Here is a 225,847-nt window from a genome sequence, read left to right as displayed (position 1 = left end):
TGAACCTCGCCGAGGAGGCCAAGGACCCGCAGCGCGACTTCCCGCGCGCGCTGTTCGGCGGGCTCGCCGTCGCCGTGCTCATCTACATGGCGGTGGCCTTCACCGCCACGATGCTGGTCGACACCCGCACCCTGGAGACCTCCACCGGGCCGCTGCTGGAGGTGGTGAAGGTCGCGGGGCTGTCCTTCCCGCCGAAGCTGTTCGCGCTGATCGCGCTGCTGGCCGTCGGCAACACCGCCCTCATCAACATGATCATGGCCTCCCGGCTGGTGTACGGCATGGCCCAGGAGGGCATCGTCCCCGCCGTCTTCGGCATGGTGCACGCCCGCCGCGCCACCCCCTGGCCGGCCATCCTGTTCACCGTCGCCATCGCGGTGGTGCTGGTGAGCACCGGCGACATCGGCGGCCTCGCCGACACCACGGTCCTGCTCCTCCTGCTGGTCTTCGCCCTGGTGAACGTCTGCGTGCTCGTCCTGCGCCGCGACCGCGTCGAGCACGACCACTTCCACGCCCCCGCCTGGATGCCCGCCGTGGGCGCCGTCGTCTGCCTGGTCCTGGCCTCCCCCCTGACCGGCCGCGAGGCCGAGGTCTACCTCCGCGCCGCCGTCCTCGTGGCCATCGGCGTCCTCCTCTGGCTCGTCAACCACCTCGTGGCCCGCCGCCGCTCGAAGGGCGGAGCGTGAGACATCGAACGTGAGACGCCGATGAGACGCGGGGCGTGAGACGCCGAGCTGAGACGCCGATGAGACGTGGGGCGTGAGACGCAGGCCGTGAGGCGTAGGCCGTGAGTCGCGGAGCGTGAGACGCCGCCTGGCCGGAAGGCCGCCTGGCCGGAAGGCGGGAAAGGCTCCTCGTCCTGGGGCGCATGAAACGGCTCCGGGCCGGAAAAGCGGACAGGTGACCGCTTGAAACCGTGCTCAGGGGGACGCCGTGCAGTTCGAGGAACTGGTCGAGAACGCGGGCAAGGCGGTCGACTTGGCCGGCGTGCTGGTCATCGTGGTCGGCGGCGTGCTGACGACGACGCTGTTCCTCCGCCGCTCGCTGCGCCGCGCGGACCTCTCCGCCTCCTACCGCTCCTACCGCCAGGGCCTGGGCCGCGCGATCCTGCTGGGCCTGGAGTTCCTGGTCGCCGGCGACATCATCCGCACCGTCGCGGTCTCCCCGACCTTCACCAGCGTCGGCGTCCTCGCCGCCATCGTCCTCGTCCGCACCTTCCTCAGCTTCTCCCTCACCCTCGAGCTGGAAGGCCACTGGCCCTGGCGGGCCCGCCCCCGCGGCCCGGCCCCCGTGAACGCCCCGCTCGGCGCGAAGGCCGAGCCGGAGTAGCCGCGGCGCCCTCGTCCCTCTCCGCCGCAGGCGCTCTCCTTCCCACGTTCTGGAAAGTACTTGACGTTCCGGAAAGTGGAAAGTACTTTCCTTAGCGGAAAGTGTCTGCGAAGGGATGAGGATGACCGAGTACGACCCGGCCGAGGCGCTCGCGGAGATCGAGCGGACGCAGCAGAAGGCGTACGGCGAGCAGTACCTGCCGCTGTGGTACGTGCCGGGCTGCGTGGCTCTGGTGACCTTCCTCAGGATCAGCATGGACTTCGAGAACTCCCTGCTGAGCGCGCTGTGCGCACTGGCGGTCGCCGCCGGTTTCGGCGCGCTGGTGGCCCTGATGCTCCAGCGGAGCCGGGTGCGGTGGACGCTGCGGACCTGGAGCCCTCCCGCCCTGCTCGTCTTCGCGGCCTGGGCGCTGCTCGGAGCGGCGGCGGCCTACGGCGTCCACACCCTCGCGGACGGCCTGGACGAGCCCTGGCGCAAGGCGCTCGCAGGCGGCGCCGCCATGCTCCTCCTGGGCGCCACCACCCGCCCCATGGAGCACCTCGTCCTGCGCTACAGCAAGGGCAGGCTCGCGAAGTGAACCTCGACCCCGTGATCCACGCGCCCGTCCGCCTGCAGATCATGTCCCTCCTGGCCGCCACGGTCGAAGCGGAGTTCGCCTTCGTCCGCGACAGCCTGGAGATCAGCGACTCGGTCCTGTCCAAGCACGCCTCCGCCCTGGAGGCCGCCGGCTACGTCGAGATCCGCAAGGGCCACGTGGGCAAACGCCCCCGCACCTGGCTGAAGCTCACCGACCCCGGCCGCAAGGCCTTCAAGTCCTACGTCGAGACCCTCCAGCAGATCGTCCGCCAGCCCCTCACCTGATCCGGAGGGCGGAGTGGAATCGCGCGGGAACGCGCGAAGGCCCCGGAACCCATGGGTTCCGGGGCCTTCGCGTCGAACCGGGCCGGCCGTCAGTAGGTGGGCTGGCTGGGGTCGATCTGGCGGATCCAGGCGAGGATGCCGCCGCCGACGTGGACGGCGTCGGCGAAGCCGGCGTTCTTCACGACGGCCAGGGCCTCGGCGGAGCGGACGCCGGACTTGCAGTGCAGGACGATCTTCTTGTCCTGGGGGAGCCCGGCGAGGGCGTTGCCGTTGAGGAACTCGCCCTTGGGGATGAGCGTGGCGCCCGGGATGGAGACGATCTCGTACTCGTTGGGCTCGCGGACGTCGATGAGGAAGATGTCCTCGCCGCCGTCCTGCATCGCCTTGAGCTCGGTGACCGTGATGGTGGAGTCCTGGGCGGCCTCGGAGGCCTCCTCGGACACCGCGCCGCAGAAGGCCTCGTAGTCCTCCATCAGCTCGGTGATCGTCGGGTTCTTGCCGCACAGCGGGCACTCGGGGTCCTTGCGGACCTTGACCTGGCGGTAGGTCATCTCCAGTGCGTCGTAGATCATCAGGCGGCCGACCAGCGGGTCGCCGATGCCCGCGAGGAGCTTGATGGCCTCGGTGGTCTGGATGGAGCCGATGGACGCGCACAGCACGCCCAGGACGCCGCCCTCGGCGCAGGAGGGGACCATGCCGGGGGGCGGGGGCTCGGGGTAGAGGCAGCGGTAGCAGGGGCCGTGCTCGGCCCAGAACACGCTGGCCTGGCCGTCGAAGCGGTAGATCGAGCCCCACACGTACGGCTTGCCCAGCAGCACGGCCGCGTCGTTGACCATGTAGCGGGTGGCGAAGTTGTCGGTGCCGTCGAGGATCAGGTCGTACTGGGAGAAGATCTCCAGCACGTTGTCCCGGTCGAGCGCGGTGTTGTGCACCTTGACGTCGATCAGCGGGTTGACCTCGCGGACCGTCGCCGCCGCCGACTCGGCCTTGGCCACGCCCAGGGAGGACTGGCGGTGGATGATCTGGCGCTGCAGGTTGGACTCGTCGACGATGTCGAAGTCGATGATGCCCAGCGTGCCGACCCCGGCCGCGGCCAGGTAGAGCAGGGCGGGGGAGCCGAGGCCGCCCGCGCCGACGCAGAGCACCTTGGCGTTCTTCAGTCGCTTCTGCCCGGTCATCCCGACGTCGGGGATGATGAGGTGCCGCGAGTAGCGGTTGACCTCGTCACGGGTCAGCTCGGCCGCGGGCTCTACCAGCGGTGGCAGTGACACGGTTCACTCCTGGTCAATGGGGCGCTTTACGTCTGGGCACAACCACGACGGAGGCCCGGACATTCCCCCAATGTACCGGCGGCCGCTCGACCGCGGCGAAGCGAGGATCGGCTGTCGCGTTCCGGGGGTCCGGGGGTCGCCCCCGGGCCGGCGCTCTCAGGCGTCGCGGCCGAGGAGGGCGGCGCCCAGGAGGCCGGCGCGGTCGCCGAGCTCGGCGCGGACGATGCGGACGGGGCGGTGGTAGGTGGCACGTTCCGTCACGGCGGCGCGCAGGGGCGCCAGGAGGGTCTCGCCGCTCTGGGCGAGGCCGCCGCCGATGACGATCTGGGTGGGGGCGCAGATCGTCATGTAGGTCAGCAGCGCGGTGGTCAGGGCGTCGACGGCCTCCTGCCAGACCTGGCGGGCCAGGGGCTCGCCGGCCTCGACGCGCTCGGCGACGTCGCGGGCGGTGGCCGGCCCGCCGGACCGTTCGGAGTAGCGGCGGCCGACGGCGGAGGCGGAGGCGACGGTCTCCAGGCAGCCGCGGGAACCGCAGCCGCAGGGGTGGCCGTCGGACTCCAGGGGCATGTGGCCGATCTCGCCGCCGTAGCCGCCGCCGCTGAACGGCCGCCCGTCCATGATCATGGCGCCGGCGATCCCGGTGCCCAGCGCCAGGAAGAGCAGGTCGCGCTCGCCGCGTCCGGCGCCCAGCACCGACTCGGCCAGGCCGCCGGCCCGCACGTCGTGGCCGATCGCCACGGGCAGCTCGGTGTGCTGGGCCAGGTGGCGGCGCAGCGGGAAGTCGCGCCAGCCGATGTTGGCCGAGGAGCGCACCACGCCGGTGCCCTCGTCGATGATCCCGGGGATGACGACGCCCGCCCCGGACGGCCGCAGGCCGCGCTCGCGGGCGCCGTCGACGAGCTGGCGGACCACGCCGACGAGCCGCTCGGTCACCGCGGCGGGACCGTCCTCGCGGCCGGTGTCGTAGAGCCGCTCGGTGATCACCCGGGCGCCCTCGCCGACCAGCCCGGCCTTCATCCGGGTACCGCCCACGTCGAGAGCGACCACACAGGACCCGGCCATGGGGGTTCCTCCTTGCGGGGGTGGGAGAGAAGGCGCCTGTCCTGCGAATGATGCCTTGTCCGGTCAGACGGACGGTAATCGAGACCACGAAAGACCTCGAAAGTGGGATTATGCGGGCAACACGGGAGGAGAACGGGAGTGAGCGAAGCTGTCGTGCTCGGCGGGCGTTACCAGCTCGAGGGGCAGATCGGCAAGGGGGGCATGGGCCAGGTCTACCTGGCCGTCGACACCCGGCTGGAGCGCAAGGTCGCGGTGAAGGTGCTGCCGCAGGCACCCGAGCAGGATCCCGAGGGGGTCACCCGCTTCCTGCGCGAGGCGCGGCTGGCGGCCACCCTGCAGCACCCGGGCATCACGGTCGTCCACGACATCGACGTGGACAACAACGTCCTGTACCTGGTGATGGAGCTGCTCAACGGGCGCGACCTGCACAAGCTCCTGGAGGAGCGGCCCGGGGGGCTGCCGCTCGGCCAGGCCGTGGACCTGGCGGTCCAGATCACCGACGCGCTGGGCGCCGCCCACGACCAGGGCATCGTGCACCGCGACCTCAAGCCCGCGAACGTCATGGTCGTGGAGGGCGGCCGCGCCAAGCTGTGCGACTTCGGCATCGCCAAGCACCTGTCGTCGGCGACCGGCCTGACGGGCAGCGGCGTGCTGGGCACCCCCGTCTACATGGCGCCCGAGCAGTTCCTCGGCAAGGGCATCGACGCGCGCACCGACATCTACCTGCTCGGCGGCATGTTCCACGAGATGTTCTCCGGCCAGCCGCCGTTCCCGATCGACGAGGGGCTGGAGGCGCTCGTCCAGGGCCACCTCAAGTACCCGCCGAAGGGACCGAGGGCGCACAACGGGGCGCTCCCCCCGGAGCTCGACCGGCTCGTCCTCGACATGCTCGCCAAGGACCCCGCGCAGCGCCCCGCGACCGCCGCCGAGGTGATCCGCCGGCTGAAGGCCGTCGACGTCTCCGGCGCGCCCGCCCAGGCCGAGCGCCGCGCCCCCGCCGTCTCGGTGGAGGGCGCGCAGGCGGCTCTGGGCGGCTCGCTCCCGCCCGCGCCCGCGCCCTCGGCGGCCTCGCCCGCCGAGGAGTACGAGCAGCTCAACAAGCGCGCCGCCCGCTACTGCCACGAGGGGCGTTTCGCCGACGCGGTGACCGCCGCCGAGCAGGCGTCGCAGGGCCGCGCCGTGCTGCTGGGCCCCGAGCACCCCGACACGCTCAGCAGCCGCAACATCCTGGCCTCCGCGCTGTACCTGGCGGGCCGCGCGCAGGAGGCCGAGGGCGTCGCGCGCACGGTCGCGCAGGGCAGGGCCCGCGTGTTCGGCCAGGAGAACCCCAAGACGCTGCGCAGCTGGCTGCTGCTCGCCAAAATCCTCTACACGCTCGGCCGCGCCTCCGAGGCGCTGCCCGTCGCGCAGGGCGTCGCCCGCGACCGCAGCCGCATCCTCGGTCCCGAGAACACCGAGACGCAGGAGGCGCGCAACACCGAAGGCTGGGCGCTGCACGCGCTCGGCCGCCACCCCGAGGCGCTCAACGTCGCGTACGAGACGGCGACGGCCCGCGGAAGACTCCTCGGCAACGAGCACCCCGACACGCTGGAGACGCGCCTCCTTCTCGGCCTCACCAACCAGGCCGTCGGCCAGTTCCCCCGCGCCCACGCCATCGCCACGGCACTGAAACTCGACTGCACCAAGGTGCTCGGCGCCGGACACCCCCTGACGACCCGCGCGGAGACGCTGTGCCAGGCGCTCAACGCCCCCGCCCCCGCCCCGCACGTGCCGCATCCCATGGCGATGCCCCACCCGATGGCGGCACCGTCCTGGCCCGCCCAACCGGCACCTCCGCCCGTCCCGTACTACCGGTGACCTGACGGAACACGACCGTCACCGCGGTGGTGACACAGCGAAGTTCGTGATGCCACCGCGTAGAAGCACACGCGCTTTCTCGTCTCAATGGCCGGAGGAGCGCTGATCTTCCGCTTGAATCTCAAGAATGGTCAGTGCTCCCTATCGTCTCGTGCGCCGCAGCGGTGCGGTGGGCGTCGTGGAGCCTCCGGCTCTGGACGAGCATCAGCGGCGGGTGGTGGAGCACGCGAGCGGTCCGCTGCTCGTGCTCGCGGGGCCGGGGACGGGGAAGACGACGACGATCGTCGAGGCGGTCGTCGACAGGATCGCCCGCAGGGGGACGGACGCCGAGCGGATTCTCGTGCTGACGTTCAGCCGCAAGGCGTCCGAGGAGCTGCGGCACCGCATCACCGGACGGCTGGGGGTGACGACGAAGTCGCCGTTGGCGATGACGTTCCACTCGTATGCGTGGGCGTTGCTGCGGCGCCAGGCCGTGTTGGAGGAGCTGGAGCCGCCCCGGCTGCTGACGGGTCCCGAGCAGTTGCTGGAAGTGCGGCGCATGCTCGCGGGTGAACTCGACGACGGAATCGCGCACTGGCCGGAGCGGTTGCGTCCGGCGTTGAACACCAAGGGCTTCGCCGAGGAGCTTCGCGACTTCACTCTGCGCGCGGCCGAACGCGGGATCGACGCGCAGCGGCTTTACGAGCTGGGGCGTCTCAACGGACGTGACGACTGGGTGGCCGTCGCGCACTTCATGCACCGCTACGAGCAGCGCTTCGCCCTCGATCCGGTGGCCTCCTACGACTACGCGGAAATCATCCGCGAGGCCACGGGGCTCCTCGCACAGGACGAGGACGTGCGCCAGCGGGAGCGCGGCGCCTACGACGTGGTGTTCGTCGACGAGTACCAGGACACCGACCCCGCGCAGGAGAGCCTGCTGCAACAGCTCGCCGGAGGCGGGAGCGACCTCGTCGCGGTGGGCGACCCCGACCAGTCCATCTACGGCTTCCGCGGCGCGGACGTACGGGCGATCATGGAGTTCCCCACCCGCTTCCCGCGCCTGGACGGAGCACCCGCGCCGACCGTCTCCCTCCAGGTGTGCCGCCGGATGAGCCCGGTGCTGCTGGAGGCCTCCCGGCGCGTCGCGCGACGTCTTCCGGGTCCCGCGGAGCATCGCGCGCTCGTCACGCCGGACGAAGGCCCGCGCGAGACCATGGAAGAGGAGACCGACAAGTCCTCGCCCGAGGTGCGCGTCGTCGTCGCGGACACCGCGAGCCAGGAAGCGGCGCTCGTCGCCGACGAGCTCCGCCGCGCGCACCTGCTGGAAGGCGTGCCGTGGTCGCGCTGCGCGGTGCTGATCCGCTCCATCAACCAGGTTCCGGCCCTGCGGCGCGCGCTCATGCACGCCGGTGTGCCCGTCACGGTCTTCGGCGAGGACGTGCCGCTGTACGCGGAGCCCGCCGTGCGGCCGCTGATGATGATTCTCCTCGCCGCGCTCAAGCCCGGTTACCTCGATGAGGTCGTCGCGGAAGAGCTGCTGACCGGCCCGCTCGGCGGCGCGGACGCGCTCGGCATGCGCCGCCTCCGCCGCGCGCTGCGCGACCTGGAGGAGATGGCGCAGGGCACGCGCACCGGCAACGAGGTACTCGTGGCGGCGCTCAACGACTCCCGTGAGCTGCTGTTCGTCCACGAGAAGGTGAAGGCGCCCGCCGAACGGGTCGCCGCGCTCATCCGCACGGCCAAGGAGACCGAGGGGACGGCCGAGGACGTCCTGTGGGCGGTGTGGGAGCAGTCCGGCCTCGCCGACCGCTGGCTCGCCGACAGCCGCCGAGGCGGTGCGCGCGGGGCCGCCGCCGACCGCGACCTGGACGCCGTCGTCTCGCTGTTCGACCGCGCCGCCCGGTTCGTGGACCGGCTTCCCAAGGCCGGTCCCGTCCTGTTCGCCGAGGACCTCGCCGCCCAGGAGATCGCCGGGGACTCCCTGGCCGAGCACGCCCCCGAGGGCGAGACGGTCCGGCTGCTGACCGCCCACCGCGCCAAGGGCCTGGAGTGGGACGTGGTGGTCGTGACGGGCGTCCAGGAGGGCCTGTGGCCCGACCTGCGGCTGCGCGGCACCCTGCTGGGCGTCGACGAGCTCCTGGAGGGCTCCGACATCCTCGACCCCGTCTCGGGCGCGACCATCGCGGCCCGGATGATGGCCGAGGAGCGCCGCCTCTTCTACGTCGCCGTGACGCGCGCCCGCCGAAGGCTGGTCGTCACGGCCGTCGGGGGAGAGGACACCGAGGACCGCCCGTCCCGCTTCCTCAACGAGCTGCTGCCCGGCGCGCTCGAGGAGGCGCAGCTGGACGAGAAGAAGCGCTGGCTGTCCATGCCCGCGCTCGTGGCCGACCTGCGCTCCTCCATCACGGACCCGGGCCGTCCCGAGGCGCTGCGCCGCGCGGCCGCCGCGCACCTGGCCCGCCTGGCGCGCGCCGGGGTGCGCGGCGCGCGCCCGGAGAACTGGTACGCCATCACCGCGCTGTCCACCGAGAACGCGCCCTTCGGAGAGGACGAGCAGGTCGTCATCTCCCCGTCGCAGGTCGAGACGTTCACCACCTGCGGGCTGCGCTGGCTGCTCACCTCCGCCGTCGGCGCGCGGGAGGGGGGTCCCGGCGAGTACAGCGTCATGGGCAAGGTGATCCACGCCGTCGCCGAGCTCGCGGGCTCCGTACCGGAGGTCACCGAGAGGCATCTGGCCGGCCGCCTCGACGAGATCTGGTCGGAGCTGGACTTCCGCAGCGCCTGGTACAGCGAGAAGCAGCGCACGCAGGCCGGGAGGATGGTCGAGAAGTTCCTCGACTGGCACCGGGAGAACCCCAACGAGATCGTCGCGTTGGAGGAGTCGTTCAAGGTGGACCTGGGCCGGGTCGTCATCCGCGGGCGGATCGACCGGGCGGAGCGCGACGCGCACGGGCGCGGCGTCATCATCGACATCAAGACCGGCGGCACGCCCGTCCCGCCCGACGAGCTGGCGCGCAATCCCCAGCTCGGCGTCTACCAGTACGCGGTGATGCTCGGCGCCTTCGCCCGCCACGGGCTGCTGGAGCCCGGCGGCGCCAAGCTCGTGCAGGTCGGCAAGGCGGCCTTCGCGCGCCGCGCCCGCGAGCAGGCGCAGGGCCCGCCTTCGGAGGACACCGATCCGATGTGGCCCAAGAAGCTCGTGGAGATCGTGGCCGAGGGCATGGCCTCTCCGGTGTTCGAGGCCAAGGCGGGGGACGACTGTCGTACGTGCCCGGTACAGTCCAGCTGCCCGGTGCATGAGAACGGCGGTGAGGTGGGCCGGTGATCTCTCCGGCAGAGCTGGCCCGGCGCCTTGACCTGCCCGAGCCGACGCCGGAGCAGGCGGTGGTCATCCAGGCGCCGCCGGGGCCCATGGCGGTGGTGGCGGGCGCGGGCTCGGGCAAGTCCGAGACGATGGCCGCGCGCGTGGTGTGGCTGGTCGCCAACCGCCTCGTGCGTCCCGAACGGGTGCTCGGCCTGACGTTCACCCGCAAGGCCGCCGCCGAGCTGGCCTCCCGTGTGCGCAGGCGCCTGGACGGGCTGCGCGAGCACCCCGACCTCATCGAGCCGGAGCTGCTCGACGGCGAGCCGACCGTCTCCACCTACCACTCCTACGCCGCGCGCCTGTTCGGCGACCACGCCCTGCGCGAGGGGCTGGAGCCGACGATGCGGCTCATCTCCCCGGCGGTCGCCTGGCAGATGGCCACGCGCGCCGTGGACTCCTACGACGGCCCGATGGATGAGATCGACTGGTCCCCGGACACCGTCACGCGGGCCGTCATCGACCTTTCCGGCGACCTGGCCGAGCATCTGCGCACCCCGGACGATGTGCGGCGCGTCGGAAGGTGGCTGGACGGGCAGTTCGCGCTGCTGGACAAGCCGATCGCCAAGCAGCGCGACATCCTGGCCAAGCAGGCCGTACGCGAGCAGATGCTGCCCCTCATCGAGGCGTACGCGCGGGCGAAGGCGCGTCGCGAGGTCGTCGACCACGGCGACCAGATGTCGCTGGCGGCCCGCATCGCCTCCCGCCATCCCGAGGTCGCCGCGATCGAACGGTCGCGTTACGCGGTCGTGCTGCTGGACGAATACCAGGACACCAGCCACGCGCAGCTCGTCCTGCTGAAGTCGCTGTTCGGCGACGGTCACCCCGTGACGGCGGTGGGCGACCCGTGCCAGTCCATCTACGGGTGGCGTGGAGCGTCGGCGGGCAACCTTCTGGGTTTCCCGGAGGACTTCCCGCTCGCGGACGGTCCTTCGCCGATGCGCGAGCTGACCCGCAGCTTCCGCAACGGCGAACGCATCCTGGATTCCGCCGCCCGCGTCCAGACGGAACTGCGCGCCGAGATGCGCAAGGTCTCTCCGCTGCGCCCCGCCGAGTCCAAGGAGGGCCGCGGCCGGGTGGAATGCGCGCTGTTCGCGACCATCGAGGACGAGGCCGAACGCATCGCCGAACGCGTGAAGGCGGTGATGCGAAGCGAACGCGCCCCCGACGGAGGCGAGTGGGAGGACGGAGCGCTCAAGTACTCCGACATCGCGGTCCTCGTTCGGAAGCGTTCGCAGATCCCCCTGCTCCGCCAGCGGCTCGAAGAGCACGACATCCCCGTGGAGGTCGTCGGGCTGGGCGGCCTGCTGACCGTCCCGGAGGTCCAGGACGTCGTGGCCACCCTGCGCGTCATGCACGACCCGACGGCCGGCGCGTCCCTGGCGCGGCTGCTCACCGGTCCGCGCTGGCGGCTCGGCCCGCGCGACCTCGTCGCCCTCGGCAGGCGCGCCCGGGAACTGGCGAGCGAGGCCCGCCGCGACATCACCCGCGAGGAGCCCGCGGAGCCCGCTCCCGAGCCCGAGGCCGCCGCCGACGACCCGCTGGGCCGCCTCGTCCGGGAGCTGAACGAGGAGCAGGGCAGTCTCGTGGACGCCCTGGACGACCTCGGCGCGGCCGACGCCTACTCCGAGGAGGGCCTGCGCCGCCTGACGCGGCTGCGGGACGAGCTGCGCCAGCTGCGCCGCCAGGCCCAGCTCCCGCTGCCCGACCTGGTCGCCGAGGTCGAACGGGTGCTCGGCCTGGACATCGAGGTCGCCGCCCGCACCGGCCTCGACCCGGTGACCGCCCGCGCCGACCTCGACGCGTTCATCGACGCCGCCATGGCCTTCGCCGGCGACCACGACGAGCCCACGCTGGGCGCGTTCCTGGCCTATCTGGCCGCCGCCGAGTCCGAGGAGTTCGGCCTCACGGCGGGCCGGGTCGGCGAGAGCGACAGCGTGAAGCTGCTGACCGTCCACGCCTCCAAGGGCCTGGAGTGGCAGGTCGTCGTGGTGCCGGGCCTGTCGTACACCCCGCAGAAGGACGGCAGGCCCGGCACCGGGTCGGTCTTCCCGTCGCGTCCGGCGGGCTCGGGCACCCGCTGGACGGCCAACCCGCGCATGATCCCGTTCCCGCTGCGCGGCGACCGCCGCGACCTCCCGGAGCTCACCGGCCTGTCCAAGGACGAGCTCGCCGCGTTCGAGCAGGCGTGCTCGGACCGCGACGTGCGCGAGGAGAGGCGCCTGGCGTACGTGGCCGTCACGCGCGCCAGCCACCTGCTCGTCGCGACGGGATACCGCTGGGGCGCGGCGTCCAAACCGCTCGTCGCCTCGCCCTTCCTGGCGGAGATCCGCGAGAGCGCGGACACCGTCCTGTGCTGGGCGGACCCGCCGGAGGAGCACGAGCAGAACCCGCTGCTCGCCGAGCCGAAGACCGGCACGTGGCCGCTGCCCCCGCTGGGCGAGGGCCCTCTCGTGGAGGGCGCCCGGCTCGTCCACGACGCCGTCGTCGGCCGCCTCGTGCCCTGGACGCCCACCGGGGACCTCACCGGCGACGAACGCGGCAGGCTCGTCGCGTGGGCGCGCGACGTGGAACTGCTGCTGGCCGAACGCGACAAGGGGCGCGGCGGGGACGGCCTGACGGTGGAGCTGCCGGACAAGCTGACCGTCACGTCCCTGGTGGCGCTGGCGCGCGATCCGGCGGAGCTGGCCGCGCAGATCCGCCGCCCCATGCCGCGCCCGCCCGCGCCCTTCGCGCGGCGCGGCACGTCCTTCCACCGCTGGCTGGAGTCGCGCTGGGGCCAGCAGCGGCTCCTGGACCCCGAGGACCTGCTGGGCGCCGCCGACGACGAACTGGAGGACGACGGCTACATCTCCCGGCTCCAGGAGCGCTTCGAGGCGTCCGAGTGGGCCTCCCGCGAGCCGATCGAGGTGGAGGTGCCGTTCGAGACCATCATCGGCGACCGCCTGGTACGCGGCCGCATGGACGCGGTCTTCCGCGACGGAGACGGCTACGAGGTCGTCGACTGGAAGACGGGCCACCCGCCTTCGCCCGACGAAGAACGCCAGGTGGCCGTCCAGCTCGCCGCGTACCGGGTCGCGTGGGCCGCTCTTGCGGACGTTCCCCTGGAACGCGTCAGCGCCGCCTTCCACTACGTCAGGGCGGCCCGCACGATCCGCCCCGCGGACCTCCTGGACGCCGAAGGCCTCGCCGCGCTGTTCGCGGCCGTCCCGCTGGCCGGTAGCTGACCGGCTCCGGGGGTAGGTATGCAGGTGATACTGCTCACCAAGGGATGGTCACGGGGCGTCATACAGGGCATGCTCCAGTGAACGACCATTCACCGGGAGGCTGCGTGACAGTGACGAATGAGGAGACGTACCAGGCCGCGGTCCGGCACTTCTTCCGTTTCGCGGAGCCTGAGCTGGACCTGGACGACATCTGCCTGGAAGTCCACGCCGGCACGGGTGAGGTCTCACGCGCCCTGGCGCACCGCGTCCGCCAGGTGACGGCCGTCGATTCTTCGTTCGACGCGCTCACCGAGGGTAAGCGCCTGGCCGACCGGGAACCGCAGACCAACATCATCTTCCAGTGCGGTGAGGCCTCCGACCTGCCGCACCTGAACCGGACGTTCACGCTGGTGCTGTGCCACGACGCGCTGGGCACCGATCCGGACCCCGAGGCGGTCGTCCGGGAGCTGGTGCGGGTGAGCCGTCCCGGCGCGGCGATCATCCTGGCCGACGCCAAGCTGGGCGTGGCGGAGCTGCGGGACCTGCTCACCGGTGCCGGCGCCGAGGTCAGGCGCACCGACACCGCCGAGGACCACGCCTACGTGGAGGCGTTCGCGCCCTGAATCCACCCGGTATGCCGGGTGTGGTTCGAACGTGTGGTTGAAGTGCGGGGGGAGCAGCGGCTAGTCTCTCGAACGTGGGTTCTACCGCTGACTCCCCCGCCGCGCTGGCGATGCGCATCGGCGTCGTCGCCGCCGAGACGGCGCTGAGCACCCTGCTGCACAACGTCGACTTCGAGGCCGCCGCCGAGGAGGACTACGACCTCCGCGGCTTCATCGCCCCCGCCGACTGGCCGGTCTTCTCCCTGGTCCTGGACACCCTGGCCGCCCCCCGCCCCGGCGACGAGCGCCCCCTGGCCGAGCGCCGCTCCCAGGCCCTCCTCGACCTGGCCCGCCTCTGCCGCGCCGCCCGCGACTCCTCCCTCGACGCCGTCGCCTGACCCGCCGCCGAGTCCCGGGCGGGAGGCGAACCCGGACGCCCTGCGCGGCGTCGGATCCGAGGGTGCTCACGGAGGAGGTTCTGCGTGCTGGACGATGGACGGCTGCTGCTGGAGGAGTGCCGGCGTGCCCGGGCCGCGGCGACCGAGGGCGTCGACGTCGAGGCGCTGCGTGCCGAGGCCGGGCGCATGGCGGGAATCCTGGTGGATCCGGCGCATTGAAGCGCCGCCCGGTTCGCCGCGCTCCGTCTGGAGCACGTCAGGCGTTTCCTGGACGGTCTCGAAAGCTGCACCGCCGAGCTGGAGGCGCTGGATGAGCTGCTGGGACTGGCCGGTGACGACGAGGAGCTGAAGGCGGAGTGCCGCGCCGCGCTGGAGGCGCTCTCCGCCGGGCTCGGCGGCCTTCGGGAGCGGTCTCCTCTCGATCACGCCGAGCGGGAGGCCATCGTGACCGTCGAGGCGGAGCCGGACGAGGACGGGAGCTGCGTGCACGCGTTGTGGCGGACGTACGTCGCCCGGGCCGAGCGGGAGAAGCGGCGGGTGTGGACGTACCGCAGGAGGGAGAGCGGATGCGACCTGCGGGCGGTGACGATGCGGGTCGGCGGTCCCGGCGCCTTCGGGCTGCTCGCCGGTGAGCGGGGCGTGCGGCGGCTCGAGCGGGGGTCCGGCGCGCGGGTGGAGGTGCTCCCCGCGGCGGTGTCCTATGACTTCCTGAGGGTGCCGGACGAGGAGGTGCGGATCGATCTGCTGTGCCAGACGTGGGGGTGCGGAGTGCCCCACCCGGAGTGGAACAGCGCCGTGCGGCTCACCCACCTGCCCACGGGCACCGGCGCGTTCTGCGAGGGGCAGGGGACGACCCGGCGCAATCTGGCGGGCGCGACGACCGTGCTGCGCGCCCGCCTGCTGCGGCTCCGTGCGGGCTAGACGGCGGCCAGGGGCTTGGGCGGGGTGCCGCGGCGGATCTGGTCGCGGGGGACGCCGGCGCGGACGGCGCGCTCCAGGCGCTCCAGGTTGCGCACGGGGGCGCGCAGCTCGAAGGAGCGGCCGCCTTCCAGCTGGAGGATGAGGCGCTTTCCGGGGGTGAGGTAGGCCAGTTCGACCTCCGGCCAGGAGACCGCTTCGAGGCCGTCGTCCCCGGCGTGCACGAAGCCGCCGGAGAACAGGGCGACCGACGGCTCGGCGAGCTTGCGCAGCTCGGCGAAGCGCAGGCCGGCCACGGCCAGCAGGGCCAGGACCAGCAGCGCCCAGGCGGCGGCCAGGCCGGGGTGCAGGGTCGGGGCGAAGGCGGCGGCGGTGCCCGCGGCGAGCACGCCGAGCAGGCAGATGCCGATGAGCAGCTTCAGGGTGCGCTGCCGGGGGTCGGGCTCGTCGGGGACCGGTGCGCCCAGTCCGGCTCCGGCCTCCAGCACGTCCTGGCCGAACTCCCCCTCCTCTTCGGCGGGGGCGTCCTGCGTCACGGTGTCCTCGGGGGCGGTCTCCTCCGTCGTCATGCCCTCTGATGTACCGCACTCAAGGACAAAATGCGACCTGATCAGGCTTCTTTGAGCGCCGTCCGCCTGACTTTCCCGGTGGTGGTACGCGGGAGCTCGGCGACGAAGGAGACGTCGCGGGGCACCTTGTAGCGGGCGAGCCGCCCCCTGACGTGCGCCTTGAGCTCGTCCTCGGTGAGCTCCGAGCCGGGGGCGCGCACCACCCACGCGGCCAGGCGCTGCCCGAACTCGGCGTCCTCCACGCCCAGCACCGCCACCTCCGCGACCTCCGGATGCTGCTCCAGCAGGTCCTCGACCTCGCCGGGGAAGACGTTCTCCCCGCCGGAGACGATCATGTCGTCGGCGCGGCCGTCGATGAACAGCCGCCCCTCGGCGTCGAAGTGGGCGAGGTCGCCGGTGCTGATCAGGCCGTCCACGAACTCCTTGGTGCCGCCGCCGGTGTAGCCGCGGAACTCCAGGCCGCTGTCGAGGTACAGGGTCCCCACCTCGCCCTGGGGGACGTCCTCGCCGCCGTCACCGAGGACGCGCGCCTTCACGCCCAGCGTGGGCCTGCCGATCGTGCCGGGCGCGACGCGCAGGTCGTCGGGGGTGGCGATGGCGGCCCAGCCCGTCTCGCTGGCGCCGTAGGCGTTGTAGAGCACCTCGCCGAAGCGGCGGCGGAACCGCCGGACGAGGTTGGGGTGCAGCGCCGCGCCGCCGGTGAGGACCACCCGCAGCGACCGCAGCCGGGGCGCCTCCGGGACGTCCAGCAGCCGCTGCAGCATGACGGGCACCGCGATGACCGCGCCCGCCCGGTGCCGGGCGACGGCCTCCAGCACGGCCTTGGCGTCGAACCGGCGCAGCAGCACCAGCGGCGCGCCCAGCGCCAGGCCGGTCAGCAGGTAGGTCAGGCCGAGGCCGTGGAAGAGCGGCGGCCCGATCAGCAGCGGCTCGCCCGAGCGCAGCGGCACCCGCAGCAGGTGCCCGTAGCCCTGGCTGACCAGTGCCGCCGGGCCGAACTCGTGGGCGGCGCCCTTGGGCGGGCCGGTGGTGCCGGAGGTGAGGATGACGATCTTGCCGGTGCGCCCGGCCACCAGCGGCTCCGCCTCGGTCCGCGCCAGGTCGTCGAGGGTGGGCAGCGCCGGCTCCGCGCCGTCGTGCCAGGCCAGGAAGCGCGCCCCGGTGAAGGAGCAGCCGTCCACGACGGGGGAGAACTCCTCGTCGTGGACGAGCACGGAGATGTCCTCGTTCTCCAGCACGCGGCTCAGCTGCGGGGCCGAGAAGTCGGTGTTGAGGAACACCACGTCGTGGCCCAGCCGCGACCCGGCGGAGACGGCCTCGACGAAGCCCCGGTGGTTGCGGCACAGGACGCCGACCTTCTCGCCGGGCCCGAGCAGCTCCCGCAGCGCGGTCGCCTGGGCGGCGGCCCGCGCCTCCAGTTCCCCGTAGGTGATCTCGCCCCGCTCGTCGATCACCGCGACGCGGTCGGGATGGCGCAGCGCGGCCATGGCGCCGGCGACCGCCGGAGTGAACCCGAACCGCACGACCTGCAGCGGGATCCGGGCCAGCCGGCAGGGCGTGATGGGCGTGAGGACCCCGACGTCGCGCAGCACGCGGGCCGTGCCGGTGGCGAGTTTCAGGGCTTCACGGAGGTCGGTCACCGGGTCACACTCCTGTCGGTCGCGGGAGGCTCATGTCACGTAGTGGAAGGCGGGGTGGGGGTGCATCAGGAAGTCATGATGGGAGATGTTCCACGCATAGGCGCCCGCCATGTCGAAGGCGACGACGGAACCGGGTGCGAGATTCCTCACGGGGACGCGGGAGGCGAACACGTCCTTGGGGGTGCACAACTGGCCCACGAGCGTGGCCGTCCCGCTGTGGCCGCGGTCCCCGAAGACCGTGAACGGCTGGTCGTGCCCCTTGGTGACGGGCGTGCGCAGGTGGTGGGTGCCGCCGCGCAGGATCGCGTACGTCTCGCCCCGGGTCCGCTTGACGTCCAGGACGTCCGTGACGTACCAGCCGTGGTAGGCGGTCATCGCCCTTCCCGGTTCGATGCGCAACCGGAAAGGAACGTCCGGGATGCCCGCCGCATAGGACTTCCAATCGAAACGCCACAAAGGGTCACCGTAGTCCACGGCCATTCCGCCCCCGAGATTCACCTCCTCGGGAGCGAATTCCGCCGCCCATTCCACGACCTGCCGCTGCACTTTCAGCAGCTCTTCGACGTCGAGACCGGAAGCCAGATGCGCGTGGAAACCGCGTAGGCGGATGTCGTCGGGCAGCAGGGAGAGGCATCGGCGCAGTTCGAGTTCGTCCATTCCGAACGGTCCGCTCATCGCCAAGGCCGCCCCGTCGACCCCGAAGGGCAGATTCGCACGCAGCAGCACGTCGGCCCCCGGCAGGTGCGCGAGCTCCCGGACGCTCTCCACGTGGATGCGCTCCACCCCCAGGCGGACGGCGAGGGCGAGCTCCTCGTCGGTCTTGCCGGGACCGCCGAACGCCAGCCGCGCCCCGGGCACCGCCCGGTGGACGTGCTGGAGCTCCCCTCCCGAGGCGACCTCGAATCCGTCCACATGAGGATGCAGGGCACGCAGGATCTCCGGATCGGGGTTGGCCTTGGCCGCGTAGAAGATCTCGTGCGGGAACTCCGCGCGGATCCGTGCCGCGTGCTCGGCCAGCCCCGGAAGGTCGTAGACGTACGCGGGAAAGGAGTCGAGGCGGGAGATCTCCCGCAGGACGCGTTCTTCCATCAGTTCACCCCGCAAGAGGATTGGTGACCATCACGTAGCCCGCCGCCCGGTCGGCCGAACGGCTCCAGCGGGCGAGCAGGTTGGCCTTGGCCGGGAGGGGGGCGCCCTCCAGGACCTCGCGCATGCGCCGGTGGCCGGAGAACTCCTCCAGAAGACGTGCCGCCGTCTTCCACAGGACGGGTTCGCAGTCGGGCTCCCGGTCGGCCAAGGCCGCGGCGAGCTCGGCGAGGTGGTTGACGAACAGGCAGTACGCGACGCGGTTCCAGCCGCGTTCCTCGTCGTAGGTCACCGCTTCACGCGCCCGCTGCGGCAACTCCTCCAGCTCCCAGCCGGGCAGCAGCTTGGTGCCCTCCAGATCGCGGAAGACGGCCCGCACCGGCATGCCGTCGGCGTCGGGAACGATGAGGACGTTCTGCAGATGCGGTTCCAGGACCACGCCATGTTCGAAGAACAGGCGCAGGACGGGCAGTGCCACCGCCTGCACGTAGGCCTCCCAGTAGGCGAGGAGGTCGATCTCGGCCGGAAGGAACCGCCCGTACGGGTCGGCCAGCGCCGCCGCCATGACGGCGTTCTCGGGTGCTCCTTCCCGCAGGATGACGCCCAAGCCCTCGTACAGCGTCCGGTCGGCGAGCGCGACGGTGCGGTAGGCGGGCTCGCCGAGCAGGCCCTCACCCAGCAGCGGCTTCAGCAGCCCGGTCAGCACGGGTGCGGCGGCCAGCTCGTACCAGGCGTTCTTCCGCACGCAGTTGGTGATCCGCACGTCGAGGCTGAACTTGGCGAAGAGTCCGCAGGCAGGGGCGAAGACCGTTCGCACCGACGAAGTCGGCACCACTTCCTCGCCTTCGCCCAGGTCGCGCAGCAAGCCGTGTGACAGCGCCTCCCGCAGCAGAGGCCGCTCCTGCAGCAGCCTCCATTGCCAGGGATGCACGGGCAGCACACCCTCCTCGGCCAGCGCGGAGAAGTCGCCCGTGCCGTCCAGCAGTTCCGGATCCGCCCCGAGCAGCCGCAAGCGGAACCGGGCGCCCGCCTCCGGCGCGTACGGCAGCCATGCCGCAGGCGATCCCTGCCGGGACTTGGGCGACGGATGGAAGCGGTGCCCGGCGTGCAGCGACTGCTCCGAGGCCAGCAGCGGCCGGAGGCCGGAGTCGGTACGGCCCGAACGCGCGAACACGCTCATGGCCTCGTGGCTGGAGGCGACCTGCCGGAGGAACTCCGGGTTGTCCGTGCCCGTGCGGAGGGCCAGCTCGGCGGCGACCAGCTCGGCCACCTCGCGCCACCCGAGGTCGGCGTCGCCCGCGGTGAACGGGCCCGCCAGCCGGGGCGACGGACCGTGGGACGGGCGGGCCAGCCGGGCGGTGACCGTGGTGTGCGCCAGCTCTACCGCCAGCCGGTCGCCGTCGTCGCGCACCCGTCCCGCCGGTCCGCTGACCTCGCGTATCAGGCAGTTGAGCAGGGCGACGGCGGTCGCCTCGTCCGCGGATCCCACGCTGTGCAGCTCAGCCAGTCCGTTTCCCCCAGTGGACCTGGTCGAGGTCAGCGGCACGGAAGCTCCTTCAGGTAGTTGGGGCCCGGTGGGCCGTAGTGCTTGTTGATGTCGGCGGCCCCCGTGCGCTGCTTGGGGACGAGCGTCCCGGCGGTGAGCATCGCCTTGGTGGGCAGCCGGTCGGCGTCGAGCGTCCGCGACCGCAGGAAGGGGTCGGCCACCGCCTCGTCGAGGCGGTCGCGAACGAGCCCCAGCGCCCGCTCCAGCGGCATCAGCCCGCGTTCGGCGAGCCCGAAGGCGAGCGCGCCCGCGCACAGGTGCAGGGTGATCGTGACGAAGACCCGGGCCCGCGCCTCGACGTCCCCGACCATCCGGGGGTCCTCGAAGTCGCCTTCGGCCAGCATCGCCCCGTCGTTGTCCTTCAGCAGGAGCTCCAGGCGGGGGGTGACCGCCACGTTCTGCTGGTGCGCCTCCAGCGCGATGCCGTACTTCTCGAAGAGCACGACGTTCCAGGCGAACAGCACGCGCAGGTAGCCGCTGAAGAACTCCGCGACACCGGCGTCCCCGGCGAGCTCCTCGACGACGTACGGGCCTTCCGGAGTACGCGCCAGCAGCGCCGCGACCGGCACGGCGTCGGCGACGGGCATCCTGCGCACGAGGAACCCGAGGTAAGGGTCGCCGGCGTGCCCGTACGTCTGCTCGTCGGCGAGGAGGACGGGCAGCCCCTCCTCGGCCGCGACGCGCGTCAGCAGCGCCTGTACGCGGGCGCCGTCCACCAGCGTTCCGGGTTTGATCGAGCGGACGTTGCGGCTGCCGAGGGTGCTGGTGGGAAGCGGCACCTTCAGGTGCTCTCGCGGAGTCACGGCCAGCGTCCGCATCGACAGGGTCGGCCGCACCCGGAGATGGGAGGCGGGCGCCTCCACGATCCCCCTGGCGGCGGTCAGCGGGTGGACGGGGAACGGCGTCACGTCCGGCGGGAGGCCGAGCTCACCGGGTTCGGGCCACCAGGACGGCGGCTCCCCGGCCAGGACGGGCTCCCGCACACCCGTCCACCGCAGGGTGAACGACGGCTGGTACTCCGGCGCGTACCGGCGCAGCTCCTGGCCGGACAGGCCGAGCCTGCACCGGCCCAGCGGATGGACCGGATGCCCGAGCCGGGCGGCCAGCGCGTCGTGTCTTCCCTCGCCGGGCCGGACGGGCGGCAGCGCGGCGCGTTCGGCCTCCAGCGCCTCGCGACACTCCCGCTCGAACGTCTCCACGTCGTCTCCCGGCTCGGCCGCTTGGCGCACGAGTTCACGGAGCCGGGCGAGACCGACCCCCGAACTGATCCGATCTTCCGCGAGAAAACCGTCGCGTTCTACCCGCGCGCCCTCTACCGGCCACCGCACGTATCCCTCGCGCACGAGCGCCGACAGCACCCGCGCCGCGAACTCCTCCTCAGTCAACGGACCACGTTCCGGTCCGCCGGAACTGCGCGAGCGCGCCCTCCACCGCGGCGCGGTCGGGCCCCACCACCTGGATCGTCCCGAGGTAGTCGCGGTTGGTGCGAGTGAGGGTGATGACGTCGCCGGAGGAGCGCTGCGGACGGTAGGTGACCGTCGCCTCGCCGTGCCGCGTCACGCCGGGCTCCGGCGCGCCGCGCAGCACTCCCGAGCGGTCCGCGACGAGGTAGTCGACCGTCGCGGCGAGGCCGGTGGCGGGCTCGAACACGGGCGGCTCGCCCAGATGCGTCAGCAGGACGTCGGCGAACAGGTCGCGTCCCAGCAGCTCGGCGAGGAGGAAGTCGCAGTGGTCGCCGATCATCCGGTAGTTGACCTCGACGATCCGGGCGCGGCCGTCCCGGACGACGAACTCGGTGTGGCAGGCGCCGAATCCGACGCCCAGTTCCGCCAGCTGCGCCAGCACCTGCGGCGTCTCGGGCGGGGGAGGCGCCCAGTCCAGCCGCTCCTCGATGAAGTGGGGCTCTGGGGAGAGGGTGGTGTGGAAGGAGCCGAGCACCCGCCCGTTCAGCGTCTCCAGGGTGTGCAGCTCACCCCGCAGGTACTCCTCGGCGACCATGGGCCGCCGGGGGGCGGGCAGCAGGGCCAGCTCGTCCGGGGAGCGCACGAGCACCACGTCCTCGCTGGCCACGCCCTCCCGCGGCTTCACAACCAGCGGGTACGGCGCGTCCCGGGGGACGGGGAACGGCGTGGACCACACGTCGCCCAGGTGGGCGCGCATCAGGTGCTTGTTCTTGCAGCGCAGCGCGGCCTTCCAGTCCTTGCCGGGGAGTCCGTGGAACTCGGCGGCGAGCGCCGTGGCGGCCTGCAGATGGTCGCTGTTGGAGAAGTAGGCGTCGGGCCGCCCCGCATGGACGATCTCCCGGTAGTCGGTGACGTCGCAGGGGAGGACCCGGTGCCCGGTGTGCTCCTCCGGCCGGTCGGTGAGGATCGTGACGTCCAGGCCGAGCCGTGCGGCGGCGGGCAGGAAGCCGTGCGTCACCGAGTCCGTCGCCTTGCCCGCGATGAAGAAAACCTGCACCCGTCCCCCTTTGTTAGGCAAGCCTTGCCTAAGGCTAGCGAGCGGGGATCGGAGAACGTGGGATATTGGGGCGATGGATCTCGTGGCTCGTTGGACGGCCCTGGCAGGCGCGGACACGCGGCGGCTCGGCGAGGAGCTCCTCGCCCGCTACGCCGAGCCGCACCGGCGCTACCACACGCTCCGCCACCTGGAGTCGGTGCTCGACCTGGTGGACGAGTTCGAGGCGGAGGCCGACGACCCCGACGTCGTCCGCCTCGCCGCCTGGTTCCACGACGCGGTGTACGACCCGCAGCGCGACGACAACGAGGAGCGCAGCGCCGTCCTGGCCGAACGCATGCTCACCGACACCTCGCTGGAGGCCGGGCGGGCGGCGAAGGCGGCGGCCCTGGTGCGCATGACGAAGACGCACGAGCCGCACGACCGCGACGGCCGGGTGCTGTGCGACGCGGACCTGGCCGTCCTCGGGGCGGACGCCGACGCCTACGACGCCTACGTGCAGGCGGTGCGCGAGGAGTACGCCTTCGTCCCCGAGGAGTACTTCGCCGCGGGGCGCGCCGCCGTGCTGGAGCAGCTCCTGGCCCTGCCGTCCCTCTTCCACACCCCGGCGGGCAAGGCGCGCTTCGAGGAGAAGGCGCGCGCGAACCTCCGCGCCGAACTCAAAGCGAGAAAGAGCCGGGCCGGCTGAACTTCGGCCGCCGCAGCCCCGACCTGCGCAGGTGCCCCAGCACCTCCTGGCAGCTCACCGGAGCCGCCCCGAGCAGCACCGCGTGGTCGTAGGCCTCCTCGGGAACGTCGTAGTGGTCGCGCTCGAAGGCGCGGGGCGGCGCTCCCAGCCGGTCGGCGAACACGTGCAGCTCGTCGAAGGACAGGTCGCTGATGAGATGGGACCACAGCCGTCCCCGGGCCTGCCAGATCGGCGGATCGATGTAGATGGCCATCGGTACAGCGTAGACAACGGGATACCACTCCGGAGGAGGGCGTCGAACTGGATAGTTTGTACTTTCCCCGGTAGGAGGAGAGAGGCATGTCTCTGGGTTGGCTGGCGTTGGCGCGCGGAACGCTCGATCGGGTGGCCGAGCGCCGCCGGGACGAGGACTGGGTGACCGCCGCCTGGGCCGGCTGCCGGGTCCTGGTCGTCGACGAGCGCGGGCGGGTGCCCTTCCGGCTGGACGACCGCCCCCGGCTGGCCTTCGTGCCGGCCCGGCGGGCGCCCATCGGGGAGCGGGTGCTGCTGGGCGTCGACGAGGACAAGAACGCCTACTTCGCGGTGATCGCGACCCTGCCCGAGCAGGAGGGGGTGGAGGTCGCCGACCTGCGCCGCATCGGCGCCCTGCTGGACGACGTGGAGTCCGGCATGATGACCCACGCCGTGGCGATGGCCCTGTGGCACGCCGCCCACCGGCACTGCCCGCGCTGCGGCGCCCTCACCAAGACCGTCGCCGCCGGGCACGTGCGGGTCTGCCCCGAGGACGGCGTGGAGCAGTACCCCCGGCTGGACCCCGCGGTGATCATGCTGGTGACCGACGACGACGACCGCGTGCTGCTGGCCCGCGGCACCGCCTGGCCCGAGGGCCGCGCCTCGGTGCTCGCCGGCTTCCTGGAGCCCGGCGAGTCGCTGGAGCAGGGCGTCGTCCGCGAGGTGTACGAGGAGGTCGGCCTGCGCGTCGAGGACGTGCGCTACCTGGGCAGCCAGCCGTGGCCGCTGCCGCAGAGCCTCATGCTCGGCTTCGTCTGCCACGCCCCCGGCGAGCAGAGCCTCCGCCTGGAGGCGAGCGAGATCGCCGAGGCCCGCTGGTACGACCGCCAGGACCTGCTCACCGCCACCCTCGCCGGCGACCTCGTCCTGCCCGGCAAGGTCTCCATCGCCCGCCAGCTCCTGGAGCACTGGTACGGCGGGGAGCTGCCGGGCAGCTGGGGCCTGGGCCTGTAGCCCCCGGCCCCGGCCGGACGGCCTCAGGCCGAGCCGGCCCCGAGCCGCTCCATCTTGGCCTTGACCGCCTTGGCGCTGGGGTTGGTGGCCGCGCTGCCGTCCGGGTAGACGATGGTCGGCACCGTCATGTTCCCGTCGTTGACGCTCATGACGAACTCGGCGGCCTTGGGGTCCTGCTCGATGTCGATCTCGAACAGCTCGATGCCCTCCCGGGCCAGCTGGGCCTTCAGGCGCTTGCAGAAACCGCACCACGGAGTGGTGTACATGGTCAGCCGGCCGGTCGTGCTCATCTGACTTCCTCGCTGCTAGGGGATCTCTCATCCTGCCAGAGGCCGGAACGCGGCTGAGCTGCGGATCATTCCCCCATACCGACCATCCATCGGGGTGGCGCCCGCCTGGCGGCGGGCTGCCGACGGCTGGACGTGCGCTGACGCGTACTGACGTTCCACAGGGGTGACGCAGGTGGTGGGCGGGGCTGGGAGTATGGGGGAATGGACGCACAGGCGGTGCTCAGGGGGCTCGATCCGGAGCAGCGGGCGGTCGCCGAGGCCGTCTCGGGGCCGGTCTGCGTGCTGGCGGGGGCGGGCACGGGCAAGACGAGGGCGATCACCCACCGGATCGCGTACGCGGTGCTGACGGGGCGGGTCAAGCCGCAGAACGTGCTGGCTGTGACGTTCACCAACCGGGCCGCGGGGGAGCTGCGGGGGCGGCTGCGGGGGCTGGGCGCGCCGGGTGTGCAGGCCAGGACGTTCCACGCGGCCGCCTACAAGCAGCTGCTGTACTTCTGGCCCCGCACGGTCGGCGGGGAGCCGCCCCGCCTGATCGAGTCGAAGTTCGCCCTGGTGGCCGACGCCGCCCGCGCCTGCCGCCTCTCCCTGGGCCGCACCGAGCTGCGGGACGTCGCCGGCGAGATCGAGTGGTCCAAGGTCACCCAGACGCGGCCGGAGGACTACGCCGCCGCCATGGCCAAGCAGGGCCGCAAGCCGCCGCTGGACGTGGTGGACGTGGCGCGCCTGTACGTCATGTACGAGGAGCTGCGCCGCGAGCGCAACCTCCTGGACTTCGAGGGCATGCTGGAGATCACCGCCGCGCTGCTGGCGGAGTACCCCGAGATGGCCCGCGCCGTCCACGACCAGTACAGGTACTTCGTGGTCGACGAGTACCAGGACGTCAACCCGCTGCAGAAGCTGCTCCTGGAGGGCTGGCTGGGCAAGAGGCGGGAGCTGTGCGTCGTCGGCGACCCCAGCCAGACGATCTACTCCTTCACCGGCGCCACCCCCGGCTTCCTGCTGAACTTCACCGCCGAGTACCCCGGGGCCGAGGTGGTGCGCCTGGTGCGCGACTACCGCTCCACCCCGCAGGTGGTGCGGCTGGCCAACGAGGTGCTGAAGAACGCGCCGCGCCGCCTGGAACTCGTCGCCCAGCGCCCCGACGGGCCCGAGCCCTCCCTCTCCTCCTACGACGACGAGCTCGCCGAGGCCCAGGACACCGCCCGCAAGGCGGCCAAGCTCATCGCCGAGGGCGTCCCGCCCCGCGAGATCGCGGTGCTGTTCCGGATCAACGCCCAGTCCCAGGCGTTCGAGCAGGCCTTCGCCGACGCGGACGTGCCGTACGTGGTGCGCGGCGCCGAGCGCTTCTTCGAACGCCCCGCCGTCCGCGAGGCGGTGGTGCGGCTGCGCGGCGCCGCCCGTTCCGGCGGGGACGCCGAGCTGGACGGGATGGGCCTGGCCCACCAGGTGCGGGCGGTGCTGGCCGGGTGCGGCTTCACCGACCGGCCGCCGGAGGGCGCCGGCGCGGTGCGCGAGAAATGGGAGTCGCTGGCCGCGATCGCCCAGCTCGCCGAGGACCTGGCGGCGGCCGAGCCGGACGCCGGGCTGCCCCGCTTCACCGCCGAGCTGGAGGAGCGCGCGGCCGCCCAGCACGCCCCGCCGCTGGAGGGCGTCACGCTGGCCTCCCTGCACGCGGCCAAGGGCCTGGAGTGGGACGCGGTGTTCCTGGCCGGGCTCGCCGACGGCACGCTGCCCATCGTCTACGCCGTGACCCCCGAGCAGGTCGAGGAGGAGCGGCGGCTGCTGTACGTCGGCATCACCCGGGCGCGGGAGCACCTGGCGCTGTCCTGGGCGCAGGCGCGTTCGCCCGGCCAGCGGCGCAACCGCCGGGCCAGCCGGTTCCTCGACGGGCTCCAGGCGCTCGGCGGCGCCGCGCGGGCGGCGGCGCCGCCCCCCGCGCGGGCGGAGTCCACGGCACGCCCCGGCCTCTCCCGCGGCCCGCTGCCGTGCCGGGTCTGCGGCCGTTCGCTGCTCCGGGCGGTCGAGCGCAAGCTGGGCCGCTGCGAGGGCTGTCCGGCGGAGCTGGACGAGGCGCTGCTGGAGGCGCTCCAGGACTGGCGGGCCGCCACGGCCGCGGTGGAGAAGGTGCCGGTGTACGTGGTCCTCACCGACGCCACGCTCCAGGCGATCGCCGAGCAGCGCCCCTCCTCGCGGGCGGAGCTGGCGCGGGTCGGCGGCATCGGCGCGGTGAAGCTGGAGAAGTACGGATCGGCGGTCCTCGCGCTGTGCCGGGGCGAGGAGCCCGGTGAGACGTTTGTCGCAGCCCCCTGAAGACGACGGATCCGCCGGTCTTTGCCACACTGGGTGTCGTGGACACCTCGTTGAAGAACCTGTTGGACATCCTGGATCTCGAGCAGATCGAGGACGACATCTTTCGCGGTAGGAGCCCCGAGGACTTCCGGCAACGGGTCTTCGGCGGCCAGGTGGCGGGGCAGTCCATGGTCGCCGCGGGCCGGACGGTGCCGGTGGGCCGGCACGTGCACTCGCTGCACGCCTACTTCATCCGGCCCGGCGACCCGCTGGTGCCGATCGTCTACACCGTGGAGCGGGTGCGGGACGGCAGGTCCTTCAGCACCCGGCGGGTGACGGCGGTCCAGCACGGCAAGGCGATCTTCACGCTCTCGGCGAGCTTCCAGGTGCCCGAGACCGGGCCCGAGCACATGGTCGAGATGCCGGCCGCGCCCGACCCCGAGAGCGTGCCGCCCACCCGTGACAGGTTCGCGGCGATCTTCGGCGAGAAGGTCGCCGACGAGTACGAGCGGCGCCGCCCCTTCGACCTGCGGCACGTCACCCCGATGACCTACGAGGCGGCGGGCAAGCCGGAACTGGCCACCCGGGAGTCCCTGGTCTGGCTGAAGACCATCGGCAAGCTGCCCGACGACCCGCTGCTGCACGTCTGCCTGATGACGTACGCCTCGGACATGACGCTGCTCGACACCGTCCTGCTCAACCACGGGCTGGCCTGGGGCGACGCCCGCACGATCGGGGCGAGCCTGGACCACGCCATGTGGTTCCACCGCCCGTTCCGCGCCGACGAGTGGCTGCTGTACGCCCAGGAGTCCCCCTCGGCGGGCGGCGCGCGCGGCCTGGCGCGGGGCCAGGTGTTCACCCGGACGGGCGAGCTGGTGGTCTCGGTGGTGCAGGAGGGACTGGTCCGGGTCATCGGTGAGCCCGGTGAACCCGGTGTGCTCCAGTCGCCCTTCGACGTCTGAGACCCCGCGGAAGTTCGTGGCGCCGGGAGTGTGATCGGCCACGAAACCGCAGGTAGAAAATAGCTTGATTGATTTCCCCGGCTTCTCGTAGGCTCAACGCAGCACAGAAGACAGGTCCGCGCCCGGAGCGTGGGACCGCGAACCCCGAAGGAGGGGCGACATGACGACTTTGAACAAAGACACCGGCATCGCCGCTTCCGTTCTGGGTGCAACGGACCTCCAGCTCTGCAGGGATCTTGAAGGTGCTTCCGCCTATGGCGTTTCCGCTCTGATGGGCGGCGGTGTCGTGATGTCGCAGCGGTGGCGTGGGCTGAACGAAACGATCATGAATGGCGGAGCAGCAGCCGCCGGCGTGATCGCCGCACCCTTCGCCCACCCGACCCAGGCGCCCGCAGTGCGCCGTAGTGTGCTGGCTCCGTATCCGGAGAGACCACCGGTCTGACAACGACCGGAGAGACTCCAGGGCCGCGGATCCAGCACAGGATCCGCGGCCCTTTTGGTTCTTCAGCACCAGAGCAGGCCCGGAAAACCTCGAACGACAAAGACGTTGAGATCCAACGAGAGGACCGAGGGTGAACCTCATCCAGGGGCTCGAGCCGACCTTCCCGGCTGTGGACGACCTCCCCTGCCGTACCGACCCGGAGCTGTTCTTCGCCGAGTCGCCCGCCGACGTCGAGCACGCCAAGGCGCTGTGCGTCGACTGCCCGGTCCGCAAGAGCTGCCTGGCCGGCGCGCTCGAGCGGCAGGAGCCGTGGGGCGTGTGGGGCGGCGAGCTGTTCGTCCGCGGCGAGATCGTGGCCCGCAAGCGGCCGCGGGGCCGTCCGCGCAAGAACCCCGCTCCCGACGAAGTGGCCGCGTGATCACCGTGCGCCGCATCAGCACCGACCTGCGGGTGGCGGCCGTGAGGCCGTCGCCCGTTCCGCCGAAGGAAGAGAAGAAGATGAGCTTGCTCAGTGTAGAGATCAGCCGTGAGCGAATACGCGCGCTGGAGGAGGAGGTGGCCGCCCTCCAGTGGGCGGCCGAGATCCGGCGCACCCGCCGGGAGACCCTCCGCAAGGTGGTCGCCGACACCGGCCGCGCCACCCGCGAGGAGGCGGGGATCACCCTGCGCCGGATCAGGGGCCTGGTGGCCCGGAGCTGATCCGCCTCGCGATATCCCGCCCGCGGTGGGAGAAGACGGACGGCCCCGGCGCACCGCCGGGGCCGTCCGCGTGCCGGCTCACTCGCCGGCGAAGCCCTTCACCCAGGCGAGCGCCTCGCCGCGGAAGGGCCCCTCGGCCTCCAGCTGGCACAGCACCCCGGTGCCCAGGCCCACCGTCCGGTGCACCAGGACGTAGTCCTTGGGCAGGTTGAGGTAGCGCACGACGTTGTCGGGCCGCAGGTCGGTCACCCGCGCCGCCTGGTCGCGCAGCCACTCCCGGCTGAACTGGAAGGTCTCGGACTTCAGCGGGACGGCCATCGGCTCGATGAACGCGGCGAGCTGCTCGCCGTCGACCTCGACGCCCTCGCGGATGATGCCCTCGGCCCGGCAGGCCTCGACGATCGCGTCGGGGTCGCCCAGCGTGCCGATCCGCATGAGGGCGCCGATCTCCTCCTGGAAGCCGCCCTCCAGCCGGTCCACCGCGCCGAAGTCGATGACGCCGAGGCGGCCGTCCTCCATGAGGCGGAAGTTGCCCGGGTGCGGGTCGGCGTGCAGGTGGCCGCAGCGTGTGGGGGCGGAGAACAGGAAGCGGGCGAACAGCAGCCCGGCGCGGTCCCGCTGCTCCTTGTCCCCGTCGGCGATGATCTTCGACAGCGGGATGCCGTCGATCCACTCGGTGACCAGGACGGTGCCGGACTGGGCCACCACCTCGGGGACCAGGAAGTCGGGATCGCCGGAGTAGGCGTCGGCGAAGGCCTGCTGGGAGGCGGCCTCGACGGTGTAGTCCAGCTCCTCCTGGACCCGGACCTTCAGCTCCTCCAGGATGGTCTTCATGTCGGCGCCGGGGAAGAGCACCCCGACCAGCTTGCCCATCCGGGCGAGCTGGTTGAAGTCGCCGACCAGCGCCTTGCCCGCGCCCGGGTACTGGACCTTGACCGCCACCGCGCGGCCGTCCTTCCAGACCGCCCGGTGCACCTGGCCGATGGACGCCGCGGCGGCGGGCTTGTCGTCGAAGGACCGGAAGTCCTCCCGCCAGTCGTCGCCCAGGTTCTCGGCCAGCACCTTGTGGACGGTCGCCACCGGCATCGGCGGGGCGGACTCCTGCAGCCGGGTCAGGGTGGCCCGGTAGGGGCCGGCGATCTCGGGCGGCAGCGCCGCCTCGAAGATCGACATCACCTGGCCGAACTTCATCGCCCCGCCCTTGAGCTCGCCGAGCACCTTGAACAGCTGCTCGGCGGTCCGGGCCTGGATCTGGGTGGCGACGGCCTCCGCCGACCTGCCGAAGGTCTTCTTGCCGAGGCCCAGGGCGGTGCGTCCGGCGAAGCCCAGGGGGAGGGCGGCCAGCTTGGCGGTGCGCGTGACGGCGCGAAGTGGAAGATCGCTCACAGCCTCATTGTCCGTGATAAAGGGTCGTTCACGCCACAATCACGAGAAGGAAATGTAAGTGATCATTTACAGCTCGGGGTCGTGACGCAGGGATCATTAAGAGTATGTCGAGATCTGTAGGGATGTGGATAACTTCTGGGGATACAAGGCTTTAACGAACTTTGACCTGCAAAGACGTGGTTTGCCCCCTGTGGAAAACGCAAAGTTTGGGCTACGGTTGCGCATGTGCCCCCCAACGTCGAGGTCCGCCGCAGCCCCCGACGCCGGAGAACCGTGTCGGCTTACCGTGACGGCGAGAAGACCATAGTCATGCTGCCCTCCAGCCTGTCCAAGGCCGAGGAGGAGTACGAGATCGCCCGGATCCTGGAACGCCTCGACGGCAGGGAGCGGCGCAACCGCCCGCCCACCGGCGACGCGGAGCTGATGGAACGCGCCATGGAGCTCTCCCACCGCTACCTGGGCGGCCTCGCCATGCCGCACAGCGTGCGCTGGGTGGCCAACCAGCGCAGCCGCTGGGGCTCGTGCACCCCGGAGGACCGCACCATCCGCATCTCCAGCATGCTGCGCGGCATGCCGGTGTGGGTGGTCGACTACATCCTCGTGCACGAACTGGCCCACCTCCTGGAACCCGGCCACAACGCGGCCTTCTGGAAGCTGGTCAACCGCTACCCCAAGACCGAGCGGGCCCGCGGCTACCTCGAAGGGGTCACCGCGGCACGGAGCCTGGAGCCCACGGGTTGAGGCACGTCGCGGTCCTGGCCGGCTCCGCCCCGGCCCAGGCGCCCCCCGGCGTCGACCCGGACGCCTGGCGGCGCGCCCTGCTGGAGGACGTCTACGAACTCGCCGAGAGCCTGACGCAGGTCAGGGCCGTCATGGCCGCGCCCGCCCCGCTGCTGGCCGAGGCCGAGACGCTGACCTGGCCGGGCGCCCTCCTGGTGCCCGCCCGCACCCCCGGCGAGGTCCTGGCGGCGCTGGCCGGCGCCGGCGCCACCGAGGCCGTCGTGCTGGCGCCCGACGCGCCCGACCTGCCCGCCCTGCGGATCGGCAAGCTCTTCCGCGCCCTGGCCCTGGCCCCCGCCGCGGTCTGCCCCGCGCCCGAGGGCCTGGTCGCCCTGGCCGCCCGCCTGCCCCTGCCCTCCTGGCTGGCCGGGGCGCTGGAGGGCCTCACCCTGGAGGACCCCGACGCCACGGCGCGGCTGCGGGCCGCCGCCGACTTCCCCGGCCAGGTCCAGCGGGCGCCCGGCTGGCACCGGCTGCGCGCCCCCGCCGACGTGCGCCTGCTCGACCCCGGCCTGGAGGGCTGGGAGAACACCAGGCTCCTGCTCAGTGCTCCAGTGCGCGCCTGACCAGGGAGCGCACCACGCGGTCGGCCGAGTCCGGCAGCGCCGCCACCGGGAACCAGCGCAGGTCCGCGGACTCCTCGCTGATGCGGTGGCGGGCGCCCGGCGGGGCGAACGCCAGATACTCCACGTCCAGGTGCCAGGAGCCCTCCGGGTGGCAGCGGACCGCGTGCCGGTCGAGCTGGACCGGGCCCTCGGAGAGCACCAGGCCCTCGATGCCGGACTCCTCGGTGGCCTCCCGCAGCGCCGCGGCCGCCAGCGAGGCGTCGCCGGGCTCGCAGTGGCCGCCCAGCTGCAGCCAGCCCCCGATCTTGCGGTGCAGGGTCAGCAGCACCTCGGTGCGGTCGGCGTTGACCACCAGCGTGCTGGCGGTGATGTGGCCCGGGCGGCAGGCCCGCCACACACCGTCGGGATGCAGGTCCAGATGCTCCAGGAAGACGCCCCTCGCCGCGTCTTGCTCCGGCGAGGGCGCCTTCCAGTCCGTCAGGACGCCGACGACGTCGGCGTGCAGTGCCGTCACTTCTCCTCGGGGGAGTCGTCGGTGCCGGTGCCGTCCGCGTCGTCGCCCGGCTCCTTGGGCGCCGGGGTGTCCTCCAGCTGCGACAGGTCGAACTCCAGCTCCTTGGCGTGCAGGAACAGGTCGGGGTTCTCCAGGTCGTCCGCGGTGGGCAGCAGGTCCGGGTGCCCCCACAGCGCGTCGCGGTCCTCGGCGCCCCGCAGCTCGGTCAGCGACCCCCACAGCGTCTCGGCCTCGCGCAGCCGCCGGGGCCGCAGCTCCAGGCCGACCAGCGTGGCGAAGGTCCGCTCGGCGGGGCCGCCGGTGGCGCGCCGCCGGCGCATCGCCTCGGCCAGCGGCGCCGCGCTGGGCAGCCTGCCCTGGGCGGAGGCCGCCACGACCGTGCCGACCCAGCCCTCGACCAGCGCCAGCAGCGTCTCCAGCCGGGACAGCGCCAGCTTCTGCTCGGGAGTCTCCTCCGGCGTGAGCTGGATCTCCCCGCCCAGCGCCTCCTGCATCGCCTGCGGATTGCTCAGGTCCAGGCCCGCGATCTTCTCCTCCAGGCCGGACAGGTCCACCTTGATGCCGCGCGCGTAGTCCTCCACGGCGCTCAGCAGCGCCTGGCGCAGCCACGGCACATGGGCGAACAGCCGCTGGTGGGCGGCCTCCCGCAGGGCGAGGTAGAGCCGGATCTCCTCGGCGGGGACCTCCAGTCCCTCGGAGAACGCCGCGACGCCGGCGGGCAGCAGCGCGCCGACCCCGTCGGGCGCCAGCGGAAGCCCGATGTCGGCGGAGCCGATCACCTCCTTGGCCAGCGCGCCCAGCGCCTGCCCGGCCTGGCCGCCGACCATCGCCCCCGACATCTGCTTGACCATGCCGATCAACGGTCCGGCCATCGCCGCCATCTCCGGCGGCAGCTCGCCGCCGGGGCCGCCCATCGCCCCGCCCATCGTGTCGACCATGCGCGCGGCGATCGGGTCGACCAGCTTCTCCCACACCGGGAGCGTGGCCTCCAGCCACTCCGACCTGCTCCACGCCTGGGGCGTGCGGATCCCGGCCGGCAGCACCGTGCCCTCGTCCAGCCACAGGTCGGCCAGCCGCAGCGCCTCGGTCACCTGGGTGCGCTCGGCCGTCACGACCGAGGGATCGCCGCCCTCCACGACCACATGGCGGGCGATGTTCTTGACCATCTCCCAGTTGACCGGGCCGCTCCCGGGAGCGGTTCCCATGCCGCTCAACATGTCGGCGAACTGCCTGAGCATCGCCGCGAACTGGTTCATATCGCCGGGGCCGCCGCTTCCGAACCCCATGCCGAACGGATCACCGCCGGATCCGCCGCCGCCCTCGTCGTCGGAGGGCCGGTTGAAGCCGAAAGGAGTGTCACCCATCAGAATCGCCTTAGGCTGCGAGGAAAGGCCATAACCTCAAGGTAGTCGTTTTCGGGGGCGGGCCGCGTCGGGGGGAAGGAACGTTCGCCATGAGCACAGGAGCGGAGAGGACCGTCGCGGTCACCGGGGCCGCCTCTGGAGCGGGCCTGGCGCTCACCGCCAGGCTCGCCGCCTCGGGGCGGTTCGCCAGGGTCGTCGCGCTGGACACCGAGCGGGGCGAGCTGCCCGGCGCCACCGGGGTGACCTGGCGCATCACGGACGTGCGCGACCCGGTGCTGGCCGGCCGGCTGGACGGCGTGGACGTCCTGGTGCACACCGACGTGGACCGCTCGCCCGACACCGACCCCCGCGAGCGCCGCACCTACAACGTGCGCGGCGCGCAGACGGTCATCGCCGCCTCGGCGGGCGCCGGGGTCGGCCGGCTCGTCCTGGTCACCTCCGCCTCCGTCTACGGCGCGGACGCCGCCAACCCGATCCCGCTGCCCGAGGACTCCCCGCTGCGGGCCGAACCCGACACCAGCGTCGTCGGCGACTTCCTGGAGATCGAGGAGCTGGCGGCCACCGTCCCGCACCCCGGCGTGGAGATCACCATCCTGCGCCCGGCGGTGCTGGCCGGACCCGGCGTGGACACCGTGGCCACCCGCCACTTCGAGGCGCCCCGCCTGCTGACGGCCAAGGGCGTGCCGCCGCACTGGCAGTTCTGCCACGTGGACGACCTGGTGAGCGCGCTGGAGCTGGCCGCGCTCGGCGAGGTCACCGGCGCGGCGGCCGTCGGCTGCGACGGCTGGCTCGACGGCGGGGCCGTGGAGGAGATCACCGGCAAGCGCAGCTTCGAGCTGCCCGCCTCGGTCACCTTCGGCACCGCCCAGCGGCTGCACCGCCTCGGCCTCACCCCGGCGCCCGCCACCGACCTCTACTACGTCGTCTACCCGTGGGTCGTGGACTGCGCCAAGCTGCGCGAGACCGGCTGGCGGCCCTCCTACGACAACGAGACCACCCTCAAGGCGCTGCTGCAGGAGTCCTCCGGGCGCCTCGCGGTGGTCGGCCGCCGGGTCGGCGGAAAGGAGGCCACCATGGCCACCGCCGCGGGCGCCACCGTCGCGGTGATCGGCGCCGCCGCCGCGGTCCGCCGCGCCCGCCGCAAGCGCCGCCTGTAGCGGTATGTTCGTTCCGTGACTGTCATCAGGCTGATGGACGTCCGGGACGAGCCGCTGTCGGTGGACGAGGTCGTCGGCGCGGTCAAGGGCCCCCGGGCGGGCGGCACCGCGTTCTTCGTCGGCTCGGTCCGCGACCACGACCGCGCCCAGGGCGAGACCGGCGAGCGGGACGTCGTCCGGCTCACCTACAGCGCCCACCCCACCGCCCTCGACCGGCTGCGCGAGGTCATGGAGAAGGTGGCCGCGGACTTCCCGGTCACCGCCCTGGCCGCCGTCCACCGGGTGGGCGAGCTGGAGATCGGCGACCTGGCCGTGGTGGTGGCCGCCGCCGCCCCGCACCGGGCCGAGGCGTTCGCCGCCTGCCGGCGCCTGATCGACGACCTCAAGCACCAAGTCCCGATCTGGAAGTACCAGGAGTTCGCCGACGGCGGCTCGGAGTGGGTCGGGGCCTGCTGAAACCGGCAATAAGCTTGCGCGCATGGTCACCCTGGAGAAGGAGAACGTCCGGCGCCCCCACCGCAGGGCGCTGACGCTCGGGCTGGTCGCCGTCCTCGTGCTGGTGCTGGCGGTCGTCGGCGCGGTCATGCCCGTGCCGTACGTGTCGCTGCGCCCGGGGCCGACCATGAACACCATCGGCGCCAACCCCGAGACCGACAAGCCGCTGATCGAGATCACCGGCGCCCCGACCCATCAGGCGAGCGGCCACCTCAACTTCACCACCGTCGCCTACACCGGCGGGCCCAAGCGCCCGATCAGCCTGTTCACCGCGCTGCGCGACTGGCTGAACGACGAGCGCGCGGTGGTCCCGCAGGAGACGATCTTCCCCAAGGACGAGACGGTGGAGGAGGTCGAGCAGGAGAACACCTTCCTCATGGAGGACTCCCAGCAGACCTCCGTGGCGGCCGCGCTGATCCAGCTGGGCCAGAAGCCCTCCACGGTCGCCGCCGTGCAGACGGTCGAGAAGGGCCTGCCCGCCGACGGGGTGCTCCAGCCGGGCGACGAGATCCTCGCCGTCGCCGGGGTGGCGGCCGACCGCACCACCCGGGTGACCGGCGCGCTCAAGAAGTACAAGCCGGGCCAGTCCGTCGAGCTGACCGTGCGCAGGGCGGGCAAGGAGCAGAAGGTCACCCTGGCCCTCGCGCCCTCGCCCCAGGACGCGAACCGCGCCGTCATCGGCGTGGTCCTGCGCGACCGCTACGTCTTCCCCATCGACGTGAAGATCAGCGTGGGCGACATCGGCGGGCCCAGCGCCGGCCTGATGTTCTCGCTGGGCATCTACGACCTGCTCACCACCGGCGACCTGACCGGCGGGAAGTTCATCGCCGGCACCGGGACGATCACCGCCGACGGCCAGGTCGGCGCGATCGGCGGCATCCAGCAGAAGATGCTCGGCGCGCGCAAGGCCGGAGCCACCGTCTTCCTCGTCCCGGCCGGCAACTGCGACGAGGCGGTGCCCGCCGCGCCCGAGGGCCTCCGCCTGGTCAAGGCCGAGACCCTGGACGGCTCCATCAAGGCGCTGCAGGCGCTGCAGAGCGGTCAGGGAGCCGTCCCGAGCTGCTCCTCCTGAAAGAGGCGCCGGCGCTCACTCGTCCGGCAGGAGGGTCTGGGCCAGCGCCTCGGCGAGGTCGGGCACCAGGTCATCGGCCGACAGCAGCTCGTCCTCGTGGCGGCGGATGCGCAGCACCGCGTGCCGCGCGCCGTCCCGGACCACCCCCACCACGATCTTCAGCTCCTCGTGCAGGGGGTGCGCCGCCGCCCAGGCGACGGCGTCGCCCTCGTCGGGGATCTGGTCCTCCACCTCCGGCGGCAGCGTGATGCGCACCATCGCCAGGGCGCAGCCGGCGACGCTCTCGGGCCAGACGATGCCCGGCAGCAGCGCGCCGATATCCTCGTCGGGCAACTCCCCCTGGTCGACCGCGGTGAGACCGTCGCCGGCCGCCAGACCCAGTTCGTCAGCGAGTTCGGGCTGCACCTTCAGCAGCTCCGAGGTCTCCACCAGAGCGAACAGCCGCGGGGGACCGTCCCAGCCGGTCTGCTGCTCGATGCTCTTCACGGTCTCTTCCAGTGCGGTCATGCCGTTATTGTTTCGCCGCCCGGCAAGTGGTCCGGTCGGGAACTGTGGAAGTTGTGGATAAGTTGCGTAGTAGAGCCGACAGGAACTTGAGAATCGGAGAGAAGCGTTGAGCTTCCGAAATCCGGGCCCGGGGCGCCGCCTCCCCGGCCGAGGCCCCAGACTCCTGGCGCCCGTACTGATCACCTTGGCGGTGCTGGCAGCACTGTTCTTCGTCTTCACCGGCGTGTGGACGGACCTGCTGTGGTACCGGTCCCTGGGAGAGAACTTCTCCAAGGTCTTCACCACCCAGATGTGGACCAGGGCGCTGCTGTTCTTCAGCGGCGGCCTGCTGATGGCGCTGGCCGTCGGCGCCAACATCGTGATCGCCTACCGGCTGCGCCCGGCCTACCGGCCGGTCTCGGTGGAGCAGCAGGGCCTCGAGCGGTACCGCACCGCCGTCGACCCGCACCGCAAGGCCGTCCTGTTCACCCTGCTCGGCGCGATCGGCCTGTTCAGCGGCCTGTCCGCGGCGGGCCAGGTGGGCACCTGGCTGGCGTTCATGAACCGCACCCCCTTCGGGGAGAAGGACGCGCAGTTCGGGATGGACATCTCGTTCTTCGTGTTCGTCTACCCGTTCCTGCGGCTCATCCTCGGCTTCGCCTTCGTCATGGTCGTCCTGTCGCTGCTGACCGCGGTGGCCGTGCACTACCTGTACGGCGCCCTGCGGCTGCAGGGCCCCGGCGACAAGGCCAGCCTCTCGGCCCGCGCCCACCTGTCGGTGCTCGTCGGCCTGTTCGTGCTGCTGAAGGCGGTCGCCTACTGGTTCGACCGGTGGGGCCTGGCCTACTCCGAGCGCGGCCGCGTCACCGGCCCCGGCTACACCGACGTCAGCGCGGTGCTGCCGGCCAAGACGATCCTCGCCGCGATCGCGCTGATCTGCGCGGTCCTGTTCTTCGTCAACATCTGGCGGCGCGGCATGATGCTGCCGGGCGTGGGCTTCGGCCTGCTCGTCCTGTCGGCGATCCTGCTGGGCGGCGTCTACCCGCTGCTCATCCAGCAGTTCCAGGTCAAGCCGAACGAGCTGGCCAAGGAGCGCCCCTACATCCAGCGCAACATCGACGCCACCCGGACGGCGTTCGGCGTCGAGAACGTGGCGGGGCAGGACTACGCGCCCAACAAGCAGCCCGGCTCCAAGGAGCTCCAGGAGTACTCCAAGACGCTGCCCAACGTCCGGCTGCTCGACCCCGAGCTGCTGTCGCCGACCTTCCGCCAGCAGCAGCAGCTCCAGGGCTTCTACGACTTCGCCAACCCGCTGGACATCGACCGCTACCCCGACGCCAAGGGCGAGCCGCAGGACACCCTCGTGGCGGTCCGCGAGCTGACCGGGCCGCCGGAGAACGCCTCCGGCTGGGTCAACGAGCACCTCACCTACACCCACGGCTACGGCTTCGTCTCGGCCAAGGGCAACCAGGTCGACCCCGAGAGCAAGGGCCCGGTCTACCAGACCTACGGGATGCCGCAGGACTGCTCGGACAAGCTGGAGGACGGCTCCTGCCGGCTGAAGATCGACAAGCCGCAGGTCTACTTCGGTGAGCGCTCCCCGCAGTACTCCATCGTCGGCAACCAGAAGGAACTGGACTACCCGCCGAACCAGCAGACCACCTACACCGGCATCGGCGGTGTGAAGATGGACTCCTTCGTCAACCGCGTCGCCTACGCGCTGAAGTTCCAGGACCGCAACATCCTGCTCTCCAGCGAGATCACCGACAAGTCCCGCATCCTCTACGACCGCTCGCCGCGCGAGCGGGTCCAGAAGGCCGCGCCGTGGCTGACCGTGGACGGCAACGCCTACCCGGTCGCCGCCGGAGGCCGGATCATGTGGGTCGTCGACGCCTACACCACCTCCGCCGGCTACCCGTACGCCGAGCGGGTCAACCTGCAGGACCTCACCCGCGACAGCAACACCGAGCGGCCGTCCGTCGGCGCCCAGCGCCGCGACGACATCAACTACATCCGCAACTCGGTGAAGGCCACCGTCGACGCCTACGACGGCACCGTCACGCTCTACACCTGGGACGAGGAGGACCCGGTCCTCAAGACCTGGAAGAAGGCGTTCCCCGGCACCGTCAAGAGCAAGGCCGAACTGAAGAGCGCGATGGACGGGCAGATCTACTCCCACATCCGCTACCCCGAGGACATCTTCAAGGTCCAGCGGGGCGTGCTCTCGAAGTACCACGTGACGGACCCGAGCGGCTTCTACAGCGGCCAGGACTACTGGCAGGTGCCGACCGACCCCACCGAGAAGGGCGTCACCGAGCCCCCGTACTTCCTGACCATCCAGATGCCGGGCAAGGAGAACGCGGCCGAGGCCGAATCCCCCGACTTCGCGCTCACCTCGACCTACGTCGCCCGCAACGGCAACAACCTCACCGGCTACCTGTCGGCCAACAGCGACCCCGACTCGGCGAGCTTCGGCGAGCTGAGACTGCTCCAGGTGCCGCGCGAAGTCCCCATCCTGGGACCCACCCAGATGCAGAACGACTTCAAGGGCAATGAGAAGGCCGCGCCCATCCTCAACCGGCCCCAGGGCAGCACCACGGAGGTCGTCTACGGCAACCTGCTGACCCTGCCGTTCGCCGGCGGGTTCATGTACGTCCAGCCCGTCTACCAGCAGGCCGCCACCGGAGCCCAGTACCCCGTCCTCGGCTGGGTGCTCGTCTCCTTCGGCGACCAGATCGGGTTCGCCACCACCTTCGAGGAAGCGCTCGAGCAGATCCTCAAGCCCGGCACGGACGTCCCCGAGACCGCGGGCGACACCCCGTCCCAGGAGGGCGACGAGCAGCCGGCGAACACCTCGCCGAACGTCCAGCAGGCCATCGACGACGTCAAGAAGGCGCTCGGCGAGGCCCAGGAGGCCCTGAAATCCGGCGACCTGCAGAAGTACGCCGACGCCCAGGACAAGCTGGAAGCCGCCATCAACAAGCTGGTCGAACTCCGCGACCAGGCGGGCCAGACCCCCGCGAGCACACCGAGCACACCGGGTAACTGATTTGCCCAACCCCGCTCCACCCCGTAGACTCATGAACATACCGACGCGGGGTGGAGCAGCTCGGTAGCTCGCTGGGCTCATAACCCAGAGGTCGCAGGTTCAAATCCTGTCCCCGCTACGAAAAGAAGACCCCCGTGGTCGCGAATCTGGGATTCGCTGCCACGGGGGTCTTTTGCTTTGTCTTGCGGTGGGTGGGGGACGGGGGCGGGGTGTTGATCTTCGGGGCGGGGGAGGGTGGGGGTATGGGAGATCAATGCGGACATCTTGATCAGGTGGATGTCGGAGCGGAGCCCTCGGGGGAGGGGTGCGTGGAGTGCTTGCGGAAGGGGGGGAGATGGGTGCATCTGCGGATGTGTCGGTCCTGCGGGCATGTGGGGTGCTGTGATTCTTCGCCGGGGCGGCACGCCACGGGGCACTACCGGGAGGCGGGGCATCCGGTGGTGTCGTCCTTCGAACCGGGGGAGGACTGGTGGTGGTGCTACGCGGACGAGCTGACGTTCGGGGTGGAGGGGGCTCCGGATTATGCGCATTCGTGAGATTCGTGTTGCATGGGGCGCATGATTCAGGGTGAGGACGGGGTCGGCGCGCGGGAAGCGCAGGTGCGGGAGGAGCAGAAGGCGGTCCTGCTGACCGTCGACGACGATCCCTCGGTGTCCCGGGCGGTGGCCCGGGATCTGCGGAAGCGCTACGGGCAGGGGCTCCGTGTCGTGCGGGCGGGCTCGGGGGCCGAGGGGCTCGAGGTGCTGCGGGAGCTCAAGCTGCGGGGGCAGCGGGTGGCCGTGGTGCTGGCGGACTACCGGATGCCCGAGATGAGCGGGATCGAGTTCCTCGAAGCGGCGATGGACCTGTTCCCGCGGGCGCGGCGGGCGCTGCTGACGGCCTACGCGGACACGGACGCGGCCATCGCGGCGATCAACGTGGTGGACGTCGACCACTACCTGCTCAAGCCCTGGGACCCGCCGGAGGAGAAGCTCTACCCGGTGGTGGACGCGATGCTGGAGGCCTACCGGCGGGAGCCCGACGCACCGGTGGCGGAGACCAAGGTGGTCGGGAACCGGTGGTCGCGGCGGTCGTACGAGGTGCGTGACTTCCTCGCGCGCAACGCGGTGCCCTACCGGTGGCTGTCCGACACCTCGCCCGAGGCGGAGCGGCTGCTCAAGGCGGCCGAGGTCGGGAACGACGAGCTGCCCGTGGTGATCACTCCCGAGGGGTCCGCGCTGGTCGCGCCTTCGGCGGCGGAGCTCGCGGACGCGGTGGGGCTGGCGACCACCCCGGCCACCGACTTCTACGACCTGATCGTCGTGGGAGGCGGGCCGGCGGGGCTGGGGGCGGCCGTCTACGGGGCGTCCGAGGGGCTGCGGACGCTGCTGGTGGAGCGGCAGGCCACCGGGGGCCAGGCGGGGCAGTCGTCGCGGATCGAGAACTACCTCGGCTTCCCCGACGGGGTGTCGGGGGCGCAGCTCACCGACCGGGCGCGGCGGCAGGCCGTCAAGTTCGGCACCGAGATCCTCACCTCCTGCGACGTCGTCGGGCTGCGGGCCGAGGGGCCCGCGCGCGTGCTCACCTTCGACGACGGGCGGGAGATCGCCGCGCACACCGTGATCATCGCGACGGGGGTGTCCTACCGCGAGCTGGAGGCGCCCGGGGTCGCCGAACTCACCGGGCGCGGCGTCTTCTACGGCTCGGCGATGACCGAGGCGGCGCACTGCACGGACGAGGACGTCTACCTGGTGGGCGGCGCCAACTCCGCGGGGCAGGCCGCGGTCTACTTCGCCAGGTACGCGCCCTCGGTCACGCTGCTGGTGCGGGGCGAGTCCCTGGAGGCGAGCATGTCCCACTACCTGATCGAGCAGCTGCGCGCCCTGGACAACGTGCACGTGCGCCTGCGGACGCAGGTCGGCGAGGCGTTCGGCGACCAGGGCCTGCAGGGGCTGCGCCTGACCGGCGCCGAGGGCGGCGGTGAGGAGGTGCCCGCGGGCCACCTCTTCGTCTTCATCGGGGCGCGCCCGCACACCGACTGGCTCGAAGGCGTGGTGGAGCGCGACGAGCACGGGTTCATCCGGACCGGCGCCGACCTGGTGACGGACGGGCGCCGCCCGGCCGGCTGGCTGCCCGACCGCGACCCCTGGCTGCTGGAGTCCAGCCTGCCGGGCGTGTTCGTGGCGGGCGACGTGCGGGCGGACTCGGTCAAGCGGGTCGCCTCGGCCGTCGGCGAGGGCGCGATGGCGGTGACGCTCGTGCACCGCTACCTGGGCGCGTCATGACCGAGCGGCTGAGCCCGGCGGAGCTGCGCGGGCTGTTCCTGTTCGAGCGCCTGGACGACGAGCAGCTCGCCTGGCTGGCCGGGCACGGCTGGGTGGAGCCGGCCGCGGCCGGGACGGCGGTGCTGGCCGAGGGGGCGCCCGCCGAGCGGCTGGCGGTGCTGCTGTCGGGCACGCTCCGGCTGTGCCAGCGGGTCGGCGCGGACGAGGTCGAGGTCAACCGCACCGACCAGGTCGGCGTCTACGCCGGTGCCACCCGCGCCTACCTGCCCGAGGGCGAGCAGCAGTACACCGCCACGGTGTGGGCGGTCACCGACTGCCGGTTCTGGTTCCTGGGCAGCGCCGACTTCTCGGAGTTCATGCACCGCTGGTTCCCGATGGCCATCCACCTGCTGGAGGGCCTGTTCCTGGGCATGCGCGCCAACCACGCGATCGTCGGGCGGCGCCAGCAGCTGCTCGCGCTCGGCGCGCTGTCGGCGGGCCTGACCCATGAGCTCAACAACCCGGCGGCGGCCGTCGTCCGGGCGGCCGCGGCGCTGCGCGAGCGGGTCGGCGGGACGCGGCGCAAGCTCGCGATGCTCGCCCACGACCAGATCGACCCGCGGATGCTGACCCTGCTCGTCGGCGTCCAGGAGGAGGCGGTCCAGCGGATCGCCGCCGCGCCGAAGCTGGGCGCGCTGGCCGAGGCCGAGCGCGAGGACGAGCTGACCGACTGGCTGGAGGACCACGGGGTCGCCGGCGCCTGGGAGCTGGCGCCGATCTTCACCGGGGCGGGCACCACCACGGACTTCCTGGACCGGCTGGCGGAGTCGGCGCCGCCGGAGCTGCTGGAGGGCTCCGTCCGCTGGCTGGCCTACACCCTGGAGTCGGAGCTGCTGCTGGCGGAGATCACCGAGTCGGCCGCCCGGATCTCCGGCCTGGTCGGCGCCGCACGGCAGTACTCCCACCTGGACCGCACCCCGTACGAGCGCGTGGACGTCCACGAGGGCCTGGAGAGCACCCTCGTCATGCTGGGCGCCAAGCTGGAGGGCGTGCGGGTGGTCACCGAGTTCGACCGGGCGCTGCCGCCCGTGCCGGTGTTCGCCGGCGAGCTCCACCAGGTGTGGACGAACCTCATCGACAACGCGGTGCAGGCCATGGACGGCACCGGGACCCTCACCCTGCGCACCTCCCTGGACGCCGACCACGCGCGGGTCGAGGTGTGCGACACCGGCCCCGGCGTGCCCCCGGAGCTGAAGGGGCGCATCTTCGAGCCGTTCTTCACCACCAAGCCGGTCGGCCAGGGCACGGGCCTCGGCCTGGACATCTCCTACCGGATCGTGGTCGGCCGCCACGGCGGGGACCTGAACGTCGAGTCCGAGCCCGGCGACACCCGGTTCATCGTTCGTCTTCCGCTGCGGGATCGTCCTTCGCCGGAGGAGCCTTCTCCGGGTCGGGGAGAAGCGGCTGGATCCGCACCCTGAAGGCGGCGCTGTTGTCCTCCTCGAGCAGTTCGGGGGTCTGCGACTCCACCTGAAGGAGGATCTTGGGCCGGGCCAGCCCGGCGTCGGACCTGCGCAGCTTCGCCGCCTTCAGCTTCAGCGGCACCAGGCGGTGGTCGGCGGGGGCGATGCGCCTCCACCGGCAGGTGATCGTCGTGACGCCCTCGGGGGAGAGGCTGGAGGCCGCCTGGCGGCAGCCGGAGGTGTCGACCGCCGTCAGCTCCCTGGGCAGGGTGATGGTGAGCACGGGCCGCAGGGCCTCGGCGGGCCCGCCGTTGCCGACGTTGACGAACGCGGTGCCGGTCCGCCCCGGCCGCAGCGACCACAGGTCCCCGGCGACGGTCAGGTCGGCGAAGGACGGGTCGAGCGTCTCGCGCGCGAGGGGCGCGAACGCGTCGCGCGCCGGTGCGGGAGGCACCGTCCGGGGCGGGATCGCGGGCAGGGCGGCCGCCGACCCGGGCAGGGCCAGGGCCGCGGCGGTCCCGAGGGCCGTCCACATCGTCGGTCTGCTCACGGCATCGAGTGGTAGCCGGACGCCGTCGTCACGGCCTCCCGCCGCGCCGGAGAAGGCGGTGAGGAGGCGCGTTCTTGGGGCGGACGTGAAGGGTCAGCCTCGCGCGGTCACTTGTGGACGGGGGCGGCGCGGAAGGCGCGGCCGGCCGGGGTGGGCGAGCCGTTCGCGTTGTACAGGCCGGTGCCGCTGCGGTCGGTGGGCAGGGCGAACCAGGCGTAGCGCTTGAGGTAGGGCTCCTTGCGCAGCATCTTCACGGCCTGGCGGAGGAACTTGGCCTGCTGCGCCTGCGACGGGTAGCGGGGGGCGCCCTGCCGGAAGTCGGTCAGCGCGAACTCGGTCAGCCAGATCGGCTTCTTGTAGCGCTTGTGGACCCGGCGCAGGTAGTCGCGGAGGTTGCGGACGGCGGGCCCGGTCTGGAAGTCCTGGCCGTACCAGTGCAGGGCGATGAAGTCGACGCGCAGCTTGCGCTTCTTGGCGCCCTTCATGAACCGGTCGAGCCAGCTGCCGGGGACGTCGCCCATGTTCGCCACGGACGGGCTGCCCAGGACCAGCCCGGTCCCCATCAGCCGCGGCCACAGGTCCAGCGCCTGCTCGACCGACATGTTCGCCTGGTCGCCGAGGTCGGGCTCGTTGAAGCCGAGCAGGTAGCGGTGGCCGCGGCCCTTGACCTTGGCCACGTCGCCGATGGTGGCCGCGCGGTGGATCATGGGGACGAACTCCGCGCCCTTGGGCGCGGCGATGCCCGACCGGTCGGGTCCCCAGCTGTAGAACCAGCACGCGCGGGAGTTCTTGATGGAGGCCTTCGACTTCGGGAAGGCCCAGGTCGCCACGCCCTTGAGGCAGGACTTCCTGCGCGCGACCCGGTCGCCGGAGCCGTTCTCGCCGGCGGCGCGCTTGTCGCTCAGCTGCGGCACCCGCTGCGCGGCCGGGGAGGACCCGTCCGCGGCGGTCGTCCGCCCGGGCGCCGCGGACGCGGGCGGCCGCGCGGTCTCCTGCGGCGCGCCCTCCTTGCGGCTGGCCTGGGGAACCTCTTCCCCCCGCTGCTCCCGGCCGCTCTGGGCGACCGGCTGCGGGCTCACCCCGCTGACGGGCCGGGAGTCGCCGCGGTCGACGAGGGCGTATCCGGCCGCTCCGGTGAGGGACGCGGCGATCAGGCCGACGGCCGCGGTCTCCAGGGAGCGTCGTTTCGTGCGGGCGGAAGGCACTCGCATGGTGGCTTTCGACTCCGGGGGATCGGGTATCCGGGGACTGCAACTGTCTCATAGATCATCAAGTTCCGTCCGCTTCCCCCCGAAACGGTGCCGTGTAAGTTGACTGTCCGATGCGGAAAGGGGGAACCGGATGCGGGTCTGGGTGCCGGGTGCCATCGGCGTTGCCGCGCTGCTCACCCTCTCGGTGGACATCGCGGTCCTCGCCGCGCACCAGGACCGCGGCGCCGAGCTGGACGAGCTCCAGATCTCCCACGAGGTGGCGCACACCCCGGGCCAGGAGACCCGCACCATCACGGTCGCGCCGCTGCGCCGCCGCCACACCCCCCACCTGCTGGCCGCCGGGACGACCACCCTGCCCGCCGACGTGGTGGCCGAGGTCAGGAAGCTCAAGGGCGTCCAGGCGGTCGAGGTGGTGGACGGGGCGCGCACCCAGGTCGCCGGAAGGCAGATCGGCCTGCTGGGCGTGGACCCCTCGACGTTCCGCAACCTCGCCCCCAAGCAGACGGCCAAGCTGGACGGGCTGTGGCGCAACGTCGCGGGCGGCGACGCGGTCATCTCCTTCTCCGGCGCGAAGCTGGGCACCGTGGTCGCGGCGGGCGCCACCGGCCGCGGCGCCAGCGTGCGGATCGGCGCGGTCGCCCCGATCGGCATCCCGGGGGTGGAGGCCGTGGTCTCCCGCGAGCAGGCCCAGCGGCTCGGCCTGGCCAGCGGCAACGCGCTCGTGGTGAGCGCGCCGAAGACCGACCTGAAGAAGCTGCGCGGCAGGCTCGCCAAGCTGCTGCCCGCCAAGACCAAGGTCACCGTCCTGCCCCGGCAGTCGACCGGCTCGGTGCAGGTGGCGGGCACCGCGAAGTCCCCGCTGAGCGGGACGGCGGGCTGCTCGGCGCACATGCAGGCGGTCCGCAACGAGGTGGACGCGCTGCTCGGCCCGTTCCTGGCGATCGGCTGCGCGCGGCCCGGCGACCCCCAGGACCACGGCACCGGCAACGCCTCGGACTTCATGCTCAGCTCCGGCGGCCGGATGCCGACCGAGGCGTGGATGGCCGTGGGCGACCGCACCGTGAACTACATCATCGCCAACTACGGCAGGCTGGGGATCAAGTACATCATCTGGCGCCAGCACATCTGGAACGAGAGCGTCTGCAAGTGCTGGCGGCTGATGGGGAACCGGGGCAGCATCACCCAGAACCACTTCGACCACGTGCACGTCTCGGTGGGCCGTTAGCCGCCTGCCCTGCCGGGGAAGGGGCGGAACATGACAGTTCCGCCGATTCCCGAGAGGCCGGCCCCGCCACCGCCGCCCAGCCCGATGCCCGCTCCGGTGCCGGAGCCCGACCCGGTGCCGCCCGCGCCGCAGCCCGCGCCGCCTCCGCCGTCCGAGCCGCAGCCGGTGCCGCCGGAGCCCGGCCCGGGGCCCTCCCCGGAGCCCGAACCCCGGCCGGTGTGAGCGTGTGCTTCTGTCGGCGGCCGCTCCTAGGCTGCCGGCATGAGTTCCCTCCCGTACGAGCAGAAACAGAACGTTCCACCGCCGCGGCTGGAGCTGTCGGCGGACGAGGCGCGGCGTATCGCGCTGCGGGCCCAGGGCCTGCTCGGCGCGCCCGACCGGCGGGCGGGGGTGCGGGGGGTGCTGCGCGCGCTGGGCGCGGTGCAGCTCGACACGATCTCGGTGCTGGCCCGTTCGCACGAGCTCATCCCCTACGCCCGGCTGGGGGCGGTGGGCAGGCCCGCGGTGGAGGAGGCGTACTGGGGGCGCGGCACGTCCTTCGAGTACTGGTCGCACGCCGCGTGCGTCCTGCCGATCGAGGAGTGGCCGCTGTTCGCCTTCCGGCGCCGGGAGTACGCGCGGCGCGGGCACCGCTGGCACCGGATGGAGGACAAGGAGCGCTCCTGCGCCCTGGTGGCGCGGCGGCTGCGCGAGGAGGGCCCGCTGACGGCGTCGGACCTGGGCGCGAGCAGCGTGCCCGGCGGCACCTGGTGGGACTGGTCCGAGACGAAGATCGCGATCGAGTGGCTGCTGGACGTCGGCGAGGTGGTCTGCGTGGAGCGCCGGGGCTGGAAGCGGGTGTACGACCTGGCCGAGCGGGCGGTCCCGGCGGACCTGCACGCCGCCGACCCGGACGACGACGCCTGCCTGACCGCCCTGGTGGCGCGGGCGGGCCGGGCGATGGGCGTGGCCACGCGGGCCGACCTGGCCGACTACCACCGGCTGCGCGCCGCGCAGGTCGACCGGGTGGTGGAGGCGGCCGGGCTGGTGCCGGTGCGCGTGGCGGGCTGGGGCCGTCCGGCCTGGGCCGACCCGGCGGCGCTGGCGGGCCCGCCGCGCGGCAGGCACCGCACCACGCTGCTCTCGCCGTTCGACTCGCTGGTGTGGGACCGGCCGCGCACCGAGCGGATCTTCGGCTTCACCCACCGGCTGGAGGCGTACGTGCCCAAGGCCAGGCGCGTGCACGGCTACTTCGCGATGCCGCTGCTGGCCGGGGGGCGCCTGGTGGGCCGGGTGGATCCGGCGCGGGAGGGGCGCACGCTGGTGGCCCGCCAGATCTCGCTGGAGGGGCCCCGGTACGTGGAGGCCGCGGCGCGGGCGCTGGCGGAGGCGGCCGCCTGGGTGGGATGCGATTCCGTGGCCGTGGAGCGCGTCGTGCCCGAAGAACTCGCCCCTGCGCTCGGTTCCGCGCTGCGTTCCTTGTCATGGCCGGACGAAAAGCACTCTGGGCAACTACCTCCGCCGTGAGTAACATCGGCCCGGTCCGCATGGTTACCCTACGGTTCGGTAACCCCGTCGGTGACCCCGCGGCAGCGGTCGCGCACACACCCCTTTGGCGTTGGAAGGACCTTCGATGACCTCGTGGCTCCGTGACTGGTTGAACGAACCGAACCCGGAACGGGGGGTGCACCTGGCCGACGAGGAGGGCGGCTGGGTCTACCGGAGCTATGACCAGATCGCCTCCTCGGCCAAGCGGGTCGCCGCGGCGCTGGCCGAGGAGGGCGTGGGGACCGGCGACGTGGTCTGCGCCATCATCCCCACCGACCACGACCTGATCTCGACGTACTTCGGCGTGTGGGCGTCCGGCGGCGTGATCTGCCTGATCACCCCGCCGCTGTTCCAGACCGGCGAGGAGTACGTCGACCACGTCGCGGCGATCCTGCGCCAGGCCAGGCCGAAGCTCACCATCGCCAGCACGGACCTGAAGGACCTCACCGCGCAGTGCATGGAGCGCGCCGGGCTGGAGGGCGAGCCGTGGGTGCCGCGGGAGGCCGAGACCGAGGCCGAGCTCCAGCCCGCCTCGGAGCTGGCGCTGATGCAGTTCACCTCCGGTTCCAGCGGCGAGCCGCGCGGCGTGCGGGTCACCTGGGAGAACCTCGAAGCCAACTCCGAGCTCATCATCCGCGCCACCGGCTACCGGGAGGGCGACGAGGTCAACTCCTGGCTGCCGCTGTACCACGACATGGGGCTGATCGGCGCGTTCCTCACCCCGGTCACCCGGCAGGGGACCCTGCACCTGATGCGCCCCGACCAGTGGATCCGCGACCCCAAGCGCTGGCTGGAGCGCTTCACCGTCGCCCAGTTCTCGGCCTGCCCGCCGTTCGCCTTCTCCTACATGGCGCGGCGGCTCAAGCGCGAGCAGGTCGAGGGCCTGGACCTCTCGGGCTGGCGCAGCGTGATCGTGGGCGCCGAGCCGGTGGACCCGGCCGGCCTGGAGGCCTTCGCCCAGCTGCTGGAGGGCACCGGCTTCGAGCGCACGGTCTTCCGCCCCGCCTACGGCATGGCCGAGACGACCCTGTGCGTGACGATGTTCGACGGGAGCTCCTCGCCGCTGGCCGTCCGCGTGGAGACCGACTCGCTGAACTTCGGGGAGAAGGTGCGCATCGCCGAGGAGCGGCTGGTCGGTCCGGATTCGCTGAACGACAAGGCCGGCTGGATGGTCGGCTGCGGCACGCCCGACGCGGAGCTCCCCGTGCGCATCTGCGGCGAGGACGGCGCGGAGGTGCCCGAGGGCTGCCTCGGCGAGGTCGTGGCCGGCGGCGTGTCGGTCTGCGACGGCTACCACGCCGGAGCCGAGGGCAAGTCCACGCGTTTCATCGACGGCGAGGTCTGGACGGGCGACGCCGGCTTCTTCCACCGGGGCCAGCTGTTCGTGCTGGGCCGGATGGGCGACAGCCTCAAGGTGCGCGGCCGCTCGGTGTACGTCGAGGACCTGGAGACCAAGCTCTCGGAGGTCACCGGCCTGCACAAGGGCCGGCTCACCGTCGTGGCGGTGCCGGGCGTGGGCAGCCGGGGCGTGGCGCTGTTCGTCGAGGCCGACGAGGGCGACTGGACGGCCGAGGCGCGGCGCTTCCTGGCCCGCCGCCTGGACGACGCCGAGCTGACGATCGTGACGGGCCCGCGCGGCCTGATCGAGCGCACCTCCTCGGGCAAGCCGCGCCGCCGCTACATGTACGAGCAGCTGCAGGCGGGCGCGCTGGCGAACATCCAGGTCCTGGCCTGAGGGCGGAGGACCGCACGGTGACCGGGTGGGAGACCACCCGGTCATTTCTTTTCCCGCGCCCCTTGACCGGTCGCCGATGTAAGTATTGACTTACCCTCCGGGACGCGTTCCGGGGAGACCGCGTCGGGACGCGTCCCGGACCCGGCCACCCGCCCGTCCCGCAGGACGGGCCGACACCCTGGAGCGCGTCAAGTGAGAGTCGCCATCACCGGAGCCGCCCGCGGCATCGGCTTCGCCACCGCCAAGGCGCTGAGGGACAAGGGCGCCGCCGTCGTCATCGGCGACGTCGACGAGGAGGCGGTGCGGTCGGCGGCCGCGGAGCTCGGCGTGACGGGGCTGCGGCTCGACGTCACCGACCGCGCGTCCTTCCAGAATTTCCTGGCCGGATCCGGCGACTACGACGTGCTCATCAATAACGCCGGAATCATGCCTATCGGTCCGGTTTTGGAGGAGTCGGAAGCCGACGCCCGGCGCTGTTTCGACATCAACGTGCACGGCGTCATGACCGGCACCAAGCTCGCGCTCGAGAAGTTCGTTCCGGCGGGCAGGGGACACATCGTCAACGTCGCCTCGGTGGCCGGCGTGCTTCCCACTCCCGGCCTCGCCCTTTACAACGGGAGCAAGGCCGCCGTCGTCGCCTTCACCGAGGCGGTCCGGCTCGAGGTGCGCCGGCACGGCGTGCACGTCGGCGCGGTGCTGCCCTCCTTCACCAACACCGAGCTGGTCGCCGGCACGCGCAGCCCCCGTGGCCAGCGGAACTGCGAGCCGGAGGAGATCGCCGCGGCGGTCCTCTCCCTGCTCGCCCGGCCGCGCCCGCAGGTGGTCGTCCCGGCCCGGCTGTCACCGCAGATCAGGGCGATGCCGCTCGTTCCCCAACGGGTGAAAGACCTGCTCAACCGGCGGCTGGGCCTCGATACGCTCTTTCTCGAGTTCGATCCCCGTGCACGTAAGTCCTACGATGAGCGCATCCGCTCGTGAAGTATCACGTTTCGGCGGCTCGCGTCGCATTTGCGACGTGAGCAGCCTAAACTCTCCCGCGTGACTGATGAGCAGCCGGTTTTTGTGGACGGCACCGGCAAACGCCGCAAGCTCTTCCAGGTCGCGGGGGCTATCTTGGGGGTCATCATCACGGGATATGCAATCGCACTCGGGGTGAGCTTGGGGACGGGGGCAGAGGTGCCGCTCACCACGTGGGTGGTGCCCGAGAAGAAGGCGCGGTCGGGGGAGAAGGCGAAGTTCCGTCCCAAGACCGCCGTGCCCTCCACGGTGCCGCAGCCCTCCGTTCCCGTCTATGTCCCCCCGGTGGTCTCCCCGTCCGGTACCGTCACCCCGACGGGGTCGCCGACCTCGACGCCGACCCCGAAGCCGACGAAGACGGCCACGTCCCGTCCCACCGTCATCACCAAGAGCCCCACACCCTCCCCTTCCACCCCGACCGAGACACCGTCGCCGCCTCCCAGCGCCACCCCCACGGCGACGCACCAGCCGTCCGGCGAGACCGACCCGGGTGCCACGCCCACTGTTCCGCCGGGCCAGGAGAAGAAGACCGCCGAGGAATGAAACAACGCGATCCCCGCGCGCACTGGTTCCTGCTCGCCTTCGGGTGCTTTCTGCTGAGCTGCATCCTGCTGATGAACGGTTATGTCAGCGGAGCGGTGGGCCAGGTGCCGCGCAAACCGGTCGACGAGTCCGGTCAGGCCCCGCCCGAGGTGCTCCAGGGCGGCCCGGTGGTCAACACCAAGGACGGCGACCTCCGGTCCGTCCACATGCCGCGCAAGACCATCGCGCTCACCTTCGACGACGGGCCCGACCCGCGGTGGACGCCGCAGATCCTGGACGTGCTGAAGAAGCACGACGCGCGGGGCAGCTTCTTCATGGTCGGCGGCAACATCGCCAAGCACCCCGAGCTGGTGCAGCGCGTCCTGGCCGAGGGCCACGAGATCGGCAACCACACCTACACGCACGCCGACCTGGCCGACGCGCCCGACTGGCGGATCCGGCTGGAGCTCAACCTCACCCAGCGGGCCCTGGCCGGGGCGGCCGGCGTCAAGACCACGCTGATGCGCCTTCCCTACTCCGGCAGCCCGCTGGGCACGACCGGCGCGCAGTGGGAGGCGGCCAAGGTCGTGGGCGACTCGGGCTACCTGGTCGTCTTCACCGACGGCGACACCAAGGACTGGCAGCACCCCGGCGTCGACACGATGGTCCAGTCGGCCGTCGACGCCGCCAAGGGCGGCCGCGGCGCGATCATCATGCTGCACGACGCGGGCGGCGACCGCGCCGAGGTGGTCCAGGCGGTCGACAAGATCATCACCACCCTCCAGCCGAAGGGCTACGAGTTCACCACGCTCGCCGAGGCGCTGAAGCTGCCGCGGTCGGAGGTCCCGGCCTCCGACCAGGAGCAGATGATCGGCAAGACGCTGGTCTTCACCCAGGGCTTCGCCAACTGGCTGGTCAACGCGCTGGCCCTGCTGTTCGGCGTCGCCGGCGTGGCGTGCGTGCTGCGGCTGGTGGTGCTCATCGGCTTCGCCCACGTGCATGTGCGCCGGATGAAGCAACGCGTGCACGACCGGCCGGAGATCAGCCCGTCGTTGACGGTCATCGTCCCGGCCTACAACGAGGAGGTGGGCATCGCCGCCACCCTCCGCTCGCTGCAGGACCACGACTATCCGGGCGAGCTGGAGATCATCGTCGTGAACGACGGCTCCAGCGACCGCACGAGCGAGATCGTCCGGGAGATGACGGGGCCGGGCCTGCGGCTGATCGACAAGGAGAACGGCGGCAAGCCGTCGGCGCTCAACGCCGGCATCGCCGCGGCGCGGGGCGAGATCATCGTCATGATGGACGGCGACACCGTCTTCCAGCGCGACACCCTGCGCAAGCTCGTGCAGCAGTTCTCCGACCCCAAGGTCGGCGCGATCAGCGGCAACGCCAAGGTCGCCAACCGCGGCGGCATCTGGGGCCGCTGGCAGCACATCGAGTACGTGATCGGGTTCAACCTCGACCGGCGCATGTTCGACCTGATGCAGTGCATGCCCACCATCCCCGGCGCGATCGGCGCGTTCCGCAAGGAGGTCCTGGACGCCGTCGGCGGGCTCAGCGACGACACCCTCGCCGAGGACACCGACCTCACCATGTCCATCAGCCGCTCCGGCTGGCACGTGGTCTACGAGGAGACCGCCATCGCCTGGACCGAGGCGCCGTCCTCGCTCCAGCAGCTGTGGCGGCAGCGGTACCGCTGGTGCTACGGCACCATCCAGGCGATGTGGAAGCACCGCTCCTCGCTGCGCGAGTCCTTCGGCCGCCGCTGCCTGAGCTACCTGGTCGGCTTCCAGGTGCTCCTGCCGCTGATCGCGCCCGCCGTGGACATCTACACCGTCTACGGCGTGCTGTTCGGCGACCCGGTCAAGTCGCTGGTGACCTGGCTGGTGTTCGTGCTGCTCCAGGCGGTGGCCGGGGCCTACGCCCTGCACCTGGACCGCGAGCGGGTGCACCCGCTGTGGGCGCTGCCGCTGCAGCAGTTCGTCTACCGGCAGCTGATGTACCTCGTGGTCATCCAGTCGCTGGTCACCGCGGTCATGGGCAACCGCCTGGCCTGGCAGACCATCCGCCGTACCGGCACCTTCTCCGACCCCAACTCCGCGGTCGGCAGGCATATGGCCGCCGAGGAGCGCAGGACCGAGGAGGAGCGAGCGGACAGGACGACCACGCCCGCGTAGCCGTCCGGCACCGCGGCGGCCGCAGGTGCGGGTCCAACCGGCACCGCTGGGGTCGCCGGCGCGGGTTCAGTGGTGCTCCTGCACTCCGGAGATCACCGCGAACTCGGCGTGCCAGGGATCGTTGACGACGGCGAGGCGGCCGGCGGGGCTGTCGATGAACGGGCTCATCTGCCCCCCGCCGAGCTCCTTGACCTTCGCGACGGCCTGCTCGACGTCGTCCACGGCGAAGTAGACCACCCAGTGCGGGGGGACCTCGGCGGGGACGTCGATGGGCATGGGCAGCATGCCCCCGACGGCCTTGTCGTCGACCAGCCAGCGGGTGTAGTAGGCGTCGCCGCCGGGCGCCCAGCCGAACACCGCGGCGTAGAAGTCCTGCGCCGCGGCGGGGTCGCGGGTGGTGAGCTCGCTCCAGGTGAACGCGCCCGGTTCGTTGACCAGCTCGCATCCGTGGTGCTGCTCGGCCTGCCACAGCGGGAGGAAGGCGTTCTCCCGGTCGCGCAGCCCCGCCATCCGCCCGGCGTGCGTGATCTGGGTCTGCGGGAGGGCGACGTGCCCGCCCGCGGCGGAGGCCTTCTGAAGGGTCTCGGCGAGGTCGGCGACCGCGACGTAGCTGTGCCAGCCCGCCGGAAGGTCCTCGTGGAACACCGGCCCGATCCCGGCGACCTTCTTGCCGCGCAGATGGAACAGCCCGTACCCGTGGGCCTCGGGCTCGGCCTCGAAACCGGCGCGCCAGCCGAACAGCGCGCCGTAGAACCCGGCGGCGCCCTGGGTGTCCGGGGTGGACAGGTCGACCCAGCAGGGCACGCCCGGCGGGTAGCTTCGTCGTTCGGACATGCCCTCATCCTCACCGGCGGCCGTCCCGGCGAATCGGTGTTTGTGGCAAGCTTTACCGGTTTTACCGGAAGTGTCAGATCGACGCAGCGGGCACGCCGCCCTCAGGGCCCCAGGCGCTTGCGGCCCTGGGCCCGCACCCGGCGCCGCTGGGACGGGTCGAGCATGAGGTAGGCGGCGATCGGGACGGCGATCACCCCCAGGATGACCAGGGTGGCGAGCAGGTTCGGCAGGAGCAGCCACAGGACGACCGCGGCCGCCCCGCCGGCGAGCAGGATCTTGGTGCGCGGGGACATGGGTCCACCTTTCCTCGACGCTGCCCTGAGAACGCGCGTGCCGCGCCGCCGGTTCCCCGCCCCGGTCAGGGGGCGAGCCGACGCAGGACCTCCTCGTGCAGGAGCCCGTTGGTGCACAGCACGCTGCCGCCCTCGGGCGTCGCCTCCCCGGCCAGGGAGGTGAACCGCCCGCCGGCCTCCTCGACGATCACCTGCAGGGCCGCCAGGTCCCACAGGCTGACCTCGGGCTCGGCGGAGATGTCCACCAGGCCCTCGGCGACCATCATGTGCGACCAGAAGTCGCCGAACGCCCGGGTGCGCCAGCAGGCGCGGGTGAGGTCGAGGAAGGGCTCCAGGCGGCCCTGCTCCTCCCAGCCGCTGAGGCTGGAGTAGGAGAAGGAGGCGTCGGCCAGCCCGGAGACCTGCGAGACCCGCAGGCGCTGGGCCCTGGCGAGGCTGCGCCCGGTCCAGGCGCCGCCCTCGCGCGCCGCCCACCAGCGCTTGCCCAGGGCGGGCGCGGAGACCAGGCCGACCACGACCCGGTCGTCCTCCATCAGCGCGATCAGGGTGGCCCAGGCCGGCACGCCGCGGACGAAGTTCTTGGTGGCGTCGATCGGGTCGATCACCCAGCGGCGGCGGCCCGCGCCGCTGCTGCCGAACTCCTCGCCGAGCACCGCGTCGCGGGGCCGCGCCCGCTTGAGGGTGCCGCGGATCTGCTCCTCCACGGCGCGGTCGGCGTCGCTCACCGGGGTGAGGTCGGGTTTGGTCTCCACCCGCAGGTCCAGTGCCCGGAACCGCCGGGTGGTCAGGTCGTCGGCCGCGTCCGCCAGGACGTGGGCGAGACGGAGATCATCAGAGTATCCATCGGCCACGACGTGGAAATCTACTGTATCCGGCCGGTCCCGTCACCGGCGTGGAGCCGTCGCCGCGGTCACCGGACTTGGGAGCATGAGGGGATGCCTTATCTCTTGCCGGACTGGGTGGCGGAGCTGACCGACCCGCGCCGCGCCGAGACGATGGAGGAGCTGGCCGACCGGCTCGTCCCGCTCGCCGAGCAGGCCATCGACGTGTCCAAGCGGCTGCGCGAGCAGCTCGCGCTGCTGAACGCGCCGTTCCAGACCGAGGCGCTGCGGGGTCTGGTGGAGGTGCTGCACTGCCGTGCGGCGCAGGCGTTCACCGAGGTCGAGGCCGAGATCGAGGACACGGTCGGTGAGCGCCTGGCCCGCGTCCTGGAGCACGCGGCGGGCCGTCCGCTGCTGCGCGAGGGGCTGGCCGCCGAGCTGCTGCCGGTGCTGGTCCGCCGGCGGCTGCTGCTGGGCGAGCGGGTCGGCGCGCGGACGGCGGCCGCGGCGCAGAGCGCGAGCGGCACCCTGCTGGACCGCGCCGGGGAGCTGTCCGGCGCGGCCGCCGGGATGGTGCAGCAGGCGCTGCCCGCCGTCCAGGAGGGGCTGGCCCTGGCCGGGCGGATCTCCCGGCTGGCGGGGCGGGTGCGCAGGGCGGGCCGGGGGCCGGTCCCCGAGGCGCTGGCCCTGGAGGCGGGGGAGCTGGCCGGGCTCTGCGAGGAGACGCTGGCGCGGCTGGAGCTGGAGTGGTCGGTGATCGGGGCGCGGGCCAGGGCGGTGCGCGCCGCGCTGCGCGGGGTGGAGGAGAGCGCGTTCAGCGAGGTGGCCCAGGCGATCGCCGAGTGCGTGGCGGAGCTGGCGCCCGAGCACGTCAGGGCGCTGGACGAGGCGGAGAGCCGAGCGCTGGAGCTGCTCGGTGAAAGATAGATAACGCCCTCTTCCCGAAAATCGGTCAATACGGGACTATGGTGAGGTTTCCGAACAAGAGGATCTTTCATGTCCGCCGACTTCGAAGTCCACCACTTCACCTACGGGCCGCTCACCCCGGCGCTGGCCTACGGGCTGTCGGTCCTGGGCTCGTTCCTGGGCCTGCACTTCACCACCCGGGCCCTGGCGGCCGCGGAACGGCGGGAACGGATCTGGTGGCTGGTCGGCGGGTCCATCGCCCTGGGCGGCACGGCGATCTGGGTCATGCACTTCGTCGGCATGCTCGGCTTCAGCGTCTCGGGCGCGTCCCTGGCCTACGAGGTGCCGCTCACCCTCTTCAGCGCGCTCCTGGCCGTGGTCTTCGTCGGCGCCGGCCTGTTCCTCGTCGGATTCGGCATGCCCGTGCCGCTCGGCGGGCTCCTGGCCGGTGCGGGCGTGGTCGCCATGCACTACACCGGCATGGCCGCGATGAACGTGGGGGCCGAGACCTCCTACGACCCGCTGCTCGTCGCGGCGTCCGTGGTGATCGCCCTCGCGGCCGCGACCGCCGCGTTCTTCTTCGCCACCCGCGTCAAGGGGTGGCTCTCCACGCTGGGCGCGGCCCTGGTGATGGGCGTGGCCGTCAGCGGCATGCACTACACCGGAATGTTCGCGTTGAACGTCCACGCGACGGCGCCGGGCCCCGTGGACGGCGCCGACCCGGTCCACCTGCTGGTGCCGCTCACCGGCATCGTCAGCGTGGTGACCGCCGTCCTGTGCGGCTTCGTCGGCGGATCCGCCGGGCCCGGGGAGCGCCGGCGGGAGGCCGAGTTCGTGGAGGGGCTCGAACGCGAGCTGGGCACCGGCTACTGATCGGCCGTCTCGTCGCGGCTGGTCAGCAGGCGGCGGAAGGACTCCAGCCGCAGCGGCGACGCGTGCCCCGCGGCGACCCACGCGTCCAGGGCGCAGCCCTCCTCCAGGTGGGAGCACAGCGGCGGACAGCCCGCGGCGCCCTCGGCCAGTTCGGGGAAGCCCAGGATCAGCTCCTCCTGCGGGATGTGGGCGAGCCCGAAGCCGCGCACCCCCGGCGTGTCGATGATCCAGCCGCCCTCGGGCAGCTCCAGGGCGATCGCCGAGGAGGAGGTGTGCCGGCCCCGGCCGGTGACCGCGTTGACGTGCCCGACGGCACGGTCGGCCCGCGGCACCAGCGCGTTGACCAGGGTGGACTTGCCCACGCCCGAATGCCCGACCAGCACGCTCATCCGGTCCTGGAGCAGCCCGCGCAGCTCCGCCGGGTCCTCGCCGCGCCGGGTCACCGTGTACGGAACGCCGAGCGGCTCGTAGATCTCCAGCAGCCCGGCCGGATCGGCCAGGTCGGCCTTGGTCAGGCACAGCAGCGCGTCCATGCCGGCGTCGCGGGCGGCCACCAGGCAGCGGTCGATCATCCCCACCCGAGGCTCGGGGTCGGCCAGCGCGGTGACCACCACCAGCCGCCCGGCGTTGGCGACGATGACGCGCTCGACGTCGTCGGTGTCGTCGGCGGTGCGCCGCAGGATGGACGTGCGCGGCTCCACCCGGACCACCCGGGCGAGCGCGTCGGGCTGCCCGGAGACGTCGCCGACCAGGGCCACGGTGTCGCCGACCACCACGCCCTTGCGGCCCAGCTCGCGGGCGCGCATGGCGGTGACGGCCACCTGCCTGCGGCGGCTCTGGCGCACCAGGCACCGGTAGCGGCCGCGGTCGACGGCGACGACCAGCCCGGTGACGGCGTCCTCGTGGGCGGGCCGCTGGCGGGTGCGCGGACGTGAGCCGCGTCCGGGCCGCACCCGGACGTCGTCCTCATCGAGGTGTTTCCAGTCGCGTGCTATGTCACTGCTCCAGCATGTTCGTCCAGAGGTCGAGGAACTCCGGGAGGGTCTTGCCCACCGTGCCGGGGTTTTCCACCTCGACGCCGGGCACGGCCAGCCCCAGGGTGGCCGCGGCCATCACCATCCGGTGGTCGTCGTAGGTGTGGAAGACGCCGCCGTGCAGCGGCCGGGGGCGGATCACCAGCCCGTCGGGCAGCTCCTCGGCGTCGCCGCCGAGCCGGGTGATCTCGGCCACCAGCGCGGCGAGCCGGTCGGTCTCGTGCCCGCGGATGTGGGCGATGCCGGTGAACCGGGACGGGCCGTCGGCCAGCGCCGCCACCATCGCCAGCACCTGGGCGACCTCCGGCGCGTCCGACAGGTCGGCGTCGATGCCGCGGATGCGCCCGGTGCCGCGCACGGTCAGGTCGCCGCCGGACAGCTCGGCCTCGCCGCCCATGAGGGGCAGCAGCTCGCGCAGCCGGTCGCCGGGCTGGACGGTGGCCGAAGGCCAGTTGCGCACGGTCACCGACCCCCCGGTGACCACCGCGGCCGCCAGGAACTGGGCGGCGTTCGACAGGTCGGGCTCGATCACGTACTCGCCGCCGCGCAGCGGGCCCGGAGCGACCCGCCAGACGTCGTCGCCGGTCTCGACCTCGGCGCCCGCGTCGCGCAGCATCCGCACCGTCATCTCCAGGTGCGGGGCGGAGGGCACGGGGGGGCCCTCGTGCCGCACCTCGATGCCGCGGGCGTAACCGGGCGCGCTCAGCAGCAGCCCGGAGACCAGCTGGGAGGAGCCGGACGCGTCGATCGTCACCCGGCCGCCCTCGACCGCGCCGGTGCCGGCGAGGGTGAAGGGCAGCAGGCCGCGACGGCCGTCCGCGACGGCGACGCCGAGGGCGCGCAGCGCCTCCAGCAGCGGGCCCATCGGCCGGACGCGGGCGTGCGGGTCGCCGTCGAAGGACACCGGCCCGGCGGCGCGGGCCGCCAGCGGGGGCACGAAGCGCATGACGTTGCCCGACAGGCCGCAGTCGACCGCGGCGGGGGCCGAGGGCGGGGCGGGCGTCACCCGCCAGTCGGTGCCCTCGTCGTCCACCCCGACGCCCAGCGCCCGCAGCGCGGCGGCCATGAGCAGGGTGTCGCGGCTGCGCAGCGCGCCCCGCAGCACGCTCGGCTCCGCGGCCTGCGCGGCGAGGATCAGCGCGCGGTTGGTCATCGACTTGGAGCCGGGCAGTTCCACCACGGCCTTGAGCGGCCCCGACGCCACGGGGGCGTTCCACCTCGTCATGAGGCCAGCCTATCGGGCGGCCCGCCAGGGCGTCTCCGGCGGTGTGAGGACGGTTACAGGGGGTGGTGCACGGGTCCGCGAAGGCGGGGTTACTGTTCGAGCAAAAGCTGGTCGAACAACTTTTGTCCCCCCCTGAGGAGGAGGAGTGGACGAGCTGTTGCTCGCGCGCCTTCAGTTCGGCGTGACGACGGTTTACCATTTTCTGTTCGTCCCCGTCACCATCGGGCTGTCCCTGCTGGTAGCAGTGCTGCAGACGGCCTGGCACCGGACCGGTAAGGAGAAGTACAAAAAGGCCGCGAAGTTCTGGGGAAAGCTCTTCACCATCAACTTCGCGCTCGGCCTCGTCACGGGAATCGTGCAGGAATTCCAGTTCGGCATGAACTGGAGCGACTATTCGCGTTTCGTGGGCGACATCTTCGGTGCTCCGCTGGCGATCGAGGCGCTGCTCGCCTTCTTCCTGGAGTCCACCTTCCTGGGCCTGTGGATCTTCGGCTGGGACCGCATCCCCAAGCGGCTGCACCTGCTGAGCATCTGGCTCGTGGCGATCGGCACCATGCTCTCGGCCTACTTCATCCTGGCCGCCAACTCCTGGATGCAGAACCCGGTCGGCTACACCTACAACGCCGAGGCCGGCCGCGCCGAGCTGGAGAGCTTCACCGCCGTCCTCACCAACGACGTGCTCAAGTGGACCTTCCCGCACACGATCTTCGGCTGCTGGGTCACCGGCGGCCTGCTCATGGTCGCGGTCTCGGCCTGGCACCTGTCCCGCCGCCGCAACAAGGACGTCATGTTCTCCTCGCTGCGGCTCGGCCTGGTCGCCACGCTCATCGGCGCGGTCGGCTTCTTCGCCTCCGGCGACATGCTCGGCAAGGTCATGACCGAGACCCAGCCGATGAAGATGGCGGCGGCCGAGGCGCTGTACGAGACCTCCGCGCCCGCCTCGTTCTCCCTGTTCACCATCGGCACCCTGGACGGGCAGAAGCCGACCTTCTCCCTGGAGGTGCCCTACCTGCTGTCCTTCCTGGGCACCGGCTCCTTCGACGGGGAGGTCCACGGCATCAACGACCTCCAGGCCGAGTACGAGGAGAAGTACGGGCCCGGCGACTACCGCCCCTACATCCCGATCACCTACTGGGGATTCCGGATCATGGTCGGCGCCGGCACGGCGATGGCGCTGATCGCGGTGCTCGGCCTCTGGCTCACCCGCCGGGGCAGGACGCCGGACAAGCCGTGGATCTGGAAGGCCGCCATCTGGTCGGCGGCGCTGCCCTTCGTCGCCAACTCCGCGGGCTGGATCTTCACCGAGATGGGCCGCCAGCCCTGGCTGGTGTTCGGCCTGCTGAAGACCGAGGCGGGCGTGTCGCCCGAGGTGCCCGGCGGCACCGTCCTGACCTCGCTGCTGGTCTTCACCGCCCTCTACGGGATCCTCGCCGTCGTCGAACTCGGCCTCATGCTCAAGTTCGCCAAGAAGGACCCGCCCGAGGACCCCTCGCCCCTGGACACGGGCGCCGACGACGAACCCCAGCTCACCTTCGCGTACTGACGGGACGACACCGATGCATCTCTACGACCTCTGGTTCGTCGCCATCGCGGTCCTGTGGATCGGCTACTTCTTCCTGGAGGGCTTCGACTTCGGCGTCGGGATCCTCTCCCGCTTCCTGGCCCGCGACGAGACCGAGCGGCGGGTGACGATCAACACGATCGGGCCCGTCTGGGACGGCAACGAGGTGTGGCTGCTCACCGCGGGCGGCGCCACCTTCGCGGCGTTCCCCGAGTGGTACGCCACCCTGTTCAGCGGCTTCTACCTGCCGCTGCTGGTCATCCTCGTCGCGCTGATCCTGCGGGCCGTGGCGTTCGACTACCGCGGCAAGGGCGAGACCGACCGCTGGCGGCGCAACTGGGACCACTGCATCTTCTGGGGATCGCTCATCCCCGCGTTCCTGTGGGGCGTGGCGTTCGGCAACATCGTCCAGGGCGTGAAGCTGAACGAGGACCACCACTACGTGGGCACCGTCCTCGACCTGCTCAACCCGTACGCGCTGCTCGCCGGGCTGGTGACGCTGTCGCTGTTCACCTTCCACGGCGCGGTGTTCCTGGCGCTGAAGACCACCGGCGAGATCCGGGAGCGCGCCAACGGGCTGGCACTCCGGCTCGGCGCGGTCGCCGCCGCCATCGCGGTGGCCTTCCTCGCCTGGACCTACGCCGAGCGGGGCACGAACGGGACGCTCGCCACCTCCGTCCTGGCCGCGCTCTTCCTCGTCGGGGCGATCGCCCTGTCGGCGAAGGGCCGCGAGGGCTGGGCGTTCGCCCTCTCCGGGCTGACGATCATCGCGGCCGTCGCGACGCTCTTCCTCGGCCTGCACCCGGACGTCATGCCGTCCACGATCGCGCCGGAGAACAGCCTGACCGTGCAGAACGCGGCGGCCACGCCCAAGACCCTGGGCATCATGACCTGGGTCGCGGTGATCTTCCTGCCGCTGATCCTGCTCTACCAGAGCTGGACCTACTGGGTCTTCCGCAAGCGCATCGGCGTCGAGCACATCCCGGCGGCGCCGTGAAGCCGTTCGACCCGCGACTGGCCCGGCACGCCCGCTCCACGGTGCCCTACCTGGCCGTCTGCGTCCTGATCGGCGCCCTCGGCGCGGCCTGCGTGATCGCCCAGTCCTGGCTGCTGGCCCACGCGATCGCCACGCTGAGCGTCCCGCCGGCGCTCCTGGGCGTCTTCGCGCTGCGCGCACTGCTCGCCTGGGCCCAGGAGATCGCCGCCCACCGCGCCTCGGCCGGTGTGAAGGCCGAACTGCGGGAGACCGTCCTGAGGTCGGCGATCAGCGGCGAGACCCCGCCCCGGACGGGCTCCCTCGCCGCCCTGGTGACCCGCGGGGTGGACGCGCTGGACCCCTACTTCTCGCGCTACCTCCCCCAGCTCGTCCTGGCCGTGATCGTGCCGGTCTCGGTGCTGGTCGTCCTTTTCCGCACCGACCCGGGATCGGCGGCGATCGTCGCCGTGACGCTGCCGCTGATCCCGGTCTTCGGGGCGCTGATCGGCCTGTACACCGAGGCGCAGACCCGACGCCAGTGGCGCACGCTGGAGGTGCTCGCGGGGCACTTCGCCGACGTCGTCTCCGGGCTGGCGACGCTGAAGGTCTTCCGGCGCGCCGGATTCCAGGCCAAGGAGATCGAACGGGTCTCGGGCGAGCACCGCAAGGTGACCCTGCGGTCCCTGCGGGTGGCCTTCATGTCCTCCCTCGCCCTGGAACTCGCCGCGACCCTGTCGGTGGCCGTCGTGGCGGTCTCGGTCGGGCTGCGCCTGGTCCACGGCGGGATGGCCTTCGAGGCCGCCCTGTTCATCCTGATCCTCGCGCCCGAGGCCTACCTGCCGCTGCGCCAGGTCGGCACCCACTTCCACGCGGCCCAGGAGGGGCTGGCCGCGGCCGAGGAGATCTTCGCGTCGCTCGCATCGGAGCGCCCCGCGCCCACCGCCCCGGCGCCCCGCGGCGGCGGGGCGCCCCGGGTGGAGTTCGACGCGCTGACCGTCCGGGACGGGCTCGCCCCGCTGGCCCTCACCCTGGAACCCGGCCGCACCACCGCGCTGGTCGGCCCCTCCGGAGCCGGGAAGTCCAGCGTGGTCGCGGCCCTGATGGGCTTCGCCCGGCCCGCCTCGGGACGGATCACCGTGGACGGCGCGGAACTCGTCCCCGAAACGGACTGGGCGGCCTGGCGCGAACAGATCGCCTGGATGCCGCAGAACCCCTACCTCATGCCCGGGACCGTCGCCGAGAACATCGCGATCGCCGTTCCCGGAGCCGCCCCGGAGGCGGTGCGCGCCGCCGCCGAGGCCACCGGCGTCCTCGGCTACACCACCCTGGACGCCCCCCTGGGCGAGGAGGGCCACGGGCTGTCCGCCGGGCAGGTCCAGCGCATCGCCCTCGCCCGCGTGCACCTGCGCTGCGCGCTCCTGGACATACGCCTGGTCCTGCTCGACGAGCCCACCGCCCACCTGGACCCGGCCACCGAACTGCAGATCACCGAGGCCCTCGCACCCATGACCCGCGACCGCACCACCCTGCTGATCACCCACCGCCGCGCCCTGGCCGCGCACGCCTACACCGTCGTGGCGTACGGCCGCAGGCTCGCCGCCGCGGGAGCCCCCGGATGAGGGGGACCGGAGCCCGCCTGGCCCTCGGCGCCCTCCTGGGCGCGGCCACCCTGGTCTGCGGGATCGGCCTGATGGCCTCCTCGGGCTGGCTGATCTCCCGCGCCGCCCAGCAGCCGCCCGTGCTGTACCTCATGGTGGCGATCGTCTCGGTGCGGGCGTTCGGGATGGGCCGCGCGGTCCTGCGCTACGCCGAACGGCTCGCCTCCCACGACGCCGCGCTGCGGCTGCTCTCCCGCACCCGGGCGCGCGTCTTCGACAAGCTCGTCGACCTGGCGCCCGGACGGCTCGGCGCGTCCCAGACCCTCGGCCTGATCGTCTCCGGCGTCGACGGCACCGCCGACCGCTGGCTGCGCGCCCGGCTGCCGATGGCGAGCGCGGCCCTGGCCGGCCTGGCCGCCGTCGCCCTGCAGACCTGGCTGCTGCCCCCCGCGGGCCTGGTCCTGCTCGCCGGACTCCTCGTCGGCGGCGTCGCGGCGCCCTGGCTGGCGGCGCGCGCGGCACGGCGGGCCGCCGTCCGCGAGGCCCTCGCCCGCGACGAGATGTCGGCCCTGACCACCCGGACCCTGCGCGGCCTGCCCGAACTCCTCGCCTACGGCGCCGCCCCCGAGCGGCTCGCCCGGATCAGAGGAGCCGACGACGAGCTGAACCGCGCCGCGGGCCGCTCCGCCTGGTCCCTCGGCCTCGCCACGGCCCTGACCACCCTGGCCTGCTGCGCCTCCGTCTTCGGCTCCCTGGCCCTGGCCGCCCCCGCCGCCCGCGCCGGAGAGCTCGACACCCTGCTGGTGGCCGTCCTCGTCCTCACCCCGCTCGCCGCCTTCGAGGCCGTCACCACCCTCTCGGCGGGCGCCCAGCAGCTGCTGCGCTCCCGCGCCGACGACGCGCTGCTCGACCGGGTGCTCCGGGCCGAACCGCCCGTCCGGGAGCCCGAGACCCCCCGCGACGCCGACCGCGAGGGCACCGCGGTGACCATCCGCGACCTGTCCGTGCGCTGGCCCGACGCCGCCGAGGACGCCCTGACCGGCTTCGACCTCGACCTCCCGCCCGGCCGCAAGATCGCCCTCTTCGGCGCCAGCGGCACGGGCAAGTCCACCCTGGCCGCCGCGCTCCTGCGCTTCGTCGAATACCGGGGGAGCATCACCCTGGGCGGCGTCGAGCTGCGCGACCTGCCCGCCGACCACGTCCACGAGCTGGTCGGCCTGTGCGCCCAGGACGCCCATGTCTTCGACACCACCGTCGCCGAGAACGTCCGCCTGGCCCGCCCCGGCGCCACCGACGAGGAGGTCGCCGAGGTCCTGCGCCGCGCCGGCCTCACCGACCTCCCCCTCACCCGCCGCGTGGGCGAGCACGGCGCCGCCGTCTCCGGCGGCGAACGCCAGCGCATAGCCCTGGCCCGCGCCCTCCTCGCCGACTTCCCGATCCTGGTCCTCGACGAGCCCGACGCCCACCTGGACTCCGACACCGCCGACCGCGTCCTGCGCGACCTCCTCCGGGCCGCCGGAGACCGCACCGTCCTCCTGATCACCCACCGCCCCGGCGTCCCCGGCGCCGACCCCGTCCTCGGCCTCGTCGACGAGGTCCTCACCCTGGTCCCGCCCGCCTCACCGGAAAATGTCGCCACCGCCGCATAGCCTGAAGGCATGTGCGGACGCTACGCGACGGCCCGTTCCCGCCAGGAGCTCCTCGACGCCTTCGACGTCGAGGTCGACGAGACCTGGGGCGAGGACGGCGAGGACCTGCTGAGAGCGGACTACAACGCCGCCCCCACCAAGACCCTCCCGGCGGTGCTGGAGAGGGCCGAGCCCGCGGCCGAGGAGACCGTCCCCGTCCGCCGCCTGAAGATGCTCCGCTGGGGCCTCGTCCCGTCCTGGGCCAAGGACGTCTCCATCGGCAACCGCATGATCAACGCCCGCGTCGAGACCGTCGCCGAGAAGCCCTCCTTCCGCCGCGCCTTCGCCAAGCGCCGCTGCCTCCTGCCCGCCGACGGCTACTACGAGTGGTACACCAACGAGGAGACCAAGAAGAAGCAGCCCTTCTTCATCGCTCCGAAGGACCGCTCGATCCTGCCCCTGGCGGGCCTCTACGAGCTGTGGAAGTCACCCGAGGACGCGTGGGTCTGGACGTTCACCCTCCTGACCACCCAGGCCGTCGACGCCGTCGGCCACATCCACGACCGCATGCCCATGACCGTCACCGACGAGGACGCCTGGCTGGACCCCGCGACCCGGGACCCCGGTTCCCTCCTGGTCCCCGCCATGTCCGGCGAGCTGGAGGCCTTTCCCGTGGCCAAGGCGGTGGGCAACGTCCGCAACAACGGCCCGTCCCTCATTCGGCCCCTGGCGCCCGAGGAGAACGGGGAGAACGGGGAGGCCCTGTTCTGATCCCGGTGTCCTGACCCGGCCTCGCGCGCTCACCGGAGGTGGTGGGGCGGGGGGACGCGGACGGGGAGACGGGCTTCAGGTCGGGGAAGTGGCGGGGGCACCAGGTGTCCAGGCGGGACGCGATCTCCTTGGGGCGGAGCTTCTTCATGTCCTTCAGGGCCGGGACGGTGGAGGCGCGGGCCGCCTCTTCGGCCACCTCGTTCTGGGCGGCGGCCTCGGCGCGGCGGCCGTCCTCGCGGAGGACGGCGGCCTGGGTGCGGGCGCTGCAGGCGGCCTGGGCGGCGCCGTCGGTGCCCGGGGGGAGGGAGAAGGTCGCGGACGCGCGGCCGCGGCGGGCGGGCTTCTCGGCGGGCGCGGCGGCGGGCGGGGTGGCGGTCACGGTGACCGTGGCGGGGGGCGGGGCGACGACGGGGTCGGGCGGGCCCGGCGGGGACGAGGTGAGGGTGAAGGAGCGCAGCCAGCCGCCCAGGACGAGCAGGAGGAGGACGGCGGAGAGGGCCAGGCAGCCCAGGAGGAACCTGCGGGTGAAGGTGCGGGCGGTGCCGTAGGGCTGGTGCATGTTCGCTCCCTGGGTGCACGGCCACGGCGGTGCGGGCCGATCGTCCGTCGAGCTGATGACCAGAAGGTTACCCAAAGTGATATATCGTCACACACCGGAGAGGTGCGGGGCACGGGATTCCCGCGGTGGGGCCGGGATCACCAGCGGTGGTTGCGGCGGTCCAGGACGGTGCCCAGGGACTCCACGACGGTCGGGTCGTACTCCGAGGCCGAGTCCAGGCGGAGGCGGTCCAGGACGGCCGCGGCGCGGTCGCGGTCGGTGGAGTCGCCCACCAGGTCGTCGTAGGCGTTGGCGACGCGGATGATGCGGCTGGCCAGCGGGGGCGCGGGCACGGCGGAGTAGGGGGCGGACTGGCAGCGCACGATGTGGGCGACCCGGTCCAGGACGCCGGTCTGCTCGATGACGTTCGCGCCGAGCTCGGCGATGCGGCGCTGCTCGGCGGGGGAGGCCAGGACGGTGGCCCCGCCGGGGATGGGGTCGGGCAGCGAGAGCTGGCCGATGTCGTGCATGAGCGCCGCGTACTCCAGCTCCAGCGACTGGGCCTCGGTCATGCCCAGCTCGCGGCTCATCGCCACGGCGAGCCTGCTGACCCGGCGCGAGTGCCCCGTCTCGACGTACCCGCCGACCTCGGTCACGCGGGAGAGCGCGCGGACGGTCTGCAGGTAGGTGGTGCGCACGGCCGCGTAGCGGCGGAAGGCGAACTGGGTGGTGAGGATCGGCGCGGTGAACAGCAGCAGCGCCGCCAGCCCCATCACGGACGTGGCGACCGCGATGAGCATGCCCGTCGCGGTCTTGGCCGCGCACAGCAGCACGCCCGCGCGGAACTCGTCGAGGAAGGCGATGCCGAACCGGACGCGGACGGCCTCGGCGCGGATCGCCGCGGCGACCACCATGTCGGAGCAGCCCGCCGTGCACGCGATGAGCGCCATCAGGCCCAGCGCCGTCCACCAGTCGCCGAGCGTCAGCCGTTCGGCGAACAGCAGCCCCGTCAGCGGGCGGAACAGGAACGCCACCACCGCGGCGACGACCAGCCGGCGCGCCATCGCGTCGAGCTGCGGCGAGCGGCCGACCGCGATGTGCGGCAGGGTGCCGGCGAGCATCCCGGCCGCGGTCACCGCCACCACCTGCAGCGCCGAGTAGGTGACGGGCTCGCCGCCGACGCTCATCAGCATGCCGTAGCCCAGCGCCCCGGCCGTGCTGATCGGCGCGACCTCGCGGCCGCCCGGCATGTTCATCCGGAACAGCTCGCCCAGCGCGATGAGCGCGCCGAAGATGATGGCGGGCTTGGGCTCGACCACGGTGCCCGTCGCGGCCAGCGAGGCGGCGGCGGCGACGGTCAGCGCCACGGCCGCGCCCAGCAGCACCAGCTGGGCGGAGTCGAAGTGCTGCCATGCCGGTCTCTCGCGCGCCACCTCCAGGCGGCCGCCCGTCACCATGCTCCCTCACCCATCACCTTGAGCGGCGCGCTCGGGTCGTCGTGGTCCTGCCGGGTGGTCTGGACGTGCTCGCCCTCGGGCACCACGACCTGCCGCGGCGGGTTCCACTCGGTCTTCTCCAGCGCGCGCAGGAAGGCCTCGACCATCTGCGGGTCGAAGTCGGTGCCGCTGCACCGGCGCAGCTCGGCGACGCCCTCGGCGACCGAGCGCGCCGGCCGGTAGGAGCGGGTGGAGGTCATCGCGTCGAACGCGTCGGCGACGCCGATGATGCGGGCGAACTCCGGGATCTCGTCGCCGGCCAGACCCATGGGGTAGCCGCGCCCGTTGAGCTTCTCGTGGTGGTGCATGATCCCGGTGAGCGCCTCGTCCAGGAAGCCGATGTCCTTGAGGATCTCCAGGCCGCGCATCGGGTGGAGCTGGATGGCGGCGAACTCCGTCTCCGACAGCGGCCCGTCCTTCTGCAGCACCTTGGTGGGGACGCCGAGCTTGCCGACGTCGTGCAGCATCCCGGCGAACCGGATGGCCTCCAGCCGCGCCGGGCTCATGCCGATCTCCTCGGCGATCATCACCGCGCCGCGGGACACCCGTTCGCTGTGTCCGCGGGTGTAGTAGTCCTTGGTCTCCACCGCCTGGCACAGCGCGGCGAGCGTGGCCTCGTGGGCGCGCTGCTGGGCGCGGGTCTGGGCGAAGGCCCAGCGCGCGGTGAACAGCGGCAGCAGCACCAGCACGGGGGCGAACAGGTCGACGGCGAGGTAGACCTCGGCGATGAGCAGCCCGAACGAGCCGTAGCCCAGCAGGCCCGGCGCGAGCAGCCGGATCTCGCCGACGAGCGCGCGCGCGGTGGCCTGGCGGCTGAGCAGCAGGATGCCGCCGACCATCACCAGGTTGCAGGCGACGTAGGCGAAGAGCGCGCCGAGGAACGGCAGCAGCTTCAGGTCGGCGGCGAGCTGCCAGGGAACGTGCGGGCCGACCGGCCGGAGCAGCTCGTGGACGGTGCCCGCGATGTATCCGCACAGGGCGAACTGCGCCGCGTTGTAGATCCGCTTGACCAGGGCGATGCGCTGGAACGCGGCGAGGGCGCAGGCGCCGACGAGCGCGGCGCCCTCGGGGCCGAGCAGGACCACCGAGGCCAGGCAGGCTGAGAAGCTGAGAGAGACCCGCGCCCGCTCCAGGTTGAGCAGGGCGGGCGCGGAGTCGCAGATGAGGAACAGTGCGGCCAGGACGATGAACGTCCGCGGCCGCACGTCCGCGTAGGAGGCGGTGGCGAGCACGAGGACCGCGCCGCCGACCACCGCGGCGACATAGCTCCAGGCGGCGGCGGGAAGGCCGTGACGTTCGCGCATGCCGCCGCCTTTCGGTACTGGCTCTCTAGACCCAGGAGACGCCCATGGGCTCGGTCAGCAGCACCGCGGCGACCGCCGCCGCTTGGAGCACGACGAACGACACGTACCTGAGCATGGTGGTTCTCCCCCCGAAGAAATCCGGGGGATTTCCCCGGATCTGGTACCTTGCTCCCCGCCACTGGCCGGTTCAGCCCAAGACTAACCAACGTGACGTTGCTCCCACAGCAACACGGAAAATCGAGAGCAAAGCGTGAACAGAACGTCACGTAATGTTGGACGATCTACCGGCCTCGCGCCCACGCCACGGTGGCGGCCAGCCCCTCCTCCAGCGAGGTGCGCGGCTTCCAGCCGAGCCCGTCCAGCGCGGGCGCGGGGTCGAGCGCCATCGCGGGCAGGTCGCCCAGGCGGAAGGGCGCGGTGCCCGGCTCGTCCGGGGCGCCCGCGGCCGCGGCGACGAGGGCGTGCAGCCGCCGGTCGGTGGTCTGCACCCCGGTGCCGATGTTGAAGCGCTCGCCCGAGCCGGTCTCCAGCGCCCTGGCGTAGGCGTCGACCACGTCGGCGACGTACACGTAGTCGCGGGTGTTGCCGCCGTCCCCGTACACGATGGTGGGGCGGCCCTCCAGCAGCGCGGCGGTGAAGATGGAGATGACCCCGGCCTCGCCCTCGGGGGTCTGGCGGGGGCCGTAGACGTTGGCCAGCGCCAGCGTCGTGTAGTCCAGGCCGTGCAGCTCGCGGTAGGCCCGCAGGTAGATCTCGCCGGTCGTCTTGGAGGCGGCGTAGGGGGACTTGGGACGCAGCTCGGCGTCGGCCCCGACGGGCAGCGAGTCCGGCACGCCGTACACCGCGCAGCTGGAGGTGAACACCGTCTTGCGGGCGCCCGCGGCGCGGGCGGCCTCCAGCACGTTGATGGTGCCCATGACGTTGGTGCGGGCGTCGAGCAGCGGGTCGGAGACGCTGCGGCGGACGCTCACCTGGGCCGCCAGGTGGCAGACGACCTCGGGGGAGCGGGCGGTCGCCAGGGCGGTCAGCGCCGGGTCGGCGATGTCGAGGTCGTGGAGCTCGACGCGGCCGCCGAGGTTGTCCCTGCGCCCGGAGGCGAGGTTGTCGACGGCTATGACGTCGTGTCCGTCGGACAGGAGCCGGTCGACGAGATGCGAGCCGATGAACCCGGCCGCGCCGGTGACGAGGATGCGCACTCGCGCAAGCCTACTGCTCGGTCTCCGCCTGCGGGGGCGAGGCCAGCAGCTGCTCTATCCGGCCGAGCACCTTGGTCTTCAGGTCGGCGGGCACGGGGTCGCAGCCGCAGGCCTTGCCGACCAGCTTCTTCACCGACTCCTCCAGCCCGTACTCGCGCAGGCAGGGGCCGCACTCGTCGAGGTGCTGCTGGATCTCGGCGCAGCCCACGTCCTCGAGCTCGCCGTCGATGTAGGTGTAGACCCGGGCGAGTACCTCGCTGCACGGCGTTCCGTGCTCGTTCCCGCAGCTCACTGTGAACCCTCCCGGGTGAGGCCTCGTTCCACGGCGTAGTCCTCCAGCATGGTGCGCAGCTGGCGCCGCCCCCGGTGCAGCCGCGACATCACCGTACCGATGGGAGTGTTCATGATGTCGGCTATCTCCTTATAGGAGAAGCCTTCGACGTCGGCGAGGTAGACGGCGATGCGGAAGTCCTCGGGCAGGTCCTGCAGCGCCTTCTTGATGTCGGAGTCGGGCAGGTGGTCCAGCGCCTCGGCCTCGGCCGACTTCAGTCCGGTCGAGGTGTGGGACTCGGCCCGGGCCAGCTGCCAGTCCTCGATGTTCTCGGTGCCGGTGTTCTTCGGCTCCCGCTGTTTCTTGCGGTAGCTGTTGATGAACGTGTTGGTGAGGATGCGGTAGAGCCACGCCTTGAGGTTGGTGCCCTCTTTGAACTGGTGGAAGGAGGCGAAGGCCTTGGCGAAGGTCTCCTGGACGAGGTCTTCGGCGTCCGCGGGGTTGCGGGTCATCCGCAGCGCGGCCGGATAGAGCTGGTCGAGGAAGGGCAGCACATCGCGCTGGAAGCGCTCGCTGCGCTGGGCCATCGTCTCGGTGGAGCCCGGTACTGTACCCACCCCCTGGGAAGGAACCGATACACGATCTTGCTGATACGACAATAGCCGCACGTCCTGACCACCGCCGTCACGGACCCCTGCGAGTACCGGCATGGACCACCCCTCACACGTTGTACCTTCGAGGCAACAGCGGAAGGCAGGTGCGCATTCCCGGAAGACGATCCTTCCCTCCGGCGCCGAGGGGTGACGTGACGGCCGGTACGGGGAAGGATGACCCGTACACGTAGACAGGAGTCCCCCTTTTGCTGCCGCTACCGGGCAGATCCCCCGCGCTCAACCAGGATCACGACCACGACGAGCTGTCGGGCTACTGGAGGTTCTACCACGCCGTGGCCTCGGCCCAGCTGGCGCGCTGGCTGCCCCGGCGCAGTTCCGTGATCCTGGACGTCTCGGGCGGGGAGAGCCGGTCGGCCCGGCAGGCCGCGGCGGCCGGGCACCACGTGCTGGAGGTGGCCACGGGACCCGGGGACGGGCAGGAGGCCTCCCCGGACGGGCGGCGGCGGATCGTGGCGGATCCCTCCACCCTGGACTTCCTGGTCGACGGCAGCATGGACGCGGTGATCGCCGAGGACGGGGTGCTCTCCCGCTGCCTGGCCACCGAGGAGACGGTCCAGGAGATCGCCCGGGTGCTGCGGCCCGGCGGCCGGGTGCTGCTGTGCGTGGACTCCCTGACCCTGGGCCTGGCGGTGCTGGCCGAGCAGAACCTGTGGCCGCACCTGTCGGACGTGCCGCGCGCCGAGGTGGTCCTGGTGCCCTGGCCGGACGGGACGATCACCCGCTGCTTCTGGTCGGCCCAGGTGCGGGAGTTCCTGGCGGAGGCGGGGCTGGAGACCGAGTGGATCAGGCCGCGCACCGTGGTGTCGCCCTCCACCGCCGAGCACCTGCTCGGCCAGGACCCCGGGGCTCTGGCCCAGCTGGTGCGCACCGAGCTGCAGACCCCCTACGACTGCCGGGTCGAGGACGAGTCGGTCGGCATCCACCTGCTGGCGAGCGCGATCAAGTCCTGGTGAGGCACCGGGCCGCCGCCCTTCCCGTACGGCGCTCCCCGGCGCGGCCCGTTCGCGCGGAGCACCCGCCCGGTTACATTCGGTGGATCCGCTGATCGCGGAGGCGTCGGCCCGCGCGGCGGGCCGGCCGGGGGTGCCGAACGAAGGGGGCCGCTGTGGCCGAGGTCCGCGCGGAACTGGTCTCGAACGTCTGGAAGGTGCTGGTCCCGGCGGGGACGGCGGTGGCCGAGGGGGACGCCCTGGTCATCCTGGAGTCGATGAAGATGGAGATCCCGGTGCTGGCCGAGGAGGGCGGCACCGTCACCCGGGTGGCGGTCGCGGAGGGCGACGTGATCCAGGAGGGCGATCTCATCGCGGTGATCGAGTAGCCGTCCAGTAGGTTGTGCGCCCATGGAGCCCATGGAGACGTACTGCGAGCACTGCGGCGAGGCGGGTCTGCACGCCGCCTGCCGGGAGGCACTGCGGCTGGAGCCGCCCCGTTTCTGCGCGCGCTGCCGCCGCCGCATGGTGGTGCAGGTCACTCCGCGCGGGTGGACGGCCCGCTGCGCGGAGCACGGCACCCTGACCTCGGCCTGAACCCCCCCGGCACGCCCCCGTACAACGGGAGCCCCTGTTTTCTGTGGGATCCCGTGCGGAGCGCGCCGGGGGCCTGGGGCTAGGGTCGGGGCCGTGAGTGTGCTGATCGTCACCGGCACCGATACCGGTGTCGGAAAGACCGTGGTGACGGCCGCGCTGGCCGCCCTGGCGGCGGCCCGGGGGGCGTCCGTGGCGGTGGTGAAGCCCGCCCAGACCGGAGTGGGCCCGGACGAGCCGGGCGACCTGCAGGAGATCGGGCGCCTGGCCGGCGTCACCGACCTGCACGAGGGCGCCCGCTTCCCCGACCCGCTGTCGCCCGCCGCGGCGGCCCGGGTCTCCGGGCTGCCGCCCGTCCAGCTGCCGGCGGCGGCCGGGCTGGTGGGCGAGCTGGCGCACGGCCGCGACCTGGTGCTGGTCGAGGGCGCCGGGGGGCTGCTGGTGCGCTTCGACGAGGAGGGCAACACCCTGGCCGACCTGGCGCGCTGGCTGGGCGCGGCGGTGGTGGTGACCGCCCGGGCGGGCCTGGGCACCCTCAACCACACCGCGCTGACCCTGGAGGCGCTGGCGCACCGCGGCGTGCAGCTGGCGGGCGTGGTCGTCGGGTCCTGGCCCGCCGAGCCCGACCTGGCCGAGCGCTGCAACCTTTGCGACCTGGAGACCCTGGCCGCCCGGCCGCTGGCCGGCGCGCTGCCCGCGGGGGCGGGCGCCCTGCCGGCCGCCGAGTTCCTGCTCGCCGCCCGTGCCGGGCTCTCCCCGGCATTCGGCGGGACGTTCGACGCCGCTACGTTCCGTGAGACCCACCAGAAAGGCACAACCCCGTGACTGACATCCTGACGATCGCCAGGCAGCAGGTGCTGGAGGAGGGCCGGGGGCTCGACCAGGCGCAGGCCCTGGAGTGCCTCTCACTCCCCGACGAGCGGCTGGAGGAGCTGCTCGCCCTCGCCCACGAGGTGCGCATGCGCCACTGCGGCCCGGAGGTCGAGGTCGAGGGCATCATCTCGGTCAAGACCGGCGGCTGCCCCGAGGACTGCCACTTCTGCTCGCAGTCCGGCCAGTTCACCTCGCCGGTGCGCGCCGCGTGGCTGGACATCCCCTCGCTGGTCGAGGCCGCCAAGGAGACCGTCAAGACCGGCGCCACCGAGTTCTGCATCGTGGCCGCCGTCCGCGGGCCCGACCAGCGGCTGATGGACCAGGTGAAGAAGGGCATCGAGGCGATCAACGCCGAGGTGGAGATCCAGATCGCCTGCTCGCTGGGCATGCTCACCCAGGAGCAGGTGGACGCGCTGTCCTCGTGGGGCGTGCACCGCTACAACCACAACCTGGAGACCGCGAAGTCGCACTTCCCCAAGGTGGTCACCACCCACACGTGGGAGGAGCGCTGGGACACCCTCCAGATGGTCCGCGACGCCGGCATGGAGGTCTGCTGCGGCGGCCTCATCGGCATGGGCGAGACCCTGGAGCAGCGCGCCGAGTTCGCCGCCCAGCTCGCCGAGCTGGACCCGCACGAGGTGCCGCTGAACTTCCTCAACCCCCGTCCGGGCACCCCCTTCGAGAGCTTCCCGGTCGTGGAGGGCGCCGAGGCGCTGAAGACGATCGCGACCTTCCGCCTGGCCCTGCCGCGCACCATCCTGCGCTACGCTGGCGGCCGCGAGCTGACCCTGGGCGACCTGGGCACCCGCGAGGGCCTGCTCGGCGGCATCAACGCCATGATCGTCGGCAACTACCTCACCACCCTGGGCCGCGACGCCGACAAGGACCTGGACCTGCTCACCGAGCTCCAGATGCCGATCAAGGCGCTCAGCCAGACCCTGTAGGCGGGACCCGTCCGTCCGGGGACCCCGGACGGACGGCCCTCACGCGCCGGGGCGGCGCAGGCGGGTGACGAACTTGTAGCGGTCGCCGCGGTAGAAGGACTGCGCCCATTCGACGGGCTCGCCCGCGGTGTCGAAGGACTGGCGCGAGATCAGCATCAGCGGCAGGCCGACGTCGACGCCCAGGACCTGGGCGTCGTAGGGGGTGGCCAGCACCGTCTCGATCGTCTCCTCGGCCTCGGCCAGGTGCACGTCGTAGGCGGCGGCGAGGGTCTCGTACAGCGACAGGTTGCGCGAGAGCTCCTTGCGCAGGCCGGGGAAGCGGCGCGCGGGCAGGTGCGTGTAGTCGATCGACATCGGGTCGCCGTCGGCCAGCCGCAGCCGGTGGATGCGCAGGACCCGGCCGCCGGGGCGGATGCCCAGCAGCGAGGCGAGCCGTTCGTCGGCGGTCAGGTACACCACGTCCAGGATCTTGGTCTCCGGGCGGAGGCCGTGGTGGCGCATGTCCTCGGTGTAGCCCACCAGTTGGAGCTGGTGGGGGACCTTGGGCTTGGCCACGAAGGTGCCCTTGCCCTGGATGCGCTGCAGCCGCCCCTCGACGACCAGTTCGGCCAGCGCCTGGCGTACCGTGGTGCGGGAGGTGCCGTAGCGCTCGGCGAGGGTGCGCTCGGGCGGCAGCGGGCTGCCCGGCGGCAGCGAGGTGATCAGCTCGACGAGCAGTTCCTTGAGGCGGTAGTACTTCGGGACCCGCGGTGCGCTCGCCAGCGGCGAGCCCGGGCTCTGCGGCCTGCTCGCGAGCGGGCCGAGCCCGAAATCACCAAGGGCGTGTTCGGCTGTCAACGAGTCTCCCTGTTTGTTCACCGCCGGTTCGGCTCGATGCTACGCGAGCAGATTACGGTCATCCGACCGGGCGACCGCGCGCAGTCCCTGCTCGAGGGCTGTGAGTTCCGACTCGTCGAGACTCGCCCTCGCGGTGATCCTCAGGCACGCGCGGCCCTCGGGCACCGATGGTGGCCGAAAACAGCCAACTTTCAGCCCGTTCTCCAGGCAGGTTTCGGCCCCGCGCAGCGCTGCCCGCGCCTGTCCCAGAAAGACCGGAACCACCGCCGCGTCGGGCGTCGAGGTCACCAGCCCGTGCGACTCGGCGATCTTGACGATGGCGCGGGCGTGGGCGCGGGCCCGCGCCGGCAGCTCCGGCGCCGCCTCGATGACGTCCAGCGCGGCCAGCGCCGCGCCCAGCGCCGCCGGGTTCAGGCCGGTGTCGAAGATCATGGTCCGGCCGGTGTCGACCAGCGCCTCGACCACCTCGGGGGCGCCCAGGACCGCTCCGCCCTGGGAGGCCAGCGACTTGGACAGGGTGAGGGTGAGCACGACGTCGGGCTCGCCGGCCAGGCCGGCCGCCCAGGCCGCGCCCCTGCCGTACTCGCCGACGACGCCCAGGGCGTGCGCCTCGTCGATGACCAGCAGTGCGCCGTGGCGGCGGGCCAGCCGGTGCAGCTCGGCCAGCGGCGCCAGGTCGCCGTCGACCGAGAAGACGGCGTCGGTGACGACCAGCGCGTGCTCCTCGGCGCGGTCGCGCAGGGCGGCCTCGACGGCGGCGGTGTCGCGGTGCGGGGCGATGGCCACGCGGGCGCGCGACAGGCGGCAGGCGTCCACGATCGAGGCGTGGTTGACCTGGTCGGACACCACCAGCGAGCCGGGCCCCGAGAGGGCCGCCACGGCCCCCAGGTTGGCCAGGTAGCCCGAGGAGAAGGTCAGGCCCGCCGCGGCCCCGCAGAAGGCGGCCAGGCGCTCGTCGAGCTCGGCGTGCAGCCGGGTGGTCCCGGTGACCAGGCGCGACCCGGTGGAACCGGTGCCGTACTCGCGCACGGCGCGCACCGCGCCCTCGATCAGCCGCGGGTCGCGCGACAGCCCGAGGTAGTCGTTGGAGGCGAGGTCGACCAGCCCGTCGTGGTCGGCGGTCCGGGGGCGCAGCCGCCGCCGCAGTCCCGCGTCCTCCCGCCGGGCGGCGGCTTCACGCAGTCTGTCCAAGGGGTTCACCTCCCCATCCTCCCAGGTGCCCCTGCTGCCATGATGGGCAGGTGCCTACCCTGTCCGATCTCGTCCGCGGCCAGACCGACCTCGACCAGCGGGACCTGGAGTGGCTGCACTCCCTGGTCTCGGACTGGCAGCTGCTGGCGGACCTGTCCTTCGCCGATCTCGTGCTGTGGGTGCCCCAGCGCGACCCGAGCCGCCCGGCGGGCCCCGGGCAGTGGCCGCCGAGCGCGGTCCAGGGGTGGGTGTGCGTGGCGCAGATGCGGCCGACGACCGGCCCGACCGCCTACCCCGACGACCTCGTCGGCAAGATCGTGCGGACGGGCCGGCGCGGCCTCATCGACGTGGCGTGGCGGGAGCGCCGCATCGTGCGGGAGGGCGACCCGGAGTGGGGCGGCGGCATCCCGGTGCGGGAGGAGTCGATACCCATCCTGGCGCGGCGGGACAGCGGCACCAAGATGATCGGGGTGATCCAGCGCAGCACCAACCTCAGCTCCGCGCGCACCCCCTCCCGGCTGGAGCTGACCTACCTGCAGAGCGCCAGCGACCTGGCCCAGATGATCGCCGAGGGCAGGTTCCCGGTGCCCGACGCCGAGCCCAACCTCATCCGCTCGCCCCGGGTCGGCGACGGCCTGCTGCGGGTGGACCTGGCCGGCCGCGTCGTCTACGCCAGCCCCAACGCGCTGTCGGCCTTCCGCCGGCTGGGCCTGGCCACCGACCTGGTCGGCGTGCACCTGGGGGAGACCGCCGCCCGCCTGGCCGACGACGGCGCGCCGGTGGACGAGTCGCTGGTCGGCGTGCTCAGCGGGAAGGCCGACCGCGAGGTCGAGATCGAGGCCAACGGCTCGGTGGTGCAGCTGCGGGTGATCCCGATCATCGTCTCGGACGAGCGCGTCGGCTCGATCGCGCTCATGCGCGACGTCACCGAGCTGCGCTGGCGCGACCGCGAGCTGCTGAGCAAGGACGCCACCATCCGGGAGATCCACCACCGGGTGAAGAACAACCTGCAGACGGTCGCGGCGCTGCTGCGGCTGCAGGCGCGGCGGCTGCGCATCCCCGAGGGGCGGGCGGCGCTGGAGGAGGCGGTGCGCCGGGTCGGCTCGATAGCCATCGTGCACGAGACCCTCTCGCACACCCCCGACGAGCTGATCGACTTCGACGACATCGCCGACCGGGTGATCGCCATGTCGGGGGAGGTGATGGCGGTGGAGACGCGGGTGCACCCGCAGCGGCGCGGCAACTTCGGGGTGCTGCCCGCGGCGATCGCCAGCCCGATCGCGATGATCCTCACCGAGCTGCTGCAGAACGCGCTGGAGCACGGCTTGGCGCAGCGGGGCGGCGTCCTGGAGGTGCTGGCGACGCGCACCGAGGGCAGGCTGCGGCTGGTGGTCTCCGACGACGGCGTGGGCCTGCCGCCGGACTTCGACCCCGAGAACGCCGACAGCCTCGGCCTGCAGATCGTCCGGACGCTCACCGAGAGCGAGCTGGGCGGCAGCCTGGAGTTCGGCGAGCGGCGCGGCGGCGGCACCGAGGTCACCCTCGACCTCCCGCTCGCCTCTCTTCCGCAGGCGCGGGAGCGCCCCTAGAAAGCCGAAACGCGCCCCGGGGGACCCTGGACGCGTCGACCGTCACTCGCCGGCCCGGGTTCGCCCCGGGCCTCGCGGGGGATCCATGGGGTCCCGGAGTTTCCAGGCCCTTGCGGAAATCCCGCGGAAAGAAGTGCGGAGAGGTGAACCGGAATGGCACCGGATACGTCCTACTCCGTGAAAAGCAGTTCTTGCGGGAGAAGCTAGACGGAGGCGTTCATGTTGGCACGGGCCCGGGCGCGTGCCGCACGGCGCTTGAGGGCGCGGCGCTCGTCCTCGCTCAGGCCGCCCCACACCCCGGCGTCCTGGCCGGACTCCAGGGCCCAGCGCAGACAGCCGTCGGTCACGTCGCACTGACGGCAGACCTGCTTGGCCTCTTCGATCTGCAGCAGGGCCGGTCCGGTGTTTCCGATGGGGAAGAACAGCTCGGGGTCCACGTCACGGCAGGCTGCGCGGTGGCGCCAGTCCATGCGTCCACTCCTTCTCGAAATGAAACTCGGTGCGTTTCACGATGCGGGATGTGATCCGAGCCACATAAGGCCTCGGGATACGCCGGTCGCAGCTCAGATCCTCTGCCCTGTCTGACGGCGCACTTTGAGCGTGTCAGGGGGGCATTGGACGGCGCAAGTACTTTGAGAAACGTTTCTCAAGGTATGGATGTCGTATGTGTCACACCGCTGGAACGTGGTTGTCACATTAGTCGGGCAGGCGGTTGTGCAGGCACGTCGGCGCAGCTCAGGGTAATGAGAGTTTCATCTCAGATGACCACTCGTATTGCTTTGGGCACGCTGTGGAACACCAAATGATCACGTAGCCCCAGGTAATCCCCGTCGACCTGCAAAGCCATGGGCCGGGTGGTCTTGATCGTGAGTTCCGGCACGTCATGCAATTCCACCACATGCCTTCCGCGCGGCCCTCCGGTCGCCGGGACCGTCATCTGCGCCAGCGCGCCCAGCACCGGGAGGACGTCCAGGCTGCGCAGGCCGAACAGGTCGAGGCCGGTGCCGAATCCCGCCCGCGGGCTCGGGACGATCGGGCGCGGGCCCAGATACGTCCACGGCGAGGCGTTGGAGACGAAGGCGAGGAAGAGGCCGCGCGCCACCCGCCCCCGGTCGTCGCGGACCTCCAGCGCGGGGTGCCGCCGGTCGGTGGCGGAGAAGAACTGCCGCAGGCCGCCCCGCACGTACATCGCGTTCGAGGCCTTGCCGCCGCCCCGCAGCTCCTCCACGGCCCGCACCACCTCGGCGTCCAGCCCGAGCCCCGTGGTGAAGGTGAAGTAGCGGTCCTCCACCCCGGTGGCGACGTGCCCCAGGCCGATCGTGCGGGTGCGCCCGGCGCGCAGCGCCCCCAGGATCGCCGCGATGGAGCGCAGCGGGTCGTTGGGCAGCCCCAGCGCGCGGGCCAGCACGTTGGCGTTGCCGCCGGGCAGGACGGCCAGCGCCGGCCGGTCGTCGGCGCCGGTACCACCACCCGCCATCAGCCCGTTGACCGCCTCGTTGACGGTGCCGTCGCCGCCGAGGGCGATGACGAAGTCGTACCCTCTGGCCGCGGCGAGGGCCGCGAGCTCCGTGGCGTGGCCGCGGTGGCGGGTCTCGGCGGTCTCCACCTTCAGGTCGCCGGCGAACGCGCGGGTGAGCAGCTCCCGGGCCCTCAGCGTGGTGGAGGTGGCTGTCGGATTGGCGATGAGCATGGCGTGCACGACCGTCAGGGTATTTCACGCGGGCCCGGCGGTAGGCTGGCGGGCGTGCCGAACCGTCCACCTTTCACGCTGCTCCTGGCGGCCGCGCTGGAGGCCCTCCTGGGGCTGGTCGCCGTCGCGGGCGGGCTCTACACCGCCGTCGAGACCGTGGTGGGAGACCCGCTGAACACCACGACCGCGCTCGCCGTGGCGGTGCTCGCGGTCGGCGGCGGCGCCCTGATGCTCAAGGTCGCGCACGGGCTGTACCGGGCGCAGAGCTGGAGCCGCTCGCCCGCCGTGCTGACGCAGCTGTTCCTGCTGCCGGTCGCGGTGTCGCTGGTGCAGAGCGACCAGCCGCAGCTGGGCTACCCGCTGGTGGCCCTGGCCGTGTGCGCGCTGGTCGCGCTGTTCGCCAGGCCGACCGGCCTCGCCCTGTACGGGATGGGCGAAGACGAGGAGGAGCGGCCGGAGTAGCTCCGGTCCCGCTCCTCCGTCCAGGACACGCTCAGTCCTCGGCGGTCAGTCCCTCGCGCAGCTGGGCCAGGGTCCTGGCCAGCAGGCGGGAGACGTGCATCTGGCTGATGCCCAGTTCGGTGGCGATCTGGGACTGGGTCATGTTGCCGAAGAAGCGCAGCAACAGGATCTTCTTCTCGCGGGGCGGGAGCTTCTCCAGCAGCGGCTTGAGGGACTCGCGGTACTCCACGCCTTCGAGCGACTCGTCGATCATGCCGAGCGAGTCGGCGACGGCGGGCGCGTCCTCGTCCCCGGAGTCCGGGGCGTCCAGCGAGACGGTGGAGTAGGCGTTGGCGGACTCCAGGCCCTCCAGCACCTCCTCCTCGGTCATCTGCAGATGGGCGGCCAGCTCCGCGACGGTGGGCGCGCGGCCCTCCTTCTGGGCGAGCTCGCTGATCGCCTTGGTCAGGCTGAGCTTGAGCTCCTGCAGCCGGCGCGGCACGCGCACGGCCCAGCCCTTGTCGCGGAAGTGGCGCTTGATCTCGCCCACGATGGTCGGTGTGGCGTAGGTGGAGAACTCCACCCCGCGCTCCAGGTCGAAGCGGTCGATCGACTTGATCAGCCCGATGGTGGCCACCTGGACCAGGTCGTCCAGCCACTCGCCGCGGTTGCGGAAGCGGCGGGCCAGGTACTCCACCAGCGGGAGGTGCATCTCGACCAGCTGGTCACGGATGCGCTGCCGTTCGGGGTCGCCCTCGGGCAGGTTCTGCATCCGGTGGAACAGTTCCTTGGCCCGGGACCGGTCCGGAACTGCTGCGGCACGCTGCGGCTCGGGCACCACGGCCTCCTCGGCCAGGACGCCCTCTCCCTCGGAAGTGCGCTCGGGGGTCGTCACGGAGCTCCGCCCGCGCCCCGCCGCTTCTGCAGCGTGACGGTCACCCGGTCGTCGGGGCCTGCGGTGGCGTCGACCTCGCCGGCGAGCGAGGACAGCACGGTCCAGGCGAAGGTGTCGCGGCTGGGCGTGCGCCCGTCCACGGTCAGGACGGTCACCGCGATGCGCATCGCGTCACCGGCCAGTTCGAACTCGCAGACCAGGTCCGTTCCCGGGACGGCCTGGGCGAGCAGCATCGCGCACGCCTCATCGACGGCGATCCGCAGATCCTCGATCTCGTCGATGGTGAAGTCGAGCCTGACCGCGAGCCCGGCCGTCGCGGTGCGCAGCACCGACAGATAGGCACTCGCAGCAGGCAGCTTCACGGTCACCACGTCACGCGTGGTGAGTTTGGTACCTGCCGTCATGGCGGCGGTTTCCTCAGTCACGTATCTCCCTCTTCGGGGTTGTCTCGCTCCCTTGAAACTACCCTGCCCCGGACCCCTCCGGGTGATGCCACGCTCACTCGGTGATCGTCTGGAGGGCGCGGCCGCTGAGCCGGTAGCCCGTCCATTCGCTCATGGCCTCGGCGCCCAGGGACTTGTAGAACCGGATGGACGGCTCGTTCCAGTCCAGGCACGACCATTCGTAGCGGGCATAGCCCCGCTCCACGGCGATGCGGGCGAGCTCGGTCAGCAGGGCCTTGCCGTACCCGCCGCCGCGGGCCTCGGGCGTGACGTAGAGGTCCTCCAGGTAGATGCCGTGCCGTCCGGTCCAGGTCGAGAAGTTGAGGAACCACAGGGCGAAGCCGACGGGCTCGCCCGCCTCGTTCTCGGCGAGGTGGGCGAAAACAGCAGGAGCAGGCCCGAAAAGGGCCCGCTCCAGGTCTTCCTCGGTCGCCTCGACCTGCTCCAGCGCGCGCTCGTAGGCGGCGAGCTCGCGGATGAAGCGCAGGATGGTCTTGACGTCTTCGGGTGAGGCAGGGCGGATCATCCCCCCAGACTAATCGGAGATCCGCCCGCCAAGAAACGCCTGCTGGTTCTGGGGGCGACCCCCAGGCCCCCGGGACCGGTCGGCCGATCCTCGCTTCGCTCCGGTCGTCCGACCGGTCAGTCCTGCCCCAGCCACAGGTCGGGGCCGAAGACCTCGTAGTGCACCTTGCGGGCGGGGAAGCCCAGGCCCAGCAGGTCGCCGCGCACGGCGCGCATGAAGGGCAGGGAGCCGCACAGGTAGACGGTGGCGTCCTCGGGCAGGCTCAGGACGCCCAGGTCGGCCAGGCCCACCCGGGCCTCGGGGGCCCCGGCCTCCTCGTACCACAGGTGCAGCTCGCCGTTCGGCAGCGCCTCCACCAGGGAGCGCAGCTCCTCCCGGTGGGCGTGGGCGGCGGCGGAGCGGTCGGCGTGGACCACGACGACCCGCCGGGTGGCGCCGGTGGCGGCCAGGTGGTCGAGCATGGACAGCATGGGGGTGCCGCCGATGCCCGCCGAGACCAGCAGCAGCGGCTCGTCGCCCTCGGGCAGGGCCAGGTCGCCGAAGGGCGTGGAGACCCGCAGCCGGTCGCCGGGCAGGGCGTTCTCGTGCAGCCACGAGGAGACCTCGCCCTCGGGGGTCCCGGCCGCCGGGCGCACCCGCTTGACGGTGATCCGCCACTCGGGGCGGCCGGGCGCGCTGGACAGGCTGTACTGGCGGATCTGGTGGGCGCCGTCGGGCAGCTCGACCTGGACGCTCACGTACTGGCCGGGCAGGAAGTCCGGCAGCGGGGCACCGTCGGGGGAGCGCAGCAGGAAGGAGGCGACGTCGGGTGTCTCCTCGCGCCGGTCGGCGATCTCCAGCTCCCGCCAGACGGCGCCGCCGGGGACGCCCGACTTCTGGTAGAGCTCGGCCTCGGCGGCGATCAGCGCGTTGGCCATGAGCCAGTAGACCTCGTCCCAGGCCGCGGCGACCTCGGGGGTGACCGCCTCGCCCAGCACGTCGACGATCGCGGCGAAGAGGTGCTCGTGCACGATCGGGTACTGGTCGGGGACGATGCCGAGCGAGGCGTGCTTGTGGGCGATCCGGCTGAGCAGCGCGTCGGGCCGGTCGTCGGGGCGCTCCAGCAGCATGGTGGCGAAGGCGGCGATCGAGCCGGCCAGCGCCTTCTGCTGCTCGCCGATGGCCTGGTTGCCGCGGTTGAACAGGTCGCGCAGCAGGTCGGGGCGGGCGGCGAACATCTTCTTGTAGAAGAGCGGGGTGATGTCGCCGATGGCGCCGCCGACGGCGGGGAGGGTGGCGCGGACGACGGGCACCGACTTCTCGGAGAGCATGGGGACTCCTTAATTGGTAAACGATCTTCGTATTCAGGCATGGAGGTACCCCACGCCGTCTGTGGAGAAAAGTCTGCGAAGGGCCGGGGTCAGCCGGGCGGGCGGATGGAGAGCCCCACCGGTACCGGTCTGCGGGTGGAGGCGACCAGGTCGGCCACGGTCAGCCGGTCCAGCGAGGCGTAGAAGGCGTTCTGCGCCTCGCGGAGCGCCCGCCGGAGCCGGCAGTCCCCCCGCAGGGGGCAGGGAGTGTCACCCTCACAGGCCACCACCTCTTCCTCGCCTTCCAGTTCCCGTACCAGCCAGCCCACGGAGGCGCGCCGTCCGAGCACGGTCAGCCCGAGCCCGCCGCCGCGGCCCCGCCTGGCCTCCAGCACCCCGAGGTGCTGGAGGCGGCTGACCGCCTTGGCCATGTGCGCGTAGGGGACGTCCACCGCCTCGGCCACCTGGCGGGTGGTCATGGGCTCTCCGTCGGTCGCGACCGCCAGGCGCATCACGGCCCGCAGGGCCAGATCGGTGAACTTCGTCAGGCGCACACTGAGAACGTAGCAAATGCGCATCCAGAATGCGTATTTGGCGGCCCTCAGGAACCTGTGGGAAATGTCACCACTTGTCGGGGTTCGAAAAAGGCGAAGACCGGGGCGAGGCTCAGGCCTTCTTGGTCTCCCAGAAGATCGTGTCGATCTCGGAGATCTTCTCCAGCAGCTGGTCGGCCACCTTCACGTCGAAGGTGCCCTTGGTGCCGCCGGCGCCGGCGAGCTTGGTCGCCTCGTTGAACAGCTCGTGGAGCTGCGGGTACTTCTCGAAGTGCGGCGGCTTGAAGTAGTCGGTCCACAGCACCCACAGGTGGTGCTTGACGAGGTCGGACCGCTCCTCCTTGATGACGACGGCCCGGGCGCGGAACGCCGGGTCCTCGTTGGCCGCGTACTTCTCCATGATGGCCTTGACGGACTCGGCCTCGATGCGCGCCTGGGCGGGGTCGTAGACGCCGCAGGGCAGGTCGCAGTGCGCGGAGACGACCATGCTCGGTCGAAGAAGGCTCACCGTTGTGGTTCCCTTCGTGAGTGGGCGGACTCGGATCATGCTGTAGATCAGACATTACTCTGAGGACGGGGTGTCCAGGCGCGAGAGGGTGGGTGGGGTGCGCTGGCGGGCGGTGCTGGTGACCGGGGAGTCGATGCTGCCCACGCTGCGTCCCGGCGACAGGCTCCTGGTCCGCGAAGGACCGGTGCGCCAGGGCGACGTGGTGGTGGCGCGCCACGGGGAGCTGATGCTCGTCAAGCGGGCGGCGTTCCGCCAGGACGGCGGCTGGTGGCTGGAGAGCGACAACCAGCGCGCGCCCGGGAGGCGGGACAGCTGGGACTTCGGCGCCGTCCCCGAGGCCGACGTGCTGGGCCGGGTCGTGCTGCGCTACTGGCCCCCGACCCGGCCCGCCACCGGCCTCAGACGGTGAACACGATCTTGCCGAACAGCTCGCCCTCGGCCATGGCGGCGAAGCCCTCCCGGGCCCGCGCCAGCGGCAGCACCCGGTCGATGGGCGGGCGCAGCCCGGTGGTCTCCAGGAAGGACGCCAGCCGGACCAGCTGCTCGCGGGTGCCCATGGTCGAGCCCACCACCTGCAGCTGCAGGAAGAACACCCGGGTCAGCTCCGCCGGGGGCATCGGCCCGCTGGTGGCGCCGGAGACGACGATGCGCCCGCCGGGCCGCAGCGACTTCACCGAGTGCGCCCAGGTGGCCTGGCCGACGGTCTCCATGACCGCGTCGACCCGGGCCGGCAGCCGCGCCCCGCTCTCGAACACCGCGTCCGCGCCCAGCTCCAGCGCCCGCTTGCGCTTGGCCTCGCTGCGGCTGGTGGCCCAGACGCGGTAGCCGGCGGCGGCGCCGAGCGCGATGAGCGCGGTGGCCACCCCGCCGCCGGCCCCCTGCACCAGGACGGTGGAGCCCGGCTGGACCCCCGCCTTGTCGAACAGCATCCGGTAGGCGGTCAGCCAGGCCGTCGGCAGGCAGGCCGCCTCCTCGAAGGACAGGGCCGCGGGCTTGGGGACGAGGTTGCGCCGGGGCACGGCGACCCGCTCGGCCAGGGTGCCGTCGTGCACCTCCGACAGCAGCGAGCGCCCGGGGTCGAGGGTCTCGTCGCCCTGCCCGCGGGCGGGGTCGCCGATGACGGAGTGGACGATGACCTCGTTGCCGTCCTCGTCCACTCCGGCGGCGTCGCAGCCCAGCACGAGGGGGAGCTGCTCGGGGCGGACGCCCACCCCGCGCAGCGTCCACAGGTCGTGGTGGTTGAGCGCCGCCGCCCTGACGGTGACGGTGGTCCAGCCCTCCGGGGCCACGGGGTCGGGGCGCTCGCCCAGCTCCAGGCCGTTCAACGGTTGCTCGGCGTCGATACGCGCCGCGGTCACAGCGAACATGCCACCGACCCTAGCCACCGGGCCTCACTAGCGGCCGAAGTACCCCTTCTTCAGGCCGGTCTTGAAGGCGTTGACACCCGCCTTGGACTTCTCCACCCGGTAGTCGCCGTTGGGGCCCTCGTTCTTGCGCTGGTCCTTGTTGAACCAGATGAAGCCGATGACGCCCGGGTCGGCCGCGACGTTCTTCAGGAAGTCGCGGATCTGGCGCGGGCGGTTGCCGCCGGGCCGCGTGCTGACCTCGCCGATGATGATCGGCTTCTTGGTGAACTTGCGCAGCTGCCGGATGCTGGGCGAGAAGACCTTCGCGTAGGTGCTGGAGGTGCTGCGGTAGTAGCCGATCAGCCCGATCCAGTCGACGTAGGCGTTGCCCGGGTAGAACTGCTTGAGCCCGACCTCGGCGCGGGGGCCGGTCTCGTTGGGCGACCACATCCAGATGGTGTTGGTCGCGCCCGCCTTGGTGAAGATGCCGTGCATGCGCTTCCAGGCCTTCTTGAAGTCCGCGGGCCTGGTCTTGTACTTGCACGCGGTGGCGGGGGGCGTGTGCTTGGGACGGCTGCAATAGCCCCACTCGTACCAGTCGCCGTTGAACTCGTGGGCGAAGCTGAGGGCCACCGGCACCTTCGCGGCGCGGATGCTCTGGGCGATCTGCTTGATGTAGGCGTCGGCCTTGCCGCTGGCGATCTTCTTGACGGTGATGTTGTCGTTCCAGTCGACCGGATGGGCCTCCAGCTCCCACTGCGGGATGGCGCCGGCCTTCCAGATGGTCTTGGCCCACTCCTGGTCGAAGGGGGCGCCCCAGTTGGCGAAGCCCTTGATGACGTTGGGCTTCTTCTTGCCGACCAGGCCGCCGAAGTACCGGGCGCCCTTGACGGGCGTGCTGTTGTCGTACTGCGTGAACACGCCCACGTAGTCACGCCGCGGGTAGAGGTACTTGTTCACGTTGGTGACGCCCTTGGCGTTCTTCCGCTTGAACCCCTTCGGCGCTTTGGCGTTGAGCTTGGCCGTCCTGTCGACGGCCGCGGAGACGCTTTGTGCGGGCAGGACACTGGCGGTGAGGGCCAGTGGAAGGGACAGGACGGCGAGACGGTGCAGGGCCTTCTTCATACGCTGAGTCGCTCCAGACGGAGTGAGGGGCTTATGGGGAGGTTCGGCACGCTATCAGCGCAAAAGTAATCTGATCTTGTTTAGCGCCTTCCGTTATCTGAACGTGATGAAAATCGATGCAACCCACAAAGATCCAGGTGTGTCGGGAAACACCCTGGAGAAAAGAAATCGGTGCCGTGCTCGTCCGGGGCGACGGACGGGCACGGCACCGATGCCTGGCGGTGCGGGAGGGGTCAGATCCGGTTGACGCCCTCGGCGCGGGCCTGGGCGGACACCGCGGCCACGACGGCCGGGGCGACACGGGCGTCGAACGGGCTGGGGATGATGTAGTCCGCGGCCAGCTCCTCGTCGGTCACGACGGCGGCCAGGGCCTCGGCGGCGGCGACCTTCATGCCCTCGGTGATCGAGTGGGCGCGGACGTCGAAGGCGCCCTTGAAGATGCCGGGGAACGCGAGCACGTTGTTGATCTGGTTGGGGTGGTCGCTGCGGCCGGTGGCCACGACCCGCGCGTACTTGGCGGCCACGTCGGGCTCGACCTCGGGCGTCGGGTTGGACAGCGCGAAGACGATCGCGTCCTCGGCCATGGTGGCGACCGCGGACTCGGCGACGGTGGAGCCGGACAGCCCGATGAAGAAGTCGGCGCCGCGCAGTGCCTCCTCGGTCGAGCCGGTCAGGCCCGCCTTGTTGGTGTCCTCCGCCAGCGCCTGCTTGACGCTGTTCAGCCCGTCCCGACCCTGGTAGATCAGGCCCTTGCTGTCGGAGACCGCGATGTCGCCCACGCCCGCGTTCAGCAGGATGCGGCAGACGGCGATGCCGGAGGCGCCCGCGCCGGCGATGACGCCGCGCATCTGCGACAGCGGCTTGCCGATCAGGCGGGAGGCGTTGGTCAGCGCGGCGAGCGAGACGATCGCGGTGCCGTGCTGGTCGTCGTGGAAGACCGGGATGTCGAGGGCGGCGCGCAGCCGGTCCTCGATCTCGAAGCAGCGCGGGGCGCTGATGTCCTCGAGGTTGATGCCGCCGAAGGACGGCGCCATGCGGATGACGGTGTCGACGATCTCGTCGACGTCGGTGGTGGCCAGGGCGATGGGCACCGAGTCGACGTCGGCGAACTCCTTGAACAGCAGGGACTTGCCTTCCATGACCGGCATGGAGGCGGCCGGGCCGATGTCGCCCAGGCCCAGGACCGCGGTGCCGTCGGTCACGACGGCCACGACCTTGGAGGTCCAGGTGTAGGTGTGCGCCAGCTCGGGGTGGTCGGCGATCGCGGTGCAGACGCGGGCCACGCCGGGGGTGTAGGCCAGGGAGAGGTCGTCCTTGTCCCGGACCGGGATGGTGGAGCGGACCTCCAGCTTGCCGCCCACATGGATGGCGAAAGCCGGGTCTTGCGAGTAATCGGGAAGGTCAGTAGCCACAGCGACCCCACTTAGAACAAAGATTCGGAAGTTCGGACGGGCGCCGGACCGACACCCTGCCACGCGGTGTGTGGGGGGTGGGCGCTCGCCTCTCGACGTACACGGGGGTCACCCGTCAAGCGATTGTGGCACACGGCCGCCGCGGAGCAAACCGCAGGGGGTCGGTGTGGAGTATGTCACTTCTGTCCGATTCGGTTGTGAGGTTTTCGTGACCTGCGAGGCCCGCCGTCTCCCGTTAAGCTGCCGCAACATGGAGAAATATTCGTCACATGATGCAACCCCGGCGGGGGTTGATGTGTCCGGGGCCGGCGAAGGCGCGGGTCCCCCGGTCATCGTCGGGGGCTGCCCGCGCTCGGGGACGACATTGCTCCGGAGCATGCTCAACAGCCATCCCCACCTGGCCGTGCCGCACGAGACGGCGTTCATCGTCCCGCTGTACCGCAAGCGGGATTCGTTCGGTGATTTTGCGGACCCGGACAACCGCCGCAAGGTCGCCGAATGGATCGTGAAGAACAAGAAGTCCCGGAACGAGCGGCTCAAGGCCACACCCGAGGAGCTCGTCGAGGCGGCCCTGCACTCGCCCCCCACGCTCGGCTCCATCCTGGCGTCCTGCTTCATGCTGAACGCGCGCAACCAGGGCAAGCCCCGCTGGGGGGACAAGCGCCCCTCGCACGCCTGGAACCTCAACGAGATCTTCGACCTCTTCCCCGACGCGCAGTACGTCAACGTCATCCGCGACCCCCGCGCCTGCGTGGCCTCCATGAACCGGGTCGGCTGGAGCTGGGGCGGGGTGGAGTCGGCCACCGAGATGTGGGAGCGGGCGATCGTCTCGGCCGAGTCCTGGCGCCGCAAGCTGCCCGAGGAGCAGTACCTCGACGTCTACTACGAGGAGCTGGTGCGCGACCCGCGGGCGGGCCTGGAGCGCGTGTGCGCCTTCCTGGGGCTGGACCCCGCCGGGATCGACGCCATGCTGGACTACCACCAGGACCCCGACCGCCCCACCGGCACGCCCTTCAAGGAGATCTCCAAGCCGGTCTCCACCGAGTCCGTGCACTCCTGGGAGGAGCAGCTGACCGGCACCGACCTGGCGCTGATCGAGGGAGTGGTGGGCGACGAGATGCGCCGGCACGGCTATGAGCCGACCGGAACGCGCGTCCCGGTCCCCAAGGAGCGGATGAAGGCCTTCCGGCGCATCCGCTCCAGCCGCACCAAGCAGGCGCGCAAGCGCCGGCTGGTCGAGGTCAAGCGCATGGTGACCTACCGGCGGCCGGCCGCCGACCAGACCCGCGGAGAGGCCTGAGCTCCTCTTCGCACCGCTGAGGCCCGTGCCGGGGCCCCGACGTCCCCGGCACGGGCCTTTCGCGCGTGCGCTCCGGAGACCGGTGCGCGGGACGCGGAGCGCTCAGTCGTCCTCGTCGTCGTCATCGAGCCGGGCCAGCCAGGTGGCCAGCCGCTCGACCGGGATCTCGAACTCCGGGTTGAGGTCGACGAAGTCGCGGAGCCGCTCGGCCACCCAGGCCAGGGAGACCTCCTCCTCGCCCCGTCTGGCCGCCAGCTCCTCGATGCCGCGGTCGGTGAAGTACACGGTCCTTCCTCCTTCCGGCCGCGCCCGAGGGCGCGGCGAGAGCCGGAAGGCCCCGGCGGGAGCCGGGGCCTTCGGCGTTGCGCGTCCGCGTGATCAGGCGCCGGGGAACAGGCGGGCGAGCATCGCCTCCTGCTCGGCCTGGTGCGTCTTCGCCGAGCCCACCGCCGGGGAGGAGGAGGCGGGGCGGGAGACCAGGTTGAGCTTCCGGCCGTCCAGGTAGTTCCACAGGACCAGGGCGAAGAAGGGCCAGGCGCCCATGTTCTTCGGCTCGTCCTGCACGTAGGTGATCTCCACGTCCTGGGCGTACTTGGCCAGCTCGGCCTTGATCTCGTCGATCGGCGACGGGTAGAGCCGCTCGATCCGGATCACCGCGGTGTCGTCGACGCCCTGCTTGTCGCGGGCGGCGACCACGTCGTAGTAGATCTTGCCCGTGGTGAACAGCACGCGGCGGACCTTGGCCGGGTCGACCTTGGCGTCGCTGATGACCGGCTGGAACGCGCCGCTGGTGAAATCCTCGACCGGCGAGGAGGCGGCCTTGGCCCGCAGCAGCGACTTGGGCGTGAAGACGACCAGCGGCTTGTGCCGGCCCGACAGCGCCTGCCAGCGCAGCATGTGGAAGTAGTTCGCCGACGTGGTCGGGTAGACGACGGTCATGTTGTCCTGGGCGCACAGCTGCAGGTACCGCTCGATGCGGGCGGAGCTGTGGTCCGGGCCCTGGCCCTCGTACCCGTGCGGCAGCAGCAGTGTGACCGAGGACCGCTGGCCCCACTTCTGCTCGCCGGAGGAGATGAACTCGTCCACGATCGACTGGGCGCCGTTGGCGAAGTCGCCGAACTGCGCCTCCCACAGCACCAGGGCGTCCGGCCGCTGCAGGGAGTAGCCGTACTCGAAGCCCATCGCCGCGAACTCGCTGAGCAGCGAGTCGTGCACGTAGAACTTCGTGGTGCCCTGGAAGAACTTCGACAGCGGGACGTGGGTCTCGCCGGTCTTGCGGTCCACCAGCACCGAGTGGCGCTGGCCGAAGGTGCCGCGCTGGACGTCCTGGCCGACCAGGCGCACCGGGTGGCCGTCCATCAGCAGGGAGCCGAAGGCCAGCAGCTCGCCGGTGGCCCAGTCCAGGGCGTTGTCGTCGATCATCTTGACCCGGCGGTCCAGGATGGGCTGGAGCCGCGGGTGCACGGTGAAGCCCTCGGGCAGTTCCACCTGGGTGTTGATGATCTCCTTGACCGTCTCCGGGGGGATCGCCGAGCCGACCGCGCCGTGGTCGATCGGGATGCGGTCCTCGTCCGGCGGGCGCACCACCGAGCCGGGCACGTTGGGCTGGCCGGCGGCCTCGCGCACCTCGACGAAGGCGCGCTCGAGCTGCTGCTGGTAGTCCTGCAGCGCCTGCTCGGCCTCCTCGACGGTGATGTCGCCGCGGCCGATGAGCGCCTCGGTGTAGAGCTTGCGCACCGAGCGCTTGGCGTCGATCAGGTCGTACATCAGCGGCTGGGTGAACGAGGGGTTGTCCGTCTCGTTGTGGCCCCGGCGCCGGTAGCAGATCATGTCGATGACGACGTCCTTCTTGAACACCTGCCGGTATTCGAAGGCCAGCCTGGCGACCCGGGCGCAGGCCTCGGGGTCGTCGCCGTTGACGTGGAAGATCGGCGCCTGGATCATCCGCGCCACGTCGGTGGAGTACACCGACGAGCGGGAGTACTCGGGCGCGGTGGTGAAGCCGACCTGGTTGTTGATGACGATGTGCACGGTGCCGCCGGTGCGGTAGCCGCGCAGCTGGGACAGGTTCAGGGTCTCGGCGACCACGCCCTGCCCGGCGAACGCCGCGTCGCCGTGGATGAGGATCGGCAGGACCGAGAAGCCGGCCTCACCGGTGTCGATGACGTCCTGCTTGGCGCGCACGACGCCCTCCAGGACGGGGTTGACCGCCTCCAGGTGGGAGGGGTTGGCCACCAGGGAGGTCTGGATGGTGTGCCCGTCCCAGGACTGGAACTCGCCCGCGGCGCCCAGGTGGTACTTCACGTCGCCGGAGCCCTGCGCCGAGCGCGGGTCGAGGTTGCCCTCGAACTCGCCGAAGATCTGCGAGTAGGACTTGCCGACGATGTTGGCCAGCACGTTGAGGCGGCCGCGGTGGGCCATGCCGATGACGGCCTCTTCCAGGCGGTCCTTGGCCGCCGCCGAGATCACCGCGTCCAGCAGCGGGATCACCGACTCGCCGCCCTCCAGGGAGAAGCGCTTCTGGCCGACGAACTTGGTCTGCAGGAAGGTCTCGAACGCCTCGGCGGAGTTGAGCCGCCGCAGGATGTGCAGCTGCTCCTCGCGGGACGGCGGGTCGAAGGGGACCTCGACGCGCTCCTGGATCCAGGCGCGTTCCTCGGGGTCCTGGATGTGCATGTACTCGATGCCGATGGTGCGGCAGTAGGAGTCGCGCACCACGCCCAGGATGTCGCGCAGCTTCATGGTGGGCCTGCCGCCGAAGCCGCCGGTGGCGAACTCCCGCTCCAGGTCCCACAGGGTCAGCCCGTGCTGGAGGATGTCCAGGTCGGGGTGGCGGCGCTGGCGGTACTCCAGCGGGTCGGTGTCGGCCATGAGGTGGCCGCGCACCCGGTAGGCGTGGATCAGCTCGTGGACCCGGGCGACCTTCGCGATGTCGTTCTCATGGCTCGCGGAGATGTCCTGGACCCAGCGGACCGGCTCGTACGGGATCCGCAGCGACTCGAAGATCTCGTCGTAGAAGCCGTCCTCGCCCAGCAGCAGGGCGTGCACGCGGCGCAGGAAGTCGCCCGACTGCGCACCCTGGATGATGCGGTGGTCGTAGGTCGACGTGATCGTCATGATCTTGCTGATCGCGGCGCGCGCCAGCGTCTCCTTGGAGGAGCCGGAGAACTCCGCCGGGTACTCCATGGCGCCGATGCCGATGATCGTGCCCTGGCCCGGCATGAGGCGCGGCACCGAGTGCACGGTGCCGATGGTGCCGGGGTTGGTCAGGCTGATCGTGGTGCCCTGGAAGTCCTCCAGGGTGAGCTTGTTGGCCCGCGCCTTGCGGACGATCTCCTCATAGGCCGCCCAGAACTGGCGGAAGTCCAGCGTCTCGGCCGACTTGACCGAGGGCACCACCAGCTGGCGCTGGCCGTCGGACTTCTTCAGGTCGATCGCCAGGCCGAAGTTCACGTGCTCCGGCCGCACCAGGGTGGGCTTGCCGTCCACCTCGGTGTAGTAGGAGTTCATCTCAGGCATGGACTTGAGCGCCTGGACGACCGCGTAGCCGATCAAGTGGGTGAAGGAGATCTTGCCGCCGCGACCACGCTTCAGGTGGTTGTTGATCACGATGCGGTTGTCGATCAGCAGCTTGGCCGGGACCGCCCGCACGCTCGTGGCGGTGGGGACGGCCAGGCTGTTCTCCATGTTGGTCACGGTGCGCGCCGCGACTCCGCGCAGTTTCACCTCCTCGGCGCCGGCCGCCACCGGCGTGGGAGGCTGCGCCGCCTTGGGCGCGGCGGGGGCGGGGGCCTGGGGGGCTGCCTTCTTGGGCGCCGCCGGGGCCGGGGTGGTCTTCTGAGGGGCCTCGGACGGCGCCGAGGAGGCGCCGTTCACGGGTACGTTGGGCTTGGAGCCCGGTTGGTAGTCCGCGAAGAAGCTCCACCAGGCCTTGTCAACCTTCTCAGGGTCTTCCAAGTACTTCTGGTAGAGCTCATCGACCAACCACTCGTTGGCGCCGAAATCACTAAGACCGGCAGGGGTGTGCGACTCGCTCGACACGGCGGAGATCGCCCTCTTCCGCAGCTCGCAGGTGGGTTCTAAACGTTCATAAGGCTACTCGCCCGGACGAGCGCGTGCGGCGTCGTTTCCACCGTACAAGGGAATACGGACGCTCCCCGGGACGGGAAGGGACGGATAAAACACGTCCCGAGGCGATCGCGACGGGACTTCTCCCGCGCGGAGGCACGTGATGGAGGACACCTTCAATCTACCCGCGATCCGGGATGCCCCCGCCGAATCGGCCGGGAAGGATCGGCAGGTCCAGCAGGGTGCGGATGCCGGGCGGGGCGGCGCACACCGCGGCGATGGAGTTCAGGGCGTGGCCGGCCGCGGCCGTGACGCCGTTGCCGATCCAGTCCTCGCCCAGGGCGAGGGACATCGAGGGGGCGCCCTGGATGCGCAGCGCGTAGCCCGGTTCGTACCAGTCGCCGACGCGGCGGGCGTCGGCCTTGCGGGCGATCTCGAAGGTGATCAGCGGGAGCCCGCCGGCCCGCCCGGTGAGGGTCCAGCGGTCGGCGGCGACGGTGCCGCGGGGGATGGGCCCGGCGGCGACGGTGAAGTCCTCGCGGGCGTGCAGGTGCTCGTGGTCGAGGTCGACGCCGTCCAGCTCCACCCCCAGCGCGGCGGCCAGCAGGTGCAGGCTCTCGGTGTACAGGGCGCGCATCAGGCTCCGGTGGCGGGGGAGCGCGGCGGTGTACTCCTCCTCGGTCATGCCGAATCCGGACAGCTCGCGGACGATCCGGCGGGAGGGGTGGCCCGCGAGGTCGTAGCAGTCGCGGACGTAGAGGTGGTCGACCCGGCGGGCCAGCCCGGTCAGCACCAGGGGGAGCTTCTCGCCGGTGAACCCCGGGTTGATGCCGGTGCCGTGGACGGAGGTGCCGCCGTCGGCGCAGGCCTTCTCCAGGGCGGCGGTGAACTCGGGGCCGCGGGCGCGGGGGTAGAGGAAGCCGGTCAGCGAGACCACGTTCTTCCCCGAGGCCAGCAGCCGGCAGACGGTGTCCAGGTCGTCGCCCCCGTAAAGGCGGCCGGGCAGCGGCGCGTAGACGACGCAGTCGGCGTCCAGGGCGAGGATCTCGGCGGGGTCGTCGGTGGCGCGGACGCCGGTCGGCTCGCGGCCGACCAGCGTCCCGGCGTCCGCGCCGCGCTTGGCGGGGTCGTAGACCCGCAGGCCGGCGAGGCGGAACTCCGGACGGTCGAGCAGGCCGCGCAGGACGCTGCGGCCGATGGCGCCGCTGCCCCACTGCACGACCCGCAGCGGTGCTGCGTCCATGGAAGGTGCTTCTCCTGGGGTGAGGGAGAACATGGACCCTATCCGAAGAGATCAAGAGTTGTCTCACTATGAGAGACGGAAAGGACCTTGGGCCCGAACCCGGCACTTTTCTTCGGGGCCGCATTAGAGCAGGATTCGGTTTGCTGCTACCAATGGGTATCCCCAGGTGGTCGACTGGCAGCGAGCGAGTCACCCAACAGCCGGGGCCCCAAGGCCCGGACACACAGGAGCACACTCATGAGTGAACTGCGGTACGACGGCAAGGTCGCCATCATCACCGGCGCCGGACACGGCCTCGGCCGCCAGCACGCGCTGGAGCTGGCCGCACGCGGCGCGAAGGTCGTCGTGAACGACCTGGGCGGCGACCTCCACGGCGACGGCTCCTCGGCGGGCCCGGCCCAGGAGGTCGTGGACGAGATCGTCAAGAACGGCGGCGAGGCGGTCGCCAACGGCGGCAACGTCGCCACCGAGGAGGGCGCGGCCTCCATCGTCCAGACCGCCATCGACTCCTTCGGGCGCGTCGACATCCTCATCAACAACGCGGGCATCCTGCGCGACAAGTCCTTCAAGAACATGACCGTGGCCGAGTGGGACGCGGTCATCGCCGTCCACCTGCGCGGCGCCTACCTGGTCACCAAGGCCGCCTGGCCGCACCTGGTGGAGTCCGGCGCGGGCCGGATCGTCAACACCTCCTCCCCGGCGGGCCTGTTCGGCAACTTCGGCCAGGCCAACTACGCCACCGCCAAGATGGGCCTGGTGGGCTTCACCAAGACCATGGCGGCCGAGGGCGCCAAGAAGGGCGTCCGGGCCAACGCGATCGCCCCGGTGGCCTACACCCGGATGACCGCCGACCTGTTCCCGGCGGAGTTCGCCGACAAGCTCGGCGTCGAGCTGGTCACCCCGCTGGTGGCCTACCTCGCGCACGAGAGCGTCGAGGACAGCGGCCAGGTCTTCACCGTGGGCGGCGGCCGCATCGCCAAGATCTTCGTGGGCGAGGGCCCCGGCTTCACCAAGAAGGACGGCCTCTCCGTCGAGGACATCCGCGACAACTGGCAGGAGATCTCCGCGCAGGACCCGATGGCGGTGTTCGCCGGCATCCACGAGCAGACCGCGGCGACCTTCCAGGCACTGCAGTAGGGATGGTCCTCTTCGACAGGCGGGACGGGGTGGCGACGATCACCCTGTCCCGGCCGGAACGCCTCAACGCCGTCACCTACGACGACACCGTGGAGCTGCTGCGGATCCTCACCGGGCTCAAGGACGACACCGCCACCAAGGTCGTCGTCCTGACCGGGGAGGGCCGGGCGTTCTGCGCGGGGATGGACATCCAGCAGGGCGAGGCCGAGCCGTCCGACGAGGGCCGGGTCCAGCGGATCTACCGCAACATGGTCCGGGCCGGGGAGCTGGTGCTGGGCCTGCGGGAGATCCCGCAGCCGGTCGTGGCCGCGCTGCACGGCCCGGTGGTCGGCATGGCCTTCTCCCTGGCGCTCGCCTGCGACCTGCGGGTGGCCTCGCCGACGACGAGGTTCGTCTCGCCCTTCTTGAAGCTGGGCTTCTCGGCGGGCGACCTCGGCCTGTCGTGGATGCTGCCGCGGCTGATCGGCACCGCGCGGGCCGGGGAGATCTTCTACCGCGCCCAGACCGTCGGCGCCGAGCGCGCCCTGGAGCTGGGGCTGGTCACCGAGATCGCCGAGGACGACCTGGCGGGCGCCAGGGCGCTGGCGGCGGAGCTGATGACGCGTTCGCCGTTCGGCCTGCGCCACACCAAGGAGCTGCTCAACCTGGCGATGGACGCGCCGGGGCTGCGCACGCACCTGGCCATGGAGAACCGCACGCAGACCATGGCGTTCCTCACCGAGGACCTCAAGGAGGGCTTCGCGGCGACCATGGAGAAGAGGGAGCCGCGCTTCCGCGACCACTGAGGACCGCGGAGCGGGCCGGTACGAACGGAAAGGGGCGCCCCGGAGGGCGCCCCTTTTCCCGTCGTCACTCGGAGATCGACAGGGCGGCCTTGGGGCAGGAGCGCACGGCGTGCCGGACCTTGTCCTGCTGGTCGGCGGGGACGTCGGGGAGCAGGACGTGGAGGTTGTCCTCGTCGTCCAGGTCGAAGACGTCGGGGGCGAGCCCCACGCAGACGGCGTTGGCCTCGCAGACGAGGTAGTCGACGATCACCTTCATGGCGCGTTCCTTTCGGATCGGGTGTCCGGCCGCGGGGAGACCGTCGCGGACGGTATACCGAATCATATTCGGTTATGGGTTCCGGGCCGGGGAGGCCCCGCCCCGGAGCGGGCGCGAGCGCCCTCCCCACGAGCCTAACGAGAACACGTTCTCCATGCTAGAGAGGGTCCGGGGCCGGGGTGCGGGAGGGGGATGCCCGGGGCGTTCGGGGCGGAACGGTACAGTTCCCGGCGGAGGTTGATCGAGATGACCGGAACACCGCCCGCCATGCCCCCCGAACTGCTCCGCGCGGCCGAGGCGGCCAAGGGGTTCATGCCGCCGGCCGAGGGCGCCGCCCTGTACGAGACCGCGCTGGCCTACGGCCGGGTCGGGCCGCTGCTGGAGGTGGGCACCTACTGCGGCAAGTCGGCGATCTACTTCGGCGCCGCCGCCCGCGAGGCCGGCACCGTGCTGGTGACCGTCGACCACCACCACGGCTCGGAGGAGAACCAGGCGGGCTGGGAGCACCACGACCCCACCCTGGTCGACCCCGCCACGGGCCGCATGGACACCCTGCCGACCTTCCGCCGCACCATCGAGCGGGCGGGCCTGGAGGACGTGGTCGTGGCCGTCATCGGCACCTCCGACACCGTCTCGCGGCTGTGGAGCACCGAGCTGGGCCTGCTGTTCATCGACGGCGGCCACAGCGAGCACTTCGCCAACGCCGACTACGAGAACTGGGCCGCCAAGGTCAAGGTCGGCGGCGCCCTGGCGATCCACGACGTCTTCCCCGACCCCGCCGACGGCGGCCAGGCCCCCTACCGCGTCTACCTCCGCGCCCTGGCCTCCGGCGCCTTCGAGGAGCGCCGCGTGGAAGGCTCCCTGCGCGTCCTGGAACGCGTCTCGGCCGCCGACCCCCTGGCTCCGGCCGCCTGAGCCCCGCGAACGCGCGACGCCCCGGAGAAGGGATCTCCGGGGCGTCTTCGCGTGTCGGACCGTTCCCGTCCGGGCCGCGGTGGCCGTGCGGCCGTCAGGTCCGGGCGGGGACCTGGGCGCAGCCGCAGGCCACGGGGTCGGCCGGGGCCACGGGGCCCAGGGGGCGGCCGGCGATCTCCTTGAAGATGCGCGCGGCGGGGGTGAGGCCGTACAGGGCGTCGGCGGCCAGGACGACCGCGGCGGCGGTGTAGGTGGAGCGGTCCCCCGGGAAGTGCCGCTGGTCGCGGAACTGCCAGCCGGTCCAGTAGGAGCCGTCCTCGTGGCGCAGGAACTGGATCTGGCCGAAGAGGGTCAGCGCGCGGGGGTCGCCGGCGGCGTCCAGCGCCATGATGAGCTCGCAGGTCTCGGCGCCGGTGACCCACGGCTGGTCGGAGACGCAGCGGCAGCCCAGCTCGGGCACCACGAAGGTGTCCCACTGCGCCTCGATGAGGGCGGCCGCCCGCTCGCCGCGGACCGCCCCGCCCAGGATCGGGTAGTACCAGTCCATCGACCAGCGCGACTTGTCGGCGAACGCCTCCGGGTGGTGGGCGATCACATGGCCGAGCTGGTCGGCGGCGAGCTCCCAGTCGGGCCGCGGCTCGCCGAGGCGCTCGGCCAGCGCGACCGCGCAGCGCAGCGCCTGGTGGATCGAGGAGCAGCCGGTGAGCAGGGTCTCCTCGCCCGGCGTGCCGTCCTCGAACCGGATCCACTTGATGTCGCCGCGGGGGGTCCGCAGGGTGAGCACGTAGTCCACGGCCCGGCGGACGACGGGCCACATGCCGCGCACGTACTCCTCGTCGCCGGTGACCAGGAGCTCGTGCCACATGCCGACCGCGATGTAGGCGGCGTGGTTGGACTCGCCGCCGGTCTCGGTGACCCGCTCGTCCTCCCACTTGGCCGGCCAGGAGCCGTCGTGGCGCTGCTGGTCGCGCAGCCAGGCGTAGGCGCGCCGGGCCGGGCCGGTCAGCCCGGCGACGGTCAGCGCCATGGCCGCCTCGATGTGGTTCCAGGCGTCGACGTGGCCGGCCGGGTACCCGTCGAACGCCGCGTACCAGGGGATGGCCCCGGAGGGGTACTGCTGGCGGGCGATGGACAGGGCCGTGGCGTGTACCTGCTCGGGGGTGAGGATCGGGTCAGCCGGCATAGGACGGCTTGGTCAGGTAGACGACGACGCTCTTGCCGATGAACGGGTTGAGCAGCTGCTCGGCCAGCCGGGTGGCCAGGGGCCGCTTCATGATGTCCCACACCAGGATCTGGTGGTAGGCCTTGACCAGGGGGTGGTCGTTGTCGTCGATGCCGACCGCGCACTTGATCCACCAGTACGCCGAGTGCAGGCCGTGCGCGTGGTGGTGGCCGTCGATGCGGAAGCCGAGCGACTTGAGCTTGGCCTCCAGCTCGGCGCGCGTGTAGATGCGCACGTGGCCGCCGGGCGAGGTGTGGTAGGCCTCGGAGAGCAGCCAGCAGATGCGCTCGGGCAGCCAGGAGGGCACGGTCACCGCGACCTGGCCGCCGGGCTTGAGCACCCGGAAGAGCTCCTTCATGGCCTGCATGTCGTCGGGGATGTGCTCCATCACCTCGGCGGCGATGATCTTGTCGAAGCTGTCGTCCTCGAACGGCAGCCCCAGCGCGTCGCCGACGACGGTCTCGGCCGAGGAGCCCTCGGGCACCTCGTTCTCCAGCTCCATCGCGTTGAACATCGACTGGACGGTCTTGAGCTCCTCGGCGTCCATGTCGAAGGCGGTGACGCGGGCGCCGCGGCGGTACAGCTCGAAGGCGTGGCGTCCGCCGCCGCAGCCCATGTCGAGGACGCGTTCCCCCACGGCGATGGGGAACCGCTGGAAGTCAACGGTGAGCAGAGGGGGCTCCTTCCACGGGCGGCCGCAGCCGCGGTTACGGGGAGACGGGGGCGTTCTCGGGGAGGCGGGTCAGCGCGCGGTCTTGATCGCCGACCGGTAGTGCTCGACGGTCGCGATGGCGACCGCCTTCCAGGTGTAGCGCTCCTGGACCCGGCGGTAGCCGGCCTCGCCGAGGCGGGCCCGCTCCTCGGGGGAGTCGTGCAGGCGCTTGATGGTGGCGGCGAGGTCCTCCACGTCGCCGGGCTTGACCAGCGCGGCGGCGTCGCCGACCACCTCGGGCAGCGCCCCGGCGGCGCTGGCCACCAGCGGGGTGCCCGAGGCCATGTGCTCGACGGCCGGCAGGGAGAAGCCCTCGTAGCGGGAGGGCACGACCGCGATCTCGGCGGAGGCCAGCAGCTCGCCGAGCTCCTCGTCGGAGACGCCCGAGACGAACCGCACCTTGTCCCCCAGCGCCAGCTCGCGCACGAGCTTCTCGGTGGGGCCGTCCTTGCTGGGCTTGCTGACGACCACCAGGTGCACGTCGCGCTCGGTGGCGATCTTGGCGACCGCGCGCAGCAGCACGTCCACGCCCTTGAGCGGGGAGTCGGCGCTGGCCATCGCCACGATCCGGCCGGGCGTCCGCTCGCCGCGCGGGTGGAAGATCTCGGTCTCGACGCCCAGGGGCAGCACGTGGATCTGCGCGGGGTCGGTGCGGAAGTCCTTGGCGATGTCGCGCTTGGAGGAGCTGGAGACGGTCAGGACGCGGCCGATCCGGGCCGAGACGAAAGCCTGCATCCGCACGAACCCGTACCAGCGGCGCTTGCCGAGGTGCTGCTTGATGCCCCTGGCCGCCTCGATCTCGATCCTGCGGTCCTGGCTGATCGGGTGGTGGATGCTGGTGACCAGGGGGAACAGCTTCGGGATGCCGAGGTTGCCCAGGCCCAGCACCTGGTTGTCGTGCACGACGTCGAAGTCGCCGCGGCGCTTCTTCAGCGCCCGCAGCACCCGGAGGCTGAAGGTCAGCGGCTCGGGGAACCCGCCGGTGCGCATGTGCAGCCACTCCAGCACGTCGATCCAGTCGCGGAACTCCCCGAGGGAGGGGTTCCGGAAGGGGTCGTCGTCGTTGTAGAGGTCGAGGCTGGGGATCTTGGTGAGGGCGATCTCGTCGCGGTCCAGCACCGGGTAGGGCTGCCCGGAGAAGATCTCCACCTCGTGCCCCAGGTCCACCAGTTCCCGGCTGAGGTGGCGCAGGTAGACGCCCTGGCCTCCGCAGTGCGGTTTGCTCCGGTAGGAGAGCAGTGCGATCCGCAGTTGCCGCCCGTCCTCAGCGCTCACGCCCACCTCTTAGAAATCGCACGAATCGATGCCAGTTGTACTGGATGTCTGACTGTAGCCTGCTCATGCTACCCAGGAGTTACATGGGGGCTCATTAGCTCCCCTTGGCTTTTCGGGGGAGTTTGTCCCCAGTGTCCGGGCATGGGGAAGGACGGGCCGCCGTCGCCGGCGGCCCGCCGCTGTCCTGCCGGGGACCGGCGCCTCAGCCGCGCCGGGGGGTCGGCGTGAAGGCGACCGGGATCTCCTTGTAGCCGTTGACGAAGTTCGACCGCAGCCGCCGCACCTCGCCGTCGAGGCGGATGTCGGGCATGCGCTCGGCCAGCGCGCCGAACAGGATGGACAGGTTCATCCGGGCCAGGTGGGTGCCCAGGCAGAAGTGCGGGCCGCCGCCGCCGAAGCCGATGTGGCCGTTCTGGTCGCGGCCGATGTCGAAGACGAACGGGTCGGCGAAGACCTCCTCGTCCCGGTTGGCCGACGGGTAGAACATGACGACCTTGTCGCCCGCCTTGATCGTCTTGCCGCCCAGCTCCACGTCCTGGGTGGCGGTGCGGCGGAACAGGTTGAGCGGGCTGGTCCAGCGCACGATCTCCTCGGCGGCGCTGCGCATCAGCTCCGGGTTCTCCTTGAGCCGCGCCCACTGGTCGGGGTGGTCGAAGAAGGCGAGGATGCCGCCGGCCGTCGCCGTCCGGGTCGTCTCGTTGCCGGCGATCGTCAGCATGAGGATGAAGAGGTTGAACTCCTCGTCCGTCAGCAGGTTGCCCTCGTCGTCGGGCTGGAGCAGCTTGGTGGCGATGTCGTTCTGCGGGTCCTTGCGCCGCTCGTCCGCGATCTGCTGGGCGAACATGTAGATCTCGGCCGCGGCGTTCTGCGCCACGTTCGGCCCGTCCTGCATCTCGGGGTCGTCGAACCCGACGAGCTGGTTGGACTTCTCGAACAGGAAGTCGGCGTGCTCGATCGGGACGCCCATGAGCTCGCAGATGGTCTGCAGCGGCAGCGGCGCGGCCAGGTCGCGGACGAACTCCGCCCTGCCCTTCTCGCAGACCTTGTCGATCAGCGCGTGGGTGATGTCCTCGATGTGCCCGCGCAGCTGGTTGATCATCCGGGGGGTGAAGCCGCGGTTGACGTAGGACCGCTGCCGGGTGTGCTGGGGCGGGTCCATGAACAGCATCATCTGCTGGTGCAGCGCGATGTCCTCGTCGGAGTACTCGGTGAACATCGAGGTGCGGACGGCCGAGGAGAACAGCTCGGGGTGGCGGGAGACGAAGACGATGTCCTCGTGGCGGGTGATCGCCCAGAAGCCGGGCACGTCCTCGTGGGGGTCGTGGTGCCAGTGCACGGGGTCGTTCTTGCGCAGCCAGGTGAACTGCTCGTGCGGAGTGCCGCTCCGCTCGTACTGGTCGAGGGAGATGATGTCGATCTTGGGGATGTCAGGGGCGGACATACCGGTTCTCCTCGGGCTGGCTTCGGGGTTCGGCTTCGCCCTCAGTCAATAATGAGACTCCAGTCTCGTCAAGAGTCTCATTTCCTGGCCGCCCGGAGAGCACGCCGCCCCCGGCCCTCTCCCGGGCCGGGGGCGGCATGCGGAACCGCTGGTCAGCGGACGTAGCTCAGCGGGTAGGCGCCGACGCGGCGGGCCAGGCCGCGGGTCTCCAGGGTGCGCAGGTGCGCGGCGGTCTCCCCGGTGGCCAGGTGCTGGCTGATGGGGGCCATCTGGTCCCAGGAGTAGCTCCACGCGCAGCGGATGGCGATCGTCCACAGGGTCTGCGGCTCGTCGGTCAGCAGGCCGCGGACCTCGCTCAGGCGCTCCTCGTGGTGGGCGATGATCTCCTTGGAGCGGCGCGAGATGCCGGTGAAGGAGTACTGGTGGGCCGGCATCGCGTCCTCGACGCCCAGCGCGGCGGTGCGCTCCAGGGAGGCCAGGTAGCCGCCGAGGGGGTCCACGTCGGGCCGGTCGTAGGGGTAGAGGCCGACGTGCGGGGTGATCTCCGGCAGCACGTGGTCGCCGGTGAAGAGCAGGTCCCGGTCCTCCAGGTGCAGGCAGATGTGGCCGGGGGAGTGCCCGGGCGTCCAGACCGTGCGCAGCGCGCGGCCGGGCAGGTCGACGAGGTCGCCGTCCTCCAGCAGCCGGTCGGGCGAGGCCGGCGGGTCGGGTCGTACGTCCCCGGCGCTCATCGCGGCCTGCTCCTCGGGCGAGGCGCCGGCCCGGGCGATCCACTCGCCCAGGTCCTCGCCGTCGGGGTCCTCCAGGTCGGCGCGCATGTGCTTGATGACCTCGGCGTCGGCCCGGTGCATGGCCACCCAGGCGCCCGAACGCTCCCGGATCCGCCCGGCGAGCCCGGCGTGGTCGGGGTGCATGTGGGTGACGACGACCCCGTACACGTCCTCGATGGCCGTGCCGAGACCGGCGAGGCCCGTCTTCAGCGCCTTCCACGCCTCGGGGTGCTCCCAGCCGGCGTCGATGAGCACCGGCCCCCGCTCGCTCTCCAGGACGTACACCAGGGTCTTGCCCAGGGGGTTGCCCGGAATGGGGACGGGAACGCTCCACAAACCGCCACCGTGGTCGGTGACACCGGCACTGCCGGCCACATCGGCCCTGTCGGCCACGTGCTACTCCTCGAACTCAGGAAAAAGGGCCGGGGGCGGGCACGCCCCCGGCGCAGACGGCGCGCGTCAGACGCGTTCCAGGATGGTGGCCGTCGAGAGGGCGCCGCCGCAGCACATGGTGACCAGCGCCGTCGCGGCGTCCCGGCGCTCCAGCTCGTGCAGCGCGGTGGTGATGAGCCGCGCCCCGGTCGCGCCGACCGGGTGCCCGAGGGCGATGGCGCCTCCGTTGGCGTTCACCCGGTCCATGTCCGGCCGGTGCACCGACGCCCAGGAGAGGGCGACGGAGGCGAACGCCTCGTTGACCTCGAAGAGGTCGATGTCCCCGATGCCCATCCCGGTGGTGTCGAGCACCTTCTGGGTCGACTGGACCGGGCCGTCCAGGTGGTAGTAGGGCTCGCCGCCGACCAGCGCCTGCGCCTTGATGGCGGCGCGGGGGCGCAGGCCGAGCTGCGCGGCCTTCTCCTCGGACATGAGCAGGACGGCCGAGGCGCCGTCGGAGATCTGGGAGCTGGTGCCCGCGGTGTGCGTCTTCAGCACCGGCTTGAGCTTGGCCAGGCCCTCCAGGGTGGTCTCGCGCAGGCCCTGGTCGCGGGTGACGGTCAGGGTCTCCCCGGTCGGGTCGCCCTCCTTGTCGACCTGCGGGACGTCGGGGACGGGCACGATCTCGCGGTCGAACCGGCCGTCCGCCCAGGCCTTGGCGGCCAGTTGCTGGGAGCGCAGGCCGAAGGCGTCGAGGTCCTCGCGGGTGAAGCCGCGCCGCTCGGCGATGCGCTCGGCCGCCTCGAACTGGTTGGGCATGTCCAGCGACCAGTCGTCGGGGCGGGGGTTGGCGGGCATGACGTTGCTGCCCAGCGGGGCGCGGCTCATCACCTCGACGCCGCAGCCGATGGCCACGTCCACGACCCCGGCCTGGATCATCGCGGCGGCCAGGCCGACGCTCTGCTGGGCGGAGCCGCACTGGGCGTCGACGGTGGTGACGCCGGTCTGCCAGGGCAGTCCCGCGTACAGCCAGGAGTAGCGGCCGATGTGGCCGCCCTGCTCGCCGGCCTGGGTGACGCAGCCGGCGAAGACCTGGCCGACCTCCACCGGGTCGATGCCGGCCCGGTCGACCAGCGCCCTGAGGGTGTGCCCGAGGAGCGCCTGGGCCTTCATGCCGGCCAGCCACCCCCCGCGCCTGCCCTGCGGGGTGCGCACCGCCTCCACGATCACCGGCCGTCCCATGCTGACTCCTCGAGTTCTAGAATCACCTTCGAAATTAAGGTAACGGGTTTCAGTTTCCCCGGCTAGGCGAGGTCCCGTGCCCGCGGTCCCGTTCCATGGGAGCCCGTTCACTCCAGCCGCACGCGCAGTGACCGGTAGGAGGGCACCAGCACCCGCCGCGCGGGTTCGCGGGCGGTGATCCGCCACGGCCGCCCGGCCGCCGTCAGGGTCTCCAGCATGCGCGCCACCTGCGTGCGGGCCACCGCGGCGCCCAGGCACAGGTGGCGTCCCGCGCCGAACCACAGCTGCCTGGTCTGCGGGATGTAGTCGCGGGTGATGTCGAACGGACCCGCGTCGTTGTTGGCCCGGTATGTGAGGACCATCACCCTCTCGCCCGCGCGTAGCCTCCTGCCTCCGACGGTGGTGTCCGCGGCGACGTGCCGTCCGATCACCGGCGCGGGGGTGGCCACCCGCAGCCCCTCCCGGACGGCGTTGGGCAGCAGGGACGGCTCGCGCAGCAGGAGCCGGTGCTGCCCGCTGTCGTGCAGCAGGGCGACGGTGCGGGCGGTGCCGGAGGCGCCCGTCTCGGTGCCCGCGATGGCCAGCAGCGTGGCCAGGCCGCGGGTGAGGTCGAGGCTGAAGCCCAGCTCCCGGCAGCGCCCGAGGATGGTGTCGGCGCCCGCCTCGGCGTAGGCGGCGGGGACGGCGGCGGTCAGCCTCCCGGCCAGCTCCGCGGCCTCGGCGAGCTTGCCCTCGGGCAGCTCGGTGGAGGAGGTGGTGCCCAGGGCCAGGGACGCCAGGCGCTCCCCGGTGGCGAACAGCTCCGCGTACGGGGCGTCCTCGGCGCCGAGCTCCAGGCCGAGCAGGTCGGCGACGAGCCTCCCGGCCAGCACCCTGGTCTCGGCGGCCAGGTCGGCCTCCCGGCCGTCGGCCAGGCGGGCGGCGAGCGCGCGGTGGTGGGCGCCCTGGGTGCGCTCGACCAGCTCGGCGGCCGCCTGCTCGGTGAACAGGTCGCGGGCGGCGGTCCGCACTTCGGTGTGGGCGGCGCCGTCGAACAGGCCGGCCATCTCGTGCCCGAACAGCTGCCCCCACATGTGCCCGACCCCGCCCTCGCCGCCCATGCTGAAGCTCCGGTGGTCGTTGAGGACCTCCCGGGCCAGGACCGGGTCGGTGACGAGCCAGCCGACGCGGGGCAGCCGGCCGATCGGCGGGGCGAGGCGGGAGGCGCGCAGCAGCGCGTGGAGCCAGGGGTTTCCCCGGCGGAGAAGGCGCGCCTCATGGCGGTTCATTGATCGTTCTCACTTCTGGTCGATGCCGGCGTCCGATGTCTGTGATGATGGCGCGACAATTCGCCAGGAATATGAGTACTTTCCCTTAAACCGGACTGGGTAGCAGCGCTCATGCCGGGCCGTGGCACGACGAGACAGGCTGGGCGTATGAGAGCAAGGATCACGGGGGTCGCCGCCTACCTCCCCGAGCGCACCGTGACGAGCGCCGAGGCCGAGGCGAGCGTCGGTCCCTACCGGCCCCATCCCACGATCATCGAGCGCATGACCGGCATCCGCCGGCGGCACGTGATGCGCGACGACCAGCAGGCCTCCGACCTCGCGGTGGAAGCCGCCGCGAAACTGCTCGCCGACGCCGGCGCGGAACCCGAACTCCTGATCTTCGGATCCGCCTCGCAGGATCTCATCGAACCGGCCACCGCGCACATAGTCGCGGCGAAACTCGGGCTCGACTGCCCGGTCTTCGACGTGAAGAACGCCTGCAATTCCTTCCTCAACGCCATGCAGGTCGCCGACGCGCTCATCCGCACCGGGCAGTACCGGCGGGTGCTGGTGTGCAGCGGCGAGACGCCCTCACGCGCGACCCGCTGGGAGGTGCGCGACCGCGCCCAGTTCGTCGACGCGTTCGCCGGCTACACCCTCTCGGACGGAGGCGCGGCGATGCTGCTGGAGGCCGCGCCGGACGGAGGCCTCTTCGAGTTCGCCTTCGACGCCGTCTCGGCGGCCTGGCAGGTCGGGACACTGCCCGGAGGCGGCTCGATGCACCCCCGCGACCCCGAGCACTCCTACTTCTCCGGCGACGGGCGCAGGCTCAAGGACGCCTTCCTCGGCAAGGGCCCCGAGCTGTGGCTGGACGCCCTGGACCGGCACGGGCTCACCTGGGAGGACTTCGCGGTCGTCCTCGTCCACCAGGTGACGCTGCCCTACCTGGAGATCCTGCGGGCCGTCCTGGGCATCCCCGCCGACCGGCTCGTGGTGACGCTGCCCGAACACGGCAACATCGCCTCGGCGTCGATGCCGCTGCAACTGGCCACCGCCGTCGCCGAGGGACGGCTCTCGCCCGGCGACAAGGTGGCCTTCGTGGGTCTCGCGGGCGGCGTCAGCCTCGGCGCGGCCTTCGCCGAGTGGTCCTGAAGGCAGGCCGAGCTTGAACCTCTGGGTGGTCATCCCCGCGTACAACGAGGAGAAGTCGATCGGCGCGACGCTGCGGCGGCTCGCCCAGCAGACCGACCGCGACTTCACGCTGCTGGTGGTGGACAACGACAGCACGGACGGCACCGCCGAAGCCGTGCGCGCCTTCCCCGGCGTACGACTCATCTCCGAGCCGCAGAAGGGCACGGGAGCGGCCTCGGACACCGGTTTCCGCCACGCCGTCCTCAACGGGGCCACGCACATCGCCCGCACGGACGCCGACTGCCTGCCCGACGACGGATGGGTGGCGGCCGTCCGCGCCGCGTTCGCCGACGGGCTGCGGATGGTCAGCGGGCCCCTGCGCCCCCGCACCGACGAGTTCCGGCTGAAGTTCTGGGAGCGCCGCCTCCTCCCGGCCGTCGTCCAGACCGCCGCGACCTTCGGGCGGTTCCGTCCGGGCAACCGCGACGCCGCCTACCGGGGCCCGTACGTGATGATGCCCGGCTGCAACATGGCCATCACCGCCGAGCTGTACGAGGAGGCCGACGGGTTCCCGCGCACCCGCATCGAGGACGTCCACGAGGACCGCGCCCTGGTCAACCGGGTGCGGCGGCTGACCGCCGAGTACGGGCTGCGCAAGGACATGGTCGTCTACGGGTCGGTGCGGCGGCTGCGCGCCTACGGGCTGGTCGGCACGCTCGGCTGGTACGCCGACCACCGCTACACCCCCGAGGTGGTGGACATCCGGTGAGCGACTGGGAACGCCGCCTCTACCTGACCGCCCACCCCTTCGCCTACCCGCTGCTGCGCGGCCTGGCCCGCGTCGGCCCGGCCGTGCGGGTCCCCGGCCTCGGGATCGTCGTCAACGACGCCGCGCTCGCCCGCGCGGTGCTGCTGGACGGGGAGGGCTTCCGCAAGGACGGCCCCGGCTCGCCCGGTGATTTGTGGACCCCGATCCTCGGCCCGTCCGTGCTGCTCAACATGGAGGGCGGACCCCACCGGGCGCTGCGCCGCAGGCTCACCGAGCTGTTCACCGCCTCCTCCACCGCCGCGCTGTGCGCCCGCGTCCTGGACGCCCCCCTCAAGGCCCTCGCCGGACGGCTGGAACGCGGCGAGGCCGTCGACCTCGTCGACACCATGCGGGTCATGGCGGGCGCGGTCATCTGCGAGGTCATCGGCCTGCCCGACATCGACGAGGCGGCCTGCCGCGAGATGTTCGAGAACGGCGAGCGGATCGTGGCGATGGTCAAGCTGCGCACCCGCACCCTGAACCCGGCCCAGGTCGCCCGCGCCCGCAGGGTGCTCGAACCGATCGGGGACGTGGCGGCGCGCTCCTTCCACCGCGGCGACGAGACGACCGTCATGGGGCGGATGCGCGCGCTCGGCCTGTCGGAGGCGGAGGCCAGGGGAGCGGCCGGGGCGTTCTTCCTCACCGGCACCGAGACCGTCGCCACCCTCGTCCCCCGGCTGGTCGCGCTGCTGCACGACACCGGTGAGCTGGCGCGGGCGGCCGCGGACCCGTCCCTGCTGGACGCGGCGATCGACGAGGCCATGCGGGTCACCACCCCCACCCCCGTGATGCTGCGCAGCGTCCACGCCGAGAGGGCGATCGGCCCGGTGACGGCCCGTCCCGGCGACCGGGTGCTGATCGCCACGCACAACTGCTGCCGGGCGCTCGGCCCGTTCGCGCTGGACGGCGCCCCCGGCAAGGCCGAACTGCGGCGCCTGTGGTTCGGCGCCGGCCCCCACTTCTGCATCGGCTACCCGCTGGCCCTGGCCGAGATCCGCGCCGTGACCGAGACGGTGCTGCGCCACGCCCCCGTACGGGTCGTCTCCCGCCGCGCCGCGCGGGGCGTGCTGATCCCCACCTACGCCGAACTCACCATCCGGAAAGCGCCATGAGCCTCGTCACGAACCTGCTCGACCAAGCGGAACGCACGCCCGGAGAGGCCGCCCTCATCGCGGGGGACGGCACCGCGCTGACCTACGGGGAGCTGCGCCGCCAGGTGCTCGCGGTGCGCGACGGGTTCCTCTCGGCGGGGCTGGCGGCGGGAGACGGCGTGCTGTTCTCCGTACGGCCCTCGCCGCAGGCGCTCGTGCTGGCGCTCGGCGTGGTGGCGGCGCGGGGCGTCGTGGTCTTCGCCGACCCCGGAGCGGGCCCGGAGATGTTCGAGGCGCGGTTGCGACTGGCCGCGCCGCGCTGGTCGGCGGCCGAGTCGCTGCTGTACGCCGCCAGCAGGATCGGCCCCGTACGCTCCTACGCGCGGCGCAAGGGCCTGCTGCTGCCCCACCTCTCCGAACTGCCGTTGCAGCACGTCTACACGGGACGGTGGCTGCCCGGCGTACCGCGCGGCGCGCACTGCCTGAAGGACTGGCTGCGTGCCTCTCCAGACCGGGGATCGGCGGTGGAAACCGATCCGGACACGCCCGCCGTCGTCATCTTCACCTCCGGGACGACCTCGGCTCCCCGCGCCGTCGTCCACACCCAGGCGTCGCTGGCGGCCGGGCTGGAGCTGTTCCGCTCGCGCGTTCCGCTGGGCCCCGGCGACGTGGTGCACACCGACCAGCTGATGCTCGGCCTTCCCACGCTGATCGCGGGAGCGTGCTGGTCGATGCCGAGGCTGTTCAGCCCGCCGGGGGAGTTCCTGGAGCAGCTGGAGGAGCGCAAGGCCACCCACACGTTCTGCGTCCCGGTGCACCTCGCCGAGATCCTGGACGCCGCGGAGGACGGACTGCCGCCGGGGCTGCGCCACGTCCTGCTGGGCGCGGCTCCCGCACCCGCCGGAATCCTGCGCCGCGCCGTGGCGGCCGCACCCGGGGCCGAGGTGCTGTCGGTGTACGCGATGACCGAGATCGTGCCGGTGGCCGTCGCCTCGGCTCAGGAGAAGCTCGCGCACACCGGCGGAGGCGACCTGCTCGGCGAACCCCTGCCGGGGATCTCGGCGCGGGTGGCCGAGGACGGCGAGCTGTTCCTGGGCGGCCCCAACCTCTGCAAGGGCTACCTGGGCGACACCGACCACGCCGAACTGGCCACCGGCGACCTGGCCCGCGTGGAGGACGGGCGCCTGGTGCTGCTCGGGCGCAAGAAGGACATGCTGATCCGCGGCAAGTTCAACCTCTACCCAGGACTGTACGAACCGGCCATCACCGCGCTGGAGGGCGTACGTACGGCGGCCATCGTCGGCGTCCCCGCGCCGGAGACCGGCGACGAGGAGGTCGTCCTGGCCGTCGTCGGGACCATCCCGGAAAGCGAGCTGCGGCGGAGGCTGCGCGGCCTCCTCGACGCCGAGGCGCTGCCCGACCGGATCGTGTACCTCCCGGAGCTGCCCTTCTCCGGCAGGGGCCGCAAACTCGACAGGGCCCGGCTCCGGGAACTCATCGCTTAGTGCGACAATCCCGGATGACCCTCCAAAGGGTGGCAACAGGGGGGATTCCGGGTGGGAAGGTGGAGCCGGTGCGGGTAGCGGTGACGGGCGCGTCGGGCTTCGTCGGGGGAGCGGTCTGCCGCGAGCTGGCCGCGCGCGGCGCGCGGGTGTACGCCTACGGGCGGCGCGAGGCCGTCGACCCCGAGCACACCGGCAAGGCCGCCTACCGGTCCTGGGACCTGCGGAGCGGGCCGCTGGACGACGCCCCGCGCGTGGACGTGGTGGTGCACTGCGCCGGCAGCGTCACCGACTGGGGGCCGGCCGGGGAGTTCTTCGCGGTCAACCTGGAGGGCACCAAGAGCGTCCTGGCGGCCTTCCCCGGCGCCCGCTTCGTGCACGTGAGCACCGCCAGCGTCTACGACCCCCACGTGCCGACCGTCATGGCGACCGAGGACCAGGCGCCCGTCCGGCGGTACGTCAACGCCTACGGCGCGTCCAAGGCGGCCGCGGAGCGGGCCGTGCTGAACTCGGGCGCCCAGAGCGTCGTCCTGCGCCCGCACGCCGTCTACGGCCCCGGCGACACCACGCTGCTGCCGCGCGTCCTGGCGTCCGTCCGGGGACCGGTGCTGGTCGCCGCCGGGACCGGGCGCCAGCGCGTCAGCCTGACCGGCGTCGGCAACCTCGTCCAGGCCTGCCTGCTGGCGTGCGAGTCGGACGTGACGGGCGTCTACAACGTCACCGACGCCGAGCCGCTGGAGCTCGACGCCGCGCTGGCGATGATCCTGGCCGAGCGCGGGATCCGGGCCCGGCGCGTCTACCTGCCGGCGCGGCCCGTGCTGCCGGTGGCCGCGGCGGTCGAGGGGGCGTTCCTGCTGGCGGGGAGCAGGAGGCCGCCGAGGCTGACCCGGTACGCGCTGGGGCACCTGGCCGTGGAGCGCACCCTGGACCTCTCGGCGGCCCGCAGGTTCCTGGGCTACCGGCCGGAGCCGACGTCGTTCGCCGGCGCGGCCTCCTGGTAGCCGGCCTCAGCCCTCCTCGGGGAGGTCCTCGAGCAGGTCGTCGAACTCGCCGTCCTTGACGCCCAGGACGAAGGCGTCCCACTCGGCCTGCGTGAAGTACAGGACCGGCCCGTCGGGCTCCTTGGCGTCCTTCATCACGATGGCCTGCTCGCCGGGCAGGAAGATCTTGTTGTCCTTGCGGATCTCGTCGGGTACTTCTTCGGCAGGGATGAACTCGATGATCACGCCGTCGTCGCCCTCACCGTAGAACTCGGTGCGGCGCTGCGGCTGCTCGTGAAGAGAGTGTTCGCGCACCTCGCCAGCGTAACCGTCAGAAGTCGGCGAGCAGGCGGTTCGCCACCACTTGCAGCCTGACCTGGATCTCCTCGGCGGTGGTGCGGCCGCGCAGGAGCTCGATCATCTCCAGGGCCCAGACGCTGCCCAGGGCGCGCACCAGGTCGCGCTGCTCGTCGGTGGCGGTCTCGGCCACGCCCATCACCCGCAGCATCATGCCGGTCACCCGGGAGCCGAAGTCGGTCTCGACCTCGGCGAGGATCATCGCGCGGGCCAGCGCGTCGGCCAGTTCCGGCTCGCGCATGAGGCCCCGGGTGGCCCGCATCAGCAGCTCGGTGGCGCTGGCGGAGGCGCCCGTCGAGGCGGGCGGGCGGCGCTGCATGCTCTTCTCGAGCATGTCGAGCTCCTCGCTGACCACCGCCACGACCAGGTCCATCTTGGAGGGGAAGTAGCGGTAGAGGGTGCCCAGCGCCACGCCGGCGCGCTCGGCGACGGTGCGCATCTGCATCGCCTCCACGCCGCCCCGCGAGGCGAGGGCCGCCGCGGCCTGCACGATGCGCCTGCGGCGCTGGTGCTGGCTGCGGGAACGGGTCGGCGATTCGGTCTGCTCTGCGGTCATGCGGTGAAGTCCCCGGTCGGCCTGGCCGGGCCCGCCGGACCAGGAAGTAGTGGGGACAGCCTAGCGCTTCCACGAGAACCTGTTATCTCAAGACGGGCGCCTCCGGGCGTGAGTTCTACCGCAGCCACCATCGGATATACCGCTCTCTGGACAGTAACTAGAATGTGTTCTAGTTTGCCTTTCGGGGTTGTCTTCGACGGGCGCGGGGAGGCGGAGTGGGCGCTGACGCCGCCGCGCGCGCGGACCGGTCCGGGCCAGGTCAGGCCACCGCGGCCCGGGTGCCGAGCTGGGCGGAGGCGCCCGCGGGGCGTCCGGCCGGGCCGGCGCGGAGACACGGACCGCCTCCGGCCGGAAACGGCCGCCCGGCCCGTACGGGGACCCCGTCCCCGCCCGCTCCCGAGATCGTGTTCCAGTCGGAAGGACGGCCATGAACTTCACCCTCGACGAGGACCAGCAGCAACTCCAGGCACTGGCGGCGGGGCTGCTGGCCAAGGAGGCGGGCCAGGAGCGGCTGGAGGCCGCCGAGAAGTCCGCAGAACCCTACGACCCCGCGCTGTGGCGCGCCTTCGCCCAGGCCGGGCTGCTCGGCGTCACCCTGCCGGAGGCCGCGGGCGGCGCGGGCCTCGGCGCGGTCGAGTACATGGTGCTGCTGCGCGAGCTGGGCAAGGCGGTCGCGCCGATCCCGGTGTACGGGTCGCTGGCCGCCGCCGCGGTCATCGGCGCGCACGGCGACGAGGCGCAGATCGCCGCGCTCGCCCCGCTCGCCTCGGGCGAGCTGGTGCTGACGGTCGCGCCCCGGATCCTGCGCGAGATCACCGAGGACGGCGGGAGGCTGACCGGCGTCGCGGCGTTCGTCCCGTTCGCCGAGCAGGCCGAGAGCGTGCTCGTCCCGGTCGGCGCGGACGCCTACCTGGTGCGGATCGCCGACGCGAAGGTCACCGCGCAGCCGTCGGCGTCCACCGAGCCGCTCTCGCGGGTCGAGCTGGCGGGCGCCCCGGGCGTGAAGGTCGGCTCCGGAGCCGCCGCCACGCTGCGGCGCTACGCCACCATGGGCGCGGTCTCCCTCGCCGCGGGCGCCGCCGACGGCGCGCTGAAGCTGACCACCGAGTACATCAAGACGCGCGAGCAGTTCGAGCGCAAGCTCGCCCAGTTCCAGGCCGTCACGATGCAGATCAGCGACGTCTACATCGCCAAGCTCACCCTGGAGGTGAGCGTCCTGGCCGCCGCCTGGCGGCTGGCCAACGGCCGCGCCGACACCGACGAGGTGCTGGCGATCGCCGCCTACAACGCCACCGACCCGGTGGTGAAGGCGCTGTACACCTGCCAGCACCTGCACGGCGGCATCGGCCTGGACGTCACCTACCCGCTGCACCGGCACTTCAACTGGATCAAGCAGTGCAGCCACCTCCTGGGCGGCCCCGAGACCCAGCTCGACGCGCTCGGCGCGCTCGTGCGCGACCCCGCCCCGCAGGACGAGAGCACCCCCGAGACCGACGGGCTGCTGGTCGACCTCACCGACGAGCAGAAGGCCCTGCGCGCCGAGCTGCGCGAGTACTTCACCAACTGCCTGACGGCCGAGCAGCGCGCGCTCATCGACGACGACCCGTTCGGGCAGGAGTTCCTCGAGCACACCAGGCGGCTCGGCCGCGACGGCATGCTCGGCGTCGCGTTCCCGACGGAGTACGGCGGCCGCGGCTACGGGCCGATGGAGCAGCAGATCTTCGCCAACGAGATCGCCCGCGCCCAGGTGACGTACCCGCTCATCACCCTCAACTCCGTCGCGCCGACGATCATCCACCACGGCACCGAGGAGCAGAAGGCGTTCTACCTGCCGAAGATCCTGGCCGGCGAGTGCCACTTCGCGATCGGCTACTCCGAGCCGGGCGCCGGCACGGACCTGGCGGCCCTGCGCACCAGCGCGGTCCTGGACGGCGACCACTACGTCGTCAACGGCCAGAAGATCTTCACCTCCGCGGCCCACACCTCCGACTACGTCTGGCTCGCCGCGCGCACGTCCGACGAGAAGTCCAAGCACAAGGGCATCACGATGCTCATCGTGGACTGCAAGGACCCCGGCTACTCCTGGACGCCCATCGTCACGATGGACGGCAGGCACCACACCAACGCCACCTACTTCCAGGACGTCCGCGTCCCGGTGGAGAACGTCATCGGCGAGGTCGGCAGGGGCTGGGACCTCATCGTCGACCAGCTCAACCACGAGCGCGTCACGCTCGGCCCCGCCGGGAACATCGGCGGCCGCTTCGAGAAGTTCGCCCGCTGGGCGCGGGAGACCGGCAAGATCGACGACCCCGGCGTGGCCCGCGAGGTGGGCCGCGTCTACGCCTACTACCGCGCCAACGAGTTCCTCAACTGGCAGGTCGCCGCCAACGCCTCCCTGGGCTGGCTGGCCGCCGCGGACGCCTCGGCCACCAAGGTCTACGGCTCCGAGCGCATGCAGGACGTCGGCCGCATCGTCGCCGAGGTCCTGGCCCGCCACGGCGACCCCGGCGACCCGGCGACCGCCGAGCAGATGGAGCAGATCGACCACCTGGTCAAGGGCGCGCTCGTGCTCACCTTCGGCGGCGGCGTCAACGAGGTGCAGCGCGAGATCATCGGGATGCTCGGCCTGGGCCTGCCCCGCGCTCCCCGCTAGCGGGGAGCCCCTCCGGAGCCCTTTCCGGAGAAAGCCCTACCGCGGTCCGCGCCGACCCGCCCCCGCCGGGGAAGGACTCCCCTGGCGGGGGACGGGGAGGGCGCGTGTACACGCTGCGGGATCGGGGGCGGGGGCTGGCCGTGGCCGCCTGGCGGGCCGGGCGGCGGCAGCGGGCCCGGCTGCTGGTGGACGGGGAGCCCGTCGCGGACCGGGTGGTCGGGGTGCTGGGGACCGCGGTGTTCGAGCTCGGCAGGGCCGCCGACGAGCGGGTCAGGGGCGGGGCCGTGCGGCAGCGGGTGCGGGTGCGGTTCCTGTGGGGCGGCCGGGTGTGGGCCTGCGACCTGGTGGAGACCCCGGTGAAGAGGCGGCGGCGCGGCTCCGTCGTGACGGGGTTCGTGCCGCCGGAGGGGACGCTCGTCCACCGGAGGCACCTGTTCCAGGAGCGGCATCCGAACGTCTACGCGCTCCGGCACGTGGTGAACGAGGTGGTCGTGATCACCGGGGCGCTGCTGGGGATCGGCGCGCTGGTCACGGCGTTCGTCGAGCGGCTGCTGCCGAGGATCGACCTGTCGTGGCTGCCGGACATCGCCCTGCCCGCCTGGGACCTGCCGGACCTGCCCGACCTCGACTGGCTGAACTACGCCGTCCCGCTCCTCATCGCGCTCCTCATCGCCTGGCGCGAGGTCAGGCGCCGCCGCAGGCGGGGCGAGCGGGAGCGCCGCTTCACCGGGGACCGTTCCGAGGACTCCCGGGAGGGCGGCCGCGACGGGGGTTAGCGGCCCGTCCGCGCCTTCGGGGTCAGCCGTACCATCTGACCGCCCACTCGCGGTCGATCTCCTTCTGGTCCGGAAGGGGCTCGGTGTGCTCCAGAACGGGCTGGGAAGCGGTGGTGTCCTCCAGCCGGATCGGCTCGGGGAGGGACTTCCAGCGGTCAGGGTCGCTCATGTCTCTATCTTGCCCCGAAAAAAGTGGGATGAGCGGTTCGGCGCCCCGGCGATTATTATTGGAGTGTGCATTCCAATAATGAACGGACGGCGCGCTACACGCTGCGGGACCGCGGGCGCGAGCTGGTGGTGGAGGTGTGGGAGGCGGACGGGAAGCAGCACGCCCGCCTGCTGGTGGACGGGCAGGCCGGCGAGGAGAAGGCCGTCGGGGTGCTGGAGGACGCCAAGTTCGGCCTCGGGGAGGTGGAGGAGGACGGCAGGACCGTCGAGCAGCAGGTGAAGGTGGGATTCCTGTGGGGCGGCCGGGTACGGGCATGTGACCTGGTGGACGTCCGCGAGGGGAAGGAGGAGGTGCGGAAGCGCTCCCTCAAGACCCCGTTCGTGCCGCCGGAGGGAACGAAGGCCCGCAAGCGGTACGAGATGCGCGAGCGGCATCCGACCCTCTACGCCATGCGGCACGTCGCGCTCGAAGGGCTCGCGATCGGGGCGGGCTTCCTGGGGGTCGGCGCGCTGCTGTCGGCGTTCTTCGGGAGGCTGCTGCCGAGCCTCGACTGGTCCTGGCTCCCGGACATCGACCTGCCGGACGTCGACCCTCCGGACTGGCTGCGCTACCTGAACCCCGTCTACTGGATCCGCAGGCTCTGGCCCGACGACTGGACGCTCCCGGACATCGACCTGCCCTCCCCGCCCGACTGGGACCTCGGCTGGCTCAAGTACGCCGTCCCGCTGCTGATCGCCCTGGGCGTCGGCGTCCAGGAGGTCGAACGCCGCCGCAAGCGCCGCCGCCGTGAGCAGCGCTTCGAGCGGGAGGGCGCCCGCGGGCCGGACGGCGGGGAGGCGGAGGCCGGCGCGCGGGACGGCGGTTAGGGTGAGGGCGTGCGAACGGTGGACCCTGCGAAGCACGCGGCGCGCCGCCGCCACATCCTCGACGCCGCCGCGGAGGTGTTCGCCTCCAAGGGGTTCGAGGCGACGACCGTGGCGGAGATCTGCCGGGCGGCGGGAGTCGGCTCCGGCACGCTCTTCCACTACTTCCCCGACAAGGGGGCGATCTTCCGGGAGCTCTTCCGGGAGGACCACGAGCGCATCCTCGCCGAGCTCGCCGCCCTCGACGACACCGATCCGGCCGCCGCGTTCTGGACGGTCGTCGACCTGCTGGCGCGGGACGTCGCCGACCCGGCGGCGGGCGGCCTGGTCATCGCGCTGCTCGGCAGGCTCCCCCTGGATCCGGAGCTCGCGGGCGTCCTGGTGGCCGCGGACGAGGCGGTGCAGGCACGCCTCGCCGTCCTCCTCACCCGGCTCCAGCGGGAGGGGCGCGTGGACCCGGACCTGCCCGCCGCGCACGCCGCCCGCTGGGTCGGCACCGTCACCGACGGCCTCTACCTGCGCTGCGGCGATCCCGGCTTCGACGCGGAACGGGAGCTGGAGACCCTGCGCACCGTCCTGACCAGGTTCTTGTTCCGATAACTTGCCAGACATGACCAGAAAGCAGACTTTCTGGGACGTGGTGCTGTTCCTCGTGCTCGCGGCCCCCGTCATCGCCACGCTGCTGAGCTCGCCGGAGCCGGTGGAGTCCTGGCCGCGGGCACTGGACACGGACGAGCTCCGGACGCAGGGGCCGGGGCTGATCGGCCTGGCGCTGGCGGTCGGGATCGCGCGGCGGCGGCCCGCGGCGGCGCTGGCCATCGGCCTTTCGCTGACCGCGCTGCACGGCAACTTCGTCTTCGGCACCCCCGTCTTCGCCTGCCTGGCGGGGCTGCGCATGGAACGGACCAAGCCCGTGGCGTGGGCGCTCATCGCGGTGTTCGCGGGCGGGGCGCTGCTGAACGTCGGGCGGGGCGTCGAGGTGACCACCTGGTTCCCGCTGTCGGTGTGGCTGGTGCTGCTGGGCGTGCTGCCGTGGCTGGCGGGCCGCTGCTGGCGGCAGTACACCGAGCTGGTCGCCGCCGGATGGCAGCGGGCCGAGCAGCTCGAACGCGAGCAGCGGATCATCGGCGAGCGGGAGCGGCTGCGGGAGCGCTCCCGCATCGCGGAGGACATGCACGACGCGCTCGGCCACGAGCTGAGCCTCCTCGCGCTGCGCGCCGCGGCCCTGGAGGTCGCGCCCGAGCTGCCGGAGCGCTACCAGGCGGCCGCACGCGAACTGCGGGAGGGCACGGCCTCGGCCACCGAACGGCTCCAGCAGATCGTCGGAGTGCTCCGGGAGGAGCCGGAGGCCCGCACCCGCCCCTCGGGGGAGACGGTCGCCGACCTGGTGGAGCGGGCGAGGTCCTCCGGCATGGCCGTGGACCTGGCCGAGACGGGCGGGCCGGCCCCGCTGCTGGCCGATCTGGCCGCGCACCGGCTCGTCCAGGAGGCGCTCACCAACGCCACGAAGCACGCCCCGGGCGCGGCGGTGCACGTCCGGTTGAGCCGCGAGGCCGACGAGACGTTCGTCGAGATCGTCAACGAGCCGCCTCCGGCCGGACCTCTGCCGGGCGGGCCGGGCGGGCGGCTCGGGCTGACCCGGCTGCGGGAGCGGGTCCAGCTGACGGGCGGTGCCTTCGAGGCGGCCCCCACCGAGGCGGGCGGCTTCGCCGTCCGCGCCTGGGTGCCGCACGACGCCGCGCCCGTGGGGGGACGGCCGGAGGCGTCCGAGTCGGCGGTCCACCTGGCGTCCGGGCGGCGCAGGGTGCGGCGCGGCCTCGCCGCGGCGGTCGCCGTCCCCGCGGTGCTCCTGGCCCTCCTCGGCGCGATCATGGCCGCCTACCACCTGTACACCACCTACGGCTCGGTGCTGCCGCCCGTCGGCGGGGGGTGACCCCGCGCCGGTCACAGGTGGCGGAGCACCTGCGTGCGGACCGGCGGGGGCAGCGTCTCCAGGATCTGGTCGGTGCGGCCGTCGGCGTTCGCGCGCAGGAGGGAGGCGACGGTGACGGGCGGGACGTAGGTGAGGACCGCGCCGGCGTGCTTGAGGGACAGGGTCTCGACCAGGCGGCCGGCGTGGTCGGCGGGCAGGGCGCCGACCACCGCGGCGGCGGTGCGGAACCCGCTCCGGACCAGGAGGCGGGAGCTCTCGGTGGGGGCGAGGCCGCGGACGAGGGCGACCACCGTCTCCAGGGGCAGGCGGCCCAGGCTCCCTCCGGCCAGGGCGACGGGCAGCAGCCGGAGGATCGGCGCGGCGGTGTCCGGGTGGGGGCCCAGGAGGGCCAGGAGCGCGGCGGCCTCCCGCACCGAACCGCTTTTGACGATCTCGGCGGCGGCCTCCGCGGACATCAGGCTCAGCACTTCGAGCCGCACCCGGTCGTCGCAGCCCTCCAGCAGCCGCCTGGCCTCGGCGGGAGGCAGCCCCGCCAGGGAGACGGACAGCTGCAGCGACGTCTCCCGGACCTTCCGCGTCCTGGCCCGGAGCGGCGGCTCGTTCTCCCGGGCGCCGCCGCCGATGACGAACGTGCGCGCCCGGGGGTCGTGCTCGCGGGGGGCCCGTACGCGGGGCTCGCGGTCGAGCGGCTCTCGGCCGGTCGGGTCGTGGTCGACCGGGTCGCGGTCGAGCGGCTCTCGGCCGTGGCGGCCCGGATCGGCGGGCTCCAGGATGCCGCGCAGCGTGCGCCGCAGCGCGGCGGGGGTCGGCCTGCGGTCCGGTTCGCGGTCCAGCAGACCGCGCAGGACGCCGGTCAGCCGGCCGGAGCGCACCGGTTCGGGGACCGGCGTGTTGACGACCGCCATCATCGTGGCGACCGGGTCGCCGTCGTCCCTGTGGAACGGGGAGTAGCCCTCCAGCGCGGTGAAGAGCGTGATGCCCAGGGACCACAGGTCGCCCGCCGGCACGGCCCTGCCCTCGATGACGCGCTCGGGGGCGATGAACTCCGCCGTGCCGATCATCGTGTTGCGCGCCGTCAGCGGCTCGGCGCCGCTGAGGTGGGCGATCCCGAAGTCGACGAGGAAGACCCCGCCGTTCCCGGCCAGGATGATGTTGTGCGGCTTGACGTCCCGGTGCAGGACCCCGGCGTCGTGCGCGGCCTGGAGCGCACCGGCCACCTCGAAGGCGATGCGGGCGGCCTCGGCCTCGGCGATCGTGCGGCCGCCCTCGATCGCGGCGCCCAGCGTCCGGCCCGGGACGTACTCCATGACGAGCCAGGGGTCCTCGTCCTCGGTGAACACGTCGAAGACCTGGACGATGGCCCGGTGCCGGATCCGGGCCAGGGCCTGGGCCTCCCGCGCGGCCCGCTGCCGGAACTCGGCGCGGTGTCCGGGGTCCCGCTGGTGGACCAGCTCCTTGAGCGCGACGGTGCGGCCGAGGGCGAGGTCCTCGGCGAGCCACACGCTGCCCATGCCGCCCCGGCCGAGCCGCGACAGCAGCCGGTACCGGTCTTTCACCACCCGGGTCAAGGACGTCCTCAGAACTTCTCGTCACCGAACAGGTCCAGGTCGGCGCCCTCGGCGGGGGCGCCGGACTTCCGGCCGAACCGGAGGTCCTCCATCTCCTTGAGGACCAGGTGGTCCAGCGAGGTGGGACTGGGGATCCGCTCCTCGGGCTCGGACCAGGGGCGCTGCTCCTCCTCGGCCGGCGGCCGCGGCGGCTGCGGCTGCTCGGGAGGCGGCGCCGACCGGGTCTTCAGCACGTCGTCGACGGGGTCCTGCGGCTGGTCGCGCCGCCAGACGCTGTGGACCGAGAAGTCGTCGTCGCGCCGGGGCCGCCTCGCGCGGGGCTCCTCCCGCGGCCGGTCCGGCCCGCCGGGTCCGGCGCCCTGCCGCAGCAGCCGCGCCTTGCGGAGCTGGTTCCTGCTCTCGATCTCCAGGAGCTTGTCGTAGTTGCCCGGGCTCTGCATGAGCTTGACCAGGACGGGCAGGCACTCGAAGAGCAGGAACAGCAGGAACAGCAGGATCCGGGTGACGGCCAGGGTCATGTCGCCGCCGGTGATCTCGTTGAGCGCCTGCAGCCGCAGCAGGATGCCGCCGGAGGTGCCGGTCTCGGCGTCGAACCGCTGCTGGAGGGCGTTCTGGCGGGACAGCGCGGTGTCGAGCTGCTCCTTGGCCTTGGGCAGCGCCTCCTGGGCCTCCTGGAGCCGGGTGGCCTTGGACTTGCGGTCGGTGGCCGTGAGCTCCTTCTTGCGGTTCTCGATCTGCTGGTCGAGGCTCGTGACGAGCCCGGCGGCCTTGCGGTAGGCGCGCTCGCTGGCGTCGGCGAGCGGCCCGGCGCCCTCGACGGTGCAGCCCGAGCCGCCGTACAGCTGGCACTGCCATTCCTTGTAGTGCTTGTCGGCGGTCTTCTGCGCCTCGTTCCGCTGCCCGGTGAGCGAGACGACCTTCTCGTCCTTGGCCGGGTCGGTCGGCTCGTCGCCGTTGGAGGTGATGGTGCGCTGGTGCTTGGCGACCTCGGCGCGCCAGTACTCCACGTCCTGGCCGCCGTCCCCGGTCTTGAGGTTGCGCAGGAAGGCGTCGGTCTCCCGCTGCTGGATCACCGTGATCTGCGTGTCGATCTCCGCGCGGAAGATCTGCAGGACCAGCGGGGTGGAGATGACGAAGCCCAGCAGCAGCGCCATCGCGATCCTGGGCAGGGCCAGGCGCACCCGGCGCCGGCCCTCGGCCGGGATCGAGGTGACCAGCCAGCGGTCGAGCCCGAGGATGGCGAGCCCCCACAGCAGCGCCATGGGCACGGCGGCCGCGGCGGAGACGCCCAGCGCCGAGGAGAGCGCGAACCACATGGAGATGGTGGCCAGGACGCTCGTGGTGAGCACCGCTCCGCCGATGCCGACGAATTTGGTGCGTTCGGCGGGGACGTCCTTGAGGACCTCGCGGTTGGCGCCGGACAGAACAATGAGAAAGTCGCGCATCCATCGCCTCTCGGGGTCCTGCGATCCGTCGCACAGAGCCTAGTTCTCTCCAGCGGTGATGGGGATGCCGTTACGGGCAAGTAATCCGGGTGACCTGAACCGGCCAATTACTGAAACGCGGTGGGGCGCGCCTTGTCCGCGGTGCCAGAATTTCCCTCAAACGGGGATCCGGTGGTCAGGCTCCTGACGCATGCGGTGGTGGGGAGGGGCTGTTGGCCGAGCCGGAAAGGGGCTTGCTGCGAGAGGCTCTCGGCGAGGCGGTGGCACGGCTTCCGGACGGGCGCGACCTTGCCGTCGTGCAGATCGGCAAAAGCGAGATATTCCTGTGGAAGGTGTATCGCGATTCCCTGGGCGTGCCGCGGACGAAGCGCCGGACGGTGCTGCCGGCGGCCGGCGAGGCCTGTCAGCCCCTGGAAGGCATCGTTTATGACATTTTGGACAATGTGCGGGAATCGCACGCCTTGTTCGCGGTCGAGGACTCCGCGCGCGGATCGGCTCCCTGGAAGGTCCTCGACGGCCTCCGCGGGAGCGGGCGGGCCCTGCGGGACTTCGTCTGCCCCGCGCCGTTCGTCGACCTGCTGCGCGAGGTCCTGGCCGAGGACCCCCTGACCCGGATGTACGAGCTGGTGACCCTGCGCCGCACCCCCGGCGGCGGAGCGGAGATGCAGACCACCCCGCTGTTCCCGGTGGGGGCCCAGCGCGGCGAGACGACGCCGCTCACCCTGCGGTTCGTGAGCGGCCCGCCGGGACCGCCCGCCCTGGCGCTGGTGGCGAGCGCCCAGCACGCGCAGGCGTTCGGGCTGCTGTCCGTCCTGTCGGGGCCCGTGGAGTCGGGCGTCCACACGGTCACCGCCGAACTCGTGCGGCCCGGCAGGGTGCGGTTCGAGGGCCTGCCCGCCCCGCTCGCCGAGGACCCGCGGTCCTGGAACGAGCTGGTGTCCTGCCTCCCCGAGCGGCTGGAACCCGCCGCGCGCCCCCGCACCGAGCACCTGGTCTGCGCCGTGGAGACCAGCGTGCCCGCCGCGGACCCCGAGCGGCTGAAGGAGCGGATCGCCCGCGTGCGGCAGCTGCTGGCGGGCCTCGCCGACGCGCCGGACGCGCCGCGGGTCTCGCTCCTGTCCTACGGTTCGCACCGGTTCGCCTGGGGCGTGCCGGAGCAGGAGCCGCCGGTCTGGTGCTGGGAGGGCGGGCCCGAGGACGCGCTCGAACGCCTCGACCGGCTGGCCGCCCGGGGCCCCCAGACGCAGACCCCCCAGCGCGCCGCCGAGGTGGAGTGCGCGCTCGCCGTGATCGGCGACCGGCTGGAGCGCTCGGACGGGACCGGCCGCACGACCCTGCTGTTCGTCGGGGAGCGGCCGCCCTTCCCCCGCCGCAACCAGGTCTCGGGCCTCCTGCCCTGCCCGCGCCGCCGCGACTGGCGGCTGCTCGCCGACGACCTGCGCGAGCGCCGGGGAGCGGGCTTCGCCGCCATCTGCGACGACCACGACGAGGAGGATCCGCCGGAGTTCTGGACGGAGTTCTCCGACGGGCCGCTCTTCGGGCTCGACGCCGTCGACCTCGGCGCGCTCCGGGCCGCGCTCGGGCTCTCCACCTCCGCGCGAGGACTTCCCTTCCCCCTGGTCGAGACGGAGTGATGCCGATGGCGGCCCAGCGTGAAACCGAGGGCAGCAAGGCCAACATCGTGATGTGGGGCGCGCCCACCTGCGGCAAGACCACCTTCCTGGCGGCGCTGAGTATCGCGCTGGGCCGCCAGTCCGAGGGCTGGAAGGTGATCGGCGCCAACGACCAGTCCACCCGCGCGCTGGTCACCCTCACGACGCAGCTGTCGGACGGGGTCTTCCCCAAGGCCTCCGGCGCCGTCATCGAGCACTACCGGTGGCGGCTGGTCGGCCAGGAGCTGCGGCGCGGCGGCTGGAAGTCCCTCTTCCGCAGGAGTCCGGTGGGCGTGCAGTTCGGGCTGGACCTGGCCGACCTCGGCGGCGAGGGCTACTCGCCGCGCCGCCTCACCCAGAAGGAGCTCATCGACGACCTGGTCAACAGCAGGGGGATCGTCTTCCTCTTCGACCCGGTCCGGGAGTTCGAGAAGGGCGACGCCTTCGAGTACCTGTTCGGCGTCCTGTCCCACCTGTCCCAGCACTTCCTGGAGAACCCGGAGTTCTCCTCGGGCCTGCTGCCGCACCACCTGGCCATCTGCATCACCAAGTTCGACGAGCTGCGCGTCCTGGAGACCGCGGAGAAGCTGGGGCTGACCCAGCCGGACGAGGAGGAGCACTTCCCCCGCGTCGACGACGGGGACGACGCCAGGGAGCTCTTCGAGAAGCTGTGCGAGGTCTCCGCCAGCGGCTACGGCGGGATGATCCTCAACACCCTGGAGCAGTACTTCGCCCCGGAGCGGACGAGGTACTTCGTCACCTCCGCCATCGGGTTCCACGTCGACCCGCGTCTGGGCTACGACCCGGACGACCACCAGAACGTCATGACCGACGAGAAGGGCTTCACCCGGATCCGCGGGACCGTGCGCCCGGTCAACGTGATGGAGCCGCTGCTGTGGCTCGGCCGGCGGCTCGGAAAGAAATAGGGAGGCAGCACGATGGCAGGGCGGACGGTGCGGCTCGACGTCGAGTGGGCCTTGTGGGGCAAGGAACCCGGCGACCACGACTACAGGGTGCTGGCCTGCAGCCAGAGCGGGCTCACCGAGCAGAAATTCGACCAGATCCTGAACCGCTTCTCCATCGGCACCCCCGACACCCTGCCCCAGGTGACCATCGTCTGGTCGGGTCGGGAGGATGGCGAGGAACGCATCGGCATCGCCATCCATGAGTCCTCCGCCACGCCGGACAAGGTCGGGCGGCGGATCGCCGTCACCCGGTACTTCTGCGTCAGGTACGAGCAGCTCGCCTACCAGCCCGTCTCCTACCTGGCGCTCTACAGGCGTCTGCGCACCCTGCGCCTTCCGCAGCAGGGCGAGCTGAGGATCGACGTGGACCGCATGCGTCCGGACGAGATCGCCTCCTCGGTCAATGAGCAGGTCATGAGCACCGCGGCGCTGCTGCTGACGGACAAATCCGTCTGTATCGTGTGCGATGACAAGGTCGACCTCGACGAGAGGCTGCTCTTCCTGGACACCGTCGCGGCGATGTTGCCCTACGGGATGCGCAGCAAGCTCTCGGCCTCGACCTGGACGAGCAGCACCGCCCAGCACAACATCAGACTTTCCTTCACCACGGACGCGCGCGACGAGGCGCACAACGTGTTCTGGGGCAGACCCACCCCGATCTCCTCGGAGGCACAGACCTCCCAGGAGTACATGCGCCTTCTGCTGAACCACGCCGATCGCAAGTCCCTGATCGCTCGGCTCGCGCAGGCCACCGATCTGATGGGCTTCGGCCCGAGGCAGAGCCGGCTGCCCCTGGCGGTCCTCGACCAGTCGTACCGGGAGCCCGCCCACGGGGTCGACGCGCTCCGGGAGACGGACCGTCCCGAAAAAGTCGTTCGTTCGCTGGCGGACGCCCTTCAGCGCCAAGACGTCGATGCGGCCAAATCTTTCATCGGCAGGCTGAAATACCTCAGTCACGATCTGGAAGTTCAGGGGCGGAGGGACGAACTGAAGCAGATCCTCAAGGAGGAGCTGCTACTCTCACCGCGCCCGTGGCTGGAGGGAGATTACGTAGAGGAAATGTACGGGTCGCTGCTGAGGCTCACCTTTGGCCGGAGCCTGAGCAAGAGGACTCTCAACGAGGTTCACGGCATCGTCCATGGTGTTTTCTCCCCGCTGTTGCTCGACGCTCTGGCGCGGATGCACACTTACGATCCCGTTGCTAGCGTGTCGATCGCTAGAAGACGCTCCTCTGAAGCGCTCCAGAAAGTGTTGACCGGTTACAGCGGAGCGGAACTCGTCCATGCCGCGGCGGGTCTCGATGCCGACGAGTCCTTCATCGACACGGTCTGCAAAGAGCTTGCCCGGCGTTACAAGAGTCAAGAGGGAATGGACAGCGGTCTCGCCGAGGCGCTGGAAAGAAGTGGTTTCCTCGGTGGCGTCCTTGAAACCTGCTATCCCGGCCAGTACAAACGCCAGTTTGAGCTGATGCTCTCTCTCCTGAAGGTGGCGTACGGGGAGGGGGCGCTGGGGGACCAGGAACTCGAAAGCGCTCTCAACGGCACGAAGACCATGCCCTCTCGGGCACTCCTCAGCGCTGTGGCCTATCTCTACGGGTCTGGAGCCGGGGACGCGCTGACCGACCGGTTCCTGCGCAAGAAGGTGGAGGAGTTCGACCTCACCACCACCACCCGGGACGTCATCCGGAAGAACATGGCGCAGAGGAGGCCGAAGCCGGCGCCGACGGGTGGACATCCCGTCTTGGCGCCCCGGCAGGACACCTGGCAGCAGAGGGCGGATCTCGTACGGCACGAGAGGTCGGAGACCGGTTGGTGGCGACGAACGGCGGGGTGGTGGAAGAGGCAGATGGATTACCTCCTCTACCTCCTGTTGTCCGCCTCCCTCGTGCTTCTCATCGTCATGATCATCATTTTCGCCATGGAACAGACCCCTTGAGATGAGGCGATTTCGTGCCGCGTAGCGTCAGGGCCACCGCCGAATGGGCGCTGTGGGGGAGGAGGGCGGCCGATCAGGAGCACGGCGTTCTGGCCTGCAGCGACCAGGGACTGCGGGCGGCGGACTTCGACCGGATCGTGAACCGCTTCGCCACCGGTGCGCCCGTGTCCCTTCCCCAGGTCACGCTCGCCTGGGCGGGCGGGGCCGTCGAGGCCCGGGTGATCCTCCTCATCCAGGAGCAGGGCGACGGCGCACTGGTCGACACGCGCGTGTTCGCCCTGAAGTACACCGATCTCGCCCAGGGCCCGGTCTCCTACGAGGACCTGTACGAGGCGCTCCAGGATGTCGGGCTCCCCCGGGAAGGGCCGATCGAGGTCGAGCTCCCCGCGCTGGACGCCGCCCGTATCGCCGCACGCCTCACCAAGCAGGCGATGGGCACCGCCGTCCTGCTGCTGACCGGGGAGGCGGTGTGCGTCGTGGAGGACGGCCTCTCCCTGCGGGAGAGGCTGCGCCGCCTGGACGACGTGGCGGCGCTGCTGCCGTACGGGATGCGCGCCCGGCTGTCGGCGGCCACATGGACCAGCGGCACGGCGGCGCACCGGATCCGGCTCTCCTTCAGCCAGGCCCCGCAGGACGCCCAGAACGTGTACGCGGGGCAGTTCGTCCCGCTGCCGCCCGACGCGAAGGCGGCGCGCAGGTACCTGGAGCTGCTCGCCTCCTACGAGAACAAGGAGACCCTGGTCGCCACCCTCGCGGCGGCCGACGAGCCGATGCACTTCGGCCAGGCGGACCTCGCCGTCGCCGCCCTGGACGGCACGGCCAGGGCACCGGTCGGGGTCCCCGTGGAGGCGGTGGAGGGATTCGTCGTCGCGCTGCTGGAGCGGTGCGCCGCGGCGCTGGAGCAGGGGGACACCACGGACCTCCTGCGCGCCGTCGAGGAGCTGAAGTCCTTCACCGCCGTCCCCCACGCGGACGAGCAGCGCGCTCGGTACCGCAGGGTGCTGGGGGAGAGGCGCCTGCTGGCCGAGGGACCCGGCCTCGACGAGCGGGTGCGCGCGGAGCTCTACGGGGCGCTGCTCGGGCCCGCCATCGGCGACCACCCCACCGAGGCGGCGCTCAAGGAGCTGCGCGCCGTCGCGGGCGGCCGGCTGCACGGCGCCCTGGCCGCGGCCCTGTGGCGGTCCTTCGAAGACGGGCGGGAGGAGTTCCGGCTGGATCGCGACCTCACCGAGCAGGAGCTCTCCGGGTTCCTGACCCACCTGCCGTTCTCCGACCTGGTGGAGCTGGCCGCACGCGAGAGCACCGAGCAGGCCCTGTTCCTGTCGGCGGTCGAGGCACTGGAGGAACGCGCGGCCCGGGAGTCCCGCGACCGGAGGGGCAGCGCGCGGATGGCCAGGGCGCTTCAGGGGCACGGCCATCTCGCCGGGGCCGTCGAGAGGCATCTCCCCGGAGACGGGGAGGCCCAGCACCGCCTCCTCTCCGCGCTGCTCCAGGCCGCCTACGGCGAAGGCTTCGGATTCGCCGAGCTGGAGCGGATCCTCAGCGGCTCCGCCGTGTCCTTCCCGGCGCTCGTCACCGCGGCGATCGCCTCCTACCGGGGCACCGGCGCGGGCGAGGCGTTCGCGCGCTCCTTCCTGACCGGGCTGGTCGAGCGGCAGTCCCTGACGGAGGAGAGCGGGCGGGCGGTGCTGGACAAGCTCGCCCCCGCGGCTTCGGCGTACACGGAGTGGCCTCGGCCCCCGGCCGCCGCACCCGTACGGCGGCGTCCGGCCGCGCTGATGGCCATGGCGGGCTGGGTCCTGGCCGTCGCGGCCCTGGCGCTGTATCTCCTCTCCTGACCCGCCCCAGGGACATATCCGGCCGAAAGGTCGGGGATACTGGTGCTCGACCATGGAAACAGTGATCAGGATCCTGCTCGCCGACGACGAACCGCTGATCAGGGCGGGAGTCCGCGCCATCCTCGCCGCCGACCCGGGGCTGGAGGTCGTCGCGGAGGCGTCCGACGGGCACGAGGCGGTCGCGCGGGCCCTGGAGCACCGGCCCGACGTGGTGCTCCTCGACATCCGCATGCCGCGCATGGACGGTCTGGAGACCGTCGCGGAACTGCGCCGCGTCGTTCCGGACACCGCCGTGGTGATCCTGACGACGTTCTCCGAGGACTCCTACATCGCCCGCGCCCTCGCCGACGGCGCGGACGGCTTCCTGCTGAAGACCGGCGACCCCAAGGAACTGCTCTCCGGCGTCCGCGCGGTCGCCGACGGCGGCGTCTGCCTGTCCCCGAAGGTCGCGCGCCGGGTCGTAGGAGAGCTCGCGGGCGAACGCCTGGTGCGGGGCGCGGCGGCCCGCGAACGGCTGGAACGGCTGACCCCCCGGGAACGGGAGGTGCTGGCGCTGCTCGGCGAAGGGCTGTCCAACGCCGAGATCGCGCGGCGCCTCCATCTGGTCGAGGGCACCGTGAAGATGCACGTCAGCTCGATCCTCGTCCGTCTGGAGGTGCCCAACCGCGTCCGCGCCGCGATCATCGCCCACGAAGCGGGCCTGCTCTAGGCGTCTCGGGTCTTGAGGAGGCGCAGGCCGGCCAGGACGGCGGCGGCCGTCCAGGCCAGGATGATGAGCAGGGCGGCGTACAGGGGGTATTCGGTGGTGTCGCCGTTCATGAAGTGGTCGCCCGCGATGCTCGGGAAGGCCTCGGCGAGCGGGCTGCCGGCCGCGCTGAGCAGGACGGGCAGCAGGAGGAGCAGGACGAAGAGCGCGGTGATGGCCGTCGCGGTGCTGCGCGCGACCAGGGACAGGCCGATGCTGAGGACGCCGCCCGCCGCCGAGTAGACGCCCGTCGCGAACATGTCGTACGCCAGGCCGTCCAGGGTGCCCCACTCGCCCAGCAGCGGCTTGGCGGCGAGCGCGCCGAGCAGGCACACCGCGGCGCCCGCCGCGAACATGACCGGCGCGACCACCGCGGCCTTCGCCGCCAGGACGCGGCCCCGGACGGGAACGGCCTGCAGGGTCCAGCCGATGCTCCGGCTGGCGTACTCGGTGGTGACCAGGAGGACCGCCGCGGTGAACAGGACGAACTGCAGCATGGCGAACGACTCGATGGCGATGGCGCCCGCCGTCGTCATCCCGGCGTCGTCCGTGGTGATCTCGTTGGTGTTGTTGTTCTCGTGGGCGACGGCCAGCTGGGCGCTCACCAGCATCATGAGGACGGCCGAGGCGGCCAGGGTCCCCCACGTGGAGCGGACCGACCACGTCTTCGTCCACTCGGCGGCGACCGCCGCGCGCAGCTCCTGCATCATCGGGCGGCTCCGTATTCGACGGCGTTCTCGGTCAGCTCCATGTACTTCTGCTCCAGGGACACCTCGTTCTCCCGCAGCGCGTGCAGCCGGACGCCCAGCTCGTGCGCGAGGTCGCCGACGTGCCGCGTCGTGGCGCCGGGCACGAGCAGCTCGTCGCGGGAGACGGCCCGCGACCCCGGCAGCCGCGCTCCGAGCGCGGCGAGCCCCGCCGCGTCCGGGCAGACCACCGACACCGAGCTCCCGCCCGCGATCAGCTCCCGCATGGGCGTGTCGGTGATGAGCCTGCCGCGCCCGATCACCACGAGCCGGTCGGCGGTCAGCTGCATCTCGCTCATCAGGTGGCTGGACAGGAAGACCGTCCGCCCCTCGTCCGCCAGCGACCGCATGAGCTGGCGCACCCACCGCACCCCGTCGGGGTCGAGCCCGTTGACGGGTTCGTCGAACAGCAGCACCGGCGGGTCCCCCAGCAGCGCCGCCGCGATCCCGAACCGCTGGCTCATCCCCAGTGACAGCCCCCCGGCCCGCCGCCCCGCGGCCTTGCCCATCCCGACGGTCTCCAGCACCTCGTCCACCCGCCGGACGGGGATCCGGTTGCTGTGCGCCAGCGCCAGCAGATGCGCCCTGACGCTCCTGCCCGGATGCACGGCCTTGGCGTCCAGCAGCGCCCCGACCTCCCGCAGCGGCCACCGGAGGTCGGCGTACCGCCGCCCGCCGACCAGCGCCTGCCCCGAGGTGGGCAGGTCGAGCCCCACCACCATCCGCATGGTCGTGCTCTTGCCCGCCCCGTTGGGACCCAGGAACCCCGTGACCTTCCCGGTCCGGACCTCCAGGTCCAGGCCGTTCACGGCCGTCACCTCGCCGTACCGCTTGGTCAGATTCCGCAATGTGATCATTTCGCCTCCGTTCACCGGAGAATCTAGGGATCGGGAGCCGCTCGGAACCTGTACCGGAAGGCAGCGGCGACCCCCGACTTTCGTCAGGGACCGGCACCCCGTCCGTACTGATTCAGGGTGAATTCTTCGGTCCGGGTCGCTTGACTGGCCTCATGGACGAGCCTCTCGCCGAACTCGACGGACCGCTCCCCGCCCGGAAACGAAGGAGCCGGATGAACGAGAAGCCGCACGCGACCCTGCCCGGGCTCAAGGCCAAGCTGGAGCTGGCACTGCGAACAGAGGCCGAGCACGGTTTCGGGATCGTCTTCGAGGAGCCCCGGCGGCTGGAGGACATCCCGGAACTCCCCCACGGAGTGATCGAGGTGTTCCGTCTGTTTCATCGCCTGGGCGGCGACTACTTCTGCTTCAAGCAGCCCGACGCGCTCCGCAGCCGCCGAGCCTGGACGGCCAGGGCGCCCAACCCGCACTGCCCGCTGGGCGCTCCGCTCGTGATCGGCCACGAGCGTTACGGCATACCGGCGGACCTCCTGAGGACCATCGAAGGCGGCGCCCCCATCCGCCTGGACGTCCACGACGGCAGCGTCTACTACGTCGACCCCGACGACTACGTCTTCATGTACAAGAACGTCGAGGTCGAACAGATCGACAGCGAGGACTTCGCGGACGACATCATCACGTTCTTCGACCACCACGTCCTCGGCGAGGGCTACCCCCACCTCGTCGAGGCAGTCCTGGGCCCCCAAGCCGCCACCGCCCGGGACCGCAGAGGCCGCCATAAGGACAGTTGGATGAGACTCCTGGAAACGAGCGGACTCCTCACCCCTCCGTGAGGAGGACTCCGCCGCGTCAGGTCCTGAGCCGAGCTCAGACGACTGCCGGGCGTGTGGTCTGGTTCTCCTCGCGGAAGACGAGTGCTGTGCCGAGGGCTGCTTTCGCCGGTACGAAGAGCTCTCCTGAGGGGGTGCGGCCGAAGGGGACGCGGCCGGCGCGCAGGAGCCGTTCGGTGAGGGCGGTGTCGCGGACGGAGAGCGTGTAGGAGACGAATGCGGGCAGGGCCGGAGGGCGTTCGCCGGGGAGCAGGTCGGTGAGGGCCGATGCGGCCACGAGGGTGAGGTTCGCGTTGTCGAAGTGTGCGGTGCGGGTGGATGGGTCATACCGTGCCGGACGGCCGATGTAGGAGGCGTAGCGCTGGACGGCTTCGGGCAGCGCGGCGTCGGCGACGCACAGCAGGCATGCGACGAGCCCGGTTGCGCCGTTGGGGTGGTCGGTGGCTTGCAGGATGTCGGACGCCTCTGGCGGGGCGTTTTCGGCGAGTCCGATTCGGCCTTCGGGTACGAGGCCGGGAGACGACCGGGGTTCGGTGCCGTCGATCTCCAGGTAGCGGACGGGCTCCGTCCGGGTCCCTGCGGGGGTTTCCACCGGGCGTTGGACGGTGTGCACACCGCCGTGGCCGATGCCCTCGGACGATAGCCGGACGGCTGCGTTCTCGATGTCGGGTGTGTCGAACATCAGGATGTGCACGCCTTGGAAACGCCGGAGGCAGGTAGCGACGTTCTCGGAAGTGGCGCGGATGGCGGCCTTGAGGAAGGGGAGCTTGTCGGCGGGCACGTGTAGGGGGATCGGGCGGGACTCGGTCGGTAGGCGGGTGGCTGCGCCGTCGTCGATGACGGCCACCAGTTCGACGAAGTTCCCGGGGAAGCGCACGTGGGTGTTGGCCACCCCGAACGGCTCGATGGCCCCGTCCGCGCCGGTCGGTAGGACGGGGTGGGCGGGCGGCGGCACGGTGAAGCCGAGTCGGCGGTACCGCTCGATTGCCTCGCCCATGTTCTGCACGATGTGCCCCACGTGGTGCAGGCCGTTGATGTCATGACCCATGTCCGGGCCGCCTTCCTCGTCGTGGTGCCGGGTGCGCGGACGTCCGCCGGTCAGGATGCGCCGGGGTAGGCGGCGTCCCGGTAGCCGCGGCCGAGCCGCTCGAAGACGGCGATCACTTCGTCGGCGGCCGCAGCGCACTGTGTCGGGGACGGCGGATCCGGGGGGCCGAAGGTCCGTCGTAGGGTGTCGGCCAGGGTCCGGTAGCGCGATGCCGACGTGCGGGGGCAGGAGCGGCTCGATGCCGAAGAAGCCGAACACGACGGCGGGCAGCCAGTAGTCCAGGTCTTCTGGGCGCAGATCCTCGCGCAGCAGCCCGTGCTCTCCGAGCGCGCCCAGGTACTCGCGTGAGGCGGTGAGCTTGGCGCCGTCCAGCGGTTCGCGGGCCGGGCTCCCCAGGAAGCCGCCCAGCGTCTCGGCGTCCCTGGTGAAGAGCGCGCGCAGCACGGGCCGTCGCATCGCCTCCAGGAAGAAGCGGCGCATGTACCGGTGCAGCGTGATCTCCATGGGGTCGTCGCGCATCGCGTCGACCACCGCGTCGATCATCGTGGCGGCCTCCCGCGCGCCGACCCCCAGGAACATGTGCTCCCGCGAGCGCCAGTGCAGGTACACCGTTCCCTTGCCGACGCCCGCGTGCTTGGCGACCTCGTCGATCGTCACGCGCCGGTAGCCCCAGCGCAGCAGGAGGTCCCTGGCCGCGTCGAGGATCCGGTCGGCACGCGCGATTCGTTCCGCCTCCTGGAGCCCCGCCATACGCCCTCCTCGGTTCTTTGACCGGTGACTGGTGACCAATTTAACCTTTTGGTCACGACACCGCTCTGTGGGGTGCGTCACCGGACATGGCGACCTCGAAGACCGGGACCGCGGGGTCCCGGGCCGTGGGGGGCGGGGTCAGGCGGTGGCGGCCGCGGCGGCCCGGCCGGCCTGGCGGCCGGAGAAGATGCAGCCGCCGAGGAAGGTGCCTTCCAGGGAGCGGTAGCCGTGGACGCCGCCGCCGCCGAAGCCGGCGACCTCGCCGGCGGCGTAGAGGCCGGGGACGGGCCGGCCGTCGGCGTTCAGGACGCGGCCCGACAGGTCGGTCTGGAGGCCGCCGAGGGTCTTGCGGGTGAGGATGTTGAGGCGGACGGCGATCAACGGGCGGGCGTCCTGGTCGAGGATCTTGTGGATGCCCGCGGTGCGGCTGAGTTTGTCGCCGTTGTACTCAAGGGCGTTGCGGATGCCCATGATCTGCAGGTCTTTGGTGAACTTGTTGTCGAGTTCGCGGTCGCGGGCGTCGATCTGGCGCTTGAGGCCGGCGTAGTCGATGAGGTTCGTGCCGGTCAGCTCGTTCATGCCGGTGACGAGTTCGGGCAGGGTGTCGGCGACGATGAAGTCCACGCCGTTCTTCTTGAACTTCTCGACCGGTTCGGGGCTCTGCCAGGCGCGGGAGAGGGTGAGCGGGATGTTCTTGTTCGTCAGGTCGGGGTTCTGCTCGGAGCCGGACAGCGCGAACTCCTTGGCCAGGATCTTCTGCGTGGTGACGAACCACGAGTAGTCGTAGCCGGTGTCCTGGATGAGCTTCAGCGTGCCGAGGGTGTCGTAGCCGGGCAGGCCGGGCGCCGGGAGGCGCCTGCCCTCGGCGTCCAGCCACAGCGACGACGGGCCGGGCAGGATGCGGATGCCGTGATCGCTCCAGATCGGGTCGTAGTTCTCGATGCCCTCGGTGTAGTGCCACATGCGGTCGCGGTTGACCAGGCGGGCGCCGGCCTCGGCGGAGATGCGCAGCATGCGGCCGTCCACGTAGTCCGGCACTCCGGTGATCATCCGCTTGGGCGGGGCGCCGAGCCGCTCGGGCCAGTTCTCCCGCACCGGCGTGTGGTTGGCGCCGATCCCGCCGGAGGTGACGATCACCACGGGCGCCTTCAGCTCGAACTCGCCGGTCTCGACGCGGGAGCTGCGGGTGCCGCGCGGGGCGGCGGTGGGCTCCAGGACGGCGCCGCGGACGCCGGTGACCGCCCCGCCCGTGCGGACGAGGTCGTCGACGCGGTGCCGGAACCTGAACGTGACGAGGCCCTTGGCGGCCGCGGCGCGCACCCGCTTCTCGAACGGCTCGACGACCGCGGGCCCGGTGCCCCAGGTGATGTGGAAGCGGGGCACGGAGTTGCCGTGCCCGTCGGCGAAGCCCCCGCCGCGCTCGGCCCAGCCGACGATGGGGAACCAGCGCATACCCATGCCGTGCAGCCAGGCGCGCTTCTCCCCGGAGGCGAAGTCGACGTAGGCCTCGGCCCACTGGTGGCCCCAGTAGTCCTGCCCGGCGGGGTCGCCGACGCCGCGGTCGAACCCGGCGGTGCCCAGCCAGTCCTGCCAGGCCAGGTCGCGGGTGTCCTTGATGCCCATGAGCCGCTGTTCGTCGGAGTTCACGAAGAACAGCCCGCCGAACGACCAGAACGCCTGCCCGCCGAGGTTCGCCTCGGACTCCTGGTCGACCAGCAGCACCTTCCGCCCGGCGTCTGCCAGCTCCGCCGTCGCCACGAGCCCGGCCAGCCCGGCCCCGACGACGATGACGTCGGGCTCGGCGTCCCCGGGGGCGGCCGAGGCCGACGCGCCCCGCAGGAGGTCCGCCGCGGCCCCGGCGGCGACCGTGCCTCCCGCCAGCGTCAGTGCGTGCCTGCGGGTGAACGTGCCGGGAGTCTCGTCCTGTTCCATGGGCTTCCTTCCGGGGTGGGGGTGGCACCGGGTGCGGGCCCACAGACAAGCAGAAGAAAACTCACGTATCTAGAGGAGAAGTATCAATAACCCACAACACATTTCGCGTTCGGGACGGTCGCCCGGCCGGGCGGGACCGGGGACCGCAGGTCGCCTCCGGGACGCTCGAACGGATCGTGGACTCTCCGGACGCTGATGATCACAGGTGCCGAAGCGGGCCGAAACGAGATGCGCTGATAGCGAATGCCGGGTTCTCCAAGTGTTCGGAGAATTTTTTGGGATTTGGGGGGATAGCTGATCCGGTTCACCAGGGAAGGTCGCTAGGACCAGACGGACCGGGAGGGCGCATGTCCCTGAACGAGGACGACGTGCGGGAGCACGTGCGGGGTGTGTGTTTCAAGAAGGGGCCGCCGGGACTGGTGGGGGCCGAGACCGAGTGGCTGGTGGTGGACCGGGGGAGACCGGAGGAGCAGGTGCCGCTGGGGCGGCTGCGGGGACCGCTGACGCGGCGGCCGCTGCCCGGCGGGAGCAAGGTGACGTTCGAGCCGGGCGGGCAGCTGGAGCTGAGCTCGCGGGCGCTGCCGGGGGCCGAGGCGGTGTGCGCGGCGCTCACCGCGGACCTGGCCGAGGTGCACCGGCGGGTGCCGGGCATCGAGCTCCTCGGCAGCGGGGTGGACCCGGTGCGGCCCGCGCGGATGCAGCTGGACGAGCTGCGGTACCGCTGCATGAGCGGGTACTTCGGGGACCTGACGATGATGTGCTCCACCGCGTCCGTCCAGGTCTGCCTGGACATCGGCACCGCCGACCAGGCGGCGCGCCGGTGGCGGCTGGCGCACTGGCTCGGCCCGGTGCTGATCGCCGCGTTCGCCAACTCGCCGGTGTGGTGCGGGCGGCGGACGGGCTGGCGGTCGACGCGGCAGGCCGTGTGGGCGCGGCTGGACCCCACCCGCACGGGCGCCCCCGACGGCGACGACGCGGAGGAGGCGTGGACGCGGTACGCGCTCGACGCGCAGGTCATGCTGATCCGCGGCGAGAGCTGGATCATCGGCCCCGGCCTGACGTTCGGCGAGTGGATGCGCACCGGGGAGCCCACCCTGGACGACTTCGCCTACCACCTGACCACGCTCTTCCCGCCGGTCCGCCCGCAGGGCTGGCTGGAGCTGCGGATGATCGACGCGCTGCCCGAGCCGTACTGGCGGGTGCCCGTGGCGGTGGCCGCGGCGCTGCTCGACCTCGTCCCGGACGCCGCCGAGACCGCGGCGGAGCCCGTCGCGGGCAGGTGGGTGCGGGCGGCCAGGGACGGGCTGCGCGATCCGGCCCTGGCCAAGGCCGCGCTGGCCTGCTTCGAGGCGGCCTGCGCGGTGCTCACCGGGCCGTTGAAGGACCTCGCCGAACAGTACGCCGAACGCTATGTCGCCCGCGGCCTGTGTCCGGCCGACGACATCGAGGAGTACGCGTGGACGCGCTGAAGGAACGCCTCGCCGCCGAGCTGATCGCGGCGCGGGAACGAAGCGACCGCCTCACCCGGATGGAGGACGCCGATCTGGTCGCCCAGGTGTCGCCTCTGATGTCCCCGCTGGTGTGGGACCTGGCGCACATCGGCAACTACGAGGAGCTGTGGCTGCTGCGCGCGGCCGCCGGGATCGAGCCGATGCGGCCGGAGATCGACACCCTCTACGACGCCTTCGAACACCCCCGGGCCACCCGCCCGTCCCTGCCCCTGCTGCCCCCGGACGAGGCGCGCGCCTACATCGCGACGGTGCGGGACAAGGTCCTCGACACCCTGGACGCCCTGCGCCCCGAGAACGTCGCCCTCTTCGAGATGGTCATCCAGCACGAGCACCAGCACGACGAGACCATGCTCGCCACCCACCAGCTCCGCCGGGCCCCCTTCCACCTCCGCGAGGAGGACCGCCCCGCTGGCGTCGCCCCCTGGGCCCCCGAGACCTACATCCCCGCGGGCCCCTTCACCATGGGCACCTCCGACGACGTCGCCGCCTACGACAACGAACGCCCCGCGCACCGCGTCGACGTCCCGGCGTACTTCATCGACACCGTCCCGGTGAGCAACGGCGACTACGCGGCCTTCGTGGAGTCGGGAGGCTACGACGAGGAGCGCTGGTGGCATCCCGAGGGCTGGAAGTGGCGGCAGGGCAAGCGGATCGAGGCGCCCGCCTTCTGGTTCAAGGAAGGGGTCTGGCTGCGCCGCCGCCTCGGCGAGGTGGAGCCGGTGCCGTTCGACCAGCCCGTCCAGCACGTCTGCTGGTACGAGGCCGACGCCTACGCCCGCTGGGCGGGCAGGCGCCTGCCCACGGAGGCCGAGTGGGAGAAGGCCGCGAGCTGGGATCCCGAACGGCAGAAGGCGCACAGGTACCCGTGGGGTGACGTGTACCTGCCGGACCGCGCCAACCTCGGGCAGCGCCGCCTCCAGCCCGCCCCCGTCGGCTCCTACGCCGAAGGGGCCTCCCCGTACGGGGTGAGGCAGCTCCTCGGCGACGTGTGGGAGTGGACGTCCACCTCCTTCCACGGCTACCCCGGCTTCCGCGCCCACCCCTACCGGGAGTACTCCGAGGTCTTCTTCGGCCCCGACTACAAGGTCCTGCGCGGCGGCTCCTGGGCGACGGACCCGACGGCCGCCCGCACCACGTTCCGCAACTGGGACTACCCGATCCGCCGCCAGATCTTCGCCGGTTTCCGCTGCGCGAGGAGCGCCTGACTTGTGCAGACACCTGGCCTACCTGGGCCCGCCCCGCAGCCTGCACTCCCTGGTCTACGGCCCCGCCCACTCCCTGGAACGCCAGTCCTACGCCCCCAAGATGAACATCGGCAACGTCCTGAACGCCGACGGCTTCGGCGTCGGCTGGTACGCGGGGGACAGGCTCGTGCGCTACCGCCGGTCCCAGCCGATGTGGACGGACGTGTCGTTCGCCGAGCTCAGCGAGATCCTGCAGAGCTCGTGCGCGGTGGCGGCCGTGCGCAGCGCGACCGTCGGCTTCCCCGTCGACGAGTCCAGCGCCCAGCCGTTCCGCTGCGAGCGCTGGCTGTTCAGCCACAACGGCAAGGTCGAGGGCTTCGGCGCGGTCGAGGCCAAGCTCCGGGAGCTGGCCGGGGACCTGTCGCTGGTCCCCGAGGCCCGCGCGCCGCTGGACTCCGCGCTGCTGTTCGCCCGCGCCGTCCGCGCTTGGCGGGGCGGCCTGGGCCTGGCCGAGGGGCTGGCCGAGACCGTCCGCACCGTCACCGCGATCGCTCCCGGCCGCTACAACCTGCTGGCGTCCGACGGCGCCTCGCTGGCCGCGACGACCTGGGGCGACAGCCTCTTCGTCCGGTCGGCCGACCACGCCGTGGTGATCGCCTCCGAACCCTACGACGACAGTCCCGCCTGGCAGCGGATCCCCGACCGCTCGCTGGTCGCCGCAGACCGGAACGGCATCGCCGTCCATCCACTCCGATAAGGGGGCATTTCATGCGTATTGAGCATTTTCTGAAACCGGAGGACCTGGAGGAGGCGCTGCGCGCGGACGTCGCCGCGGGGCTGACCGCCGAGCCCAAGACGCTGCCGCCCAAGTGGTTCTACGACGACCGCGGCAGCGAGCTGTTCACCGAGATCACCCGGCTGGAGGAGTACTACCCGACCCGGCGGGAGCGCGCGATCCTCGCCGCCCGCGCGCCGGAGATCGCCGGGCTGACGGGCGCGCGCACCCTCGTCGAGCTGGGCGCCGGCTCGGGGGAGAAGACCCGCCTGCTGCTCGACGCGCTGGGCGCCGCCGGGCTGGAGACCTACGTCCCGGTGGACGTCAGCGGCGACTACCTGCTGGACGCCGCGGAGAAGATCGCCGCCGAGTACCCGGGCCTGGAGGTCCACCCGGTGGCCGCCGACTACGAGCGGCACCTTTCCCTGATCCGGGGCGGCCCGCGCAAGCTCGTCGCGTTCCTCGGCGGGACGATCGGCAACATGACGCCCGAGGAGCGGCACACGTTCCTGTCCGCGATCCGCGGGACGCTCGGCGCCGACGACGCCCTGCTGATCGGCGCCGACCTCGTCAAGGACGAGAAGCGCCTGGTGCGCGCCTACGACGACGAGAGCGGCGTCACCGCGGAGTTCAACCGCAACGTGCTGCGCGTCATCAACGGCCACCTGGACGCCGACTTCGTGCCGGAGGCGTTCGACCACGTCGCCCTCTGGAACCCGGAGAACGAGTGGATCGAGATGCGCCTGCGCTCGCGGACCCGCCAGGAGGTCCGCATCGGCGCGCTCGACCTGAGCGTGCACTTCGCCGACGGCGAGGAGATGCGCACCGAGATCTCCGCGAAGTTCCGCCCGGAGCGCCTGGAATCCGAGCTGGAGGCGGCGGGTTACGCGCTCACCGACCTCTGGACGGACCCGGAAGGTGACTTCTCCCTCACCCTCGCGCGGCCACGGGGAGATCACGATCCGGGGAAAACGTCGGCGGGTCCGCTTACTGTGGATTGATGCCTCAATCCGGACGGAGAGTAACGATCCGGGAGCTGGCCCGGGTGACGGGCCTGTCTCCCGCGGCCGTCTCCTACGCGCTGCGGGGCGTGCACACCTCGGCCGAGACCCAGAAGCGGGTGCGCGCGGCCGCCGACGAGCTCGGCTACCAGGCGCATCCCATCGCGCGGGCGCTGGCCAGCGGCAGGACGGACACGGTCGGGCTGCTGTGCGGGTCGCTGGCCGACTTCTGGCAGCAGGAGCTGGCCGTGCGGATCGGCCGCGCCCTGCTGGAGGAGGGCAGGTACGCCATCGTCCTGGACGCCGCCGACGATCCGGGGCGCGAGCTGGAGCTCGCCGAGCGGCTGCGCGACCAGCGGGTCGACGGGCTGATCGTGCAGCCGGTCGACCCGTCCGCCCCGGCCTGGGCGCAGTTGGCGGACGTGCTGCCGGTGGTGTCGATCGGCGACGCGCTGGCCGGCAACCCGCACGGCGAGGTGGTCTTCGACAACCGCGCCGGGGTGACGCTGGCCCTGGAGCACCTGCACGGCCTGGGCCACCGCCGGATCGGGGTGCTCACCTCCACCCTGGAGCGCACCCCCGACCGCCCGGCCGACGTGCACGTCAGGGCCGAGGCGCGGCGGCTCGGCCTGGAGGCGGAGATCGCGGTCACCCGCTCGGCGCTGCCGGAGGCCACGGCCGCCGCCCGCGCGCTGCTGGCGCGCCCGGACAGGCCGAGCGCCCTCTTCTGCTTCTCCGATTCCATCGCCTACGGCGTCTACCTGGCGGCGGGGGAGCTGGGCCTGTCCGTCCCGGGCGAGGTGTCGGTGTGCGGCTACGACGCGCACGCCCTGTCCGTGCTGCCGACGCCGCCGCTCACCACGGTCGACTGGGACCTGCCCGGGGTGGCGGCCGACGCGGTGTCCCTGGTGCTCGACGCCATCGAGGAGCGTCCCCCCGGCCGGATAGTGCGCCCCCCGGTGTTGTGCCCGCGGGAGTCCACCAGCAGAATTCCCCGGAGGGACTGAGTCATACTAAACCCGTGGATAAAGTAGAGAACTAAGGTAGCCACCTTGATCACCTTCAGCGGCGTGAGCAAGAAGTACCCCGACGGCACCGTCGCCGTCGCCGGGCTCGACCTCACCCTGGCCACCGGCGAGATCACCGTCCTCGTCGGCCCTTCCGGCTGCGGCAAGACCACCACCCTGCGCATGATCAACCGCATGGTCGAGCCGAGCGCCGGCACGATCGAGATCGACGGCGTGGACGTGCTCGGCCGCGACCCCGCCGAGCTGCGGCGCGGCATCGGCTACGTGATCCAGCACGGCGGCCTCTTCCCGCACCGCACCGTCGTCGACAACGTCGCCACGGTGCCCCGCCTCCTGGGCCAGGACAAGAAGAAGGCGCGGGCCCGCGCCCTGGAGCTGCTCGGGCTCGTCGGCCTCGACCCCGCCCTGGCCCGCCGCTACCCCCACCAGCTGTCCGGCGGCCAGCAGCAGCGCGTCGGAGTGGCGCGCGCCCTGGCCGCCGACCCGCCCGTCCTGCTCATGGACGAGCCGTTCAGCGCCGTCGACCCGATCGTCCGCAACAGCCTCCAGGAGGAGTTCCTGCGCCTGCAGGCCGCGCTCGCCGCCGGCGAGGGCACACCCAAGACCATCGTGTTCGTCACCCACGACATCGAGGAGGCGCTCCGGCTCGGCCACCGCGTGGCGGTCTTCGCCGAAGGCGGCGAGCTCGCCCAGTTCGCCACCCCCGAAGAGCTGCTCGCCGCCCCGCGCAAGGGCTTCGTGACCGACTTCCTCGGCGGTGAGCACGGCCTGCGCAAGCTCCGCCTCTTCCGTGAGCTGGAGCAGGAGCGGACACGCGCGTGAACGAAGACGAACCCCTGGTCCGCTGGGACTGGATCCACGACCACTACGGCCTGTTCGGCGAGCTGACCGTCGAGCACCTCAAGCTCTCCCTGCTGCCCGTCCTGCTCGGCCTGCTGATCTCGGTGCCGCTGGGCGTGCTGTGCGCGCGCTGGCGCCTCCTGTACGCGCCGGTGCTGACGGCCGTCAACATCCTCTACGCCCTGCCGTCCCTCGCCCTGTTCCTGGTGCTGCTGGACTACACCGGCCTCAGCATCTGGACGGTCGTCATCCCGCTCACCCTCTACACCCTGGCCGTGCTGGTCCCCAACGTCGTCGACGGGCTGCGCCAGGTACCCGAGACCACCCGGCAGGCCGCCACCGCGCTGGGCTACACCCCGCTGCGCCGCCTCATCGCGGTCGAACTGCCGATTGCGGTGCCGGTCGTCATCGCGGGCCTACGCGTCGCCACGGTCTCCAACATCAGCCTGGTGAGCGTGGGCGCGCTGGTGGGCATCGGCGGGCTCGGCTCCCTGTTCAAGACCGGGTTCACCCTGCAGTTCACCACGCCCGTGCTGGCCGGGATCGTGCTGACCATCGCCCTGGCCGTGCTGTTCGACCTGGCGCTGGTGCTGCTCCAGCGGCTGCTCACCCCCTGGAGCCCGCGATGAACGACGGCTGGCGCTGGCTGACCGACGGCGCGCACTGGCACGGACCCGACGGCATCCCCGTCCGGCTCGCCGAGCACCTCGGCTACACGCTGGCGGTCCTCCTCGTTGCCGTGCTCGTCGGGCTGCCGCTCGGGCTGCTCCTGGCGCACTCCGGACGGCGCACCGCCTTCGCCGTGATCAACGTCGCGAACGGCTTCCGCGCGCTGCCCACGCTGGGCCTGCTGGTGCTCTTCTTCCTGCTGAGCGCCGGCAGCGCGCTGGCGGCCCTGATCCCGCTGGTGGCGCTGGCGATCCCGCCGGTGCTGGTCAACACCTACGAGGGCGTCCGCCAGGTCGACCCCCGGGTGCGGGACGCGGCCCTGGGCATGGGCATGACCGGACGGCAGGTGCTGCTGAAGGTGGAGCTGCCGATCGCGGTGCCCCTGGTGATGACGGGGGTGCGCACCGCGGCGGTCCAGGTGGTCGCCACCGCCACCGTCGCCGCCTACATCAACCTCGGCGGCCTCGGCGGCTACCTCATGGACGGGATCCTGCTGCGCCAGTACGGCACCGCGGTGGGCGGCTCGGTCCTGGTGGTGCTGCTCGCGGTCGCCGTCCAGATCCTCTTCACCTCCACCGGCCGGCTCCTCACCCCCCGAGGGCTGCGGCCGGAACCGAACAACCGAAAGGAAACCCCCGGATGAGAGCCCTGAAGATCCTGCTGGGCGCCGCCCTGATGGCGACGTTCGCGGCGGGCTGCGGCGGCGGCGAGGACAACCCCCTCGACGGTGCGAAGCCCGCCGACGGCCAGACCATCGTGGTCGGCTCCGCCGCCTTCCCCGGCAACGTCCTGCTCGCCGAGCTGTACGCCGGGGCCCTGGAGGACAAGGGCCTGAAGGTCGAGCGCAAGCTCAGCATCGGCGAGCGCGAGATCTACTACAAGCTGCTGGAGAACGGCGAGCTGACCGTCCTTCCGGAGTACAACGGCGCGCTGCTGGCCTACCTCGACCCGAAGGCCGAGCTGCCCGCCACCCCCGAGGCCACCAACCAGGCCGCCTCGGCCAAGCTCCCGGCGGGCCTGAAGCTGCTGGACTCCGCCCCCGCCCAGGACAACGACTCGCTGACCGTCACCTCCGCCACGGCCTCCAAGCACGGCCTGAAGACGATCGAGGACCTGAAGTCCGTGGCCGGCGACCTCACCGTCGGCGGCCCCGCCCCCTTCGAGCAGCGCTTCAAGGACAAGCTGAGCACCGCCTACGGCCTGACGTTCAAGGAGTGGGTGCCCGACCGCTCCGGCGGCGGCAACATCCCCACCTGGCTGAAGAGCGACAAGGTCCAGGTCGGCAACGTCTTCACCACCAACGCCGCCATCGTCCTGGACGACCTGGTGGTCCTGGAGGACACCAAGGGCGTCTTCGGCCTCCAGAACATCACCCCCCTCGTCCGCGAGGACGGCGTGGACGCCGCGGCGGCCGAGACCCTCGACAAGCTCTCCGCCCAGCTCACCACCGAGAACCTCCTGGAGATGATGAAGAAGGTCGCGATCGACAAGACCGACCCCGCCAAGGTCGCCACCGAATGGCTGGACGCCCACCCCGTCTGAGCCCGCCGCGGAAGACAAAAGGATCGGCCAAGCCGGCCTGACCACCCCAGATCAGGTCGGCTTGGCCGATCGGCCGGTGCGCCGTGTTCGCGAGCCCGGGCAAAGCCCGCGAACACGGCGTCCTGCTGCCGGAGTTCCGTCGCGCGACCGGGAGGCCGCTCGCACAGAGGGAACGCTGCACCTTCCGGACCGGAGGGCGCTCGGGATTCCCCGGCAGTTCCGGACGCCGCGGTTACGGGAACGGGGGCAGAACCCGTGGGGGACGTCCGGAGTCTCGAGATTCAGTTGTGTCGTGCGGCCCTTCGGTCGCGGTCCGGGCTCAGGGCTCGGGCCAGTCCTCGGGCCAGAGGGAGCGGCCCTCCGCCTTGTCCTCGGCCTTGTGGTCGGCCTTGTGCTCGGAGAGCGGCAGGAGCCACTCCTCGGGCAGTTCCCTGGGCCACTCGGTCGGCCACTTCTGGTCCTTGGGCCAGTCGGTGGGCAGGTTCCTGGGCCAGTCGGTCGGCCAGCCGCCGGCCGGCCGGTCGCCGCCCATCAGGGCGACGCAGAGGGCGATCGCCTTCTGCCTGCCGCCCGCGGCCTTGATGAGCGGGATGAGGTGCTCGTCCTTGCGGCCCTGGGTGATGTACCTGCGGCAGAGGTCGGCGATGGTCGGCTGCGCCGCCGGGGCGGGGGCGGGGGAGGGCGGCGGCGGCGCGTACTTGCGGGTGTGCGCGGGCGCGCTGGTCGGGGGAGAGGACTTCTTCGGCGCGGGCTTCTCGTGCCCGGGGACGCCACCCGCCGCTATCGCCACACCGCCGGCCGCGCCGATGGCGCCGATGGCCAGAACGGCCCCGGCGACCCTGGCGGTCAGCCTCCTGGTGGACGTGGGGCGGGGTGATGGCTGCTCCTCGGGCGGTGCGGACGGGACAGGTGCGCCGATGAACGCTTCCTGGAAGTAGGCCAGCACCTCCGCCTCGCCGTCCAGCTCGTCCGCCCCGGCGGGGGCGCTCGCGCTGTCGAGCAGGCGGGCGACGGGATGGCCCACCGAACGCCCGCGGAGTATCCGCTCCGCGGTTCGCCGGTTGATCCGTTTCGCGCTCATCTCATCTCTCTCAGCGTCGCGGTGCGGCAAAGTGTCACTCGATTTCCGCAGCGAGTTTCTTCAGGCCCCGGTACGCCGCGGTGCGCACCGCCCCGGCCCGTTTGCCGAGCACCTGACCTGCGGTCTTGGCGTCCAGGCCGATGACGACCCGCAGCAGCACGGCCTCGGCCTGGTCGCGCGGCAGCCGCATGATCAGCCGCAGCGCCCGCTCGGTGCCCAGGCCGCCGAGCGCGCTCAGCTCGGTGTCGTGCTCGCCGGCGACCTCGGTCAGCTCGTCCAGCGTCGTCTCGGCCTGGGGCCTCCGCCGGCGCCGCCGGACGTGGTCCAGGGCGCGGTTGCGGGCGATGGTCGTCGCCCAGCCGCGGAACCCGTCGTACTCCCCCCGGAAGGAGGGCAGGTCCCGGACGATCTGCAGCCACGCCTCGGAGGCGACGTCCTCGGCGTCCTCGGCCACGAGCGCACGCAGGTAGCGCAGCAGCCGCGGTTGCAGATCCCGGTACACGGTCCGGAAAGCCGTCTCGTCTCCCTGTTGCGCGGCTCGGACGCAGACCGACAACTCGGCCTCGTCCGGAGGGGTCCGCTGGGCCACCTTCCGATCCACGCGCATAACTATGCTGTCTTCCCGGGGCAGAAGTGAACAAGACCGGACTTTTCTTGATTCTTTCCTTCCGGTTTTTGTCAGGCTCCGGCGTGTTCCGCCCCTCCCGCCAGTTCCGCCCCAGGCGGCCCGCCCGTTCAGCCGCGCCCGGGAAGGGCAGGACAAGGACATGGGGGGACGGAGGAGGCCGCGATGAAGTACTTCCCGGTCCGCGCCGCCCGCGGCGCCGCGCTGAGCGCCCGGGGCTGGCCGCAGGAGGCCGCGCTGCGGATGCTCGCCAACAGCCTCGACCCGGAGGTGGCCGAGCACCCCGAGTCGCTGACCGTCTGCGGCGGCGGCAAGGCGGCCCGCGGCCCGGGCGCGTACGAGGCGCTCGCGCGGTGCCTGACGGGGCTGGCGGAGGACGAGACGCTGCTGGTGCAGTCCGGCAAGCCCGTCGGCGTCCTGCGCACCCACGAGTGGGCGCCCCGGGTGCTGCTGGCCAACTCCAACCTGGTGCCCGAGTGCGCGACGCGGGAGGAGTTCCACCGGCTGGAGGAGCTCGGGCTCATCATGTTCGGGCAGATGGCCGCGGGATCGTGGATCCACGTCGGCGCGCAGGGCGTCCTGCAGGCCGCCTACGAGACCTTCGCGGCCGTCGCCGCCCGGCGGTTCGGCGGCACCCTGGCCGGGACGGTCACGCTCACCGCGGGGCTCGGCGGCATGGGGGGAGCCCAGCCCCTGGCCGTCACGATGAACGGGGGAGCGGTGATCTGCGTCGAGTGCGACCCCGCGCGCGTCGCCCGGCGCGTCGCCCAGGGCTACTGCGACGTCCGGACGGAGTCGGTGGAGGAGGCGCTGGCCCTCGCCCTGGCGGCCCGCGACGCCCAGCGCCCGCTGTCGGTCGCGCTGCTCGGCAACGCCGCCGAGGCCGCCGCGCGGCTGCTGGCGGCCGGAGCGCCCGTCGACGTCGTCACCGACCAGACGCCCGCCCACGACCCGCTGCGGTACCTGCCGATCGGGGTGCCGTTCGAGGAGCTGGCCGCGCTGCGGGAGGAGGACCCCACCGGGCTCGCCCTGCGGGCCCGGGAGTCGATGGCCCGGCACGTCGAGGCGATGGTCGGGTTCCACCACGCGGGCGCCGAGGTCTTCGACTACGGCAACTCCCTGCGCGACCAGGCGCGGGAGGCCGGATACGAGCACGCGTTCGCCTACCCCGGCTTCGTGCCCGCCTACCTGCGCCCCCTGTTCTGCCAGGGCCGCGGCCCGTTCCGCTGGGTGGCGCTCTCGGGGGACCCCCGGGACATCGACGTCACCGACCGCGCCGTCCTGGAGCTCTTCCCGCACGCGGAGTCCCTCACCCGGTGGATCCGCGCCGCGCGGGAGAAGGTGCGCTTCCAGGGCCTGCCCGCCCGGGTCTGCTGGCTCGGCCAGGGCGAGCGCGCCGAGGCGGGCCTGCGGTTCAACGAGCTGGTGGCGCGGGGCTCCCTCGGCGCGCCCCTCGTCATCGGCCGCGACCACCTGGACTGCGGGTCGGTGGCGTCGCCGCACCGCGAGACCGAGGGCATGCTCGACGGCTCCGACGCGATCGCCGACTGGCCGCTGCTCAACGCGCTGCTCACCACGGCCTCGGGCGCGACCTGGGTGTCCCTGCACCAGGGCGGCGACACCGGCGTCGGGCGCTCGGTGCACGCCGGCCAGGTCATCGTCGCCGACGGCACCTCGACGGCCGCCCGCAAGCTCGAGCGCGTCCTGGCCAACGATCCCGGCATCGGGGTGCTGCGGTACGCCGACGCCGGGTACGCGCGGGCCGTGGAGACCGCCGAGGAGCACGGCCTGGAGATCCCGATGGAGCCGCCCGAACCCCGCGGCGCGCAGGAGGCCGACGAGTGAGCCACAGGCGGCCCCGAGGGCTCAGAACGTGAAGGGCTGGCGGACCACGCCGTTGTCGAAGTTCGACAGCAGGTACTCCGGCTCGCCCGTGGTGCGCAGGCCCGGCAGCCGGGTGTACAGCTCGCGGAACATGATCTTCAGCTCCATGCGGGCGAGGTTGGCGCCCAGGCACAGGTGGGCTCCGGGCCCGCCGAACCCGACGTGCGGGTTGGGGGAGCGGGTGATGTCGAACCGGTCGGGGTCGGCGAAGACCTCAGGGTCGCGGTTGGCCGCCGGGTAGAACAGCACCACCTTGTCGCCGGGCTCCAGGCGCAGCCCGTTCAGCTCGTACGGCCGGGTGACGGTCCGCCGGAACTGGATGATGGGGGAGGCGTACCGCACGATCTCCTCGATCGCGGGACCGATCCGGGCGTCGTAGTCGGCCAGCAGCAGCTCCCGCTGGTCGGGGTGCTCGGTGAACAGCCGGACGCCGTGCGACAGCGCGTTGCGGGTGGTCTCGTTGCCCGCCACCAGCAGCAGGTCGAAGAAGCTGCCCAGCTCGCGCGTGGTGAGGAACTCGCCGTCGACGTTGGCGTTGACCAGCGCCGAGACCAGGTCGCCCCGCGGGTTCCCGCGGCGCTCCTCGGCCATCCCCGCCACCAGCCGGTGCAGGTCGACGATGGCCTTGAGGTTGCCGCCCAGCAGCCGCAGCGTCCGGGGGTCGAACAGCGAGCCGCGCACCCCGGAGTACTCGGTCATGACGTCGATGCGCCGCAGCACGTACGGGCGCCGCTCCGGCGGGACGCCCATCATCGCGCAGATGACGTTGATGGGCAGCCGCGCCGCCACCTGCTCCACGAAGTCCCGCGGCCCCTCGCGCTCCAGGTCGTCCACGATGCCCGTGGCGGTGGCCTGGACGTCGTCGGCGAGTCCGGCCAGCATCTTCGGGCTGAAGGCGCGCGAGACGATCCGGCGCAGCCGCCCGTGCCGGGGGTCGTCCATGTTCACCATGGGCCGCCCGAACAGCCACGCCACCCACGGCGGCGGCTCCGGCGAGGTGGCCGCCGGCTCGCTGGAGAACGCCTTGGTGTCGCGGCTGACCTCCACGACGTCGGCGTGCCGGACCAGGGCGTGGAACCCCTTGCCCGACCGGACGAGGGGCACCCGCGGCTCGGCGAAGAAGACCGGTTCCTTCAGAGCGCGCAGCCGGGCGAACTCGGCGTACCGCTCCTCGTGCGGGCGCGCCCAGAAGTCGACGCCGACAAGATCCGTACTCGCGTTCATCTGCCGACCCACCTGATCTCGTAGGGCTGGAGCTGGAGCTTTTCGCCACCGACCGTAGCCGTCATGGCGCGGTCCGTGGCGTTCACCACGAGGAGTTGCTCAGCGGATGCCAGCACTTTCAGGTCTTTTTCCGACCCCCCGGACACGTTCGCGACCGGCGCCTGCACCAGCTCCGTGCCGGGCGGGAACCAGCGCGCGAAGTTCTGCTGCAGGTCCAGCGAGGGCAGGGCCGCGCCCTCGCGCGTCCACAGGCAGCCGTTGCACGCCCCCGGGCTGCCCTGCGGGCTCCAGTACAGCGCGCCCGCCGCGCCCGACTCGGCGAACTCGATCATCGCGGCCGCCTGGACGGCGTGCAGCCGCTGGGGCGTCCACCCGGAGTTCTCCGGCTCGACGTACCACTCGGCCCACACCACCGGCAGGTCCTCCTGGGCACGCAGCCAGCGGGTGAGCGCGCCGAACTTGGCGTTCGCGGCGAACTCGTCGCCGTGCGCGGTGCGGTCCTCCGGCAGCGACGAGCCGTCGATGACGATGAAGTCCGCGCCCGCCTTGTTCTTCAGCCAGTACCGGACGGCGTCGAGCCCGCGCTGGTCGGCCGCCCCCCACGGCCCGCGCACCTCGCCGGACGCCTCGGAGTGCGCGTCGGCGTAGCTGTTGAGCGGGATGTAGGGGCCGCCGACCAGGGCGTCGGGGTTCTCCTTCTTCAGCGCTGTGTACACCTTGTTGTAGAGGGCGGTGTAGCCCTCGTGGTCCCAGCGGTTCTGGCCGCGGTTGAAGAAGCCCTTGAACTCGTTCCAGACGAAGAAGTACCGCACGTCCGGGTAGCGGCGGGCGACCTGGGCGGCCTGCTCGGCGAAGGCGTCGTAGAACTCCGGCAGCGGCGCGTCCTCCAGGTGCGTCCAGTCGGTCGCGCCGGCGGGGCCGCCCTTCATCCAGTCGGGCGCGCAGCACAGCGTGACGACCGGGACGCCGCCGGTGTCGCGGATCGCCCGCATCCGCCGGTCCAGCGACGTCCAGTCGTAGCGGCCGGGCGAGGGCTGCGGGTTGTCCGCGCCGAACCCCATGATGTGCTGGGCCTGCAGCACGCGCTGCCGCTCCACCGTCGCGGCGGCCGCCGGCTCGGCCTCCAGGCTGTTCTGGGTGTGGGTGAACCCCCAGGCCGCCCATTCGCCGTCCGGCCCCGCCGAGATCCTGCCGACGGGCTCGTCGTCCAGGACCGCGGACGGCCCGGAGTCGCGGGTGAAGTAGAGCACGGTGGAGGCGACGGCGACTCCCAGGAGGGCGGCGGCCAGCGCGACCATCCACACGGGGCCGCGGCGGCCGTGCCTTCCCCGGCGGGGGGACACCAGCGGCGGAGTGGCGGAGGCCGGAGACGGCAGGCCTTTCACTGAACCTCCAGAGTCGGTTGCTTTTTCCTTAGAACGTTCAACCGTTTGCTCTGGTTCGCAAGAGCCTTCTCTGGCCGATCGTGAATGCTTACCTGGACCGTACTCTTGTGTCACCACCGCCGCGGGAAAGAACACGCGAGCCGGCCCCGGCCCCCTCCGCCGCCCCCGCGGAGAGGACCGGGGACCCCTCCATCAGCCGCGCCCTCGGGCGCCCTCCGCGAGTGCCTGTTCGTCCAGCTGAGCCCGCAGACCCGCCTCGTCGTCGGAGGACAGGATCATCGCCGGGGCCGCGCCGAGCCGGTCGTCGGTCAGGTCGCCGCTGCGGATGGCGTACCACCGGCCCGTGTCGCTGCGCCACACCACCCAGCCGGGGTGCTCGGACTCGATGTCCGCCTTGAGATCTGCGAAGTCCACCATCAGGGTGGTCCCTTCCCCGAACAACTCATTCCGTATACAAAAGTGATACGCGTCGGCAGAACCGTCAAGCTTCCAACAACAGCAACATTCCTCCGGCGGTCCGACAGGGAGGTGTCGCCGGTGCCGAAACCCGCCTATATCCGGATAGCCGATGAGCTCAGGCAGGGAATTCGGGACGGCACCTATCCCCCCGGTTCCCGGCTGCCGACCCTCGCGGCCCTGGCAGGAGCGCACGGTGTTTCGGACATCGTGGTACGGCAGGCGGTGGCGGTGCTGCGCGCCGAGGGCCTCGTGGAGACCCGGCGCGGCGGCGGCACCGTCGTCCGGATCCGGCCACCGGTCCGGCGGATGGCGATGGAGCGCTACCGGGTGGAGACCGGGCCGCGCCCCGCCCCCGCTACCTCCTTCACCCACGACCAGCGGATCGGCTGGCACGAGTACCGGCTCGACCGCGAGTACGAGCGCGTCGAGGCCGACGCCGAACTCGCCGCGCTGTTCCTCCTGCCGCCCGGCACCGGCCTCCTGCGCCGCCGGTTCGTGTTCTGGGCGCGCGGCGAGCCCCAGCAGATCTCCGTCAACTACCTGCCGTGGGACCTCGTCGGCGGCACCCCCGTCGCCGACCCCGACCGGGAGCCGTGGCCCGGCGGCACCCCCGCCCAGCTGGCCTACCTCGGCCGCCCGCCGACCCGCGTCGAGGAGGCGGTGCGGGCGCGGATGCCCGAGCCCGAGGAGGCGGAGACGCTGCGGATGGCCGAGGGGGTGCCCGTCATCACCGTCACCCGGCGGATGTTCTCCGGCGAGCACGTCCTGGAGGTGTGCCGGGACATCGTCATCCCGGCCGACCGGGTGGTCCTGGACTACTCCCTGGACCTGTAGGGCTCAGCCCAGGCGGTCCAGGAGCCAGCGCGGCCCCACCACCTGCGCGCCCGCCTCCTCGCAGCGGCGGCGCAGCTCGCGGTCGGCGGTGACCACCACGTAGTGCGCGTCGTCCTTGCCGACCTGCCGGACGATCTCGTCGTCGCCGCTGCCGGGCGCCGCGACCACCCGCACGCCGCCGGCGCTCTCCAGCGGCCGCGCCGCGCCCTCCACCACCAGCACCGGCTCGGGGTAGGCCTCGTCGAACGGGCCGAGCGGGACCGGCCCCAGGGCGGCCAGGCCGTCGCGCAGCCGCCGTGCCGCGCCCAGCCTGTCGCGCCACCAGCCGTCCGGCCGGGAGCCCATGACGTTGGCGGCGTCCACGATGAGGACCACACGGGTGAGCATGGAGCGCAGCGTAGGCCACGCGGCGCCGAACGGGGCGAACAGGCGCAGCGTGTCCACCTCGGTGACCGGCACCCAGCGGGCGGCCTTCGTCTCGTTGGACACCCCGCGCACCGGCGGGCGGTCCGGCGCGGAGCCGACCATCGTGGTGTAGGACCAGCCGCCGTGGTCGTCCTCGATCCGCCCGTGCAGGCGCACGAGGGAGACGTCCAGGGAGCTCTCCTCCGTGGTCTCCCGCAGCGCCGCGGCCACCGCGTCCTCGCCCGCGTGCCGCCCGCCGCCGAACAGGCACCAGGTGCCGCCGCCGTTGCACCACCACGCGCGCTGCTGGAGCAGGACGTGGTCCTGGCTGAACAGCAGCAGGCCCGCCGCCCCGAACCGACCCCAGTGCGTGTGGCCGCGTCCGCACCGGGTGAACCCATCACCGTCCACGTCCGCAGAGTAGCCGAGCCGTGATCGAGATTCGGGGTCTGACGCCTACCTTGTGGCGCCGGGGACAGGGCAAGCTTGAACCGGCACGAACCCTGGAGGCATGCGATGGCCGAACCCCTCAGACCCGACGACCCGCGCTCACTCGGCAGGTTCCCCCTGCTGGAGCGGCTCGGCGAGGGCGGCCAGGGCATCGTCTACCTGGGGCGCGACCCGCAGACGGGCGAGCGGGTGGCGGTCAAGGTGCTCAAGGCCGCCGACGCCGAGGCGCGCGAGCGCCTGGAGCGGGAGATGGACGCCGCCCGGCGGGTGCGGCTGCAGTACTGCATCTCCCGGGTGATCGACTACTCCTTCGAGGGCACCCGGCCCTTCGTGGTCAGCGAGTTCGTCGACGGCCCGTCGCTGTTCGAGCGGGTCGCCGCCCAGGGGCCGCTGCGCGGCGGCGACCTGGAGCGGCTGCTGGCCTTCACCGCCCAGGCGCTGGTGACCATCCACGGCTCCGGGGTGGTGCACCGCGACCTCAAGCCCGCCAACGTCCTGCTCGGCCCCGACGGGCCGCGCGTGGTGGACTTCGGCATCGCCCGCCCCGTCGACCAGCACACCCAGAGCGGCAGGATCGTCGGCACGCCCGCCTACATCGCGCCCGAGCAGCTGCAGGGCCAGCCCGCGGGCAAGGCGTCCGACGTGTGGGCGTGGGCCTGCACGATGGTCTTCGCCGCGACGGGGTACCCGCCCTTCGGCCCGTTCGAGGGCGACGGCGACAACATCGCGGTCGTCCTCGGCCGGGTCATGCACGCCCAGCCCCGGCTGGGGCACGGCCTGGAGGCGTTCGAGCCGCTGCTGCGCGGCTGCCTGGACAAGGACCCGGCGCGGCGGCCCAGCGCCCGGCGGCTGCGCGAGGAGCTGGAGGCCGACCTCGAGCACGAGCACGACGGCCCGCCGCCCGGCGCCCCGCCCGGCGCCCTGCCCGGCGCCCCGTCCTGGCCCCGCACGGACGAGACGCTCGACCGTTCGACGCCTCCGCCTTTCCCCGCCACGCCCCCGCCGTTCCCCCCGCCGCCGACGACGCCGCAGCCGCTCTACCCGCCGGGCGTGCCCGTGCCGCGCCGGCGGCGCCGGAAGTGGCCGGCGGCGGTCCTGGCGCTGCTCGTCGTGCTGGGCGCGGGCGGCTGGTACGGATACCGGGAGCTGGGCGGGGAGGCGGCGCTCCCGGGCGGCGACGCCATCCCGGCGGCGTTCGCCGGGACGTGGACGGGCGGCCTGACGATCCGCGACGCCCAGGGCGGCGAGCAGTACTACGATGTGCAGCTGACCCTCTTCGAGGGGCAGACGTCCGGCGACGCGCAGTTCACCGGCGACCGGGTGTGCAACGGGACGCTGGGCGTCAAGGCGGTCCGGCCGGGGCAGCTGGAGCTGGACCTGGCCGACCGGAACCCGGACTGCCCGGACGGCACCGTGCGGCTGAGCCCCGAGGGGGACGGCCTGTCGCTGGCCTACGCGGCGGGCCTGGAGTCCGGCGGCTCCAGCCTGAGCAGGGCGGGGTGAGGAGGGTCACGGCGGCACGGCGGCCGTTCATTAGTTACCCTCGCGTACGTGTCAGCAGCAGAACTCTGGGACACCCTCTCCGGCGCCGAACTCATTCGGGCCATCGGTGACGGGCGATTCCCTCAGGTGACCGACGTGTCCGACTACATCGGGCAGGTGATCGTGGGCGCGGAGCCAGGCCGCGTCGAGCTCTCCTGGACCCCCGACGCCAAGCTGTGCAACCCCGGCGGCACCGTGCACGGCGGGTTCATCGCCACGATCCTCGACAACGCCGTCTGCCTGGCGGCCAGCAGCCTCGGCGACGTCTTCATGCCGCAGCTGACCCTCAACCTGAACATCGACTACCTGCGGGCGGTGCAGGTCGGCAGGACCTACACCGTCGTCGGGACGGTCACCCACGCCGGGCGCTCCCGCACCGTCTCCGCGGCCACCCTGCTCGACGAGGACGGCCGGCCCTGCGCCTCGGCGACGGCGAGCGTCACCGGGAACCAGATCTTCGCCCGGGAACGCAAGGCCGCCGACGACGCATAGTGTTGGGTCATGGTGGATCCGCTGAAGGCACTGGACACGGTCAAAGATCTGCGTGAGCGGCGCAACGCCCCGCTCGTCCTGGAGCTCGACCTCTCCGACGGTCTCATCGAAGGCCCCCAACCGGACCCGGTCGCGGCGCTGATGGGCGCCCGGCGCGTGCACCTGCGGGACGTGCTCGAAGGGCTGCGCAAGGCGCGCCGCGACCCCCGGGTCAGGGCGCTCGTCGCCAAGGTCGGCGGCCCCGTCGGCCTGGCCATGGTCCAGGAGCTGCGCGAGGCCGTCGCGGAGTTCCGGGCGGCGGGCAAGACCGCCGTCGCCTGGACCGAGACCTTCGGCGAGACCGGGCAGGGCACGACCTCCTACTACCTGGCCACCGCCTTCGAGAGGATCTACCTCCAGCCGTCGGGCGACGTGGGGATCACCGGCGTCGCGCTGTCCGAGCCGTTCCTCAAGGACGCGCTCGACCGGGCCGGCGTCGCCTTCCGGTTCGGCAAGCGCGCCGAGTACAAGACGGCGCCCAACACGTTCCTGGAGAACGCCTACACCGACGCGCACGCCGAGGCGTCCCAGCGGATGGTCGCCTCGCTCGGCGGGCAGATCGCCGCCGGGATCGCCGAGGCCCGCGGCCTGTCGGCCGACAAGGTGCGCGAGCTGATCGACCGGGCGCCGCTGACGGCGGCCGAGGCGCTGGAGGCCGGGCTCGTCGACGAGCTCGCCTACCGGGACGAGGTGTACGCCCACCTCCGGCAGCGGGCCGGCAAGGAGTCGCGGCTGCAGTACGTCTCCCGGTACAACCGCTCCGGGATCACCGGGAGGCTCGCCCCGTCCGGCGGCAAGGAGGCCGTCGCGCTCCTGCACGCGGGCGGGATGATCAAGCTGGGCCGCTCCGGGCGCGGGCCGGTGCCCGGCCAGGGCGGCGCCGTGGGCTCCGACACGCTCTGTGCCGCGATCCGCGCCGCCGTCCGCGACCCGAAGATCAAGGCCATCGTCCTGCGGGTGAACAGCCCCGGCGGCTCCTACGTCGCCTCCGACGCGGTCTGGCGCGAGGTCAACCTCGCCCGCGAGGCCGGCAAGCCGGTCGTCGTCTCGATGGGCAACCTCGCGGCGTCCGGCGGCTACTTCATCTCGATGGCCGCCGACACGATCGTCGCCCAGCCCGGCACCCTCACCGGCTCCATCGGCGTGTACTCCGGCAAGCCCGTCGTCAGCGAGCTGCTGGAGCGGCTCGGGGTGAGCTTCGGCACCGCGGAGTTCGGGCGGCACGCGCAGATCAACTCCACCACCCGCGACTTCAGCGACAGCGAGTGGGAGCGGCTCGACCACTCCCTCGACCGCATCTACGCCGACTTCACCGCCAAGGCCGCCCGGGGCCGCGGCATGGACCTCGCCGACCTGGAACGCCTCGCGCGCGGCCGCGTGTGGACCGGCGCCGACGCCGTGGACAACGGCCTCGTCGACGAGCTGGGCGGCCTCGACCGCGCCCTCGACCTGGCACGGAGGAAGGCGGGGCTGCCGATGAACGCGCCGGTGCGATCCCTGCCGCACGTCTCGCCCCTCGACAGGTTCCGCCCCGCCGAGTCCAGCGAGGACCGCACGGCGGCCGTCGCCCGCTTCTCCGGCTGGGGCTCGCTGGCCGGCCTCGCGGCGCAGCTCGGCCTGCCCGCGGCGGGTCCGCTGGTGCTGCCGGGAGCCTGGGAACCGCGGTGATCGCACCGCAGGACTTCACGGCCGCGCTGGCCTCCTTCGCCACCGGCGTCACCGTGGTGACCGTCCGGGAGGGCCGCGACGACATCGGCAGCACCGTCACCGCCTTCTCCTCGGTGTCGCTGGACCCGCCGATGGTCATGGTCGGCGTGGCCGGGTCGTCGTACCTGTCCGAGGTGCTGCACCGCCGCGACCGCTGGGCCGTCACCGTCCTGGCCGCCTCCCAGCGCGCGTTGGCGGGGCGTTTCGCCGCCGAGGGCCGGCCGTCGGCGCGGCTGCTGCTCGGCGGCCACCCCCACCACCGCGGCGCGCGGTCCGAGGCCCTGGTCATCGAGGGCGGCCTGGCCGCCCTCGAATGCGAGACGCGCCTGCGCATCCCGGCGGGCGACCACGTCCTGGTCGTCGCCGAGGTCCTCGGCGTGGACTACGCGGCCAAGGAGGAGCCGCTGGTCCGCGTGCACCGCCGCTACCGCTGACCCGCCCCGGCGGGGCGGGCCGCTCGCGGCCTCTTCGGCTGCGTCCGCGGCTTGGCGTCCGCGGTCCGGCGGTGAGGGTGGCGGGGTTCGCGGTGGCCGAGGGCGGGTCAGGCCGAGCGGCGGATCTGGCGGCGGGCGTGTTCGGCCAGTTCGTAGATCTTCGCCTCGGTCTCGCGCAGCTCCGCCTCCGCCCGGGCGGTGCGCTCCGCGGCTGCGCGCTCGCGCCGGGTGGGCGTGTGCGTGTGGTGCCTGCCGGCCTTCCGGGTGAACTTCTTGAAGAGCTTCATGCATGATCAATGCCCGTGACCGGTCGGAAATATACCGAAATGTGGTTGTCCTCGCACTCTCCGTCTCCGGGTTTGAACCTCTTCCGCACCGTTCCGCACCGCCTAAAGTGGTGGTCATGGCAGCAGAGCAGGCAAGCGCCCGCGTCGACACCTGGCTGTGGTCGGTCCGCCTGACCAAGACCCGCTCCCTGGCCTCCGAGGTCTGCCGCGCGGGCCACGTCAAGGTCAACGGCACCCGCGTCAAGCCCGCCCGCTCCCTCAAGCCCGGCGACGAGATCCACTTCCGCCACGATGGCCGCGACCGCGTCGTCGTCGTCACCCGCGTCATCACCAAGCGCGTCGGCGCCCCCGTCGCCGTCGAGTGCTACATCGACAAGAGCCCTCCGCCCCCCGCCAAGGACCAGCTCCTCGGCGTCCCCGTCCGCGACCGCGGCGCGGGCCGCCCCACCAAACGCGAACGCCGCAGTATCGAGAAGCTCTTCGGCCGCCCCTCGCAGTAGGCGACCCCGGACGTCTCAGTCCGAGCACAGGTCGGGCTTCCCGTCATACCGGCAGGCGGCGGGGTCGAAGCCGCGCAGCCCCTTTCCGGGCGCCTTCCAGATCTGGAGGACCTCTCCGGCGGTGTCGAACGCGGTGATGGAGCGGATCCGGTCCTTCGGGGCGGTCATGCTCCCGTCGTCGTTCTCGTCGTAGCGGCTGTCGACGCGGGCGAGGAAGTGACCGCCCCGCAGGACGGCGTCGGCGCGGCGGCCCCGGTTCCAGACGACCTCGATCCGCACGACGCCCGGCTTGTAGCGGCCGGTGACCAGATGGTGCAGACCGTCTTGGGAGGAGCCCCGGCCGCCTTCGCCGACCCGCGTCAGATGGTCGGCCGCGTCGATGCGCAGCTTCCCGGGAAAGGACGTCAGCCCGCGCGAGGTGTCTCCCGGCCAGGGCCGGAAGGTCGGCGGCTCGGTGTTCACCTCGTCCTGCACGGCGCACAGGATGAAACCCTTGGGACCGCCGAGCAGGGCCACCGTCTCCGCACCCGCCTTCGTGCTCACCAGGATCCGGTGCTCCGAAGGCATCCCCTTCCTCGGCTTCAGGTCGGGGCCGCCCATGTTCCCCGTGGGAGGTCCGTAGCGCATGCAGGCGTTGACGAGCCACCGCTCGTCGGCCGCCGGCGAGGCCGCCTGATCGGCGGACGCCGCGGGCGGGGCGGGCCGGACGGTCTCCCCGCCCCCGAAGAGCAGCAGAGGGGCGGCGACGGCCGCCGCGGCGGCCAGGACGGCGGCCGCGCGGGTGCGCCGCCGCCGCGCGGTCCTGCGCACCGCCCGCTCCGCCAGGTCCCCGGCGGGCTCGGCGCGGTCGGCGATGCGGTGCAGGACCTCGGCGAGCAGCCTGCCGTCGTCCACGGGGCTCATGACATCTCCAGATGGACGGCGAGATCGGGGGCGAGTTCACGGAGGCGGGACAGCGCCTTGTGGGCCTGGCTGCGCACGGTCCCCACCGAGCAGCCCATGATCGAGGCGACCTCCGCCTCGGGAAGGTCCTCGAAGTAGCGGAGCACGATCACCGCCCGCTTGCGCGGCGGCAGGGCGAACAGCGCCCTTTCCAACGCCACCCGCAGATCGACGTCCGCGTCATGGTGGACGCCCTCGGGCGGCGAGCCGGTCGCATACTCGCGCCCGCGCCGCCGCCACCTGCTGATCTGCTCGTGGTACATGGCCTTGCGCACATACGCCTCCGGGCTGTCCCGGACGGACCGCCAGCGGGCCGCGGTCCTGGCCAGCGCGTTCTGCAGCAGATCTTCGGCGGCATGCTGGTCGCCCGTGAGCACATAGGCCGTCCTGATCAGACTGCCGGACCGCGCGGCGACGAACGCGGTGAAGCTCTCGCGCGCTTCCTGGTTCACGACGGGCCCTCCTTCTCCGCCCTTCAAGACGCGGAGGCGCCGCGGAACTATGCCTTCGGGCACGAGAAAAGTTCACCCCGCCCTTCACGAGGCCGAGCCGGCTCCCACCGACTCATCCCGCCCCTTACGGTTGCGGGATGAGCGTGCCCACCGACCAGATGCCCGCCGCCCTGGCGCCGTTCGTGCTCACGCTCGGCGAGTACGACCTCGGGCCGGGCTCGGGCGGGGTCCATCGGGGACTTCCTTCGACGAGGGTGACGGTCACGATCCCCGAGGAGGACCCGCTGGAGATCGCATGGGTCGGCGACCCCGGCTCAGGCGCCCGGCTCCGCGCCGTCGTGGCGGGCCTCCACCTGGGCGCGGTCGAGCTGCGGCAGAGGGGATGCACCCGCGGCGTGTGGCTGACGCTCAGCCCGCTGGGCGCTGCCGCGCTGCTGGGCGTCCCCGCCGCGGCCCTGGCCGGAGACATCGCCGATCTCACAGACGTGGCCCCGGCCCTGGCCGCCCTGCCGGAGCGCCTGGCGTCCTGCCGGACCTGGCCGCAACGCCGCGCCCTCGTCGAACGCGCCCTCCTGGCCGGCCTGGCCCGAAACGGCGCCCGCGCCGACCAAGGCGAACTGCGAGCCGCCCTCGCGGCCCTGTCCCGCACCACCCGGGTGCAGGAGGCCGCCCGCCTGCTCGGCTGCTCGCGGCGGCACCTGAGCGGCACGGTGCGCAGCGAACTCGGCGTGACGGCGAAGGAGTACCAGCGCCTCGTCCGCTTCGAGACGGCCCGCAGCCGGCTCGTGACCGCGGCCGCCTCCGGACGTCCCGCCTTGGCAGCGGTGGCCGCCGCATCAGGCTTCACCGATCAGGCGCACCTCACCCGCGAGTGGCGGACCATGACCGGTCACACCCCCGCCGAGTGGCTGCGCACCGAAGTCCCGACCACGCGTTCCCAGATGCTCAAGACCCCGCAGCCCCTCGCTCCCACGATGGCCACATGATCCCCCACGGCGCCGAGGCGGTCGTCCCCTCCGGCCACACCTGTGGATCATCACCGGCGCCCTGCGCTGACCCCTTGCCCGAAGTCCGGGGCCGCAGTACAGATCCAGGAGGCAGCGGCCGTGGGGCCGGGTGAAGACCCGAAGACCCTCGGAAACGAATTCAGCGCAGCTCCGGAAGGAGCTGCGCTGAAGAGGTGGTGCGCCGCCAGGGACTCGAACCCCGGACCCGCTGATTAAGAGTCAGCTGCTCTAACCAACTGAGCTAGCGGCGCGGGTGGTGCGGGAGGCGGCTTTCGCCCCCTCCGACATGAGAACACTACCAGGACGGGGGGAGGTGCGCGAACCGATATCTGGTGGTCAGTCCGTGAAGACCGGGGGGCGGCCGTCCTTGCGGGCGCGGATGGACTCCTCGAAGTTGCGGGTGGTGAGGCGGACGAGGAGCTGGGCGGTGCCCTCCTGCTCCAGGTGGGACTGGAGGCCGGCGGTGTCGAGGCTGGACCAGAGCATGCGCTTGGTGAGTTCGACGCCCAGGCGGCTGTAGGCGGCGATGCGGTCGGCGAGGGCGTAGGCGGTGTCCAGGAGGTCGGGGCGGGGGACCGCCGAGGAGACCAGGCCGATGGAGGCGGCCTCGGCGGCGGTGACGTCGCGGCCGGAGAGCATGATCTCGAAGGCGCGGGAGGCGCCGATGGCCCGGGGGAGGAGGTAGGACAGGCCGAGTTCGGCGGCGGTGAGGCCGTTGTTGATGCCGGCGGCGCGGAAGATCGCGTTCTCGGCGGCGAAGCGGATGTCGGTGGCCATGGCCAGGCACATGCCGCCGCCGACGGCGGGGCCGTTGATCGCGCCGATGACGGGCTGGTGCGCCTTGCGCAGGGCCAGGACGACGTCCTCCAGCTCCTCCATGGCGCGGCGGGCGATGGAGGGGAGGGTGAGGCCGTCGATGTCGGGGAGCGGCCCGGGGTCCTCCAGGTCGGCGCCGGAGCAGAACCCGTCGCCCGCCCCGGTGAGCACGATGACCCGCACGTCGTTGTCGCGGCTGACCCGCTCGACCGTCTCCCGGAGCGGGATCATGACGTCGAAGGCCATGGCGTTGCGCCGCTCCGGGCGGTTCAGGGTGATCAGGGCGACGTGTTCGCGGGGGTGGTCCAGCAGAACGTAGCTCATGCCCGCGAAACTAGAACAGGTTCTATGTCAATGACAAGAGCCTTCCGAGGTAGAGGGAACGTGTTATCACCGCTTGCGCCAGGCCGCCTGCAGGGCGTCGATCTCCTGCTGGTCGAGTTCGACGAGCAGGTCGGAGGAGGTGAAGCCGCCCGCGCCCTCGGACCGGGCGTGCGCCACCAGGCCCGCCAGGGCGGTGCCCAGCGCCTCGGCGAGGTCCCGGACGTCGGCCTCGGCGAGCAGGGCGTCCGGCCACGACCAGGTGAAGGACAGGACGGAGCCGCCCGGGTGGTCGCGCGTCACGGCGTTGATCTCCAGGACGTGCGCCATCGGCATGCGCGGGTCCTCGCCGGACGGCGGCTCCTCGGGCGCGGGGCTCCAGTCGTCGGCGGAGGAGGCGATCCGGCCCAGGTAGTTGAACGCCAGCTGCGCCCGCGGCAGGTCGCCCAGCTCCTCGGCGGCCTCCTCGTTGAGGTGGCGCAGCAGGCCGTAGCCGATGCCGTTGTCGGGGACGCGGCGGAGCCGCTCCTTGACGGCCTTGAGCGCCTGCCCGGCGGCAGGACCCCCGGAGGCGACCTCCTGCCAGTCGACGGCGCCGGGGTCGAGGCGGATCGGGTGGATCGTGGTGAACCAGCCGACGGTGCGCGACAGGTCGACGCCCGGCACGATCTCCTCGCGGCCGTGGCCCTCCAGGTCCAGCAGGACGCCGGTGCCCCGGCCGCCGCGCCGCCTGCGCCAGTGGGAGACGGCCAGCGAGAGGCCCGTCAGCAGCACGTCGTTGATCTGCGCGTGGAACGCCGCCGGAACGGCGGTCAGCAGCGGCTCGGTGACCTCGGGCGGCAGTGAGGTGCTCAGATGGCGCGCCGTCGCGGCCGTGTCCACGGCCGGGTCGAGGGCGCGGGAGCCCAGCTTCGGGTTGGCGCCTTCGACCAGGTCGAGCCAGGTGTCGAGCTCCTCGGCGCGGCGGGGGTCGGCGGCTTCGGCGGTGAGCTTCTGCGCCCAGCGCCGGAACGACGTCGGGACGGGCGCGAGCGGGGCGTCGGACGCCCACGCCGAGACCAGGTCGGGCAGCAGGATGCGCCAGGAGACGCCGTCCACGACGAGGTGGTGCAGCACGACCAGCAGCCGCCCCTGCTCGTCCGCGCCCGCGTCGAACCAGACGATCCGGGCCATCGAACCCGTCTCGGGGTTCAACCGGGCGGCCGCGGCCTTCCCCTCGGCCATGATCGACTCGGCGTCGAACCCCTCGACCCGGTGGACGAGCCCCGAGGCGGAGACGTCCCCGACGGCCTGGACGACCGGCTGCCCGTCCTCCACCCGCAGCCGCAGCATGTCGTGGTGGTCCAGGACGGTCTGCAGGGCGTGCGTCAGCCGTTCGGTTCCGAGCCCCGGAGGCACCCGCAGCAGGACGGACTGGTGGAAACCGTCGCTGATGCCGCCGCGCTCCCGCAGCCACGCCATGATCGGCGTGATCGGCACGGGCCCGACGCCCGCCCCGGCGGGTTCGGCCTCCACCAGGTCGCCTTCGCCCGCCGGGCGTGCGACTTCGGCGAGCTCCGCGACCGTCTGGAGCTGGAACACCTCCCGAGGCGTGATGAGGAGCCCCGATTGGCGGGCCCGCGAGACGAGCTGGATGGCGATGATCGAGTCGCCGCCCAGGTCGAAGAACCCGTCGTCGACGCCGACCTGCGCCAGCCCCAGCACCTCGGCGAACAGCGCCGCGAAGGTCTCCTCGGCCTCGTTGCGCGGTTTCCTGCCGCCGTCGCGGACCTGCGCCACCGGTTCGGGCAGGGCGTTGCGGTCGAGTTTGCCGTTGGCGGTCAGCGGCAGGACGTCCAGCTCGTGGAAGACCGCCGGGACCATGTGCACGGGCAGCCGCTCACCGAGGAACCTCCGCAGATCCGCGGTGTCGACGCTCTCACCCGCCCCGGGCACGACATAGGCGACGAGCCTCTGCTCGCGGGCGACGACCGCGACGCCGGACAGCCGGGGGTGTTCGGCGAGCGCCGCCTCGATCTCGCCCAGCTCGATCCGGAAGCCGCGGATCTTCACCTGGAAGTCGGCGCGCCCCAGGTACTCCAGGGACCCGTCGTGCTGCCACCGGGCGAGGTCCCCCGACCGGTACATGCGGCTCCCGGAAGGCCCGTACGGGTCGGCGACGAACCGCTCCGCCGAGAGCCCCGGACGGTTCAGGTAGCCGCGCGCCAACCCGGCTCCGGCCACGTACAGCTCGCCCACGACCCCGGGAGGGACGGGCTGGAGCCGCTCGTCGAGCACGTAGACGCGCAGGTCGGGGATGTTCGTGCCGATGACCGAACCGGGTGCCGTCAGGCAGTACTCCTCGTCCAGCGCGATGTAGGAGACGTGCACGGTCGTCTCGGTGATGCCGTACATGTTGACCAGTACGGCGTCCCGCCGGGCGGCGTACCAGTCGCGCAGCCTGCCGAGTTCGAGCGCCTCACCGCCGAAGACGACGTACCGCAGCGCCAGATCGCGCCCGTCGTCGACGGCCATCAGCTGGTAGAAGGCGGAAGGCGTCTGGTTCAGGACGGTGACGCGCTCCCGGGAGAGCAGTTCGAGGAAGTCCTCCGGGCTGCGCGACGTCGCGTAGGGCACGACGACCAGACGGCCTCCGTACAGCAGCGACCCCCACAGCTCCCACACGGAGAAGTCGAAGGCCGTCGAGTGGAAGAGCGTCCACACATCGTCCGGGCCGAAGGAGAACCACGGATCGGTGGCCTGCAGCAGCCGGATGACGTTCTCGTGGGGGACGATCACTCCCTTGGGACGTCCGGTGGAGCCCGACGTGTAGATCACGTACGCCGGGTTGCCCGGGTCGATCCGCACCTCGGGGGAAGTGGTAGGCCGGTTGATGGCGGCCGCCATGACGGCGGCGTCGACGGTCATGACGGGTTCGCTGTCCGCCAGCATGTACGCGATCCGGTCGGCCGGATAGTCGGGGTCGACGGGTACGTACGCCGCGCCCGTCTTCAGTACGCCCAGCAGCGCGACGATCAGCGCCGGCGAACGCGGAAGCGCGACGGCCACGAACTTCTCCGGGCCCGCGCCGCGCTCGATCAGCAGGTGCGCGAGCTGGTTGGCGCAGGCCTCCAGCTCGGCGTACGTGAGGTGCTTGTCCTCGTAGGTGACGGCCACCGCGTGCGGAGCGCGCACGGCCTGCGCGTGGAAGAGCTCCGGGATCGTCGTGCGCCCGAACGTCTCGACCGGCTCGGCCGTCCCGCCCCACGTCTCCAGGATCGTCCTGCGTTCGGCGTCGTCGAGGAGCGGCGCGGTGCTGATCGGCGCGTCCGGGGCGGCGAGAAGGCCCTTGAGCAGCCGCTGGAACCGGGTGGCGAACTCCTGCGCGGTGGCCGGGTCGTACAGGTCGAGGGCGTATTCGAGCTCCCCGTCGAACCCCGCGGGCGCCCCCGAGGGGGTGAACCGCTCGGTGAGGGCCACCAGCAGGTCGAACCGGGCGACGGTCGCGTGGAGCGGCTCCACCTCGGCGGTGAACCCCGGGAGCTCCAGCTTGGCCTCGGGGTTGTTCTGGAAGGCGAGCCCGTTCTGGAAGAGCGGGTGGCGCCCCAGGTGGCGGGGCGGGTTCACGACCTCCACGAGCCGTTCGAAGGGCAGGTCCTGGTGGGCGTACGCGGCGAGCCCGCCTTCGCGCACGCGGCCGATCAGCCTGCGGAAGGTGGGGTCGCCGGAGGTGTCGGTGCGCAGGACGAGCATGTTCACGAACATGCCGATCAGGTCGTCCAGCGCGGCGTCGGTGCGCCCGGCGATGGGGGAGCCGATCGGGATGTCCGTGGAGCCGCTCAGCCGGGCCAGCAGCACCGCGTACGCCGCCTGGACGACCATGAACTCCGACGCCCGCGTCTCCCGCGCCAGCTCGGAGATCCGGGTCTGGACGGCGGCGTCCAGCGTGAACCGCAGGGTCCCGCCGCGGAAGGACGCCTCGTCGGGGCGGGGCCGGTCGGCCGGCAGCGCCAGCTCCTCGGGCAGCCCCGCCAGGGCGTCGCGCCAGAAGGCGATCTGCCGGGACAGCAGGCTGCCGGGGTCGTCCTCGGAGCCGAAGAGCTCCTGCTGCCACAGCGTGTAGTCGGCGTACTGGACGGGTAGCACCCGCCAGCCGGGCTCGCCGCCGCCGGCGCGGGCGGCGTACGCGGTGACGACGTCACGGGCCAGCGGGGCCAGGGACCAGCCGTCGCCCGCGACGTGGTGCAGCACCAGGAGCACGATGTGCCGGTCGGGCGCGAGCCGGAACAGGTGGGCGCGCAGCGGCGGCTCCACCGAGATGTCGAAGCCGTGCCCGGCCGCCTGGGCGAGCAGGGCGGGGAGCGTCGCCGCGGTGGCCTCGGCGTGCTGGATCAGCGGCCGTGCCGCGGCCGCGTCCAGGATCTGCTGCCGGGGCACCCCTCCGGAGTCCGGGTAGATCGTGCGCAGGGCCTCGTGCCGTTCGACGACGTCCCCGAGGGCCCGCTGGAGCGCGTCGCGGTCGAGCTCTCCGGTCAGGCGCAGCGCGATCGGCAGGTTGTACGTCGCCGAAGGGCCTTCGAACTTGTTGAGGAACCACAGCCTCTGCTGCGCGTACGACAACGGAATCTGCGCCGGGCGCACCGCCGGGAGCAGCGCCGGACGCACCGCGGCGGTGTCCTCCAGCAGCGCGCTGAGACCGGCCACGGTGGGCGTCTCGAACAGCGCGCGCACCGGCAGCTCGACGCCGAGCGCGGCGCGGGCCTTGGTGGTGACGCGCATCGCCAGCAGCGAGTTGCCGCCGAAGAGGAAGAAATCGTCGTCGATCCCGATCCGTTCCGCGCCGAGCAGCTCGGCGAAGATCTCGGTGAGGATGCGTTCCCGCTCGTTGCGCGGGGCGCGGTAGACGGTCGTGGCGAGCTGGGACGGGTCGGGTTTGGGCAGGCTCTTGGTGTCGACCTTGCCGTTGGGCGTCAGCGGCAGGGATTCCAGCACCGTCAGGGCCGCGGGGACCATCGACTCGGGCAGGTGCTGCCGGACGAAGTCCAGCAGCTCCACGGGATCGATGACGGCGCCCGGGGCGGGCACCGCGTAGGCGACGAGCCGGGGGTCGCGGGCCTCGGCCACGCGCCGCCGCACCCTGTCGCGGACCTCGGAGGCCCCTGGAAGGCCGAGGGATTCCAGCGTGCGGGACGGGTCGGCGCTCACCGCCTCCAGCACCAGCCGCAGCCATTCGGCGAGGCGCCGGGCGGTGGCCTCGGTGAACAGGTCCGTCGCGTAGTCGATCCGCCCGGCGAGCCCGCCCTCTTCGGTGGGCTCGAACTGGAACTCCAGGTCGAACTTGGCGACGCCCGGGTCGATGTCCTGCCTGGCGACGACGAGGCCGTCCAGCTCCACCCGTGCCGGAGGGTTGTTCTGCAGCGTGAGCATCACCTGGAACAGCGGGTGGCGGGAGAGCGAACGCGCCGGGTTCAGCAGCTCGACGAGCCGCTCGAAGGGCAGGTCCTGGTGGGCGTAGGCGGCGAGGTCGGTGTCGCGCACCCGGGCCAGCAGCTCCTGGAAGGAGGGGTCGCCGGAGGTGTCGGTGCGCAGGACGAGCGTGTTGACGAAGACGCCCACCATGCCGTCCAGCTTCTCGTCGGTGCGTCCGGCGATGGGGGAGCCGAGGGGGATGTCGTTTCCCGCGCCGAGGCGGGTCAGCAGCGTGCTGAGCGCGGCTTGCAGCACCATGAACAGGCTCGCCTGCGAGGAGCGGGCCAGCCTCTGCAGGTCCTGGTGCAGGCGCGGGTCGAGTGTGAAGGTGTACGGCCGGCCCCGGTACGACGCGACGGGCGGCCGTTCGTGGTCGAGGGGCAGCGGCAGCTGGTCGGGCAGGCCCGCGAGCGTCTTCTGCCAGTAGTCGGCCTGCCGGGAGATCAGGCTCTCCGGATCGTTCTCGTCGCCGAAGAGCTCCCGCTGCCATACCGCGTAGTCGCGGTACCGGACCGGAAGGGGGGACAGGGAGGAGCCCGTGTAGGCGGCGATGACGTCGTGGGCGAGCGGAGCCATCGACCAGCCGTCGCCCGCGATGTGGTGGATCACCAGCAGCAGGACGTGCTCGTCGGGGGAGATCCGGTAGAGGTGCGCACGGATCGGGAGGTCGCGGGTGAGGTCGAACCCGCGGGACGCCTCTTCGGTGAGCACCGTGACGAGGTCCGCCTCGGCGACGTCCGTGACGGTCAGGACGGGCGCGTCGTCCAGCACGCGCTGGCACGGCTCCTCGTCCACCTGGACGAAGACCGTCCGCAGCGCCTCGTGGCGGGCGGCGGCGGCCCGCAGCGCGTCCTCCATCGCCATCGCGTCCACCTTGCCGCTCAGCCGCAGGCAGATCGGCATGTTGTACGTCGCGGACGGGCCTTCCAGCCGGTCGAGGAACCACAGGCGGCGCTGCGCGTAGGAGACGGGGGAGAGCCCGGGGTGGTCGCGGCGCTCCAGCGGCGGGCGTTCGCTGCCGTCCCGGCGGGCGGCCACGGCGGCGAGCCCCGCCACGGTCGGGTTCTCGAACAGGTCCGGCACGGCCAGGTCGACGCCGAGCGCCGTGCGCGCCCGCGACACCAGCCGGGTGCCGATCAGCGAGTCACCGCCGAGCGCGAAGAAGTCGTCGTCCACGCCCACCTCGGGCAGCGCCAGCAGCTCGGCGAAGATGCCGGCGAGGATCTCCTCCTGCGGGGTGCGCGGCGCGCGGCCGGACGAGGCGGTGAACTCCGGCGCGGGCAGCGCCTTCAGGTCGAGCTTGCCGCCCGGGGTGCGCGGATAGGCGTCCATGGTGACGACCGCCGCGGGGACCATGTAGTCGGGCAGGACGGCGGCGGCGTGGCGGCGGAGCTCGGCGGGGTCGGGGTCGGATCCGATGACGTAGGCCACGAGCCGCTTGTGCCCGCCGTCCTCGCGGACCGCGACGACCGCGCCGGTGACCCGCGGGTGCCGTGCCAGGACCGCCTCGATCTCGCCCGGCTCGATGCGGAAGCCGCGCACCTTCACCTGCGCGTCGGCACGGCCGATGTAGTCCAGGACGCCGTCGGGCCGCCGGCTGACCAGGTCGCCCGTGCGGTACATGCGCGCGCCGGGCTCGAACGGGCAGGCCACGAACCGCTCGGCGGTCATCCCCGGCCGGTCGAGGTAGCCGCGGGCCAGGCCCGCACCGGCCAGGTAGAGCTCGCCCGGCACGCCGTCGGGGACGCGGCGGAGCGCGCTGTCGAGGACGTAGGCGCGGGTGCCGCGGACCGGGCCGCCGATGGGAGTGCCGCGGCCGTGGGGGAGCGGCCCGAAGGTGGCGGCGACGGTGGTCTCGGTGGGCCCGTAGCCGTTGGTCAGCCGCCGGCCCTCGGACCAGGCGGCCGCCAGCTCCTCGGAGACGGCCTCGCCGCCCACGGTGAGGCCGTGCAGCCGCGGCAGCCCCTCCGGGTCCACGGTGGCCAGCGCGGAGGGGATGACGATGGAGTGGGTGACCTCGGAGAGCAGCGCGTGGAGCCGCTCTCCGGCCTGGACGCCGGGCGGGGCGATGACCAGCGCCGCACCCGACCAGAGCGCCATGACCAGTTCCAGCACCGAGGCGTCGAAGCCGGGGGAGGAGAGCAGGAGGACCCGCGAGTCCTCCTGGACCTCCCAGAACCCGGCCTGGCTCAGGGCCAGGCTCGCCAGCCCCCGGTGCGGGACGACGACGCCCTTCGGCCTGCCGGTGGAACCGGAGGTGTAGATGACGTACGCCGCCTCGTCGGGGTGCGGGTCGTGACGGACGGGGGCGCCGTCGTACGCGGCGGCGTCCTCGTAGCGCTGCCAGTCGGCCGCGGGGAGGCCGTCCAGGTGCTCCGACGCGGTGAGGTGCAGGGCCGGACGGCAGTCGTCGAGCATGTAGCGCAGCCGGTCGGCCGGGTAGGCGGGGTCCAGCGGCACGTGGGCGGCGCCGGTCTTGCCGACGGCGACGACGGAGACGACCAGGGCGAGCGACCGGGGGAGGGCGAGGGCGACGAAGCGGCCGGGACCGGCGCCCTTCTCCAGCAGGAAGCGGGCGAGCCTGTTGGCGGCGGCCTCCAGCTCGCCGTAGGTGAGGGACTCCTCGCCGAGCCGCGCCGCGACGGCGTGCGGGCGTCTGCGCGCCTGCTCCTCGACCAGCCGGGCGAGGCTCACCGGCGGGACGGCGGGGCCGCCGTCCAGCGCCGGGGGCTCGGTCCCGAAGCCGATCCGCGCGACCGGCGTCCCGGGGTCGGCCTCGGCGAGCGCTTCGAGGCAGCGCAGGAAGCCGTCCCGCAGCACGGCGAGGTCCTCGGGCGCATAGAGGTGGGTGTTGCCGTCGAAGTCGATCCGCAGCTCGTCTTCGAACCCGTCGTAGACGTTGATCGAGAGGTCCTGGGTCGGCCCCAGCGACAGCACCTTCAGGTCCAGCCGGGCGTCGGGCAGCGAGAGCTTCCGGTCCATCCGCAGGATGTTGACGACCGGCCCGTACAGCGGCCGCGGGTCGTGGGTGAGCTGCAGCTCGCGGCGCAGCTCCTCATAGCGGTAGCGCTGTCTGCGCAGGAGCTGCCCGGCGTCGCGGGTGACCAGCCTGACCAGTTCGGCCACGCTCATCGACGGGTCCAGCCCGACCCGCAGCGGCAGGACGTTCGACGTCATGGCGGGCGTCCGGCGGGCCGCCGGCGTCGTACGGGCCGTCACGGGCAGCCCCAGGCTGACGTCGTCGGCGCCCGTCATCCGCCCGGTGTAGGCGGCGGCCGCCGCGAGCACCAGCCCCGGAACGTTCGTGCCCAGTCTGCGGGCGGCCTCCGGCAGGTGCCCCGCGAGGGTTCCGCTCTGCCGGTGGAAGCCGGCCGAAGGCGGCGCGGACCTGCCCGACAGGCTCCGCACCTCCGGGAGCTCCGCGAACCGCTCCACCCAGTAGTCGCGGTCCCGCGCGTGCCGTTCGGACCCGGTGTAGGCGTGCTCCCCGGCCAGCAGCTCGGCGAGGGAGCCCAGGTCGAACCGGGGCTCCTCCCCGCGTGAAAGCGCCGTGTACGCCTCCGTCGCCTGCCGGAGGATGAGCTGCCCGCCGTATCCGTCCAGGGCGATGTGGTGCGAGCGCACGTAGAAGTACGCGCGTTCGGGGCCCAGGCGCAGCAGCGCCAGCCGGGCCAGGGGGTCGCGGGTCAGGTCGATCGGCGCGAGCAGGTCCTCCCACATCCACCGCAGGGCCGCGTCCTCGGGGTCGGCCGCGCCGCCGAGGTCCATCCGCATGACGGGCCCGACCCGCGAATGGTCGGTGCTCTGCCAGGGAATCCCGTCCTCCTGCGTCAGCCGGACCTGCAGCGCCTCGATTTCTCTGAGTGTGCGCCCGGCTACCCGGCACAGCAGTTCCTCGTCGAAGGGGCCGGTCAGATCGGCGTAAAGCCCAATCTTCATCGGGAGGTCCGGAGACAGCTGCTGAGCAGCCCAGATGCTGAACTGCGCGGGGGAGAGAGCAAACCTGTCCTGCATAAATTCAAGACATTACAGCGGGCCTTGGAAGGAGGGCAAGCTTTCTTTCTCGCTGTACAGAGGAGATCTGTCTGTACACCTTTTTATTCCCGGTGCCGAATTCCGCTGCGAATGGCGGCGGGCCGGGGCGGCGCCCTCCTCGCCGGGGCGGTGCGGCCCTCCCCGGCGGGACGGCGGCGCCGGCCCCGGGAAGTTGATCACGATCCCGCATCGAAAACGATAGGTTCTGGGACGTGACGGAAGATCTCTGGAAATCGGTGGTGACCGCCGCGGTGGCCGGCGGGCTGGCCGGGGCGGCGATGGGCGGACGCGGCGGAGCGCGGCGGGCCGCGGCGGGGGCACTGGCGGGCGCCGCCGGGCTCGGGGCGGGCGAGGCGGTGGCGCGCCGGAGGATGAAGCCGGGGCAGATCCCGCCGCTGTGGCAGCGGATCGCGATGAGCGGGGCGCTCGCCGCGCCGCTGGGCTGGCTGGCCGGGAGGGCGGGCGCCTCCACGGGGACCGCGGCGTTCCTGGCGGGGAGCGCGGCGGGGGTGCTGGGCGTACGGCCGCAGAAGGCGCTGCTCGGGCCGGTGGTCGGGCTGGCGGCGGGATGGGCCGGACGCGATCTGTCCCCGGCCGCGGCGGCCGCGGGGGCGGTCGTGGCGTTCCGGGCGGTCTCCGCCGCGCTGTTCCGCGACGCGCAGGTCGAGCTGCTCGCCGAGCAGGTGGCGGCCGAGGAGCTCCCGTTCGTGGTGCCGATGGCGGCGCGCTCGTCCTACGTGGGCACCGGTTACGTCAAGGAGCTCGCCTCCCATCTGGGGGGAGAGTACGTCGAGGACGCCCCCAACGTCGGCATCGTGCCCACCCTGGACGTCCTGGAGGGGCCGGGCTTCGCGCCGGAGCGGGTGGACCCGCTGGTACGGGAGTTCTACGAGCACACCAGCCGCTTCGCGCTGGACATCGTGCCCGAGTGGCGGACGTGGGTGCGGCCCGGCTACCTGCTCTACCGCTCGTTCGTCGCCCGGCCGCTCGGGCAGGCGAACGTCCCGATGAACCAGAAGGAGGCGCAGCGCGGGGTGCGGGGGCGCATCCACACCGTCAACCTCCCCGACCGGCAGCTGCGCGGCTGGATCCGCGCCTACTCCGACACCGACGAGCCCATCTACGTCGGCATCTACACCACCTACCGGCACGCGGGGCGCGGCTACGTCAGCGTCGGCTTCCCCGCCCCGCACTCCAGCTTCACCGCCACCCTGGCGCCGCTGGCCAGGACGGACGGCGGCCTCACGCTGACCAGCACCAGCGACCTGCCCCACCCCGGCCACTACCTGACCTACGTGGACCCCGAGAAGGACGAGCTCACCACGCTGGAGGTGAAGGGCTTCTCCGAGCGGCTCGACGTCTACGTCCGCGACGGCGAGCTGAAGGCGGACCACGCCTTCGCGCTGTTCGGCATCCCCTTCCTGGTCCTGCGCTACCGGATGACCAGGAAGTAGCGCCTCACCAGAGGTTGGTGCGCATCAGCACGAGCTTGCGCGTGCTCTCGTAGATGAGGACCTCGAAGGCCTTGCGGCACTCGTTCACCAGGTCCGCCGTGCCCTCCTTCACCGCTCGCTCCGGATCGCGGGTGAGCAGGACGAAGGCGGCCTGGTAGAGCGTCACCGCGGCGGGCGGGCCGGGCGCGGGCTTCAGGTCGCGGAACTCGTGCAGGACGACGCGGCTTCCGTAAACGGGCTGCTCCCGCAGGCACCCCGCCGAGAGCGTGGTGACGCCCCGCAGCCGCCTCGTGCCGAACGCCTCCGGCTCCCGTACGGCGCGGTGCAGGTTGTGCGTCCCCCGGCGGTGGCCGCCCGTGAGGTCGTCCGTCACCAGGACGAGGAAGTCGAAGATGTCCTTGTGCCGCGCCTTGAGCCTGCCGAACGCCCGCGTCGTCTGCAGGTAGAGCGGCGCCTCGCCCGGTGGGGCCGGCGCGACGGGGAGCGCCTCCGGACCGGTCCGGGGAACGAGATACCCGCCGTCGTCCCGGATGAGGAAGACGTGGTCGTACGTCGTCGAGTCGTCGGCGAAGTCCACGGGAACCTCCCTGAGATTCTCAGTTCCGAGGCTTTATCGATCTTCCGTACCTGTCAAGACCGGTGCGGCCGGGTGGCGGACTGTGGCCGCGCCCGGCCGCCGGGTGCGCGTTCCGCCGGCCTCTTGACGATCGCGTATCCATGAAGGAAACTCTGTCTGCTTTAACGGAACAGCGTTTCCTTATATATGGAGGTTCCATGCGTCTCCGCGGACTGGCCACGGCCACCGTCCTCACCTCCCTCCTGACCGGACTCGCCGCGGGCCTCTCCGCCCCCGCGGCCGCGGACACCGGCGTCGCCCACTACTCGTCGCAGATCGAGAACGACGGAACCGACGTCTACTACCCGTCCGGCGCCACCGGGGAGCTGCCGGTCGCGCTGATGCTCCAGGGCGCTCAGGTGCACCGGATGCACTACGCGCGATACGCCCGGGAGATCGCCTCGCACGGCTTCGTCGTCGTGGTGCCCAACCACAAGCGGCTGCTCTTCTTCGACAACGACTACTACGCCTCGCAGAGCCAGCCCGCCGAGACGGTGGACTGGATGGACGACGAGAACGCCAGGGCGGGATCCCCGCTGCAGGGCAGGATCGACACCGACACGCTGGTGCTGCTCGGCCACTCCTTCGGCGGGGCGACCGGCCTGGCCATCGCCGAGAGCACGTGCGTGACGCCCTTCTGCACGGGCCTGACCTACACCATGCCCTCGGAGGTCAAGGCGGGCTCGTTCTTCGGCACCAACAACAAGCTGCCGGGTCTGGGAATCTTCCCCGAGGTCGACAACCGCGTGCCCGTGCAGCTCGTGCAGGGCACCGCCGACGGCGTGGCGCTCCCGGCCGACGCCGAGACCACCTACGGCAAGATCAAGGACAACCCGAAGCAGATCGTGCGGCTGGCCGGCGCCAACCACTACGGCATCACCGACGCGCAGAACCCGGCGGGCGCCGACCCCGACGCCGCGGCCCAGACGATCACCCAGGACCAGAGCATCGAGACCGCCGCGCGCTGGGCGGCGCGGTTCCTCAAGGCGGCGCTGGGCGACGCCGCCGCGGCCGGCTACGTGTGGTCGACGGGCGACGCCGCCGACCCGCTGGTGACCGTCACCGGCGCGCAGTAATACCGGCTGATATGTCCCGTCGTGTCGTGAATGTACTTTTGGCAAAGGTGAGTCGTGCGACACGGCGGGACATTTCCCGGTAGATCTTGATCATGAACCCTGACCTCTTTAGGGTGGTATTGGCAAAATGCCCTCTCTGGGAGGTTGATTATGGGATCGGAAATACCCGATATTCTGTCCGCCGAATTCGCCGCGGATCCCTACCCGGCCTACAAGATCCTGCGTGACGAGGCGCCGCTGCTGCACCACAAGGCGATGGAGTCCTACGTCGTCTCCCGTTACGAGGACGTCGAGCGGGTCTTCAAGGACCAGGTCTTCACCACCGCCAACTACAACTGGCAGCTGGAGCCGGTGCACGGCAAGACCATTCTCCAGTTGAGCGGCCGCGAGCACTCCGTGCGGCGGGCGCTGGTGGCGCCGGCGTTCCGCGGAAGCGAACTGGAGGAGAAGTTCCTCCCCGTCATCGAGAAGAACGCCGCGGAACTCATCGACGCCTTCCGCACCGACGGGAGCGTCGAGCTCGTCGGGCAGTTCGCCACCCGCTTCCCCATCGGCGTCATCGTCGACATGCTCGGCCTCGACAAGGCCGACCACGCCCGGTTCCAGAAGTGGTACACCTCGATCATCGCCTTCCTGGGCAACCTCTCCCAGGACCCGGACGTGGCCGAGGCGGGCCTGCGCACCAAGGAGGAGTTCGCCGAGTACATGCTCCCGATCATCCGGGACCGGCGCTCGAACCTCGGCGACGACCTGCTGTCCACCCTGGTCACCGCCGAGATCGACGGCGAGGCCATGAGCGACGAGGACGTCAAGTCGTTCTGCAGCCTGCTGCTGGCCGCCGGCGGCGAGACCACCGACAAGGCGCTGGCCAGCATGTTCGCCCTGCTGCTGCAGCACCCCGACCAGCTCCAGGCGGTGCGCGAGGACCGGAGCCTCATCGGCCGCGCCTTCGCCGAGGCGCTGCGCTTCCACCCGCCGGTCCACATGATCATGCGGGAGCCGTCGGAGGACGTGGAGATCGCCGGCGGCGTGATCCCCGCGGGCAGCACGGTCACCGCGCTGATCGGCGCGGCCAACCGCGACGAGCGCCGCTACAAGGACCCGGACTCCTTCGACATCTTCCGGGACGACCTCAACGTCGACAACGCCTTCTCCGCGGCCGCCAACCACCTGGCGTTCGCGCTGGGCCGGCACTTCTGCGTGGGCGCGCTGCTGGCGAAGTCCGAGGTCGAGGTCGCCACGAACATGCTGCTCGACGCGATGCCCCACATGGAGCTCGAAGAGGGCTTCGCGCCCGGCGAGAAGGGCGTGTTCACCCGCGGCCCCGCGGAGCTGCGGGTGAGGTTCACCCCGGCGTGAGGCCGCGCCTAACCGCGTGAGACGCGCGTGGTGGGCGTGAAGGAGACGGGAAGGGCGAACAGTCCCCGCATCCACAGGGACGGACGCCACTTCAGGTCCTTCGCGTCCACCGCGAGCCGGACGTCGGGCAGCCGGTCCAGCAGCACCTCGATCGCGGTCTTGGCCATGATCTCGCCCATCTCGGGACCGGGGTAGGTGCAGCCGTGCTCGCCGTGCCCGAACGACATGTGGGCGCGGTTGATCCCGGTGTCGTGGAAGTCCGGCCGCACCTGCGGGTCGCGGTTGGCCGCGGCGAACCCCAGCACCAGCAGGTCGCCCCGGCGGATGCGCCGCCCGCCCAGCTCGCAGTCGTGCACCGCCCAGCGCCCGATGAAGTTCTGGGTCGGGGTGTCCTTCCACAGCACCTCGTTCAGCGCCTGCGCGACGCTGCTGCGCCCGCCCTGGAGGCTGACCGAGAAGTCGTCGTCGATGAGCATCAGGCGCAGCGCGTTGCCGATCCAGTTGCCCGTCGGGGCCTGCGCGGCGGCCAGCACCACCAGCAGGTCGATGACGATCTCCTCCTCGGTGAGGCCCGTCGGGTGGGCCAGCAGCCGCGACGGCACGTCCGGGCCCGGGTGGTCGCGCTTGTCCTTGACCAGCCGCTGCATCCGCGCCTGCACCCGGGCGTAGGCGTCGGCCGCGCCCTCCCCGACGTCCAGGGACTCGGCGATGTCGCGCACCAGCACCGGCACGTCCGCGTCGGGCAGGCCGAAGATCTTCGCCAGCACGTAGAGCGGCATGACCATGCCGTACTGGGCGACCAGGTCGGCCTCGCCGTCCCCGGCGAAGGTGTCGATGAGCAGGTCCGAGGCGCGCTCGCAGATGGACGACAGCTCGGTGCGGTCGATGACGTCCAGCGCGTCGCCGATCGCCCCGGCCCTGCGCTGGTGCTCGCCGCCCTCGGCGAACATGATCGAGGGCGTCCAGCCCACGTAGGGCAGCAGCGGCCAGGTCTCGGGGATGTGGGGCCACTGGTTCCAGCGCCGGGAGTCCCGCGCGAACAGCTGCGGGTTGCCGGTGACGTGGTGGACCTCCCGGTACCCGATCACGAACCAGGCGGGGATGTCGTCGTCCAGCAGGATCGGCGCGACCCGCCCGTGGCGGGCGCGGATCTCCTCGTACAGCTCCGCGGGGTCGGCGGCGATGTGCGTGCCGTAGAGGCGGACCGGATCTTCGGTGGTCATGGCGTGCGCTCCGCGAGACGGGTCAGGTGACGGACCAGCGTGATCAGGACGAGCTTGCAGGACTCCCGAGACCGGGCGTCGCAGTCGAGCAGGGGTACCTCCGGGTCGAGGGAGAGCGCGTCGCGCACCTGCTCCAGGCTCGGCCCGCGGCCCTCGAACCGGTTGACCGCCACCACGAACGGCATCCCGTGGTGCTCCAGGCGGTCGATGGCGTACCAGGAGTCGGCCACCCGGCGGGTGTCCACCAGGACGACCGCGCCGAGGCTGCCCGCGAAGAGCTGGTCCCACAGGAACCAGAAGCGCTCCTGTCCGGGCGCGCCGAAGAGGTACAGGATGTTCTCGGCGTTGAGGGTGATGCGTCCGAAGTCGAAGGCGACGGTGGTGGACCGCTTGTCGCGCACCTGGCCGATGTCATCGACGCCCACCCCCGCCTGCGTCATGATCTCCTCGGTGCTCAGCGGGCTGATCTCGCTGACCGCTCCGACCAGGGAGGTCTTGCCGACCCCGAAGCCGCCCACGATCACGATCTTCAGTCCGGTGGTGGCCGTGCCGCGCAGCGGTGCGCGCACGGCCGTGTCAGAGGCTCTCGAGTCCAATGAGTACCTGCTTCAGGGTTTCCATGTCGGGGAGTTGCGCCTTCCCCGCGGGGGGCGACGGCCGTCGCAGGGACAGCCGTCCGGTGTCGAGCAGATCGCTGACCAGGATCTTCACGACGCTCACGGGCAGGCGGAGTTCGGCGGACAGCTCCACGATCGCGATCGGGGCGCGGCTGAGGTCCAGGATCCGCATGTGCTCGGACTGCATGCCGGGGGCGGGGTCGAACTCCGCGATGACCAGGCTGACCAGGTCCAGCCCGGTGTCGCCGGCGTCGCCCCGGCCGCCCGTCACGGTGTACAGGCGGTCGGGGTTCTCGTCGTCGAGCCGGCGCCTGCTCATGACACCGGTTCGGGGCCGCGCGGCGCGGCCGTCAGGAAGCCGCCGATCTGCTCCACCAGCTCGTTCATGTTGTGCCCGACGACGCCGACGTCGGCGTCCTCGTCGGCCACGACCGCCAGGTGGGCGCCGGCCCCCGCCCGGATGATCAGCAGCAGCCCGCCGGCGAACTCGACCATGGCCTGTCCGGGCCCGAGCCGGTCGCCGAACTCCGCGGAGGCGCTGAGCGACAGGCTCTGGATGCCGGCCGCGATGGCCGAGAGGTGGTCGGCCTTGTCGACGCTCAGCCCGGGGGTGAAGCACATCTTCAGGCCGTCCTTGGACAGCACGAGGATGTGGCGGACGCCGGGGGTGCGCTGCCGGAGGCTCTCCAGCAGCCACTCCAGGGTCTGGTCGGTCGTGCCGGAAACATCGGTGGTGCTCATCATCGGGAAGCCGATCCCTATCTCTCGTCCTGGGCGGTGGAGGTGTCCTGGTTCGCCGCCTTGCGGAAGGCGGCGAATCTGGCTCCGGTGTCACGGGGCGACGGAGAGGTCCCGGCCGCGGCGTCGGGCAGGACGTTCTGCTCGGCGGCGGCGAGGGCCGCGCCCCGGGGGCGCTTGGGCAGCCCGGACCAGTCCCCGGTCCCGAAGGAGTCGCCGGAGGGCGGTTCGGAGGGCGCCGCGGACGGTGGTGCCGTGGCCTCTCGGGGCGGCGGGGACGCGGGTTTCTGCTGGGTGACGAGCTGGCGGGGGATCATCAGGACGACACCGGTGCCACCGCGGGAGGACGGCCGGAAGCTCACCGACAGGCCGTACTTGTCGGCGAGCCTGCCGACCACGGCCAGGCCCAGCCGGGTGCCGGCCAGGGTCTTCAGGTCGCTCCGCTCGGAGACCAGGGTCTCGGCGCGCAGCCGTTCGCGCTTGCGCATGCCGAGGCCGCTGTCCTCGATGGTGATGATGATGCCGGCGTCCTCCTCTTCGAGGTAGGCGTGGACCTCGCTGCCGTGCGCGGAGAACGTGGTGGCGTTGTCCATGAGCTCGGCGAGGGCGTGCATGACGCCCTCGGCCGCGTAGCCGACGATGGCCGAGTCGCTGGTGGCGTGCAGGCGGACGCGCCGGTAGGCGTTGATGCGGCCCATCGCGCCGCGCAGGATGCTCTCCATGCCGATGGGCCTGGTCCAGCGGCGCCCGGAGCGGCCGCCGCTGAGCAGCGCGATGCTGTCGGCGAGCCTGCCGAGCTGGGAGATCCGGTGGTCGAGGTCGAGCAGGTCGGCGAACACCTTGTCCTCCCCGTACCGGTGCTGCAGCTCGCGCAGCTCGGCCAGGAGGCTGGTGGTCTGCGCCTGGACGCGGGCCGCGGCGTTGGCGCAGGCGGCCATCGCGGCGGTGCCTCGGCGCTCGCCGGCGACGATCTCCTGGGCGACGCACTCCAGCAGCCGGGCGAGGGCGGGGTCCTCGGGCCGGGAGACCGCGGCGACGGCGGTCTCCAGGGAGGCGTTCTCCTCGCGGACGCGGCGGACGAGATCGGGCAGGACCTCGTCGGTGAGCCGGGTGACCTCCCGGCCCGCCGCGGTGCCGTCGCGCAGGGCGGCGGCGGTCCGCTGCTCGGCGGCGGCCAGTTCGCTGGCGGTGACGTACAGCAGGCGCTGCAGCTGGAGGTGGGCGGGCGGCTGGGTCTCGGCGAGCAGCGCCTCCAGGGGGGCGCCCTCCCGGGCCCGGCGGACCAGGGCGGGCAGGACCTCCTCGCAGATGCGGTGGAGCTCCTGCTCGGTGGCGGCCGTCTCGCCCGCGGTGCGGGCGAGCCGCCGTTCGGCCCAGCTCTTGTGGGCGGCGAAGTAGACCGCGAACGCGCTGGCCAGGCAGAAGGCGAGCGCGGCGGCGCCGCCGGCCCAGCCCGTCACCTGCCTGGCGTCGGTGGGAACGGACGTCACCGCCCACAACCAGATCGCACCGGCGCCGAGAACGCAGACCAGCCAGGCGATCAGGGCCTTCTCCACCGGCGGGCGCTCGGCCCGCCCGGATTGGGAAGCGTGTGACATCTCTCTCGGGTCCTCATCAACAGGCTGAAGACGGAAGTGGGTGGCTACAGAGGGCAGCTTGCCTTATTTCCTGGTGGGGGAGATGTCGTTTGCCGCAACTGATGGCATGACAAAAATCCCACTCGCGACAGGCCCACCCGGCAAACCTCCCATTTCGGTCATTCGGGTGTGAACTAAATGGACAGGGGATCGGCCGCTGAGAAATATACATGTGTGGCACGTTTGACGGCTATTTGCCGTGCTCAGCCGGTGACGGCGCGTCCCTTCCAGGAGGCTCTGCTGGAACAGATGTCGCGTTCGTCACGTCTGAGAGGTGACGGTCGGCGGTGGAGGGACCCGGGACGGAGGGGCGATGGCGTTTCCTGAACTTCGGCAGAGCCTGACTGCTTATCTGCAGCGACGCCGGGGGGAGGGAAGGCTGCGGCAGCTCGTCCTGGTGACGACGGCCTGGCGGGTCTGGCACGCCGACGAGCGGTACTCCGACTGCTGCCGCGCGCTGCGGCTGCTGCTCCGGTCGGTGGCGGGGCCCGAGGACCTCGGACAGGGGGATTCCTGGTGCGCCGCGGCCGACCGGGACGAGGTGGCCTGGGAGCGGTGGGCGCGGGGGAAGGACGCCGCGGAGGTGCTGGAGGAGTACGTCCGGGGGCTGGAGGAGCGCGGCGAGCACGGGGACGCCTCCCCGGCCGCCGGAAGGCTCCGCATCCTGTGCGACCCCGTCCGGGCGCGGCACCTGCTGCCCGAAGGCTCCTTCGCGGCGGCGCACTGGACCGAGCTGGACGTCCGGTTCCTCTGGTACGCCGGGGAGTGCCGGGTGCACTTCACCTTCGGCTTCTGGGCGACCCCGCCGCCCTTCGTGCCCGCCGACGTGGCGGAACGGTACGCGGCGGCCGAGGAGCCCGCGCCGGCGGACTTCGAGCGGCTCGCCGAAGAGGTGGCCGAACGGCGGGTGGCGGAGTTCTTCGCCCCCGTCGTCACCCGCGTCGGCGAACGCGACTACGCGGCTCCGCGGTTCTGGGTGCTGGCCCTCGACGGGACCCGGGACCCGGTGGGCCACCTCGAACGCGACCCGCTCGCCGCCCAGCTCGTCCGGTCGCTGCTGCGCCGCGGCGTCGGGGACAGCGGAGTGGCGCAGAGCGTCGTGGACGGCTCGGTGCTGGCGCTGCGCCGGTTCGGGCCGGAGCCCGCCGACGGGTCCGTGCTGCGCCCCGTCTACCTGCTGGTGCCCCGGCCGCCCGCCGACGCCGACGCCGACGACCGGCGCGTGCGGCTGGAGTCCGACCTCGCCGTCCGGGAGACCGCCGCGCTGCTCACCGAGATCGAGGCGCGCGTGGCGGCCGGGATGCACGACCTCGACCGGTCCCTCAACGTGTGGAAGACGCACGTGGAGGTCTACGACGCCGCGGCGCAGCAGGCGTCGCTGCTGTGGGACGCGCTCGCCCTGCACATGCCGGTCGGCGCCGACCGGCGGCTGGCCGACACCCACCGGGCGATCGAGCTGGTGCACCAGACCCTGCTGCAGGGCGTCGCGGACATCGCCTACCTCGTCCGGCAGGTCGACCTGCTGTCGGCCGAGGTCGACCAGCTCCAGGAGGACCTCGGCGACCTGCTGGACCGGCGGCTGGCCGAGCGGCCGCTGCACGGCGCGCGGAGCCTGCGGGAGGCGTTCCTGCGCAGCAGCCACCTGGGGCACCTGCGGCGGCTCGCCGAGAACGTCCGGCAGGTGGCCGCCTCGGTGAACGTGCAGTACAAGGACCTGCTCGGCTCCATCGGCCACGCCTTCGACGAGCGGCGCGTCCGCGAGGCGGACGTCCTGCAGAAGGCGGGCGGGACCATCGCGCTGGCCGGCGCGCTGTTCTCGTTCGTGGCGCTGCTGGACTTCCTGCTGGAGATCAAGATGGATCCGGCGTCCTGGGCGTCCTGGCTGGAGCCGTGGGTGAACCACGGGATCCGGGGCGGGACCGTCGCGGGCTTCCTGCTCCTGCTCTTCATGATGATGCGCTCGCACCGGCGGATGAAGGCCGACCAGAAGATCGGCTCACCGGACTTCCACGAGCGCTACGGGCGGCTCCTCAGCTACCTGCGCGACGCCTCCACCATGCACCTGGACGGCCTGCGCGACCGCCCGGCGGAGGAGTGGGCCGCCTACGACGAGGACCTGTCCGTCCGCTTCGCCGAGCTGTGGGACGAGGCCACCCGGGCCGTCCCCGGGCAGAGCCGCCGGCCCGGCCGCGACCGCCGCGCCGGCGAGTACGACCCCGACCGCGACATCGCCCGGCTCACCGCCGAGACCGAGCAGTGGACGCTGCGCGCCCTCCTGCTCACCGAGCGACCCCGCAGCCTCGGCGCGTACCGCCTTCCCCGCCTCACGCTCCTTTACCGCCACTGCGTCGCCCTGGACCGCGCCCGCCCGTGGCGCCCCGCGGTCCCCACCGTCCACGACACCGAGCTGGAGGCGGCCCTCCTGCACGCCGGATACGACCGGGCGGAGACCCTCGGCATCGACCGCGCCCTCACCGGGCGGCTGGCCTCCCCGTGCGCGCCCGCCGACACCGGAGCCCTCCTCGAACTGGTCGTCCGCACCCTCCGCGACCCCCTTCCCCGCTCCGGGGCGAAGACGCCGCCCCCGTGACGGGGAAGGGGGTGCGGGAGCCCGTCAGGGGCGGAGCTTGCGGCGGGTGGGCCACCACATGCGCGGCCCCAGGTCGTAGGCGAGCGCGGGGACGAGCAGGGAGCGCACGACGAGCGCGTCCAGCAGCACCCCGAACGCCACGATGAAGGCGAGCTGGACGAGGAAGACCAGCGGGAGCACCGCGAGGGCGCCGAAGGTCGCCGCGAGCACGACGCCGGCGGAGGTGATGACGCCGCCGGTGGCGACGAGCCCGCGCAGGACGCCCTCGCGCGCGCCGTGCTCGAACGCCTCCTCGCGCACCCGTGTCATGAGGAAGATGTTGTAGTCCACGCCCAGCGCCACCAGGAACACGAACCCGAACAGCGGCACCGACGGGTCCGAGCCCGGGAAGCCGAAGACGTGGTCGAACACCAGCGAGGCCACGCCGAGGGTGGCGGCGAACGACAGCACCACCGTCAGGATGAGCACGACCGGCGCCGTCATGGCCCGCAGCAGCAGCGCGAGGATGGCCAGGATCACCAGCAGCGCGACGGGGATGATGAGGGACCGGTCGTGCTCGGCCGTCACCCGCGTGTCGTACTGGGAGGCGGTGTACCCGCCGACGAGCGCGTCGGCCCCGGGCAGCGGGTGCAGGGCGTCGCGGAGCCCGGCCACGGTGTCCATGGCGGCGGCCGAGTCGGGCGCGTCGGTGAGGGTCGCCTGCAGCATGGCGCGCCCGTCGACGACCTTCGGCTCGCCGGACGGGTCCGCCACCGGCCGCACGGAGGCCACCCCCTCGACGGCCTGCGCGGTCCGCGCGGCGTCCTGCAGGGCGTCCGCGTCGACGACGACGACCGCGGGGTTGCCGGAGCCGGACGGGAAGTGCCGCTGCAGCGCCTCCTGCCCGACGATGGAGGGCTCCTTGTTGAGGAAGACGTCGGACTGGGCGATGCCGTCGGCCTTCAGCGTCGGCATGAACAGCGCCAGCACGCCCAGGGCGAGGGCGGTCGTCACCCAGGTGCGGCGCGGGTGGCGGGAGATCAGCCCGGCGAGCCGGTCCCAGACCTTGTGGCCGCGGTCGAGGCGGCGCGAGGGCCAGTAGGCGGCGCGGCCGAGGAGCGCCAGCGCGGCGGGCAGGAAGGTGATCACCGCCAGCAGGGCGCAGCCGACGCCGATGGCGGCGACGGGGCCGAGGGAGCGGTTGGAGTTGAGGTCGCTGAGCAGCAGGGTCAGCAGGCCCGCCGCGACGGTGAAGGCGCTGGCGGTGATGGGGGCCAGGGAGGCGCGCCAGGCGCGCTTCAGCGCGGGCCAGGCGTCGGCCGCGGCGAGCTCCTCGCGGTACCGGACGGCCAGCAGCAGCGCGTAGTCGGTGGCGGCGCCGACCACCAGGATGAACATGATCCCCTGGGTCTGCCCGTCGAGGGTGAGCATGCCGCGGTCGGCCAGCAGGTAGACCAGGGCCGAGGCCAGGGCCAGCGCCAGCACCGCGGTGAAGATCACCACCAGGGGCAGCAGCACGCTGCGGTAGACCAGCAGCAGGATGAGCAGGACGACGCCGAGCGCGACCATGAGCAGCAGGCCGTCGATGCCGGCGAACGCCTTGGACAGGTCGGCGCCGACGGCGGCGCTGCCCGTCACGTGCGCCTGGAGGCCGGGGACGGCGGCCAGCTCCCTGATCCGGTCGACCGGGGGGTCGTCCAGCGCGGCGTCCAGGGGGATCACCGCCTGGAGGGCGCGGCCGTCGTCGGACCGCAGGGGCGGCGAGGGCGCCCCGGCGGCGATGCCCTCCTCCCGGATGCGGTCGATCGCGGCGGCCGCCCGCTTCTCGGCGTCCGGGCCGATCTCGTCCGCGGACTCCCAGACGACGATCGCGGGGACCGTGCTGCGGTCCTCGAAGCCCTCGCGGAGGCCGGCCACGCGGGTCGACTCGGCGGTGGACGGCAGGAACGCGGTGCTGTCGGTGGACTGGACCTCGCCGAGGCGGCCGGTGTACTGGCCGAGGGGTCCGGCTCCGGCGATCCAGATCAGGAGGACGAGGGCGAGCGGCAGCCATCGCCGCCACTTCTTCGACATATCGTCAGGCTTCTTTCCGCAATAGTGTGTTCGTCGTCGCACCGGCGGGGCAGGGCGGGTCACCGGGGAAGGGGACCGCCCGGCATCGCGGGGGCGACGCGGCAGTTATGCCTAGATAATCTAGTAGTTAAACAATCTAGCTAGATAGTCTAGCTAATGAAAGGGGTGAGGGGGGCCGTGGACGAGGAACTGGCGGAGCGGCGGCATCTCATCAGGCTCATGCGCCGGTTGAACAGCGAGCTCGACCAGCTGGGGCACGTGTTCGCCAAGAGGCACGCGCTGCATCCCACCAACGTCCGGGCGATCTTCCTGATCATGGAGTCCGGCCTCGCCGGCACCCCCATCACCCCCGGCGACCTCGCGCGCAGGCTGGGCCTGACCACCGCGGCCGTCAGCTCGCTCCTGGAGCGCCTGGAGCAGGCCGGGCACCTGGTCCGCCGCCCGGTGCCGGGCGACCGCCGCCGCGTGCACCTGGAGGTGGCGCCCGAGGCCATGACCCTGGCCGGCGGCTTCTTCCACCCCCTCAACGCACGGCTCACCGGCGCCATGGCGGACTACTCCCCGCAGGAGCTGGCCGCCGTCGAGAGGTTCCTGACGGACATGACCCGGGAGGTGTCGGCGTACCGGGAGGAGAACTCCTGAGCGCGCTCACGGCCTCGGCGCCCGCTCCCGTTCCCGGGCCTGGCGCGCGGCCGGACCCGGGTGGATGATCCGGTCGAGCCGGACGGCGGCGTAGCCCAGGACGGACAGGGCGCCGACGATCAGGAGGTCCGTGAGGGCCAGGGGCTCGGTGCCCAGCAGCTCCTGCAGCGGCGGCAGGTAGACGCCCGCCAGCTGCAGCAGCAGCGCCCCCGCGACGGCGGCGAGCAGCATCGGGTTGGCCAGGGAGCGCGGGCGGGCGCGGGAGCCCAGGGCCGCGCCCAGCTGCAGCGTGCCGAGGGCGAAGAACGCCATGGTCTGCCAGGGCCGGCCGGTGTGCTCGGCCCACACCGCGACGCCGAGGGTGACGGCGGTGAGCACGATGGCGATCCGCACGATCCGCTGCCACAGGCCCGCGCCGAGGATGCTCTGCTCCGGCGGGCGCGGCGGGCGGCGCATCGCGGTCTCCTCGGCGGGCTCCCCGCCGAGCGCGACGCCGGGCAGGCCGTGGGTGAGCAGGTTGATCCACAGGATCTGCGCGGGCAGCAGCGGCAGCGCCAGCCCGACGAGCGGGCCCAGGAGCATGACGGCGATCTCGGCGACGCCGCCGGAGAGGCCGTAGACGAGGAACCGGCGGATGTTGGAGTAGACGCGCCGCCCCTCCTCGACGGCGGCGACCACGGTGCCCAGCTCGTCGTCGGCGAGCACCAGGTCGGCGGCCTGGCGGGCCACCTCGGTGCCGCGCTCGCCCATCGCGACGCCGATGTCGGAGCGGCGCAGCGCGGGCCCGTCGTTGACGCCGTCGCCGGTCATCGCCACGATCTCGCCGCTGCCGCTCAGCGCCTCGATGATGTCCAGCTTGTGCTGGGGATTCGCGCGCGCGAACACCGTGATCTCGTGGAGGTTCTCCGGGCGGGGGCCGCGGCAGTCGACGACCTGGTCGGCCTCCTGGGCGATCCCCAGCTCCGCGGCGATGGCGCGGGCCGTGCCGGGGTGGTCGCCGGTGATGAGGACGGGGCGGATCCCGGCGTCCCGGCAGGCGCCGATCGTGCGGGCCGCGGCCTCGCGCGGCGGGTCGAGGATGGCGACGAGGCCCAGCAGGCGCAGGCCGCGCTCCAGCCGGTCGCCGTGCGCCTCGTCGTCGCGCTCGGCCTCGGCGACCGCCAGGACGCGGAAGCCGCTCCGGGCGTACTCGTCGGCCTTGGCGGCGGCCCGCTCGACGACGCCGGTGTCGTCGGCGAGGAACTCGGCGTCCAGGAGGACCTCGGGAGCGCCCTTGCAGACCACCAGGTACCGGCCGCCGGGGCGGCGGTGGACGGTCGTCATGCGCTTGCGCTCGCTGTCGAAGGGCAGCTCGGCGGTGCGGGGGTACTCCTCCTGGAGGCGGTCGTCGTCGAGGCCCAGCCTGGCCGCGGCGACGAGGAGCGCCGCCTCGGTGGGGTCGCCGAGGGCCGCCCAGTCCGCGCGCTCGCCGTCCGGCGCGGCCAGGCGCGCGTCGTTGCACAGGGCGGCGGCGGTGAGCAGGCCGGTGACCTCCGGCCGGTCCTCGGGGCCGATCGCGCCGCCGTCCAGCAGCGCCTCGCCTTCGGGGGAGTAGCCGGCGCCGGTGAGCTCGACCTCCGCGCCGCCGGGCGTCCAGGCGTGCCGGGCGACCATCCGCCCCTCGGTGAGGGTGCCGGTCTTGTCGGTGGCCAGGACGGTCACCGAGCCGAGCGTCTCGACGGCGGGGAGCTTGCGGATGAGCGCGTTGCGGGCCGCCATGCGCCGGGCGCCCAGCGCGAGGGCGAGCGTGACGACGGCGGGGAGCGACTCGGGGACGGCGGCGACCACGAGGCTGATCGCGGTGACCACCATCAGTTCGAGCGGCTGCCCCCGGACGACGCCGAGCACCAGGACCACCGCGCACAGGACGACCGCCAGCACCGCCAGCAGCCGCCCGATGCCCGCGAGGCGCTTCTGCAGCGGCGTGAGCCCGCTCTCGCGGCCCAGCAGCGCGGCGATCCGCCCGGCGGAGCTCTCCTCGCCGGTCGCGGTGACCAGCGCCCGCCCCCGCCCCTTGGACACCACGGTCCCCGACGCGATCCGCGCCTCGTCGGCCTGCTCGTCCTCGGGATCCGCGGACGCCCTCTTGTCCACCGGAACCGACTCGCCCGTCAGGGACGACTCGTCCACCAGCAGTCCCGCCGCCTCCACCAGAACACCGTCGGCCGGAACGATGTCGCCCTCGCCCAGCACCACGAGATCGCCCACGACGACCTCGTCCCCGGGCACCTCCCGCTGCCGCCCGTCCCGCACGACCCGCGCGGCGGGCGCGGTGAGCTCCGACAGCGCCGTGATCGCCTGGTCCGCCCGCACCTCCTGCCACACCCCCACCGCGGTGTTGGCGACGACCACCAGCAGGATCACGGCCATGTCGGTGTAGTCGCCGGTGAACAGCGTCAGCACCGCCGCCACCAGCAGCACCACGATCAGCGGATCCCGCAGCTGGTCGGCCACCCGCCGCCACAGCGGCGTCGGCGGCCGCCGAGGCAGCGCATTGGGCCCGTCCCTCTCCAGCCGCTCCGCGGCCTCCCTCGCGGTCAATCCCCGCGCTGCCGCTTGCACCGGCCCTTCGTCACCGCTCATGCACTTCCCCTTCCCCAGGGGATATGCCCGACGCCGAAGAAGGCGCGGAAGGACGGTGATTCGCGCAACGCTTCCGGTCCCCTCACCCGCTCAGCGGTTCAAGGGTCCTGCGCGAGGTCGAGGGCGGCGGCGTGGAGGCCGGCCTGGAAGCGGGAGTCGGCCTGCAGGGCCGTCATGAGGGCGGCCACGCGGCGGCGGTAGGTGCGCAGGGAGAGGCCGAGACGGCGGGCGGCGGTCGCGTCGGTGAGGCCGGAGGCGAGGGATCGGAGGACGGCGCGGGAGTCGGGGTCCAGGTGGGGGGCGTCGGCGGTGAGCCAGGAGGTGAAGGGGGAGGACGTCTCCCAGGCGGCTTCGAAGAGGGAGAGGACGCCGCCGAGGAGGGCGGGGGAGGAGGTGACGGTGTAGGCGCGGCCTTCGGGGGCGGCGGGGCCCGCCAGGATCATCAGGCGGCGGTCGATGATGATCGTCTCGTGGGGGAGGGGGGAGGCGCTGATGCGGACCCGGGCGCCGGCCGCGGAGACCTCGCGGAGGTGGGCGCGGGTGGGCTCGTCGGCGAGGGCGGCGGCGCTGAAGAGTTTGCGGACGGTGAAGGCCCCGGCGCCGGCGGCGCGCATGCGGTCGCGGACGGCGTGCTTGGCGGCGGGCTGGGACCAGGTGTCCGGGTCGTGCGCGGCGCAGAGGAACTCCTCGCGCACCGAGGCGAACAGGTGGCCTGCGCGGGCGAGGAGTTCTTCCTCGCCGCGCACGGTGATGATGCGGTCGGTGGTCTCCACCCGTCCAGTCTCGCCCACGGACGCTTGGCAGTTTGCTGCCAAGCGTTGGTGGCGGGGGCGGGAAGGGACCACGGTGGGGGGATGAACATGCAGACGAACGCCGCGGGAAGCTTCCTGCTGGGCGGAGACCTGGAGATCGACCGGCTCGGGTTCGGGGCGATGCGGCTGCCCGCGTCCTTCGGGTTCGCCGGAGACGTCCGCAAGCCCGAGGAGGGCATCGCGGTGCTGCGGAGGGCCGTCGAGCTGGGCGTCGACCACATCGACTCGGCCGGCTTCTACGCGCGGGAGGGCGTGCGGGCGCACGACCTGATCCGGCGGGCCCTGCACCCCTATGACGGGCTGGTCGTGGCGACGAAGGTCGGCCCGCTGACGGACGAGGAGGGCAGGCCCGCCCGCCAGGCGCCGCCCGAGGGGCTGCGGAAGCTGGTGGAGGCCGACATGGAGGCGCTCGAGGTGGCGCGCCTGGACCTGGTCTACCTGCGGGTGGGCGGGATGAGCGAACCCGGGGGCGAAGCGGTGGGCGAGCGTTTCGCGGCGCTGGCCGAGCTGCGCGAGGAGGGGCTGATCCGCCATCTGGGCGTGAGCAACGTCGACGCCGCCCAGCTCGCCGAAGCGCGGGAGGTCGCGCCCGTCGCGGCCGTGCAGAACCACTTCAACCTCGTGAACACCCGTCCCGGCGATATCGAGCTGCTCGCCGAGTGCGAGCGCTCCGGCATCGCCTTCGTTCCGTTCTTCCCGCTGGGCGGCGGGTTCCAGCCGCTCGCGGCGGCCGGGTCGGACCGGGTGGCCGCCCGGCACGGCGCGACCCGCAACCAGGTGGCCCTGGCCTGGCTGCTGGCGCGCTCCCCGGTGATGCTGCCCATCCCCGGAACGGGCTCCGTGGCCCACCTGGAGGAGAACATGGCCGCCGCGGGACTGCGCCTCACCGGCGCGGACCTGGCCGAGCTCGCGGCCTGAGGTTCAGCCGCCCTTTCCGGAGACGGGGAGGGCGGCCGAACGCCGTGCCTCGCGCGGCGTCGTTCCGTAGCGGTGGCGGAAGGCGGTGCTCAGGGCGCTGGGGGAGGAGAAGCCCGCGGCGTAGGCGAGGTCGGTGATCGGAAGGTGGGCGTGGGAGGGGTCCTGGAGGAGGCGGCGGGCCAGCCGCAGGCGCTCCTCGCGGATCAGGTCGCGGGGCGTGGTGCCCAGGTGCTGGAGGGCGAGCTGGATCTGGCGCAGGGACCAGCCGAGGTCCAGGGCGATCGTCGTGCCGTTCAGGTCGGGGTCGGCGGCGTGGGCGCGGACGTAGCGGCGGACGAGCACGGCGATCTCCCCCAGGCGGGCGGGTGCGTCGTGCCGGTCGTCGCGGGCGGGGACCATGCGCAGCAGCTCCACCAGCCGGTCGCAGGCCGCGTCGAACTGGGGGCCGGTCAGCGCGTGGCGTTCGCGGGCCAGGCCCCGCAGCAGGTCGGCGACGACGCGTCCCAGCCCGGCGCGCAGGTCGAGGTGCCGGGCCGGCGGCACGGAGCGCCCGAACGGCTCGGCCAGCTGCCGGACGGGGATGGTCAGCACGAGCCCGTGCGTGTCGGGCGCCTGCTTGAGCTCCAGCGGCTCGGCGAAGGTGACGAGGGCGCCGGAGCCGGGCGTCAGCCGGGCGCACAGGTCGTGCTGGCGCACCGCCATCCAGCCGGAGAGCGGGACGAGGAGGCGGTGGCCGTCGTCGGGCGCGCGCCGGACGTGCGCGGCGGTGCGCAGGTAGGCGACCGCGTCGGAGCGGAACTCGACGAGCTGGTAGACGGCGCTGCGCTGGTGGACGGTCGTCCCCCTGAAGCCGGGTCCGGAGAACCGGTAGTCCAGGTCGGACTGGTGGGCGGTGATGTGCTCCCGCCAGAAGTCGGCGCGCTCCCGCGGGGGCAGCCCGTCGGTCGAGGCGCTCTCGACGGTGTAGAAGTTCCCGGGCACAGCTCGCGCACCCTCCAGGCACCACGCTTACGCACTTCGATCACAGTTCCCCCGACGATTTCGGCAGATTAGTACAAAACGCCATGACAACCGGGTGGTTTGTCCTGCGTTCGGGAAAAAGTTCTCTGCGCGTGACCACAAGTGCGCAGGAAGCCGGGGTTCTACTGTCTCTTATTCCCACGTGTCCCGGTCATTACTGAGAGTGACAGCAGTCTGATGGAGCACCTGTCCCTCCTCGCGTTCGTCTGCGCGAGCATCGCCTTCTTCGCCGTCTCGCTGCTGCTCATGCGCCAGCGGCGGCTGACCGCGCGGTTGGAGGAGGAGAGCGCGCTGCTGGCGGCCGGAGTGAACGCGCGCGACCAGGCGCTGCGCCACCTGGTCACGATCGGCCTGCCCCAGATGGCGGCCTCCCCCGGCCACCCGGCCGCCGCGCCCCACCGCGGCCTGCTGCAGCAGACCGACTTCGCCCGCGACCTCGACGCGGTCACCGCGCTGTTCGCCTCCTCCGCCGAGGGGATCAGGGCGCACGCCGACAAGGCCGCCAAGTCCATGCTCCGCACGATGATGCGCACCGTCCAGAGCCTCGCCGGCGAGCAGCAGGTCGTCATCACCGAGATGCAGCTGCGGCACGACGACCCGGCGGTGCTGGAGGACCTGCTGCGCATCGACCACATGAACGCCCAGCTCGGCCGGCGCGTGCAGGCCACCGCGGTGCTGTGCGGCTCGTGGCCGGGCCTGCAGCGCCAGGCGTCGTCGGTCGAGGACGTGGTGCGCGGCGCGACCTCCCGCATCCGCGACTACCTGCGGATCAAGATCTACGCCGAGCCGAACGTCGCGGTGGTCAGCCGCGCGGTCGAGCCGGTCGTGCTGGCCGTCGCCGAGCTGCTCGACAACGCCGCGCGGCACTCCCAGCCCAGCACCCCGGTCGAGGTCAACTTCCAGACCACCCACAACGGCCTGGCCGTCATGATCGACGACGCGGGTGTGGCGATGGACGCCGAGGAGGTCCAGCAGGCCTCCGCGCTGCTCGACGGCCGGCAGTCCGTGGACATCCACCGGCTCGGCGACCCGCCGCAGATCGGGTTCGCCGCCATCGGCGTCCTGGCCGCCCGCTACGGCTTCCGGGTCTCGGTCGACAGCCGCTCCCCGTACGGCGGCGTCCGCGCCGTGGTGTTCCTGCCCTCGGAGCTGCTGACGGCGGTCACCCGGCAGGAGCCCGCGCGCTTCGAGACCGTGCCGCCCGCGCCGGCGGTGACCTCCGGCGGCCTGCCCAAGCGCCGCCGGCAGGAGGGCGAGGCGGCTCCGGACCCCGCGGTCTCCCTTTCCGCACCCGCCGCCCCCGTGCGGCCCGAACCCTCCCGGCGGAAGGCCGCGGGCCTGGGGGCCTGGCAGCGCGGCACCCGGTCCGGCCGGGCCGTCTTCCCGTCCGCAAGTGAAGAGAAGGACCAGCCTTGACAGAGGTCACGAACAACAAGCTCGGCTGGATGCTGGATGACGCGTTGCGCATGCCGGAGACGCGCTACGCCATCCTGCTGTCGGCCGACGGGCTGCTCATCGCGCACTCCGAGGGCATCCCGCGCGACGAGGCCGAACGGCAGGCCGCGGGGATGTCCGGGCTGCAGTCGCTCGCCCGCAGCACCGCCGGGTTCTGCGGCGACCCCGACACCGTCTGGCACCAGACGGTGACCGAGTTCGAAGCCGGCTACGTCTTCCTGGTCGCCGCGGGCGCGAACGCCTACCTGGCGGTGTCGGCGAGCCCGGCCGTCGACATGGAGGCCGTCTCCTACCGGCTGCAGGAACTCGTCCAGCGACTGGGCAAGGAGCTGACGAGCCCGACCCGCCAGGGCAGCGGCGTCACCGGATGAGGCCTCCCGAACGCCCGCTCGTCCGCCTGCACGTGGTGACGGGCGGCAGGGCGCATCCCAGCCGCAACGTGTTCGACCTGGTCACCCTGGTGGTCGCCGCGCGCACCGCCACCACCGGGCTCACTCCCGAGCAGCGCCGCGTCATGGAGCTGTGCCGCGGCGGCGCCCTGTCGGTCGCCGAGATCGCCGGGCACCTCCGACTGCCCGTGAGCATCACCAAGGTGCTGCTCTCGGACCTCGTGGACAGCGGGCACCTCGTCGTCCGCTCTCCCTCCCCCTCGCAGCGGCCCTCGGCCGATCTTCTCCAGGAGGTGCTCGATGGGCTCCGCGCTCGCCTCTGACGGGCTGTACCTCGGCGCTTCGGTGAAGACCGCCGTGAAGATCCTCGTCGTCGGGCACTTCGCGGTCGGCAAGACGACGTTCGTCGGCACGCTCTCGGAGATCCGCCCGCTGCACACCGAGGAGCGCATGACCAAGGCCGGGGAGTTCGTCGACGACCTGGCCGGCATCGAGGACAAGACCACGACGACCGTGGCGATGGACTTCGGCCGCCTCACGCTCACCGAGCAGCTCGTGCTCTACATCTTCGGCGCGCCGGGCCAGCAGCGCTTCACGCAGCTGTGGCACGACCTGTCCCTGGGCGCGCTGGGCGCGCTCGTCCTGGTCGACACCAACCGCCTCGAGATGTCCTTCGACGTGGTGAACCTGCTCGAACAGCGCGGGCTGCCCTACGCGGTGGCCGTCAACCAGTTCGAGGGGGCGCCCTCCTACCCGCTGGAGGAGATCCGCGAGGCGCTCGACCTGCTTCCCACCACCCCCCTGGTCCTGTGCGACGCCCGCGACCACGACTCGTCGGTGCGGGCGCTCATCGCGCTGGTCGACCACCTGATCGCCCTGGAACGGGATCCCGCATGAACACCGAACCGCACCAGGAGCGCGTCAAGCTCTACGACGCGCAGTTCGCCGCCGACCCGGGAGGCGTCTACGAGGCGCTGCGCGCCCGCTACGGCAACTACGCGCCGGCCGAACTGGCGCCCGGCGTGCCCGTGACGCTCGTCCTGGGCTACGACGCGGCGCTGGAGGTGCTGCGCGACCCCGTCACCTTCCCCAAGGACCCGCGCCGCTGGGAGCAGGCGATGCCGCCGGAGTGCCCGGTGCGCCCGGTCCTGGGGTACCGGCCCGCCATCCTGTACAGCGACGGGGCCGAGCACTCCCGGTTCCGCGCGTCGGTCACCGAGACGTTCGAACGGGTCGACGTCGTCTCGATGCGCGAGTACATCGAGCAGAGCGCCGACGCCCTCATCGACCGCTTCGCCGAGGAGGGCGCGGCCGACCTGTGCGCCCAGTACAGCGCGCGGCTTCCGATGCTGGTGTTCAACCGGCTCTTCGGCTGCCCGCCCGAGATCGGCGACCGCCTCGCCCTGGGACTGCTCAGGGTCGCCGAGCTGATCGACCCCGTGCAGTCCATGATGATGTTCAGCCAGGCGGCGCTGGAGCTCGTGCAGCTCAAGCGGGCGAGTCCGGGCGCCGACATCACCTCGTGGATGGTCGAGCACCCGGCGCGCCTGAACGACACCGAGCTGGCCGACCAGATCGGCCTGCTCATGGCCACCGGCACCGAGCCGGTGCACAACCTCGTCGCCAACGCGCTGCGGCTGCTGCTGTCGGACGAGCGCTTCGGCGGCGACCTGTCCGGCGGGAGCCTGCCCATCGAGGACGCCCTGGACGAGGTGCTGTGGACCGACCCGCCCATCGCGAACTTCGGGTTCACCTACCCGGTGCGCGACGTGGAGCGCGAGGGGCACGTCATGCCGGCCGACCAGCCGGTCGCCATCGCCTACAAGGCGGTCAACACCGACCCGTCCAAGTGGAGCGACCAGCGGGCCGGCAACCGCGCCCACCTGGCCTTCAGCGCGGGCCCGCACACCTGCCCCGCCAAGAGCCCGGCGCGGACCATCGCCGTCGTCGCCATCGAGAAGCTCCTCGACCGGCTGCCCGACCTCGACCTGGCCGTCTCCGCGGACAAGCTCCAGTGGCGCCCGGGCCCCTTCCACCGCTCCCTGGCGGCCCTGCCGGTGCGGTTCACACCCGTCCCCGTCGTGGCGTCGGCCCGGGTGCCGGACGCTCCGCCCCTCCCGCAGCGGCCCGCCCCCGTTCCCGCCTCCGTCCCGCACCCGCCGCCCGAGGACCCCTCCTCCCTCTGGGCCAGGGTGACCGCCTGGTGGCGGGTCTGACCCGCGCCCGGCGCCCGCTCCGGCGCCTTCACCCGCGCCCCTCGGCGAAGACGGCGAACAGGGCGTCGTGGTCCAGTCCGGTGGTGATGAACGTGCGGGTGCCCGGCTGGGGGCGCGCGGCCCATCCGCCGGGCTCGCGGGTGATCTCCGCCTCGGCCCACACGGCGATGGACGGGTCGATGGCGGCGCAGGCGGCGGTGGGGTCGTGCAGCAGCTTGCCGCCCGGGCGGCGGCGCAGGTAGAGGTCCATGCCCCGCCAGATCAGGGCGAGGCCGGGCGTGGCGTCGCGGTGCGGTTCCAGCCGCTCGTGGAAGGCGCGGTCGTAGCGCACGCCGTGCGTGACGTTCTTGGAGACGAGCTCGCGCCGGGCGATGGGGGCGGCGTCGGACAGGGCCGACAGCGCGGCCTGCGGTTCGCCGTTGAAGTTGAAGGTGGGGCAGGCGGTGAGCCCGTCGAACTTCGCCAGCCGCCGCTCCGGCGGCACCAGCGGGTCCCCGGCGAAGCCGCCCTGGGCCACCCACCGGGCCAGCCGCACCGGGCGCCCGCACTCCAGGAGCAGGCGCAGGTTGCGCAGCGGCCCGCCGGTCAGCAGGACCGCCCGTGGATGCGCGGCCAGTACCGGGAGCAGGACCTCGGGGACGTCGCCGTCGGGGCGGGCCGGCGGCCAGCCGCCGAGCCAGCGCCGGTGGAATCCCGAGACGTACTCCTTGCCGGTGGCGGGGTCCCGCGCCCCCACCGGGACGTCGTCGCGCCCCAGCAGGCGCAGCACATGGCGGACCAGCCCGACCTGGCCGTCCGATCCCGGCGTCACCGTCACGGCGCGCAGCCGCACCCGCGGGTGGCGGGCCGTCAGGCACAGGGTCAGCACATCGTCGGGATCCTGGGTCTCCAGGTCGAAGCAGAGATCGAGCATCGAGGCCCCCTCGTCGCGGGCGGCGGGGGACGACGCGGTCGACGGTAGGGGTGTGCCGCCCCCGCGCGCAACGGGTTAACGCGCGGGGGCGGGCCGGTCAGCTCTCCGGACGCGCGTCGGGGTGCGCCTCGACGAAGCGGTCGTACACCTCGTCCGCGATCTTGCCGCGGCCGACCTCGATGCCCTGCTCGGTCGCCCAGGTGCGCACGTCGGTGTTGGTGTAGCCCTGGAGCCGCGGTGCGGTGTCGGCGGCGCTCTTGCGCGCGCGTCCTGCCTGCTTGACCACGGCGGCCCTCTCGAGATACGGGGCGAGTTCGGCCAGCAGCTCACCGAGCTTCTTGTGGTTGGCGTCCCCCAGGTCGATGGCGTACTTGCCGCCGCCGACCTCGAACTCCCGGCGCGTCACGTCCTCGCCGTCGTATCCGTCGATGTCGTCCACAACGATGGTCTTGGTTGCCACTTGAGTGTCTGCTCCAATCTCTTGCCGGAGCAGGAGCATAGAGGTTCCGCGCGGTCAGGGGGGTCCGGTCGGTTCCGGTCGGCGCGTTTCCCGGGACCCCGCGAGGTACCCCCGGGGGTATTTGGAGGTTCGGACCTTCGTCGGCTACGGTGGGAAATATACCCCAGGGGGTATGTGAGAGCCCCGGTTCCGGGTGCCATGCCGAGACGAAGGAGGCCCGCAGATATGAAGAACACCACAGCGAAACTCGACGTGAGGAGCCTGCGCGAGAGGCTGGAGGGCGCCGAACCGCCGCGCCTTCTGGACGTCCGGACGCCGGGGGAGTTCGCCAACTCCCACATTCCCGGCTCCTTCAACGTCCCTCTGGACACGCTGCGTGAGCACTGCGACGAGCTCCGCCGCGGCACCGGGGAGACGGTGCTCGTCTGCCGCTCCGGCGCCCGCGCCGCGCAGGCGGAGAAGATCCTCGCCGAGGCGGGGCTGGTCCGCACCCGCGTCCTGGCGGGCGGGATCCTCGCCTGGGAGGCCGCGGACGCGCCGGTCGAGCGGGCCGAGCGCCAGCGCTGGGACCTGGAGCGCCAGGTCCGGCTCGTGGCGGGCTCGATCGTGCTGGCCGGAGTGCTGGGCAGCGTGGCCGTCCCCGGCCTGAAGTGGGTGTCGGCCTTCGTGGGGGCCGGGCTGGTGTTCGCCTCCCTCACCAACACCTGCGCGATGGGCATGCTGCTGGCGAAGCTGCCCTACAACCGCGTCCCGCTCCGCGCCCTGGACCAGACCTCCTGTCCGGTCGAACGGAAGCTCGCGTCATGACCCTGGGGATCACGCTCGCCGCGGCGGTGCTCATCGGCGTCGTGCTGGGACTGCTGGGAGGGGGAGGCTCGATCCTCACCACCCCGGTGCTGATCTACCTGGCCGGCGTCGACGCCAAGTCCGCGATCGCGATGTCGCTGTTCGTCGTGGGGGCGACGAGCGTGGCGGGGGTGGTCCCGCACGCCCGTGCCGGACGGGTGCGCTGGCGCACCGGAGCGCTCTTCGGCGCGGCGGGCATGATCGGCGCCTACGCGGGAGGCAGGCTCGCGGCGTTCGTCCCGGCGAACGTCCTGCTGATCGCCTTCGGGATCATGATGGCCGTCACCGCGGTCGCCATGCTGCGCGGCCGCAGGGCGCCGGGGGCGGCGGCCCACGGCGGGAGCCGCCCCCTCTTCAAGATCCTCCTGGAGGGCGGCGCGGTCGGCCTGGTCACCGGCCTGGTCGGCGCGGGCGGCGGCTTCCTGGTGGTGCCGGCCCTGGCCCTGCTGGGCGGGCTGCCGATGCCGGTCGCCGTCGGCACGTCCCTGCTGGTCATCGCGATGAAGTCCTTCGCGGGCCTGGCCGGCTACCTGCAGAGCGTCTCCATCGACTGGCCGCTGACCCTGTCCGTCACCGCCGTCGCGATCGCCGGCAGCCTTCTGGGGTCCCGGCTCTCCGGGATGGCCGACCCCGACCGCCTGCGCAAGGCCTTCGGCTGGTTCGTGGTCGTCATGTCCGTCTACGTCCTCGGCCAGGAGCTCCCCCCGGGAGTCCGGCCCCTCTTCCTCGGCGCGGTGGCCCTGGCCGCCGCGGCCGGAGCCGCCGTCCTGATCGTCCGGCGGTCCCGGACCACCGTCACCACCGTCCCGAACACACACGGAAAGGACTCTGAAGCCATGGAGCAGAAGGAGACCCGGATGTACTTCGCGCAGCACTACCTGGACTGCCTGTCCCAGGCGTCCTACCTCATCGGGGACCTGGAGACCGGTCGGGCCGTCGTCGTCGACCCCCGCCGCGACGTCTCGGAGTACCTCGACGACGCCGAGGCCCACGGCCTGCACATCGAGGGCGTCATCAACACCCACTTCCACGCCGACTTCCTCTCCGGCCACCTGGAGCTGGCGGCCCGCACCGGCGCCTGGATCGGCTACGGCTCCCGCGCCGAGGCGGAGTTCCCGATCCGCAAGCTGCACGACCGCGAGCGCATCGGCCTGGGCGAGGTCACCCTGGAGATCCTGGAGACCCCGGGCCACACCCCCGAGTCGATCAGCGTCCTGGTCTTCGAGCACGCCGACGACACCACGCCCTACGGCGTCCTGACCGGCGACGCCCTGTTCATCGGCGACGTCGGCCGCCCCGACCTGCTGGCCTCCTTCGGCGTCACCGCCGAGGAGCTGGGCCGAATGCTCTACGACAGCGTCCAGCGCAAGCTGATGGCGCTGCCGGACCGGACGCGGCTCTTCCCGGCGCACGGCGCGGGCTCGGCCTGCGGCAAGAACCTGTCGACCGAGCTGCAGTCCACCATCGGCGCGCAGCGGCTGAGCAACTACGCCTGCGTCCCGATGGGCGAGCGGGAGTTCGTCGACATCGTCACCGAGGGACAGCCCTCGGCCCCCGGCTACTTCGGCTACGACGCCGTCCTCAACCGCAAGGAGCGGGCGCTGCTGAGGGTCGAGGAGCACCTGAGGGAGCTGCCCCTGGCCGACGTCCTGGCCCGCCGCGACGCCGGAGCGGTGCTCGTCGACGCCCGCGACCCGCAGGAGTTCGCCGCCGGGCACCTGGCCGGCTCGCTCAACGTCCCCGCCGACGGCCGGTTCGCCGAGCAGGCCGGCATGGTCGTCGAACCGGGCCGGGAGATCGTGGTGATCGCCCCCGAGGGCCGCGAGGAGGAGATCATCGTCCGGCTGGCCCGGATCGGCCTGGACACCACCGCCGGCCACCTGGCCGATCCCGACGCGGCACTGACCGCGGCGCCCGGGCAGGTCGCCAAGGCCGAGCGGATCACCTTCGCCGCCCTGCGCGAGGAGCTCGCGTCCCCCGAACCGCCCCTCCTGATCGACGTCCGCAACGCCGGCGAACTGGCGAACGGCCGCATCGAGGGCTCGGTCAACATCCCCCTGGCGGAGCTGCCGAGGCGCCTGGCGGAGATCCCCGCCGACCGCAGGGTCGTCGTCCACTGCGCGGGAGGCGCCCGCTCCTCGCTCGCCGCGAGCCTGCTGCGCGGGACCGGCCGCGCCGGCGTCGCCGACCTGCTCGGCGGCTACGGCGCCTGGGCCGCCGCCCACGCCGCGGCCGACGCCTGATCCACCGCGCCCCGCCCGGCGACGACCGGGCGGGGCGCGCCCGTTCACAGCCGGGGGGAGGCGCGGACGGCGCGGGAGCGCCGCCAGGACTCGACGAGGGCGCGGATCTGGGAGCGGGTGAGGGACCGGCCCTTGGCGAACCAGGTGTCGAAGACCTCCGGCACGAGGGCGTCGCGGACGTCCTGGGCCTGCCGGGGGGCGTCGAGGGGGTCCATCTCGGCGGGGGAGAAGCCGACCAGGGAGCCGTGGTGGGCGGCGGCGCCCAGCAGCATGGCGCCCTCGGTGGGGCTGCCGGTGCGGGCGAGGGCGGCGGCGAGGCTGTGCACGGCGACGACCCAGGAGGTGACGTCGCCGTTCTCGTCCAGGCGCAGCACCATGTCCATGCCGCCGGCCAGGGCGCGTTCGCAGGCGCCGAGGTCCAGGTCGATCTTCATGACGAGCCACAGGGACGAGGAGAGGATGAAGACGTAGCCGCAGCGCTCGGCGAGCGCCGCGGACTCGGCGAGGGTGCGGCGCGCCTCGTCGATCAGGCCGGCGAACCGCAGCAGCATCCCGGTGATCATGAGGGCCTCGCACTCCAGCCAGGCCGTGCCGAGCGAACGGGCCTGGTCCAGGGCCGCGCGGGCCGGATCCAGGAAGTCCGTCTCGCCGCACAGGGCGCCGAACAGCGCGCGGTGCAGCACCGCCTGCGCCTCCAGCTCGGCGTCGCCGAGCTCCCGCGCCGCCCGGACGGCGTCGTCGGCGGCGTCCCTGGCCGTCGGGAACTCCCCCGCCAGGTACAGCAGGCGGCACTTGGCCAGGAGGGCGGGCCCGGTCAGCTCCGGGCCCGCGGCGGGACTCAGCTCGATCGCCGCGCTGATCCAGCCGAGCCCCTCGGCGACGATGCCCTGCCCGTACCAGAACCAGGCCAGCAGCCCCGCCAGCCGCAGCGTGTACTCGCCGTCGCCCAGCAGCAGCGAGGAGGTCAGCGCCACCCGGTGCTCGGGCCGCTGCGCGCTCAGCCCGCGGACGGCGGCCGCCGAGCGGTGGCCGTGCAGCAGCGGGGCGGCGGCCTCGGCCTCGGCCAGCACCCAGGCGCGGTGCGCGGCGCGGACCTCGGGGCCGACGCGGGTGCGGGTGAACTCCTTGATCGTCTCCAGCAGCCGGTAGCGGCGCGGCGACGTCCCGGCCTCCACGCCCACCAGCGACTTGCGGACCAGCGCGCTCAGCTCGGCGAACACCGGCCGCCCGCACACCGCGGCCGCCGCGTCCAGGTCGAACCCGGAGGCGAAGACGCCCAGCCGGTGCAGGACGTCGCGTTCGGCGGGGGAGAGCAGGCCGTGACTCCACTCGACGGTCCGCAGCAGCGTCTGGTGCCGGTCGGGCCCGGAGCCGTCGCGCAGCACCGCGAACCGGTCGTCCAGGCCCGCGGCGATCTGCTCGACCGACAGCACCCGGCACTGCGCGGCCGCCAGCTCGATCGCCAGCGGCAGGCCGTCCAGCTCCCGGCACAGGCCGCGGACGGCGGCCTCCTCCCCGGCGCCGGGGGTCCAGCCGGGGACGGCCGCGGCGGCGCGGGAGAGGAAGAGCTCGCGGCCCTGCTCGACGGGCAGCGGCCGCACCTCGTACACCGCCTCGCCCGGCAGGTTCAGCGACTCGCGGCTGGTCGCCAGGACCCGCAGCCCGCCCGCGCGGGACAGCAGCGCGCGGACGGCGCCGCGCACCACGTCCACGAGATGCTCGCAGTTGTCCAGGACGAGCAGGAGTTTTCGGTCGCCCAGCACGTCGCCGAGCCGCTCGGCGGTCGTCGCCCCGGCGATCCCCAGCACCTCGGCGAGCGTGGCGGCCAGCAGCGCCGGGTCCTCCAGCTCGGCCAGCTCCACCAGCCACGGCCCGTCGCCGTCGGGACGGGCGCGCGCGGTCTCCAGCGCCAGCCGGGTCTTGCCGATCCCGCCGGGCCCGGTGAGCGTGACGAGCCGGTGCGCTGCCAGCAGCGCCTCGACCTCCGCGGGCTCGGACGCGCGGCCGACGAAGTCCGACAGGGCGTGCGGCAGGTTCCTGCGCCGCTCCGCGCCTTCGGCGGGCCGCTCCGCCGGGGCGCCGCCGACGTGGTCGTCCTGGGCGAGGATCGAGGCCTCCAGCCGGCGCAGGCCGGGCCCCGGGTCGATGCCCAGCTCCTCGGCGAGCACCCGCCGCGCCCCGCGCAGCGCGGCCAGCGCGTCGCCCTGGCGCCCGCTCCGGTACAGGGCGGTGGCCAGCAGCTCCCAGCCGTGCTCGCTGAGCGGGTGCTGCAGGGTGTGCTTCTCCAGGTCGCCGATGAGGGCGGCGTGCTCGCCGAGCACCAGCCGCGCCTCGAAGAGGTGCTCGGCGGCGGCGAGCCGCGTCCCCTCCAGCCGCGCCCGCTCCGGCGCGGCGAAGGGCATCCCGCCGAACTCCCCGTACGGCTCGCCCCGCCACAGGGCCAGCGCCTCCGCCAGCACCGGCGCCGCCTCGGCGGCGCGGCCGCCCCGCAGCAGCGCCTCGCCCCGCCCCGCCAGCTCCCCGAAGTCCTCCGCGTCGATCCCGGCGGCGTCCGTCCGCAGGCGGTACCCGTCGCTCTCGCGGACGATGAGCCGCGGCGGCTCGTCCGCCGCGCGTCCGGGCTCCAGGACGCGCCGCAGCACCGAGACATAGGAGCGGAGCGTCCCGGCCGCCGGAGCCCGCTCGCCCCACACGTCCGCCAGGATCCGCTCCTCGGACACCGCACGGCCCCGCGCCGCCACCAGCACCGCCAGCACCGCGCGCTGGCGCGGACCGCCCAGCGCCGCCCGCGCGCCGTCCACTGTCGCCGTCATCGGCCCGAGCACGCCGATGCTCACCACGGTCAGCCTCCGCATTTCCCGCCTGTCCCGCAAGAATGCCAGTCCCGTGAGCATGCGTACCAGTAGCAGAAGCGTTGTCCTTGAACGGACTCATGACGCTCTTGTGGTGGATTTGCGCCAGCACTTCCACACGCGCGGCGGGCGGGCGTTCATGGGCGTGCTGATGCAGGCGGTCTTCGCCGCGGAGCCCGGGGACCTCTCGGCGCTGTGGGCGGCGTCCTACATCGGCGCGGCGGGGGGCGTGGACGTGCTCATCGACACCACCGGCCGCTCGCGGTCTTGACGGGGGGCCCGGCCGGACGGAGCATCGGGGAATGATGCAGGCGTTCTGTTTCGGCACGCTGGGCGTGACGCTCGAGGACCTCTACTTCATCGACCCGACCCCGGCGCCGGGGCAGGAGGGTCCCGAGCGCGGCGTCCGGGTGGAGCTGCGGCTGCTGCCCGCCCAGGAGTGGCGCGGCTCCGTCTACGCGGCGCAGCGCTTCGTGCTCGACGAGGCGCTGTGGCGCGCCGACTTCTTCGAGTCGGTCGAACGGGGCCCCGGCAGCAGGGACCGGATGCACCACCACCCCGAGATGGACGGCAACGAGCCGGGCTCGCGCGTCTTCGACCGCACCCTGACCCAGGACCCCTTCGCCTGGCTGGAGCGGCGCCTCACCGACCTGCCCGAGCCCTGCCGCGCCCCCGGGCACGAGGCGGGCGCGGCGGAGCTGCTGGCGAACGCCCCCCGGATCGTCGAAGCCGCCCGCACCATGCTCGCCCGCGTGCACGCGGGCGAACTGGCCCTCGCCCCCACCCGCCCCACCTCTCTCTGAGCGGTTCCGCGCCCCGGGGGCCATGCGGGCCTCCCGCGTGGGATGCTGCACTCCATGACGTCCGGGCGGCCTCCCGGCGGGACGCGGCGCGCATCGGAGGAGAAGGGGACATGCACTACCTCGTCATCTTGAAGAGCAGGCGCCCCACGGCGCCGCCGTCTCCCGAGCTCATGGACGCGATGATGCTGCTGGGGGACGAGGCGACGAAGTCCGGCGCGCTGGTGGACACCGGGGGCCTGCTGCCCAGCGGACGGGGCGGGGCCCGGGTCCGCCTCGAAGGCGGGGAGCTGACCGTCGTCGACGGCCCGTTCCCCGAGCCCGGCGAGCTGATCAGCTACGTGGTCTACCAGGTGGCCGACCGGGACGAGGCCATCGAGTGGGCCAGCCGCTTCCTGCGCCTGTACCGCGACATGTGGCCGGGCTGGGAGGGCGAGGCCGACGTGCTGCGGGTGTTCGGCGAGGTGTGACCGTCAGCTCCGTCCGGGATTCCACGCGACGCCGTCCACGACGGGGTTCAACCCGAGGCATTTGGCGGTGGCCGGGCAGGAGTCGCCGCCCCAGGCGATGACCTCGGTGCCCGACCAGATGAGGGAGGGGGACTCCCGCCAGGGGGTCTCCGGCAGGGAGACCTTCTGCCAGCGCGCTTCGTCGAGGTCGTAGACGGCCGCGTCGCCCGTTCCTCCCCACTGGACGACCTTCCGGCCGACCGGCATCGGCGTGCCGTACCCGGCCGTCTCGGACGGTGCGAGGGGCATGCGCTCCCAGCGGTCGCCTTCGGGAAGGTAGAAGCCCCCCGGGTCGAGCGGGTGCGGCCACGGATGCGTCCGGCCGCCGTCCAGCCGCTCCGGCGAGGTCGAGAAGAAGACGGCGCGGTCGCCCGCCCAGACCACTCCGGAAGCGGAACCCGCGGCGACCGGCCCCTTCGGGATCTTCCGCCAGGTGTCGCGCACGGGGTCGTAGGCCGCGCCCATCACCCCGGTGGAAGCGGACATCTCGGTGAAGAGCAGGAGCTCTTTTCCGGTCCAGGTGCTCAGCGCCCAGTCGTAGGAGTGGACAGGGGCCGCGGGGAGCGCACGCCAGGTGCGCGTGGCGGGGTTGTAGGCCACTCCGCCTTCCGGCGAGCTTCCCGACCCTCCGACGAAGAGGGCTTCGGTGCCCGTCCAGGCCGTCTGCGCTCCGGACCGGGCGGCCGGAGCGTCGGGCAGCGCCGTCCACGTGTCGGTGGCCGGATCGTAGGCGGCCCCGTCCTTCAGCTTCTTCCGCTGTGCGTCACCGCCCCAGATGAGCAGGAGGCTGCCCGTCCACACCACGTTCTGCGCGGTCCGTCCGGTCAACGGACCCGCCGCGATGAGGCGCCACTTGTCGGCCTTGGGGTCGTAGGCGGCCCCGTCCGTCAGGAGCCTGGCGTACATCCGGGGTGTTTCTTCGGGGTCGGCCGACTTCTCAAGGGCTCCTTGGCCGCCCCAGACGACCATCTCCTCACCCGTCCACGCGGCGACGTGCGAGGTGCGGGCGGGAACCGGCGCGCGCGCGATCGTGCGGAGGGGACCGGAGGCCGCCTCCCGGCTCGACTCGGGTGGCGATCCGGGTGCTTCGGAACAGCCCGCGAGGACGAGCAGTGCCAGCGCGATGAGTCCAAGCCGCCGCATGTGTGGCTCCTTCCGCCTTCCCCAAGACGGCTCGGAGACCCGTTCGCGTTGCATGAGGTGCGGGCGGGCGCCTGTGGGAGCTCCCGTTTTCCGGCAGGCGCCCGTCATGAGATCAGCGGAACAGGGCGGTCGGGTCGTAGGCGGACTTGATGGCGGCCAGGCGGGCGGCCGTCTCGGGGTCGCGGGCGATGGGATTGGCGCCGCGGAGGGTCGGGAGGCCGGCGCCGCGGAGCCAGGGGCGCAGGGCCTCGAAGGGCGCCAGGCCGATGGGGAACGGGTTGACGGCCAGGAGGGTGTGGGCGGCGTCCCGGGTGTCGAGGGCGTTGGGGTGGCGGGCCGGGCGGGAGAAGGCGCCGCCCAGGGCGCGCAGCTCCAGGACGAGGGGCGCCTGCTCGGGGGTGAGGGAGGCGAGGAGGGCGTCGACGGCCTCGGCGGGCAGGTCGTCGAGGAGGTCGCCGTGCTCCCAGATGGGCATGGGGTCGGCGGGATCGGAGTGGATCATGCCGAGGGCGTCCAGGGGGAGCTCGCCCACGGCCTCCATGATCGGCTCGGCGGCGGTGAGCATGGGGGCGAGGAGCCGCGCGCCCTCTTCGGGACCGTGCGGGTAGGCGAAGCGCACGGCCACGGTGAACCTGCCCCGCAGCGGTTCGGGCAGGTGGGGGAGCGGCGGGAGGTTCAGCAGCGCCACCGAGGCGCAGGCCGCTTCGGGGAGCGCCTCCTGCCAGGCGCGGTAGGCGTGCAGGACGTCCGCGGCGCGCTCGCCGGGGAAGTAGACCGCGCCCGCGTACAGATGCGGGACGGGGAAGAGGTCGATCTCGACGGCGGTGACGACGCCGAGGCCGCCGCCTCCGCCGCGCAGCGCCCAGAAGAGGTCGGGTTCCCGTTCGGCCTCCACCCGCCGGATCCCGCCGTCGGCGGTGACGAGCTCGAAGGCGCGGACGTGGTCGGCGGCGAACCCGAAGGCGCGGCCGAGGGGGCTGAGCCCGCCCCCCAGCAGGTAGCCGACGACGCCGACGCCCGGCGCCGAGCCGGCGAGCGGCAGCAGCCCGTGCGGGGCGGTCGCCGCGAGCACGTCGGCCCAGCGGTTGCCCGCGCCGATCCGCGCCGTCCGCGCCTCGGCGTCGACGGAGAGCTCGCGGAGCCTGCCGGTGTTGATCAGCAGCGTCCCGTCGGCGTGTCCGGGCACCGCCCCGTGCCCGGTCGACTGGACGGCGACGCTCAGCCCCCGCCCGGCGGCGAACCGCACCGCGGCCGCCGCGTCCCGGCCGTCCAGCGCCCCGACGACCAGCGCGGGCCGCACCTCCACCGCGAGGTTGTGGGCACCGGTCTCGGCCGCGTACCCCGCCTCGTCCGGCCCGAAGACCGGCCCGGCGACGGCCTCACGCAGTTCCTCGATCAGCTTCGTGTTCTCGTTCATGCCCTCTTTGTCCCAGTGGCCCCTTGGACCTGGCTTGCGAACGAGCTGAGGAGCACTTGGCGGCGGCTTCGACCCCGGCCGGGAGGACTCCCGGCCGCCTCCCGGCCCGGCCGGGAGCGGTCCCGTGTCTCTGCGATATCTGAAATGCACGGCATCGAGAGATATGTACTTTCCCGGGGGAGGGAGGGGACGGAGAGTATGCTTACCTGCACCGATGAGGCCGGTGCCCTCGTTCCGGTCGCCGGACGGCAATGCGGACATCCCCCAGGCTCCCGCCGCGTGCTGGAAAGGACGCCTTCATGCCCGAAACCTCCCTCGGCCCCCTGCTCGAACGGGTGCGGCAGATCGAGGGGCTCGTCATGGGCTGCCTCGTCGACGCCTCCACGGGCATGGTCCTGGGATCGGTCCAGGGCGAACGCGAGCTGAACGTCCAGGTCGCCGCGGCCGGCGCGGTGGACGTCGCCCACGTGGTCTCCCTCATGAGCGGCGAGCTGGCGGCCGAGGGCGGGCTGGAGGACGTCATCATCACCCTCCGCGGCCACTACCACCTGATCCGGCAGTTCAGCCCCGCGCCGCAGCTGGACTTCCTGCTGCTGGTCGTGCTGGACCGCGCCGGCACCAACCTCGCCATGGCCCTGCGGCAGCTGCGCGACCTCGATGTGAGCTTCGCCCGGGGCGGTGCGCCGGAGCACCGCCCCAGCACCGTCTGAACCCCCGAGCAAGGACAGGAACCGCCGTGTACTTCGCCAGGGAACCGCTCGTCACCCGGCTGGGCAGGCTCGCCGACTCCGGTCAGACCGGGGCGCTGCGGGTTCCGGGCGACTTCGGCGGGACCATCTACCTCGACGAGGGCCGCATCATGTACGCCGAGTCCCGGCGGACGCCCGCCCCCGACCGCGGGCTCGTCCGGCCCGGCGCGCCCGGCTGGGGGTACGCCGTCCGGGAGGCGACGGTCGACGCCGCGCTGGAACTGCTGTCGGGCAGGCCGCGCCCCGCGCTGCGCCAGCCGTTCCGGGAGGCGGAGAGACCCGACGTGGGAGAGGTGAGCGGCATGTCGTACGGCGACCTGCTCACCGAGGTGGAGCGCCGCCAGGGGATCCTGAGCCAGCTGGCGGACCACGTCACGGCCGACACGGTGGTGACCCGCAACGCGCTCTTCGACGCGCCGCGCCTGCAGGTGTCGGAGCTGCAGTGGGCGCTGCTCGTGCGGGTGGGGTCCAAGGCCACGCCCCGCGAGCTCGCCTGGGAGGTCGGGCACAGCGTCTTCAGCACCACCATCGAGGTCTTCCGGCTGCTCGTCCTGCGGCTTCTGGCGTCGGCCTCCGGCACGGTTCCGCGCCGCGACACGCTGTCGTTCCTGCGCGCCGTGACGGAGTGACGCCAGGGGCCGTCAGTCCATCTCCCGCAGCTCCTGGATGAGGCGCTTCAGGAGGTCGTTGTCGGGGATGGTGAACCGCGACCCGCCTTCGGGGGCGGCGCGCGTCAGGCCGGTCTCGACGGGCGTCCGGTCCCAGACGGTGGTGCCGGGCCTGCGCCGGGGGAGGAGCGCGTCGTCCTCCACTACGGGTGCCGCGAGCTCCGCGGTCGCCGCCTCGGGCTCGGGCGCCGCGGGGGAGGGCAGGGTGCACAGGCCCGCCCGGACGAGGCCCTGCACGCTCTCGACTGTCTCGTACAGCGAGAACCCGTTGCGCCAGGCCAGGTCGCGCAGGGTCGTGGCGCCGTCTATGCGGCAGGCCACCGCCCACTGGCACCGCTCGACGACGCCCCAGGGGCTGTTCAGGTCGATGAGCCTGGGGCACGCGTCGAGCGAGAACTCGTGGTCGGAGCGGCGGACGACCTCGTCGCGCAGGAAGTCCGGCTCCAGGTCGAGCGCCGCGCTGATCCACGGCCGCTGCAGCGGGGCGAACCTCGTCTCGGGGGCCTCGCCGTCCGCCGCCGGGGTCGTCAGCGCCGTGAGGGCGTCCAGGAAGGCCGAGCGGAGGACGTCCTTCAGCTCCTGCTCCTCGATGACGCCGCGTTCCACCAGGAGGACGCCGAACTCGCCGGGCCGCCCCTCGGTGCGTAGCGCGTTCCAATGCTCCGCGGACAGCCTGCGGGCGCCGATCAGCCGCGACGCGAGGTCGGGCACCCCCGTCGACTCGGCGAAGATGAAACGTCCACCGTCCAGGTAGACGGTGCCGCGCTGCCGTCCTTCGACCTTCAGGGCCCCGGAGGCTCCTTCGCGTGCCAGCTCGCCCAGCTCGTCGATGACCGCGGACACTTCCACCCGCCCTTCGCCTCCGAGGCTTTTTTCCGCTAGGGTCTTAAGTCCCCAGAATCACATTATTTGACTATAGTCGCAGCGTATCGCCGTCGTAGTCGCGCCATCCATGGCTCTTCGGGCATGTATCCGGCAGAACGGGCAAGTGCTGTATCACGCCGCAGCGTGACCGACCACGTGCCGTACGCTCCATCCAGCGTGCCATTTTCCACAGAAATGGTGTGCTTGTCCCCAGAAAGTGGCAGATGAATCTCACGCACGTCGTCAGCACCGCCATGAAGTCGTTCCGTCAGAACATCCCCGACTACGTGGGCGCGGGCATCGTCGACATCTCCACCGGCATGCTGCTGGCCGTCGACACCGTCGACAACCACCCCCGCGAGATCCTCGACATCCTCGCCGCCGCCACCGCCGACCTCTTCCAGGGCCGCACCGTCCTGCAGATCGAGGAGCTGTGGAAGCAGACGCGCGGCTCCAACGACAACCGCCGCTACTTCCGCGAGATCCTCGTCAACAGCGAGAACCTCGTCCACCTCTTCATGCGCAGCAAGACCAACCCCGACATCGTCGCGGCCATCATCTGCACCCAGAACGTCAACATCGGCATGCTCTTCGCCCAGGCCCGCGTCGCCATGCGCGAGCTGGAGGGAAGCTGACGGCACCCCGGCGGGCCCCGGGGGCGGGGCCCGCCGACGGCCCGCGCGCGGGCCGGGCAAGCGACCGCTCGGGTGCCTGACCCGCCGCACCGGGGAAGGGCTCCTCATGCCGAGCACCCGGCGGACGGAGAGAACGATGATGGTCCCACCCGAGGCGTGGCCGCGCCTGCCGGTGGCGGAGTGGCTGCCCACCCGCGACACCCTCACCCTGTGGACGCAGGTCGTCGGCAAGGTCCGCATCGCGCGCACCCCGCCGGTCAACCACTGGTGGAACGCGCCCCTCTACCTCACCGCCCGCGGCCTGACCACGTCGCTCATGCCCGACGCGTCCGGCCGCGCCTTCAGCATCGACTTCGACTTCCACGCCGACCGGCTCGACATCCCCGTCACCGACGGCACCACCCGCTCGTTCACCCTGTCCGAGGTCGCGGACGTCGCCGACTTCCACCGGCGCCTGATGACGGCCCTGGACGACCTGGGCCTGGCCACCCCCATCTGGCCGGTCCCCGTCGAGCTGCCCGACGCCGTCCCCTTCCCCGAGGACCACGGCCACCACGTGTACGACCCCGCCCAGGCCCTCCTCTTCTGGCGGCTCCTCGTCCAGGCCCACCGCGTCTTCACCGAGTTCAACGCGCGCTTCGTCGGCAAGGCCAGCCCCGTCCACCTCTTCTGGGGCGCCCTCGACCTGGCCGCGACCCGCTTCTCCGGCCGCCCGGCCCCGCCCTACACCGCCAGCGTGCCCAACTGCGGCCCGCACGTCATGCTGGAGGCCTACTCCCACGAGGTCAGCAGCTGCGGCTACTGGCCCGGCCCCGACGGGGAGGGCGTCTTCTACTCCTACGCCTACCCCGAGCCCCCCGCCTACCGGGAGGCGCCCGTCACCCCGGCGGAGGCCCGCTACGACGAGGGTCTGGGCGAGTTCGTCCTGCCCTACGAGACGGTCCGCACCTCCGCCGACCCGGACGCCACCCTCCTCTCCTTCCTCCAGTCCACCTACGAGGCCGCGGCCAACCGCGCCCACTGGGACCGCACCGCCCTGGAACGCCGCCCCTGACCAGGGTCAGGACAGGGCGAGCGTCCGCTGGAGCCGGGCGGCCTCCTTGGCGGGCCGCGAGGCGGGCGACGCCGGGCTCCAGGCGCTGAGCGCCGGGAGAGGCGTGCGGACGCGGTGCATCTCGGCAGTGGCGGTGGCCAGGGCGAGGAAGGGCGCCAGGCCGCTGCGGGCGGGGGCGCCGGAGGCCGGGAGGAGGCCGGGGAGCGCCTCGGCGAAGAACGGCCAGAGGGGGGCTCCGGCGCGCACGGCCTCGGTGAGCGGCGGGAGCAGCCGGGTGAAGGGGAACGCCTCGGCCTCCAGGAAGGGCGGGAGGAGACGGCCCATGTCCGCGGCGGGCAGGGCGTCCTGGGCGGCGAAGGACAGGAGGGCGTCGACGGCCCCGGCGCGGTCCGCGGCGTTTTCGGCGCCCAGCCCGTGGAGGAGGACGGCGGCGGTGGCCGGACCGGTGGGGCCGGTCGCGTCGGCGAGCGCGGGCAGGACGGTGCTCGGGTCGTAGGAGCCGTGGGCGTGCGAGACGGCGTGGTGCAGCAGGTGGGCGGCGGTCAGCTCGCGGTGGGAGGGCAGGACCGACGGCCACCAGGGGATCTGCGCTCCGTGGTAGCCCGTGCCTTCACCCGCCTTGGCGGGCGGCGCGATGGTGCCCAGGAGGCGGGCCGAGTCGAGCGGGGACTCGCAGGTGGAGGCGGCGTGGAAGTACGACGGCTCCTCCCAGGTGGTGCCCGACCAGGAGTACCTGCGGCGCTTGATCGTGGTGAAGCCGTAGGTGAGTTCCGGGGCGGGGAGGCCGCCTGCGGCCAGCCATTCGCGCGCCAGCGCCGCGGCGGGGGAGGCCAGCCCGTCCAGGGCGGGAACGCGGGAGACACCGCCGGGAAGCCGCAGCAGGGCCTGTTCGAGGTCGTACGTCCCCGGCTTCGCACCGGCCTCCTCCAGCATGCGCAGGCGGGCGGCGAAGACGTCGGGATCCACATGGCCGGTGGAGGAGGTGGGCGTGGCCAGCAGGACCGGGTCACCCAGGTGGGCGGCGGCGTCGACGAAGCGCAGGTGCAGCAGGCGCGAGGGCGCCGGGTACTTCTCGCCCCTCTGCTGGTGGTTGGAGCGCACCCGCCTGCGATGGTCGGCGGCGGCCACGGCGTCGATGAAACGCTGGTGCAGCGGCTGCCGGGAATCGGGGTCGGCGCGGCCTTCCCGCTTGGCCTTCTTGCGGGCATGCCGTGCGTGGCGCAGGACGCCGGTGCTCCACTCCAGCAGGATGCGGACGAGGAACGGGGCTCCGAAGAGGTGGTCGGCGTAGCTCCTGTTCAGCAGGTACGGCACATGGTCGTGGACGTACTGCTGGAGCTCCTCGATGATGGAGGGGCCCATGGTGACCAGGCCGGCCATCAGGCGTTCGGTCTCCGCCCAGCCCATCTCATGGTTCCGCAGGTGGAGGACGGTCTCCTCGAAGAGCTCCGCGGGTGAGGAGATCGGCCCCGGCAGGTCCGTCGGGACGGGCGCGTACAGCGCCGGCGGCGCCTCGGGCTCGGCGGTCTCGACCGCGCCGAACGCCTCGACGACCAGGGGGAGGAGCGTTCCGGGCAGCACGCCCGCGGCCTCCCGGACGGTCTCGGCGGTGAGCGGATCGACCTTCCCGGCGTACTTCACGGCGAGCTTCACCGCACGTTCCCGCAGGTCGGGCTGCTCATGCCCGAACAGCCCGGCGGCGAGCGCGACCACGGCGTTCTCGTTCCTGCGGGCGCGCGCCGTCCGGTCCAGCCAGATCAGCCCGGCCTTGACGAGCTTGGCCTCCGGCCGGAACAGCAGGGCGCCGGCCGTTTCCGCGAAGAGCCCCTCGTCCAGGGAGCCCTGCTCGTTGACCGCCTTGACCTGGGCGAACGCCAGTTCCGCGACGGCGGGCGGCGCGGTCGGCAGCAACCGCACATAGTCGCGGATCCGTCCGGCGCTCTCCTCCACGCTCGGCTCCAGCGCCTGGTGCAGCCGGACGAACCAGGCGAGGTCCCGGGGGCGGCCTCCGCGCAGGAACCGCCGGACGCACCCGTCGAGCAGGGCCTCCCGGCTCACCGGCGTCCCCGCGGAGTCCGCCGGTTCCGCCGCGGAGAGGAGCTTGCCGAGCCACGTCCCGGTGCGGCTCCACGTCCCGTTCTCCTCGGGACGCTCGTCCGAGAGCCTGGCCCCGACGCCTTCGGCCTCGAAGATGGCGGGCACGAAGGCGGGGAAGAACGGATCCTGACCGCGCGGGGTCGTGCGCCGCCAGACCAGCCAGCCGATGACGAAGGCGTCATTCGTCACGGGAGGCTCTTCCGTGGAGACGAGCAGGTGCGCCGCGAGCTCCCAGTTCAGCTCGCCTTCTCTCTCCCAGCTCTCCATTTCGCGGAGACGCAGCTTCCCGGCTATCCGTCGGCCGACGTCGGCACGCCACGAGTCGGGCCGGCGGGAGGCGGCCTGCAGCACGGCTTCTCTCTCCCGCCGGTCGATCTGCCACACCCGCAGATCGCGGCGGGTGAGCCAGGTGGCCGCCGCGGAGGGCGGAAGGCACGCCGCTCCGGCTGCTTTCAGGGCGAGGTTCTGCGTGTTGCGCAGGTCGATGCTCCGGCGGGAGTTCCAGAAGCTCTCGTCGTCCCGCGAACGCACGTAGGCGGGCAGCTCACGCGCGGCTTCCCTGCGTCCCGCGTCGTCGAGCGACTCCAGCAGCTTCAACGTCTCCGCCACGTTCCCGGCGGCGATCCGCTCGCGCAGCTCTTCCCAGACGGACATGTCAGTTCTCCTCGCGGATGTGGAACCGGGTGGCCAGCACGTGCTTGCAGGGGCCTCGGCCGCCCCGGTGGCCCGTCCACCAAGGGCAGGTGCACGACCACGTCTCCGTGCGCACCCGGTAGACGCCCGTGTCGCCGGTGACCTGCGCGACCTCCGGCGACAGCATCCGCACCCCGCCTCCCTCGGCCAAGGCTCGGGCGGCGCGCAGCCGCGGGTTCATGGCGTTGACGCGCGCCACGTCGTAGGGCAGCTCCCGGTGGAAGAACGCCGCCTCCGCGGTGTCGTAGCCGACCTTCCCGCCGGTGCCGAGCTGGGTGAGGGCCGCGCGGACCCGGGACGGCTCCAGCCCCGCCCGGACGGCGAGGTCGCCGGGCTCCAGCCGCGGCTCGAACGCCAGCAGCGCCGCGACGAGCTCGGCGTCGGCGGCCGCCTCGTCCTCGGCGAGCGCGTCCAGCACCGCGCCCTCCCCGGAGAACCCCCGGTTGAGCTCGGGCGAGAGCGTCAGGACGTACCGCATCCCCGGAAGCGCCAGCTCCCAGGCACTGGCCACCGGCGGCGACCCGGCCGCGACGGCGGGCCCGTACACCCGCAGCCCCTGGGCGAAGCGCAGGAGCGGCGCGAGGGTGGCGAGCCGTTCGGGCCCGGCGAGGCACACCGCTCCCGGCGCGGGACGGGAGGTCACCCGCAGTCCGCGTCCGGCGGGCTGCGCCCACAGCGCCTGCGCCCGTCGCGGCAGCCCCCGCACGAACCGCACGGCCTCGGCGGCGGGCAGCTCGGCCCGCAGGTCGAAGCCGGAGGCGATGGCCTGCACCTCGGCGAAGGACCGCAGCCACCGCTCCGGCAGCGGCACCTTCTTCTCGACGGTCGAGCCCTCCATCGTCGTGACGACGAGCTCGTCCGCCCCGACGGCCAGGTGCAGGGGCTCGGACCCGCCGACCCGGGCGAGCGCCTCCCGCAGCGGCCCGTTGACGTCGACGTTCGTCGTCCCGAGGTCGGTCACCTCGCCGTCGAGCGCGTCGGAGAGCACGTCGAGCCGCGCGTACACCCCGGCGCAGGCCGAGAACGACTCCAGGCGCAGCCTGTCCCCGTTGCAGGTGACGACGGGGTCGCGGAAGCCGGTGGGCCGCGGCTGGAAGTAGCGCGTCTGCGCCACGTCCGCGAGCCCCAGCAGCCCCGCCGCCCCCACGTCGCCCCGGGCCAGCACCCCGCTGAAGAAGTGCGGGTGCGCGACCGCCCCGCGGCTGGTCGTCCCGCCCGAGGTGGCGAGCCCGAGCCGTCCCTGGACCAGCCCCGAGGGGGCCGCGTACGAATACGCCTGCGTCGTCATGCCCCGCAAAGTAGATCACCGCACCGACAGAACGGGCGGGTGCCGCGGGGGCTCAGGGGCGGGTCGCGGCGAGGACGAGGTCGACGATCTTGTCGATCTCGGCGTCGCCCAGGCGGCGGCCCAGCGTCAGGGGGCTCAGGAAGAGGGGCGCCACGAGCGTGGTCACCACGGTCTCGGGGGAGTGGTCGGCGCTGGCCTCGCCGCGGGCCACGGCGCGGGCGGCCATCCGCCACCAGGCCTGGAGGACGGGGCGGTACTGGTCGATGACGAGGGTGTTGAAGTCCGGGTGGCGGCGGCTCGCCATGACGGCCGTCAGCGCCAGGTCGACGGGGTCCGCCGCGAACGAGGCGACCAGGTGCGCGAAGGCCCGCACGTCGGACTCCCAGGAGCCGGTGTCGGGCGGCTCGACCTTGCGGACGTGCAGGGAGAGCGCCTCGATGAGGAGGTCGTCGTGGGTCGGCCACCAGCGGTAGAGGGTGCGCCGGCTGACCCCCGCCCGTTCGGCGACCTCGACCGTGGTGAAGGCGACCTTCCCCTCGGCCAGGAACGCCAGGACCGCCTCGCCCACGGCGCGGCGCACCCGTTCGCTGCGTCCGCCGCTCCTGGTGCGGACGCGCGCCTCGGGGGCCGGCCCGGCCTCGTCCGGCGGGCGCCGGTCTCGCGGCGGCAACGCGCTCACCTCGACTCGTCTCCTCGGGCCTGACGGGCGTCCGGCCAGTCTAGGGCGGGGAGCGCCGAAGGGGCGGGGCGTCAGCCGCTTCGCGCAAAAGAAACGGATTCTTAACAACACACGATGGATACTTTAGCCGTTTCAGGTGCGATGATCCTGCAACGACCGAAGTCCGAGTGGCCTCGGTCACGTCCGACGTCACCGAACGAGGAGAGCAAGTCCATGCAGGACCGGTACGACTTCATCGTGGTGGGGGCCGGGCCGATCGGCTCGGCCACGGCCCGCCACCTCGCCGAGGACGGGCACACCGCCCTGGTGGTCGGCCCCGACGAGCCCGCGGGTTTCGAGGACCACCGGGGAGTGTGGGCCGGCCACTACGACGAGGGCCGCCTCGCCCACGTGCTCGAGGTCCCGCTCATGACGACGCTGCTCGCGATGCGCTCGATCCGCCGGTTCGACGACCTGCGCGAGCGCACCGGCGTCGGGTTCACCGTCCCCACGCACTCGCTGTCGGTCATGCCGCGCAAGACGGCGGTCGGCACCGCCTCGGAGTGGTTCGACGCCGACCTCCTCTCCCGCAACGCCCGCGACCTGGGCGTCGAGGTGCGCGAGCTGGACGAGGACGGGCTGCGCGCGGAGTACCCCGGCCTCCGCTTCGAGCCGGGGCACGTGGCGCTGGTCCAGCGCGACGCCTTCATCCTCAACCCCCGGCGCCTGGTGGCGGCCGAGCTCGCCGCGGCCACCGCCGCGGGCGCCGTGCTGGTGCGCGACGAGGTCGTCCGCACCGAGAGGACGGCCGACGGCGTCCGGGTGACCGCCGCCTCGGGCGCCTCGTGGCGGGCCGGGCGGGTGGTCCTGGCCACCGGGGCCGCCAGCAACGCCACCGGCCTGCTGCCCCGCCCGCTGCTGATGCCCAGCTTCGGGGCGACCGTCGTCCTCGTCGAGGTGGACGGACCGGACGCGGTCGACATGCCCGCCATGATGTACCTCAAGTACCGCGACGGCTCCCCGCTCTTCGGCGGCATCGTCATGTCCCCGCGGCCCTACCCCGACGGCAAGTGGTACGTGAAGCTGGCCGGCGGGAGCCTGCTGGACAACCCGTTGGACACCGCGGAGGAGATTGCCGCCTGGGTGCGCACCGGCGGCCGCCGCGAGGACGTCGACGAGGCGATGGCCGTCCTGCACGACCTGATGCCCGGCCAGAGGTTCGGCCCCGCGCGGACCCGGCCCTGCATGGTGTGCGCCACCCCGACCGAGCGGCCCTACATCGACTGGGTCGACGGAGGCGACGGGCCCGACAGGAGCAGGGTCATCGCCGTCGAGGGCGAGCGCGGCGCCATGGCCGCCGACGAGATCGGCAGGCTGACCGCCGAACTGGCCGTCCACGGGCGGTGGCGGGACACCATCCCGCACGAGGTGTTCCAGGCCCGGTGGGCCGAGCCGGGCTGGACCTCCGCCGGGTGGCTCGCCGCCCGGCACTGACTCCGCCCACCCCTCCCCTCACGAGAACCGGAGAAGAGCATGCAGAACAGGCAGGTGCCCGTCATCCCCGACGGGATGCAGGACATGTACGACAAGTGGCACATCGCCCCCGCCGTCCGGGCCGGAGACTTCGTCTTCTGCTCCGGCGTGCTGGGCACCGGCGCGGACGGCCGGGCGCCGGCCGACCCCGCCGAGCAGTTCGACGCGGTGTTCCAGAACCTCGCCCACGTGCTCGCGGCCGCCGGCGCCGACCTGTCGCACGTCGTGGAGATGGTCACCTTCCACCTCGACCTCCAGGCGGACATCGCCGCCTTCACCGAGGCCAAGGAACGGCACGTCACCGGGCCCTACCCGGCCTGGACCGCCGTCGGCGCCGCCCAGCTGGGCGCGGGCGCGGTGCCCGGGGCCCGGGTGGAGCTCAAGGCGACGGCCTACCTGGGCGCCTGAGCCCGCGCGGGAGGCGGAACCTGCGCCAACAGGTTCCGCCCCCGTTCGGAGCGCGGCAGGCGCTCACAGCTGGTCGGACGCACTCCGGTGCCACGGAGGCGTCCGGCACGGCGAGATCACTCCAACCGAAGCAAGCCCCAGGAAGGCCCTGCGCCATGGAATTCCCCCCCGCGAGCGGCACTGATCACCAGGCCGCCGCTCCCGATGCTACTGGCACGAACGAGAAGTGGACGCCCCGCCTGTGGTGCTCGTTCCTCTCGATGGTCGCGGTGCTGGAGCTGCTGACCTGCAGCTACGTCATGATCTCCGTCGCCCTCCCCGACATCTCCTCGCACTTCGGAACCAACCAGGGCGTCTGGGTGCTGACCTCGTTCCTGCTGGTCGGCACCGTCGCCTCGCCCCTGCTGGGCAAGCTCGCCGACACCCACGGCAAGCGGCGGATCCTCGTCCTGTCCGTGGTGCTCTCCGCCGCCGGCTCCCTGATCGCCGCCGTGGCGCCCACGTTCGGCGTGCTCCTCTTCGGCTGGGGGCTGGCGGGCGTCCTCAGCCCCTGCCTGTTCCTGGTCTACTCGCTCATCCGCGACGTCTACCCGAAGCGGAGCGTCGCGATGGCCGTCAGCATCTCCACCACCGGCATGGGCCTGGTCACCGTCCCGGCCCCCGTGTTGGGCGGCGTCCTCCTGGAGGTCTTCGGGTTCCGCGGCATCTTCGCGTTCTGCGCGATCGCCCTCCTGGCGCTGGCCGGGCTCATCCGGATCACCACCGACGAGTCGCCGGTCCGGCTGTCCTCGCGCATCGACCTGCTCGGCGCGCTCCTGCTCGCCGGCGGCCTCGCCGGGATCCTCATCGCGATCAGCCTCGGCCCCGCATGGGGCTGGACCTCGGCGAGCACGTTCGCCTCCCTGGGGGCGGGCGCGGTGCTGCTGGCCGCGTGGCTGGCCTCCGCGCGCCTGGTGCGGGACCCGATCATCGACCTGAAGGTCCTCACGCAGCGCTCCGTCGCCTACACCACCATCAGCTCCGGCTTCTGCTGGGGCCTGGTCGCCACCTTCAGCGTGCTGGTCCCCATGATGGTGATGGCACCCGCCGACCAGGGCCTGGACTACGGCTTCGGCGTGGGCTTCGTCGGCTACGCCATGGTCCAGGTCCCGATCGGCCTCGCGATGCTCCTCGGCGGCTACACCGTCGGCAGACTGGTCCGGGGGCGGATGTCCTCCCGCGGCGTGATGATCCTCGGCCTCGCCGCGTCCTCCGCCGGCTGCCTCCTGATGGCCTTCCTCCACCAGGAGCTCATCCTGGTCGCCGCCTTCGCCTCGCTGATCAGCTTCGGCTGCGGCATCGGCTACGCCGCCACCCCCAACCTCCTCATCGAGTCGGTCCCGCCCCAGATCCAGGCCACCGCGGGCGGCATCGCCTCCACCTCCGGCAACCTCTTCCCCGCCGTCCTCCCCGTCCTCGTCTTCGCCGTCCTCAACAACTCCCACATCGACCGCGTCATCGACGACACCACCCACTACACCGGCACCGGCATCACCACGGCCTTCCTCCTCTGCGCCGCCGCCGGCCTCCTCGGCGTCCTCACCGCCCTCCCCCTGCCCCGCCGCGCCCCCGTCCTCGCTCCGGCCCCCGCCTAGTCCCCCCGGTGCCCCCGGCCTCCCGCTGCTCCGAGGCCGGGGGCACCGCTCTTTCCAGTCCCGTGCCGACGGGAGGGACGTCAGGCCACAGATGCCACCTGGGTGTAGAACAGGGCCGGGTCGGCCGCCAGGGACGCCTTGACGTGGGCGCTCCACTCGTCGGCGAGCACTTCGAACCGGCCCGCCTCGACGCCGTCGAGCCCGGCGCGTGCGGCGTCCGCGGGGTCGATCTTCTCGCCGTCGTAGTGGGCGGCGATGTCGGTGTCGGCGGCACCCAGGTGCAGGCCGGTGACGAGGGTCCCCTGACCGGCGAGTTCGAGGCGGATGCCGTTGGTCAGGCTCCACTCGGCGGCCTTCGCCGCGCTGTAGGCGTTGGTCCCGTCATAGGAGAACCAGGACAGCGCCGACAGGACGTTGAGGATCGCCCCTCCGCCGTTCGCGGCCAGGACCGGAGCGAAGGCGCGGACGACGTTGAGCGTGCCGTAGTAGTGCGTGTCCATCTCCAGGCGGATGGCGTCGAGGTCGCCGGTGACCAGGTCCGTGAGGGTGGAGACGCCCGCGTTGTTCACCAGGAGCGTGACGTCCCGGGCCACCGCGGCCGCGGCCTCCACCGACGCCGGATCGGTGATGTCGAGCCGCAGCACCTCCACGCCCGGAACGTCGACGAGCTCGGGACGCCGTGCGGTCGCGTAGACCTTGGCGGCCCCCCTCCGCAGCAGCTGCTCGGCGAAGTGGCGGCCGATCCCGCGGTTCGCGCCGGTCACCAGCGCGGTCGATCCGGAGATGTTCATGTTCTGTCCCTTCACAGGCGGCGGTGTGCGCCTTGCCGTGCGCACACCGCTACGCTAGAACCTGACGTTGACGTCAGCTGCAAGTCGAATCGGAAGGAATCTTGTGCCATGCGCATCGGAGACCTCGCCAAGCGCTCGGGAGTGAGCGTCCGCGCCCTGCGCTACTACGAGGAGCAGCGGCTTTTGGAATCCACGCGGACCCCCGGCGGCCAGCGCAGCTATCCCGAGGAGGCCGTGGACCGCGTGCGGTTCATCCAGCAGCTCTACGCCGCCGGCCTGCCGAGCAAGGTGATCGTCGGCTTCCTGCCGTGCGTGGCCACCGGGCGGGCGACGCGGCAGATGTTCGACCACCTCCTGGCCGAACGCGACCGCATCGCCACGCGCATCGACGAACTGACCGAGGCCAGAACGAAACTCGACCTGGTGATCGAACAGGTCGTCACCACCGGAATCGTCGCCGAAGACCCGGGCCCGGCTTCGGCCCCGTGAGCGCGGGCGGCCCGAGCAAGGCGTGTGGCATGAGGCATGCGGGCGGGCCGTCCCGGAGTGCGGTTGCCCCATGCGCGCCCCGACACCTTGGCGGGTCTCGAACGGGAGGCAAAGATTTCGAGAAGTGATGTCATGGGCACGTAGAGTGAGTAATGATTCGGGTCATGCCCAGTCCCATTCACGAGGCGCTGCACCACGCCCTTCGGGGAGATCCCGATCTGATCGGCAGCGCACTGCGTCATGCCGCGGGCGTGAACCTGAACGTCCTCGCGGCAGAGGAGATCACCAATGACGCCACCTGCATCCAGGTCACCGAACGCCGTTGCGACACGGTCATGCGCCTGGAGATCGAAGGCCACGGCACCGCCGTCCTCCTCGTGGAATCCCAAACCAAGAGGGATCAGGACAAGGAAACCGTCTGGCCGCAGGTCGTCGCCCACTTCCAGGACAAGTACGACTGCCCCGTCATCCTGCTGGTCATCACCCAGCACGAGACCACCGCGGCCTGGGCCCGAGGCCCCTTCTTCCGCTCCTTCGCCGGCCTGCGCGCCAGCCTCGTCCTCCACCCCACGGTCGCCGGCCCCGTCACCGTCCCCCCGGTCACCGACCCGTCCCAGGCCCGCACCGATATCCCCGGCGTGGTCCTCTCCGCCCTCGTCAACGGCTCCTCCCAAGAGGCCCCTGGCATACTGGAAGCACTGAGAGACGCCCTGAACACCGTCGGCGAGGAGGAAAGGGTCGCCCGCTACGCCGGCCTCGTCCAGGCGAGCCTCCAGAACAACCCGACAGCCCTGGCCCTGTGGGAGGAAATCATGAGCACCGGCACCCAGCGCTTCGTCTCCACCGCCGAGGCCCGGGGAGAAGCGCGCGGAGAAGCGCGCGGAGAAGCCCGCGGCGAGGTCCGAGGCGAGATCAACGCGCTGCTCCTGATGCTGAAGACCCGGGACATCGCCGTCCCTGACGAAGCCCGCGAGCGCATCACCGGTTGCGAGGACCGGCAGCAGATCGAAGCCTGGATCGTGCGGGCCCAGAGCATCGAGGACATCGACGAGCTCTTCGACTGACATTCGCGACAACGGCCGGGGAGAACGGGGTCGACGGGTGGTCAGCGTGGGACCAGGACCAGGTGGCGGTCCCGGCTCGGGGCGTCGTCGGTGTCCGGGGTGATCGCGATGAGGGCGGCCAGCAGGCCGCGCAGGAGCGGGGAGTCCTCCGACTCGGGGTCTCCTTCGTCGGCCAGCAGGACGGCGAGGACCGCTGTGGCGGCCAGCACGATGTCGCTCTGGCGGACCGGGCGGATCCTTGACGTCAGGAGGGAGACGTTGTCCAGCGCGTTGGTCAGCAGGGCCGCCTTCTCGGCTTTCCCGGTGCGGGTTCTGAGCTCCTTGAGCACGACTTTCGGGTCGTCGGCGGGAGGTACGGCTGCCAGCGAGTCCAGTTTCTCGCGCAGGAAGTCCGGCAAGCGGGGTGCCGCCCGACGCTGACGAGTCGTCATCGCACCGACCTGCCGGGAGAAGGCATGCGCCACATGGCGGCAGGCCGAAGCGAGACCGAAGAGAACGGAGGGACTCAGTTCTCCCAGGTAGGAGGCCCGCACCGCACGCGCGTACGCGAGGTCGCGGTAGAAGTCGCGGTCGGACTCGATCGAGAAGGGACCGGGGGCGAGACGGAGATCGAGTTCATGGGCGATATCGAGTTCGCGGGCGAGGTCGATGCCGAGATCGCGGGCCTGGGCGCGGGCACGGGCTTGGGCGTGGTCGAGATCGATACCGAGTCCGCGGGCGAGGCCATGGGCGCGGTAGAGGTCGCTGCTGTAGTTGCGCTCGATGTCGAGGCCGCGGGGGAAACCGTAGGCGCGGACGTGGGTGAGGTCTCTGGGGATGCTGCGGGCGCTGTCGAGGTCGGGGGCGCGGATGAGGACACGGTTGAGAACACGGGAGAGAGCGGAGGCGAGGGCGGGCGTGTGGGCGCCGATGTTGTCGATGGCGTGGACGAGGTCGATGGCCTGGATCAGCCGGTGATCCTGCCGGGAGAGGTCTCGGGGGCGGGCGTAGGCGATGAGCTGGGTGAAGGTGAGGGGGGAGCGAGGGTGGAGCAGCAGGAAGAGAAGCCGCGTGTGGTCGAGGATCAGGTCGGGGTAGGCGGCGATCTGCTGCGGGGTCGGCCGGTGCGGATGCGGAAGGTGCGGCGGGACGACGAGGACGGGATGCCGGGCGCCGTGTTCGGCTGCCCACAGGACCGTCTCGTGGAGGCCGCCTGAGTGGGCGAGGCGGGCTTCGGCGGGGGTGGGCAGGCGGTAGCCGATGCCGCCGGGCGTCAGGTAGTCGAGCCAGGAGAGGAATCTCCTGACGTCCGAGGTCCACGGCCGGGCGGCCGGGCTGGACGGGAGGCGGTCGCGGAAGGTGTGGCGGGACCAGAGCTCCTGGTCGACGGGCGCGGCGCAGATGCGGGCGCCGGAGTCGTCGAGGGCGCGGGTCCGGCTGAGGGCTCGGGCGGCGGCGACGCCGTCCAGGAGCCGGGTCTCTTCGGGGTCGACGGGATCGCTCGCGAGGATCTCGTCGAGCCTGGCACGGACAGGGGCGTCGAGTTCCCGTGCCTCGGCCGCGCAGGCGTAGGCGAGGCCGAGAGAGGTGACGGTCCGGGCGTGCAGGCAGGCCTCGACGACGGGCGTCGCGTCGTTGCGGGCGGCCCAGAGCAGGGTGGTCTCCCGCCACCAGGGGTCGCCGACGTTGTCGATGAGGATCTGGCGGCGGGCGTGGTGCTCCGGTACGAGGGAGGCCGCCAGGTATTCCTGCAGGGTGAGGTGGACGAACCCGTAATGCCGGTACCTGCGTTCCAGGAGCAGGCCCGACTTCTTGATCCGCGTGAGGAACTCATGCGGGGAGACACCGGAGACGGTGCGCTCCAGGACGGGGCGGATGGCGCGTTCCGCCGCATGGAGAGAGATGTCGCGAAGCCTGTTGCGCATCATGTGCCAGGCGATTTCCTGCACCACGCGTTGCTGCCTGTCGCCGTCGACACCGTCCGGCTCCGCGGGCCGGACGAGGCCCTTGGCCTCTTGGCGGCGGTGCAGCAGGACCTGGCACATCTCCTCGTACAGGGCGACGCGGCTGCCGGGCAGGCCGCTGCGGTACCGGTGCACGTTGGCGATCATGGTCAGGAGCAGCGGGTTGGCGGCGAGGTCGTACAGGGCGGGCGAGCCGCTGATCCGGTGGAACAGGTCGTCGGCGGCCGCCGCGGCGATCCGGTCGATCTCGCCGGGGTCGTCGTGCCTGCCGCTCCGGCGGGCGCGGCGCTCGATGGCCCGGTACCAGGAGTGCAGGAAGTCGTGGATCTGGCCGCTGGTGAAACGCTGCACCTGGAGCACATCGGCACCGGGAAGCCGGTTGGCGTCGTAGCCCGCGGGGCGTGAGGTCACGACGAAGGAGTTTCCGGGGTAGCGGCCGATCTGCGTCTCCACCCACCGCACCACCCGGGCCCGGTCGGCGGTGTCGGCGACCTCGTCCAGGCCGTCCAGCAGCACCACGCAGCGGCCCGCCGCCAGCCGCCTCTCCAGCCAGCCGGCCGCCACCACCCCGCCCAGCCAGCGGGCCTCGGCCGCGACCTGCGCCAGGCTCCGCGGAGGTTCCCCGAGGATCGTCTCGGCGTGGTCGCGCAGATAGAGCAGCACCGGGATGCGCCGCCGCCGCCAGAAATCCCGCCGCCACGGCGGCGGGCGCCGGGCGGCCATCTCCAGCGCCGTGTACCGGGCCAGCGTGGTCTTGCCCGACCCGGCGGCGCCCAGCACCGCCAGCACGCATCCCTCGTCCAGGAACGACCCCAGCGGCGCCCGCCTGCCCGCGACGGGTCCCCCGCGCCGGCGGGGGCCGACGCCCGGGTCGACCGCGGCGTCGGAGACGGTCCTGGGCCGGAGCATCACATCGACGTAGACCTGCCGGGTCCGCAGCACGAACTCCGCCTGGGTGACCAGTCCGATCGTCTCCATGTGCCCGACCGAGGAACGCACCCGCCGCAGGTATCCTCGCCGCGACTCACGCCCGTCGCCCGGCCCCGGCTCCCCTTCGCCGCGGTGTTGGAGCCACTGGTTGACGCCTTCCGCGGCGACCACGATCGCCAGCGCGGCGCCCAGCGCCCACCAGTTCCACTTGCCGTCCTGGAGAACCTGGTTGCCCGCGACTCCCGTCGGGACCATCGCCGTGACCACCGCGACCAGCAGTACCCGCTGCCGAACCGACACCCCGGTCCTTTCGCCCGTCCCTTCCCCGAACCGATGCCACCGATCCAATCCGCATTCGTCGTGTTGTGTCAGAGAAATGGCGATTTCCGTAGGGGGATCATCCAGGGAGAATCGGGGTGGATCTCAGGAAGGCGAGGAGGGAGCGGGTGACCGGGGCGGGGGCGTCCAGGGTGACGACGTGGCCGGCGGCGGGGATGACGGTCTCCGTTGTGCCTTCGGCGGCGGCCCAGCGGGGCATGGCGGTGGCGATGTTGCCGGTGCGGTCGTCCGCGCCGCGGAGGAGCAGGAGGGGGACGGGGGTGCGGTAGGCGGGGTCGGGGGTGACGAACTGCGCGGTGGCCCGCCAGACGGAGAGGAACTCGGGCTTCGGCATCGTGGAGAAGGTCCGGGTGAGGGCGGCGCGGGCGGGGGCGGTGACGGCGGAGGCGTCGGCCATCAGGCGCGGGAGGGCGCGGGCGGGGATGAGGCGCAGGAGAGGGGCGGCCGACTTCAGGGCGAGCCGTTCTCCGGCGGTGAGCGGGCCGGTGTTCCAGGTGGAGTCGAGGACGGCCAGGGCGGAGTAGCGGTCGGGGGCGCGCCGTACGAGCCGCTGGGCGAGGTTGCCGCCGAGCGAGTGCCCTACGAGGGCGGGGCGGCGCAGGCCGAGGTGGGAGACGAGGGCTTCGACGTCGGCGGTGAGGAGCTCGGCGTTCGACGCGACGGTGTTCGGGCGCGATGAGCCGTGTCCGCGCAGGTCGAGCAGGACGGTGCGGAAACCGGCGGCGACGAGCGCGTCGTTCTGGGCGGCGTACATCGTGTGGTCCGCTCCTGCTCCGTGCAGGAGGACCACCGGGACGCCGTCTCCGCCTGAGTCGGCGTACCGCAACGTGCATCCGTCGAGCTGGAGTGTTCTCTGGAGATTCACCACATGCCGAATGTAGACGGCGACCGGAGCCGGGTGGGGGCGCGGTCAGATGAGGAAGACCTTCAGGGTGCGGGGGCCGTGGACGCCTTCTACGCGGGTGAGTTCGATGTCGCTGGTGGCGGAGGGGCCGGAGATGAAGGTGAGGGGGCGGGTGGGGTCGAGGCGGGTGAGGGCCTCGGGGACGTCGGCGGTGATGCGGGCGGCGGGGACGACGACCAGGTGGTGGTCGGGGACCAGGGTGAGGGCGCGGCGGCCCTGGCCGGGGCCGTGGTCCAGGACGAGGGTGCCGGTTTCGGCGATGGCCGCGGCGCAGCCGGTGACCACGCCGGCGACGGTGGTCAGGTCGGTGTGCTCGGTGGCGCGGCGTGCCGGCTCGATGCCGGCGGTCCACGCGGGGGGCAGGCCGTCGGGGACGACGTAGCGGCCCTCGCGCAGGGCACGGGGCAGGACGTGCGGGAGCTCGTGCTCGGAGACGGCGTGGACGATGGCGCGGTAGTCGGCGACGCGTTCGGCGAAGAGGGACACGCGGTCGGTGTCCGGGTGGTGCTGGCGCAGGTAGGCGCGGCGCAGGGCGGCGTACTCGGCGGCCGGGTCGCCGCCGGGGGTGCCGAGCCGGGCCAGGATGGCCTCACGCGCCGTCGTCATGGGTGCTCCTCCACCAGGCTCGGAAGGATCGGACGGGCGGGGTGGGCAGGTCCCTGGTGTCGGCCCAGGCCCGGGGGAAGCGTACGTGCCGGGCGAAACGCCGGCCCGCCGAGGCGGCGCGCTGGGCGGCGGCCAGCCGGGCGGGGGAGCGCAGCGTCCAGGCGGCGGCGCCCATCACGGCACGCTCGACCGGCTTCTTGGCGGCCTTCGCCCGTAGGTGCACCAGGACTTCCGGAATGTCGATCGCGACGGGGCACACCTCGTAGCAGGCCCCGCACAACGACGACGCGAACGGCAGCGAGGCGTCGACCTCCGAGCCGATGCCCCGCAACTGCGGCGAGAGGATCGCGCCGATCGGGCCCGGATAGGGGGAGCCGTAGGCGTGGCCGCCCGCCCGCGCGTAGACGGGGCAGACGTTCAGGCAGGCCGAGCACCGGATGCAGCGCAGCGCCTGCCGCCCCACCGGGTCGGCGCGGACGCGCGTACGGCCGTTGTCGAGCAGGATGAGGTGGAAGTTCTGCGGCCCGTCGCCGGGCGTCACCCCCGTCCACGCCGACGTGTACGGGTTCATCCGCTCGGCCGTGGAGGAGCGCGGCAGCACCTGCAGGAACACTTCCAGGTCCCGTACGGTCGGCAGGAGCTTTTCGATGCCCATGACGGTGATGAGCGTCTCGGGCAGCGTCAGGCACATCCGCCCGTTGCCCTCGGACTCCACGACCAGGACGGTCCCCGTCTCGGCGACCGCGAAGTTCGCGCCGGAGACGGCGACCTTGGCCGTCAGGAACTTCGCCCGCAGATGCCGTCGCGACGCCTCGGCCAGTGCCGCCGGGTCGTCGGTCAGGTCGGCGGGCGCCGAAGGCATCTCCCGCCGGAAGATCTCCCGGATCTCCGCCCGGTTCTTGTGGATCGCCGGGACGAGGATGTGCGAGGGCCGGTCGTGCCCGAGCTGGACGATCAGCTCGGCGAGGTCGGTCTCCAGCGCGGTGATCCCGGCCTCGGCCAGCGCCTCGTTGAGCCCGATCTCCTGGGTGGCCATCGACTTGACCTTGACGACCTCGCGCTCGCCGGTCTCGCGCACCAGCCGCGCCACCAGCGCGTTGGCCTCGGCGGCGTCCCGCGCCCAGTGCACCGTCCCGCCCGCCGCGGTGACCTTCTCCTCCAGCACCGTCAGGTAGTGCCCGAGGTGGGCGAGGGTGTGGTCCTTGATCTGCTTGGCGGACTCGCGCAGCTCCGCCCAGTCGTCCAGCTCGCCGACGGCCCGGGCGCGCCGGTCGCGGATCGTGCCGGTGGCATGGGCGAGGTTGCTGCGCAGCCGGGTGTCCGCGACGGCCTCGCGGGCGGCTTCGGGGAAGGAGGGCATGCCGACATA

204 protein-coding genes, 2 tRNA genes and 1 pseudogene (1 of these 207 cut by a window edge) are annotated in these 225,847 nt (G+C 72.3%); 111 read left to right on the top strand and 96 right to left on the bottom strand.

The annotated features are described in order from the left end of the window. The 4 genes from ABD140_RS12095 to ABD140_RS12080 form a co-directional block, all read left to right on the top strand. A protein-coding gene (locus ABD140_RS12095; RefSeq protein WP_344239940.1) for an APC family permease crosses the window boundary here: on the top strand, positions 1-683 show its 3' portion. Its footprint begins 661 nt before the window's first position; the window shows 683 of its 1,344 coding nt (coding positions 662-1,344); its start codon lies beyond the left edge, outside the window; it ends in the stop codon at positions 681-683. Positions 684-930: 247 nt separating this feature from the next. Continuing rightward, positions 931-1,326 (top strand): DUF1622 domain-containing protein, encoded by a 396-nt coding sequence (locus tag ABD140_RS12090; protein ID WP_344239938.1) that lies wholly within the window; start codon positions 931-933, stop codon positions 1,324-1,326. Positions 1,327-1,447: 121 nt separating this feature from the next. Beyond that, positions 1,448-1,903: a hypothetical protein gene (locus ABD140_RS12085; RefSeq protein ID WP_344239936.1), complete on the top strand. Its 456-nt coding sequence runs from the start codon at positions 1,448-1,450 to the stop codon at positions 1,901-1,903. After that, on the top strand, positions 1,900-2,187 hold the full coding sequence (locus ABD140_RS12080) for a winged helix-turn-helix domain-containing protein (protein WP_344239934.1): 288 nt from the start codon (positions 1,900-1,902) through the stop codon (positions 2,185-2,187). Before ABD140_RS12085 ends, ABD140_RS12080 begins: the two co-directional genes overlap by 4 nt. Positions 2,188-2,276: 89 nt before the next feature. On the opposite strand, the gene moeZ is transcribed toward ABD140_RS12080, so the two are convergent. Then, the gene (gene moeZ, locus ABD140_RS12075; protein ID WP_344239932.1) at positions 2,277-3,458 is read right to left on the bottom strand and encodes an adenylyltransferase/sulfurtransferase MoeZ; all 1,182 of its coding nucleotides are present in this window, start codon (positions 3,456-3,458) and stop codon (positions 2,277-2,279) included. A 156-nt stretch (positions 3,459-3,614) separates the two neighbouring features. After that, a complete protein-coding gene (locus ABD140_RS12070; protein WP_344239930.1) occupies positions 3,615-4,520 on the bottom strand; it encodes an ROK family protein in 906 nt (301 codons plus the stop codon). A 138-nt stretch (positions 4,521-4,658) separates the two neighbouring features. On the opposite strand from ABD140_RS12070, the gene ABD140_RS12065 reads away from it, so the two are divergent. The 7 genes from ABD140_RS12065 to ABD140_RS12035 all read left to right on the top strand — a co-directional run bounded on the left by ABD140_RS12065 (position 4,659) and on the right by ABD140_RS12035 (position 14,844). After that, complete coding sequence (locus ABD140_RS12065; RefSeq protein WP_344239928.1) at positions 4,659-6,377, top strand: serine/threonine-protein kinase; 1,719 nt, start codon at positions 4,659-4,661, stop codon at positions 6,375-6,377. A gap of 127 nt (positions 6,378-6,504) precedes the next feature. Next, positions 6,505-9,681 carry an ATP-dependent helicase gene (locus tag ABD140_RS12060; protein ID WP_344239926.1) on the top strand — a complete coding sequence of 1,059 codons (3,177 nt, stop codon included), beginning with the start codon at positions 6,505-6,507 and terminating at the stop codon, positions 9,679-9,681. Then, positions 9,678-12,944 carry an ATP-dependent helicase gene (locus ABD140_RS12055; RefSeq protein ID WP_344239924.1) on the top strand — a complete coding sequence of 1,089 codons (3,267 nt, stop codon included), beginning with the start codon at positions 9,678-9,680 and terminating at the stop codon, positions 12,942-12,944. The genes ABD140_RS12060 and ABD140_RS12055 overlap by 4 nt, the downstream gene beginning before the upstream one ends. 104 nt (positions 12,945-13,048) lie before the next feature. Beyond that, complete coding sequence (locus ABD140_RS12050; protein ID WP_344239922.1) at positions 13,049-13,546, top strand: class I SAM-dependent methyltransferase; 498 nt, start codon at positions 13,049-13,051, stop codon at positions 13,544-13,546. A 74-nt stretch (positions 13,547-13,620) separates the two neighbouring features. Beyond that, positions 13,621-13,923, top strand: a complete 303-nt coding sequence (locus ABD140_RS12045) for a hypothetical protein (protein WP_344239920.1) — start codon at positions 13,621-13,623, stop codon at positions 13,921-13,923. Between the two features lie 84 nt (positions 13,924-14,007). After that, the gene (locus tag ABD140_RS12040) at positions 14,008-14,142 is read left to right on the top strand and encodes a hypothetical protein (protein ID WP_344239918.1); all 135 of its coding nucleotides are present in this window, start codon (positions 14,008-14,010) and stop codon (positions 14,140-14,142) included. 27 nt (positions 14,143-14,169) lie between these two features. Continuing rightward, positions 14,170-14,844, top strand: a complete 675-nt coding sequence (locus tag ABD140_RS12035) for a PCRF domain-containing protein (RefSeq protein ID WP_344239984.1) — start codon at positions 14,170-14,172, stop codon at positions 14,842-14,844. On the opposite strand, the gene ABD140_RS12030 is transcribed toward ABD140_RS12035, so the two are convergent. Genes ABD140_RS12030 through ABD140_RS12005 form a run of 6 tightly spaced genes read right to left on the bottom strand, consistent with a single transcriptional unit; the run spans position 14,841 to position 22,142 of the window. Beyond that, entirely contained in the window at positions 14,841-15,410 is a 570-nt protein-coding gene (locus ABD140_RS12030) for a hypothetical protein (RefSeq protein WP_344239916.1), read from the bottom strand. The two genes, ABD140_RS12035 and ABD140_RS12030, sit on opposite strands and share 4 nt — an antisense overlap. Before the next feature lie 41 nt (positions 15,411-15,451). Continuing rightward, entirely contained in the window at positions 15,452-17,050 is a 1,599-nt protein-coding gene (locus ABD140_RS12025; protein ID WP_344239914.1) for an AMP-binding protein, read from the bottom strand. Positions 17,051-17,080: 30 nt separating this feature from the next. Next, positions 17,081-18,139, bottom strand: coding sequence for a type III PLP-dependent enzyme domain-containing protein (locus ABD140_RS12020; RefSeq protein ID WP_344239912.1), 1,059 nt, complete (start codon positions 18,137-18,139; stop codon positions 17,081-17,083). 4 nt (positions 18,140-18,143) lie between these two features. Further along, positions 18,144-19,625: an IucA/IucC family protein gene (locus ABD140_RS12015; RefSeq protein ID WP_344239911.1), complete on the bottom strand. Its 1,482-nt coding sequence runs from the start codon at positions 19,623-19,625 to the stop codon at positions 18,144-18,146. A 47-nt stretch (positions 19,626-19,672) separates the two neighbouring features. Beyond that, a complete protein-coding gene (locus ABD140_RS12010; RefSeq protein ID WP_344239910.1) occupies positions 19,673-21,067 on the bottom strand; it encodes an IucA/IucC family protein in 1,395 nt (464 codons plus the stop codon). Continuing rightward, entirely contained in the window at positions 21,060-22,142 is a 1,083-nt protein-coding gene (locus ABD140_RS12005) for a siderophore biosynthesis protein (RefSeq protein ID WP_344239908.1), read from the bottom strand. Before ABD140_RS12005 ends, ABD140_RS12010 begins: the two co-directional genes overlap by 8 nt. Positions 22,143-22,215: 73 nt before the next feature. Here ABD140_RS12005 and ABD140_RS12000 point away from each other — a divergent pair, with 73 nt between their 5' ends. Beyond that, the gene (locus tag ABD140_RS12000) at positions 22,216-22,827 is read left to right on the top strand and encodes an HD domain-containing protein (protein WP_344239906.1); all 612 of its coding nucleotides are present in this window, start codon (positions 22,216-22,218) and stop codon (positions 22,825-22,827) included. Here ABD140_RS12000 and ABD140_RS11995 read toward each other — a convergent pair. Next, positions 22,799-23,080 (bottom strand): DUF4031 domain-containing protein, encoded by a 282-nt coding sequence (locus ABD140_RS11995; protein ID WP_344239904.1) that lies wholly within the window; start codon positions 23,078-23,080, stop codon positions 22,799-22,801. The genes ABD140_RS12000 and ABD140_RS11995 overlap by 29 nt on opposite strands. Positions 23,081-23,166: 86 nt before the next feature. Here ABD140_RS11995 and nudC point away from each other — a divergent pair, with 86 nt between their 5' ends. Continuing rightward, positions 23,167-24,072: an NAD(+) diphosphatase gene (nudC, locus tag ABD140_RS11990; RefSeq protein WP_344239902.1), complete on the top strand. Its 906-nt coding sequence runs from the start codon at positions 23,167-23,169 to the stop codon at positions 24,070-24,072. A gap of 23 nt (positions 24,073-24,095) precedes the next feature. On the opposite strand, the gene ABD140_RS11985 is transcribed toward nudC, so the two are convergent. Next, a complete protein-coding gene (locus ABD140_RS11985) occupies positions 24,096-24,362 on the bottom strand; it encodes a mycoredoxin (protein ID WP_344239900.1) in 267 nt (88 codons plus the stop codon). A 201-nt stretch (positions 24,363-24,563) separates the two neighbouring features. On the opposite strand from ABD140_RS11985, the gene ABD140_RS11980 reads away from it, so the two are divergent. The 5 genes from ABD140_RS11980 to ABD140_RS11960 all read left to right on the top strand — a co-directional run bounded on the left by ABD140_RS11980 (position 24,564) and on the right by ABD140_RS11960 (position 28,754). After that, entirely contained in the window at positions 24,564-26,672 is a 2,109-nt protein-coding gene (locus tag ABD140_RS11980; protein ID WP_344239898.1) for an ATP-dependent DNA helicase UvrD2, read from the top strand. A 38-nt stretch (positions 26,673-26,710) separates the two neighbouring features. Then, the gene (tesB, locus tag ABD140_RS11975) at positions 26,711-27,613 is read left to right on the top strand and encodes an acyl-CoA thioesterase II (RefSeq protein WP_344239896.1); all 903 of its coding nucleotides are present in this window, start codon (positions 26,711-26,713) and stop codon (positions 27,611-27,613) included. Between the two features lie 160 nt (positions 27,614-27,773). Further along, complete coding sequence (locus tag ABD140_RS11970; protein ID WP_344239894.1) at positions 27,774-28,055, top strand: hypothetical protein; 282 nt, start codon at positions 27,774-27,776, stop codon at positions 28,053-28,055. 139 nt (positions 28,056-28,194) lie between these two features. Beyond that, positions 28,195-28,473 (top strand): WhiB family transcriptional regulator, encoded by a 279-nt coding sequence (locus ABD140_RS11965; RefSeq protein ID WP_344239982.1) that lies wholly within the window; start codon positions 28,195-28,197, stop codon positions 28,471-28,473. A gap of 80 nt (positions 28,474-28,553) precedes the next feature. Continuing rightward, positions 28,554-28,754, top strand: a complete 201-nt coding sequence (locus ABD140_RS11960) for a hypothetical protein (RefSeq protein WP_344239892.1) — start codon at positions 28,554-28,556, stop codon at positions 28,752-28,754. A gap of 78 nt (positions 28,755-28,832) precedes the next feature. Here ABD140_RS11960 and ABD140_RS11955 read toward each other — a convergent pair whose 3' ends face one another. Continuing rightward, positions 28,833-30,140 carry an ABC1 kinase family protein gene (locus tag ABD140_RS11955; protein WP_344239890.1) on the bottom strand — a complete coding sequence of 436 codons (1,308 nt, stop codon included), beginning with the start codon at positions 30,138-30,140 and terminating at the stop codon, positions 28,833-28,835. A gap of 273 nt (positions 30,141-30,413) precedes the next feature. Here ABD140_RS11955 and ABD140_RS11950 point away from each other — a divergent pair, with 273 nt between their 5' ends. Continuing rightward, a complete protein-coding gene (locus ABD140_RS11950) occupies positions 30,414-30,881 on the top strand; it encodes a M48 metallopeptidase family protein (RefSeq protein WP_344239888.1) in 468 nt (155 codons plus the stop codon). Next, complete coding sequence (locus tag ABD140_RS11945) at positions 30,878-31,486, top strand: hypothetical protein (RefSeq protein ID WP_344239886.1); 609 nt, start codon at positions 30,878-30,880, stop codon at positions 31,484-31,486. Before ABD140_RS11950 ends, ABD140_RS11945 begins: the two co-directional genes overlap by 4 nt. Here ABD140_RS11945 and ABD140_RS11940 read toward each other — a convergent pair. Both ABD140_RS11940 and ABD140_RS11935 read right to left on the bottom strand, forming a co-directional pair. Then, the gene (locus ABD140_RS11940) at positions 31,464-32,000 is read right to left on the bottom strand and encodes an NUDIX hydrolase (RefSeq protein WP_344239884.1); all 537 of its coding nucleotides are present in this window, start codon (positions 31,998-32,000) and stop codon (positions 31,464-31,466) included. The genes ABD140_RS11945 and ABD140_RS11940 overlap by 23 nt on opposite strands. Next, positions 31,997-33,364: a zinc-dependent metalloprotease gene (locus ABD140_RS11935; protein ID WP_344239882.1), complete on the bottom strand. Its 1,368-nt coding sequence runs from the start codon at positions 33,362-33,364 to the stop codon at positions 31,997-31,999. The genes ABD140_RS11940 and ABD140_RS11935 overlap by 4 nt, the downstream gene beginning before the upstream one ends. 89 nt (positions 33,365-33,453) lie before the next feature. Here ABD140_RS11935 and ABD140_RS11930 point away from each other — a divergent pair, with 89 nt between their 5' ends. The 3 genes from ABD140_RS11930 to ABD140_RS11920 are packed head-to-tail and all read left to right on the top strand — an operon-like array spanning position 33,454 to position 36,088. Further along, the gene (locus ABD140_RS11930) at positions 33,454-34,521 is read left to right on the top strand and encodes an NAD-dependent epimerase/dehydratase family protein (RefSeq protein WP_344239880.1); all 1,068 of its coding nucleotides are present in this window, start codon (positions 33,454-33,456) and stop codon (positions 34,519-34,521) included. A 33-nt stretch (positions 34,522-34,554) separates the two neighbouring features. Beyond that, the gene (locus tag ABD140_RS11925; RefSeq protein WP_344239980.1) at positions 34,555-34,977 is read left to right on the top strand and encodes a molybdenum cofactor biosynthesis protein MoaE; all 423 of its coding nucleotides are present in this window, start codon (positions 34,555-34,557) and stop codon (positions 34,975-34,977) included. A 22-nt stretch (positions 34,978-34,999) separates the two neighbouring features. Then, complete coding sequence (locus ABD140_RS11920) at positions 35,000-36,088, top strand: YlbL family protein (protein WP_344239878.1); 1,089 nt, start codon at positions 35,000-35,002, stop codon at positions 36,086-36,088. 15 nt (positions 36,089-36,103) lie between these two features. On the opposite strand, the gene ABD140_RS11915 is transcribed toward ABD140_RS11920, so the two are convergent. After that, the gene (locus ABD140_RS11915) at positions 36,104-36,595 is read right to left on the bottom strand and encodes a PPA1309 family protein (protein WP_344239876.1); all 492 of its coding nucleotides are present in this window, start codon (positions 36,593-36,595) and stop codon (positions 36,104-36,106) included. A gap of 106 nt (positions 36,596-36,701) precedes the next feature. On the opposite strand from ABD140_RS11915, the gene ABD140_RS11910 reads away from it, so the two are divergent. The 5 genes from ABD140_RS11910 (at position 36,702) to ABD140_RS11890 (ending at position 43,347) form a co-directional block, all read left to right on the top strand. After that, positions 36,702-39,623 (top strand): UPF0182 family membrane protein, encoded by a 2,922-nt coding sequence (locus ABD140_RS11910; protein WP_344239874.1) that lies wholly within the window; start codon positions 36,702-36,704, stop codon positions 39,621-39,623. Between the two features lie 44 nt (positions 39,624-39,667). Next, positions 39,668-39,741 (top strand) — tRNA-Met (locus ABD140_RS11905). 124 nt (positions 39,742-39,865) lie between these two features. Beyond that, on the top strand, positions 39,866-40,159 hold the full coding sequence (locus ABD140_RS11900) for a UBP-type zinc finger domain-containing protein (RefSeq protein ID WP_344239978.1): 294 nt from the start codon (positions 39,866-39,868) through the stop codon (positions 40,157-40,159). A gap of 21 nt (positions 40,160-40,180) precedes the next feature. Then, entirely contained in the window at positions 40,181-41,887 is a 1,707-nt protein-coding gene (locus ABD140_RS11895) for an NAD(P)/FAD-dependent oxidoreductase (RefSeq protein WP_344239872.1), read from the top strand. Continuing rightward, a complete protein-coding gene (locus ABD140_RS11890; RefSeq protein ID WP_344239870.1) occupies positions 41,884-43,347 on the top strand; it encodes an ATP-binding protein in 1,464 nt (487 codons plus the stop codon). The genes ABD140_RS11895 and ABD140_RS11890 overlap by 4 nt, the downstream gene beginning before the upstream one ends. Here the strand turns inward: ABD140_RS11890 and ABD140_RS11885 are convergent. Both ABD140_RS11885 and ABD140_RS11880 read right to left on the bottom strand, forming a co-directional pair. Beyond that, a complete protein-coding gene (locus ABD140_RS11885; RefSeq protein ID WP_344239868.1) occupies positions 43,262-43,879 on the bottom strand; it encodes a hypothetical protein in 618 nt (205 codons plus the stop codon). The genes ABD140_RS11890 and ABD140_RS11885 overlap by 86 nt on opposite strands. A gap of 107 nt (positions 43,880-43,986) precedes the next feature. Continuing rightward, on the bottom strand, positions 43,987-45,090 hold the full coding sequence (locus ABD140_RS11880) for a glycoside hydrolase family protein (protein ID WP_344239866.1): 1,104 nt from the start codon (positions 45,088-45,090) through the stop codon (positions 43,987-43,989). A 130-nt stretch (positions 45,091-45,220) separates the two neighbouring features. On the opposite strand from ABD140_RS11880, the gene ABD140_RS11875 reads away from it, so the two are divergent. From ABD140_RS11875 to ABD140_RS11850, 6 genes are all read left to right on the top strand, one after another. Next, the gene (locus ABD140_RS11875; RefSeq protein ID WP_344239864.1) at positions 45,221-46,315 is read left to right on the top strand and encodes a VldE C-terminal domain-containing protein; all 1,095 of its coding nucleotides are present in this window, start codon (positions 45,221-45,223) and stop codon (positions 46,313-46,315) included. Between the two features lie 261 nt (positions 46,316-46,576). Beyond that, on the top strand, positions 46,577-47,821 hold the full coding sequence (locus tag ABD140_RS11870) for a winged helix-turn-helix domain-containing protein (protein WP_344239862.1): 1,245 nt from the start codon (positions 46,577-46,579) through the stop codon (positions 47,819-47,821). 106 nt (positions 47,822-47,927) lie between these two features. Beyond that, positions 47,928-49,577: an AMP-binding protein gene (locus tag ABD140_RS11865; protein ID WP_344239860.1), complete on the top strand. Its 1,650-nt coding sequence runs from the start codon at positions 47,928-47,930 to the stop codon at positions 49,575-49,577. A 192-nt stretch (positions 49,578-49,769) separates the two neighbouring features. Beyond that, complete coding sequence (locus tag ABD140_RS11860) at positions 49,770-50,555, top strand: SDR family oxidoreductase (protein ID WP_344239858.1); 786 nt, start codon at positions 49,770-49,772, stop codon at positions 50,553-50,555. Between the two features lie 60 nt (positions 50,556-50,615). Further along, positions 50,616-51,137, top strand: a complete 522-nt coding sequence (locus ABD140_RS11855) for a hypothetical protein (protein WP_344239856.1) — start codon at positions 50,616-50,618, stop codon at positions 51,135-51,137. Beyond that, entirely contained in the window at positions 51,134-53,296 is a 2,163-nt protein-coding gene (locus ABD140_RS11850; protein WP_344239854.1) for a bifunctional polysaccharide deacetylase/glycosyltransferase family 2 protein, read from the top strand. The genes ABD140_RS11855 and ABD140_RS11850 overlap by 4 nt, the downstream gene beginning before the upstream one ends. 66 nt (positions 53,297-53,362) lie before the next feature. Here the strand turns inward: ABD140_RS11850 and ABD140_RS11845 are convergent, their stop codons facing one another. The 3 genes from ABD140_RS11845 to hisN all read right to left on the bottom strand — a co-directional run bounded on the left by ABD140_RS11845 (position 53,363) and on the right by hisN (position 55,274). Next, positions 53,363-54,130, bottom strand: coding sequence for a VOC family protein (locus ABD140_RS11845; RefSeq protein WP_344239852.1), 768 nt, complete (start codon positions 54,128-54,130; stop codon positions 53,363-53,365). Positions 54,131-54,231: 101 nt separating this feature from the next. Further along, complete coding sequence (locus ABD140_RS11840) at positions 54,232-54,423, bottom strand: hypothetical protein (protein WP_344239850.1); 192 nt, start codon at positions 54,421-54,423, stop codon at positions 54,232-54,234. A gap of 65 nt (positions 54,424-54,488) precedes the next feature. Beyond that, positions 54,489-55,274, bottom strand: a complete 786-nt coding sequence (gene hisN, locus ABD140_RS11835; protein ID WP_344239848.1) for a histidinol-phosphatase — start codon at positions 55,272-55,274, stop codon at positions 54,489-54,491. Between the two features lie 84 nt (positions 55,275-55,358). On the opposite strand from hisN, the gene ABD140_RS11830 reads away from it, so the two are divergent. Further along, on the top strand, positions 55,359-56,171 hold the full coding sequence (locus ABD140_RS11830; RefSeq protein ID WP_344239846.1) for a hypothetical protein: 813 nt from the start codon (positions 55,359-55,361) through the stop codon (positions 56,169-56,171). Between the two features lie 69 nt (positions 56,172-56,240). Further along, positions 56,241-57,023, top strand: a complete 783-nt coding sequence (locus tag ABD140_RS11825; RefSeq protein WP_344239844.1) for an MHYT domain-containing protein — start codon at positions 56,241-56,243, stop codon at positions 57,021-57,023. On the opposite strand, the gene rsgA is transcribed toward ABD140_RS11825, so the two are convergent. Both rsgA and aroA read right to left on the bottom strand, forming a co-directional pair. Continuing rightward, the gene (gene rsgA, locus ABD140_RS11820; protein WP_344239842.1) at positions 57,017-57,976 is read right to left on the bottom strand and encodes a ribosome small subunit-dependent GTPase A; all 960 of its coding nucleotides are present in this window, start codon (positions 57,974-57,976) and stop codon (positions 57,017-57,019) included. The genes ABD140_RS11825 and rsgA overlap by 7 nt on opposite strands. Before the next feature lie 43 nt (positions 57,977-58,019). After that, positions 58,020-59,282, bottom strand: a complete 1,263-nt coding sequence (gene aroA / locus ABD140_RS11815) for a 3-phosphoshikimate 1-carboxyvinyltransferase (RefSeq protein ID WP_344239840.1) — start codon at positions 59,280-59,282, stop codon at positions 58,020-58,022. Between the two features lie 145 nt (positions 59,283-59,427). On the opposite strand from aroA, the gene ABD140_RS11810 reads away from it, so the two are divergent. The 5 genes from ABD140_RS11810 to ABD140_RS11790 are packed head-to-tail and all read left to right on the top strand — an operon-like array spanning position 59,428 to position 65,816. Then, a complete protein-coding gene (locus ABD140_RS11810; RefSeq protein WP_344239838.1) occupies positions 59,428-60,825 on the top strand; it encodes a cytochrome ubiquinol oxidase subunit I in 1,398 nt (465 codons plus the stop codon). A 13-nt stretch (positions 60,826-60,838) separates the two neighbouring features. Continuing rightward, positions 60,839-61,840: a cytochrome d ubiquinol oxidase subunit II gene (gene cydB / locus ABD140_RS11805; RefSeq protein WP_344239836.1), complete on the top strand. Its 1,002-nt coding sequence runs from the start codon at positions 60,839-60,841 to the stop codon at positions 61,838-61,840. Beyond that, the gene (gene cydD / locus ABD140_RS11800) at positions 61,837-63,438 is read left to right on the top strand and encodes a thiol reductant ABC exporter subunit CydD (protein WP_344239834.1); all 1,602 of its coding nucleotides are present in this window, start codon (positions 61,837-61,839) and stop codon (positions 63,436-63,438) included. The genes cydB and cydD overlap by 4 nt, the downstream gene beginning before the upstream one ends. Next, a complete protein-coding gene (gene cydC, locus ABD140_RS11795; RefSeq protein ID WP_344239832.1) occupies positions 63,435-65,066 on the top strand; it encodes a thiol reductant ABC exporter subunit CydC in 1,632 nt (543 codons plus the stop codon). Before cydD ends, cydC begins: the two co-directional genes overlap by 4 nt. A 9-nt stretch (positions 65,067-65,075) precedes the next feature. Beyond that, positions 65,076-65,816 carry an SOS response-associated peptidase gene (locus ABD140_RS11790; RefSeq protein WP_344239830.1) on the top strand — a complete coding sequence of 247 codons (741 nt, stop codon included), beginning with the start codon at positions 65,076-65,078 and terminating at the stop codon, positions 65,814-65,816. Here ABD140_RS11790 and ABD140_RS11785 read toward each other — a convergent pair. The 6 genes from ABD140_RS11785 to ABD140_RS11760 all read right to left on the bottom strand — a co-directional run bounded on the left by ABD140_RS11785 (position 65,761) and on the right by ABD140_RS11760 (position 71,208). After that, the gene (locus ABD140_RS11785) at positions 65,761-66,375 is read right to left on the bottom strand and encodes a hypothetical protein (protein ID WP_344239828.1); all 615 of its coding nucleotides are present in this window, start codon (positions 66,373-66,375) and stop codon (positions 65,761-65,763) included. The two genes, ABD140_RS11790 and ABD140_RS11785, sit on opposite strands and share 56 nt — an antisense overlap. Positions 66,376-66,512: 137 nt before the next feature. Further along, complete coding sequence (locus tag ABD140_RS11780) at positions 66,513-67,811, bottom strand: HD-GYP domain-containing protein (protein WP_344239826.1); 1,299 nt, start codon at positions 67,809-67,811, stop codon at positions 66,513-66,515. After that, a complete protein-coding gene (locus ABD140_RS11775) occupies positions 67,805-69,154 on the bottom strand; it encodes an HD-GYP domain-containing protein (RefSeq protein ID WP_344239824.1) in 1,350 nt (449 codons plus the stop codon). The genes ABD140_RS11780 and ABD140_RS11775 overlap by 7 nt, the downstream gene beginning before the upstream one ends. A 281-nt stretch (positions 69,155-69,435) precedes the next feature. Beyond that, positions 69,436-70,350, bottom strand: a complete 915-nt coding sequence (locus tag ABD140_RS11770; protein ID WP_344239823.1) for an NAD-dependent epimerase/dehydratase family protein — start codon at positions 70,348-70,350, stop codon at positions 69,436-69,438. A 10-nt stretch (positions 70,351-70,360) separates the two neighbouring features. Then, complete coding sequence (gene rsrA / locus ABD140_RS11765) at positions 70,361-70,642, bottom strand: mycothiol system anti-sigma-R factor (RefSeq protein WP_344239822.1); 282 nt, start codon at positions 70,640-70,642, stop codon at positions 70,361-70,363. Further along, a complete protein-coding gene (locus ABD140_RS11760) occupies positions 70,639-71,208 on the bottom strand; it encodes a sigma-70 family RNA polymerase sigma factor (protein ID WP_344239976.1) in 570 nt (189 codons plus the stop codon). Before ABD140_RS11760 ends, rsrA begins: the two co-directional genes overlap by 4 nt. 272 nt (positions 71,209-71,480) lie before the next feature. On the opposite strand from ABD140_RS11760, the gene ABD140_RS11755 reads away from it, so the two are divergent. The 5 genes from ABD140_RS11755 (at position 71,481) to bioB (ending at position 74,635) form a co-directional block, all read left to right on the top strand. Continuing rightward, entirely contained in the window at positions 71,481-72,248 is a 768-nt protein-coding gene (locus ABD140_RS11755) for a class I SAM-dependent methyltransferase (RefSeq protein ID WP_344239820.1), read from the top strand. A 152-nt stretch (positions 72,249-72,400) separates the two neighbouring features. Beyond that, entirely contained in the window at positions 72,401-72,613 is a 213-nt protein-coding gene (locus ABD140_RS11750) for a biotin/lipoyl-binding carrier protein (RefSeq protein ID WP_344239818.1), read from the top strand. Positions 72,614-72,635: 22 nt separating this feature from the next. Then, positions 72,636-72,821: a biotin synthase auxiliary protein BsaP gene (gene bsaP, locus ABD140_RS11745; protein ID WP_344239816.1), complete on the top strand. Its 186-nt coding sequence runs from the start codon at positions 72,636-72,638 to the stop codon at positions 72,819-72,821. 93 nt (positions 72,822-72,914) lie between these two features. Beyond that, on the top strand, positions 72,915-73,643 hold the full coding sequence (gene bioD / locus ABD140_RS11740; RefSeq protein ID WP_344239814.1) for a dethiobiotin synthase: 729 nt from the start codon (positions 72,915-72,917) through the stop codon (positions 73,641-73,643). Next, on the top strand, positions 73,640-74,635 hold the full coding sequence (gene bioB / locus ABD140_RS11735; RefSeq protein WP_344239812.1) for a biotin synthase BioB: 996 nt from the start codon (positions 73,640-73,642) through the stop codon (positions 74,633-74,635). The genes bioD and bioB overlap by 4 nt, the downstream gene beginning before the upstream one ends. Positions 74,636-74,674: 39 nt before the next feature. Here bioB and ABD140_RS11730 read toward each other — a convergent pair whose 3' ends face one another. Together ABD140_RS11730 and ABD140_RS11725 are read right to left on the bottom strand one after the other, a co-directional pair. Continuing rightward, positions 74,675-75,397: a GntR family transcriptional regulator gene (locus ABD140_RS11730; protein WP_344239974.1), complete on the bottom strand. Its 723-nt coding sequence runs from the start codon at positions 75,395-75,397 to the stop codon at positions 74,675-74,677. Between the two features lie 114 nt (positions 75,398-75,511). Next, positions 75,512-76,672 carry an 8-amino-7-oxononanoate synthase gene (locus ABD140_RS11725; RefSeq protein WP_344239810.1) on the bottom strand — a complete coding sequence of 387 codons (1,161 nt, stop codon included), beginning with the start codon at positions 76,670-76,672 and terminating at the stop codon, positions 75,512-75,514. A gap of 41 nt (positions 76,673-76,713) precedes the next feature. On the opposite strand from ABD140_RS11725, the gene ABD140_RS11720 reads away from it, so the two are divergent. Continuing rightward, the gene (locus tag ABD140_RS11720; protein ID WP_344239809.1) at positions 76,714-78,252 is read left to right on the top strand and encodes a sensor histidine kinase; all 1,539 of its coding nucleotides are present in this window, start codon (positions 76,714-76,716) and stop codon (positions 78,250-78,252) included. A 203-nt stretch (positions 78,253-78,455) separates the two neighbouring features. Here the strand turns inward: ABD140_RS11720 and ABD140_RS11715 are convergent, their stop codons facing one another. After that, on the bottom strand, positions 78,456-78,722 hold the full coding sequence (locus ABD140_RS11715) for a WhiB family transcriptional regulator (protein WP_344239808.1): 267 nt from the start codon (positions 78,720-78,722) through the stop codon (positions 78,456-78,458). A 287-nt stretch (positions 78,723-79,009) separates the two neighbouring features. Beyond that, positions 79,010-79,942, bottom strand: a complete 933-nt coding sequence (locus ABD140_RS11710; RefSeq protein WP_344239972.1) for a diacylglycerol/lipid kinase family protein — start codon at positions 79,940-79,942, stop codon at positions 79,010-79,012. Between the two features lie 54 nt (positions 79,943-79,996). Between ABD140_RS11710 and ABD140_RS11705 the strand changes: the two genes are divergently transcribed. Next, positions 79,997-80,404 (top strand): hypothetical protein, encoded by a 408-nt coding sequence (locus ABD140_RS11705; protein ID WP_344239807.1) that lies wholly within the window; start codon positions 79,997-79,999, stop codon positions 80,402-80,404. Between the two features lie 31 nt (positions 80,405-80,435). On the opposite strand, the gene ABD140_RS11700 is transcribed toward ABD140_RS11705, so the two are convergent. The 6 genes from ABD140_RS11700 to sodN form a co-directional block, all read right to left on the bottom strand. Beyond that, positions 80,436-81,155 (bottom strand): RNA polymerase sigma factor SigF, encoded by a 720-nt coding sequence (locus ABD140_RS11700; protein WP_232835721.1) that lies wholly within the window; start codon positions 81,153-81,155, stop codon positions 80,436-80,438. Between the two features lie 119 nt (positions 81,156-81,274). Then, positions 81,275-81,703, bottom strand: a complete 429-nt coding sequence (locus tag ABD140_RS11695) for an ATP-binding protein (protein ID WP_425544107.1) — start codon at positions 81,701-81,703, stop codon at positions 81,275-81,277. A 73-nt stretch (positions 81,704-81,776) separates the two neighbouring features. After that, positions 81,777-82,247, bottom strand: a complete 471-nt coding sequence (locus ABD140_RS11690; RefSeq protein ID WP_344239803.1) for a GNAT family N-acetyltransferase — start codon at positions 82,245-82,247, stop codon at positions 81,777-81,779. Positions 82,248-82,363: 116 nt separating this feature from the next. Continuing rightward, a complete protein-coding gene (locus tag ABD140_RS11685) occupies positions 82,364-83,557 on the bottom strand; it encodes a globin domain-containing protein (RefSeq protein WP_344239802.1) in 1,194 nt (397 codons plus the stop codon). An 89-nt stretch (positions 83,558-83,646) separates the two neighbouring features. Next, a complete protein-coding gene (locus tag ABD140_RS11680; RefSeq protein ID WP_344239800.1) occupies positions 83,647-84,090 on the bottom strand; it encodes an RrF2 family transcriptional regulator in 444 nt (147 codons plus the stop codon). 112 nt (positions 84,091-84,202) lie between these two features. Beyond that, positions 84,203-84,637, bottom strand: coding sequence for a superoxide dismutase, Ni (sodN, locus tag ABD140_RS11675; RefSeq protein WP_425544106.1), 435 nt, complete (start codon positions 84,635-84,637; stop codon positions 84,203-84,205). 58 nt (positions 84,638-84,695) lie between these two features. On the opposite strand from sodN, the gene ABD140_RS11670 reads away from it, so the two are divergent. Continuing rightward, complete coding sequence (locus ABD140_RS11670; protein WP_344239798.1) at positions 84,696-85,007, top strand: S24 family peptidase; 312 nt, start codon at positions 84,696-84,698, stop codon at positions 85,005-85,007. On the opposite strand, the gene ABD140_RS11665 is transcribed toward ABD140_RS11670, so the two are convergent. From ABD140_RS11665 to ABD140_RS11655, 3 genes are all read right to left on the bottom strand, one after another. Next, a complete protein-coding gene (locus ABD140_RS11665; protein ID WP_344239796.1) occupies positions 84,997-85,965 on the bottom strand; it encodes a zinc-binding dehydrogenase in 969 nt (322 codons plus the stop codon). The two genes, ABD140_RS11670 and ABD140_RS11665, sit on opposite strands and share 11 nt — an antisense overlap. Before the next feature lie 27 nt (positions 85,966-85,992). Next, the gene (locus ABD140_RS11660) at positions 85,993-87,069 is read right to left on the bottom strand and encodes a glycoside hydrolase family 26 protein (RefSeq protein WP_344239794.1); all 1,077 of its coding nucleotides are present in this window, start codon (positions 87,067-87,069) and stop codon (positions 85,993-85,995) included. 233 nt (positions 87,070-87,302) lie between these two features. Further along, positions 87,303-88,436 carry an NAD(P)-dependent malic enzyme gene (locus ABD140_RS11655; RefSeq protein ID WP_344239966.1) on the bottom strand — a complete coding sequence of 378 codons (1,134 nt, stop codon included), beginning with the start codon at positions 88,434-88,436 and terminating at the stop codon, positions 87,303-87,305. Between the two features lie 295 nt (positions 88,437-88,731). Between ABD140_RS11655 and ABD140_RS11650 the strand changes: the two genes are divergently transcribed. After that, on the top strand, positions 88,732-89,781 hold the full coding sequence (locus tag ABD140_RS11650) for a sulfotransferase family protein (protein WP_344239792.1): 1,050 nt from the start codon (positions 88,732-88,734) through the stop codon (positions 89,779-89,781). A 102-nt stretch (positions 89,782-89,883) separates the two neighbouring features. Here ABD140_RS11650 and ABD140_RS11645 read toward each other — a convergent pair whose 3' ends face one another. The 3 genes from ABD140_RS11645 to ABD140_RS11635 all read right to left on the bottom strand — a co-directional run bounded on the left by ABD140_RS11645 (position 89,884) and on the right by ABD140_RS11635 (position 95,092). Further along, positions 89,884-90,066 carry a DUF6104 family protein gene (locus ABD140_RS11645; RefSeq protein ID WP_344239790.1) on the bottom strand — a complete coding sequence of 61 codons (183 nt, stop codon included), beginning with the start codon at positions 90,064-90,066 and terminating at the stop codon, positions 89,884-89,886. A gap of 93 nt (positions 90,067-90,159) precedes the next feature. Continuing rightward, positions 90,160-93,822, bottom strand: coding sequence for a multifunctional oxoglutarate decarboxylase/oxoglutarate dehydrogenase thiamine pyrophosphate-binding subunit/dihydrolipoyllysine-residue succinyltransferase subunit (locus ABD140_RS11640; RefSeq protein ID WP_344239788.1), 3,663 nt, complete (start codon positions 93,820-93,822; stop codon positions 90,160-90,162). Between the two features lie 208 nt (positions 93,823-94,030). Continuing rightward, complete coding sequence (locus tag ABD140_RS11635; RefSeq protein WP_344239786.1) at positions 94,031-95,092, bottom strand: NAD(P)H-dependent amine dehydrogenase family protein; 1,062 nt, start codon at positions 95,090-95,092, stop codon at positions 94,031-94,033. A gap of 237 nt (positions 95,093-95,329) precedes the next feature. Here ABD140_RS11635 and ABD140_RS11630 point away from each other — a divergent pair, with 237 nt between their 5' ends. Continuing rightward, positions 95,330-96,229, top strand: a complete 900-nt coding sequence (locus ABD140_RS11630; protein ID WP_344239784.1) for an SDR family oxidoreductase — start codon at positions 95,330-95,332, stop codon at positions 96,227-96,229. A gap of 2 nt (positions 96,230-96,231) precedes the next feature. Next, positions 96,232-97,014 carry an enoyl-CoA hydratase/isomerase family protein gene (locus tag ABD140_RS11625; RefSeq protein ID WP_344239782.1) on the top strand — a complete coding sequence of 261 codons (783 nt, stop codon included), beginning with the start codon at positions 96,232-96,234 and terminating at the stop codon, positions 97,012-97,014. A gap of 64 nt (positions 97,015-97,078) precedes the next feature. Here the strand turns inward: ABD140_RS11625 and ABD140_RS11620 are convergent, their stop codons facing one another. Beyond that, positions 97,079-97,270 carry a ferredoxin gene (locus ABD140_RS11620; RefSeq protein WP_344239780.1) on the bottom strand — a complete coding sequence of 64 codons (192 nt, stop codon included), beginning with the start codon at positions 97,268-97,270 and terminating at the stop codon, positions 97,079-97,081. A gap of 246 nt (positions 97,271-97,516) precedes the next feature. Here ABD140_RS11620 and ABD140_RS11615 point away from each other — a divergent pair, with 246 nt between their 5' ends. Continuing rightward, complete coding sequence (locus ABD140_RS11615; RefSeq protein ID WP_344239778.1) at positions 97,517-98,185, top strand: class I SAM-dependent methyltransferase; 669 nt, start codon at positions 97,517-97,519, stop codon at positions 98,183-98,185. A gap of 94 nt (positions 98,186-98,279) precedes the next feature. Here ABD140_RS11615 and ABD140_RS11610 read toward each other — a convergent pair whose 3' ends face one another. From ABD140_RS11610 to ABD140_RS11580, 7 genes are all read right to left on the bottom strand, one after another. Then, positions 98,280-99,368, bottom strand: coding sequence for a prenyltransferase/squalene oxidase repeat-containing protein (locus ABD140_RS11610; protein ID WP_344239776.1), 1,089 nt, complete (start codon positions 99,366-99,368; stop codon positions 98,280-98,282). After that, on the bottom strand, positions 99,358-100,080 hold the full coding sequence (locus tag ABD140_RS11605; protein WP_344239964.1) for a class I SAM-dependent methyltransferase: 723 nt from the start codon (positions 100,078-100,080) through the stop codon (positions 99,358-99,360). The genes ABD140_RS11610 and ABD140_RS11605 overlap by 11 nt, the downstream gene beginning before the upstream one ends. 69 nt (positions 100,081-100,149) lie before the next feature. Beyond that, positions 100,150-101,394 (bottom strand): glycosyltransferase family 4 protein, encoded by a 1,245-nt coding sequence (locus ABD140_RS11600; protein WP_344239774.1) that lies wholly within the window; start codon positions 101,392-101,394, stop codon positions 100,150-100,152. 202 nt (positions 101,395-101,596) lie between these two features. Then, on the bottom strand, positions 101,597-102,835 hold the full coding sequence (locus tag ABD140_RS11595; RefSeq protein WP_344239772.1) for a cytochrome P450: 1,239 nt from the start codon (positions 102,833-102,835) through the stop codon (positions 101,597-101,599). A gap of 152 nt (positions 102,836-102,987) precedes the next feature. Beyond that, on the bottom strand, positions 102,988-103,998 hold the full coding sequence (locus tag ABD140_RS11590; protein ID WP_344239770.1) for an MBL fold metallo-hydrolase: 1,011 nt from the start codon (positions 103,996-103,998) through the stop codon (positions 102,988-102,990). 66 nt (positions 103,999-104,064) lie between these two features. Continuing rightward, positions 104,065-105,219, bottom strand: coding sequence for a steroid 3-ketoacyl-CoA thiolase (locus tag ABD140_RS11585; RefSeq protein WP_344239768.1), 1,155 nt, complete (start codon positions 105,217-105,219; stop codon positions 104,065-104,067). Positions 105,220-105,326: 107 nt separating this feature from the next. Beyond that, complete coding sequence (locus ABD140_RS11580) at positions 105,327-106,487, bottom strand: cytochrome P450 (RefSeq protein WP_344239766.1); 1,161 nt, start codon at positions 106,485-106,487, stop codon at positions 105,327-105,329. Between the two features lie 147 nt (positions 106,488-106,634). Between ABD140_RS11580 and ABD140_RS11575 the strand changes: the two genes are divergently transcribed. The 5 genes from ABD140_RS11575 to ABD140_RS11555 all read left to right on the top strand — a co-directional run bounded on the left by ABD140_RS11575 (position 106,635) and on the right by ABD140_RS11555 (position 111,999). Continuing rightward, positions 106,635-107,618, top strand: a complete 984-nt coding sequence (locus ABD140_RS11575; RefSeq protein ID WP_344239764.1) for a 3-oxoacyl-ACP synthase III family protein — start codon at positions 106,635-106,637, stop codon at positions 107,616-107,618. Between the two features lie 13 nt (positions 107,619-107,631). Then, a complete protein-coding gene (locus tag ABD140_RS11570; RefSeq protein WP_344239762.1) occupies positions 107,632-108,366 on the top strand; it encodes a glycosyltransferase family 2 protein in 735 nt (244 codons plus the stop codon). After that, positions 108,363-109,517, top strand: a complete 1,155-nt coding sequence (locus ABD140_RS11565; RefSeq protein WP_344239760.1) for a cytochrome P450 — start codon at positions 108,363-108,365, stop codon at positions 109,515-109,517. The genes ABD140_RS11570 and ABD140_RS11565 overlap by 4 nt, the downstream gene beginning before the upstream one ends. Continuing rightward, positions 109,514-111,001: a class I adenylate-forming enzyme family protein gene (locus ABD140_RS11560; RefSeq protein WP_344239758.1), complete on the top strand. Its 1,488-nt coding sequence runs from the start codon at positions 109,514-109,516 to the stop codon at positions 110,999-111,001. Before ABD140_RS11565 ends, ABD140_RS11560 begins: the two co-directional genes overlap by 4 nt. A 68-nt stretch (positions 111,002-111,069) precedes the next feature. Further along, a complete protein-coding gene (locus ABD140_RS11555) occupies positions 111,070-111,999 on the top strand; it encodes an NAD-dependent epimerase/dehydratase family protein (protein ID WP_344239756.1) in 930 nt (309 codons plus the stop codon). Between the two features lie 6 nt (positions 112,000-112,005). On the opposite strand, the gene ABD140_RS11550 is transcribed toward ABD140_RS11555, so the two are convergent. After that, complete coding sequence (locus ABD140_RS11550) at positions 112,006-112,293, bottom strand: DUF397 domain-containing protein (protein WP_344239754.1); 288 nt, start codon at positions 112,291-112,293, stop codon at positions 112,006-112,008. A 16-nt stretch (positions 112,294-112,309) separates the two neighbouring features. Beyond that, positions 112,310-112,891, bottom strand: coding sequence for a TetR family transcriptional regulator (locus ABD140_RS11545; protein ID WP_344239752.1), 582 nt, complete (start codon positions 112,889-112,891; stop codon positions 112,310-112,312). Positions 112,892-113,318: 427 nt separating this feature from the next. On the opposite strand from ABD140_RS11545, the gene ABD140_RS11540 reads away from it, so the two are divergent. Beyond that, positions 113,319-115,544 carry an acyl-CoA dehydrogenase family protein gene (locus ABD140_RS11540; RefSeq protein ID WP_344239750.1) on the top strand — a complete coding sequence of 742 codons (2,226 nt, stop codon included), beginning with the start codon at positions 113,319-113,321 and terminating at the stop codon, positions 115,542-115,544. 104 nt (positions 115,545-115,648) lie between these two features. Continuing rightward, positions 115,649-116,320, top strand: a complete 672-nt coding sequence (locus tag ABD140_RS11535) for a hypothetical protein (RefSeq protein WP_344239748.1) — start codon at positions 115,649-115,651, stop codon at positions 116,318-116,320. A gap of 22 nt (positions 116,321-116,342) precedes the next feature. On the opposite strand, the gene ABD140_RS11530 is transcribed toward ABD140_RS11535, so the two are convergent. Continuing rightward, positions 116,343-116,489 (bottom strand): hypothetical protein, encoded by a 147-nt coding sequence (locus tag ABD140_RS11530; protein WP_344239746.1) that lies wholly within the window; start codon positions 116,487-116,489, stop codon positions 116,343-116,345. A 65-nt stretch (positions 116,490-116,554) separates the two neighbouring features. On the opposite strand from ABD140_RS11530, the gene ABD140_RS11525 reads away from it, so the two are divergent. The 3 genes from ABD140_RS11525 to ABD140_RS11515 are packed head-to-tail and all read left to right on the top strand — an operon-like array spanning position 116,555 to position 119,285. Continuing rightward, entirely contained in the window at positions 116,555-117,355 is an 801-nt protein-coding gene (locus tag ABD140_RS11525) for a hypothetical protein (protein ID WP_344239744.1), read from the top strand. A gap of 9 nt (positions 117,356-117,364) precedes the next feature. Continuing rightward, positions 117,365-117,952 carry a TetR/AcrR family transcriptional regulator gene (locus tag ABD140_RS11520; protein WP_344239742.1) on the top strand — a complete coding sequence of 196 codons (588 nt, stop codon included), beginning with the start codon at positions 117,365-117,367 and terminating at the stop codon, positions 117,950-117,952. Between the two features lie 10 nt (positions 117,953-117,962). Continuing rightward, positions 117,963-119,285: a sensor histidine kinase gene (locus ABD140_RS11515; protein WP_344239740.1), complete on the top strand. Its 1,323-nt coding sequence runs from the start codon at positions 117,963-117,965 to the stop codon at positions 119,283-119,285. An 11-nt stretch (positions 119,286-119,296) separates the two neighbouring features. Here ABD140_RS11515 and ABD140_RS11510 read toward each other — a convergent pair whose 3' ends face one another. Both ABD140_RS11510 and ABD140_RS11505 read right to left on the bottom strand, forming a co-directional pair. Next, complete coding sequence (locus ABD140_RS11510; RefSeq protein WP_344239962.1) at positions 119,297-120,844, bottom strand: serine/threonine-protein kinase; 1,548 nt, start codon at positions 120,842-120,844, stop codon at positions 119,297-119,299. A 17-nt stretch (positions 120,845-120,861) separates the two neighbouring features. Next, the gene (locus tag ABD140_RS11505; RefSeq protein ID WP_344239739.1) at positions 120,862-122,298 is read right to left on the bottom strand and encodes a DUF4407 domain-containing protein; all 1,437 of its coding nucleotides are present in this window, start codon (positions 122,296-122,298) and stop codon (positions 120,862-120,864) included. Between the two features lie 443 nt (positions 122,299-122,741). Between ABD140_RS11505 and ABD140_RS11500 the strand changes: the two genes are divergently transcribed. The 5 genes from ABD140_RS11500 to ABD140_RS11480 all read left to right on the top strand — a co-directional run bounded on the left by ABD140_RS11500 (position 122,742) and on the right by ABD140_RS11480 (position 129,397). Further along, a complete protein-coding gene (locus ABD140_RS11500; protein ID WP_344239738.1) occupies positions 122,742-123,932 on the top strand; it encodes a hypothetical protein in 1,191 nt (396 codons plus the stop codon). A gap of 5 nt (positions 123,933-123,937) precedes the next feature. Next, a complete protein-coding gene (locus ABD140_RS11495; RefSeq protein WP_344239736.1) occupies positions 123,938-124,876 on the top strand; it encodes a hypothetical protein in 939 nt (312 codons plus the stop codon). 12 nt (positions 124,877-124,888) lie between these two features. After that, positions 124,889-126,850, top strand: coding sequence for a hypothetical protein (locus ABD140_RS11490; RefSeq protein WP_344239734.1), 1,962 nt, complete (start codon positions 124,889-124,891; stop codon positions 126,848-126,850). Between the two features lie 14 nt (positions 126,851-126,864). Then, a complete protein-coding gene (locus ABD140_RS11485) occupies positions 126,865-128,688 on the top strand; it encodes a hypothetical protein (protein WP_344239732.1) in 1,824 nt (607 codons plus the stop codon). A gap of 61 nt (positions 128,689-128,749) precedes the next feature. Then, on the top strand, positions 128,750-129,397 hold the full coding sequence (locus tag ABD140_RS11480; protein WP_344239960.1) for a response regulator: 648 nt from the start codon (positions 128,750-128,752) through the stop codon (positions 129,395-129,397). Here ABD140_RS11480 and ABD140_RS11475 read toward each other — a convergent pair. After that, positions 129,394-130,143: an ABC transporter permease gene (locus ABD140_RS11475; RefSeq protein ID WP_344239730.1), complete on the bottom strand. Its 750-nt coding sequence runs from the start codon at positions 130,141-130,143 to the stop codon at positions 129,394-129,396. The two genes, ABD140_RS11480 and ABD140_RS11475, sit on opposite strands and share 4 nt — an antisense overlap. Continuing rightward, complete coding sequence (locus ABD140_RS11470; protein WP_344239728.1) at positions 130,140-131,036, bottom strand: ATP-binding cassette domain-containing protein; 897 nt, start codon at positions 131,034-131,036, stop codon at positions 130,140-130,142. The genes ABD140_RS11475 and ABD140_RS11470 overlap by 4 nt, the downstream gene beginning before the upstream one ends. Positions 131,037-131,248: 212 nt before the next feature. On the opposite strand from ABD140_RS11470, the gene ABD140_RS11465 reads away from it, so the two are divergent. Continuing rightward, positions 131,249-131,866 (top strand): hypothetical protein, encoded by a 618-nt coding sequence (locus ABD140_RS11465; RefSeq protein WP_344239726.1) that lies wholly within the window; start codon positions 131,249-131,251, stop codon positions 131,864-131,866. A 34-nt stretch (positions 131,867-131,900) separates the two neighbouring features. On the opposite strand, the gene ABD140_RS11460 is transcribed toward ABD140_RS11465, so the two are convergent. Both ABD140_RS11460 and ABD140_RS11455 read right to left on the bottom strand, forming a co-directional pair. Beyond that, entirely contained in the window at positions 131,901-133,661 is a 1,761-nt protein-coding gene (locus ABD140_RS11460) for a VOC family protein (RefSeq protein ID WP_344239724.1), read from the bottom strand. A gap of 138 nt (positions 133,662-133,799) precedes the next feature. Further along, entirely contained in the window at positions 133,800-135,593 is a 1,794-nt protein-coding gene (locus ABD140_RS11455) for an FAD-binding dehydrogenase (protein ID WP_344239722.1), read from the bottom strand. A gap of 347 nt (positions 135,594-135,940) precedes the next feature. Between ABD140_RS11455 and egtA the strand changes: the two genes are divergently transcribed. The 9 genes and pseudogenes from egtA to ABD140_RS11410 all read left to right on the top strand — a co-directional run bounded on the left by egtA (position 135,941) and on the right by ABD140_RS11410 (position 144,143). Further along, positions 135,941-137,062: an ergothioneine biosynthesis glutamate--cysteine ligase EgtA gene (egtA, locus tag ABD140_RS11450; RefSeq protein WP_344239720.1), complete on the top strand. Its 1,122-nt coding sequence runs from the start codon at positions 135,941-135,943 to the stop codon at positions 137,060-137,062. Further along, a complete protein-coding gene (gene egtB / locus ABD140_RS11445; RefSeq protein ID WP_344239718.1) occupies positions 137,050-138,309 on the top strand; it encodes an ergothioneine biosynthesis protein EgtB in 1,260 nt (419 codons plus the stop codon). Before egtA ends, egtB begins: the two co-directional genes overlap by 13 nt. A 1-nt stretch (position 138,310) precedes the next feature. Continuing rightward, positions 138,311-139,045, top strand: coding sequence for an ergothioneine biosynthesis protein EgtC (gene egtC, locus ABD140_RS11440; RefSeq protein ID WP_344239716.1), 735 nt, complete (start codon positions 138,311-138,313; stop codon positions 139,043-139,045). Positions 139,046-139,056: 11 nt separating this feature from the next. Next, positions 139,057-140,064, top strand: a complete 1,008-nt coding sequence (egtD, locus tag ABD140_RS11435) for an L-histidine N(alpha)-methyltransferase (protein ID WP_344239714.1) — start codon at positions 139,057-139,059, stop codon at positions 140,062-140,064. Beyond that, positions 140,064-141,071 carry a LacI family DNA-binding transcriptional regulator gene (locus tag ABD140_RS11430; protein ID WP_344239712.1) on the top strand — a complete coding sequence of 336 codons (1,008 nt, stop codon included), beginning with the start codon at positions 140,064-140,066 and terminating at the stop codon, positions 141,069-141,071. Before egtD ends, ABD140_RS11430 begins: the two co-directional genes overlap by 1 nt. A gap of 45 nt (positions 141,072-141,116) precedes the next feature. Then, positions 141,117-141,881: pseudogene (locus ABD140_RS11425) on the top strand (ABC transporter ATP-binding protein); the annotation flags it as partial. A 29-nt stretch (positions 141,882-141,910) separates the two neighbouring features. After that, entirely contained in the window at positions 141,911-142,561 is a 651-nt protein-coding gene (locus ABD140_RS11420) for an ABC transporter permease (protein ID WP_344239710.1), read from the top strand. Further along, on the top strand, positions 142,558-143,244 hold the full coding sequence (locus tag ABD140_RS11415; RefSeq protein WP_344239708.1) for an ABC transporter permease: 687 nt from the start codon (positions 142,558-142,560) through the stop codon (positions 143,242-143,244). Before ABD140_RS11420 ends, ABD140_RS11415 begins: the two co-directional genes overlap by 4 nt. After that, positions 143,241-144,143, top strand: a complete 903-nt coding sequence (locus ABD140_RS11410; RefSeq protein WP_344239706.1) for an ABC transporter substrate-binding protein — start codon at positions 143,241-143,243, stop codon at positions 144,141-144,143. The genes ABD140_RS11415 and ABD140_RS11410 overlap by 4 nt, the downstream gene beginning before the upstream one ends. A 319-nt stretch (positions 144,144-144,462) precedes the next feature. Here ABD140_RS11410 and ABD140_RS11405 read toward each other — a convergent pair whose 3' ends face one another. After that, the gene (locus ABD140_RS11405) at positions 144,463-145,224 is read right to left on the bottom strand and encodes a hypothetical protein (RefSeq protein ID WP_344239704.1); all 762 of its coding nucleotides are present in this window, start codon (positions 145,222-145,224) and stop codon (positions 144,463-144,465) included. A gap of 34 nt (positions 145,225-145,258) precedes the next feature. Continuing rightward, positions 145,259-145,825 (bottom strand): RNA polymerase sigma factor, encoded by a 567-nt coding sequence (locus ABD140_RS11400; RefSeq protein WP_344239702.1) that lies wholly within the window; start codon positions 145,823-145,825, stop codon positions 145,259-145,261. A 189-nt stretch (positions 145,826-146,014) separates the two neighbouring features. On the opposite strand from ABD140_RS11400, the gene hutU reads away from it, so the two are divergent. Then, positions 146,015-147,694: a urocanate hydratase gene (hutU, locus tag ABD140_RS11395; RefSeq protein WP_344239700.1), complete on the top strand. Its 1,680-nt coding sequence runs from the start codon at positions 146,015-146,017 to the stop codon at positions 147,692-147,694. A gap of 21 nt (positions 147,695-147,715) precedes the next feature. On the opposite strand, the gene ABD140_RS11390 is transcribed toward hutU, so the two are convergent. The 3 genes from ABD140_RS11390 to ABD140_RS11380 all read right to left on the bottom strand — a co-directional run bounded on the left by ABD140_RS11390 (position 147,716) and on the right by ABD140_RS11380 (position 150,759). Then, on the bottom strand, positions 147,716-148,957 hold the full coding sequence (locus ABD140_RS11390) for a cytochrome P450 (protein WP_344239698.1): 1,242 nt from the start codon (positions 148,955-148,957) through the stop codon (positions 147,716-147,718). After that, on the bottom strand, positions 148,954-150,342 hold the full coding sequence (locus ABD140_RS11385; protein ID WP_344239696.1) for a xylan 1,4-beta-xylosidase: 1,389 nt from the start codon (positions 150,340-150,342) through the stop codon (positions 148,954-148,956). The genes ABD140_RS11390 and ABD140_RS11385 overlap by 4 nt, the downstream gene beginning before the upstream one ends. Positions 150,343-150,534: 192 nt before the next feature. Continuing rightward, positions 150,535-150,759, bottom strand: a complete 225-nt coding sequence (locus ABD140_RS11380) for a hypothetical protein (RefSeq protein ID WP_344239694.1) — start codon at positions 150,757-150,759, stop codon at positions 150,535-150,537. Positions 150,760-150,879: 120 nt separating this feature from the next. Here ABD140_RS11380 and ABD140_RS11375 point away from each other — a divergent pair, with 120 nt between their 5' ends. After that, a complete protein-coding gene (locus ABD140_RS11375) occupies positions 150,880-151,635 on the top strand; it encodes a GntR family transcriptional regulator (RefSeq protein WP_344239692.1) in 756 nt (251 codons plus the stop codon). A 3-nt stretch (positions 151,636-151,638) separates the two neighbouring features. On the opposite strand, the gene ABD140_RS11370 is transcribed toward ABD140_RS11375, so the two are convergent. Beyond that, complete coding sequence (locus tag ABD140_RS11370; RefSeq protein ID WP_344239690.1) at positions 151,639-152,451, bottom strand: NUDIX hydrolase; 813 nt, start codon at positions 152,449-152,451, stop codon at positions 151,639-151,641. A 105-nt stretch (positions 152,452-152,556) separates the two neighbouring features. Between ABD140_RS11370 and ABD140_RS11365 the strand changes: the two genes are divergently transcribed. The 4 genes from ABD140_RS11365 to ABD140_RS11350 all read left to right on the top strand — a co-directional run bounded on the left by ABD140_RS11365 (position 152,557) and on the right by ABD140_RS11350 (position 156,704). After that, positions 152,557-153,993: a serine/threonine-protein kinase gene (locus ABD140_RS11365; RefSeq protein ID WP_344239688.1), complete on the top strand. Its 1,437-nt coding sequence runs from the start codon at positions 152,557-152,559 to the stop codon at positions 153,991-153,993. Between the two features lie 135 nt (positions 153,994-154,128). Continuing rightward, entirely contained in the window at positions 154,129-154,524 is a 396-nt protein-coding gene (locus ABD140_RS11360; RefSeq protein WP_344239686.1) for a PaaI family thioesterase, read from the top strand. A gap of 9 nt (positions 154,525-154,533) precedes the next feature. Further along, entirely contained in the window at positions 154,534-156,231 is a 1,698-nt protein-coding gene (gene sppA, locus ABD140_RS11355; protein WP_344239684.1) for a signal peptide peptidase SppA, read from the top strand. After that, the gene (locus ABD140_RS11350; protein ID WP_344239682.1) at positions 156,228-156,704 is read left to right on the top strand and encodes a flavin reductase family protein; all 477 of its coding nucleotides are present in this window, start codon (positions 156,228-156,230) and stop codon (positions 156,702-156,704) included. The genes sppA and ABD140_RS11350 overlap by 4 nt, the downstream gene beginning before the upstream one ends. A gap of 107 nt (positions 156,705-156,811) precedes the next feature. Here the strand turns inward: ABD140_RS11350 and ABD140_RS11345 are convergent, their stop codons facing one another. Beyond that, positions 156,812-156,991 (bottom strand): hypothetical protein, encoded by a 180-nt coding sequence (locus tag ABD140_RS11345; RefSeq protein WP_344239680.1) that lies wholly within the window; start codon positions 156,989-156,991, stop codon positions 156,812-156,814. 116 nt (positions 156,992-157,107) lie between these two features. On the opposite strand from ABD140_RS11345, the gene ABD140_RS11340 reads away from it, so the two are divergent. Continuing rightward, positions 157,108-157,491 (top strand): RNA-binding S4 domain-containing protein, encoded by a 384-nt coding sequence (locus ABD140_RS11340; protein ID WP_344239678.1) that lies wholly within the window; start codon positions 157,108-157,110, stop codon positions 157,489-157,491. 15 nt (positions 157,492-157,506) lie between these two features. On the opposite strand, the gene ABD140_RS11335 is transcribed toward ABD140_RS11340, so the two are convergent. Beyond that, positions 157,507-158,394 carry a hypothetical protein gene (locus ABD140_RS11335; RefSeq protein WP_344239675.1) on the bottom strand — a complete coding sequence of 296 codons (888 nt, stop codon included), beginning with the start codon at positions 158,392-158,394 and terminating at the stop codon, positions 157,507-157,509. Then, a complete protein-coding gene (locus tag ABD140_RS11330) occupies positions 158,391-158,885 on the bottom strand; it encodes a SigE family RNA polymerase sigma factor (protein WP_344239673.1) in 495 nt (164 codons plus the stop codon). Before ABD140_RS11330 ends, ABD140_RS11335 begins: the two co-directional genes overlap by 4 nt. A gap of 137 nt (positions 158,886-159,022) precedes the next feature. Here ABD140_RS11330 and ABD140_RS11325 point away from each other — a divergent pair, with 137 nt between their 5' ends. Further along, positions 159,023-159,871: a helix-turn-helix domain-containing protein gene (locus ABD140_RS11325; protein WP_344239671.1), complete on the top strand. Its 849-nt coding sequence runs from the start codon at positions 159,023-159,025 to the stop codon at positions 159,869-159,871. Positions 159,872-160,066: 195 nt separating this feature from the next. Here ABD140_RS11325 and ABD140_RS11320 read toward each other — a convergent pair. The 3 genes from ABD140_RS11320 to ABD140_RS11310 all read right to left on the bottom strand — a co-directional run bounded on the left by ABD140_RS11320 (position 160,067) and on the right by ABD140_RS11310 (position 170,491). Next, positions 160,067-160,143 (bottom strand) — tRNA-Lys (locus tag ABD140_RS11320). A gap of 85 nt (positions 160,144-160,228) precedes the next feature. After that, positions 160,229-161,032 (bottom strand): enoyl-CoA hydratase, encoded by an 804-nt coding sequence (locus ABD140_RS11315; protein ID WP_344239669.1) that lies wholly within the window; start codon positions 161,030-161,032, stop codon positions 160,229-160,231. Positions 161,033-161,098: 66 nt separating this feature from the next. After that, positions 161,099-170,491: an amino acid adenylation domain-containing protein gene (locus tag ABD140_RS11310; protein ID WP_344239667.1), complete on the bottom strand. Its 9,393-nt coding sequence runs from the start codon at positions 170,489-170,491 to the stop codon at positions 161,099-161,101. 233 nt (positions 170,492-170,724) lie between these two features. Here ABD140_RS11310 and ABD140_RS11305 point away from each other — a divergent pair, with 233 nt between their 5' ends. Continuing rightward, entirely contained in the window at positions 170,725-171,966 is a 1,242-nt protein-coding gene (locus ABD140_RS11305) for a hypothetical protein (protein WP_344239665.1), read from the top strand. A 4-nt stretch (positions 171,967-171,970) separates the two neighbouring features. Here the strand turns inward: ABD140_RS11305 and ABD140_RS11300 are convergent, their stop codons facing one another. After that, on the bottom strand, positions 171,971-172,543 hold the full coding sequence (locus ABD140_RS11300; RefSeq protein ID WP_344239663.1) for a hypothetical protein: 573 nt from the start codon (positions 172,541-172,543) through the stop codon (positions 171,971-171,973). 197 nt (positions 172,544-172,740) lie between these two features. Here ABD140_RS11300 and ABD140_RS11295 point away from each other — a divergent pair, with 197 nt between their 5' ends. Further along, entirely contained in the window at positions 172,741-173,658 is a 918-nt protein-coding gene (locus ABD140_RS11295; protein WP_344239661.1) for an alpha/beta hydrolase family protein, read from the top strand. A gap of 150 nt (positions 173,659-173,808) precedes the next feature. Next, on the top strand, positions 173,809-175,017 hold the full coding sequence (locus ABD140_RS11290; protein WP_344239659.1) for a cytochrome P450: 1,209 nt from the start codon (positions 173,809-173,811) through the stop codon (positions 175,015-175,017). Positions 175,018-175,025: 8 nt separating this feature from the next. Here ABD140_RS11290 and ABD140_RS11285 read toward each other — a convergent pair whose 3' ends face one another. From ABD140_RS11285 to ABD140_RS11265, 5 genes are read right to left on the bottom strand one after another with little or no spacing between them, the layout of a single operon-like run. Beyond that, positions 175,026-176,240: a cytochrome P450 gene (locus tag ABD140_RS11285; RefSeq protein ID WP_344239657.1), complete on the bottom strand. Its 1,215-nt coding sequence runs from the start codon at positions 176,238-176,240 to the stop codon at positions 175,026-175,028. Continuing rightward, entirely contained in the window at positions 176,237-176,836 is a 600-nt protein-coding gene (locus ABD140_RS11280; RefSeq protein ID WP_425544105.1) for a GTP-binding protein, read from the bottom strand. Before ABD140_RS11280 ends, ABD140_RS11285 begins: the two co-directional genes overlap by 4 nt. Then, positions 176,817-177,176 carry a DUF742 domain-containing protein gene (locus ABD140_RS11275; RefSeq protein WP_344239654.1) on the bottom strand — a complete coding sequence of 120 codons (360 nt, stop codon included), beginning with the start codon at positions 177,174-177,176 and terminating at the stop codon, positions 176,817-176,819. The genes ABD140_RS11280 and ABD140_RS11275 overlap by 20 nt, the downstream gene beginning before the upstream one ends. Beyond that, the gene (locus ABD140_RS11270; protein WP_344239652.1) at positions 177,173-177,598 is read right to left on the bottom strand and encodes a roadblock/LC7 domain-containing protein; all 426 of its coding nucleotides are present in this window, start codon (positions 177,596-177,598) and stop codon (positions 177,173-177,175) included. Before ABD140_RS11270 ends, ABD140_RS11275 begins: the two co-directional genes overlap by 4 nt. A gap of 17 nt (positions 177,599-177,615) precedes the next feature. Then, positions 177,616-179,193 (bottom strand): sensor histidine kinase, encoded by a 1,578-nt coding sequence (locus tag ABD140_RS11265; RefSeq protein WP_344239650.1) that lies wholly within the window; start codon positions 179,191-179,193, stop codon positions 177,616-177,618. A 352-nt stretch (positions 179,194-179,545) separates the two neighbouring features. Between ABD140_RS11265 and ABD140_RS11260 the strand changes: the two genes are divergently transcribed. Continuing rightward, positions 179,546-181,822 carry a hypothetical protein gene (locus tag ABD140_RS11260; protein ID WP_344239648.1) on the top strand — a complete coding sequence of 759 codons (2,277 nt, stop codon included), beginning with the start codon at positions 179,546-179,548 and terminating at the stop codon, positions 181,820-181,822. A 24-nt stretch (positions 181,823-181,846) separates the two neighbouring features. Here the strand turns inward: ABD140_RS11260 and ABD140_RS11255 are convergent, their stop codons facing one another. Next, positions 181,847-183,874, bottom strand: a complete 2,028-nt coding sequence (locus tag ABD140_RS11255; RefSeq protein WP_344239645.1) for an MMPL family transporter — start codon at positions 183,872-183,874, stop codon at positions 181,847-181,849. A gap of 177 nt (positions 183,875-184,051) precedes the next feature. Here ABD140_RS11255 and ABD140_RS11250 point away from each other — a divergent pair, with 177 nt between their 5' ends. Then, the gene (locus ABD140_RS11250; RefSeq protein WP_344239643.1) at positions 184,052-184,516 is read left to right on the top strand and encodes a MarR family winged helix-turn-helix transcriptional regulator; all 465 of its coding nucleotides are present in this window, start codon (positions 184,052-184,054) and stop codon (positions 184,514-184,516) included. Between the two features lie 6 nt (positions 184,517-184,522). Here the strand turns inward: ABD140_RS11250 and ABD140_RS11245 are convergent, their stop codons facing one another. Together ABD140_RS11245 and ABD140_RS11240 are read right to left on the bottom strand one after the other, a co-directional pair. Next, complete coding sequence (locus ABD140_RS11245; protein ID WP_344239641.1) at positions 184,523-187,138, bottom strand: cation-translocating P-type ATPase; 2,616 nt, start codon at positions 187,136-187,138, stop codon at positions 184,523-184,525. Positions 187,139-187,236: 98 nt separating this feature from the next. Then, positions 187,237-187,911, bottom strand: coding sequence for a DNA-binding response regulator (locus ABD140_RS11240; RefSeq protein ID WP_344239639.1), 675 nt, complete (start codon positions 187,909-187,911; stop codon positions 187,237-187,239). A gap of 81 nt (positions 187,912-187,992) precedes the next feature. On the opposite strand from ABD140_RS11240, the gene ABD140_RS11235 reads away from it, so the two are divergent. Continuing rightward, positions 187,993-188,868: an aldo/keto reductase gene (locus tag ABD140_RS11235; protein ID WP_344239637.1), complete on the top strand. Its 876-nt coding sequence runs from the start codon at positions 187,993-187,995 to the stop codon at positions 188,866-188,868. A gap of 3 nt (positions 188,869-188,871) precedes the next feature. Here the strand turns inward: ABD140_RS11235 and ABD140_RS11230 are convergent, their stop codons facing one another. Beyond that, positions 188,872-189,849 (bottom strand): helix-turn-helix domain-containing protein, encoded by a 978-nt coding sequence (locus ABD140_RS11230; protein ID WP_344239635.1) that lies wholly within the window; start codon positions 189,847-189,849, stop codon positions 188,872-188,874. Positions 189,850-190,065: 216 nt separating this feature from the next. On the opposite strand from ABD140_RS11230, the gene ABD140_RS11225 reads away from it, so the two are divergent. From ABD140_RS11225 to ABD140_RS11205, 5 genes are read left to right on the top strand one after another with little or no spacing between them, the layout of a single operon-like run. Then, a complete protein-coding gene (locus tag ABD140_RS11225) occupies positions 190,066-191,304 on the top strand; it encodes an ATP-binding protein (RefSeq protein ID WP_344239633.1) in 1,239 nt (412 codons plus the stop codon). After that, complete coding sequence (locus ABD140_RS11220) at positions 191,301-191,714, top strand: roadblock/LC7 domain-containing protein (RefSeq protein ID WP_344239632.1); 414 nt, start codon at positions 191,301-191,303, stop codon at positions 191,712-191,714. The genes ABD140_RS11225 and ABD140_RS11220 overlap by 4 nt, the downstream gene beginning before the upstream one ends. Continuing rightward, entirely contained in the window at positions 191,711-192,055 is a 345-nt protein-coding gene (locus ABD140_RS11215; protein WP_344239630.1) for a DUF742 domain-containing protein, read from the top strand. The genes ABD140_RS11220 and ABD140_RS11215 overlap by 4 nt, the downstream gene beginning before the upstream one ends. Beyond that, complete coding sequence (locus ABD140_RS11210) at positions 192,033-192,629, top strand: GTP-binding protein (protein ID WP_344239628.1); 597 nt, start codon at positions 192,033-192,035, stop codon at positions 192,627-192,629. The genes ABD140_RS11215 and ABD140_RS11210 overlap by 23 nt, the downstream gene beginning before the upstream one ends. After that, positions 192,626-193,948, top strand: coding sequence for a cytochrome P450 family protein (locus ABD140_RS11205; RefSeq protein WP_344239626.1), 1,323 nt, complete (start codon positions 192,626-192,628; stop codon positions 193,946-193,948). Before ABD140_RS11210 ends, ABD140_RS11205 begins: the two co-directional genes overlap by 4 nt. Positions 193,949-193,976: 28 nt before the next feature. Here ABD140_RS11205 and ABD140_RS11200 read toward each other — a convergent pair whose 3' ends face one another. Both ABD140_RS11200 and ABD140_RS11195 read right to left on the bottom strand, forming a co-directional pair. After that, positions 193,977-194,861, bottom strand: coding sequence for a nucleoside hydrolase (locus tag ABD140_RS11200; RefSeq protein WP_344239624.1), 885 nt, complete (start codon positions 194,859-194,861; stop codon positions 193,977-193,979). Between the two features lie 97 nt (positions 194,862-194,958). After that, positions 194,959-195,321: an Lsr2 dimerization domain-containing protein gene (locus tag ABD140_RS11195; RefSeq protein ID WP_344239622.1), complete on the bottom strand. Its 363-nt coding sequence runs from the start codon at positions 195,319-195,321 to the stop codon at positions 194,959-194,961. Between the two features lie 225 nt (positions 195,322-195,546). Here ABD140_RS11195 and ABD140_RS11190 point away from each other — a divergent pair, with 225 nt between their 5' ends. Then, positions 195,547-196,128 carry a rhodanese-like domain-containing protein gene (locus ABD140_RS11190; RefSeq protein ID WP_344239620.1) on the top strand — a complete coding sequence of 194 codons (582 nt, stop codon included), beginning with the start codon at positions 195,547-195,549 and terminating at the stop codon, positions 196,126-196,128. Then, on the top strand, positions 196,125-198,410 hold the full coding sequence (locus tag ABD140_RS11185) for a TSUP family transporter (protein WP_344239618.1): 2,286 nt from the start codon (positions 196,125-196,127) through the stop codon (positions 198,408-198,410). The genes ABD140_RS11190 and ABD140_RS11185 overlap by 4 nt, the downstream gene beginning before the upstream one ends. A 44-nt stretch (positions 198,411-198,454) precedes the next feature. Here ABD140_RS11185 and ABD140_RS11180 read toward each other — a convergent pair whose 3' ends face one another. Next, entirely contained in the window at positions 198,455-201,265 is a 2,811-nt protein-coding gene (locus ABD140_RS11180; protein ID WP_344239616.1) for an ATP-binding protein, read from the bottom strand. 91 nt (positions 201,266-201,356) lie between these two features. Here ABD140_RS11180 and ABD140_RS11175 point away from each other — a divergent pair, with 91 nt between their 5' ends. The 3 genes from ABD140_RS11175 to ABD140_RS11165 all read left to right on the top strand — a co-directional run bounded on the left by ABD140_RS11175 (position 201,357) and on the right by ABD140_RS11165 (position 202,532). Then, positions 201,357-201,533 carry a hypothetical protein gene (locus ABD140_RS11175; RefSeq protein ID WP_344239614.1) on the top strand — a complete coding sequence of 59 codons (177 nt, stop codon included), beginning with the start codon at positions 201,357-201,359 and terminating at the stop codon, positions 201,531-201,533. 31 nt (positions 201,534-201,564) lie between these two features. Continuing rightward, on the top strand, positions 201,565-202,065 hold the full coding sequence (locus ABD140_RS11170) for a hypothetical protein (RefSeq protein ID WP_344239612.1): 501 nt from the start codon (positions 201,565-201,567) through the stop codon (positions 202,063-202,065). A 110-nt stretch (positions 202,066-202,175) separates the two neighbouring features. Further along, positions 202,176-202,532: a YciI family protein gene (locus ABD140_RS11165; protein ID WP_344239610.1), complete on the top strand. Its 357-nt coding sequence runs from the start codon at positions 202,176-202,178 to the stop codon at positions 202,530-202,532. 3 nt (positions 202,533-202,535) lie between these two features. Here ABD140_RS11165 and ABD140_RS11160 read toward each other — a convergent pair whose 3' ends face one another. Together ABD140_RS11160 and ABD140_RS11155 are read right to left on the bottom strand one after the other, a co-directional pair. Continuing rightward, a complete protein-coding gene (locus tag ABD140_RS11160; RefSeq protein ID WP_344239608.1) occupies positions 202,536-203,714 on the bottom strand; it encodes a Kelch repeat-containing protein in 1,179 nt (392 codons plus the stop codon). A 112-nt stretch (positions 203,715-203,826) separates the two neighbouring features. Beyond that, positions 203,827-205,131 (bottom strand): FAD-binding oxidoreductase, encoded by a 1,305-nt coding sequence (locus tag ABD140_RS11155; protein WP_344239606.1) that lies wholly within the window; start codon positions 205,129-205,131, stop codon positions 203,827-203,829. A 299-nt stretch (positions 205,132-205,430) separates the two neighbouring features. Between ABD140_RS11155 and ABD140_RS11150 the strand changes: the two genes are divergently transcribed. Beyond that, positions 205,431-205,841 (top strand): hypothetical protein, encoded by a 411-nt coding sequence (locus ABD140_RS11150; RefSeq protein WP_344239604.1) that lies wholly within the window; start codon positions 205,431-205,433, stop codon positions 205,839-205,841. 26 nt (positions 205,842-205,867) lie between these two features. Beyond that, entirely contained in the window at positions 205,868-206,509 is a 642-nt protein-coding gene (locus ABD140_RS11145; RefSeq protein ID WP_344239602.1) for a hypothetical protein, read from the top strand. Positions 206,510-206,521: 12 nt separating this feature from the next. On the opposite strand, the gene ABD140_RS11140 is transcribed toward ABD140_RS11145, so the two are convergent. Next, positions 206,522-207,397, bottom strand: a complete 876-nt coding sequence (locus ABD140_RS11140) for a DUF4388 domain-containing protein (RefSeq protein WP_344239600.1) — start codon at positions 207,395-207,397, stop codon at positions 206,522-206,524. A 239-nt stretch (positions 207,398-207,636) separates the two neighbouring features. Between ABD140_RS11140 and ABD140_RS11135 the strand changes: the two genes are divergently transcribed. Both ABD140_RS11135 and ABD140_RS11130 read left to right on the top strand, forming a co-directional pair. Further along, complete coding sequence (locus tag ABD140_RS11135) at positions 207,637-208,047, top strand: roadblock/LC7 domain-containing protein (protein ID WP_344239598.1); 411 nt, start codon at positions 207,637-207,639, stop codon at positions 208,045-208,047. A 136-nt stretch (positions 208,048-208,183) separates the two neighbouring features. Continuing rightward, on the top strand, positions 208,184-209,101 hold the full coding sequence (locus ABD140_RS11130; RefSeq protein WP_344239596.1) for a DUF5996 family protein: 918 nt from the start codon (positions 208,184-208,186) through the stop codon (positions 209,099-209,101). A gap of 6 nt (positions 209,102-209,107) precedes the next feature. Here the strand turns inward: ABD140_RS11130 and ABD140_RS11125 are convergent, their stop codons facing one another. From ABD140_RS11125 to ABD140_RS11115, 3 genes are read right to left on the bottom strand one after another with little or no spacing between them, the layout of a single operon-like run. Next, on the bottom strand, positions 209,108-211,852 hold the full coding sequence (locus ABD140_RS11125; RefSeq protein WP_344239594.1) for a DUF6493 family protein: 2,745 nt from the start codon (positions 211,850-211,852) through the stop codon (positions 209,108-209,110). A 1-nt stretch (position 211,853) separates the two neighbouring features. Then, positions 211,854-213,179, bottom strand: coding sequence for an SWIM zinc finger family protein (locus tag ABD140_RS11120; RefSeq protein WP_344239592.1), 1,326 nt, complete (start codon positions 213,177-213,179; stop codon positions 211,854-211,856). A 52-nt stretch (positions 213,180-213,231) separates the two neighbouring features. Next, positions 213,232-213,858, bottom strand: coding sequence for a TetR/AcrR family transcriptional regulator (locus ABD140_RS11115; protein ID WP_344239590.1), 627 nt, complete (start codon positions 213,856-213,858; stop codon positions 213,232-213,234). A gap of 213 nt (positions 213,859-214,071) precedes the next feature. Here ABD140_RS11115 and ABD140_RS11110 point away from each other — a divergent pair, with 213 nt between their 5' ends. The 3 genes from ABD140_RS11110 (at position 214,072) to ABD140_RS11100 (ending at position 217,412) form a co-directional block, all read left to right on the top strand. Next, a complete protein-coding gene (locus tag ABD140_RS11110) occupies positions 214,072-215,331 on the top strand; it encodes an NAD(P)/FAD-dependent oxidoreductase (RefSeq protein ID WP_344239588.1) in 1,260 nt (419 codons plus the stop codon). 39 nt (positions 215,332-215,370) lie between these two features. Next, a complete protein-coding gene (locus ABD140_RS11105) occupies positions 215,371-215,778 on the top strand; it encodes a RidA family protein (protein WP_344239586.1) in 408 nt (135 codons plus the stop codon). A gap of 155 nt (positions 215,779-215,933) precedes the next feature. Then, complete coding sequence (locus tag ABD140_RS11100) at positions 215,934-217,412, top strand: MFS transporter (protein ID WP_344239584.1); 1,479 nt, start codon at positions 215,934-215,936, stop codon at positions 217,410-217,412. A gap of 80 nt (positions 217,413-217,492) precedes the next feature. On the opposite strand, the gene ABD140_RS11095 is transcribed toward ABD140_RS11100, so the two are convergent. Beyond that, positions 217,493-218,203, bottom strand: a complete 711-nt coding sequence (locus ABD140_RS11095; protein WP_344239583.1) for an SDR family oxidoreductase — start codon at positions 218,201-218,203, stop codon at positions 217,493-217,495. 108 nt (positions 218,204-218,311) lie between these two features. Between ABD140_RS11095 and ABD140_RS11090 the strand changes: the two genes are divergently transcribed. Both ABD140_RS11090 and ABD140_RS11085 read left to right on the top strand, forming a co-directional pair. Then, on the top strand, positions 218,312-218,692 hold the full coding sequence (locus tag ABD140_RS11090; protein WP_344239581.1) for a MerR family transcriptional regulator: 381 nt from the start codon (positions 218,312-218,314) through the stop codon (positions 218,690-218,692). Between the two features lie 164 nt (positions 218,693-218,856). Further along, positions 218,857-219,756: a hypothetical protein gene (locus tag ABD140_RS11085; RefSeq protein WP_344239579.1), complete on the top strand. Its 900-nt coding sequence runs from the start codon at positions 218,857-218,859 to the stop codon at positions 219,754-219,756. A gap of 41 nt (positions 219,757-219,797) precedes the next feature. Here ABD140_RS11085 and ABD140_RS11080 read toward each other — a convergent pair whose 3' ends face one another. The 4 genes from ABD140_RS11080 to ABD140_RS11065 all read right to left on the bottom strand — a co-directional run. Then, positions 219,798-222,929 carry an NACHT domain-containing protein gene (locus tag ABD140_RS11080; protein ID WP_344239577.1) on the bottom strand — a complete coding sequence of 1,044 codons (3,132 nt, stop codon included), beginning with the start codon at positions 222,927-222,929 and terminating at the stop codon, positions 219,798-219,800. Positions 222,930-223,026: 97 nt separating this feature from the next. Then, entirely contained in the window at positions 223,027-223,836 is an 810-nt protein-coding gene (locus ABD140_RS11075) for an alpha/beta fold hydrolase (RefSeq protein ID WP_344239575.1), read from the bottom strand. A 42-nt stretch (positions 223,837-223,878) separates the two neighbouring features. Further along, positions 223,879-224,478, bottom strand: coding sequence for a LutC/YkgG family protein (locus ABD140_RS11070; protein WP_344239573.1), 600 nt, complete (start codon positions 224,476-224,478; stop codon positions 223,879-223,881). Continuing rightward, positions 224,462-225,847 (bottom strand): lactate utilization protein B (locus ABD140_RS11065; RefSeq protein ID WP_344239571.1); only part of this gene is annotated, 1,386 nt, incomplete at its 5' end. The genes ABD140_RS11065 and ABD140_RS11070, both read right to left, overlap by 17 nt.

Source organism: Actinocorallia libanotica, assembly GCF_039525175.1.
Lineage (GTDB): Bacteria > Actinomycetota > Actinomycetes > Streptosporangiales > Streptosporangiaceae > Actinocorallia > Actinocorallia libanotica.
The sequence above is the reverse complement of the archived record's forward strand: the minus strand, read 5'-3'. Positions and strand labels throughout refer to the sequence as shown.

Bases quoted from the DNA above. Each gene is read 5' to 3' on its own strand.
- sppA (WP_344239684.1), top strand. From the start codon at position 154,534: ATGGTGGATCCGCTGAAGGCACTGGACACGGTCAAAGATCTGCGTGAG.
- cydC (WP_344239832.1), top strand. From the start codon at position 63,435: ATGAGGGGGACCGGAGCCCGCCTGGCCCTCGGCGCCCTCCTGGGCGCG.
- egtD (WP_344239714.1), top strand. From the start codon at position 139,057: ATGCGTATTGAGCATTTTCTGAAACCGGAGGACCTGGAGGAGGCGCTG.
- ABD140_RS11165 (WP_344239610.1), top strand. From the start codon at position 202,176: ATGCACTACCTCGTCATCTTGAAGAGCAGGCGCCCCACGGCGCCGCCG.
- ABD140_RS11285 (WP_344239657.1), bottom strand. From the start codon at position 176,240: ATGACCACCGAAGATCCGGTCCGCCTCTACGGCACGCACATCGCCGCC.
- ABD140_RS11130 (WP_344239596.1), top strand. From the start codon at position 208,184: ATGATGGTCCCACCCGAGGCGTGGCCGCGCCTGCCGGTGGCGGAGTGG.
- ABD140_RS11120 (WP_344239592.1), bottom strand. From the start codon at position 213,179: ATGACGACGCAGGCGTATTCGTACGCGGCCCCCTCGGGGCTGGTCCAG.
- ABD140_RS11935 (WP_344239882.1), bottom strand. From the start codon at position 33,364: ATGGGTGACACTCCTTTCGGCTTCAACCGGCCCTCCGACGACGAGGGC.
- ABD140_RS11410 (WP_344239706.1), top strand. From the start codon at position 143,241: ATGAGAGCCCTGAAGATCCTGCTGGGCGCCGCCCTGATGGCGACGTTC.
- ABD140_RS11365 (WP_344239688.1), top strand. From the start codon at position 152,557: ATGGCCGAACCCCTCAGACCCGACGACCCGCGCTCACTCGGCAGGTTC.
- ABD140_RS11345 (WP_344239680.1), bottom strand. From the start codon at position 156,991: ATGAAGCTCTTCAAGAAGTTCACCCGGAAGGCCGGCAGGCACCACACG.
- ABD140_RS11185 (WP_344239618.1), top strand. From the start codon at position 196,125: ATGACCCTGGGGATCACGCTCGCCGCGGCGGTGCTCATCGGCGTCGTG.
- ABD140_RS11900 (WP_344239978.1), top strand. From the start codon at position 39,866: ATGGGAGATCAATGCGGACATCTTGATCAGGTGGATGTCGGAGCGGAG.
- ABD140_RS11875 (WP_344239864.1), top strand. From the start codon at position 45,221: ATGCGGGTCTGGGTGCCGGGTGCCATCGGCGTTGCCGCGCTGCTCACC.
- ABD140_RS11995 (WP_344239904.1), bottom strand. From the start codon at position 23,080: ATGGCCATCTACATCGATCCGCCGATCTGGCAGGCCCGGGGACGGCTG.
- ABD140_RS11090 (WP_344239581.1), top strand. From the start codon at position 218,312: ATGCGCATCGGAGACCTCGCCAAGCGCTCGGGAGTGAGCGTCCGCGCC.
- ABD140_RS11825 (WP_344239844.1), top strand. From the start codon at position 56,241: ATGTCCGCCGACTTCGAAGTCCACCACTTCACCTACGGGCCGCTCACC.
- ABD140_RS11665 (WP_344239796.1), bottom strand. From the start codon at position 85,965: ATGTTCGCTGTGACCGCGGCGCGTATCGACGCCGAGCAACCGTTGAAC.
- ABD140_RS11085 (WP_344239579.1), top strand. From the start codon at position 218,857: ATGCCCAGTCCCATTCACGAGGCGCTGCACCACGCCCTTCGGGGAGAT.
- ABD140_RS11110 (WP_344239588.1), top strand. From the start codon at position 214,072: ATGCAGGACCGGTACGACTTCATCGTGGTGGGGGCCGGGCCGATCGGC.
- ABD140_RS11895 (WP_344239872.1), top strand. From the start codon at position 40,181: ATGATTCAGGGTGAGGACGGGGTCGGCGCGCGGGAAGCGCAGGTGCGG.
- ABD140_RS11620 (WP_344239780.1), bottom strand. From the start codon at position 97,270: ATGAAGGTGATCGTCGACTACCTCGTCTGCGAGGCCAACGCCGTCTGC.
- ABD140_RS12030 (WP_344239916.1), bottom strand. From the start codon at position 15,410: ATGACGACGGAGGAGACCGCCCCCGAGGACACCGTGACGCAGGACGCC.
- ABD140_RS11125 (WP_344239594.1), bottom strand. From the start codon at position 211,852: ATGTCCGTCTGGGAAGAGCTGCGCGAGCGGATCGCCGCCGGGAACGTG.
- ABD140_RS11560 (WP_344239758.1), top strand. From the start codon at position 109,514: ATGAGCCTCGTCACGAACCTGCTCGACCAAGCGGAACGCACGCCCGGA.
- ABD140_RS11455 (WP_344239722.1), bottom strand. From the start codon at position 135,593: ATGGAACAGGACGAGACTCCCGGCACGTTCACCCGCAGGCACGCACTG.
- ABD140_RS11915 (WP_344239876.1), bottom strand. From the start codon at position 36,595: ATGACCGCACTGGAAGAGACCGTGAAGAGCATCGAGCAGCAGACCGGC.
- ABD140_RS11265 (WP_344239650.1), bottom strand. From the start codon at position 179,193: ATGTCACACGCTTCCCAATCCGGGCGGGCCGAGCGCCCGCCGGTGGAG.
- ABD140_RS11070 (WP_344239573.1), bottom strand. From the start codon at position 224,478: ATGACGACGGCGCGTGAGGCCATCCTGGCCCGGCTCGGCACCCCCGGC.
- ABD140_RS11315 (WP_344239669.1), bottom strand. From the start codon at position 161,032: ATGAGCTACGTTCTGCTGGACCACCCCCGCGAACACGTCGCCCTGATC.
- nudC (WP_344239902.1), top strand. From the start codon at position 23,167: ATGTCTCTGGGTTGGCTGGCGTTGGCGCGCGGAACGCTCGATCGGGTG.
- ABD140_RS11095 (WP_344239583.1), bottom strand. From the start codon at position 218,203: ATGAACATCTCCGGATCGACCGCGCTGGTGACCGGCGCGAACCGCGGG.
- ABD140_RS11380 (WP_344239694.1), bottom strand. From the start codon at position 150,759: ATGGTGGACTTCGCAGATCTCAAGGCGGACATCGAGTCCGAGCACCCC.
- ABD140_RS11270 (WP_344239652.1), bottom strand. From the start codon at position 177,598: ATGAGCACCACCGATGTTTCCGGCACGACCGACCAGACCCTGGAGTGG.
- ABD140_RS11660 (WP_344239794.1), bottom strand. From the start codon at position 87,069: ATGAAGAAGGCCCTGCACCGTCTCGCCGTCCTGTCCCTTCCACTGGCC.
- ABD140_RS11685 (WP_344239802.1), bottom strand. From the start codon at position 83,557: ATGCTCTCCGAGAAGTCGGTGCCCGTCGTCCGCGCCACCCTCCCCGCC.
- hutU (WP_344239700.1), top strand. From the start codon at position 146,015: ATGAAGTACTTCCCGGTCCGCGCCGCCCGCGGCGCCGCGCTGAGCGCC.
- ABD140_RS11290 (WP_344239659.1), top strand. From the start codon at position 173,809: ATGGGATCGGAAATACCCGATATTCTGTCCGCCGAATTCGCCGCGGAT.
- ABD140_RS11790 (WP_344239830.1), top strand. From the start codon at position 65,076: ATGTGCGGACGCTACGCGACGGCCCGTTCCCGCCAGGAGCTCCTCGAC.
- ABD140_RS11530 (WP_344239746.1), bottom strand. From the start codon at position 116,489: ATGAGCGACCCTGACCGCTGGAAGTCCCTCCCCGAGCCGATCCGGCTG.
- ABD140_RS11760 (WP_344239976.1), bottom strand. From the start codon at position 71,208: ATGGCCCAGCGCAGCGAGCGCTTCCAGCGCGATGTGCTGCCCTTCCTC.
- ABD140_RS11100 (WP_344239584.1), top strand. From the start codon at position 215,934: ATGGAATTCCCCCCCGCGAGCGGCACTGATCACCAGGCCGCCGCTCCC.
- ABD140_RS11615 (WP_344239778.1), top strand. From the start codon at position 97,517: ATGACCGGAACACCGCCCGCCATGCCCCCCGAACTGCTCCGCGCGGCC.
- ABD140_RS11205 (WP_344239626.1), top strand. From the start codon at position 192,626: ATGAACACCGAACCGCACCAGGAGCGCGTCAAGCTCTACGACGCGCAG.
- ABD140_RS12060 (WP_344239926.1), top strand. From the start codon at position 6,505: ATGGTCAGTGCTCCCTATCGTCTCGTGCGCCGCAGCGGTGCGGTGGGC.
- ABD140_RS11170 (WP_344239612.1), top strand. From the start codon at position 201,565: ATGATGCAGGCGTTCTGTTTCGGCACGCTGGGCGTGACGCTCGAGGAC.
- ABD140_RS11780 (WP_344239826.1), bottom strand. From the start codon at position 67,811: ATGGTGACGGGCGGCCGCCTGGAGGTGGCGCGCGAGAGACCGGCATGG.
- ABD140_RS11580 (WP_344239766.1), bottom strand. From the start codon at position 106,487: ATGAACCGCCATGAGGCGCGCCTTCTCCGCCGGGGAAACCCCTGGCTC.
- ABD140_RS11890 (WP_344239870.1), top strand. From the start codon at position 41,884: ATGACCGAGCGGCTGAGCCCGGCGGAGCTGCGCGGGCTGTTCCTGTTC.
- bsaP (WP_344239816.1), top strand. From the start codon at position 72,636: ATGGAGCCCATGGAGACGTACTGCGAGCACTGCGGCGAGGCGGGTCTG.
- ABD140_RS11540 (WP_344239750.1), top strand. From the start codon at position 113,319: ATGAACTTCACCCTCGACGAGGACCAGCAGCAACTCCAGGCACTGGCG.
- ABD140_RS11865 (WP_344239860.1), top strand. From the start codon at position 47,928: ATGACCTCGTGGCTCCGTGACTGGTTGAACGAACCGAACCCGGAACGG.
- ABD140_RS11275 (WP_344239654.1), bottom strand. From the start codon at position 177,176: ATGAGCAGGCGCCGGCTCGACGACGAGAACCCCGACCGCCTGTACACC.
- ABD140_RS11430 (WP_344239712.1), top strand. From the start codon at position 140,064: ATGCCTCAATCCGGACGGAGAGTAACGATCCGGGAGCTGGCCCGGGTG.
- ABD140_RS11625 (WP_344239782.1), top strand. From the start codon at position 96,232: ATGGTCCTCTTCGACAGGCGGGACGGGGTGGCGACGATCACCCTGTCC.
- ABD140_RS11405 (WP_344239704.1), bottom strand. From the start codon at position 145,224: ATGAGCGCGAAACGGATCAACCGGCGAACCGCGGAGCGGATACTCCGC.
- ABD140_RS11190 (WP_344239620.1), top strand. From the start codon at position 195,547: ATGAAGAACACCACAGCGAAACTCGACGTGAGGAGCCTGCGCGAGAGG.
- ABD140_RS11960 (WP_344239892.1), top strand. From the start codon at position 28,554: ATGAGCTTGCTCAGTGTAGAGATCAGCCGTGAGCGAATACGCGCGCTG.
- ABD140_RS11200 (WP_344239624.1), bottom strand. From the start codon at position 194,861: ATGCTCGATCTCTGCTTCGACCTGGAGACCCAGGATCCCGACGATGTG.
- ABD140_RS11160 (WP_344239608.1), bottom strand. From the start codon at position 203,714: ATGCGGCGGCTTGGACTCATCGCGCTGGCACTGCTCGTCCTCGCGGGC.
- ABD140_RS12085 (WP_344239936.1), top strand. From the start codon at position 1,448: ATGACCGAGTACGACCCGGCCGAGGCGCTCGCGGAGATCGAGCGGACG.
- ABD140_RS11210 (WP_344239628.1), top strand. From the start codon at position 192,033: ATGGGCTCCGCGCTCGCCTCTGACGGGCTGTACCTCGGCGCTTCGGTG.
- ABD140_RS11650 (WP_344239792.1), top strand. From the start codon at position 88,732: ATGGAGAAATATTCGTCACATGATGCAACCCCGGCGGGGGTTGATGTG.
- ABD140_RS12000 (WP_344239906.1), top strand. From the start codon at position 22,216: ATGGATCTCGTGGCTCGTTGGACGGCCCTGGCAGGCGCGGACACGCGG.
- sodN (WP_425544106.1), bottom strand. From the start codon at position 84,637: ATGATCCGAGTCCGCCCACTCACGAAGGGAACCACAACGGTGAGCCTT.
- ABD140_RS11105 (WP_344239586.1), top strand. From the start codon at position 215,371: ATGCAGAACAGGCAGGTGCCCGTCATCCCCGACGGGATGCAGGACATG.
- ABD140_RS11490 (WP_344239734.1), top strand. From the start codon at position 124,889: ATGGCAGGGCGGACGGTGCGGCTCGACGTCGAGTGGGCCTTGTGGGGC.
- ABD140_RS11390 (WP_344239698.1), bottom strand. From the start codon at position 148,957: ATGAACGCGAGTACGGATCTTGTCGGCGTCGACTTCTGGGCGCGCCCG.
- ABD140_RS11295 (WP_344239661.1), top strand. From the start codon at position 172,741: ATGCGTCTCCGCGGACTGGCCACGGCCACCGTCCTCACCTCCCTCCTG.
- ABD140_RS11415 (WP_344239708.1), top strand. From the start codon at position 142,558: ATGAACGACGGCTGGCGCTGGCTGACCGACGGCGCGCACTGGCACGGA.
- ABD140_RS11880 (WP_344239866.1), bottom strand. From the start codon at position 45,090: ATGCGAGTGCCTTCCGCCCGCACGAAACGACGCTCCCTGGAGACCGCG.
- ABD140_RS12070 (WP_344239930.1), bottom strand. From the start codon at position 4,520: ATGGCCGGGTCCTGTGTGGTCGCTCTCGACGTGGGCGGTACCCGGATG.
- ABD140_RS11245 (WP_344239641.1), bottom strand. From the start codon at position 187,138: ATGAGCGGTGACGAAGGGCCGGTGCAAGCGGCAGCGCGGGGATTGACC.
- ABD140_RS11545 (WP_344239752.1), bottom strand. From the start codon at position 112,891: ATGACCGCAGAGCAGACCGAATCGCCGACCCGTTCCCGCAGCCAGCAC.
- ABD140_RS11635 (WP_344239786.1), bottom strand. From the start codon at position 95,092: ATGGACGCAGCACCGCTGCGGGTCGTGCAGTGGGGCAGCGGCGCCATC.
- ABD140_RS11515 (WP_344239740.1), top strand. From the start codon at position 117,963: ATGACCAGAAAGCAGACTTTCTGGGACGTGGTGCTGTTCCTCGTGCTC.
- ABD140_RS11180 (WP_344239616.1), bottom strand. From the start codon at position 201,265: ATGCGGAGGCTGACCGTGGTGAGCATCGGCGTGCTCGGGCCGATGACG.
- ABD140_RS11840 (WP_344239850.1), bottom strand. From the start codon at position 54,423: ATGTCCCCGCGCACCAAGATCCTGCTCGCCGGCGGGGCGGCCGCGGTC.
- ABD140_RS11465 (WP_344239726.1), top strand. From the start codon at position 131,249: ATGAACGAGAAGCCGCACGCGACCCTGCCCGGGCTCAAGGCCAAGCTG.
- ABD140_RS11495 (WP_344239736.1), top strand. From the start codon at position 123,938: ATGGCGGCCCAGCGTGAAACCGAGGGCAGCAAGGCCAACATCGTGATG.
- ABD140_RS11690 (WP_344239803.1), bottom strand. From the start codon at position 82,247: ATGATCCGCCCTGCCTCACCCGAAGACGTCAAGACCATCCTGCGCTTC.
- ABD140_RS11575 (WP_344239764.1), top strand. From the start codon at position 106,635: ATGAGAGCAAGGATCACGGGGGTCGCCGCCTACCTCCCCGAGCGCACC.
- ABD140_RS11700 (WP_232835721.1), bottom strand. From the start codon at position 81,155: ATGCAGAACCTGCCCGAGGGCGACCCCGAACGGCAGCGCATCCGTGAC.
- ABD140_RS11870 (WP_344239862.1), top strand. From the start codon at position 46,577: ATGAGTTCCCTCCCGTACGAGCAGAAACAGAACGTTCCACCGCCGCGG.
- ABD140_RS11310 (WP_344239667.1), bottom strand. From the start codon at position 170,491: ATGCAGGACAGGTTTGCTCTCTCCCCCGCGCAGTTCAGCATCTGGGCT.
- cydB (WP_344239836.1), top strand. From the start codon at position 60,839: ATGCATCTCTACGACCTCTGGTTCGTCGCCATCGCGGTCCTGTGGATC.
- ABD140_RS11930 (WP_344239880.1), top strand. From the start codon at position 33,454: ATGAGCACAGGAGCGGAGAGGACCGTCGCGGTCACCGGGGCCGCCTCT.
- ABD140_RS11595 (WP_344239772.1), bottom strand. From the start codon at position 102,835: ATGTCCGCCCCTGACATCCCCAAGATCGACATCATCTCCCTCGACCAG.
- ABD140_RS11610 (WP_344239776.1), bottom strand. From the start codon at position 99,368: ATGCCGGCTGACCCGATCCTCACCCCCGAGCAGGTACACGCCACGGCC.
- ABD140_RS11470 (WP_344239728.1), bottom strand. From the start codon at position 131,036: ATGATCACATTGCGGAATCTGACCAAGCGGTACGGCGAGGTGACGGCC.
- ABD140_RS11980 (WP_344239898.1), top strand. From the start codon at position 24,564: ATGGACGCACAGGCGGTGCTCAGGGGGCTCGATCCGGAGCAGCGGGCG.
- ABD140_RS11585 (WP_344239768.1), bottom strand. From the start codon at position 105,219: ATGGGACGGCCGGTGATCGTGGAGGCGGTGCGCACCCCGCAGGGCAGG.
- ABD140_RS11340 (WP_344239678.1), top strand. From the start codon at position 157,108: ATGGCAGCAGAGCAGGCAAGCGCCCGCGTCGACACCTGGCTGTGGTCG.
- ABD140_RS11225 (WP_344239633.1), top strand. From the start codon at position 190,066: ATGGAGCACCTGTCCCTCCTCGCGTTCGTCTGCGCGAGCATCGCCTTC.
- aroA (WP_344239840.1), bottom strand. From the start codon at position 59,282: ATGACGAGGTGGAACGCCCCCGTGGCGTCGGGGCCGCTCAAGGCCGTG.
- ABD140_RS11460 (WP_344239724.1), bottom strand. From the start codon at position 133,661: ATGGCGGGGCTCCAGGAGGCGGAACGAATCGCGCGTGCCGACCGGATC.
- ABD140_RS11830 (WP_344239846.1), top strand. From the start codon at position 55,359: ATGCCTTATCTCTTGCCGGACTGGGTGGCGGAGCTGACCGACCCGCGC.
- ABD140_RS11985 (WP_344239900.1), bottom strand. From the start codon at position 24,362: ATGAGCACGACCGGCCGGCTGACCATGTACACCACTCCGTGGTGCGGT.
- ABD140_RS11925 (WP_344239980.1), top strand. From the start codon at position 34,555: ATGGACGTCCGGGACGAGCCGCTGTCGGTGGACGAGGTCGTCGGCGCG.
- ABD140_RS11135 (WP_344239598.1), top strand. From the start codon at position 207,637: ATGAATCTCACGCACGTCGTCAGCACCGCCATGAAGTCGTTCCGTCAG.
- ABD140_RS11785 (WP_344239828.1), bottom strand. From the start codon at position 66,375: ATGCACCAGCCCTACGGCACCGCCCGCACCTTCACCCGCAGGTTCCTC.
- ABD140_RS11475 (WP_344239730.1), bottom strand. From the start codon at position 130,143: ATGATGCAGGAGCTGCGCGCGGCGGTCGCCGCCGAGTGGACGAAGACG.
- ABD140_RS11710 (WP_344239972.1), bottom strand. From the start codon at position 79,942: ATGCTCATCGCCAATCCGACAGCCACCTCCACCACGCTGAGGGCCCGG.
- ABD140_RS11335 (WP_344239675.1), bottom strand. From the start codon at position 158,394: ATGAGCCCCGTGGACGACGGCAGGCTGCTCGCCGAGGTCCTGCACCGC.
- ABD140_RS11325 (WP_344239671.1), top strand. From the start codon at position 159,023: ATGAGCGTGCCCACCGACCAGATGCCCGCCGCCCTGGCGCCGTTCGTG.
- ABD140_RS11260 (WP_344239648.1), top strand. From the start codon at position 179,546: ATGGCGTTTCCTGAACTTCGGCAGAGCCTGACTGCTTATCTGCAGCGA.
- ABD140_RS11155 (WP_344239606.1), bottom strand. From the start codon at position 205,131: ATGAACGAGAACACGAAGCTGATCGAGGAACTGCGTGAGGCCGTCGCC.
- ABD140_RS11255 (WP_344239645.1), bottom strand. From the start codon at position 183,874: ATGTCGAAGAAGTGGCGGCGATGGCTGCCGCTCGCCCTCGTCCTCCTG.
- ABD140_RS11715 (WP_344239808.1), bottom strand. From the start codon at position 78,722: ATGGACTGGCGCCACCGCGCAGCCTGCCGTGACGTGGACCCCGAGCTG.
- ABD140_RS12020 (WP_344239912.1), bottom strand. From the start codon at position 18,139: ATGGAAGAACGCGTCCTGCGGGAGATCTCCCGCCTCGACTCCTTTCCC.
- ABD140_RS11150 (WP_344239604.1), top strand. From the start codon at position 205,431: ATGCCCGAAACCTCCCTCGGCCCCCTGCTCGAACGGGTGCGGCAGATC.
- ABD140_RS11505 (WP_344239739.1), bottom strand. From the start codon at position 122,298: ATGCGCGACTTTCTCATTGTTCTGTCCGGCGCCAACCGCGAGGTCCTC.
- ABD140_RS11630 (WP_344239784.1), top strand. From the start codon at position 95,330: ATGAGTGAACTGCGGTACGACGGCAAGGTCGCCATCATCACCGGCGCC.
- ABD140_RS11845 (WP_344239852.1), bottom strand. From the start codon at position 54,130: ATGTCCGAACGACGAAGCTACCCGCCGGGCGTGCCCTGCTGGGTCGAC.
- ABD140_RS11775 (WP_344239824.1), bottom strand. From the start codon at position 69,154: ATGCGCGAACGTCACGGCCTTCCCGCCGCCGCCTGGAGCTATGTCGCC.
- egtA (WP_344239720.1), top strand. From the start codon at position 135,941: ATGTCCCTGAACGAGGACGACGTGCGGGAGCACGTGCGGGGTGTGTGT.
- ABD140_RS11920 (WP_344239878.1), top strand. From the start codon at position 35,000: ATGGTCACCCTGGAGAAGGAGAACGTCCGGCGCCCCCACCGCAGGGCG.
- ABD140_RS11850 (WP_344239854.1), top strand. From the start codon at position 51,134: ATGAAACAACGCGATCCCCGCGCGCACTGGTTCCTGCTCGCCTTCGGG.
- ABD140_RS11970 (WP_344239894.1), top strand. From the start codon at position 27,774: ATGACGACTTTGAACAAAGACACCGGCATCGCCGCTTCCGTTCTGGGT.
- ABD140_RS11235 (WP_344239637.1), top strand. From the start codon at position 187,993: ATGAACATGCAGACGAACGCCGCGGGAAGCTTCCTGCTGGGCGGAGAC.
- ABD140_RS11215 (WP_344239630.1), top strand. From the start codon at position 191,711: ATGAGGCCTCCCGAACGCCCGCTCGTCCGCCTGCACGTGGTGACGGGC.